The 173,542-nt window shown below is 69.0% G+C and carries 176 protein-coding genes, 2 tRNA genes, 1 other RNA gene, 1 pseudogene and 2 riboswitches (1 of these 182 only partly in view); of the genes and pseudogenes, 66 read left to right on the top strand and 114 right to left on the bottom strand.

Features of this window, described 5'->3' with window-relative positions; genetic code table 11:
- A partial coding sequence (locus tag F573_RS0106715; protein WP_019021938.1) for an integrase core domain-containing protein occupies positions 1-300 on the top strand: 300 nt, incomplete at its 5' end.
- 170 nt (positions 301-470) lie between these two features.
- The gene (locus F573_RS0106710) at positions 471-983 is read left to right on the top strand and encodes a hypothetical protein (RefSeq protein ID WP_019021937.1); all 513 of its coding nucleotides are present in this window, start codon (positions 471-473) and stop codon (positions 981-983) included.
- 96 nt (positions 984-1,079) lie between these two features.
- Here the strand turns inward: F573_RS0106710 and F573_RS0106705 are convergent, their stop codons facing one another.
- Positions 1,080-2,318 (bottom strand): ribonucleotide-diphosphate reductase subunit beta, encoded by a 1,239-nt coding sequence (locus F573_RS0106705; RefSeq protein WP_019021936.1) that lies wholly within the window; start codon positions 2,316-2,318, stop codon positions 1,080-1,082.
- Positions 2,319-2,381: 63 nt separating this feature from the next.
- Positions 2,382-5,282, bottom strand: a complete 2,901-nt coding sequence (locus F573_RS0106700) for a ribonucleoside-diphosphate reductase subunit alpha (RefSeq protein WP_019021935.1) — start codon at positions 5,280-5,282, stop codon at positions 2,382-2,384.
- Positions 5,283-5,631: 349 nt separating this feature from the next.
- Between F573_RS0106700 and trxB the strand changes: the two genes are divergently transcribed.
- The 3 genes from trxB to aat all read left to right on the top strand — a co-directional run bounded on the left by trxB (position 5,632) and on the right by aat (position 9,088).
- Positions 5,632-6,675, top strand: a complete 1,044-nt coding sequence (gene trxB / locus F573_RS0106695) for a thioredoxin-disulfide reductase (protein ID WP_019021934.1) — start codon at positions 5,632-5,634, stop codon at positions 6,673-6,675.
- Between the two features lie 13 nt (positions 6,676-6,688).
- Positions 6,689-7,978, top strand: a complete 1,290-nt coding sequence (locus F573_RS0106690) for a GNAT family N-acetyltransferase (protein ID WP_019021933.1) — start codon at positions 6,689-6,691, stop codon at positions 7,976-7,978.
- 360 nt (positions 7,979-8,338) lie between these two features.
- Positions 8,339-9,088, top strand: a complete 750-nt coding sequence (gene aat / locus F573_RS0106685) for a leucyl/phenylalanyl-tRNA--protein transferase (protein WP_019021932.1) — start codon at positions 8,339-8,341, stop codon at positions 9,086-9,088.
- Between the two features lie 15 nt (positions 9,089-9,103).
- Here the strand turns inward: aat and F573_RS0106680 are convergent, their stop codons facing one another.
- Complete coding sequence (locus F573_RS0106680; protein ID WP_019021931.1) at positions 9,104-9,730, bottom strand: hypothetical protein; 627 nt, start codon at positions 9,728-9,730, stop codon at positions 9,104-9,106.
- A gap of 152 nt (positions 9,731-9,882) precedes the next feature.
- Between F573_RS0106680 and gloA the strand changes: the two genes are divergently transcribed.
- A complete protein-coding gene (gloA, locus tag F573_RS0106675; protein WP_019021930.1) occupies positions 9,883-10,383 on the top strand; it encodes a lactoylglutathione lyase in 501 nt (166 codons plus the stop codon).
- 100 nt (positions 10,384-10,483) lie between these two features.
- Positions 10,484-13,711, top strand: a complete 3,228-nt coding sequence (locus F573_RS0106670; protein ID WP_019021929.1) for an error-prone DNA polymerase — start codon at positions 10,484-10,486, stop codon at positions 13,709-13,711.
- An 8-nt stretch (positions 13,712-13,719) separates the two neighbouring features.
- Here the strand turns inward: F573_RS0106670 and F573_RS0106665 are convergent, their stop codons facing one another.
- From F573_RS0106665 to rpoE, 22 genes are all read right to left on the bottom strand, one after another.
- A complete protein-coding gene (locus tag F573_RS0106665) occupies positions 13,720-14,115 on the bottom strand; it encodes an iron-sulfur cluster assembly accessory protein (protein ID WP_018870136.1) in 396 nt (131 codons plus the stop codon).
- A 27-nt stretch (positions 14,116-14,142) separates the two neighbouring features.
- Positions 14,143-14,463, bottom strand: coding sequence for a non-heme iron oxygenase ferredoxin subunit (locus tag F573_RS0106660; protein WP_019021928.1), 321 nt, complete (start codon positions 14,461-14,463; stop codon positions 14,143-14,145).
- Positions 14,463-15,008, bottom strand: coding sequence for a putative Fe-S cluster assembly protein SufT (sufT, locus tag F573_RS0106655; protein ID WP_026300832.1), 546 nt, complete (start codon positions 15,006-15,008; stop codon positions 14,463-14,465). The genes F573_RS0106660 and sufT overlap by 1 nt, the downstream gene beginning before the upstream one ends.
- Positions 15,009-15,036: 28 nt before the next feature.
- Complete coding sequence (sufD, locus tag F573_RS0106650; RefSeq protein ID WP_019021926.1) at positions 15,037-16,377, bottom strand: Fe-S cluster assembly protein SufD; 1,341 nt, start codon at positions 16,375-16,377, stop codon at positions 15,037-15,039.
- Positions 16,374-17,123: a Fe-S cluster assembly ATPase SufC gene (gene sufC / locus F573_RS0106645; protein ID WP_018870140.1), complete on the bottom strand. Its 750-nt coding sequence runs from the start codon at positions 17,121-17,123 to the stop codon at positions 16,374-16,376. Before sufC ends, sufD begins: the two co-directional genes overlap by 4 nt.
- Before the next feature lie 49 nt (positions 17,124-17,172).
- Complete coding sequence (locus tag F573_RS0106640) at positions 17,173-17,595, bottom strand: SufE family protein (RefSeq protein ID WP_019021925.1); 423 nt, start codon at positions 17,593-17,595, stop codon at positions 17,173-17,175.
- A gap of 64 nt (positions 17,596-17,659) precedes the next feature.
- Positions 17,660-19,108, bottom strand: coding sequence for a Fe-S cluster assembly protein SufB (sufB, locus tag F573_RS0106635; protein ID WP_018870142.1), 1,449 nt, complete (start codon positions 19,106-19,108; stop codon positions 17,660-17,662).
- Positions 19,109-19,478: 370 nt separating this feature from the next.
- Positions 19,479-19,889, bottom strand: a complete 411-nt coding sequence (locus F573_RS0106630) for a nucleotidyltransferase domain-containing protein (protein ID WP_019021924.1) — start codon at positions 19,887-19,889, stop codon at positions 19,479-19,481.
- Between the two features lie 47 nt (positions 19,890-19,936).
- Positions 19,937-20,314 carry a holo-ACP synthase gene (gene acpS, locus F573_RS0106625; RefSeq protein WP_019021923.1) on the bottom strand — a complete coding sequence of 126 codons (378 nt, stop codon included), beginning with the start codon at positions 20,312-20,314 and terminating at the stop codon, positions 19,937-19,939.
- Between the two features lie 19 nt (positions 20,315-20,333).
- Complete coding sequence (locus tag F573_RS0106620; RefSeq protein ID WP_019021922.1) at positions 20,334-21,110, bottom strand: pyridoxine 5'-phosphate synthase; 777 nt, start codon at positions 21,108-21,110, stop codon at positions 20,334-20,336.
- A gap of 16 nt (positions 21,111-21,126) precedes the next feature.
- Positions 21,127-21,786 (bottom strand): DNA repair protein RecO, encoded by a 660-nt coding sequence (locus tag F573_RS0106615; protein WP_019021921.1) that lies wholly within the window; start codon positions 21,784-21,786, stop codon positions 21,127-21,129.
- Between the two features lie 16 nt (positions 21,787-21,802).
- Positions 21,803-22,723, bottom strand: coding sequence for a GTPase Era (gene era, locus F573_RS0106610; RefSeq protein ID WP_019021920.1), 921 nt, complete (start codon positions 22,721-22,723; stop codon positions 21,803-21,805).
- Positions 22,720-23,400 carry a ribonuclease III gene (gene rnc / locus F573_RS0106605; protein WP_018870149.1) on the bottom strand — a complete coding sequence of 227 codons (681 nt, stop codon included), beginning with the start codon at positions 23,398-23,400 and terminating at the stop codon, positions 22,720-22,722. Before rnc ends, era begins: the two co-directional genes overlap by 4 nt.
- A 41-nt stretch (positions 23,401-23,441) precedes the next feature.
- Positions 23,442-23,798 (bottom strand): DUF4845 domain-containing protein, encoded by a 357-nt coding sequence (locus F573_RS0106600; protein WP_018870150.1) that lies wholly within the window; start codon positions 23,796-23,798, stop codon positions 23,442-23,444.
- A gap of 42 nt (positions 23,799-23,840) precedes the next feature.
- Positions 23,841-24,611 (bottom strand): signal peptidase I, encoded by a 771-nt coding sequence (gene lepB, locus F573_RS0106595; RefSeq protein WP_018870151.1) that lies wholly within the window; start codon positions 24,609-24,611, stop codon positions 23,841-23,843.
- Between the two features lie 47 nt (positions 24,612-24,658).
- The gene (lepA, locus tag F573_RS0106590) at positions 24,659-26,461 is read right to left on the bottom strand and encodes a translation elongation factor 4 (protein WP_018870152.1); all 1,803 of its coding nucleotides are present in this window, start codon (positions 26,459-26,461) and stop codon (positions 24,659-24,661) included.
- The gene (locus F573_RS0106585) at positions 26,458-26,697 is read right to left on the bottom strand and encodes a glutaredoxin family protein (protein WP_018870153.1); all 240 of its coding nucleotides are present in this window, start codon (positions 26,695-26,697) and stop codon (positions 26,458-26,460) included. Before F573_RS0106585 ends, lepA begins: the two co-directional genes overlap by 4 nt.
- 71 nt (positions 26,698-26,768) lie before the next feature.
- Positions 26,769-28,190 carry a DegQ family serine endoprotease gene (locus tag F573_RS0106580; protein ID WP_018870154.1) on the bottom strand — a complete coding sequence of 474 codons (1,422 nt, stop codon included), beginning with the start codon at positions 28,188-28,190 and terminating at the stop codon, positions 26,769-26,771.
- Between the two features lie 82 nt (positions 28,191-28,272).
- Positions 28,273-28,752 carry a SoxR reducing system RseC family protein gene (locus F573_RS0106575; protein ID WP_018870155.1) on the bottom strand — a complete coding sequence of 160 codons (480 nt, stop codon included), beginning with the start codon at positions 28,750-28,752 and terminating at the stop codon, positions 28,273-28,275.
- A gap of 5 nt (positions 28,753-28,757) precedes the next feature.
- Positions 28,758-29,753: a MucB/RseB C-terminal domain-containing protein gene (locus F573_RS0106570; protein WP_019021919.1), complete on the bottom strand. Its 996-nt coding sequence runs from the start codon at positions 29,751-29,753 to the stop codon at positions 28,758-28,760.
- Positions 29,754-29,756: 3 nt separating this feature from the next.
- Positions 29,757-30,362, bottom strand: coding sequence for a sigma-E factor negative regulatory protein (locus tag F573_RS0106565; RefSeq protein WP_019021918.1), 606 nt, complete (start codon positions 30,360-30,362; stop codon positions 29,757-29,759).
- 14 nt (positions 30,363-30,376) lie between these two features.
- Positions 30,377-30,955, bottom strand: a complete 579-nt coding sequence (gene rpoE, locus F573_RS0106560; protein ID WP_018870158.1) for an RNA polymerase sigma factor RpoE — start codon at positions 30,953-30,955, stop codon at positions 30,377-30,379.
- 144 nt (positions 30,956-31,099) lie between these two features.
- On the opposite strand from rpoE, the gene nadB reads away from it, so the two are divergent.
- Complete coding sequence (nadB, locus tag F573_RS0106555) at positions 31,100-32,749, top strand: L-aspartate oxidase (protein WP_026300831.1); 1,650 nt, start codon at positions 31,100-31,102, stop codon at positions 32,747-32,749.
- Here nadB and orn read toward each other — a convergent pair.
- The gene (gene orn / locus F573_RS0106550) at positions 32,716-33,285 is read right to left on the bottom strand and encodes an oligoribonuclease (RefSeq protein ID WP_018870160.1); all 570 of its coding nucleotides are present in this window, start codon (positions 33,283-33,285) and stop codon (positions 32,716-32,718) included. The genes nadB and orn overlap by 34 nt on opposite strands.
- A 116-nt stretch (positions 33,286-33,401) precedes the next feature.
- Here orn and F573_RS0106545 point away from each other — a divergent pair, with 116 nt between their 5' ends.
- Genes F573_RS0106545 through rsgA form a run of 3 tightly spaced genes read left to right on the top strand, consistent with a single transcriptional unit; the run spans position 33,402 to position 35,006 of the window.
- On the top strand, positions 33,402-33,710 hold the full coding sequence (locus tag F573_RS0106545) for a cytochrome c (protein ID WP_019021916.1): 309 nt from the start codon (positions 33,402-33,404) through the stop codon (positions 33,708-33,710).
- Between the two features lie 9 nt (positions 33,711-33,719).
- Complete coding sequence (locus F573_RS0106540) at positions 33,720-34,055, top strand: 4a-hydroxytetrahydrobiopterin dehydratase (protein ID WP_018870162.1); 336 nt, start codon at positions 33,720-33,722, stop codon at positions 34,053-34,055.
- Between the two features lie 18 nt (positions 34,056-34,073).
- Positions 34,074-35,006 carry a ribosome small subunit-dependent GTPase A gene (rsgA, locus tag F573_RS0106535; RefSeq protein ID WP_019021915.1) on the top strand — a complete coding sequence of 311 codons (933 nt, stop codon included), beginning with the start codon at positions 34,074-34,076 and terminating at the stop codon, positions 35,004-35,006.
- Between the two features lie 36 nt (positions 35,007-35,042).
- Here the strand turns inward: rsgA and F573_RS0106530 are convergent, their stop codons facing one another.
- The 6 genes from F573_RS0106530 to ffs all read right to left on the bottom strand — a co-directional run bounded on the left by F573_RS0106530 (position 35,043) and on the right by ffs (position 39,221).
- Positions 35,043-35,834, bottom strand: a complete 792-nt coding sequence (locus F573_RS0106530; protein ID WP_019021914.1) for a hypothetical protein — start codon at positions 35,832-35,834, stop codon at positions 35,043-35,045.
- A gap of 87 nt (positions 35,835-35,921) precedes the next feature.
- Entirely contained in the window at positions 35,922-36,266 is a 345-nt protein-coding gene (locus F573_RS0106525) for a histidine triad nucleotide-binding protein (protein WP_019021913.1), read from the bottom strand.
- Between the two features lie 35 nt (positions 36,267-36,301).
- On the bottom strand, positions 36,302-36,892 hold the full coding sequence (gene recR, locus F573_RS0106520) for a recombination mediator RecR (protein WP_018870166.1): 591 nt from the start codon (positions 36,890-36,892) through the stop codon (positions 36,302-36,304).
- An 11-nt stretch (positions 36,893-36,903) separates the two neighbouring features.
- Positions 36,904-37,230, bottom strand: coding sequence for a YbaB/EbfC family nucleoid-associated protein (locus F573_RS0106515; RefSeq protein WP_018870167.1), 327 nt, complete (start codon positions 37,228-37,230; stop codon positions 36,904-36,906).
- Positions 37,227-39,044, bottom strand: coding sequence for a DNA polymerase III subunit gamma/tau (gene dnaX, locus F573_RS0106510; protein ID WP_019021912.1), 1,818 nt, complete (start codon positions 39,042-39,044; stop codon positions 37,227-37,229). The genes F573_RS0106515 and dnaX overlap by 4 nt, the downstream gene beginning before the upstream one ends.
- Positions 39,045-39,124: 80 nt before the next feature.
- Positions 39,125-39,221: signal recognition particle sRNA small type (gene ffs, locus F573_RS14835), an RNA gene on the bottom strand.
- A gap of 165 nt (positions 39,222-39,386) precedes the next feature.
- Here ffs and F573_RS0106505 point away from each other — a divergent pair.
- The 4 genes from F573_RS0106505 (at position 39,387) to F573_RS0106490 (ending at position 44,142) form a co-directional block, all read left to right on the top strand.
- The gene (locus F573_RS0106505; RefSeq protein ID WP_019021911.1) at positions 39,387-40,646 is read left to right on the top strand and encodes a diguanylate cyclase; all 1,260 of its coding nucleotides are present in this window, start codon (positions 39,387-39,389) and stop codon (positions 40,644-40,646) included.
- A gap of 185 nt (positions 40,647-40,831) precedes the next feature.
- Positions 40,832-41,581, top strand: coding sequence for a glutathione peroxidase (locus F573_RS0106500; protein WP_019021910.1), 750 nt, complete (start codon positions 40,832-40,834; stop codon positions 41,579-41,581).
- A gap of 171 nt (positions 41,582-41,752) precedes the next feature.
- The gene (gene gorA / locus F573_RS0106495) at positions 41,753-43,147 is read left to right on the top strand and encodes a glutathione-disulfide reductase (protein ID WP_019021909.1); all 1,395 of its coding nucleotides are present in this window, start codon (positions 41,753-41,755) and stop codon (positions 43,145-43,147) included.
- Positions 43,148-43,290: 143 nt separating this feature from the next.
- A complete protein-coding gene (locus F573_RS0106490) occupies positions 43,291-44,142 on the top strand; it encodes an HDOD domain-containing protein (protein ID WP_019021908.1) in 852 nt (283 codons plus the stop codon).
- Positions 44,143-44,169: 27 nt separating this feature from the next.
- On the opposite strand, the gene guaA is transcribed toward F573_RS0106490, so the two are convergent.
- Positions 44,170-45,747, bottom strand: a complete 1,578-nt coding sequence (guaA, locus tag F573_RS0106485; protein WP_018870173.1) for a glutamine-hydrolyzing GMP synthase — start codon at positions 45,745-45,747, stop codon at positions 44,170-44,172.
- Between the two features lie 65 nt (positions 45,748-45,812).
- Positions 45,813-47,273, bottom strand: a complete 1,461-nt coding sequence (gene guaB / locus F573_RS0106480; protein WP_018870174.1) for an IMP dehydrogenase — start codon at positions 47,271-47,273, stop codon at positions 45,813-45,815.
- A 152-nt stretch (positions 47,274-47,425) separates the two neighbouring features.
- On the opposite strand from guaB, the gene F573_RS0106475 reads away from it, so the two are divergent.
- Genes F573_RS0106475 through nadC form a run of 3 tightly spaced genes read left to right on the top strand, consistent with a single transcriptional unit; the run spans position 47,426 to position 50,507 of the window.
- Positions 47,426-48,190: a DUF4197 domain-containing protein gene (locus F573_RS0106475; protein ID WP_019021906.1), complete on the top strand. Its 765-nt coding sequence runs from the start codon at positions 47,426-47,428 to the stop codon at positions 48,188-48,190.
- Positions 48,187-49,611 (top strand): exodeoxyribonuclease VII large subunit, encoded by a 1,425-nt coding sequence (gene xseA, locus F573_RS0106470; protein ID WP_019021905.1) that lies wholly within the window; start codon positions 48,187-48,189, stop codon positions 49,609-49,611. The genes F573_RS0106475 and xseA overlap by 4 nt, the downstream gene beginning before the upstream one ends.
- A complete protein-coding gene (gene nadC, locus F573_RS0106465; protein WP_019021904.1) occupies positions 49,608-50,507 on the top strand; it encodes a carboxylating nicotinate-nucleotide diphosphorylase in 900 nt (299 codons plus the stop codon). Before xseA ends, nadC begins: the two co-directional genes overlap by 4 nt.
- Positions 50,508-50,511: 4 nt before the next feature.
- Here the strand turns inward: nadC and F573_RS0106460 are convergent, their stop codons facing one another.
- The 4 genes from F573_RS0106460 to F573_RS0106445 form a co-directional block, all read right to left on the bottom strand.
- The gene (locus F573_RS0106460) at positions 50,512-51,243 is read right to left on the bottom strand and encodes a ferredoxin--NADP reductase (RefSeq protein WP_019021903.1); all 732 of its coding nucleotides are present in this window, start codon (positions 51,241-51,243) and stop codon (positions 50,512-50,514) included.
- Positions 51,244-51,299: 56 nt separating this feature from the next.
- On the bottom strand, positions 51,300-52,130 hold the full coding sequence (gene mazG / locus F573_RS0106455) for a nucleoside triphosphate pyrophosphohydrolase (protein ID WP_019021902.1): 831 nt from the start codon (positions 52,128-52,130) through the stop codon (positions 51,300-51,302).
- 135 nt (positions 52,131-52,265) lie between these two features.
- On the bottom strand, positions 52,266-53,585 hold the full coding sequence (locus F573_RS0106450) for an MFS transporter (protein ID WP_019021901.1): 1,320 nt from the start codon (positions 53,583-53,585) through the stop codon (positions 52,266-52,268).
- A 52-nt stretch (positions 53,586-53,637) separates the two neighbouring features.
- Positions 53,638-54,306: a metalloregulator ArsR/SmtB family transcription factor gene (locus F573_RS0106445; RefSeq protein WP_019021900.1), complete on the bottom strand. Its 669-nt coding sequence runs from the start codon at positions 54,304-54,306 to the stop codon at positions 53,638-53,640.
- Between the two features lie 218 nt (positions 54,307-54,524).
- On the opposite strand from F573_RS0106445, the gene F573_RS0106440 reads away from it, so the two are divergent.
- Positions 54,525-54,974 (top strand): hypothetical protein, encoded by a 450-nt coding sequence (locus F573_RS0106440; protein WP_019021899.1) that lies wholly within the window; start codon positions 54,525-54,527, stop codon positions 54,972-54,974.
- Positions 54,975-55,107: 133 nt separating this feature from the next.
- Here F573_RS0106440 and mnhG read toward each other — a convergent pair whose 3' ends face one another.
- From mnhG to F573_RS0106395, 9 genes are all read right to left on the bottom strand, one after another.
- Entirely contained in the window at positions 55,108-55,515 is a 408-nt protein-coding gene (gene mnhG / locus F573_RS0106435) for a monovalent cation/H(+) antiporter subunit G (protein ID WP_019021898.1), read from the bottom strand.
- Entirely contained in the window at positions 55,508-55,789 is a 282-nt protein-coding gene (locus F573_RS0106430) for a monovalent cation/H+ antiporter complex subunit F (protein WP_018870184.1), read from the bottom strand. The genes mnhG and F573_RS0106430 overlap by 8 nt, the downstream gene beginning before the upstream one ends.
- Positions 55,789-56,262: a Na+/H+ antiporter subunit E gene (locus tag F573_RS0106425; RefSeq protein ID WP_018870185.1), complete on the bottom strand. Its 474-nt coding sequence runs from the start codon at positions 56,260-56,262 to the stop codon at positions 55,789-55,791. Before F573_RS0106425 ends, F573_RS0106430 begins: the two co-directional genes overlap by 1 nt.
- On the bottom strand, positions 56,259-57,773 hold the full coding sequence (locus tag F573_RS0106420; RefSeq protein ID WP_019021897.1) for a Na+/H+ antiporter subunit D: 1,515 nt from the start codon (positions 57,771-57,773) through the stop codon (positions 56,259-56,261). The genes F573_RS0106425 and F573_RS0106420 overlap by 4 nt, the downstream gene beginning before the upstream one ends.
- Complete coding sequence (locus tag F573_RS0106415; protein WP_018936755.1) at positions 57,770-58,123, bottom strand: Na+/H+ antiporter subunit C; 354 nt, start codon at positions 58,121-58,123, stop codon at positions 57,770-57,772. The genes F573_RS0106420 and F573_RS0106415 overlap by 4 nt, the downstream gene beginning before the upstream one ends.
- Positions 58,120-58,545: a Na+/H+ antiporter subunit B gene (locus F573_RS0106410; RefSeq protein WP_018870188.1), complete on the bottom strand. Its 426-nt coding sequence runs from the start codon at positions 58,543-58,545 to the stop codon at positions 58,120-58,122. Before F573_RS0106410 ends, F573_RS0106415 begins: the two co-directional genes overlap by 4 nt.
- A complete protein-coding gene (locus F573_RS0106405; protein WP_019021896.1) occupies positions 58,542-60,845 on the bottom strand; it encodes a putative monovalent cation/H+ antiporter subunit A in 2,304 nt (767 codons plus the stop codon). The genes F573_RS0106410 and F573_RS0106405 overlap by 4 nt, the downstream gene beginning before the upstream one ends.
- 116 nt (positions 60,846-60,961) lie before the next feature.
- Positions 60,962-61,651: a TIGR04211 family SH3 domain-containing protein gene (locus F573_RS0106400; protein WP_018946992.1), complete on the bottom strand. Its 690-nt coding sequence runs from the start codon at positions 61,649-61,651 to the stop codon at positions 60,962-60,964.
- A 117-nt stretch (positions 61,652-61,768) separates the two neighbouring features.
- Entirely contained in the window at positions 61,769-63,145 is a 1,377-nt protein-coding gene (locus F573_RS0106395) for a hypothetical protein (RefSeq protein WP_019021895.1), read from the bottom strand.
- A 200-nt stretch (positions 63,146-63,345) separates the two neighbouring features.
- On the opposite strand from F573_RS0106395, the gene F573_RS0106390 reads away from it, so the two are divergent.
- Entirely contained in the window at positions 63,346-63,660 is a 315-nt protein-coding gene (locus F573_RS0106390; protein ID WP_018870192.1) for a hypothetical protein, read from the top strand.
- A gap of 94 nt (positions 63,661-63,754) precedes the next feature.
- The gene (gene fabA, locus F573_RS0106385; protein WP_018870193.1) at positions 63,755-64,267 is read left to right on the top strand and encodes a 3-hydroxyacyl-[acyl-carrier-protein] dehydratase FabA; all 513 of its coding nucleotides are present in this window, start codon (positions 63,755-63,757) and stop codon (positions 64,265-64,267) included.
- 6 nt (positions 64,268-64,273) lie between these two features.
- Here the strand turns inward: fabA and F573_RS0106380 are convergent, their stop codons facing one another.
- Genes F573_RS0106380 through F573_RS0106365 form a run of 4 tightly spaced genes read right to left on the bottom strand, consistent with a single transcriptional unit; the run spans position 64,274 to position 67,622 of the window.
- Complete coding sequence (locus tag F573_RS0106380) at positions 64,274-65,128, bottom strand: trans-aconitate 2-methyltransferase (RefSeq protein ID WP_019021894.1); 855 nt, start codon at positions 65,126-65,128, stop codon at positions 64,274-64,276.
- Positions 65,125-66,186 carry a glycosyltransferase family 4 protein gene (locus tag F573_RS0106375; RefSeq protein WP_019021893.1) on the bottom strand — a complete coding sequence of 354 codons (1,062 nt, stop codon included), beginning with the start codon at positions 66,184-66,186 and terminating at the stop codon, positions 65,125-65,127. The genes F573_RS0106380 and F573_RS0106375 overlap by 4 nt, the downstream gene beginning before the upstream one ends.
- Complete coding sequence (locus tag F573_RS0106370; RefSeq protein ID WP_018870196.1) at positions 66,183-66,581, bottom strand: 6-carboxytetrahydropterin synthase; 399 nt, start codon at positions 66,579-66,581, stop codon at positions 66,183-66,185. Before F573_RS0106370 ends, F573_RS0106375 begins: the two co-directional genes overlap by 4 nt.
- 36 nt (positions 66,582-66,617) lie before the next feature.
- Positions 66,618-67,622: a zinc-binding alcohol dehydrogenase gene (locus F573_RS0106365; protein WP_019021892.1), complete on the bottom strand. Its 1,005-nt coding sequence runs from the start codon at positions 67,620-67,622 to the stop codon at positions 66,618-66,620.
- 80 nt (positions 67,623-67,702) lie between these two features.
- On the opposite strand from F573_RS0106365, the gene F573_RS0106360 reads away from it, so the two are divergent.
- Entirely contained in the window at positions 67,703-68,476 is a 774-nt protein-coding gene (locus F573_RS0106360; RefSeq protein WP_018870198.1) for a CDP-alcohol phosphatidyltransferase family protein, read from the top strand.
- Positions 68,473-69,084, top strand: a complete 612-nt coding sequence (locus tag F573_RS0106355) for a YceI family protein (RefSeq protein WP_019021891.1) — start codon at positions 68,473-68,475, stop codon at positions 69,082-69,084. Before F573_RS0106360 ends, F573_RS0106355 begins: the two co-directional genes overlap by 4 nt.
- Positions 69,085-69,136: 52 nt before the next feature.
- Here F573_RS0106355 and F573_RS0106350 read toward each other — a convergent pair whose 3' ends face one another.
- The 6 genes from F573_RS0106350 to gltX form a co-directional block, all read right to left on the bottom strand.
- Positions 69,137-69,367, bottom strand: a complete 231-nt coding sequence (locus F573_RS0106350; protein ID WP_018870200.1) for a putative motility protein — start codon at positions 69,365-69,367, stop codon at positions 69,137-69,139.
- Positions 69,368-69,434: 67 nt separating this feature from the next.
- Positions 69,435-70,061 (bottom strand): class I SAM-dependent methyltransferase, encoded by a 627-nt coding sequence (locus tag F573_RS0106345; protein WP_019021890.1) that lies wholly within the window; start codon positions 70,059-70,061, stop codon positions 69,435-69,437.
- A 396-nt stretch (positions 70,062-70,457) separates the two neighbouring features.
- Positions 70,458-70,533 (bottom strand) — tRNA-Glu (locus F573_RS0106340).
- Positions 70,534-70,557: 24 nt separating this feature from the next.
- A complete protein-coding gene (locus F573_RS0106335; RefSeq protein WP_026300828.1) occupies positions 70,558-70,785 on the bottom strand; it encodes a hypothetical protein in 228 nt (75 codons plus the stop codon).
- A gap of 24 nt (positions 70,786-70,809) precedes the next feature.
- Positions 70,810-70,885: transfer RNA gene (locus F573_RS0106330), tRNA-Ala, on the bottom strand.
- A gap of 43 nt (positions 70,886-70,928) precedes the next feature.
- Positions 70,929-72,335, bottom strand: a complete 1,407-nt coding sequence (gltX, locus tag F573_RS0106325; protein WP_019021888.1) for a glutamate--tRNA ligase — start codon at positions 72,333-72,335, stop codon at positions 70,929-70,931.
- Between the two features lie 168 nt (positions 72,336-72,503).
- On the opposite strand from gltX, the gene F573_RS0106320 reads away from it, so the two are divergent.
- Positions 72,504-72,923 carry a DUF4399 domain-containing protein gene (locus F573_RS0106320; protein WP_051075373.1) on the top strand — a complete coding sequence of 140 codons (420 nt, stop codon included), beginning with the start codon at positions 72,504-72,506 and terminating at the stop codon, positions 72,921-72,923.
- A 97-nt stretch (positions 72,924-73,020) separates the two neighbouring features.
- Here F573_RS0106320 and F573_RS0106315 read toward each other — a convergent pair whose 3' ends face one another.
- Positions 73,021-74,022: a cytochrome-c peroxidase gene (locus F573_RS0106315; protein ID WP_019021886.1), complete on the bottom strand. Its 1,002-nt coding sequence runs from the start codon at positions 74,020-74,022 to the stop codon at positions 73,021-73,023.
- 169 nt (positions 74,023-74,191) lie between these two features.
- Positions 74,192-74,423, top strand: a riboswitch (cobalamin riboswitch).
- Positions 74,424-74,548: 125 nt separating this feature from the next.
- On the opposite strand from F573_RS0106315, the gene F573_RS0106310 reads away from it, so the two are divergent.
- Positions 74,549-75,664: a porin gene (locus tag F573_RS0106310; protein WP_026300827.1), complete on the top strand. Its 1,116-nt coding sequence runs from the start codon at positions 74,549-74,551 to the stop codon at positions 75,662-75,664.
- Positions 75,665-75,683: 19 nt separating this feature from the next.
- Positions 75,684-76,250, top strand: coding sequence for a cytochrome c (locus tag F573_RS0106305; protein ID WP_019021884.1), 567 nt, complete (start codon positions 75,684-75,686; stop codon positions 76,248-76,250).
- A gap of 203 nt (positions 76,251-76,453) precedes the next feature.
- Here F573_RS0106305 and cobM read toward each other — a convergent pair whose 3' ends face one another.
- The 3 genes from cobM to F573_RS0106290 are packed head-to-tail and all read right to left on the bottom strand — an operon-like array spanning position 76,454 to position 78,911.
- Positions 76,454-77,218, bottom strand: coding sequence for a precorrin-4 C(11)-methyltransferase (cobM, locus tag F573_RS0106300; RefSeq protein ID WP_019021883.1), 765 nt, complete (start codon positions 77,216-77,218; stop codon positions 76,454-76,456).
- The gene (locus tag F573_RS0106295) at positions 77,218-77,646 is read right to left on the bottom strand and encodes a cobalamin biosynthesis protein (RefSeq protein ID WP_019021882.1); all 429 of its coding nucleotides are present in this window, start codon (positions 77,644-77,646) and stop codon (positions 77,218-77,220) included. Before F573_RS0106295 ends, cobM begins: the two co-directional genes overlap by 1 nt.
- Positions 77,647-77,675: 29 nt before the next feature.
- Complete coding sequence (locus F573_RS0106290; RefSeq protein WP_019021881.1) at positions 77,676-78,911, bottom strand: bifunctional cobalt-precorrin-7 (C(5))-methyltransferase/cobalt-precorrin-6B (C(15))-methyltransferase; 1,236 nt, start codon at positions 78,909-78,911, stop codon at positions 77,676-77,678.
- A 4-nt stretch (positions 78,912-78,915) separates the two neighbouring features.
- Here F573_RS0106290 and F573_RS0106285 point away from each other — a divergent pair, with 4 nt between their 5' ends.
- Positions 78,916-79,734: a cobalt-precorrin-6A reductase gene (locus tag F573_RS0106285; RefSeq protein ID WP_019021880.1), complete on the top strand. Its 819-nt coding sequence runs from the start codon at positions 78,916-78,918 to the stop codon at positions 79,732-79,734.
- Here F573_RS0106285 and cobJ read toward each other — a convergent pair.
- The 18 genes from cobJ to F573_RS0106195 form a co-directional block, all read right to left on the bottom strand.
- Positions 79,707-80,477, bottom strand: coding sequence for a precorrin-3B C(17)-methyltransferase (cobJ, locus tag F573_RS0106280; RefSeq protein WP_019021879.1), 771 nt, complete (start codon positions 80,475-80,477; stop codon positions 79,707-79,709). The two genes, F573_RS0106285 and cobJ, sit on opposite strands and share 28 nt — an antisense overlap.
- Positions 80,474-81,247 carry a precorrin-2 C(20)-methyltransferase gene (locus F573_RS0106275; RefSeq protein WP_038033198.1) on the bottom strand — a complete coding sequence of 258 codons (774 nt, stop codon included), beginning with the start codon at positions 81,245-81,247 and terminating at the stop codon, positions 80,474-80,476. Before F573_RS0106275 ends, cobJ begins: the two co-directional genes overlap by 4 nt.
- Positions 81,244-81,885 (bottom strand): precorrin-8X methylmutase, encoded by a 642-nt coding sequence (locus F573_RS0106270; RefSeq protein ID WP_019021877.1) that lies wholly within the window; start codon positions 81,883-81,885, stop codon positions 81,244-81,246. Before F573_RS0106270 ends, F573_RS0106275 begins: the two co-directional genes overlap by 4 nt.
- Entirely contained in the window at positions 81,872-83,290 is a 1,419-nt protein-coding gene (gene cobG / locus F573_RS0106265) for a precorrin-3B synthase (protein ID WP_019021876.1), read from the bottom strand. Before cobG ends, F573_RS0106270 begins: the two co-directional genes overlap by 14 nt.
- A complete protein-coding gene (locus F573_RS0106260; protein ID WP_018870217.1) occupies positions 83,287-84,072 on the bottom strand; it encodes an ABC transporter permease in 786 nt (261 codons plus the stop codon). Before F573_RS0106260 ends, cobG begins: the two co-directional genes overlap by 4 nt.
- Positions 84,069-85,010 (bottom strand): ABC transporter ATP-binding protein, encoded by a 942-nt coding sequence (locus tag F573_RS0106255; RefSeq protein WP_019021875.1) that lies wholly within the window; start codon positions 85,008-85,010, stop codon positions 84,069-84,071. The genes F573_RS0106260 and F573_RS0106255 overlap by 4 nt, the downstream gene beginning before the upstream one ends.
- Entirely contained in the window at positions 85,007-86,125 is a 1,119-nt protein-coding gene (locus F573_RS0106250) for a cobalt-precorrin-5B (C(1))-methyltransferase (RefSeq protein ID WP_019021874.1), read from the bottom strand. Before F573_RS0106250 ends, F573_RS0106255 begins: the two co-directional genes overlap by 4 nt.
- Positions 86,126-86,159: 34 nt before the next feature.
- Positions 86,160-86,975 carry a uroporphyrinogen-III C-methyltransferase gene (gene cobA / locus F573_RS0106245; RefSeq protein ID WP_019021873.1) on the bottom strand — a complete coding sequence of 272 codons (816 nt, stop codon included), beginning with the start codon at positions 86,973-86,975 and terminating at the stop codon, positions 86,160-86,162.
- The gene (locus tag F573_RS0106240; protein WP_019021872.1) at positions 86,972-88,300 is read right to left on the bottom strand and encodes a cobyrinate a,c-diamide synthase; all 1,329 of its coding nucleotides are present in this window, start codon (positions 88,298-88,300) and stop codon (positions 86,972-86,974) included. The genes cobA and F573_RS0106240 overlap by 4 nt, the downstream gene beginning before the upstream one ends.
- Positions 88,301-88,370: 70 nt before the next feature.
- Positions 88,371-88,964 carry a Uma2 family endonuclease gene (locus tag F573_RS0106235; RefSeq protein ID WP_019021871.1) on the bottom strand — a complete coding sequence of 198 codons (594 nt, stop codon included), beginning with the start codon at positions 88,962-88,964 and terminating at the stop codon, positions 88,371-88,373.
- Positions 88,965-89,039: 75 nt separating this feature from the next.
- Positions 89,040-89,648 carry a cob(I)yrinic acid a,c-diamide adenosyltransferase gene (gene cobO / locus F573_RS0106230; RefSeq protein WP_019021870.1) on the bottom strand — a complete coding sequence of 203 codons (609 nt, stop codon included), beginning with the start codon at positions 89,646-89,648 and terminating at the stop codon, positions 89,040-89,042.
- Positions 89,649-89,701: 53 nt separating this feature from the next.
- The gene (locus F573_RS0106225) at positions 89,702-90,001 is read right to left on the bottom strand and encodes a DUF2149 domain-containing protein (protein WP_018946961.1); all 300 of its coding nucleotides are present in this window, start codon (positions 89,999-90,001) and stop codon (positions 89,702-89,704) included.
- Positions 89,998-90,438: a MotA/TolQ/ExbB proton channel family protein gene (locus tag F573_RS0106220; protein ID WP_019021869.1), complete on the bottom strand. Its 441-nt coding sequence runs from the start codon at positions 90,436-90,438 to the stop codon at positions 89,998-90,000. The genes F573_RS0106225 and F573_RS0106220 overlap by 4 nt, the downstream gene beginning before the upstream one ends.
- 35 nt (positions 90,439-90,473) lie before the next feature.
- Entirely contained in the window at positions 90,474-95,006 is a 4,533-nt protein-coding gene (locus tag F573_RS0106215) for a cobaltochelatase subunit CobN (protein ID WP_038033223.1), read from the bottom strand.
- A 160-nt stretch (positions 95,007-95,166) separates the two neighbouring features.
- On the bottom strand, positions 95,167-95,733 hold the full coding sequence (locus tag F573_RS0106210) for a cob(I)yrinic acid a,c-diamide adenosyltransferase (protein ID WP_018870226.1): 567 nt from the start codon (positions 95,731-95,733) through the stop codon (positions 95,167-95,169).
- Between the two features lie 4 nt (positions 95,734-95,737).
- A complete protein-coding gene (locus F573_RS0106205) occupies positions 95,738-97,576 on the bottom strand; it encodes a TonB-dependent receptor domain-containing protein (RefSeq protein WP_019021867.1) in 1,839 nt (612 codons plus the stop codon).
- Between the two features lie 152 nt (positions 97,577-97,728).
- A riboswitch (cobalamin riboswitch) is annotated at positions 97,729-97,984 on the bottom strand.
- A 54-nt stretch (positions 97,985-98,038) separates the two neighbouring features.
- Entirely contained in the window at positions 98,039-99,934 is a 1,896-nt protein-coding gene (locus tag F573_RS0106200; protein ID WP_019021866.1) for a hypothetical protein, read from the bottom strand.
- 109 nt (positions 99,935-100,043) lie between these two features.
- A complete protein-coding gene (locus F573_RS0106195; RefSeq protein WP_019021865.1) occupies positions 100,044-101,276 on the bottom strand; it encodes a class I SAM-dependent methyltransferase in 1,233 nt (410 codons plus the stop codon).
- Positions 101,277-101,780: 504 nt separating this feature from the next.
- On the opposite strand from F573_RS0106195, the gene fnr reads away from it, so the two are divergent.
- The 3 genes from fnr (at position 101,781) to F573_RS0106180 (ending at position 103,664) form a co-directional block, all read left to right on the top strand.
- Positions 101,781-102,509, top strand: a complete 729-nt coding sequence (gene fnr / locus F573_RS0106190; RefSeq protein ID WP_019592870.1) for a fumarate/nitrate reduction transcriptional regulator Fnr — start codon at positions 101,781-101,783, stop codon at positions 102,507-102,509.
- Complete coding sequence (locus tag F573_RS0106185) at positions 102,502-102,990, top strand: DUF2390 domain-containing protein (RefSeq protein ID WP_019021863.1); 489 nt, start codon at positions 102,502-102,504, stop codon at positions 102,988-102,990. The genes fnr and F573_RS0106185 overlap by 8 nt, the downstream gene beginning before the upstream one ends.
- Before the next feature lie 104 nt (positions 102,991-103,094).
- Positions 103,095-103,664, top strand: coding sequence for a DUF2058 domain-containing protein (locus F573_RS0106180; protein ID WP_026300826.1), 570 nt, complete (start codon positions 103,095-103,097; stop codon positions 103,662-103,664).
- A gap of 12 nt (positions 103,665-103,676) precedes the next feature.
- Here the strand turns inward: F573_RS0106180 and F573_RS0106175 are convergent, their stop codons facing one another.
- The 8 genes from F573_RS0106175 to parE form a co-directional block, all read right to left on the bottom strand.
- Positions 103,677-103,886, bottom strand: a complete 210-nt coding sequence (locus F573_RS0106175) for a hypothetical protein (protein ID WP_018870233.1) — start codon at positions 103,884-103,886, stop codon at positions 103,677-103,679.
- 92 nt (positions 103,887-103,978) lie between these two features.
- Complete coding sequence (locus tag F573_RS0106170) at positions 103,979-104,872, bottom strand: carbamate kinase (protein WP_019021861.1); 894 nt, start codon at positions 104,870-104,872, stop codon at positions 103,979-103,981.
- 14 nt (positions 104,873-104,886) lie between these two features.
- On the bottom strand, positions 104,887-106,326 hold the full coding sequence (locus F573_RS0106165; protein WP_019021860.1) for a Fic family protein: 1,440 nt from the start codon (positions 106,324-106,326) through the stop codon (positions 104,887-104,889).
- 178 nt (positions 106,327-106,504) lie between these two features.
- Positions 106,505-108,133 carry a hypothetical protein gene (locus F573_RS0106160; RefSeq protein ID WP_019021859.1) on the bottom strand — a complete coding sequence of 543 codons (1,629 nt, stop codon included), beginning with the start codon at positions 108,131-108,133 and terminating at the stop codon, positions 106,505-106,507.
- A gap of 10 nt (positions 108,134-108,143) precedes the next feature.
- The gene (locus tag F573_RS0106155; RefSeq protein ID WP_018870237.1) at positions 108,144-108,500 is read right to left on the bottom strand and encodes a DsrE family protein; all 357 of its coding nucleotides are present in this window, start codon (positions 108,498-108,500) and stop codon (positions 108,144-108,146) included.
- A 94-nt stretch (positions 108,501-108,594) separates the two neighbouring features.
- Entirely contained in the window at positions 108,595-108,828 is a 234-nt protein-coding gene (locus F573_RS0106150) for a hypothetical protein (RefSeq protein WP_019021858.1), read from the bottom strand.
- 60 nt (positions 108,829-108,888) lie between these two features.
- Positions 108,889-109,143 (bottom strand): Smr/MutS family protein, encoded by a 255-nt coding sequence (locus F573_RS0106145; protein WP_018870239.1) that lies wholly within the window; start codon positions 109,141-109,143, stop codon positions 108,889-108,891.
- Between the two features lie 12 nt (positions 109,144-109,155).
- Positions 109,156-111,042, bottom strand: coding sequence for a DNA topoisomerase IV subunit B (gene parE, locus F573_RS0106140; protein ID WP_019021857.1), 1,887 nt, complete (start codon positions 111,040-111,042; stop codon positions 109,156-109,158).
- A 318-nt stretch (positions 111,043-111,360) separates the two neighbouring features.
- Between parE and trxA the strand changes: the two genes are divergently transcribed.
- Positions 111,361-112,350, top strand: a complete 990-nt coding sequence (trxA, locus tag F573_RS0106135; protein ID WP_019021856.1) for a thioredoxin — start codon at positions 111,361-111,363, stop codon at positions 112,348-112,350.
- Positions 112,351-112,407: 57 nt separating this feature from the next.
- On the opposite strand, the gene F573_RS0106130 is transcribed toward trxA, so the two are convergent.
- A complete protein-coding gene (locus F573_RS0106130; RefSeq protein ID WP_019021855.1) occupies positions 112,408-113,766 on the bottom strand; it encodes a diguanylate cyclase in 1,359 nt (452 codons plus the stop codon).
- A gap of 178 nt (positions 113,767-113,944) precedes the next feature.
- On the opposite strand from F573_RS0106130, the gene F573_RS0106125 reads away from it, so the two are divergent.
- From F573_RS0106125 to F573_RS0106100, 6 genes are all read left to right on the top strand, one after another.
- Positions 113,945-114,928: a TAXI family TRAP transporter solute-binding subunit gene (locus F573_RS0106125; protein WP_019021854.1), complete on the top strand. Its 984-nt coding sequence runs from the start codon at positions 113,945-113,947 to the stop codon at positions 114,926-114,928.
- Positions 114,921-117,686 carry a TRAP transporter permease gene (locus F573_RS0106120; protein ID WP_019021853.1) on the top strand — a complete coding sequence of 922 codons (2,766 nt, stop codon included), beginning with the start codon at positions 114,921-114,923 and terminating at the stop codon, positions 117,684-117,686. Before F573_RS0106125 ends, F573_RS0106120 begins: the two co-directional genes overlap by 8 nt.
- Positions 117,687-117,761: 75 nt before the next feature.
- The gene (glcE, locus tag F573_RS0106115; protein WP_019021852.1) at positions 117,762-118,871 is read left to right on the top strand and encodes a glycolate oxidase subunit GlcE; all 1,110 of its coding nucleotides are present in this window, start codon (positions 117,762-117,764) and stop codon (positions 118,869-118,871) included.
- A gap of 13 nt (positions 118,872-118,884) precedes the next feature.
- Entirely contained in the window at positions 118,885-120,153 is a 1,269-nt protein-coding gene (gene glcF, locus F573_RS0106110; protein WP_019021851.1) for a glycolate oxidase subunit GlcF, read from the top strand.
- 112 nt (positions 120,154-120,265) lie between these two features.
- On the top strand, positions 120,266-121,468 hold the full coding sequence (locus F573_RS0106105; protein WP_019021850.1) for an alanine--glyoxylate aminotransferase family protein: 1,203 nt from the start codon (positions 120,266-120,268) through the stop codon (positions 121,466-121,468).
- 23 nt (positions 121,469-121,491) lie between these two features.
- Positions 121,492-121,821: a hypothetical protein gene (locus F573_RS0106100; protein WP_018946938.1), complete on the top strand. Its 330-nt coding sequence runs from the start codon at positions 121,492-121,494 to the stop codon at positions 121,819-121,821.
- A gap of 19 nt (positions 121,822-121,840) precedes the next feature.
- On the opposite strand, the gene F573_RS0106095 is transcribed toward F573_RS0106100, so the two are convergent.
- Entirely contained in the window at positions 121,841-122,560 is a 720-nt protein-coding gene (locus F573_RS0106095; RefSeq protein WP_051075372.1) for a YdcF family protein, read from the bottom strand.
- Positions 122,561-122,679: 119 nt separating this feature from the next.
- Between F573_RS0106095 and F573_RS0106090 the strand changes: the two genes are divergently transcribed.
- The 13 genes from F573_RS0106090 (at position 122,680) to F573_RS0106030 (ending at position 133,548) form a co-directional block, all read left to right on the top strand.
- On the top strand, positions 122,680-122,952 hold the full coding sequence (locus F573_RS0106090) for a phosphopantetheine-binding protein (RefSeq protein WP_018870250.1): 273 nt from the start codon (positions 122,680-122,682) through the stop codon (positions 122,950-122,952).
- Positions 122,949-123,563 carry a hypothetical protein gene (locus F573_RS0106085; RefSeq protein ID WP_019021848.1) on the top strand — a complete coding sequence of 205 codons (615 nt, stop codon included), beginning with the start codon at positions 122,949-122,951 and terminating at the stop codon, positions 123,561-123,563. Before F573_RS0106090 ends, F573_RS0106085 begins: the two co-directional genes overlap by 4 nt.
- Entirely contained in the window at positions 123,560-124,930 is a 1,371-nt protein-coding gene (locus F573_RS0106080; protein ID WP_019021847.1) for an AMP-binding protein, read from the top strand. Before F573_RS0106085 ends, F573_RS0106080 begins: the two co-directional genes overlap by 4 nt.
- A gap of 1 nt (position 124,931) precedes the next feature.
- A complete protein-coding gene (locus F573_RS0106075; protein WP_019021846.1) occupies positions 124,932-125,258 on the top strand; it encodes a hypothetical protein in 327 nt (108 codons plus the stop codon).
- The gene (locus tag F573_RS0106070; protein ID WP_019021845.1) at positions 125,255-126,148 is read left to right on the top strand and encodes a hypothetical protein; all 894 of its coding nucleotides are present in this window, start codon (positions 125,255-125,257) and stop codon (positions 126,146-126,148) included. The genes F573_RS0106075 and F573_RS0106070 overlap by 4 nt, the downstream gene beginning before the upstream one ends.
- Positions 126,138-126,758, top strand: a complete 621-nt coding sequence (locus F573_RS0106065) for a LolA-related protein (protein WP_019021844.1) — start codon at positions 126,138-126,140, stop codon at positions 126,756-126,758. Before F573_RS0106070 ends, F573_RS0106065 begins: the two co-directional genes overlap by 11 nt.
- A 6-nt stretch (positions 126,759-126,764) precedes the next feature.
- The gene (locus tag F573_RS0106060; protein WP_019021843.1) at positions 126,765-129,188 is read left to right on the top strand and encodes an MMPL family transporter; all 2,424 of its coding nucleotides are present in this window, start codon (positions 126,765-126,767) and stop codon (positions 129,186-129,188) included.
- Entirely contained in the window at positions 129,185-130,375 is a 1,191-nt protein-coding gene (locus tag F573_RS0106055; protein ID WP_019021842.1) for a beta-ketoacyl-ACP synthase, read from the top strand. The genes F573_RS0106060 and F573_RS0106055 overlap by 4 nt, the downstream gene beginning before the upstream one ends.
- Positions 130,372-131,160: a beta-ketoacyl synthase chain length factor gene (locus F573_RS0106050; protein WP_038033215.1), complete on the top strand. Its 789-nt coding sequence runs from the start codon at positions 130,372-130,374 to the stop codon at positions 131,158-131,160. Before F573_RS0106055 ends, F573_RS0106050 begins: the two co-directional genes overlap by 4 nt.
- Positions 131,157-131,597, top strand: a complete 441-nt coding sequence (locus F573_RS0106045; RefSeq protein WP_019021840.1) for a hypothetical protein — start codon at positions 131,157-131,159, stop codon at positions 131,595-131,597. The genes F573_RS0106050 and F573_RS0106045 overlap by 4 nt, the downstream gene beginning before the upstream one ends.
- Positions 131,594-132,316, top strand: coding sequence for a 3-oxoacyl-ACP reductase FabG (fabG, locus tag F573_RS0106040; RefSeq protein WP_019021839.1), 723 nt, complete (start codon positions 131,594-131,596; stop codon positions 132,314-132,316). Before F573_RS0106045 ends, fabG begins: the two co-directional genes overlap by 4 nt.
- Before the next feature lie 19 nt (positions 132,317-132,335).
- Positions 132,336-133,091 (top strand): glycosyltransferase family 2 protein, encoded by a 756-nt coding sequence (locus tag F573_RS0106035; RefSeq protein WP_019021838.1) that lies wholly within the window; start codon positions 132,336-132,338, stop codon positions 133,089-133,091.
- 61 nt (positions 133,092-133,152) lie between these two features.
- Positions 133,153-133,548 carry a hypothetical protein gene (locus F573_RS0106030; RefSeq protein WP_019021837.1) on the top strand — a complete coding sequence of 132 codons (396 nt, stop codon included), beginning with the start codon at positions 133,153-133,155 and terminating at the stop codon, positions 133,546-133,548.
- Positions 133,549-133,593: 45 nt separating this feature from the next.
- On the opposite strand, the gene F573_RS0106025 is transcribed toward F573_RS0106030, so the two are convergent.
- A complete protein-coding gene (locus F573_RS0106025; RefSeq protein WP_018870263.1) occupies positions 133,594-134,088 on the bottom strand; it encodes a YhcB family protein in 495 nt (164 codons plus the stop codon).
- A gap of 153 nt (positions 134,089-134,241) precedes the next feature.
- On the opposite strand from F573_RS0106025, the gene F573_RS0106020 reads away from it, so the two are divergent.
- Positions 134,242-134,793 carry a hypothetical protein gene (locus tag F573_RS0106020; RefSeq protein WP_018870264.1) on the top strand — a complete coding sequence of 184 codons (552 nt, stop codon included), beginning with the start codon at positions 134,242-134,244 and terminating at the stop codon, positions 134,791-134,793.
- Between the two features lie 19 nt (positions 134,794-134,812).
- Positions 134,813-135,466: a DUF2459 domain-containing protein gene (locus F573_RS0106015; protein WP_018870265.1), complete on the top strand. Its 654-nt coding sequence runs from the start codon at positions 134,813-134,815 to the stop codon at positions 135,464-135,466.
- A 22-nt stretch (positions 135,467-135,488) separates the two neighbouring features.
- On the opposite strand, the gene dacB is transcribed toward F573_RS0106015, so the two are convergent.
- The 3 genes from dacB to F573_RS0106000 all read right to left on the bottom strand — a co-directional run bounded on the left by dacB (position 135,489) and on the right by F573_RS0106000 (position 140,230).
- On the bottom strand, positions 135,489-136,934 hold the full coding sequence (gene dacB, locus F573_RS0106010; RefSeq protein ID WP_018870266.1) for a D-alanyl-D-alanine carboxypeptidase/D-alanyl-D-alanine-endopeptidase: 1,446 nt from the start codon (positions 136,932-136,934) through the stop codon (positions 135,489-135,491).
- Positions 136,935-137,038: 104 nt separating this feature from the next.
- Positions 137,039-139,474, bottom strand: coding sequence for an EAL domain-containing protein (locus F573_RS0106005; RefSeq protein WP_019021836.1), 2,436 nt, complete (start codon positions 139,472-139,474; stop codon positions 137,039-137,041).
- Between the two features lie 180 nt (positions 139,475-139,654).
- The gene (locus F573_RS0106000) at positions 139,655-140,230 is read right to left on the bottom strand and encodes an RNA ligase partner protein (RefSeq protein WP_019021835.1); all 576 of its coding nucleotides are present in this window, start codon (positions 140,228-140,230) and stop codon (positions 139,655-139,657) included.
- Positions 140,231-140,463: 233 nt separating this feature from the next.
- Between F573_RS0106000 and F573_RS0105995 the strand changes: the two genes are divergently transcribed.
- The 6 genes from F573_RS0105995 (at position 140,464) to acs (ending at position 149,300) form a co-directional block, all read left to right on the top strand.
- The gene (locus F573_RS0105995; RefSeq protein WP_019021834.1) at positions 140,464-142,338 is read left to right on the top strand and encodes a DUF294 nucleotidyltransferase-like domain-containing protein; all 1,875 of its coding nucleotides are present in this window, start codon (positions 140,464-140,466) and stop codon (positions 142,336-142,338) included.
- 40 nt (positions 142,339-142,378) lie between these two features.
- Complete coding sequence (locus F573_RS0105990; RefSeq protein ID WP_018870270.1) at positions 142,379-142,639, top strand: DUF4212 domain-containing protein; 261 nt, start codon at positions 142,379-142,381, stop codon at positions 142,637-142,639.
- A gap of 7 nt (positions 142,640-142,646) precedes the next feature.
- Positions 142,647-144,416, top strand: a complete 1,770-nt coding sequence (locus F573_RS0105985) for a sodium:solute symporter family protein (RefSeq protein ID WP_019021833.1) — start codon at positions 142,647-142,649, stop codon at positions 144,414-144,416.
- A 183-nt stretch (positions 144,417-144,599) separates the two neighbouring features.
- Positions 144,600-146,489: a putative nucleotidyltransferase substrate binding domain-containing protein gene (locus F573_RS0105980; protein ID WP_019021832.1), complete on the top strand. Its 1,890-nt coding sequence runs from the start codon at positions 144,600-144,602 to the stop codon at positions 146,487-146,489.
- A gap of 8 nt (positions 146,490-146,497) precedes the next feature.
- Entirely contained in the window at positions 146,498-147,250 is a 753-nt protein-coding gene (locus tag F573_RS0105975) for a 3'-5' exonuclease (RefSeq protein WP_019021831.1), read from the top strand.
- 91 nt (positions 147,251-147,341) lie between these two features.
- Positions 147,342-149,300: an acetate--CoA ligase gene (acs, locus tag F573_RS0105970; RefSeq protein WP_026300824.1), complete on the top strand. Its 1,959-nt coding sequence runs from the start codon at positions 147,342-147,344 to the stop codon at positions 149,298-149,300.
- A 76-nt stretch (positions 149,301-149,376) separates the two neighbouring features.
- Here the strand turns inward: acs and F573_RS0105965 are convergent, their stop codons facing one another.
- The 5 genes and pseudogenes from F573_RS0105965 to F573_RS15225 all read right to left on the bottom strand — a co-directional run bounded on the left by F573_RS0105965 (position 149,377) and on the right by F573_RS15225 (position 150,806).
- Positions 149,377-149,712: a helix-turn-helix transcriptional regulator gene (locus F573_RS0105965; protein WP_018870275.1), complete on the bottom strand. Its 336-nt coding sequence runs from the start codon at positions 149,710-149,712 to the stop codon at positions 149,377-149,379.
- Entirely contained in the window at positions 149,705-149,833 is a 129-nt protein-coding gene (locus F573_RS15390; RefSeq protein WP_231372039.1) for a type II toxin-antitoxin system RelE/ParE family toxin, read from the bottom strand. Before F573_RS15390 ends, F573_RS0105965 begins: the two co-directional genes overlap by 8 nt.
- The gene (locus F573_RS15385; RefSeq protein WP_019021829.1) at positions 149,830-149,970 is read right to left on the bottom strand and encodes a hypothetical protein; all 141 of its coding nucleotides are present in this window, start codon (positions 149,968-149,970) and stop codon (positions 149,830-149,832) included. Before F573_RS15385 ends, F573_RS15390 begins: the two co-directional genes overlap by 4 nt.
- 99 nt (positions 149,971-150,069) lie before the next feature.
- Positions 150,070-150,598 (bottom strand): annotated as a pseudogene (locus tag F573_RS14820) (TolC family protein); the annotation flags it as partial.
- A 31-nt stretch (positions 150,599-150,629) separates the two neighbouring features.
- On the bottom strand, positions 150,630-150,806 hold the full coding sequence (locus F573_RS15225; RefSeq protein WP_019021828.1) for a hypothetical protein: 177 nt from the start codon (positions 150,804-150,806) through the stop codon (positions 150,630-150,632).
- Positions 150,807-150,901: 95 nt separating this feature from the next.
- Between F573_RS15225 and F573_RS15030 the strand changes: the two genes are divergently transcribed.
- From F573_RS15030 to F573_RS0105925, 5 genes are all read left to right on the top strand, one after another.
- Positions 150,902-151,081 carry a hypothetical protein gene (locus F573_RS15030; protein WP_155986645.1) on the top strand — a complete coding sequence of 60 codons (180 nt, stop codon included), beginning with the start codon at positions 150,902-150,904 and terminating at the stop codon, positions 151,079-151,081.
- Between the two features lie 13 nt (positions 151,082-151,094).
- A complete protein-coding gene (locus tag F573_RS0105940; RefSeq protein ID WP_018936842.1) occupies positions 151,095-151,394 on the top strand; it encodes a nucleotidyltransferase domain-containing protein in 300 nt (99 codons plus the stop codon).
- Positions 151,391-151,894 (top strand): hypothetical protein, encoded by a 504-nt coding sequence (locus tag F573_RS0105935; RefSeq protein ID WP_019021827.1) that lies wholly within the window; start codon positions 151,391-151,393, stop codon positions 151,892-151,894. The genes F573_RS0105940 and F573_RS0105935 overlap by 4 nt, the downstream gene beginning before the upstream one ends.
- Positions 151,895-152,081: 187 nt before the next feature.
- Complete coding sequence (locus F573_RS0105930) at positions 152,082-153,014, top strand: carbohydrate kinase family protein (protein ID WP_019021826.1); 933 nt, start codon at positions 152,082-152,084, stop codon at positions 153,012-153,014.
- A 146-nt stretch (positions 153,015-153,160) separates the two neighbouring features.
- Positions 153,161-153,649 (top strand): CZB domain-containing protein, encoded by a 489-nt coding sequence (locus F573_RS0105925; RefSeq protein ID WP_019021825.1) that lies wholly within the window; start codon positions 153,161-153,163, stop codon positions 153,647-153,649.
- A gap of 11 nt (positions 153,650-153,660) precedes the next feature.
- On the opposite strand, the gene F573_RS0105920 is transcribed toward F573_RS0105925, so the two are convergent.
- Both F573_RS0105920 and recQ read right to left on the bottom strand, forming a co-directional pair.
- Entirely contained in the window at positions 153,661-154,407 is a 747-nt protein-coding gene (locus tag F573_RS0105920) for a DUF3581 family protein (protein ID WP_019021824.1), read from the bottom strand.
- Positions 154,408-154,433: 26 nt separating this feature from the next.
- Complete coding sequence (gene recQ / locus F573_RS0105915; RefSeq protein ID WP_369773214.1) at positions 154,434-156,332, bottom strand: DNA helicase RecQ; 1,899 nt, start codon at positions 156,330-156,332, stop codon at positions 154,434-154,436.
- A 102-nt stretch (positions 156,333-156,434) separates the two neighbouring features.
- On the opposite strand from recQ, the gene F573_RS0105910 reads away from it, so the two are divergent.
- The 3 genes from F573_RS0105910 to F573_RS0105900 are packed head-to-tail and all read left to right on the top strand — an operon-like array spanning position 156,435 to position 161,089.
- The gene (locus F573_RS0105910) at positions 156,435-158,252 is read left to right on the top strand and encodes an ABC transporter ATP-binding protein/permease (protein WP_019021822.1); all 1,818 of its coding nucleotides are present in this window, start codon (positions 156,435-156,437) and stop codon (positions 158,250-158,252) included.
- 34 nt (positions 158,253-158,286) lie between these two features.
- Complete coding sequence (locus F573_RS0105905; protein ID WP_019021821.1) at positions 158,287-158,730, top strand: rhodanese-like domain-containing protein; 444 nt, start codon at positions 158,287-158,289, stop codon at positions 158,728-158,730.
- A 28-nt stretch (positions 158,731-158,758) separates the two neighbouring features.
- A complete protein-coding gene (locus F573_RS0105900; protein WP_019021820.1) occupies positions 158,759-161,089 on the top strand; it encodes a bifunctional diguanylate cyclase/phosphodiesterase in 2,331 nt (776 codons plus the stop codon).
- A 5-nt stretch (positions 161,090-161,094) separates the two neighbouring features.
- Here the strand turns inward: F573_RS0105900 and F573_RS0105895 are convergent, their stop codons facing one another.
- The 14 genes from F573_RS0105895 to F573_RS0105830 form a co-directional block, all read right to left on the bottom strand.
- Positions 161,095-161,403: a hypothetical protein gene (locus F573_RS0105895; protein ID WP_019021819.1), complete on the bottom strand. Its 309-nt coding sequence runs from the start codon at positions 161,401-161,403 to the stop codon at positions 161,095-161,097.
- A gap of 105 nt (positions 161,404-161,508) precedes the next feature.
- Complete coding sequence (gene arfB / locus F573_RS0105890; protein ID WP_019021818.1) at positions 161,509-161,928, bottom strand: alternative ribosome rescue aminoacyl-tRNA hydrolase ArfB; 420 nt, start codon at positions 161,926-161,928, stop codon at positions 161,509-161,511.
- Positions 161,929-161,936: 8 nt separating this feature from the next.
- Entirely contained in the window at positions 161,937-162,251 is a 315-nt protein-coding gene (locus F573_RS0105885; protein ID WP_026300821.1) for a hypothetical protein, read from the bottom strand.
- 231 nt (positions 162,252-162,482) lie between these two features.
- The gene (locus F573_RS0105880) at positions 162,483-164,075 is read right to left on the bottom strand and encodes a peptide chain release factor 3 (RefSeq protein WP_019021816.1); all 1,593 of its coding nucleotides are present in this window, start codon (positions 164,073-164,075) and stop codon (positions 162,483-162,485) included.
- Positions 164,076-164,153: 78 nt separating this feature from the next.
- Positions 164,154-164,951, bottom strand: coding sequence for a tetratricopeptide repeat protein (locus F573_RS0105875; RefSeq protein ID WP_019021815.1), 798 nt, complete (start codon positions 164,949-164,951; stop codon positions 164,154-164,156).
- A gap of 131 nt (positions 164,952-165,082) precedes the next feature.
- Positions 165,083-165,562, bottom strand: coding sequence for a ribosomal protein S18-alanine N-acetyltransferase (gene rimI / locus F573_RS0105870; RefSeq protein WP_019021814.1), 480 nt, complete (start codon positions 165,560-165,562; stop codon positions 165,083-165,085).
- Between the two features lie 49 nt (positions 165,563-165,611).
- The gene (locus tag F573_RS0105865) at positions 165,612-166,355 is read right to left on the bottom strand and encodes a uracil-DNA glycosylase (protein ID WP_019021813.1); all 744 of its coding nucleotides are present in this window, start codon (positions 166,353-166,355) and stop codon (positions 165,612-165,614) included.
- A 14-nt stretch (positions 166,356-166,369) separates the two neighbouring features.
- A complete protein-coding gene (pssA, locus tag F573_RS0105860; RefSeq protein ID WP_019021812.1) occupies positions 166,370-167,176 on the bottom strand; it encodes a CDP-diacylglycerol--serine O-phosphatidyltransferase in 807 nt (268 codons plus the stop codon).
- A complete protein-coding gene (locus F573_RS0105855; RefSeq protein ID WP_019021811.1) occupies positions 167,173-167,844 on the bottom strand; it encodes a hypothetical protein in 672 nt (223 codons plus the stop codon). The genes pssA and F573_RS0105855 overlap by 4 nt, the downstream gene beginning before the upstream one ends.
- Before the next feature lie 42 nt (positions 167,845-167,886).
- Positions 167,887-168,903 carry a ketol-acid reductoisomerase gene (gene ilvC, locus F573_RS0105850; protein ID WP_019021810.1) on the bottom strand — a complete coding sequence of 339 codons (1,017 nt, stop codon included), beginning with the start codon at positions 168,901-168,903 and terminating at the stop codon, positions 167,887-167,889.
- A gap of 31 nt (positions 168,904-168,934) precedes the next feature.
- Positions 168,935-169,429: an acetolactate synthase small subunit gene (gene ilvN / locus F573_RS0105845; RefSeq protein WP_019021809.1), complete on the bottom strand. Its 495-nt coding sequence runs from the start codon at positions 169,427-169,429 to the stop codon at positions 168,935-168,937.
- A gap of 16 nt (positions 169,430-169,445) precedes the next feature.
- The gene (gene ilvB, locus F573_RS0105840) at positions 169,446-171,164 is read right to left on the bottom strand and encodes a biosynthetic-type acetolactate synthase large subunit (protein WP_019021808.1); all 1,719 of its coding nucleotides are present in this window, start codon (positions 171,162-171,164) and stop codon (positions 169,446-169,448) included.
- Positions 171,165-171,578: 414 nt separating this feature from the next.
- Positions 171,579-173,162 carry a DNA mismatch repair protein MutS gene (locus tag F573_RS0105835; RefSeq protein WP_019021807.1) on the bottom strand — a complete coding sequence of 528 codons (1,584 nt, stop codon included), beginning with the start codon at positions 173,160-173,162 and terminating at the stop codon, positions 171,579-171,581.
- Between the two features lie 303 nt (positions 173,163-173,465).
- Positions 173,466-173,542 carry the 3' end of an aldo/keto reductase gene (locus tag F573_RS0105830; protein ID WP_019021806.1) on the bottom strand. 1,093 nt of this gene lie beyond the right edge of the window, so 77 of the gene's 1,170 nt are visible here — the last part of the coding sequence; the start codon falls outside the window, past its right edge — the gene reads right to left on this strand; its stop codon occupies positions 173,466-173,468.

Below are 173,542 nucleotides of genomic sequence, written 5' to 3'. Positions count from 1 at the left end.
GACCGGCTGTGCGCCGACCACGGGATCGAGCATCGTCTGATCCGGCCGAAACGGCCGCAGACCAACGGAATGGTGGAGCGCTTCAACGGCCGCATCGCCGACTTGCTGCGGACCCGGCGCTTCGGCTCGGGAGAGCACATGAAGGACACCCTCCAGGACTACCAGCGCCTTTACAACCATCAGATCGGGCAGAAGGCGCTGGGGCACCGAACGCCGGTTGAGACACTCAAGGCCTGGCAACAGGAACGCCCCGATTTATTTCGTAAACGTGTATACAATCAGCCGGGGCCCGACAATTAGCTGTATCGTTGACTCGACTGGCTAACAGTAGATTAGACAGAATCTGTCATATTGGTGATATGCAGAATCTGTATAGCACCTGATTCTCGCAGCGCCGGCCCTTGCTCTGGCAGCCGCTGTTCCTGCAGCATACCCCTGAGCGAATCATGGATAAACAAGGAGGTCGGCTGATGGCGACAGGAAGTCGTGCCGAAAGGGAACGCCGTTTCTGGGAGCGATACCGGAATGTGGCGATTTCTCAAGGGGTTAAGCCAAAGTCGGTACGCTGGTACGTGGTCCGGGCGGAACGGTTTATCGCGGCGTATCCCGGTCGTCGCCTCGCGGAACTCGGGGCTGAGGATATCGCTCAGTATCTGACCAGCGAAGGGCAGAAGTCGTCGATTCAGGACTGGCAGTTCCGGCAGACCGTCGATGCTATACGGATTCTGTATAGCATCGTGAAGCCAGAATGGGCGACACCGCCGGACTGGGAGTTCTGGCGGGATTCGGCGCGTACGCTGGAGGCGCAACACACCACGACGGCACGGGAGTTTGCGCCGGTTTCGCCGGAAGATTACGCCCAACGAGTTGGCGAGACGCGCTTTACTCCGCTCATCCGCAAGCATCTTGATCTCTTTGCACGGCTGGCCTCGGCCATTCGCACACGGGGTATGGCGGTACGGTTGCCTTCGAACCTGGCGTAAGTCTCCACAAAAAAGGGCGCCGTCCTGCGGCGCCCTCTTCTGTTGCTGCGTGGCCATCTCCCTGGCTCCGCTTCGTTGGGTCTCGGCCTCGCCGGGTCAGTCCCAGCTCAGCGCGCCCCCGGTCTGGTATTCCGTTACCCGGGTCTCGAAGAAGTTCTTCTCCTTCTTCAGGTCGAGCACTTCGCTCATCCAGGGGAACGGGTTGTCGGCGCCGGGGTACAGTTCGGCCAGGCCGATCTGGGCGCAGCGGCGGTTGGCGATGAAGTGCAGGTACTCCTCGAACATGGGCGCGTTCATGCCGAGCACGCCGCGGGGCATGGTGTCGCGGGCGTACTGGGCTTCCAGTTCCACCGCGTCGGCGATCATGTTGCGCATCTCGTTCTTGAAGTCTTCGGTCCACAGGTGCGGGTTTTCGACCTTGATCTGGTTGATCACGTCGATGCCGAAGTTCATGTGCATGGATTCGTCGCGCAGGATGTACTGGAACTGCTCGGCGACGCCGGTCATCTTGTTGCGCCGGCCCATGGAGAGGATCTGCACGAAGCCGACGTAGAAGAAGATGCCCTCGAAGATCACGTAGAAGGCGATCAGTTCGCGCAGCAGCTTCTGGTCCGCGTCGGGGGTGCCGGTGCGGAAGTTGGGGTCGGCCAGGTGCTTGGTGAACGGCAGGGCCCACTCCGCCTTGGTGGCCACCGAGGGGACCTCGCGGTACATGTTGAAGATCTCGCCTTCATCCAGGCCCAGGCTTTCCACGCAGTACTGGTAGGCGTGGGTGTGCAGCGCCTCCTCGAAGGCCTGGCGCAGCAGGTACTGGCGGCACTCGGGGTTGGTGATGTGGCGGTACACGGCCAGCACGAGGTTGTTGGCCACCAGCGAGTCGGCGGTGGAGAAGAAGCCGAGGTTGCGCTTGACGATGGTGCGCTCGTCCTCAGTTAATCCATTCGGGTCCTTCCACAGGGCGATGTCCGCGTTCATGTTGATTTCCTGCGGCATCCAGTGGTTGGCGCAGCCGTCCAGGTACTTCTGCCACGCCCACTGGTACTTGAAGGGCACCAGCTGGTTGAGGTCGGCGTTGCAGTTGATGATCTTCTTGTCGTCCACGCGGATGCGCTCGGCGCCGCGCTCGATGTCCTCGAGGCCGGTGCCGGTCAGGGCTTCTTCATCGTAGTCGGGCGCGGGGCCGCCGGCGTTCTCGGGCTCGGGCGAGACGCTGGGGGCGGCGCCGGCGGTGGTCATCAGGTCTTCGTTTTCCTGGAAGCCCATGCCCGGACGGACCTTGGGTTCCTGCTGGTTTTCGCCTTTGATCGCGGCGATCGGATCGTCCCAGGACAGCATGTGCGTTCTCCTTGTCGATTCGGTGTTACGTGTTCGGTGTTCGGTTGAGGTCGGGGGCCTGCCTTACTGGCAGGCCTCGCAGTCGGGGTCGAGTACGGAGCAGGCGGCCGCGGAGTCGGAGCCCGCGGTGCTGTCGCCGGGGCCGCCGGTCACGGCGTTGAGCTTGTTGGCCCGGCTGCTGTCCGCCACGGTGCTCTTTTCCACGTGGGTCGCCCCCATAGAGCGCAGGTAGTAGGTGGTCTTGAGACCGCGCACCCAGGCCAGCTTGTACAGGGCGTCCAGCTTGGGCCCGGAGGGCTCGGCCATGTACAGGTTCAGGCTCTGCGCCTGGTCGATCCACTTCTGCCGGCGCGAGGCGGCCTCGACCAGCCAGCGGGTATCCAGCTCGAAGGCGGTGGCGTACAGCGCCTTGAGGTCCTCGGGCACGCGGTCCAGGGGCTGCAGCGAGCCGTCGTAGTACTTGAGGTCGTTGACCATCACCTCGTCCCACAGGCCGCGGTCCTTCAGGTCGTGGACCAGGTAGGGGTTGATGACGGTGAACTCGCCCGACAGGTTCGATTTGACGAACAGGTTCTGGTAGGTCGGCTCGATCGACTGGCTGACCCCGCAGATGTTGGAGATGGTCGCGGTGGGCGCGATGGCCATGGTGTTGGAGTTGCGCATGCCCGTGGTCTTCACGCGCTCGCGCAGGCTGTCCCAGTCCATGCGCTGGGTGCGATCCATCTGCAGGTAGTCACCGCGCGACTCGGCCAGCTTGTCGATCGAGTCGATCGGCAGGATGCCCTGGCTCCACAGGCTGCCGGGGAAGCTCTCATAACGGCCGCGTTCCTCGGCCAGGTCGGTGGAGGCCTTGATGGAGTACCAGGAGATGGCCTCCATGGACGTGTCGGCGAACTCCACGGCCTCTTCCGAGGCGTACGGGATGCGCTGCTTGTACAGGGCGTCCTGGAAGCCCATCACGCCCAGACCCACCGGGCGATGGCGCAGGTTGGAGCGCCGCGCCTGGGGCACGGAGTAGTAGTTGTAGTCGATCACGTTGTCGAGCATGCGCATGGCCGTGTTCACGGTCTTCTCGAGCTTGGCGTGATCGAACTCGCCGTTCTCGTTCACGTGCGCAGCGAGGTTGACCGAGCCCAGGTTGCACACCGCGATCTCGTCGTCCGAGGTGTTCAGGGTGATCTCGGTGCACAGGTTGGAGCTGTGGACCACGCCGGCGTGCTGCTGCGGGCTGCGCAGGTTGCACGGGTCCTTGAAGGTCATCCACGGATGGCCGGTCTCGAACAGCATGCCGAGCATCTTGCGCCACAGGTCGACCGCGTTGAGGGTCTTGTACACCTTGATCTCGCCGCGCGCGGCCTTCTCTTCGTACTCGCAGTAGCGCTTCTCGAACTCCTCGCCCACCAGGTCGTGCAGGTCGGGGGTCTCGTTGGGCGAGAACAGGGTCCACTGGCCCTCTTCGGCCACGCGCTTCATGAACAGGTCCGGGATCCAGTTGGCGCTGTTCATGTCGTGGGTGCGGCGGCGGTCGTCGCCGGTGTTCTTGCGCAGCTCGATGAACTCCTCGACATCGATGTGCCAGGTCTCGAGGTAGGCGCACACCGCACCCTTGCGCTTGCCGCCCTGGTTCACGGCCACGGCGGTGTCGTTGGCCACCTTGAGGAACGGCACCACTCCCTGCGACTTGCCGTTGGTGCCCTTGATGTGGGCACCCATGCCGCGCACGCGGGTCCAGTCGTTGCCCAGACCGCCGGCAAACTTGGACAGCAGCGCGTTGTCACGGATGGCGCTGTAGATGCCGTCGAGGTCATCCGGGACGCTGGTCAGGTAGCAGCTGGAGAGCTGCGGGCGCAGGGTGCCGGAGTTGAACAGCGTCGGCGTGGAGCTCATGAAGTCGAAGCTGGACAGCAGCTCGTAGAACTCGATGGCGCGCGCCTCGCGATCGATCTCGTTGATCGCCAGACCCATGGCCACGCGCATGAAGAACGCCTGCGGCAGTTCGAAGCGCACCTCGTCGCTGTGGATGAAGTAGCGGTCATACAGGGTCTGCAGGCCGAGATAGGTGAACTGCAGGTCGCGCTCGGGCTTGAGCGCGGCGCCCAGCTTGTCGAGGTCGTAGCGGGTCAGCTCGTCGTCCACCAGCTCGAGCTCGGCGGCGCGGCGGATGTAGGCGCCGAAGTACTCCGGATAGCGCTCGGCGAGCTGGGCCTGGGTGGCCTCCTCGCGGCGGCCGGAGACAAAACTCAGGGCCTCGCGCCGCAGGTTGTCCAGCAGCAGGCGGGCGGTGACCTCGGAGTAGTTGGGCTCCTGCTCGATCATTACGCGCGCGGCCATCACCAGCGCGGTGCCCACGTCCTTCTCGTGCACGCCGTCGAACAGGTTGCGGCGTGCTTCCTTGAGGATGCGCTCGCCTTCCACCTGGTCGATGCCGTCGCAGGCCTCGTCGACCACCGCCTTGAGGCGCTGCTCGTCCAGCGGCGAGCGGGTGCCGTCGGCGCGGGTCACGTGGACCACCGGCGCCTCGGCCTCCTCCGCCGGGCCCTGCTCGGCGGCCTCGGCGGCGCGCTTCTGCGCCTGCTGCTCGCGGTACAGCACGTAGGCGCGGGCCACCTTGTGATGGCCGCCGCGCATCAGCGCCAGTTCCACCTGGTCCTGGATATCCTCGATGTGGACGGTGGTGCCCTGGGTGCCGGCGCGGCGGAACAGGTTGTCGCTCACCTGCGCGGACAGCTCCTTGACGATGTCGTGGATGCGCCGGCTGGCCGCGGCGTTGCCGCCTTCCACCGCGAGGAAGGCCTTGGTGATGGCGACCTCGATCTTGGCCGGGTCAAAGCTGGTGACCTTGCCGTTGCGGCGGATCACCTGATGCTGGCCGGGGCTGGTGGCCATCACTTCCGCCGAGGGCTCGGACTGCGGCGGATAGGTCGTGTCCTGTGCGGATTCGGCAGTCTGGGTGTCGCTGTACATGGGGGCAGGCCTCGCGCGAAACGGTCATCTGGAAAAATCTGGGGTCATCGCCCGGCGATGACGTGGGATACTATAGATCGGGGATCGAGCTCTTGCCAGCCACTACATATAGTACTCGGCAAAATAACAAGCGGGGAACAACCTGTGGACAACTTAGGGGATTCGGCGTCCTGCCGCGGCTGGCGCGAGGGCCGCGGTTGTCCACCGGCGGCCCCATGTAGTGATGCCCCGGGGCCAGCATCGAGGCGGAACGGGTTCATGAAATTCGCTTATCGCAACGGGTGTTGGACAAGCCTGCCCCGCGCCCCAATAATCCCGCCCATACAACCGATTTCATGGAGCGAGCAAGATGAGTGACGAGAAGCAGCCCGCGGGCATCATGGCCGCCACCGGCGCGGTGCAGGTTTCCTCCGAGAGCGACGAAGCCGCCAGCAAGTCCGGGGGTAACGAGCGCCATTGCCCGCTGCTGATCCTGGGCTCCGGCCCGGCCGGCTGGACCGCCGCGGTGTACGCCGCCCGCGCCAACCTCAACCCGGTCGTGGTCACCGGCCTGGAACAGGGCGGCCAGCTGATGACCACCACCGACGTGGACAACTGGCCGGGCGACGACGCCGGCGTGCAGGGCCCCGAGCTGATGGAGCGCATGAAGAAGCACGCCGAACGCTTCGACACCACGGTGATCAACGATCACGTGCATACCGTGGACCTGAACCAGCGCCCGTTCCGCCTGACCGGCGACCAGGCCACCTACACCGCCGATGCCCTGATCATCTCCACCGGCGCCTCGGCGCAGTACCTGGGTCTGGAGTCGGAAACGACCTTCGCCGGCAAGGGCGTGTCCGCCTGCGCGACCTGCGACGGCTTCTTCTACCGCAACCAGAAGGTGGCGGTCATCGGCGGCGGCAACACCGCCGTGGAAGAGGCGCTGTACCTGTCCAACATCGCCTCCGAGGTGACCCTGGTCCACCGGCGCGATTCGCTGCGCGCGGAGAAGATCCTGCAGGACAAGCTGTTCGAGAAGGAAAAGAACGGCAACGTGAATATCGAGTGGAACCACAACCTCGACGAGATCCTGGGCGACGAGACCGGCGTGACCGGCATGCGCATCAAGCATGCGCAGACCGGCGAGACGAAGGACGTCGAGCTGATGGGCGTGTTCATCGCCATCGGCCACAAGCCCAACACCGACATCTTCCAGGGCCAGCTGGACATGGAGAACGGCTACATCAAGGTGAAGGGCGGCCAGGACGGCGGCGCCACGGCCACCAGCGTGCCGGGCGTGTTCGCCGCGGGCGACGTGATGGACCACATCTACCGCCAGGCGGTGACCTCCGCCGGCACCGGCTGCATGGCCGCACTGGACGCCGAGAAGTATCTCGACGAGCAGCTGTGACGCGGACACGGCGGTGAGCGAGGAGCACTCGTCCGGCGGCGATTCCGGGACCCCGGGCACGGAAGCCCGCGCGGCGACCGGTGAAGACCTCCCGCCCGCCGGGGTGGACGAGCGCATCGAGCTGCGCGACGGGCTGGGCGAGCTCGATCCCGCCGCGTGGGATGCCCTCACCGGCGGGCGCGAGCCGTTTCTGCGCCATGCCTTCCTCGAGGGGCTGGAACGCCACGAGTGCCTGGGGCGGGCCTATGGCTGGTTCCCCCAGCACGTGCTGATCTTCCACGACGACGCGCTGGTCGCCGCCGCCCCCGCCTACGCCAAGACCAACAACTACGGCGAGTTCGTCTTCGACTTCGCCTGGGAAGGGGCCTGGCAGCGCCAGGGCCTGCAGTATTACCCCAAGCTGGTGGTCGCGGTGCCCTACACCCCGGCCACCGGTCCCCGTCTGCTGGTACACCCCGAGGCCCCCGACCCGGACCGCCTGCGCCGTCAGCTGCTGCGCGCGCTGGTCTCGCGCGGGCGCGAACTGGAGGCCTCCGGGGTCCACGTGCTGTTCCCCGAGTCCGCCGACCGCGAAGCGCTGGCCCCGCTGGGGCTGCCCGAGCGCATGGGCTGCCAGTACCACTGGACCAACGCCGCAGACGGCGGCTACGCGGATTTCGAGGCGTTTCTCGCCGCGCTGTCGTCGAAAAAACGCAAGAACATCAAACGCGAACGCCGGCGTGTCGCGGAAGCCGGCATCACCTTCCGCACCCTGACCGGGGCCACCGGCTCGCCGGAGGACTGGGCGCGCTTCCATCGCTTCTACGTCGACACCTTCGAGAAGCACATGGGCATCCCCACCCTCACCGAGGCGTTCTTCGTGGAGACGGCCGCCGCACTGGGTGACCAGGTGGTGCTGTTCGAGGCCCGCCGCCCGGAGAATGGCGATGGTGAGGATGGCGACGGCGAGACCATCGCCGCCGCGCTGTGCTACCGCAGCCACGACACCCTGTACGGGCGCTTCTGGGGCGCCACCGAGGAACTGGACGCCCTGCACTTCGAGACCTGCTACTACCAGGGCATCGAGTTCTGCATCCGCGAAGGGCTCACGCACTTCGAGCCCGGCGCCCAGGGCGAGCACAAGATCCCGCGCGGCTTCCTGCCCACGCCCACCTGGTCGGTCCACGCGATCCTGACCCCGGGCTTCGACGGGCCGGTGCGCGATTTCTGCGAACGCGAGGCGGACCTGATGCGCAGCCACTGCGAGCGCCTGCACGAGCATTCACCCTATCGCCAGGGAGAATCCGGCCATGCCCCCGATTAACCCCGCGATTAATCCCGTAGGAGGCCAGCCTCTGGCCGATCCGGCGCAGGAGATTGTCCGGACGCACAATCGGCCGGAGGGCCGGCCTCCCACCGGGGGCAGGGTTCGCCCCGTCGTAGGAGGCCAGCCCCTGGCCGATCCGGCGCAAGAGATTGCCCGAACGCACAATCGGCCGGAGGGCCGGCCTCCTACCGGGGGCAGGGTTCGCCCCGTCGTAGGAGGCCAGCCCCTGGCCGATCCGGCGCAAGAGATTGCCCGAACGCACAATCGGCCGGAGGGCCGGCCTCCCACCGTCGTAGGAGGCCAGCCCTCTGGCCGATCCGGCGCTGGCCGATCCGGCACCGACCGATCAGGCGCCGCATGAGCCCCCGCAGCCCCATCACCCTCCCCTGGCTGGATCCGGATCACCCGGAGGCGCCGTTCCCGCCGGCGGAGACCGCGCTGGACGAGCCCAACGGCCTGCTCGCCGCCGGCGGCGATCTCTCCGTGCCGCGCCTGGTCAACGCCTACCGCAGCGGGATCTTCCCCTGGTTCGAGGCCGGCCAGCCGATCCTGTGGTGGAGCCCCGACCCGCGCGCGGTGCTGGAACCCGGCGCCTTCCGCATCCGGCGCTCGCTGCGCAAGACCCTGCGCAACGCCGGCTACACCGTCACCTTCGACCGCGCCTTCGAGCGCGTGATCGCTGGCTGTGCCGGCCCGCGCGCCCGCTCCGCCGGCACCTGGATCACCCAGAGCATGCAGGAGGCCTATACCGCGCTGCATCGCGTGGGCCATGCGCATTCGGTGGAGGTGTGGGACGGCCCGCGGCTGATCGGCGGGCTCTACGGGGTGGCCGCGGGCCGGCTGTTCTGCGGCGAGTCCATGTTCAGCCTCGAGCGCGACGCCTCGAAGATTGCCCTCGCCTGGCTGTGCCGCCACATGGTGGCCCGGGACTGGCCGCTGATCGACACCCAGATGGCCACCGAACACCTGGTGAACCTGGGCGCGATCGAACTCCCGCGCGACACGTTCCTCCGCCGGATCCGTCCCCTGGTCGCCGACCGGACCGTGCCGCCGCCGGGCCCCTGGACGCTCGACCCGGACCTGCATCCGCTGGACCCGGAGTGGTAGACCCCGGGCAGACCGTCACTGGCGACAAAACGGCCCCACCTGCCAGAACCGCCGGCAGCGGAACTCGGACTCGCAGCTCTCCAGCTGGCTCGCATAGCGACTGGCGCGGTCACGCACCTGACGCGCGGCGCGCTGCACCCCGGGCTTGCCGCGATAGCTGCCGCGGTTATAGCCGCCCTGCCCCTCGTGGTAGGCGAGATACAGGTGCTCCGGGTTATGCAGGGAAACCCCGGTCATGCGCCGGGTGCGCTCGTTGTACCAGCCGATGAAGTCGGTCGCGTGCTTCATGTGCGTGCGCCGGGCGAAGCGGCTGCCGGCGTCCTCGCGGTATTCGCCCCAGACGGGGTCCTGGGCCTGGGCATAGCCATAGGCCGAGGACGGCCGGCGCCACGGGATGATCCCCAGCAGGCGCTCGCGTGGCGGGCGCACGTGGCTGCGGAACGAGGACTCCTGCTGGATGATCGCCATCTGCGTGGCAATGGGCGTGCCCCATTGCTCCTGGGAGTCCAGGGCGTAGTCGTACCAGCGCGGTTCCTCGCGGAAGATCTCGCAGATGTTGCTCTGATCCTGCGGCGGCGAGGGCGAGAGCATCGCGCAGCCGCTGGCCGTCAGCACCAGGGCCAGCAGGGCCAGGGCCCGCATTGCCAGTCGTGAGTTCACCCCGATCTCCGTATTCTTCCCTTGCGATCCGCGCAGTATAGGACAGCACGCACCGGCCGGGCAGTTGCGGGAGACGCCGGGGGCGTGTTCCATTCTCCCGACCCATCCCATTCGGCCGAACAAAGGATCCGCACATGAGCGACAACCCCACCGCAGGCTTCCGCTTCAACCACACCATGCTGCGCGTGAAGGACCCCGACGCGTCGCTGGATTTCTACCGCCGCGTGTTCGGCATGGAGCTGGTGAAGACCCTGGACTTCCCGGAATTCGAGTTCACGCTGTATTTCCTCGCGCGTCAGGACGACGACGAACCCGCCCCGCCGCAGGACGAGGGCGAACGCACCCGCTGGATGTTCAGCCAGCGCGGCATCCTCGAGCTGACCTACAACTACGGCACCGAGAAGGATCCGGACTTCCACTACCACGACGGCAACGCCGAACCGCAGGGCTTCGGCCACATCTGCTTCTCGGTGCCCGACCTGGACGCCGCGGTGCGCTGGTTCGACCAGAATAACGTGGAGTTCGTGAAGCGCCCGGACGAGGGCGGACTGAAGGACATCGCCTTCGTGAAGGACCTCGACGGCTACTGGATCGAGATCCTGGAGCCCGCGCGCCTCACCGGCCTGGGGCGCTGATCCCCCGCCCCATTTCCGAAGCCCCCTGACAGCCCTCGCCGTCCCCCGGAATCCGGGGGGCGGCTTGCTTCGCCCGTGATACTGTACAAATATACAGTACATGGACGAACGCGAACCCGCAGCCGACACCGCCCCGGCCTTTGCCGAGCTGACGGCGCTGAGCAACTTCTCGTTCCTGCGCGGGGCCTCGCACCCGGAGGAGCTGGTGGAGCGCGCGGCGGCGCTGGGCTATCGCGCGCTGGCGCTGACCGACATCGCCTCGCTGGCGGGCCTGGTGCGCGCGCACGAGGCGGCGCAGCGCACCGGCGTGCACCTGATCGCGGGCGCCCGCCTGCAGCTGGCCGACGGCCCCGAACTGACCGTGCTGGTGCGCGACCGCACGGGCTATGCCGCCCTGTGCCGCCTGATCACCACCGCGCGCGGGGCCGCGGACAAGGGCGAGCACCACCTGACCCGGGCGGATCTGGAGGCAGTCCCGGAAGCGGAGCGCGCCGGCTGGCACGTGCTGCTGCATCTGTGGCCGGAATCCGACACGGCCGATCCCGACGACGCAGCGGCCTGGCTGCGGGCATGGGCCGCGCCCGGGCAGGGACATCTGGCGGTGGCGCTGCTGCGGACGCCCGGGGATCCGGCGCAGATCGCCCGGGCACGGCAGCTCGCGCAGGCACACGACCTGCCGGTGACGGCCTGCGGCGACGTGCACATGCATGCCCGCGGCCGCCGCGCACTGCAGGATGTCCTGACCGCCCTGCATCACCGCTGCACGGTCGCGCAGGCCGCCGGCGAGCTGTTCCCCAACGGCGAACGCTGCCTGCGCCCGCGCGCCGATCTGGCCACGCTGTATCCCGCCGCCTGGCTGTGCCACGCGGTCGCCATCGCCGACGACTGCCGCTTCTCCCTGGACGAACTCGAATACCACTACCCCACCGACCCGCTGCCGCCCGGGCGCACCGCCACCGAGTACCTGCGCGATGAGAGCCTGCGCGGGGCCCGCAAGCGCTGGCCCGACGGTATCCCGGAGGCGGTACAGGCGCAGATCGAGCGCGAGCTGGGCATCATCGCCGAGCTGGGTTACGAGCCGTATTTCCTCACCGTGTACGACATCGTGCGCTTCGCGCGCAGCCGCGGGATCCTGTGCCAGGGGCGGGGTTCGGCGGCCAACTCGGCGGTGTGCTACGCGCTGGGCATCACCGCGGTGGATCCGTCGCGCTCGAGCATGCTGTTCGAGCGCTTCATCTCCGCCGAGCGCGGCGAGCCACCGGATATCGACGTCGACTTCGAGCACGAGCGCCGCGAGGAGGTGATCCAGTACATCTACCGGCGCTACGGCCGCAACCGCGCGGCACTGGCCTGTACCGTGATCCGCTATCGCCGCCGCAGCGCCCTGCGCGACGTGGGCCGGGCGCTGGGGCTCTCGCGCGCGCGACTGGACGCGCTGACCGCCAACCTCGCCTGGTGGGACGAGGGCATCCCGCCCGAGCGCCTGCGCGAGGTCGGCCTGGAACCCGACGGTGCCCTGGCCCGCCAGTGGCAGGCCCTGACCGCCGAGCTGGTCGGTTTCCCGCGCCATCTGTCGCAGCACACCGGGGGCTTCGTGATCGCCGCCGGGCGGCTCGACGAGCTGGTGCCGATCGAGAACGCGGCGATGCCCGAACGCAGCGTGATCCAGTGGGACAAGGACGACCTCGACGCCGCCGGCCTGCTGAAGATCGACGTGCTGTCGCTGGGGATGCTCTCCTGCGTGCGCCGCGCGCTGGAGCTGATGCACCGGCACCGCGGCCGCGACTGGGGCCTGGCCGACATCCCGGCCGAGGACCCGGCGGTCTACGCGATGCTGCAGAAGGCCGACAGCCTGGGGGTGTTCCAGATCGAGTCACGCGCGCAGATGAGCATGCTGCCGCGGCTGAAGCCGAAGAACTTCTACGACCTGGTGATCGAGATCGCCATCGTGCGGCCCGGCCCCATCCAGGGCGAGATGGTGCATCCCTATCTCAAGCGCCGGGCACACCCCGAGCGGGTGCGCTTCCCCAACGCGGAGATCGAGCGGGTGCTGGGGCGCACCCTGGGCGTGCCCATCTTCCAGGAACAGGTGATCGAGCTGGCGATGGTGGCGGCCGGGTTCTCCGCCGGCGAGGCCGACGGGCTGCGCCGCTCCATCGGCGCCTGGCGCCGCCGCGGGGATCTCGGGCGCTGGCGCGAGCGGCTGCTGGAGGGGATGCGCGAGCGCGGCTATTCCGCCGAGTTCGCCGAGCGGCTGTATCGCCAGATCCTCGGCTTCGGCGAGTACGGCTTCCCCGAATCGCACTCCGCCAGCTTCGCGCTGATCACCTGGGTCTCGGCCTGGCTGAAGTGCTTCGAGCCGGCGATCTTCGCCTGCGCGCTGCTCAACAGCCAGCCGATGGGCTTCTACGGCCCGGCGCAGATCGTGGCCGATGCCCGCCGTCACGGCGTGGAGGTGCGCCCGGTGGACGTGAACCACAGCCAGCCGGAATGCAGCCTCGAGGCCGCCGGCGACTCACCGGATACGCCGGACGCGCCGGACGTGCCGGATGCCCCGCTGGCCCTGCGCCTGGGCTTCAACCGCGTCCAGGGCCTGCGTCGGGAGGTCGCCGAACGCATCCACGCGGCCCGCGCCGAGGGCCCGTTCAGCGACGTGCCCGAGCTGGTCGCACGCGCCCGGCTGAGCCGGGCCGAGGCCGGCCGGCTGGCGCGCGCCGGGGCCCTGGCCGGGCTGGCCGGCAACCGCCATCAGGCGCGCTGGGCCGCCGATGCGGTGGAGGCGCCGCTGCCGCTGTTCGAGGGCCTGCCGCAACACGCCGAGCCCGCCGACGCCCCGCACGAGCCACGCGAGCCGAACGAGCCGGGGCAGGCCGGGGACAACGCCCGCACGCCCCTGCTGCCGGTGCCCGACGCGGTGGACGACCTGATCCAGGACTACGCCACCACCGGCCTCACGCTGGGACCGCACCCGCTGGCCCTGCTGCGCCCGCAGCTCGAACGCCGACGCCTGCCGGATTCCGCGACGCTTTCCGCGCGCCGGCGCCCCGGCCCGGCGCGCTACGCGGGTCTGGTGATCACCCGCCAGCGCCCGGGCTCGGCCAACGGCACGGTATTCCTGACCCTGGAGGACGAACACGGCACGCTGAACGTGATCGTCTGGCCCGACCGCGTGGAACGCTTCCGCGCCGAGGTCCTGCACGGCCAGCTGCTGGAGATCGACGGCGAATGGCAGTGGGCCGACGACGTCGGCCACCTGGTCGCCCGCCGCCTGACCGACCGCAGCACCTGGCTCGGCGACCTGGTCACCCGCTCCCGCGACTTCGGCTAACGGCCAGATCAGGAAGCGGCGGTATCCACGGAGAAGCTCTCGCCGCAGCCGCATTCGGCGGTGACGTTCGGGTTGTGGAAGACGATTTGCCGGGTCAGCCCCTCCGCCTGGAAATCGATCTCCGTTCCGCGGATGAATTCGAAGCTCTTCGGATCGACATGGACGTCGAGGCGTTCATCCACGCGGAACACCAGATCATCGGGTCGCGGCTCGCGGACCAGGTCCACCGAATACATCCACCCGGAGCACCCGGTGCGTTTCACTTCAACGCGAAATCCGACGGCCTCGGGGTCACTCTCCATCTGTGCGAGGATGTGCCGGACCGCATCGTCGGTCGCGCGAATCCGGTCGCTCTCCGGAATGCGGGCGGTCTCGGCGGTCGCGTCGGCGATGTTCGAATTCATGGCTACACCTCTCTGGCGTGAAACGGGTCAATCCCAGCGGTCGTCACGGACCTCGACGCGCCCGTCGCGGACGCGCACCGGGAAACAGGTAAGTGGCTCCACCGCCGGGGCGGTGAGTGCACTGCCGTCGCGCAGACAGAACTCGGCACCGTGGTGCGGACACACCAGTCGGTCATCACGCAACTCACCCTCGGCGATCGGATATTCCTCGTGCGAGCACAGGTCCTCGATGGCGTAGAAGGACCCCTCCAGGTTGAAGACCGCGATCGGGACATCATCGACCTCCACCACCCGGCGCTCGCCCGGGGGAATGTCGTCCACCGCGGCTACATCGACCCAGTCTTCCATCAGAACATCCCCGTTTCGAGGCGCGCGGCCTCGCTCATCCGCGAGGCATCCCACGGTGGATCAAACACCATCTCGACCCCCGCCTGCTCGACGGTGGGAACCTCCATGATCCGCTGCCATACATCGTTGGCCAGCGTGTCCCCCATCCCGCAGCCGGGTGCGGTCAGCGTCATCTCGACCCACACGGATCGCGAGCCGTCCAACTCTTTCTCCACCGTGCAGGAGTAGATCAGCCCCAGTTCCACGATGTTGATGGGGATCTCCGGGTCGTAGCAGGTCCTCATCTGCTCCCACACCAGCTGCTCGACATCTTCGTCCGAGGCGTTTTCGGGCAGTTGCGGCGGCGGTGGCGGCGTTTTGCCCAGTGCATCCGCGTCTTCACCACTGATGCGGAACATCCGCCCCTGCGCGGTCACGGTGAAGGAGCCGCCGAGCGCCTGCATCAGGGCCACCTGGCTGCCTTCTCCGATCATCACCTTCTGGCCCGATGGCACTGCAACCGCCAGCGTGTCCCGCTCCAGTTTCACGATTTCCTGAGACGCCATCGTCATTCCTCCGAATGTTCGGGTGTCATCACGCTTGTGCAAGAGTGGCGGGCACGGCCTCCGGGAGACGCTGCGCGAGCCGGTTCTCCACCACCGCCCGGACCGGATCCAGTTTCATCGGCTCCAGCACCTCTTCGGCAAAGGCGTAGACCAGCATGCCCCGGGCGATCTCCGGCCCGATGCCACGACTGGCGAGGTAATACAGCGCATCGGCATCCAGCTGGCCGACGGTGGCGCCGTGCGCGGCCTTCACGTCGTCCGCGTAGATCTCCAGCTCCGGCTTGGCGTCGATCTCCGCGTTGGGCGACAGCAGGAGATTGGCGCTGTGCTGCTCCGCGGCGGTCTTCTGGGCCCCTTCACGGATCAGGACACGACCCTTGAATACCCCGCGGCCCCGGCCCTGCGCGATACCCCGATACTGCTCGCGGCTGGTGGTATGCGGGACCGCGTGGTGGACCCGCGTGTGGGTATCCACATGCTGCCGGTCACCGACCAGGAACAGGCCGTTGAGATGGGTCTCGGCGCCGGGCTCCACCAGGTCCACGTTCAGGTCGTGCCGCACCAGGCGCCCGCCCAGATTCACGTTGTGCGAGGTCACCACACTGTCGCGCCGCTGGCGGACGAAGACATTGCCGACGTGATAGGCGGTATCCGCATGCTCCTGCACCAGATAGTGGTGCAGGTGAGCCCCGGCATGGGCCTCGATCTCGGTAACCGTATTGGTGAAACTGCGCGCCCCTTCTCCGTCCACGTAGTGCTCGATGATGGTGGCCTCACAACCGGACTCGCCCACGACGAGAACCCGGGGGTGGCACCAGACATTCTCACTGTACGAAGTTCCGTAGAACACCAGATGGATCGGGCGCTCCAGCACCACACCGGGCTCCAGGTGGATCACGGCCCCGTCGGTCAGGAACGCGGTATTCAGCGTCGCAAACGACGAGTACTGGTCATGGGCAAGCCCGTCCAGGCACTGCTCCGGGATGGTCACCCCCTCCCGGATCGCCGTATTCAGGCCGTCGATGCGGACCCCCGGAGCCAGTCCGTCGAGTCGCGACAGGTCGTCGCGCAGGAACCCGTTCTCGAACACCAGGCGCCAGGGCTCGAGCTCGCCGAAGACATGCTCCTCGAGCGTCGCGGCCTCAAGCAGCCCGCATTCGCTGGCAACCGAGAACGGCTTGTTGGCGATCGGGCGAACGTTGGTGTATTTCCATTCCTCGGCACGCGGGTCGGGGAAGCCGGACTCCGCAAACCGCTCGGCCGCCGCCCGCCGTCGTTGCGCGAGCCACGGCGGCAGGTCCGCACTCAACGTTCCCTGCAGCTGCTCGAGCTGCCCGATGTAATGGGTATCCAGTGCGTTCGCGCTCATGCGGCCTCCTTGATGATCCCCTGGTAGCCTTCGCGCTCGAGCTCCTGGGCCAGCGTCTTGTCACCGGACTTGATGATCCGGCCGCCGGACAGCACATGGACGTAGTCCGGCTCGATGTGGCTCAGCAGGCGCTGGTAATGGGTCACCAGCACGATCGCCCGGTCCGCCGAACGCAGGTGGTTCACCCCTTCCGCCACGATCTTCAGGGCGTCGATGTCCAGCCCGGAGTCGGTCTCGTCCAGCAGGGCCAGGTGCGGCTCCAGCACCAGCATCTGGAGGATCTCGTTGCGTTTCTTCTCGCCCCCGGAGAATCCGGAATTGATCGCGCGATGCAGGAAGCTTTCGTCCATCTGCATCATCTGCATCTTTTCCCGCACCAGGGTCAGGAACTGGAAGGTGTCCGCCTCGGGTTCGCCGCGGTGCTTGCGCTGGGCGTTGTAGGCTTCCTTGAGCAGATAGATGTTCTTGACGCCGGGGATCTCCACCGGGTACTGAAAGCCCAGCAGCATCCCTTCGCGGGCGCGGATCTCGGGTTCCATCGCCAGCAGGTCCTGATCCTGATAGGTGACCGACCCCGACGTGGCTTCATAACCGTCGCGGCCGCCCAGCACCTGGCACAGGGTGCTCTTGCCGGAGCCGTTGGGTCCCATGATGGCGTGGACCTCGCCCGGTTTTACCTCGAGGTCGATCCCCCTGAGGATCTCCTTGTCGTCAATCGATGCATGCAGGTCGTTGATCTTCAGCATGTGCGTTGTCCTCCGGGTACCTGGAAATTCAGTGTCGGTTTGGCGCGCCCTAGGCATTCGTCCGGGCATGTTCGAGGGCCAGCTCCTTGACCCGGAGCATGAGCGCCTCCATGCCGGCGCGCCGGGTCGGGCTGAGGGCTTCGTCCATGCCGACCTCGCCCAGCAGTTCATACGGGTCGGTGTTCAGGACTTCCTCCGGCGTCTTGTCCCGGAACGGCAGCAGCATCAGGGCCATCAGGCCCCGCACCATGGACGTCTCCGCGTCCGCCTCCAGCACCAGCCGCGGGGGCTCCTGGTCGTCCAGATGGGCGATCAGCCACGCCTGCGTGTTGCAGTCCTTGACGCGGTTCTCCTCCGTGAGCGCCTCCTCCGGCAGGGTCGGCATCTGGCGTCCCAGATCCTCGATCATGCGGAAGCGGTCATCCCAGTCCGGCATCATCTCGAATGCGCTTAACAGTTCTTGCTTGTCCATATCGGACCCCTCTTGTCGGACGCTTGTGTCGGACCCTTGTGCAAACCAGCTGCCGGGAGAGCGGCTAGCCGACCGCCCCTTCCAGAGAAACGCTCAGCAGGGCCTCGGCCTCGGTGGCGAATTCCATGGGCAGCTCGCCGAAGACCTCCTTGCAGAAACCGTTCACGATCATGTTGACGGCATCCTCCTCGGACAGACCGCGCTGCTTGAGGTAGAAGATCTGATCGTCGCTGACCGTGGAGGTCGTCGCCTCGTGTTCGATGTTCGAGCTCGGGTTTTTGGCCTCGATGTACGGATAGGTGTGAGCGCCGCAGGTCTCCCCGAGCAGCAAGGAGTCGCACTGGGTGTAGTTGCGGGCGTTCTCGGCCCCGGGGGTCATGCGGACCAGGCCGCGGTAGGCGTTGTTGGCGCGGCCGGCGGAAATGCCCTTGGAAATGATCGTGCTGCGGGTATTGCGCCCCACGTGGATCATCTTCGTGCCGCTGTCGATCTGCTGGAAATTGTTGCCCACGGCCACCGAGTAGAACTCGCCGACCGAGTTGTCGCCCTTGAGCACGCAGCTCGGATACTTCCAGGTGATGGCGGACCCCGCCTCGACCTGCGTCCAGGCGATCTTGCTGTTGTCACCGCGGCACTCGCCGCGCTTGGTGACGAAGTTGTAGATGCCGCCCTTGCCTTCTTCGTCGCCCGGGAACCAGTTCTGCACGGTGGAGTACTTGATCTCCGCATCCGCCTCGGCGACCAGCTCGACCACTGCGGCGTGCAGCTGGTTCTCGTCACGCTGGGGCGCCGTGCAGCCCTCGAGGTAGCTCACGTGCGAACCCTCCTCGGCGATGATGAGGGTGCGCTCGAACTGGCCCGTGTCCATCGCATTGATGCGGAAATAGGTCGACAGCTCCATCGGGCAGCGCACGCCCTTCGGCACGTATACGAACGAGCCGTCGGAGAACACCGCCGAGTTCAGGGCGGCGAAATAGTTGTCATTGCGCGGCACCACGGAGCCGAGGTAACGCTCGACCAGTTCCGGGTATTCCTGCAGCGCCTCGGAGAAGGAACAGAAGATCACGCCGGCATCCGCCAGTTTTTCCTTGAACGTGGTGGTCACCGACACGCTGTCGAACACCGCATCCACCGCAACGCCGGCCAGGCGCGCCCGTTCGTCCAGCGGGATGCCAAGCTTCTCGTAGGTTTCCAGCAGCTTGGGGTCGACCTCGTCCAGACTCTGCGGTGCATCGTCCTTCGACTTCGGCGCCGCGAAATAGGAAATCGCCTGGAAATCGATCTTCGGATAATGCACATGCGCCCAGGTCGGTTCGCGCATCTGGAGCCAGTCGCGGTAGGCCGCAAGCCGCCATTCGAGCATGAACTCGGGTTCCTGCTTCTTGCGCGAGATCGCCCGAATGACGTCTTCGTTCAATCCCGGGGGCAGGATGTCCTGCTCGATATCGGTGGAGAAGCCCCACTTGTACTCGCCCTTGACGAGTTGCTCGATGTCCTTCGGCTGGGTCGACATAAGCCTTGCCTCGGTTGTGCGGTTGAACTAACGCGAGGGCAGAGCAGGATCCGGTTGCAGCCCGCGGCTCCCGAGACGCCGACCGGGATTTGCGTTACATCCCGTCGTCGCCTGAATCAGGCGGTCGCCTCCGCCCTCTGTCTTCGGTTCCGACGATAAGAGAATTCCTGAGTAATTCAATAAGGATTACACCGAGCATTGATACAAGCCCCGCCGGAAGTCATGTGCTTGTAGGGCGGAAGGGGGAAGTACCTGGGGGGAGAGAGGCTGGGTCGCCGACCTGACGGCACACCGCGGCATGCGGGTCGGACGCATGCCGGGCGAGCGCCGATGACCCGACCGGGCAGGTCACCCGCTCCCGCGACTTCGGCTAATGGCTCCGTGCTCCGCGGCGGTATTCCTGCAGATAGGGGAGGAAGTCGAAATAGGCGTTGCGCGCCGCCACCTCGAACGCGGCGCGGCGGTCCGGGTCGCGGTCCAGCAGCAGATGGCCGTCGCGCAGGATCCGGTGCACGAGATCCGGCGGAGCGGAATGCAGGTCGACCAGATCGACCCGGCGGCCCAGCGTGTCCGACAGATCCATTTCCAGGCGCGCCAGTGGATCGAGCAGCGAGCGGGACATCGGCTCCGGCGTGAGGACCGCGAGGTCGATGTCGCTGTCGGGACAGGCCTCTCCTCGCGCATGGCTGCCAAACAGATAGGCCGCCATCACCGCGTCCTGCTCCGCAAGTCGGGTGCGCAGGAGTGTCGCCAGCGGACTGTCGCTCATCTCGAGAATCATGCCTCGAGTATCCGGCTCCACGCAGGAGCGTGCAACGCCGGGCAGCCTCAGGCGCGTTCGATGATGACGAAGGCCTGGGCGTAGTCGCGTTCGTCGGAGATGCTGAGGTGGACGGGGCCGGCGCCGAGGCGTTCGGCGGTGCCGCGGGCGCGGCCTTCCAGCACGAATTCCGGGCGGCCGCGGGCATCGTGGGTGACGCCGGCGTCGACCAGGGCCATGCCGGCGCCGACGCCGCAGCCCAGCGCCTTGGACAGGGCCTCCTTGGCGGCGAAGCGCCGGGCGAGGAAGCCGGCCGGGTCCTGCGCGGGGAGATCGGCGCGTTCCACCGGATGCAGGATGCGGTCGGCGAAACGTTCGCCGTGGCGCGTCCACAGCGCCTGCATGCGCGCCACCTGCACCAGGTCGGTGCCGACCCCGAGGATCACGCCGAAGCCCTCGCCCGGGTCACACCGGGTACTGGCCGACCGGGGCGCCCTCGCGCGCGGCGTCCATCAGGCCGCGCATGTGGCTGACCGCCTCCGGCAGCCCGGTGAACAGCGCGCGGGCCACGATCGAGTGGCCGATGTTGAGTTCGTTGAACACCGGGTTGGCGGCGATCGCGCGCACGTTGTCGTAGTCCAGGCCGTGGCCGGCGTTGATCACCAGCCCCATCTGCCGCCCGGCCTCGGCCGCCTCGTTGATCTGCGTCAGCAGCCGCTCGCGTTCACCGGCATCGGTGGCGTTGGCATAGGCCCCGGTGTGCAGTTCCACCACCGGGGCGCCAATGGCCGCCGCGGCCTCCAGCTGCCGCACGTCGGGCTCGACGAACAGCGACACCGCGATGCCCGCCTCGCGCAGGGGAGCAACAAAGGCGGTCAGGCGCTCGCGATGGCCGATGGCATCCAGTCCGCCCTCGGTGGTCAGCTCCTCGCGGCGCTCGGGGACGATGCAGCAGTATTCCGGCCGCAGGTCCAGCGCGATCGTCTGCATCCCGTCGGTGGCGGCCATCTCCAGGTTCATGGGCACGGTCAGGCGCGGCTTGATGCCGAACACGTCGTCGTCCTGGATGTGCCGGCGATCCTCGCGCAGGTGCAGGGTGATGGAGTCGGCCCCGCTGGCCTCGGCCAGGCGCACCGCCTGCATCAGGTCCGGGTACGGCGTGTGCCGCGCCTGGCGGATGGTCGCGATGTGGTCGAGGTTGACCCCCAGCTTGAGCGCGGGAACGGATGCGGCGTCGGTCATGGTATCGGTTTCCTGTTCAGAGCAGACCGCGGGTTTGCAGCGGCCGGCCGTCGAGATGGGCGTCGATCAGCGCGCGCATGAAGTCGCGGCTGGCCCGGGCGAGATTATCCGGGACGTCCCGGCCGCTGGCCAGTGCCTGCAGCGCGGCGCCGGGCACGGCGCCGGCGGTGCGGGCAGGCACGTCGTGCAGGCCGTGTTCCGGTTCGTAGCGATACCAGGCTTCCGGCTCGAGATCATCCGGGTCGATGAACGCGAGACCGGAATCCAGCCCCCCCAGCAGCTGCCACTCGGCCCGGCGCAGCACGCGGTCCGCCGGACGGTCCTGCGCGAGATCGGTGTAGGCCCCGGTCAGGGTCTGCAGGGTGTCCTCCAGCGGGGCATCGCGCGGGAACAGGCGCAGCACCAGCTCGTTCAGATACAGGCCGCAGACCAGCCGGCGCCCGGTCAGCGGGTACACCCGGCGTTCCTCGGCCACATTCAGGCTGGGCAGTTCGCCGCGCCCGCGCCACGCGAGATCCAGCAGCACGAACGGGCGCACGCTGCCCGCACGCCCGCGGGCCACCGCGGCAACGCGCCCCGCCCGCTCGGTGACCAGCTCCACCACGCGGCTGTTCTCGCGCAGCGGGCGCGCATGCAGGACCACGCCCGGGGTGACCTCGCTGGCGGCGCTGCTCATGTACGGATTCCGGCGGCTACCGCGGTTCCTCGATCCCGAGTTCGCGCAGCGCCCGCGGGCTGCGCGACCAGTCCGCCTCGACGCGCACGGTGAGGTTGAGCATGACCTTGCGCTCCAGCAGCGATTCGAGCTGATGGCGCGAGGCCTGGCCGATCTGCTTGAGCCGGCGCCCGCCCTTGCCGATGACGATGCCCTTCTGGCTGTCGCGCTCGACCAGGATCACCGCGTCGACATGCGCGATGCGCGGGGTGTCTTCCCAGTTCTCGACGCGCACGGCGACCGAGTAGGGCACCTCCTCGCCCAGCTGTTCCAGCATCGCCTCGCGGATCATCTCCTCGGCGCGAAAACGCTCCGGGCGGTCGGAGAGCTGGTCCGGGTCGTACAGGAACGGGCCCTCGGGCAGGTGGTTGCGGATCTCCTCGATCAGCCCCGGCAGGTTGGTGCCCCGCCGTGCGCCGATGGGTACCACCCCGGCATACGGAAACGCGGCCATGCGCTGTTCGATGAACGGCAGCAGCTCTTCCTTGTTCTTCTGCCGGTCGACCTTGTTGATCACCAGCAGGGCCGGCCGCCCGGACTGACGTACCGCCTCCTCGATGCGTTCGTCCGCCTCGCCGAAGCGGCCCGCCTCGGTCAGGAAGCAGATCAGGTCGGCATCCGACAGGGCCTGGCTGGCGGTGCGGTTGAGCACCTGGTTCACCAGTTTGGTGCGCTGCTGATCGATCCCGGGGGTATCCATCAGCACGATCTGGTCGTCACCTTCGGTGACGATGCCGAGGATGCGGTTGCGCGTGGTGTGCGGCCGGCGGGTGGTGGCCGCCAGCTTCTCGCCCACCAGGCGATTCATCAGGGTGGTCTTGCCGACGTTCGGACGGCCGATCAGGGCGACCAGCCCGCAGCGCGTGCCGTCGCCTGCCTCGTTCTCGGGTGTGTTCATTGTTCCTGGGTCTGCTGGAGCCGGTGGAGGGCCGCTTCGGCCGCGGCCTGTTCGGCCCGGCGGCGGCTGGAACCGCGTCCGTGCTGTCCCCAGCCCTGAGTGGGCAGATGCACGGCCACGGTGAAATGGCGCTGATGGTCGGGTCCGGAGACCTCCAGCACCTCGTAGACCGGAAGCTCCGCGTTGCGACCCTGCAGTTTCTCCTGCAGCCGGGTCTTCGGGTCCTTCAGGGTCTCCGCTGCGGGGAGGTTTTCCAGACGCTCGGCATAGAGCGCGAGCGTGAAGTCGCGCGCGGCGTCGAAGCCCGCCTCGCGATAGGTGAGCCCGATCAGGGCCTCGACCGCATCGGCAAGAATGGAGTCGCGCCGCTGGCCGCCGCTCTTGCGCTCGCCCTGGCCCAGATTGAGCATGCCTTCCAGACCGGTCTCGCGCGCCAGGGCCGCCAGCGATTCGCGATTCACCAGCGCGGCCCGCAGCCGGGTCAGGTCTCCCTCGGGCGAGTCCGGCAGCCGCTCGTACAGGGCATCGGCAACCACCAGGCCGAGTACCGCGTCACCGAGGAATTCCAGGCGCTCGTTGTTGCGCCCGCCGGCACTGCGATGGGTCAGCGCCTGGCGCATGCCTTCGCCGTCCCGCACCGCCTCGGGCAGCAAGGTTCGAAAATCCCGTTCAGCCATGCACGTCTGGATCCTTCCGTTCGCGTCCCGATCTCATCTCGTCAGTCCGCCAGGGTCGCGGAATAGGAGAACTGTGCAACGATGTCGATGTTGCCCAGAAAGCCGCGCCGGATCTCGTAGTCGATGTTCATCGCCGGACCCTCGTCGCCCTCGCCGACCGAGAAGTGCTCTTCCTCGATCTCGTCCGGCACCGTGTTCAGCTGAAAGCGCCGGCGGACCTCGCTCCACAGTTCGTCTTCGCTCTTGTCCGCCGCGCCCGGCTGCTCCGCCACGTCCTGCATGATCGAGCGCACCGTCAGATACTGGGTGTACTGTGTACCCATCTGGATCACGAAGGTGAGCACGATCAGGGCCAGGAAGATCATGGCCATGATGGTGGTGGCCCCGGCGCCCTTCATTCTGGTCTTCGATTGCATGGTTACCCCCGTCCCTGTCATGTATCAGCGTATGGCCTGCCCGATGCGGGAAAAGTCCATATGACTACCATTGTAATCCCAGTGCAGCCAGATGAAGAGCGCACGCCCCACCAGCAGCTCCTCGGACACGAAGCCCCACGACCGGCTGTCGTTGGAGTTGTCGCGATTGTCCCCGACCATGAAGTAATGCCCGTCCGGCACGACCACCCGCCCTTCCGCGGCCGGGCGGTCCTCGCGCATCAGGGTGTTGTACGTCCGGTCGCCCATGGTCTCCTCGAACAGCGTGGCACCGGACATCACCGCACCGGAGCCCTCGCCGTCGAAGGTACCGACCTCTTCGGCCGGCTGCGGCTCGCCGTTGACGTACAGCACGCGGTCGCGGAACTCGATCTCGTCACCGGGAAGCCCCACGACGCGCTTGATGTAGTCCTCGGCCGGATTGCGCGGATACTTGAACACCGCGACCTCGCCGCGTTCCGGGGCCCCGGTGTCGAGGATCCTGGTGCGCGTGACCGGCAGGCGTACGGCATAGGAAAACTTGTTCACCATGATGAAATCGCCCACCAGCAGGGTCGGCATCATGGAGCCCGAGGGGATGCGGAACGGTTCGGCAACGAACGAGCGCAGGACCAGCACGATCAGCAGGATCGGGAAGAACGAGCGCGAGTAGTCCACATACCAGGGCATCTTCGCCCGGCGCTCGGGGCTCAGCCGTCGGCGCAGCACCGCCCATACCAGCCAGATCAGGCCGGTTACCGCGGTCGCCACGACCAGGATCAGTTCCAGATTCGCCATGCTGTTTCCCTGCCCCCGCTACCGGCCCGACGGCCCGGTGGTTCCCGTCATTTCTCGTCCACCGAGAGTACCGCGAGAAAGGCCTCCTGCGGAACGTCCACCTTGCCGATGGACTTCATCCGCTTCTTGCCTTCCTTCTGTTTCTCCAGCAGCTTGCGTTTGCGGCTCACGTCCCCGCCGTAGCACTTGGCGAGCACGTTCTTGCGCATCGCCTTGACCGTCGAACGCGCGATGATCTTGGAGCCGATCGCCGCCTGGATGGCCACCTCGTACATCTGCCGCGGGATGATCTTCGCCATGCGCTCGGTGATCTCGCGTCCACGCGATTCGGCTTGGTCGCGATGCACGATCGCCGAAAGCGCATCCACCCGGTCGCCGTTGATCAGGATGTCGACCCGCACCAGCGGGGCTGCCTGGAAACGCAGCGGGTGGTAGTCGAACGAGGCATAGCCGCGGGTCGCGGACTTGAGCCGGTCGAAGAAGTCCAGCATGACCTCGGCCATCGGCAGTTCGTAGGACAGCTGCACCTGACGCCCGTGATAGGCCATGCGGGTCTGCACCCCGCGCTTTTCGACGCACAGGGTCATGACCGCGCCGACGTACTCCTGCGGCACGAGGATATTCGCCTCGATGACCGGCTCGCGGATCTCGGCGACCTCGTTGTTCGGCGGCAGCTCCGAAGGGTTGTGCACGGGCACCACGCTGCCGTCGTTCTTTTCCACCTCGTAGACCACGGTGGGCGCGGTATTGATCAGGTCCAGGCCGTATTCACGCTCCAGGCGTTCCTGCACGATCTCCATGTGCAGCATGCCGAGGAAGCCGCAGCGAAAGCCGAAGCCCAGGGCCGCCGAGGTCTCCGGCTCGAATGACAGCGCGGCATCGTTCAGGCGCAGCTTGTCGAGCGCGTCGCGCAGGTCGTTGAAGTCGTCCGCGGAGACCGGGAACAGACCGGCGAATACCCGCGGCTGGATTTCCTGGAACCCGGGGATCGGCTCGTCCGCCGGGTTGTTGAAGTCGGTGATCGTGTCACCGACCTTGGCCCCGGAGATGTCCTTGATGGTGGCGATCATGTAGCCCACCTCGCCGACGTCCAGATACTCGCGATCCACCGGCTTGGGCGTGAACACCCCCACACGATTGACCTCGTGCGGGCGTTCCACCGCCATCGCCTTGATCTTCTGGCCGGCATGCAGGCGCCCGGCCTTGACCCGCACCAGGGCCACCACGCCCAGGTAGTTGTCGTACCACGAGTCGATGATCAGGGCCTTCAGCGGAGCTTCCGAATCGCCCTGCGGCGGGGGGATGCGCCGCACCAGCTCCTCCAGCAGCTCGCTGATGCCCTCGCCGGTCTTGGCCGACACCCGCAGGGCATCGGTGGCCTCGATCCCGATCACGTCCTCGATCTCGTCGGCCACGCGGTCGGGTTCGGCCGCGGGCAGGTCGATCTTGTTGAGCACCGGCACGACTTCCAGCCCCTGGTCGATGGCGGTGTAGCAGTTGGCCACGCTCTGCGCCTCCACGCCCTGGGAGGCATCCACCACCAGCAGCGCACCCTCGCAGGCGTACAGCGAGCGCGAGACCTCGTAGGAGAAATCCACGTGGCCCGGGGTATCGATGAAGTTCAGCTGGTAGCGCTGGCCGTCGTTGGCGTCGTAGTACAGCGACACGCTCTGCGCCTTGATGGTGATCCCGCGTTCGCGTTCAAGATCCATGGAGTCCAGCACCTGCTCCGACATCTCGCGCTCGGTCAGCCCGCGACAGCCCTGGATCAGGCGGTCCGCAAGGGTCGACTTGCCGTGGTCGATGTGGGCGATGATGGAAAAGTTACGGGTCAGACGGGTATCACTCATGCGGGCCCCAGCAGGTCCAGCAGTGCCTCTCGGTCAAGAAAGTGGCAGCAGAGAATGTCGCCGTCGACGGCAAGAACCGGCACCTTGGTGTTGTAGCGTTCCCGCAGGTCCGGGTCCTCGTCGATGTCGACGACGTCGAGCGTAAAAGTATAACGGCTTTGCAAAGCAAAAAGCTCTGCGAGCATATGCTCGCAGAGCCCGCAGCCTTCGCGATGGTACACCGTCAGTTGCGTCATGTGCGATGCACCGGCCCCGAAACCCGGCCCCGAAACCCGGCCCCGACACCCGGGGCCGGCCGGCGGCCCCGTCAGTCCTGCGGAATGCGCAGGGCGATGAAGGTGGGGTTGCCACCGCGCTGGATCAGCACCGGGACGGTCGTGCCGGGGCCGGCCTGCTCGATGCGTTCTTCCAGCTCTTCCAGCGAACCCACCGGCTGCCGCGCGAACTGCACGATCACGTCGCCCGGCCGCACGCCGGCGCTGCGCGCGGGGTTGTCCTCGACCTCCAGCACCACCAGGCCGTTGTCGACGCCGAGCTCCTCGCGCGTTTCGGCGTCCAGCGGCTCGAGGCGCATGCCCAGCAGGCTCTGCGGCTCGGGCCGGGCCTCCTCCGGCTGGGCCGGGGCCGACCGGCGTTCGGCGACGTCCTCGGGCAGCGCCTCGATGGTGACCTCGAGGGTCTTGTCCTCGGAGCCGCGCCGGATGTCCACCTCGACCTCGCTGCCCACCGGCGTGCGACCGACGATCGGCGGCAGCGCGCTGGAATTCGGCACGTCCAGGCCATTGAAGCGCAGGATCACGTCACCGGCCTCGAACCCCGCCTTCTCCGCGGGACTGTCCGCCTGCACTCGGGCGACCAGGGCACCGGAGGGCTTGTCCATGTCGAACGACTCGGCCAGATCCCGGGTAACCTCCTGGATCAGCACACCCAGCCATCCGCGGGTCACTTCGCCGTGTTCACGCAGCTGGGTCACCACGTCGCCCACCACTTCGATGGGGACCGCAAACGACAGACCCATGAACCCGCCGGTACGGCTGTAGATCTGGGCATTGATCCCGATCACCTTGCCGTCGAGATTCATCAGCGGACCACCGGAGTTGCCCGGGTTGATGGCCACGTCGGTCTGGATGAAGGGTACGTAGTTCTCGCTCGGCAGGCTGCGCCCCTTGGCGCTGACGATCCCGGCGGTGACCGAGTGATCAAAGCCGAACGGCGAGCCGATCGCCAGGACCCATTCCCCGACCCGGAGCTCCTCGGAGGAACCCAGCTCCAGCGTGGGCAGGTCCTCGGCGTCGATCTTCAGCAGGGCCACGTCGCTCTGCGGGTCGGTACCGACGACCTCGGCATTGAACACGCGCCGGTCGGACAGGTGGACCACGATCTCCGAGGCACCCTCGACCACGTGGTTGGCGGTCACGATGTAGCCGTCTTCGCTGTAGATGAAGCCGGAGCCGAGCGAATCGCGCTCGCGCTGGCGCGGGTCGCCGCCGGAACCCGGGGGCTCGCCGAAGAAACGCTCGAACAGGTCCTCGAACGGAGTCCCTTCGAACTGACGCATGCCGCCGTGTTCGGGTACCTCGCTGGTGCGGGTGGCCGAGATGTTCACCACCGCCGGGCTGTGTTCTTCCGCCAGCGGCACGAAATCGGGCAGATGCCGCGCCGAAGCGGGCAGGGACAGGGCCAGAAAGACCAGGGCGACCAGCGCCCATTGCATCGGTTTCAGCATCATTGAATCCCTCTCCGGGAAGCTTGAACGGACATGCCTCTGGACGTCGCGAAGGCGCGCAAGTTCCCCGCGGGCCGCGACAGGTTCAGCCGGCGCGGGTGGCGACCGGCCGCACGATGCCGCTGCCCGGCTGGCGCGCGAGCACCACCGGACGGAACGCGGCATCGCGCTGGCGCATCCAGCGACGTACCCCCAGCAACCCCGCCCCGAGGCCACCGAGGCCCGCCAGCAGCAGCACGCCCTCGCCGGCACCGGGGAACAGGGCCATGCCCAGCGCGGGCACGCCAATCAGGCCGGCCAGCGGCAGCAGGTACATCATCAGCGCACCCGCGACCAGCGCGGTGTCGCGTACGCCGAGGGTGACGGTATCGCCAGCCTGCAGGTCGCCGGAATGGCCAACCCGGACTTCGATGGGCTTGCGCCCGAGGACGTCCGACAGGACCCCGCTGCCGCAACCGCTGCGCGCGGAGCAGCTGCCACAGGTGGACCGGCGCTGGATGCGCACGCGGGCGGTGTGCCCGTCCACGTCGAGAACTTCACCCTGTTCCTCGATCCAGTCACTCATGCCAGTCACTCACGCCGGTCCCCGTCGGGCTGCGGCGGATGCATGGCCGCGGCGAGGCGCTCCACGGTCTCGCGGGGCACGTCGCCGACGGCGGTGATCTGATAATCGCCCTCGACCCGGGCCACCGCGTGCGTGGCACCGGCGCGGGTCGCGCCCTCGAACCGGCGCTCGCCTTCCACCGGCTCGACGTACACCGAGACCGAAGCCAGGCCATCGCTGACCACGAAATAGCGGCCGGGCTGTTCCGGATCATCGCTGCTGCGTTCGCGCGCCACCACCAGGCGGAAACCCGACGGCAGTTCACTGAAGCCCCAGTCCCGGCCGTCGGGGTCCGGGCGCAGGTGTCCGCGCTCGGCACGCACCTCGATGCGGTCGGCGTCTTCACTGACCGGCTCGAGGGCGGCGTCCGGCACGCGGTCCAGCAGTTCGAGATCGGTAAACGCCAGCCGTTCGAGCAGCTGGCCGCTCCCGGAATAGAGCTCGCTGAGCAGCGGCAGGCCGGTGTCTTCGTGCAGGCAGTAGCGGTGGCTGTAGCGCAGCAGGTCACTGGCGCGGGCCAGCAGCATGCGGCAGGCATGTCCGGCCACGCGGCTGCGACCCTGATCCTTGAGGGAATAGCCGTCGTGTTCCGCCAGCAGGTGAACCGGGGAACTCACCGGCCAGCGCGGGGCCGATCCGGCTTCGGCGGCCTGCCCGCCGGAGGCGGCCCCGGTCCCGGACCGGGCACTGAGGCGATCCACCGAGCGCACGACCTCGCGCTCCTGGCCACTGAGGGTATGCAGCCGTTCGCGATAACCTCCGTCCTCGATGGCGTGGATCACACGCACCGTATCGAGGCGATCCTTGCGCTGCAGGACGAATGTCCCCCGGTAACTTTCCGAATGCACGCTCGCGGACATGCGTTCCAGCCACTCGGCGGGGCCGGGATCACTGGCGATCACCGGCAGCGGGAGCAGGGCGACGGAAGCCGCCAGCACCCAGGGCAGACCTCCGCGCATCATGGTTTACTCTTCGCCAACCGAATAACGTACCCGCCCGAAAGCAGCGGAGCCGGGACCGGTCAGGTCGGCGTGGTTCTCGAAATAACGCACGAAGCGCGGGTCCAGCTCCTCGCCCGGCTCGTCCGCGTCGGGCATGCCGGCGCCGCTGGCCGCCTCCTCGGTGCCCGCGGGCGTGCGCGCCGTCTGCACTTCGGCCGGTGCGGGCTCGCCCGCGGCCATGCCGGGCGTCGCGTCGCCACCGGGCTGACCGGTGCCCATCATCTGCATGCCCACCAGGGTCACCACCGCCACGGCCGCCGCTACTCCGGTACCGGCCACCGGCCGGAACCAGCGCGAACGGGTGGCCCGATCGACCCCGGAGTGCTCCGGTTCGACATGCAGCGGCTCTTCTTCGGCCAGTTGTTCGCGCACGCCCTCAAGCAGATCCGGGGGCGCGGTCATGCGCATCCCGCCGCGCAGCGAGTCTCCGATCAGGTGATAGCGTTCCCATTGCTTGCGATCTTCTTCCGACTGCAGCAGCTCGTCCACCAGGCGACGCGTCTCGAACGCCTCGGTCTCGTCGTCCACCAGGGCCGAGAGACGCTCCGTCTTGCTGACTTGTTCACTCATACGATCATGCTCATTCAGTCGTTCAACAATGGTCGCAAGGTCTCGTCGATGGCCTCGCGCGCCCGGAAGATGCGCGACCGGACCGTGCCGATCGGACATCCCATGGTCTGCGCGATTTCCTCGTAGCTCAGACCTTCGATCTCGCGCAGAGTGATCGCGGTCCGCAAATCATCCGGCAGCTCGTCGATCGTGCGCTGGACGGCCGCCTCTATCTCCTGCGACAGCGCTTCCCCCTCGGGGGTTGCATTGTCCTTGAGAGCGGAATCGCCCCCCATTTGTTCGGCATCCTGCGCATCGACCTCGGATTCGGGCCGGCGCCGCCCCTGGGAGACGAGATGATTCTTGGCGGTGTTGATGGCGATCCGGTACAGCCAGGTGTAGAACGCACTTTCGCCGCGAAAGTTCGCGAGTCCGCGATAGGCCTTGATAAAGGCTTCCTGGGCGATGTCCAGGGCCGTGGCGTGGTCGTGCACATAGCGGCCGACAAGATTCACGATCTTGTGCTGATACTTCAGGACCAGGATGTCGAAGGCCTCTTTCTCGCCATTCTGGACACGCCGAACCAGGGCCTCGTCGGAAGCCTTCTCGCTCATCCGGGGACTCCCGTTCGGCGACTCGTCTCCAGTATTCTAGGGTTCATGGACCGCCTGACCTGCATGAAGTTCGAAACCCGCTCGCCGGGGATTGCTCCCGGCTTCCCAGCCATTGCGCAACAAGCGCAAAACGTTACCTGACGCATGGATACAGCACAACAAGCCCGCAAAGCCGACGTGCTGGTAATCGGCAGCGGTGCGGCCGGACTGAGCGCGGCCCTGCATCTCGCCCCGCATCGCCGAGTCGTGGTCCTCAGCAAGGGCCCGGTGGACGAGGGCTCGACCCGCTATGCCCAGGGCGGCATCTCGGCAGTGCTCGACCGCCAGGATTCCTTCGACGCCCACATCGACGACACCATCGACGCCGGTGCCGGGCTGTGCGATGCGGACGCGGTGCGCCGCACCGTCGCGGCCGGGCCCGAGGCGATCCAGTGGCTGCTCAACCTCGGGGTGCCGTTCACGCGCGAATCCTTCGAGGGCCGCAGCCGGCTGCATCTGACGCGCGAGGGCGGGCACAGCGCCCGCCGCGTGGCACATGCCGCCGATGCCACCGGCCGCGCGATCGAGGACGCGCTGGTGCGCAGCACCGGCGACACCGCCAGCATCGACGTACTCGAACGCCATGTGGCGGTGGATCTGATCACCTCGCGGGTGGACGGCGTGCGCCGCGTGGTCGGGGCCTATGTCCAGGACACCGCGACCCGCGAGGTACAGACGATCATGGCCCCCACGGTGATCATGGCCACCGGAGGCGCCAGCCGGGTCTATCTGTACAGCTCCAATCCCGACGGCGCCACCGGCGACGGGATTGCGATGGCCTGGCGGGCGGGGTGCCGGGTCGCGAACATGGAATTCATGCAGTTCCATCCGACCTGCCTGTACCACCCGCAGGCCAAGTCGTTCCTGATCTCCGAGGCGGTCCGCGGCGAAGGCGGACTGCTCAAGCTGCCCGACGGCGAACGCTTCATGCCGCGCTTCGACGAGCGTGGCGAGCTGGCCCCGCGCGACATCGTGGCGCGCGCGGTGGACCACGAGATGAAGCGTCTCGGGATCGACCATGTCTATCTCGACATCAGCCACAAGCCGGCGGATTTCATCCGCGAACACTTCCCCACCATTCACGAACGCTGCCTGGAATACGGCTTCGACATGACGCGCGAGCCGTTGCCGGTGGTGCCGGCCGCGCACTACACCTGCGGCGGGGTGGTGGTGAACCCCTTCGGGCAGACCGATCTGCCGGGGCTTTACGCCGCCGGCGAGGTCTCCTGCACCGGGCTGCACGGGGCCAACCGCATGGCCAGCAACTCGCTGCTGGAATGCCTGGTCTACGCCCGCGCCGCAGCCGAGCACATCCTGTCGCAGACCGATCTGCCCGCCCCCGAGGCCCTGCCGGTCCCGGCGGCCTGGGACGAATCCCGGGTGACCGAGTCGGAAGAGGAAGTGGTGGTGGCGCACGACTGGGACGAACTGCGCCGGCTGATGTGGGACTACGTCGGGATCGTGCGCACCCGCAGCCGGTTGCAGCGCGCGCAGCGGCGCATCCGCATCCTGCAGGAAGAGATCCACGAATATTACAGCCACTACCGGATCTCGCCCGACCTGATCGAGCTGCGCAACCTGGGCATGGTGGCGGAGATCATCGTGCAGAGCGCGCTGGCCCGACGCGAGAGCCGCGGCCTGCATTACCTGCTGGATTACCCCGAACGCGATCCGGAACTGGACGGCACCCCCACCGTGCTGGTGCCGCCCTCGCCCGCCGGTCAGCTGGCGGGGCGCGCCGCCGGCGGGAGCTGAATGAACTTTTCGCGATAGTGCCGCAGTTCGTCGATCGAGTCGCGGATGTCCTGCAGGGCCTGATGCGAGGCGTTCTTCGACAGCCCCTGGAGCACGTCCGGCGCCCAGCGCCGCGCCAGTTCCTTGAGCGTGGACACGTCGAGATTGCGATAGTGGAACCAGGCCTCCAGCTCCGGCATGTTGCGCGCCAGGAAACGGCGATCCTGACAGATGGAATTGCCGCACATCGGCGACTGCCCCTTCGGCACCCACTTCTCCAGAAACGCCAGCGTCTCGCGCTCCGCGGCGGCCTCGTCGTGGTCGCTGTGGCGCACGCGATCCAGCAGGCCGGATTCGCCGTGCGTGCGCTGGTTCCAGGCGTCCAGCCCGTCCAGCACCGCCGGCGACTGGAACACCGCGACCACCGGGCCCTCGGCCAGGATCTCGAGGTGCTTGTCGGTTACGATGGTCGCCACTTCGATGATCCGGTCGGTTTCCGGCTCCAGGCCGGTCATTTCCAGGTCGATCCAGATCAGATTTTCCGCACTCGCCGTCATTGTCTCTCCTCTGCGGCACCCGGTCGTGCCCTATGATGGCGCGATGCAGTCTATCATCATGGGGACGGGCCCCGGGGGCCCGTCGCATCGAGCAACGAACAAGAAAGGAGGGCCCCATGCGACACCTCACCACCTCTCTGGCCGCCCTGGCGCTGGCCGGCGGCATGACCGCCACCGCGCAGGCGAACGACGAAATCCGGATGGGCCAGGATCTGCACGAGAACAACTGCGTCAGCTGCCACGCCGACATGCACGGCGGCGACGGCTCCGGGATGTACACCCGTGACGACCGCATGGTCGGCGATCATGATGAACTCGTATCGATGGTCCGGCGCTGCGACGCCAACATCGGCACCGCCTTCTTCGATGACGAGATCGAAGCCATCGTGGCCTACCTCAACGATGAATACTACAACTTCGACTGACGAGCACCCATGAGCGATCTGAAGACCCGCCACTGCCAGGCCTGCGAAGGCTTCACCGACCCGATGCCGGCCGAGGACGCAACCCGGGCCCTGGGCCAGCTGCACGAATCCTGGGAACTGGGCGGCGACACGAAGGACATCCGGCGCGAGTTCCGCTTCCGCAACTTCCACGAGACCATGGCCTTCGTGAACGCGGTGGCCTGGATCGCCCATGTCGAGGATCACCATCCCGACATGGAAGTCGGCTTCAACCGTTGCCGGGTCCAGTTCTCCACCCACGCGGTGGGCGGACTGACCGAAAACGATTTCATCTGCGCCGCGCGCGTGGATGCGCTGTTCGACTGACCCGTCGATGCAGCCTGCATGAGCCGGTCCGCCCGGAACCCGGGATCCGCGGTCCACACGACCGCGGATCCCCTGCCCGTCCGCGCGCGGGTTGCCGCCCGCCTCAACCAGAGGGCCGACCTCCTCGACGAGGACGGCCATCTGCATCGCGTGCAGCTGCAGCGCCGCACGGGGGATCTGGTCTGCGGGGACCGCGTGGAAACCGACGGCCACCGCATCCTGCGCCGCGAGCCGCGCCGCAATGCACTGGTGCGGCGCGACGGTTACGGCCGCCGCAAGACCATCGCCGCCGGGGTGGACCGGGTCTGGATCGTGGTGGCGGCCGAGCCGGCACCGGCGCGTTTCCTGATCGACCGTTTCCTGGTGGCGATCCACAGCCTGCCGGCCGAACCCCGGCTGCTGTTCAACAAATGCGAGCTGGATCCCGGCGGCGCGCAGCGCCTGGACCGGCAGTACGGCCATCTGGGCCTGCACGCCCTGCCGGTCAGCGTGCACGAAGGTACCGGGCTGGACGCCCTGGCGGCGGCCGCCGAGGGGGGCAGCAACATCCTGGTCGGCCAGTCCGGCACCGGCAAGTCATCGCTGATCGATGCACTGCTGCGCCGCACCGGCAACGCGCCGGAACAGGCCCTGCAAACCGCGACCCTGGGACAGACCGGCGAAGGGCGCCACACCACCACCACGGCGCGCTGGTATCCGCTGGCGGGCGATGGCGCATGGATCGATTCCCCCGGGGTGCGCGACTTCACGCCGGAGCTGGACGACGCTGACACGCTCGAGCGCGGCTTCCCTGACATCGCCGAACGGGCCCGGGAATGCCGCTTTCGCGACTGCCGGCACGCGGCCGAACCGGGGTGTGCGGTGAGAGCGGCGGTCGCCGTCGGCGAGCTGCCGCAGGAACGGCTGGAGGCCTGGCAGGAACTGCGAGCGGAGACCCGGCGCCGGGACTGAGCCCGGCAGCGCCCCCGCGGCACGAAACAAAACGAATCAGAAGGTCAGGCCCATCTCCACGCCGAACACCGACGAGGAACCGCCGGATTCGGGACGCATGCCGTCGAATTCCAGCCGGTCTTCCATCCAGCCTTCGGAGGATTCCAGCGAATAGTCATCGTAGAACAGGCTCATCGACAGCTCGCTGTCGTTGCGCAGGCGGAGGCTGCCGTCGAGGCTCAGATAGCTGGCGCCACGCGTGTGATCGCGCGGTTGCAGGCCACCTCCCGCAGCGACCGTTTCGCGCGAATCGCCCGCCAGCGGCTGGCGCACGCCGACCCGCAGCTGGCTGTCGAAACCGCCCGACTCGAAGGTAGGGCCGAAGCTGAAGTCGGTAAAATAGGAAGTGGTACCCGCATCCTCGCGCAGGTGTCCCGGCGCAGAGCGCGACTCCATACCGAAGCCCAGATCGATCCCGTACCCCAGGCCACTGGACCCCAGGCGCTGGCGGAAAGCGCCGGTCGCCTCGAAACGATCGCCCACACCGGTGATGTCGTCCGCCGGACGCGACACCGCGTCGGCATCCAGCATCAGGCGATAACGCGGATCGGGACGGGTCTCTCCGCCCGCACCCGCCGCACCGGAAAAGGAGGACAGGTCGCCCACCCCCGCAACCGGATCGCCGCCGTCGAGATTCAGGGTCCGGGTCACGGAGAAGCGAGTGGTGTCGTCTTCGACCACTTCGGCCGCCGCAACCATCGGCGTCGCGCACGTCGCGACCAGCATCAGCGGCACCGCCAGCCGGGCAACAACGCGCGCACGGCCCGGCGAATTCCCCGCCCCGGCCATGGCCGTTGTGCCGTCATGATTTCCGCGTCGCTTCACGCCCGTTCTCCCGTTTGTCACGGCGCCAGCCTCCCCGGCCCGTCGTGTTCGCTAGCCCGGGGGCCAGCCGAGAGGCCGACCACCGAGCAGGTGCATATGTATATGGTAGACCGTCTGACCGCCCTGCTGGTTGCAGTTCATCACGGTACGATAGCCGTCCTCGGCATAGCCCCGCTCGGCGGCAATGCCGGCCGCCACCCGGGCCATGTTGCCGACGGTTTCCGCGTCCCCGGCAGTAAGGTCGTTGAGGGTCGCGATGTGCCGCCGCGGAATCACCAGGACATGCAGCGGCGCCTGGGGATGCAGGTCCTCGAAGGCGATCACGTCATCGGTCTCGCGGACGATGGTCGCGGGGATCTCCCCGGCCACGATCTTGCAGAAGATGCAGTCTTCCATGGTGCCTCCACCGCGCCCGGCCGGCGCGATTTATATCAGTAATCGCGGCGCCCCGACAAGGCGTGCGCCAGGGTCCCCGCATCGGTATATTCCAGCTCCCCGCCGCTGGGGATCCCCTGCGCGATGCGCGTGGCGCGGATTCCCAGGCGCCCGGCCATCTCGGCCAGGTAGTGGGCGGTGACCTCGCCCTCCACCGAGGTGTTCGTGGCGAGAATCAGCTCCTCGGTGCCCTGCTGGCGCAGGCGTTCCTCGAGCCGGTCCAGCCCCAGTTCTTCGGGGCCAATGCCGTCCAGCGGCGACAGCCGCCCCAGAAGCACGTGAAAGCGACCGTTGAAGTCGGTTGCCGCCTCGATGGCCATCACGTCGCCGGGGCTCTCGACCACGCACAGGACGTGGTCGTCGCGATCGGGATCCAGACAGCGCTCGCAGGTCTCCGCCGAAGTCAGCGTCCGGCACACCGAACAGTGGCCGATGTTCTCCACCGCGGCGTCCACCGCCCGTGCCAGGCGCCGTGCGCCCTCGCGGTCGCGTTCCAGCAGGTGCAGCGCCATGCGCCGGGCCGACTTGCCACCCACCCCCGGCAGGCAGCGCAGTGCCTGGACCAGGTCGTCGAGTTCGGTATCCACCGCGGTCCGGCTCAGAACGGCAGTTTCATGCCCGCCGGCAGGCCCATGCCGCTGGTCAGTTCACTCATGCGTTCCTGACTGGTGGTATCCACCTTGTGCACGGCATCGTTGATGGCTGCCGCCACCAGATCCTCGATCATGTCGGGATCGTCCTGGAACAGGCTGGGGTCGATCCGCACCTTGCGTGCTTCGTGCTTGCCGGTCAGGGTCACGCTGACCAGCCCGCCACCGGCCTGGCCCTCGACCTCCATCTCGGCCAGCTCGGCCTGCACGCGCTGCATTTCTTCCTGCATTTTCTGGGCCTGCTTCATCATGTTGCCCATGCCGCCTTTCATCATTTTCGGTTCTCCTGTCCCGCTGTTCCGGGGTCCTGATTAAGTGTCGGGTCGTCGTCGCGCAGGCGCACCGGGCCGAGTTCGGCCCCGAAGCGCTCGTGCAGCGCCTGCACCACCGGATCCTGCCGCATGGCGGACTCGGCTTCAGCCTGACGCGCCTCGGCATCCGCCGCAAGACGCGCGGCCGGCGTGTCACCACCGGCTCCTTCCTGATCCACGATCTCCAGACGCACGCCGCGGCCGAGATGCGCCTCCAGGGACCTGGACAAGCGTTCCCGGGCCCGTTCCGTGCACAGCATGCGGTAGTCGGTCGGCAGCGCGAGCGTCAGCCGCTCCGCATCCAGCGAACGAAATTCGGCCTGCAGCGCGATTTCCCGCGCGGTACCCGCGGGAAGACCTGCGGCAAACGCATGCCAGTCGAATTCGCCCTCGGCCACCGGAGCGGCGGGCACCGGGGCCGGCGCCGGGCGGGCAGCGTCCGCCGCATCGGCTCCGGCGGTCTTCTCCGGGGGCGCGGAGGCCGGGGCCGCATGCGGCTCGCGTACCGCGCCGGCCTCCCCGGCATCCGGCCCGCGCGTGGAAGGCGGGCTTGCCCGCGCCGGCTCCGGGGCCTCGGCCGCGGCACGGGACGCGGGCTCGGCCTGCACCGCCGGGCCCCGGTTCGCGGGGTTCCCGGGCCGGCCAGCCGCGCCGCTCCCGCCGGTTGTGGTACCGGACGCGGGCTCCGGCGAGCCCTCCGGACGGAAGGCCAGCAGCCGCAGCAGGGTCATTTCGACCCCCATGCGCGGTTCCGGTGCATACGGCAGGTCGCGTACGCCATGGATCAGGATCTGATAGGCGAGCTGGATCGCCTCGGGGTCTTCGCGGCCGGCGGCCTCGCGCGCCCAGTCCAGGCCCGCTTCGCCGCCATCGGCCACCTCGCCCGCCACCTGCAGCACCGCCACCCGGTGCAGCAATGAGGCCAGTTCATCCAGAAGCCGCGACCAGTCCGGCCCCAGGGCATCCAGCTCGGCGAGACCGTGGACCAGCGCCGCACCGTCCCCGGCGAACACTGCATCCAGCAGCCCGGTCAGCCGGGTGCGTGGCAGCAGCCCCAGCATGTCGCAGGTCGCCCCCTCGCTCAGCTGATCGCCGGCGTAGGCGATGGCCTGGTCGGTGAGACTGAGCGCATCGCGCATCGAGCCCTCGGCCGCCTCGGCCAGACGCAGCAGCGCACCGGGTTCGGCACCCACGCCCTCGGTCTCGAGCACCCCGGTCAGATAATCGGCGATCAGCGGCGCCGGCATCGGCTTGAGGTTGAACTGGAGACAGCGCGACAGCACCGTCACCGGCAGCTTCTGCGGGTCGGTGGTCGCCAGCAGGAACTTCACGTGTTCCGGCGGCTCTTCCAGGGTCTTGAGCAGCGCGTTGAAGCTCTTCTCCGACAGCATGTGCACCTCGTCGATGAGGTACACCTTGAAGCGGCCGGTGGTGGGGGCGTAGGACACGTTGTCCAGCAGCTCGCGGGTGTCGTCCACCCGGGTGCGCGAGGCCGCGTCGACCTCGATCAGGTCAAGGTGCCGCCCCTCGGCGATCTCCACGCAGGACCGGCACTGGCCGCAGGGTTCGGCGGTCACCCCCGTCTCGCAGTTGAGACAGCGCGCGAGGATGCGCGCCACGGTGGTCTTGCCCACGCCGCGGGTGCCGGCGAACAGATAGGCATGATGCAGCCGCTCGCCGGACAGCGCATTGGAGAGCGCGCGCACCACGTGCGGCTGACCGACGAGATCCTCGAAACGTGAGGGCCGCCACTTGCGGGCCAGAACCTGGTGACTCATGCCTCTCCCATGGACGGAGCGGTCGCCGTGGCCTCCGGGCACTCGGCCCCACCGGAAAGCGAAACTGGAAGGGAGGTGGCCCGCACCCGCCACACCCCGGCGCCCGACGCAGTTGCTACCGTTGCTCCCTTCCGGGCCTGGCGGGGTTCACAACCTGTCGTCGCGAGGGGACTGATACGGACCACCATAACGCTGTTGGCCGCACGGATCACCGCCGCCCGACCGAACCCGAAAGCATCAGGGTTTCGGCCACGCACGTCAACCTCGATCCGGTGCCCGCGCTCGCAACCCCGCGCCGGCCGGGGTAAAATGCCGGCCCCAGTCGCTTCAGCCGGGATCCCCATGGCCGCTTCAGCCGCGTCGTTCTTTCACGGCCTCCCGGACGCCGTCTATATCATCGATCCGGAGACCTCGCGGATCATCGACGGCAACGAAAAGGCGCATGCCAGCCTCGGGCTCAGCCGTGACCAGCTCCTGCACGAATCGGTGATGTCGCTCCAGACCGGCGTACAGGGCATGCCGGCCTGGAGCGAGATCGCCGAGGTCATCCGCAACCAGGCGCCCTATCGCTTCCTCGGCGAGCACCGCCACGCGGACGGTTCGGCCATCCCGGTGGAGATCCTGACGTCGGTGCAGCATGTCGACGGGCGCGAGTATTTCGTGTCGGTCGCCCGCGAGATCCCCGAACGCGGGTCGTCGCCGGACGAGGACGCCGGCCGCGAACACTGGCAGGTCCTGTACGACATCGCCGAGGGAGTCTGGGACTGGTATCCGCAGCAGGAACGTCTGGTGTTCAGCCCGAACCTGAAGTCACTGCTGGGGTACGGTCCCGACGAGATGGAAGAGGTCATCGACACCTGGAAGGACAACGTGCACCCCGAGGACCGGCCGCTGGTCCTGACCAAACTGGAGGATCATCTGGCCGGCCGCCGGCCCGCCTTTCACGCCGAATACCGGCTGCGCAACCGCAACGGGCACTATCTATGGGTCTCCGACCGCGGACGCATCGTGCTGCGGGACGACCACGGAAAGCCACTGCGGGTCTGCGGCATGATCCACGACGTGACCGACGCCAAGACCCTCGAACTGTCCCTTCAGCAAAGGGCGGATTACTGCTCGCTCACCAGCCTTTACAACCGCCGGCGGGGACAGGAACTGTTCGAGAAGGCCTTCACCGCCTGCGAGCACGAGGATCGGCCCCTGGCGCTGCTGGCGCTGGATCTCGACGAATTCAAGACCATCAACGATCGTCACGGCCATCAGGCTGGAGACACGGTACTGGAACGTTTCGGCGAGTGCATCCGCGAATCGCTGCCGGAACACGCCATCGCCATGCGCTGGGGTGGCGAGGAATTCATGATCGTCCTGCCGGGTGCGGACCCGGTCCGGGCCGAGGACTTCGCCGAGACCCTGCGTGCCGCCGTGGCCGGGGCCCGATGGCCCGAACCGCTGAACCGCTCACGGGTCACCGTCAGCATCGGGGCGGCGCTGTTCCCCCGCGATGCCGGTGCCCCCGGCCAGCTGATCTCCGTTGCGGACCAGGCCCTCTACCGTGCCAAGCACGACGGCCGCAACCGCGTGATCCTGGCGCGTCCGGCATGAAGGTCCATGGCGAGGTCCTTCCCCCGGCGACCTCGATCATAGCCTTGGGCTAATCGCATTTTAATTATAAAAGATTAGATTTATCGAAGAGCACCCCTTAGTCTTGCACCTGTCGTCGGCCACGGGCCGGCACAGGACTTTTCACCCGTTTCCGAAACCGCAATCTGCAACAGGAGAGAGAGAACATGGAACTGGAAAATCGCGAAGGTCAGCGCGTCCCGGAAGTCACCTTCCGCTGCCGCAAGGACAACGACTGGAACGACGTCCGCAGCGCGGACATCTTCAGCGGCCGCAACGTGGTGGTGTTCGCCCTGCCGGGCGCCTTCACCCCGACCTGCTCCTCGGCCCACGTGCCGCGCTACAACGAGCTGGCGCCGGTGCTGAAGAAGCACGGCATCGACGAGGTCGTCTGCATCTCGGTCAATGACGGCTTCGTGATGGAGGCCTGGCAGGCCGACCAGGAGGCCGACCGCATCACCTTCCTGGCGGACGGCAACGGCGAGTTCACCGAGAAGATGGGCATGCTGGTCGACAAGAGCGACCTCGGCTTCGGCGAGCGTTCCTGGCGCTATTCCATGCTGGTGCGCGACGGCGTGATCGAGAAGCAGTTCATCGAGCCGGACGAGCCGGGCGACCCCTTCGTGGTCTCCGACGCCGACACCATGCTGTCGTACGTGGCGCCGGATGCGGCCTGCCCCGAGGACGTGGTGGTATTCACCAAGCCGGGCTGCCCGTACTGCGCCAGCGCCAAGCAGATGCTGGAGGACGCGGACCTGGACTACGAGGAGATCGTGCTCGGCCGTGACGCCAGCCTGCGCAGCCTGCGCGCCGCCACCGGCGCGATGACCGTGCCCCAGGTGTTCGTCGGCGGCCACCGCATCGGCGGCTCCGAAGAACTGGAGCAGTGGATCCACCGCGAGCGCCAGGCGGCGTGATCCCGGATCCGGGGCGGGCCCGGCCCGCCCCGGCCACCACGGGTGGCCATCCGTGTCCGCAGGCCGCCCCCCTCGGACCTGCGGACACGGATGGCGGACCCCGGCGACCGCTCCTTGAGCGCTCGCCATGGCAGACTTCGAATCAGACCGACAACGAACAGGGAAAAGAGCATGGAACACTACGACATCATCGTGATCGGCGGCGGCAGCGGCGGCCTGGCGGTAGCCGAACGCGCCGCGCCCCATGGCGCCCGCGTCGCCGTGTTCGACCCGAAACCGCTGGGCGGGACCTGCGTGAATGAGGGCTGCGTGCCGAAAAAGCTCACCTGGTACGCCGCGGAACACATGAGCCAGGCCCGCCAGGCCGCCGAATTCGCCGTGGACGTGGACATCCGGGGCATTCGCTATGGCGACCTGGCCGAGCAACGGCAAAAGCTGCTCGGCAACCTGAATGACTTCTGGGCCGGGCACCTGGAGAAGCTGGGCGTGACCCATATCGCCGAGCGTGCCCGGCTGAACGGAAGCGACCGCGTGATCAGCGAAAGCGGCACCGAATACCGAGCCGACCGCATCGTGCTGGCCATGGGCGGCGCGCCGGTGGTGCCGCCGCTGGAGGGCGCCGAACTGGGCGCGACCTCGGACGACTTCTTCCAGTGGACCGAACTGCCGGAGTCCATCGCCGTGATCGGGGCCGGCTACATCGGCCTGGAGATGGCCGGGATGCTGCGCTCCATGGGCGTGCAGACCGACGTGGTCGCGATGGAGGACCGCGTGCTGGAGATGTTCGATCCCGCCATCAGCGAAGCCCTGGACCAGCACATGGAGCACCAGGGCATCGGCCGTCACCTCGGGGTGAAGGTGGCCGGGCTGGGCGGCGAACCGGGCGCGGTCACCGTGCAGCTGGAAGGCGGTGAAGAACTCGGCCCCTACCAGCAGGTACTGTGGGCCGTCGGCCGCAAGCCGGCGACCGCGGACATGGGGCTGGAAGAGGCCGGCGTGGAAATCGGTCCCGGCGGCACCATCCCGGTGGACGAATGGCAGGCAACCAATGTCGAGGGGATCTACGCCCTGGGGGACATCATCGGCAAGGGCCCGCTGACCCCGGTGGCGATCGCTGCCGGCCGGCGTCTGGCCGAGCACTGGTATGCCCCCGAAAACAACCCGGTGCCGGTGGACTACGAACAGATCCCCACGGTGACCTTCACCCATCCCACCGCCGGCATGGTCGGACTGACCGAGCCGCAGGCGGTGGAACGCCACGGCGATTCGGTGCGGGTGTACGAGACCCGCTTCGGTGGCCTCGACCGGGCCTTTGCGGAAGGCGAGGTCCCGCCGGTGGTGATGAAGCTGGTGTGCGCCGGGGATGACGAAAAGGTGGTCGGCATCCACATGATCGGCCCCCACGTCGACGAGATGCTGCAGGGCTTCGCGGTGGCGGTGCGCATGGGTGCGACCAAGCGCGACCTCGACCTGACCATCCCGCTGCATCCCACCAGCGCCGAGGAACTGGTGACCCTCAAGCAGGGCCGCCCCGGCCGCGCGGAGGGCCTCGCCGAAGCCGCCTGACCTGCGCTACGGCACCCCGGGGCAGGCGCGTGCCACGGGGTTGCGGGCCACCATCCGGGCGACGGCCCATGGGACCTGCAACCCCGAACGCCGGTGGCTGTGGCATACTCCACGCCACAGAAACGCCGCACGGAGTGCATCTTTTGGCTACCCGCACGGATGTCGAAAACTTCCTCGAGAAACTGCGAAGCGACCTCGACCGGCAACTGGTGGACATCCCCACCCTGCCGGACATCTCCGTGCAGGCGCTGTTCATCGTGCAGGACGACAACAGCACGATCGCCGACCTGGTCAACCTGATCTCGCGCGACACCGCCCTGGCCTCGCGTCTGGTACGCCAGGCCAACAGCCCCGCCTACCGCGGGCTGCATCGCTGTTCCACCATCCACTCGGCCGTGACCCGTCTGGGCATGGAACGGGTCCGCCAGGTGGTGCTGACCCATTCCATGAAGGAGGTCTTCCAGACCGGCAACGAGGCCATCCGCGAGCGCATGGAGCAGCTCTGGGCCCACAGCCTGGAGGTCGCGGTCCTCAGCTATCTGCTGGCCCGCCGGCAGCGCCATCTGGACGCGGACATCGCGCTGCTGGCCGGACTGGTCCACGACATCGGCGCCGTGCCCATCCTGCGGCGCGCCGAGAAGGTGGAAGTCATCTACCAGGACCCGCGCGCGGTCCAGGCCGCGATCGACGCGGCCCACGTGGCGATGGGCCGGGCGATGCTCAAGAGCTGGAACTTCGACCCGGAGATCGTGCGCGCGGTGGGCGATCACGAAAAGATCCGCCAGGATCCGGGCGCCCACGAGCCGGTCTCCTACACCGACATCCTGCAGGCCGCCAACATCGAGTCCTACGGTGGCACCCGCCACCGCCTCGCCACCGTGGACCGGAGCGAGGTCCCGGCCTTTCGCCGCCTCACCGGCGACCCCGACCGGCTGACCCTGGACTGGGACACCGACGAGACCGGCCTGAACCACGTCAACCAGATCTTCGAGTAGGACCGCCCCTCGAGCAGGGGGCGGGACTCACTCCCACTCGATGGTGGCGGGGGGCTTGCCGGAGATGTCGTAGGTGACGCGCGAGATGCCGGGGATCTCGTTGATGATGCGGCGCGAGACGTGATCGAGGAACTCGTACGGGAGGTGGGCCCAGCGGGCGGTCATGAAGTCGATGGTCTCCACCGCGCGCAGCGCGACCACATAGTCGTACCGCCGGCCGTCGCCCATCACCCCGACCGACTTCACCGGCAGGAACACCGCGAACGCCTGCGAGGTCCGGTCGTACAGATCGGCCTTGCGCAGTTCCTCGATGAAGATCGCATCCGCCCGGCGCAGCAGATCGGCGTATTCCTTCTTCACCTCACCGAGGATGCGCACACCCAGGCCGGGCCCCGGGAACGGGTGACGGTAGACCATCTCGGTGGGCAGGCCCAGTTCGACACCGATCTTGCGCACCTCGTCCTTGAACAGCTCGCGCAGCGGCTCGACCAGACCGAGTTTCATGTTCTCCGGCAGGCCGCCCACGTTGTGGTGCGACTTGATCACATGGGCCTTGCCGGTCTTGGAGTCGGCCGACTCGATCACGTCGGGGTAGATCGTGCCCTGGGCCAGCCACTTCACGTTTTCCAGCTTGCCGGCCTCCTCGTCGAACACGTCGATGAACAGCCCGCCGATCACCTTGCGCTTGGCCTCGGGGTCCTCGATGCCGGCCAGCGCGCTCATGAAGCGGTCTTCGGCATCCACCCGGATCACGTTCACGCCCAGATGGCGGGCGAAGGTCGCCATCACCTGGTCGCCCTCGCCCTCGCGCAGCAGGCCGGTGTCCACGAACACGCAGGTGAGCTGGTCGCCGATCGCCTTGTGCAGCAGCGCGCCCACCACCGAGGAATCCACCCCGCCGGACAGGCCCAGCACCACGCGCTGGTCGCCGACCTGCTCGCGCACCCGCGCGGCCATGTCCTCGATGATGTTGTCGGCGGTCCACAGCGCCTCGCAGCCGCAGATCTCGTAGATGAAGCGTTCGAGAATCCGCTGTCCCTGCGTGGTGTGGGTCACCTCGGGGTGGAACTGCACGCCATAGAAGCCGCGGTCCGGGTCGGCCATGCCGGCGATCGGCGCGGAGTCGGTGGAGGCCATCAGACGAAAGCCCTCCGGCAGCTCGGTCACGTGGTCGCCGTGCGACATCCACACGTCGAGCATCCCGTAGCCCTCGGGCGTGGTGTGGTCCTCGATATTGCGGAGCAGCGGGGTATGGCCGCGCGCGCGGACCTGGGCGTAGCCGAACTCGCGGCGCTCGGAGGGCTCGACGCGCCCGCCCAGCTGTGCAGCCATGGTCTGCATGCCGTAGCAGATGCCCAGCACCGGCGCGCCCAGCTCGAACACCACGTCCTCGGCGCGCGGCGGTGCCTCGACGTTCACCGATTCGGGCCCGCCCGAAAGGATGATGCCGGTGGGCGCGAACGCGCGGATGTCCTCCGCCGGCATGTCCCAGGCATGCACCTCGGAATAGACTCCGGCCTCGCGGACGCGGCGGGCGATCAGCTGGGTATACTGGGAACCGAAGTCCAGTACCAGAATGCGGTGGGCGTGCAGATCCTGGGTCATGAGGTCATCCACTGCCCCGGCCGGGTGGCCGGGGTCTGTGTCGGGGATCCGGCCGGCGGGCCGAATCAGTCCATGCGATAGTTGGGTGCTTCCTTGGTGATCGCCACGTCATGCACGTGGCTCTCGCGCATGCCGGCCGCGGTCACGCGCACGAACTGTGGCTTGCTGCGCATTTCGGCGATGTTCTGCGCGCCCACGTAGCCCATCGAGGAGCGCAGGCCACCCATCAGCTGATAGATGATGGCGACGATCGAGCCCTTGTACGGCACGCGGCCCTCGATACCCTCGGGCACGAACTTGTCGGCCGGGGCGTTCGGGTCCTGGAAGTAGCGGTCGGAGGAGCCCTGCTGCATCGCACCCAGCGAGCCCATGCCGCGGTAGATCTTGTAGGAGCGCCCCTGGTAGAGCTCGACCTCGCCCGGCGCCTCCTCGGTGCCGGCGAACATCGAGCCCAGCATCACGCAATGGGCACCGGCGGCCACCGCCTTGGCAAGATCGCCGGAGAAGCGCACGCCGCCATCGGCGATCAGCGGCACGTCGGTCCCTTCCAGGGCCCCGGCCACCTCGGAGATCGCGGTGATCTGCGGCACGCCGACCCCGGCCACCACGCGGGTGGTGCAGATCGAGCCCGGGCCGATACCGACCTTCACCCCGTCGGCGCCGGCGGCCACCAGGTCCTTCGCCGCGTCGGCGGTGGCGATGTTGCCGCCCACCACCTGCACGTCCGGGTAGTGCTTCTTCACCCAGGCGACGCGGTCGAGCACACCCTGCGAGTGCCCGTGCGCGGTGTCCACCACGACCAGGTCCACACCGGCCTCGACCAGCGCGGCCACGCGCTCGTCGGTGCCCTCGCCCACGCCCACCGCAGCGCCCACGCGCAGGCGGCCGCGCTCGTCCTTGCTGGCATACGGGTGTTCGGTGGACTTCTGGATATCCTTCACGGTGATCATGCCACGCAGCTCGAAGGCGTCGTTGACCACCAGCACCTTCTCGATGCGGTGCTTGTGCAGCAGACCGAGGATTTCTTCGCGCCCGGCACCCTCGCGCACGGTGACCAGGCGGTCGCGCGGGGTCATGATCTCGGAAACCGGGGCCTCCATGCGGGTCTCGAAACGCAGGTCGCGCGAGGTCACGATGCCGCGCAGATCGTTGCCGTCCACCACCGGCACGCCGGAGATGTGGCTGTCCCGGGTCAGCCGCACCACGTCGCCGATGGAAGCGTCGGGCCCCACGGTGATCGGTTCGCTGATCACCCCGCTCTCGTATTTCTTGACCTGCCAGACCTCGCGGGCCTGGGCCTCGGCCGGCATGTTCTTGTGGACAATGCCGATGCCGCCCTCCTGCGCCATGGCGATCGCCAGGCTGGCCTCGGTCACCGTATCCATGGCCGCGGAGACCAGCGGCGCGCTGAGCGTGATCCCGCGGCTGATCCGGGTGGAGATGTCGACGTCGCGCGGGATGACGTTCGAGTGCCCGGGAATCAGCAGAACGTCATCGAAGGTCAGGGCTTCACCGAGTATCCGCATGCACCACTCCAGACAGGGCCCGAGGACCGGGAGGAAAGAGCCGGACAGTATAGAATCCGGGGCTTGACGGGTAAAGGCGGATCGGGCACGTGCGTCGCATCCGCGGCGCTGCGAAGTTACCCTTGTATCTCCGCATTCCGAAGGGTCCAGACATGTCATCGACATCCCGCCTTGCCGGCCGCCGCCGTTTCCTGTTCCGCCTCCTGCCGGGAACCGCCCTGCTGGCCGCCGCACCCGCCGGCGCCGACTGGTGGGAACGCGGCCGCGAGGCCCTGGGAAGCCTGACCGGGGGCGACAATGGCAGCGCTCTCAGCCAGGACGAGCGCATCGACGCCCTGCGCGAGGCGCTGTCCATCGCCACCCGCAACGCCACCGGCCAACTGGCGCGCCACAACGGCTTCTGGGGGAACCCGGAGGTGCGCATCCCGCTGCCCGGACTGGTGCAGTCCACGCGCGACACCCTCGACCGCTTCGGTGCGGCGGGCCCGGTCGACGACCTGCACGAACGCATGAACCGGGCCGCCGAGGATGCCGCCCCGCAGGCCCGCGAGCTGTTCCTGGACGCCATCGAGGACCTGACCCTGGACGAGGCCCGCGAGATCATCCAGGGCCCCGACGATGCCGCCACCCGCCACTTCGAGACCCGCATGAGCGACCCGCTGGCCGCGCGCATGGAGCCGGTCATCGACGAGGCCCTGCGCGAATCCGGTGCCATCAGTGCTTACAACGACCTGCTGGCCGAGGTCGAGGACATCCCGTTCGTCGCCGACATCGCCTTCGATCCGGTGGACCACGTACTGGGCTACGCGATGTCCGGTCTGTTCGACACTTTGGCGAAGGAAGAGGCGGCGCTGCGCGCCGACCCGGTCGGCCGCGGCACCGAACTGCTGGAACGGGTATTCGGGGGCGGCGAATGAGCGATACCGCCGCGGTCCTGACCGTGGCCCAGCTGAACCAGTGCGCGGACGGACTGCTGCGCGACGGACTGGGATCGGTGCGGGTCGAGGGCGAGGTCTCCAACCTGCGCCGCTACCCGTCGGGCCACCAGTATTTCTCGTTGAAGGACGAGAACGCCAGCGTCAACTGCGTGCTGTTCCGCGGCAACGCCCGGCGCGCAGCGCCCTTCGCGGACGGCGATGCGGTGCAGGTGGGCGGACGCGCGGGCATCTACCCCGCCCGCGGGCAGTTCCAGATCGTGGTCGAGCGGCTCGAACCCGCCGGCGAGGGCCGGCTCCTGGCCGCCTTCCAGCAGCTGAAGAAACAGCTGGAGGCCGAGGGCCTGTTCGACCCCGCGCGCAAGCGGCCGCTGCCGGCGCGGACCCATCGCCTGGGCGTTATCACCTCGGCCCAGGGCGATGTCCGCCACGACATCGAACGCACGCTGGCGCGCCGGTTTCCGCTGCTGCTGCCGGTCACGCTGTATCCCGTTGCGGTCCAGGGCGCCGCGGCGGCCGAACAGATCGTCGCCGCCCTGCAGCGTGCCGGCGAGGAACGCGCGGTGGACGTGCTCCTGCTGGCACGCGGCGGCGGTTCGCTGGAGGACCTGCAGGCCTTCAACGAGGAGAGCGTGGCGCGCGCGATCGCGGACTGTCCGATCCCCGTGGTGACCGGCGTGGGCCACGAAAGCGACGTCACCATCGCCGATTTCGTCGCCGACCTGCGCGCATCCACCCCCACCGCGGCGGCCGAGGCGGTCAGCCCCGACGGCCCCGCCCTGCGCCAGCAGCTCAACCAACTGCGCGCACGCCTGGAACAGCGCCTGGCGCGTCGCATCCACGAGGATCGCGCACGCCTGGAAGGGCTCGCCGGCCGCCTGGAACGGCGCCATCCGCGGCAGATCCTGGAACGCAACCTCCAGCGCCTCGACGAGCAGCGCGAACGCCTGCAACGCGCCGGGCGGCTGCGTCTGGAACGCGCGGAACAGCGCCTGCAGCGCGCCCGACTGCGCCTCGCCGGGGCCTCTCCCGGAGCGCGGCTGAACCACGCCCGCCTGCGCCTGGAGCACCTGCGCCAGCGGCTGCAGCAGGTACGCCCGGACCGCGATCTGGCGGCCCGGCGCGAACGCCTGCACCGCCTGGATCAGCGCCTGCGCAGCGCGACGCAGCGCCAGCTGGATGCACGCCGGCGCCAGTTCGAGGCGAGCCGGCGCCAGCTGCACTCGCTGGATCCCACCGCGGTACTGCGCCGCGGCTACGCCATCCTGTCCACCGAGGACGGCGGACTGCTGCGGGATGCCGCCGACGTGACCCGCGGAGACGCGGTATCCGCCCGCCTGGCAAGCGGCCACGTCGACCTGACAGTTGCCCGCAGCCACCCGGCAACGGAAGACCCGCAATGAGCCCGCACCTTGAAAAGCCCCGCGACCCGTTCGTCCGCGGCCCCGCCGAACCCGACCCCGCCGCGCTGGAGCGCGAGGTGGCCGCCGCGCTGGAGGAGGACCTCGGGCCCGGCGGCATGGCCGCCGACGTGACCGCGGCGCTGGTGCCGGCCGGGCGCCATGCGCGCGCCTCGCTGTGGCTGCGCGAGGATGCCGTCCTCTGCGGCCAGCCCTGGGCGGAACGCGTGCTCGCCCGCCTGGACCCGAACCTGCGCATCGAATGGGCGGTCGCCGAGGGCGAGGCCTGCGCGGCCGAGACCCGGATCGCCCGCATCGAGGGCCCGGCCCGCGCGCTGCTGGCCGGCGAGCGCGCGGCCCTCAACCTGCTGCAGACCCTGTCCGGCACCGCGACCGAGACCGCCCGCTGGGTGGCGCGCCTGCAGGACCACCACGCGCGTATCCTCGACACCCGCAAGACCCTGCCCGGCCTGCGCCACGCGCAGAAGTACGCGGTGCGCATCGGCGGCGGCCACAACCACCGCCTGGGCCTGTGGGACGCGGTGCTGATCAAGGAAAACCACATCGCCGCCTGCGGCTCCATCGCCGCCGCGGTGCAGCAGGCGCGCACGCTGGGCGCCGGGCGCTGGGTGGAGGTGGAGACCGAAAACCTCGACGAGGTCGACCAGGCGCTGGCCGCCGGGGCCGACGTGATCATGCTGGACGAGCTGGCACCCGCGGATCGCGCCGAAGCGGTGCGGCGCATCCGCGGACACGCGATCTCCGAGGCCTCCGGCGGGGTCTCCGCCGCGGCCCTGCTGGAAGTCGCCGACTCGGGGGTGGACTACATCTCGGTGGGGGCGCTGACCAAGCACCTGCGGGCGGTGGACCTGTCGCTGCGTCTCGACAGCGACGCCTGACGCCCTACCACCACTTCTCGTATTTGAGCTGCGCCTCGGGGATGCCCCACTCGCCGAGCAGCGTGGCCATGTCCTCGATGAACTCGCGCGAGCCGCAGAAATAGAACAGCGCATCGCGCGGCAGCTCCAGCGACTCCAGCAGCGAATGCGAGATCCGCCCGGTGTGCCCCAGCCAGTCCTCCGCCTCGCGGGTCACGGTCAGGGTCACGTCGATGTTGTCGGCCTGCGCCAGGCGCTCCAGCTCCTCGGGAAACAGCACCTCGTCCTGCCGCGCCACGCTGTAGACCAGGTGCGCATTCACCTCGGGGGCCGACTGGTGCACATAGCGCAGGATGCTGAACAGCGGGGTCACGCCGATGCCGGCCCCCAGCAGCACCACGTTATCGGCCATGCCGCGCTCGAAGCAGAAATCCCCCTGCCCCGGCGTGATGTAGACGGTGTCGCCCTCGCGCGCCGCGGTATGCAGATGATGGGTGGCCGCATGGTGATCGGCGTACTTGATGGCCAGCTCCAGGCGGCCGTCATCGCGCGGCGCGGAGACCACCGAATAGCCGCCGACGAAGGGTTTGGCATCGCCCTGCGGGATCACCAGGTCCAGCCACTGGCCGGCGCGCGACACGAAGCGTTGCGGGTCCGCCGCCAGGGTGAAGCTGCGGATCAGCGGGGTCACCTGCTCGATGCGCTCGATGCGCGCGGGCATGAAGTGATCGGGCAGCGAATCCAGGCCGTGTTCCATACGGGTTCCTTTTCTCGGGACGGGACGGGTGCCCGGCCGTTCGGGGTTGTTCGGAGTTATTCGGGGGTCGATTCGGGGTCGCCGCGCAGCTGGCGACGGGCCTGCTGGTACAGCGCCTCCTGCTCGGCAAAATCGAGCGCGGACAGCGACTGGCCCCGGCCTTCGGCCAGTGCCTCCATGCGCCGGTAGCGGGCCTCGAACTTGCGGGTACTGCCGCGCAGCGCGCCCTCCGGGTCCACGCCCAGGTGGCGCGCCCAGTTGGAGACCGCGAACAGCACGTCGCCGACCTCTTCGGCCACCGCGTCCGGATCGGCGCCCGCGGCCACGGCCTCGTTCACCTCGGCCATCTCCTCATGGATCTTGTCGACCACCGGCCCGGCGTCGTCCCAGTCGAAGCCGTCACGCGCGGCCCGCCGCTGGGTCTTGACCGCGCGCGCCAGCGCCGGCAGCGCCAGCGGGATGTCGTCCATCGCGCTGGCATGGCCCCGCTGCTCGCGGGAGGCGGCCTTGTCGGCCTCCCAGGCCGCCTCGCGTTCGGCATCGTCACCGAAGGCGTGGCCGGCAAACACGTGCGGATGGCGCCGCACCAGCTTGTCGGCGATCCCGCGGGCGACGTCATCCAGATCGAAGCGTCCGGCTTCCTCGGCGATGCGCGCCTGGAAGACCACCTGAAACAGCAGGTCCCCGAGTTCTTCCCGCAGCTCGGCGGTGGAGGCCGCGTCGCCGGCGTCACGCGCGACGGCGTCGGCCAGCTCATAGGCTTCTTCAAGGGTATGCGGGACGATGCTGGCGGCGGTCTGCGCACGGTCCCAGGCACAGCCGTGCTCGGGGTCGCGCAGTCGCGCCATGATCTCGCGCAGCCGGGTCAGGGGGTTGGATTCCGTCATGTGCGGGCAGTGTACGGACCGCGGTCGCCCCGCGCCAACGCCCCGATCCCGTGACGGAAAAGCCGGCCCGGCGTGCCGGCACGCGCCGGGCTCCGGCCGGGGGTCGGTGCGGCCCGCCGCGGACCCGGCGGTGGCCTACTGCGGGTCCGCCGGGTTCAGGCGCGGATGGGTCTCCTCGCCCCACCACCAGACCAGGGCCCCGGACAGGAACATCGCGATCACCACGAACCAGAAGCCCCATTCCACCGAGCCGCCCAGGTGCGCGACGATGCCCAGCCCCAGCGCGCCGATGCCGTAGCCCAGGTCGCGCCAGAAGCGGTAGGTCCCGATCGCCGATCCGCGCCAGTTGGGATGTGCGATGTCCGCGACCGCCGCACTCAGGTTGGGATACAGCAGGGCCATGCCGAAGCCGGTGACCACCGCGGCGAACGACCACCAGATGACCCCGGAACCGAGCAGGGTCAGCCCGACCCCGGCGCCACAGATCCACATGCCCCAGACGATGGGTTTCATGCGACCGATATGATCGGACAGACGGCCGGTAAAGAACTGCGAGCCGCCCCAGACGAAGCCGTAGATGCCGACGATCCAGCCGATCGCCGCCAGACCGAGGCCCTGCTGGTACAGGAACACCGGATAGAAGACCCACACCAGCGCGTCCACGAACTTCTCCACCAGCCCGGCCTGACTGAACGCCGCCATGCGCCGGTCGCGCCAGGACATCAGGGTGAACACCTGCCAGGTCGTGGGGGCGTCGGGGATGTTCTGCGGATAGCGCGCCACCGGCCCGTCGTTGCGACCGGCCGCATGGCGGGCCCCCTCGGCCTTCGCCCAGTCAATGGTCTCGCGCACCAGCAGGAAGGTCATCACGATCGCCAGCGCGATCACCACCAGGCCGAAGACCAGCAGGCCGACGCGCGGACCGAGGGCGGACGCCATGTACCCGGTGACGATGCCGGCCACGGCCACGCCGACATAGCCGGAGAACTCGTTCATGCCCATGGTGAAGCCGCGCTCGTTCGCCCGGGTGATGTCCATCTTGGCGGTCTGCGTCATCGACCATGCCAGACCCTGGTTCACGCCCAGCAGCACCGTGGCGGCGACGATCCAGCCCCAGGTCGGGGCGTACAGGATCATGAACGGGATCGGGATGGCGGACAGCCAGCCCAGCAACAGGACATTCTTGCGGCCCATGCGCTCGGACAGCCGGCCGGCGACGAAATTGAGCGCGCCCTTCACGATCCCGAAGGCCACCACGAAAGCCGTCAGCAGCATGAACGAGCCCTCGGCAACGCCGAACTCGTCCTCCGCCAGCGCCGGGATGACCGTGCGCATCATCCCGATGGTCAGGCCGACGAAGAACACCTGGATCAGCTGCTGGCTGAACTGCCCGAGGTTCTCGCGGATCCCGTGCGTGATGTGATCGTAGGCCTCGGCGGCCTTGTGCTTGTCCATGTTCCGGTTTCCTCTGGAAATGCGTTATCTCGCAGCCGGGGCCTCGGCCGCGTCAGTCCCGCTCGTCGGCCAGCGGCAGGCCTGCGTGGCGCCATTCGGCCACGCCCTCCTCCACGCGTTGCGCGGCGATCCCGTGCTCGCGCAGCAGGGCGACGGCCTCTTTCGCCATCAGGCAGTAGGGGCCGCGGCAGTAGGCGACCACCGGGCGGTCGGCCGGCAGTTCCTGCAGGCGCTGATTCAGCTCCTGCAGCGGGATGGAACGCGCGCAGGGGAGATGCCCGGCGGCGTACTCGACCCCGGGGCGCACGTCCAGCACCACCACGTCGCCGCGCCGGGCCTGTTCCAGCAGCTCCGGACCGGCGACCAGGGCCAGCTCGTCGGCACACTCGGTCAGCTCGCGGGTGGCCGCCTGCAGCTCCAGCAGGCGCTCCTCCGCGAGGGTGCGCAGCATGACCCAGAAGTCCGCGACGTGGCGGTTGGCGAGACGATAGTGGACATGACGCCCGACGCGACGGGCCTCCACCAGGCGGGCCTCGCGCAGGGCCTTGAGGTGGGCACTGGCCAGCTTGACGCTGATATCGGTGTCCGCCGCCAGCTGCTCGACGGTCTTCTCGCCCTGCACCAGCACCTCGATCAGCTCCAGGCGCCTGGGGCTGGCCGCGGCGCGCGTGATCCGCGCCACCTGCTCGTACAGCACGTCCTTCAGGTCGCGTTCGTCCATCGCGGGACACTCGATATTCCAATATTCGTTGGAATGGACGATATATCAGGCCGGACACCCGAAACAACCCCGACCGTCCCAGGCCCTTCGACACGTGTGCCTTTGTTGCGCACGGCTAGATCTTGAGTAAATTGGTCAACAATTCATTCAGCACATGCTGATTCGCTGAATGAAGCGACAATGCCCGAGGGCATCTTCTGTTAACCAAGGAGGTCGTTATGAGCAACCTGATCCAGAACTTTCCGCCGGACGGCGTGGTGACCATCAACCGGGTCATCCTGAAGCCGGAATACAGCATCGACGACCTGCAGGAACGCGTGGCCGTGCTGTGCGAGAACGTGAAGACCTATCACTCGGACACCGGCTTCGTCGGCGGCTTCGTGGCCCTGAACTCCGGTGCGGTCTCCAACGAGGGTTCCACCATCGGTCAGGCCGTGGAAAGCCCGATGAAGGACAAGGAAGCGCTGATCATCACCTTCTGGCGCACGATGGAGGAACATGAGGCCTCCCATCGCAGCGAGACCTTCCAGCCGCTGTTCCAGGACGTGCTGGAGCTGTGCGAGAACGGCAACGAGGAGATCGCCTACGAGATGCTGTGGTCCGGGGCGGCCTACGATCCCGAAGAAGCGAAAGCCGCGCGCGAGGCGAAGGAGACCCACGCGGCCTGATCCCGGGCGTCTCTCCGGACACCCCTTCGTACGTGAAGCGTGAACTTGCCGGGGCCTGCGGGCCCCGGCTTTTTTGTGCGCGCGGCGCGGGGGTGCGGGATGGGCCGATCGTGACCGGAGCCCAAGGGATCGGTCAGTCGCGCTCGCGCTCTTCGGCGGGGGCGGAGGATTTCCTGTCCTCCGGCTTGTCCTCCGAAGCGAGGGTGTGGGTCTCGGGATCGTAGCGATCCTTCAGTTCGTCCTTGAGGGTCCCCTCCCACAGCGGGATGCCGACGAAATAGCCGGCGCGGCCGATCAGGTGCGCGGCCACCGGGGCAGTCAGGATGATGAACACCACGATCGCCAGCGCGCGGGCGGTGACGGCGCCATCATCGAAGAACACCGCGGCCGCCACCACCATGGTGCCGCCACCGAGCGCGCCGGCCTTGGTGGTCGCATGCATACGGGTCAGCAGGTCGGGCATGCGCAGCGCGCCCAGCGCCGCCAGCAGCATCAGCAGCGAGCCCAGCAACAAAAGGAAGGCGGTGATCCACTCAATCATCACTGCGGTAACCTCCCTTCTCCAGATACCGCGCGAAGCCCACCGCGGCGAGGAACGCGGTCAGCGCCAGCACCACGGCCACGTCGAGGAAGTTGGCCATGCCGGTCGCCACCGCATGCGTGGCGATGAACCCCACCGTCAGCGAGGCGATCAGTTCCAGCGCCACGACCCGGTCCGGCAGGCTGGGGCCCTTGATCAGGCGTATGAAGATGATCACCAGCGCCAGGCTGAGGATCACGAAGGTCGCGTTCACGGCCCAGTCGAGAATCGGCATCAGTCGATCAGCTCCATCACGCGGCTTTCCATGTCCCGAAGTTCCTGCCGCAGCTTGTCCTCGTCCTGCAGGTACATGGCATGAATGTACAGCACCTTGCGATCGGTGGAGACGTCCAGGCTCAGCGTGCCCGGGGTCACCGAGATCAGGTTGGCGAGCACGGTGATCTGCGCATCCGTATGGGCGCGCAGCGGGAAGGCGATCACGCCGGGCTTCATCAAATGGGTGGGCGTCAGGACGTCCCAGGCCACCACCAGGTTGGCCTTGATCAGATCATAGATGAAGAACGCGATGAAGGAGATCACCTTCGGCACCTTCCAGAAGAAGCTGCTGTGATCCGCCTTGCGGTTGAACGCGACCCACAAGGCCATGTAGCTGAACACCAGACCGGACAGCAGGCTGGTCGCGGTGAAGCTGCCCGTGAGCATCATCCAGGCCAGGGCCAGCAGGAGGTTGAGTGCGAGCAGGTTCATTGCGCGTCGCCCCCCAGAATCGCCTCGACATAGGCATCCACGTCCAGCATCTGCTCACCGGCGGCCATGGCCAGCTGCAGGAACGGCTCGGCCGCCACGCCCATCAGCACCGCCAGCCCGGCCAGGGCGGCCACCGGCGCATACAGCAGCCACAGCCCCCCGCGCTCGGGCCAGGCCGGCCCGTTCGCCGGGGCCTGCTCGCCGCGCGGGTCGGCCTTCCAGAACGCCTCGGCCCAGATCTTGACCATGGAGTAGAACGTCAGCAGGCCGGTGATCAGCGCGATCGCCACGATCCAGTAGGCCTCGATCTCCAGACCCGCGCGCACCAGCATCAGCTTGACCAGAAACCCGGACAGCGGCGGCAGCCCGGCCAGCGACAGCGCCGAGATCAGGAACAGCACCGACAGTCCGGGGTGCGTGCGGTACAGCCCGCCAAGATCCTTCAGCTCGTGGGTGCCACGGGCGAAATAGGAGATCCCGCTGATCAGGAACAGGTTGGTCTTGACGATGCTGTGATGGAGGATGAACAGCAGCGAACCGGCCAGCGCCAGCGGGGTATGCAGGGCCAGGCCCATGATGATGTAGCCGATCTGGCTGACGCTGTGGAAGGCCAGGATGCGGCGGAACTCGAACTGCGCCGCCGCGCCCAGCACGCCCACCAGCATGGTGAAGCCGGAGCCCCACAGCAGGATGTTCTGGGTGACCTCCGGGGCCTCGGTGAACATCAGGGTGAAGAAGCGGATCAGCGCGTACACCCCGACCTTGGTCAGCAGCGCGGCGAAGATCGCCGAGATCGCCACCGGCGGGGTGTGGTAGGAGGCCGGCAGCCAGAAGAACAGCGGGAAGGCCGCGGCCTTGATCGCGAAGGCGACCATGAACAGCACGCCCACCACGGTCACCAGACCGGTGTTCTCGGCCTCGCCCATGTAGGCCGCCAGCTCCGCCATGTTCAGGGTGCCGAAAAGGCCGTAGGTCAGACCCACCGCGGCCAGCAGGATCAGCGACGACACCAGGTTGAGGGTGACGTACTTGATCGCCCCCTCCATCTGCGCGCGCTCGCCGCCGAGGATCAGCAGCGCGAACGACGCGACCAGCAGGACCTCGATCCACACGTACAGGTTGAAGATGTCCCCGGTAAGGAAGGCCCCGGCCACCCCGGCGAGCAGCAGCTGCAGCAGCGGGTGGTAGCCGAAGCGCTCGTGATCCGGGGTCATCGAGACCAGCGAATACAGCGCGACGATCAGCCCCATCACGCCGGTCAGCAGGACCATGGTCGCACTCAGCAGGTCGGCCGCCAGCACGATGCCGAACGGCGCCTGCCAGCTCCCCATGTGCATGGCCAGCACGCCTTCGTTCCACACCGCCACCAGCAACCAGATCCCGGCGGCGGTCAGCGAGAGGCCACCGACCACGCCGACCACGCGCTGCACCCCGCGCCACTGCCAGAAGGCCAGCGCGAGCGCCCCGAAGAACAGGGGGATGATGACCGGAAGGGCGACCTCGATCCTCACGTGTCCGTATCCTTCATTTCGTCCAGGTCATCCGCGCCCACCACCTCGTAGGCGCGATGGATCAGCACCACCGCAAAGGCGAGCACGCCAAAGCTGATGACAATCGCGGTGAGGATCAGGGCCTGCGGCAGCGGGTCGGCCACCGCACCCTCGGGCGTGAGCATGCCCTCGGGAATCAGCGGCGGCGCGCCCCGGGTCAGGCCCGAGGTGGCGAAGATCAGCAGGTTGGCGGCGTTGGACAGCAGGATCAGGCCGATCACCAGCTTGACCAGGCTGCGCCGCAGCATCAGGTAGGTGGCCGTGGCGAACAGCACGCCCACCAGGATCGCGAGCAGGGGTTCCGCAGTCATTCTTCCGCCTCCGCCAGGGCCAGGACGATGGTCAGCACGGTGCCGATCACCACGAGGTACACGCCGATGTCGAACACCAGCGGGGTGGAGAGCTTGAGCTCGCCGAACAGCGGGACCTCCACGTCCCACCACAGCGAGGTCAGGTAGGCGCGCCCCTGCAGCAGCGCGGGTACGCCCGACAGGGTCGCCAGCAGCAGACCGATGCCCAGCATGTTGCGCGGGTCGATGCGCAGGATGGCGCGCGCCTTGTAGACATCGAAGGCAAACATGTACAGCGCGAAGGCCATCGCCGCCACCAGACCGGCGATGAACCCGCCGCCCGGCTCGTCATGGCCGCGCAGCAGCAGGAACACCGAGAACAGCAGCAGCAGTGGCAGCAGCAGCCGCGTCCCCGTCTGCAGGATGAGCGAGCCGGCCATCATGACTTGCGGTCCTCCGCACGGAACTTGATCATCGCGTACACGCCCACCGCGGCCAGCGCGAGCACGAACAGCTCGCCCAGGGTGTCCAGGGCACGGAAGTCAACCAGGATCACGTTGACGATGTTGCGCCCGTAGGCCGACGGCTCGGACTCGGCGATGTGGTATTCGGAGATCGCCGGGAAGTACTGCACGCCCAGGGTGGCCATCAGCACCGCGGTCATGGTCACGCCTACCGCCAGCGAGGCGATCACGTCACGCACCCGCGTGAGCGGATTGGAGAACTTCAGGAAGCCCGGCAGGCGGAACAGCACCAGCACCAGCAGGATCACGGTCAGGGTCTCGACCAGGACCTGGGTGATCCCCAGATCCGGCGCGCTGAAGAACACGTAGATCAGCGCGACGCCGAAGCCCACGATGCCCAGCGAAGCCACCGCGGCCAGCCGCGAACTGGTGGTGGCCACGAAAATGGCGGCCAGTGCGACCAGGGCGACGATCACCCACTCGTGGATCAGGATGTCGTCGAAGCGCACCGAGATCTCGAAGCCGCCCAGGGCCGCAAACGTGCCCACCACCAGCGCGACCGTGGTCAGCATGGTGACCATCACGTAGGTGCGCAGGTAGCCGTTCTGCAGGACCCGGGTCTGGAACGCCGAGAACCACACCAGTCCGTCCATGAAGCGTTCGTAACCGCGCTCCGGCGCGATGCGCCCGACCGGCACCATGATGCGTCCGATGCCGGCACGCACCGAAGTCCAGAAGCGATAGATCACCAGACCCGCGGCCAGGCTCAGCAGCGACAGACCCAGCGGCAGGTTGATGCCGTGCCACAGCTTGAGCTCCATGTCGGGATCGGCGCCGTGGATGGACATCGCGGTGGCCGCCACCAGCGGCTGCGCCAGCGCCGGGAACAGACCGAGGATCAGCCCCAGCACGGAGAGTACCGCCGGCCCGGCCAGCATCGCACCCGGCGATTCATGCGGGGTGCGCGAATAGTCCGGCCGTTTGCCAAAGAACGGCCGCAGGCCGACGATCGCCGCCACCGCCACCACCAGGATGGCCGAGGCCAGCGCCAGCAGCGGCAGGACCACGGCCAGGGCGTCGGGGGCGCCCAGGGCTGCCTCCAGCATCAGTTCCTTGCCGACGAAGCCGAACAGCGGCGGCAGCCCGGCCAGCGACAGCGCGGCGATCACCGAGAACGCCGCGGTCAGGGGCATCGCGTGGCGCAGCCCGCCCATGTTCGGGACTTCCTTCTCGCCGGTGCCGTGATCGATGGAACCGGCGAGCATGAACAGCGCGCCCTTGTACAGCGAATGCGCCAGCAGGAAGGTCGCGCCGGCCATCGCGGCATACGGCGTGCCGATGCCGATCAGCATGGTCAGCGTGCCCAGCGCCATCACCGTGGAATACGCCAGCAGCTTCTTGATCTCGGTGCTCTGGATGGCCATCCAGGCGCCGGTGAACATGGTCACCGCGCCGAACAGGCCCAGCGTCCAGGTCCACAGTTCGGTGCCGCCCAGCTCCGGGTTCAGGCGCGCCATCAGATAGACCCCCGCCTTCACCATGGTGGCCGAGTGCAGGTAGGCCGAGACCGGCGTGGGCGCGGCCATCGCGTTGGGCAGCCAGAAATGGAACGGGAACTGGGCCGACTTGGTGAAGGTGCCCAGCAGGATCAGGATCACCAGCGGCAGGTACAGCGCATGCTCGTGCAGCGAATCCTCGCCGGCCAGGATCTCCGAGAGCTCCCAGGACCCGGAGGCCACGCCCAGCAGCACCAGACCGGCGAGCAGCGCCAGACCGCCGCCCACCGTCACGATCAGGCCCTGCAGCGCGGCCTTGCGCGCCTTCAGCTGCTCATGGTTGAAGCCGATCAGCAGGTAGGAAGTGATGCTGGTCAGCTCCCAGAAGATGAACATCAGGATGATGTTGTCGGCCAGCACCAGCCCCAGCATGGAGCCCATGAACGACAGGATCAGCACGTAGAAGCGCCCGAGGTCGCGGTGCGCCTCGAGGTAGCGCCCGGCGTAGCTGACCACGAACACGCCGATGCCCGCGATCAGCAGCGCGAACATCAGCGACAGGCCGTCGATCAGGAAGGAGAACTGGACATCCAGCCCGGGCATCCACTGCCAGGCCAGGCGCACGCTCTCGCCCGCCGCAACCGCGGGCAGGAAACTCGCGAAGTAGACGAACAGGGCCGCCGGCAGCAGCGCCAGCACCCAGCCGCTGTGGCGCCCGGTGGCCCGATGCACCACGGGCGCCAGCGCCGCCACCACGAAGATTGAGAGTATCGCGAACAGCATCCAGATGGACGTCCTGACAGGGATCGGGGCAGACGCCCGGCGGGCGCCCGTCACAGAAGGGCGAAGGCTACCGGGTCAACCCGGGGCGCGCAACAGCACGCCCCGGCCGAGGGTCATCAGTTCAGCCAGTCACTGCGCCGACGGCGGGTCGGCAGGCGCGTGAGGATGATCCCCAGGATCGCGCTGCCCACCGCCACCGCAGCCCCGGTCATGAACCAGCGGCGGTCGCTGTCGGCGCGCATGACCTCGACCTGACGCCGGTAGTCCTCGGCGGCTTCGCGGGTCTCCAGGAGTTCCTCTTCCAGGCGCTCGTTGCGCCGCTGGATTTCCTGCGGCCGTTCGGCAATGTCGCGCAGCTCCTCGAGCTCTTCCTGCATGCCGGCCATGCGTTCGGACTGTTCTTCGACCTCGCGCTGCAGTGCATTGCGCTCGTCCAGCAGTTCGGCGATGCGGCCTTCCTGGTCGTCGGCGCCGGAACGGATCTCGGCCAGCTCCTCTTCCACCTCGGCGAGGCGTTCGCGCGCATGCGGCTCGTCCTGCAGGTAGCGGGTCAGGATCCATGCCTCGTTGCCACTGGGCAGACGGATACGGCTGTAGCCGCCGTCGTCCTCCAGCACCTGTACCTGGTCACCGGCATCCACCGAACTGACGATCCGTCCGCCCTGGGGACTGCTGTAAACGGCCGTCTCCAGACTGTCCGAGACGTATCGCGTCTGCGCCGCAGCCGGCGCAGTGCCTGCGACCATCAGGGCCCCCGCCAGCGACAGCACCACCAGCCCGTTTCGGATCTGCAACCTGCGCACCATGCCTTGCCTCGTCATTGGCCGCGCCCGAGCGGAGCGCGGCGATGTTTCGGAAGAGGGATCATTCTAGGGAAACACTGACCAATGTACACGCATCCCTCCGGCTTCCGGTGACACGGTTCACGCCCCGTTGCGGCGCGCGGCCAGCCAGCGCCGGATGGCGGCCGGCACGAAGATGATCAGTTCGAAGGTCGCCGGCAGCAGACGCCGCAGTTGACAGGCCCCTACCGCCGCCAGGTACAGGATGCCCGCGAGCACGCCGAGCCCGGCGCTCAGCACCCCCCCGGCGAGGATGCGGGTCGCCTGCAGAAAGCCCACCACCCACACCGGCACCAGCGCCAGCAGCAGCGGGATCAGCAGCCCCAGCGCCGCCCCCACCAGCTGTTCGGCATGACGGATGCCGGCTGGCAGGGCGCGTTCCTCGCCTTCCAGCAGCAGAGTGACCAGTTCATGCTGGTAGATGAGCCAGTCAAGATGGAACCCGGTGAACGCCGATACCGCCGCCACCAGGACCAGCACCGCGATGGACAGTCCGGCCAGCACCCGCGGCGCCCAGCCGCCGCCCTCCATCAGCGCATGCGGCAGGACCCGGGTCACGCCGCGGGTCTCGGCCAGGATCCATCCGGCCAGGGCGGCGGTCCCCAGCAGCAGGTACAGCATCCATTCCGACCCGGGTGCCATCGCGCCCGGTGCGTTGGCGGTCTCCGGGAACATGCCGGCCAGAGCCGGGCCGAAGACATGCTGATGGACCACTACGGCCAGCGCGGCCAGGGCCAGGCCGGCCGCGCCCATCAGCCACTGGGTCGCCGCCTGGGCATGCGCCGGGAGGGCGCGCCGGACCGGACGGTCGACCTCCTCGCAACGGCCCAGCGCCCGGTCCAGGCGCTCGCCCTGGCGCTCCAGCCGGGCCAGGCGTTCCTGTACCCGCTCCAGATTGCCGACCATCTCGCGCAAAGGGCTGTCCGCGCGTCGCCGGGCCGACAGCAGCGCGCTGGCCGAACGCCGCTGCTCCTCCAGCCCGGAGCGGGCGATGCGCAGTACGGTGTCCTCCATGTCCTGCGCCAGGCGCCGGCTTTCCGGCGTATCACTGGCAGGACCGCGCGCCAGGGCCTCCAGCCGTTCGACCCATTCGGGCTCCTGGATCAGCCGCTGCTCGTCGCGCTGATAGGCCTCGTCCAGCACGCGCAGCGTGTCGCGCGCCTGCTGCCGCAATGCCGGCAACTGGGCGAGGTCATGCCCGACCATCTCGGCATAACGACGCTCCAGCGCCTCTACCGCGGAATGGATGCGTTCGGCCTCCAGGCGTTCCAGATGGCCGCCATGCCAGTCGCGCACCGCATCCCGCAGATGCAGGACCTGACGTCGCAGGGCGCATACCCCCCGTGCGATCGCACCCGCCAGCGCCACGAGAAAACGCCGTAGCGGTTGTCGCGCAAGATCCAGCACACCAATGGCGATCACGATCGCCAGGATCCACAGCAGGACGGTAACCGCCACTCTTCCCCCTTTCGGTCCGCACCCGAAGCGACCGGAAGGCCGGCGTCCCCGGGAACGGTTTCGCGGTCTGTATGATGATCACGATTATGCACGACCCGTACCCGGCTCGCCGCCCGCACCACCGACGCAGGGCGATCGTCCCGGCCTCAAGTTCCGCGGGGCCGCGCCGATACCCCGATTAAATCTTCGGAGGATCCGCGATGCTTGATCTCGATCTCCTGTCCGGCCCGTCGGTGACCACCCGCGAGGAGCCGGAATGGCTGGATACCGGCTTCACCGCGGGCTGGATTCCGGCCTTCCGTCACCGGGGGAACGGCCAGGTCCATGCCAGTCAGCTGGAGGACGGGCGCCTGGCCAGCGCCCACATCCTGGACACCCTGCCCGCCGAGTGGGTGGCCGAACGCGACGCCCGGGGGCGCCCCGGCGCCCTGGTCCCGGAAGTCCAGGCCGGCTATCTGCGCGGGGACCGTTTCTTTACCCTTGCGGAGTTGCTGCGCTACCCGGCCGACGCCTGAACCGGCCTTTTCCCGCCGCCGTGCAGCGCGGCGGGAATTGCTTTTGCCCGCCGGTTTCGGTCCAATACCGGGCTTTTCCCCCGAGCATCTTTCAATGCAGAAGAATCAGTACGATCGCGATGAACTCCTGGCCTGCGGCTACGGCAACATGTTCGGCCCGGGCAATGCTCAGCTGCCGGTGCCCAACATGCTGATGATGGACCGGGTCACGGAGATCAACAGCGACGGCGGGCAGTTCGGCAAGGGCGAGATGGTGGCCGAGCTGGATATCCACCCCGATCAGTGGTTCTTCGCCTGCCACTTTCCGGGCGATCCGGTGATGCCCGGCTGCCTCGGGCTGGACGCGATGTGGCAGCTGGTGGGGTTCTATCTGGCATGGCTGGGCAACCCGGGGCGCGGGCGCGCGCTGGGCGTGGGCGAGGTGAAGTTCACCGGCCAGGTGCTCCCCACCGCGGAGCGGGTCACCTACCATGTGGAGATGAAGCGGGTGATCTCGCGCAAGCTGGTGCTGGGGATCGGCGACGGCACTGTGCAGGTGGACGGCCGCACGATCTACGAGGCCAGTGACCTGCGCGTCGGCCTGTTCACCTCCACCGAGAATTTCTGAGCGGCGTCACCCGGCAGCCACCCCCGAGCCCCGTCCCGGGGCCGGGGGCAGCCCCAGTACGTCCCGATGCCCGACGCGCAGGCGGCAGCCGTCGCCGATCACTGCAGCCCGGCGCCGCGCGGCCCAGGCCCGAAAGTCCCCGGCCCGTGTCGGCTCCATGGCAGCCGCCGCTTCGGCCCAGCCGTCGATCAGGGCCCGCACCAGCGCCGGCGTGGCCGCATCCAGCTCCCACGGTGAGGCGGCCGCCTCCACGCGATAACCATGACGCTCCAGCGCCCGCTCCAGGTGCATCGCCGCCCCCGGACCCAGCGCCGGCCCGAAACCCTTGTCGGTGCCCTGGTGACGATTGACCGCCGCCAGCAGGTCCGCGTCCTCCGGGTCCGGCTGCGACCATTCGATCCGGCCGTCGTAGCTCAGCGCGAACAGTACCGCGGCCCCGCGCGCGGCACAGGCAGCGACCAGTGCATCCAGCCACCGGGCCGAGACCAGATCCAGCAGCGCCGCGCCGGTCACCAGCAACGGGTCGGGCGCCGCGCCCGGCAAGGCCGGAGGCGCGGCAGCGAAGTCCTCGACCCGCAGGTGTTCCACGCGTTCGCCGCCGGCGTCGCGGCGGGCCGCGTCCAGCAGGGAGGCATCATGATCCACCAGGGTCCAGAGCTGCAGGTCCGGCAGCCGCGGAGCGAGCCAGCGCAGGTTCGAACCGGTGCCGGCGCCCAGATCCAGCACCCGCAGCGGTGCCTCGTTCGCTCCCCGAACCCGCACCACCCACTCCGCGAGCGCGTCGGCCAGGGACGCCGGGCGCGCCGCATGGTCCACGGGCTCGCGCAGGCCCAGCCAGTCGCGATCGAAGTGCTCGCTCATGGTGTCAGCTCGCGCAGCGCCCGATCCATCGCGACGACCGCCTGTGGCCAGTCGGGCATCTGCCGCGCGGCCCGTCGGCCGGCGGCCCCGGCGGCAAGCCAGGCCTCCGGGCGCTCCAGATAATCCGTCAGCGCGGCGCGCAACGCCGGGACGTCGCCCGGCGGCAGGCGGGCACCCGCGGCGGCCGGAACGGTGTACGGGATCGCGCCACCGGTGGTCGCGATCACCGGCAGGCCGCGCGCCATGGCCTCGGTATACACCATGCCGAACCCCTCGTATTCGCTGGGCAGGACGAACAGCGACGCGCCATCGAACCAGGCATCGAGATCGGACTCGTCGCAGGTTCCGGTGACGGTGACCCGGTCCCGCAGACCGCTGTCCTCGATCTGCTGGCGCAGGCGACGCACGAATCCCGGGTCGCGATCCGCCGGCCCGGCCAGGACCAGGTGCCAGGCGCGATCCGTCAGTCCGGCCAGCGCGGCGATCAGGTGGTGCTGCCCCTTGCGCGGGATCAGGGACCCCACCGCCAGCAGGCACGGCGGCTCCCCGGGACCGGGTCCCGATGCCGCCGCCTGACGTTCCACACCGGGCGGGACCACCCGCAGACGCGGACGCTCGATTCCCCATCCGGCCAGCACGTCGGCGGTATACGCGCTGGTGGTGACGATCCCGCGACTGCTTCGCAACCCGGCCCGCTCCAGCGCGAGGAGCTCGCGGCTGCGCGCGGGTTGCAGGCCGGTCTCCAGCCCGAGCGGGTGATGCACCAGCGCGAGCAGACGCAGCCGCTGCGCGTGGCGCTCGAGCACCTCGGGGAAGGCGCCGCCCGCGAGGCCGTCGACCAGCACCCGCTGGCCATCGGGGGCCGCCGCCAGGGCCGAATCCAGCGCCGCCGCAGCGTCCGCGGAGGGTCCGGGGAAGTCGCCCTGAAGCTCGTCGACTGCCGTCTGCCAGCCGCGCTCGCGCAGGCCCGCCAGCATGCGCGCATCGAACCGGTAGCCACCGGTGGGCTGATCCAGCGCCCCGGGAACCAGCAGGCGCAGATCGGCGGCCTCGCTCAAGGAGCCGCCTCGTAGGCGGCCCAGGCCACGTGGGATTCGTGCAGGGTCACGCAGACCGCGTCCAGGCCCCGTGCGGAAGCGCCCAGACGCTCCTCGTGGATGGCGGTGGCGATGCGTCCGTGAATCGCCCGGGCGAGGAATTCGGTTGTGGTGTTCTGCCCCTCGAACTCGGGTCGGTCGTCCAGGTTCTGGTAGTTCAGTTCCGCGAGGATGCTGCGCAGCACCTCGCCGGCCCGGCCGATGTCGACCACCAGACCGTCGTCATCCAGCTCGGCCCGGCGGAAGGTCACGTCCACCACGTAGGTGGCGCCGTGCAGGTTCTGCGCGGGACCGAAAACCTCGCCGGCGAAGCTGTGGGCAATCATGAAGTGATCGCGGACGTTCAGGCTGTACATGCGGGAGTCTCTCCTTGGCAATTCGGTCGGACTCGTTCAGACCCACACGGGGTCGGGATCGGGATAACGGATGCGATGGCACAGTGTCGTGGCGGCCTCGGGCCCGGCTACCCGCGGCATCACCCGCGGCAGGTCCTCGAAACGATCCTCGCCGCTGATCAGGACCTCCAGCACCGGATCGGCGAGCAGCTCCAGCGCCAGCGCCAGACGCCGGTGGTAGTCCCAGCGCGCGGCGCGTGCCGGCGGGATACGGCCCACCTGGCTGCTGCGCAGCTCCAGACGCCGCGAATGAAACCCGGCTCCCAGCGGCAGGCTGACCGGCGCATCGCCATACCAGCTGGCCTCCACCACCCGGGCCTCGGTGCCCGCCAGCTCCAGCGACTGCACCAGCCCGTCGCCCTGACCGCTGCAATGGATCACCGCATCGCGCGACGCGGGAGGCAGCGCCTCGCGGGCATCCGCCGGCGTATGCAGCGTCAGCCCCAGCGCCCGCGCCGGTTCCGCCCGCGCGGGCTCGGGGTCGATCAGATCCACCTGCGTGCCCGGGATTGCACGGATCAGCCAGGCGCACAGGAACCCGACCACCCCCGCACCGATCACCGCCACCCGGTCGCCGGGACCCGCTCCGGCGTCCCACACGATGTTCACGGCCGTTTCCATGTTCGCCGCCAGTACCGCGCGCGCGTCCGGGACCGCCTCCGGGATCGGCACCAGCATGGAATCCGGCGCGTTGTAACGGTCCTGGTGCGGGTGCAGACAGAACACCCGTTCGCCGGCACGCTTGCCGGACTCGACCACGCCTGCGCTGATGTAGCCGTATTTCACCGGCGCAGGGAAGTCCCCTTCCTGCAGCGGTGCCCGCATCGCGGTGTACTGATCCGGCGGCACCCGCCCGCGGAACACCAGCGACTCGGTGCCGCGCGATATCGCGCCATAGCGGGCCCGCACCCGGCACTCCCCGGAGGCCGGCGGCGGCAATTGCGCATCGCGGATCTCGCCCTCGCCGGGCGCGGTGATCCAGAAGGCTCGTGCGCGGTTCATGCGGGCTTTCGCGACCAGAGGGACACTGCGCCATCCTCCCGGTGAATGAAGCCTGCAGTGTAGCCGAGGAAAGCCCGTCCATGCCCGCCCCCACCGCCCTGCACAGGCCGCTCCGCTCCACCGATCTGGTTCTCGGCGGACTGCTGGCGCTGGGTGTTGCGACCCTCATTACGAGCCTGACCCCGGTCGGCCCCGCTCTGCTGCCCGCAACCGCCCTGCTCTGGGCGCTGCTGTGGGGGCTGCTGGTGACCGGTGCCGGGCACGCCGGCGGCCTGCCCGCGGTCCCCGGGCCCGGCAACCGCGTAACCCTGATGCGCGCGGCCCTCGCGGCCCCGGTCGGGGGCCTGGCGCTCCTCGCACCGATGCCCGCGTTCCCCCTGCCCGATGCTGGACTGGCCTGGGTCGTCGTCCTCGCCCTGCTGGTGCTGTTGCTGGATGGGCTCGACGGCGCCGTGGCACGGCGCAGCGGCACCGCGTCGGCGTTCGGCGCGCGTTTCGACATGGAACTGGACGCGGCACTCATCCTCGCGCTGTCCGTGCTTGCGTGGCAGCCCGGACCCGCTGGCCCCTGGGTGCTGGCAATCGGGGCCATGCGCTATCTGTTCGTGCTGGCCGGGCGCGGACTGCCCTGGCTGCGCGCGGATCTGCCGCCCAGCCGGCGCCGCCAGGCGGTGTGCGTGCTGCAGACCCCGGCCCTGCTGATCGCGCTCACCCCTGCCGTTCCAGCGGCGGCGGCCGTCGCCGCAGCGGTCCTGGCGCTGGCCATGCTCACGGTTTCATTCGCCGCGGATATCGTCTATCTGTATCGGAACAGACCCGGTTCACATCCCCAGACCCCGGAGGAAACCCCATGAGCCATCGATTCCGCACCCTGGCCGCGACGGCCCTGCTGAGCCTGGCATCGGTGCTGCCCGGAACCAGCCTGGCGATGGACGAGTGGGAGATCGATACCGAACATTTCGCGGTGGGCTTCCTCGTCGATCATGCCGAGTTCGCCCGGGTCCTGGGCATGTTCCTCGAGGCCGAGGGGTCCTTCATGTTCGATCCCGACACGGGCGAGCTGGGCGAGGGGCACTTCGTGGTGCAGACCGACAGCGTGTTCACCAACCACGAGGAACGCGACGACCATCTGCGCAACGAAGACTTCCTCGACGTGGAGAACTACCCCGAGATGCGGTTTACCGCCACCGACTACGAACCCACCGGGGAGGACAGCGGGCAGCTGACGGGGGATCTGGAACTGCTGGGCGAAACCCGGCCGATCACCCTGGACGTCACGATCAACAAGGTCGGACGCTACCCGTTTCCGCTGGGCGGCATCTTCTCCCGCCCCTACGTGCTGGGCGCCTCGATGCGGGGCGAATTCCAGCGCAGCGACTTCGGCATGGATTACGGACTGATCCGCAACATCGTGGGCGACACGGTGGAACTGATCATCGAATTCGAGGCACAACGGCAGTAACCGCCCGGCCCCCCGCAAAAAAGGCCGGAGACCAGCGATCTCCGGCCCTGCCTCAGGCCGTGGTATTGACCAGCGTCCCGACATTGTCGGGCAGCGCTGCGGCCGCACCGGCCGCTGCTTCCACCCCGGCACTGCCTGAAACGTCGGGCATGCCGTCGATCAGCTGAGCCACCGCGGCTTCCTCGGCCTCCATGGCACGATTCATTACCGCGACATCCTTCTGCTGCATCAGGCTCGCCTGCTGCATCTGCACGGCCTGGGATACCGCTGCGTTGACATCCATGGGTACCTCCCTGGCGTTGACAGGCGTTTGCGAATGGACAGGACGCCTGCACCGATGTTAGCGGCGGCTACCGCTCAGACTTGAGGGTTCTCCGCAGCCTTTTTCCGGATCCGGCGGGACGCGCGGTGAAGCGCCGCATCACGCCCCGGGCCACCCGGTCCTGCGGATCGATCGCAAAACCGGCGGCGGACACAGCGGCTTCGGTATCCCGGTTGGGATGACAGCCACCGGCCACACAGGTCCAGGCCGGCTGCACATGGTCCTGCATCCGCGCCAGCAACGGACGCGTGTGTCGCACATGCTCCAGCATCCGCAGCTCGCCCTCCGCGCCAAGGACCCGCCGCACCTCGTTCAGGGCGGCGGGCGGATCCTGCACCGAACAGAACACCAGCCCGGATACCACCGCATCGAACTGCCCCTCGACGAACGGCAGGGCCTCGGCGCGGGCCACCACCAGCGGCACCCCGGGAGCGCGACGCCGCGCACTCCGTAGCGCGAGGAAGTCCGGCTCCACGCCAATGACTTCCGCCGTCTGCGGATACAGCGGCAAATTGCGCCCGGTTCCGCAACCGACCTCCAGGATCCGTCCCCGGGCCCCGGATACCAGGCGCATCCGCCAGCGACGCAGGCCCAGCGCATCGGCCAGCACCATGAAGCCATCGTAGAGCCAGGGGATCTGTTCCAGTCCGCGCATGTCCTCGTTCCGTATTGATTCACTGTCGGAGAAACCGTGAACTGTATCGCATGTCGCACCCGCAACCGGAACCTCTCTCCGGTTATCCCGTCACAGCTGACGAGTGGTGACGAAAAACCCTCCACGGGTGTTTCCGTAACCCCGGTCACGATGTGGCCACTGCATGGTGTTGACCCGGTCCCCGACCGGTACACCGAGACAACCGACTCCCTCCGTCACACGGTTGTTTCAGTACCTTGAGCCCGGCTCCCGGCCGGGCTTCTTTTTTATGCCCTTCCCCTCCGCCGCTCCTCCGATTGACACGGAGCAACAAAGAAAGGGATCTTCGGCGGCTGATTCCGGACCAGAACGAAAAAGGCCCGGATCCAGTGCGTCTGGATCCGGGCCCTTGGAATATGGCGTCCCCACGGGGATTCGAACCCCGGTCGCTGCCGTGAAAGGGCAGTGTCCTAGGCCTCTAGACGATGGGGACGCAGAGGCAACGTCATGCTGCAAACTAGTCAGGAGGTCCGTGCGGCCTTTCACTTCCGCGGCTGCCTTTCGGACGATGCAGGATGGTTGTCACCACACCGTTGAAAACCAGCAGGAACCCCAGCGGGACCATTGCGACCAGTGGCTTGGACCATGTCTGCTCACCGGCAAACATCAACCCGAAACCGCCGAACAATCCCACAATCGACAAAACCAGCCCAACGTAGATGGAGATCATTCCAAAACGATGCATCGCTGATCCTGCCATTCGCCGTAATGGTGGAGCCAGGCGGGATCGAACCGCCGACCTCCTGCATGCCATGCAGGCGCTCTCCCAGCTGAGCTATGGCCCCGTAACCGGCGAGGTGCGTAATGTAGCCACACCCCTTATTCGTGTCAACCCGCTTGTGCGGAAATCTTTGCGATGGCCCGCTCGATCCGTTCCAGCGAGCGCTCGCGTCCGATCAGCACCAGCGTGTCGTCGATCGGTGGCGATACAGTACCGCCCGTCAGCGCCACACGCAATGGCTGGGCGACCTTGCCGAGCTTGAGTTCCAGCCGCTCGGCGGTGTGCTGCACCACCTCGTGCAGCGCCTCCTTGTCCCAGGCGCCCAGGGCACTGAAGCCGTCGTGCAGGGTTTGCAGTACCTCGCGGGCCTCCGGCGTCAGCTGCTTGCGCTCGGCCTTCGGATCGTATTCGTCGAAGTCGCGATAGAAATACACGCTGTTCTCGGCCATCTCGCGCAGCGTACGCGCCCGTTCCCGCTGCGCCAGCACCACCTGCCGCAGTTCCGGCCCCTCGGCGGGATCCACGCCCAGCTGGCCCAGGTGCCAGCCCAGCTCCAGCGCCACGTGGTCCGGGTCCAGGGTCTTGATGTAGTGCTGATTCAGCCACAGCAGCTTGTCGGGGTTGATGGCCGAGGCGGACTGATTGACGTCCTCGATATCGAACAGGCGCACCAGCTCGTCCAGCGAGAAGATCTCCTGGTCCCCGTGGGCCCAGCCCAGCCGCACCAGATAGTTCAGCAGCGCCTCGGGCAGGTAGCCCTCCTCGCGGAACTGCATCACCGACACCGCCCCGTGGCGCTTGGACAGCTTCGCGCCGTCCGGGCCCATGATCATCGGCAGATGGCCGTAACGCGGCGGTTCCACACCCAGGGCCTTGAGGATGTTGATCTGGCGCGGGGTGTTGTTGAGATGGTCGTCGCCACGCACCACATGGCTGATGCCCATGTCCATGTCGTCCACCACCACCGTGAGGTTGTAGGTCGGCGAACCGTCGGAGCGGGCGATGATCAGGTCATCCAGTTCGCTGTTCTGGAACGCCACCTTGCCGCGCACCATGTCATCAACGATGGTGGCGCCCTCGTCCGGGGTGCGGAAACGGATCACCGGATCCACGCCCTCGCGCGGCTCGGTTCGGGCGCGACAGCGGCCGTCGTAGCGCGGCTTCTCCTTGCGCGCCTTCTGCTCATCGCGCATCACATCCAGCTCTTCCTTCGTGCAATAGCAGCGATAGGCGTGGCCGGAGGCCAGCAGCTGATCGATGACTTCGCGATACCGGTCGAAATGGTCGGTCTGGTAGAACGGACCCTTGTCGTAGGTCAGGCCCAGCCAGTTCATGCCCTCCAGGATGGCATTCACCGACTCGGCGGTACTGCGCTCGAGATCGGTGTCCTCGATACGCAGTACGAACTCGCCACCATGGTGGCGGGCATACAGCCAGGAAAACAACGCGGTGCGGGCACCGCCGATGTGCAGGTAGCCGGTCGGACTGGGGGCAAAACGGGTACGAAAGGCCATGCGCGAACACTCGCTTCCGGTAGTCAACAGGGCCACACAGGGTAGCAGACGACCGCGCCCTTGACCCCGCCCCGGACCGTCTACACTTCCTTCAGGGACCCCGAGACCCGGTCCCTGCGCCCTTCACCCGGAAAAGGAGATTCTCCGATGATCAGAAACCGGATCTTCATGGCCTCGTCCGTGGCCCTTGCCGCCGCGCTTGTCCTGCCCGTATCGGCGCTCGCCGATCGCCCGGCACCCGCCGAGGGGACCGAGGTCTACTTCATCAGCCCGCAGGATGGTGACACCGTCGAGGGCCCGGTACATATACGCATGGGACTGCGCGGCATGGGGATAGCCCCGGCCGGCGTCGACGCCGACAACACCGGGCACCACCACCTGCTCGTAAACAAGCCTCTGGACGAAGTGGACCTGGATGCCTCCCTGCCCTTCACGGACCACAAACACCACTTCGGAGGTGGTCAGACCGAAGGTGAGGTAGAACTGGAGCCCGGCACCCATACCCTGCAGCTGCTTTTCATGGACTATCGCCACATCAGCTTCGATCCGCCGGTGGTTTCCGAAAAAATCACCATCACGGTGGAATAGCGGCACCCATCAAAAAGGCCCCCTCCAGGACATGGAGGGGGCCTCGAAAGCCTCGACGAAGGGGGCATGAGCGTTCAGCCGCTGAGCCCCCGATGGATCACGGCAGGGCCGGGATGGTGACGTCCGGCATCTCGCCGGTCAGGGCGTGCATGAACGCCTCGATGTCTTCCAGCTCGTCTTCCGTGAAGTCGGTGTCCAGCATCTCCTGACCCATGATTTCAATGGCTTCCTTCAGGGTCTCGGTCTCGCCATTGTTCATGTAGGGGTAGGTCAGGGCCACGTTGCGCAGCGTCGGGGTCTTGAAGGCGTACTTGTCGCGTTCCTCCCCGGTCACCAGATAGCGCCCCTTGTCCTCGGAACCGGGCACCTGGATCTGGTGGAAATTCGAGTCGGTCAGCGCCGGGCCGCGATGGCAGGCCACGCAGCCGTTATCCGCGAACAGGGCCATGCCGCGCTTCTGCTGCTCGCTCATCGCGTCGTCGTCACCCACCAGCCAGCGGTCCAGATCGGAGTTCGGCGTATTCAGGGTACGCTGGAACGAGGCCAGGGCCTTGGCCACGTGATCGGTGTTCACGACGTTGTCGCCGTCATAATCCGGGTACGCCGCATCGAACATCTCGATGTACTCGGGGAAGTCCTCCAGGCGCGCGATCGCCTCTTCCAGCGGCATGGCCATCTCCACCGCATCCTGGATCGGACCCAGGGCCTGACCTTCCAGGTCATCCTCGCGGCCATCCCAGAACTGGGCCTCGAAGAACCCGGAGTTCAGCACCGTCGGGCTGTTGCGCTCGCCCACCTGGCCGGCATGCCCAACGGCACGCGGGATGCGATCGGCCCAGCCCAGCGCGGGGTTGTGGCAGGTGGCGCAGGAGATCACTCCCGAGCTGGAGATGCGCGGCTCGAAGAACAGGAACTTGCCCAGCTCCACCTTCTCGTCGGTCAGGGAATTGTCGGCCGGGATCGGCGGCAGGGCCGGCAGCGGCTCGAACATGTCGCGGTACTGGTCGTAATCGCCGGCGAACGTCGGGGCGGAGAGGCCCAGTGCCACGGCCGTACAGGCCGAGACGAGCAGCCCCCGGAAAATGCGCTTCTTCTGCATGGTTCGCTCCTTTTTATTGGTCTGGATGCGGCCCGGCTGCAAACCGTCACCACATGGACTCAGTCTAAAAGAAATACCCCCATCACGGGCCGGCCGGGTGGTGCAATCCTGCGTAACCTTGATACAGATCAACCCGGCTCCGCCCTTGCCCGCGTGACGGGACGCGGTTACAGTCCGCCCGCCTTCAGGTGCCCCGGCCCACGACGCCGGGGATAATCGGGAAGCCGGTGCGTGAATGAACGTTCGCAATGCCGGCACTGCCCCCGCAACGGTAGGCGAAGACAGGCGGCTCCACTGCCACTGCGGCGCATCCACGGGATGCCCGCGGGAAGGCGATCCGCCCGGGATGCCCTGCATCCCCTTCGCGAGTCCGGAGACCGGCCTGGAGGAAACCCGACGCCGCGGCGGGCGGCCGAGCGGGCCGGGGCCGGCGTGTCCGCCCCCTTCCTCCCTGCTCCCCTGCCCGACGGCCGGCGTCGTTTCATCCACGGCGTGCGGGGTCGCGCGCCCGGGCGGGCAATCAACAATGAAGCGTATCCATCTCCGACCGGGGCGGCCTGCCGTGCCGGCCCTGGCTACCCTGTGCCTGGTGACGGCCACAGGCATCGCGCCGGCGCAGGCCGGTTTCGAATTCGGCGACGCGGAAGACGGCCTGCAGGTCACCCTGGATCCGCTGATCCAGGGCCGTTACAGCTACGAGCATGACCCGGACGGCTCCAGCAGCGAATTCGATTTCCGGCGCGCCTGGCTGGACACCTCGGGCACCCTGTTCCACCCCGAACTGAGCTTTCGCCTGCAGCCGGATTTCAGCAGCGGCGAGCTGTCCATGCGCGACATCTGGCTGCAGTACGGCCCGGGCGAACACCTGGGCCTGCGGGCCGGCCAGTTCACCGTCCCCTTCGGTCTGGCGCGGGACATCGGCGGCCCCAACCGCCTGTTCACCGAACTGAGCATCGCCGGCAACCAGTTCGAGATCCCGGCCGGACGCGATACCGGCCTCGCCCTGCTGGGTGGCGCGGGCGACGACCGCGCCTGGGCGGTCGGGATATTCGATGGCCGCGGGCGCCTGGATCAGCGCGACGACCGGCCCTCCACCTCCGGGCACCTGTTCAGCGCCCGTGGCGCCTGGGCCCCGGTGGGCTCGGTCCCGCGCGACAACACCACGGTGGGCCGGGCCGTGGAGCGCACCGTTGCCCTGGGCGCCGGCCTGCAGGCCGCCAGCCGCAACCACCTGCGTGACTGGAGCCGCGGGCAGGAAGACACGGTCGACCGGCAGCGCGCCGACTGGGTCACCGCCACCGCCGATGCGGTGGTCAAGTTCGGCCATACCTCGCTGTCGCTGGCGGCCTACCGCCGCAATGTCTCCCCCGACCGCACCGCGAGCTACCACGACCTGGGGGCCGAGCTGGAACTGGCGCAGTCGCTGCCGCTGGAGGGCCTCGAGCTCGCCGCTCGCCACGCGGTACTGCGCCACGACGCCGGCGACGACCTGGACGGCGACGAGCGCTGGCAGCGCGAATGGGGCGCCGGCCTTAACTGGTACCACCGGGGGCAGCGGCAGAAGACCCAGCTCATGTGGCTGGACCGCGACACCGACACCTCGAACTGGCAGCTACACCTGCAGCACCAGTTCCGCTTCTGAACAAACAGGGAGAATCGCCATGAAACGGATGCCATCCACGCGCCGGCCGCTGACGGCCGGCCTGTCGCTGGTCCTGCTGCTCGCAGCGACCGGTACCGCCGGCGCGGAAGACGAGATCAGCGTGCCGATGCCGGGCCCCTGGGGCGAAGACTACGCGGAGACCCTGGACGACCCGGCCCGAGTCGACGCCACCGAGGCCTTCCAGCGCTTCCGTCAGCAGAGCATGCAGGGGACCTCGGCCACCTACCGCAGCATCGAGCAGATCCTGCGCTACGACGCACCGTTCGCCGAACGTCTGCCCGAGCTGGCCGACGAACTCGCGAGCGGGGCCGACGACATCGACACCTGGTTCGCCCGCGAGACACCGGCGCCCGACGGCGAACCCGGGGCCCTGCCCGCGGCCTGGGAGGACCCGGTGTTCGCCGAGTACAAGGCGGCCTACCGCGAGGCGACCACCGAGCTGCAGCGCAAGGTGGTGTCGGCCAACGACCTGGAGGACGAGGGCTTTCAGCTACGCGCCACCGAGGCCCTGAACGGCGTACGCCACCAGTGCCTCGCCTGCCACGACAACTTCCGCCGCCGCTGACCCACGCGGGAAAACGCGGAATCCGGGGCCGCCGCCCGGCGGCCCCTTTCCGTTATCCTGACCAGGAGCGCCCCGCCTTCGCCTGCAAGCAGGCTCCTACAAGTTCGCGACGATGTAGGAGCCTGCTTGCAGGCGAAAAGGCCCGTGCCCCACAACTTCCACCGGAGTCATTCCTGCCTGCGGAAGATCGGGGGCACCGCCGCTTAGTCCCCGTCCATGCCGCGGTAACGGCGCACATGCGCCGGGTCGTACAGCGCACTGTCGCGGAAATCCCCCGGGTCCAGCGCCGGGCCCACCAGGATCAGCGCCGAGCGCCGTGTGGTCAGGGCCTGCGCCCGTTCCGCGATATTCCCCAGCGAACCGCGCACCACGGTCTCGTCCGGCCAGCTGGCGCGAAACACGATCGCCACCGGGCAGTCGCAGCCATAGTGCGGCCGCAGGTCCTCGACCACGGTCCCAATATTGTGCAGCGACAGGTGGATCGCGAGCGTCGCCCCGGTGGCGGCAAAGCTCGCCAGCCGTTCGCGCTCGGGCATGGAGGACGCCCGTCCCGGCGTGCGCGTCAGCACCACCGACTGCGCCACCTCCGGCACCGTCAGTTCCCGCCCCAGGGTCGCGGCGGCGGCGGAGAACGCCGGCACGCCGGGCGTGATGCTGTAATCGATCCCGGCCGCCTCCAGCCGGCGGATCTGCTCGCCCAGCGCGCTGTAGACCGACAGGTCGCCGGAGTGCAGGCGCGCCACGTCCTGGCCCGCCGCGTGGGCCCGTTCGATCTCCTCAATGATCGCGTCCAGCGTCAGCGGCGCGGTGTTCACCACGCGCGCCCCCTCCGGGGCATGCTCCAGCACCGCCTCCGGCACCAGCGAACCGGCATACAGGCACACCGGGCAGGCCGCGATGCGATCGCGCCCGCGCAAAGTCAGAAGATCGGCCGCACCGGGCCCCGCTCCGACAAAATGAACCGTCATCATCCCTCCTCGAAAAGCTCGTCCGTCCCGTTCACCGTGCGCACCGCGACCGCGCAGCTCGCCCGTGCCGAGAGCCGCCGCGGCAGCAGCAGGCGCGCCCCGTCGCCGGCCACCGCCAGCGCCGCCGCCTCCGCCACCGAACCGACCCCGGCGACGGCACGCGCGCGCGCCGACTCCGTGGACAGGGCAGCGTCGCGCGCGGCCAGCGCGGCCGCCGACGCGAACACCAGCTCCAGCTCCAGGTCGCGCGCGGCCCTCCACAGCACCGGGCTGTCACCCTTGTGCGCCGGGGCCGCCAGCTGCCGGATCTCGATCGCCCCGCCGCCCCCCACCCGCAACCCGGCATGCGCCTCGGCCAGCATCTCGCGGACCAGTGCCTCCAGCTCGCCGGCCGTGCAGGCCGAGGCGAAGCCGACGCCGGGGGTCACCCGGACACGCGCCCCGCTCGGCGTTTCCCTCAGCTCCGGCGCAGCGACCACAGGGTCACCGGCCGCAGCGGCTGCCAGCCGGCCATGCCGCCCAGCGGCTCCGCGCGGCTGACGTTGATCCGCGTGAGCTCGCCGCCGTGGCGCTCGTGCGCCGCCGCCAGCACCGCGTCCCCTTCCACGGTCACGCTGCTGGCGACCAGCCGCCCGCCCGGGCGCAGCTGGCCGATGCAGTGCTCCAGCAGCCCCGGCGTGGTCAGCCCGCCGCCGATGAAGATCGCGTCGGGTGGCGGCAGGTCTTCCAGTGCCTCCGGCGCCCGCCCGTGGACGGGACGCAGCGCCGGCACCCCCAGCGTGCTCGCGTTGCGCGCGATGCGTTCCAGGCGCTCCGAGCGCGGCTCGATGGCCACGGCGGTGTTGGCCGGATCCGCCAGCATCCACTCGATGCCGATGGCTCCGGAGCCGGCGCCCACGTCCCACAGCCGTTCGCCGCGTCCGGGCGCCAGCAGGGCCAGCGCCACCGCCCGCACCTCGCGCTTGGTGATCTGACCGTCCTGCTCGAACTGCGCCTCCGGCCGCCCGGCACTCGCCGCCAGCACCTGCGCCGCCGGATCGGCCCGGCATTCCAGCGCCATGGTGTTCAGCGCCTCGATCGCGACCTCCGGCCAGGCCCCGGCGCGCGCGCGGACGACCGCCTCGCGGTCCGCGCCCAGGGACTGCAATACGGTCAGGGTGGAATCGCCGAAGCCGAGCCCGGTCAGCCAGTGCGCCAGTTCCGCCGGGGTATCCCCGTCGCGGCTCAAGATCAGCAGTCGCGCGCCGTCATGCAGCCAGGGCCGCAGCGCCTCCATCGGCCGGCCGTGCACCGACAGGCAGCGGGTCTGCTGCAGCGGCCAGCCCATGCGCGCGGCGGCCAGGCTGAACGCCGAGGGCGCCGGCCAGACGCAGGTCTGCGCGACCGGAAAACGCCGCATCAGGGTCGCGCCCACCCCGAACCAGAAGGGGTCGCCGCTGGCGAGCACGCACAGCGGCTGCCCGGCGCGCGCCTCGATCCAGTCCAGCGCGGTCTCCAGCGGCGACGGCCACACCAGGCGCTCCTGCCCCGGCCGCTCCGGCAGCATCTCCAGATGCCTGGCGCCGCCGATCACCGTCGCCGCCGTGTCCAGCACCATGCGGGCATCCGGGGCCAGCCCGGCGAGCCCCTCCGCGCCCACGCCGACGATGTTCAGCCATGGCGCTCGCTCCTCGTTGGTGGCTAGACTGGTCATCCTCATGAGCTCCCGTTCATCCACCGATACCGGCCCCCGGGCAGCACGCCCGCGGCAGATCCTGCTGCTGGGCGGCACCACCGAGGCCGCGGCACTGGAACCGCTGCTGGACGGCCACCCGTGGCTGCACGCCACCGTATCGCTGGCCGGACGCACGCGCAGGCCGGCACCCTCGCGACTGCCGCGGCGCACGGGCGGATTCGGCGGCGCCGACGGCCTCGCCGCCTGGCTGCGCGACCACGCGGTCGACGCCGTGGTGGACGCGACCCACCCGTTCGCACGGCAGATCTCGGCCAATGCCGTCGCCGCCACGCGCCGGGCCGGCATACCCCTGGCCCGGCTGACCCGGCCGCCGTGGCAGGCGGCCCCCGGGGATCACTGGCTGCGCGTGCCCGACCTGGAGGCCGCCGCCCGCGCGCTCCCCGGCCTCGGCCGGCGCGTGCTCATCACCACCGGGCGCCAGCACCTGGAGGCCTTCGCGGCGGCGCCCGAGCTGGACTACGTGATCCGCACCATCGACCCGCCGGAACCGCCGCCGGCGCTGCCCCGGGTCACCTGGCTGCGGGCCCGCGGCCCGTTCAGCCTGGCCGACGAGCACCGGCTGCTGGAGACCCACGCCATCGACGTGCTGGTCACCAAGGACAGCGGCGGCGCGGCCACCGCTCCCAAGCTGCAGGCCGCGCGCGAACGCGGCATCCCGGTGGTGATGGTGGACCGGCCGCCGGACGCCCCCGGGGTGCCCCGCTTCCACGCCCCGCAGGCGGCCCTGGAGTGGCTGGAAGGCCTCGCGCGCGTTCACCGCGACTCCGCCGACTCGACATAGCGCGGGGTGTACACATGGCGCCGGCCGGAGGGGCGTTCCAGCACCCGGGTGGAGGCGGCACCGACGATCACCAGCGTGCTCATGTTGGCCGCCGCCGGATCCACCTCGCCGAGGGTGGCGACCCGCAGCTCCTCCCGCTCGCCGCGGCCCACCGCGGTGGCCAGCACCACCAGGGTGTCCGGGCCCTGGACCTCGCGCACGATGTCCAGCGCCGCACCCAGCTGCCACGGTCGCGCGCGCGAGATCGGGTTGTAGAAGGCCATGGCGAAGTCGGCCTCGGCCGCCAGCCGCACCCGGCGCCGGATCAGCGACCACGGCTTGAGATTGTCCGACAGCGAGATCGCGCAGAAATCGTTGCCCAGCGGCGCCCCCAGCCGCGCCGCGGCCGCCTGCATCGCCGACACCCCGGGCAGCACCTCTACCGTCACCGCATCCCAGCGGCCCGGCGGCGCGCCCTCCAGGGCCTCGAACACCGCCGCGGCCATCGCGAACACCCCGGGATCCCCCCCGGAGACCACCGCCACGTCGCGCCCCTCGGCGGCCATGTCCAGCGCATGCGCCGCGCGCGCCAGTTCCTCGCGGTTGTCGGAGGCATGCACGCGGTGATGGGCCCCGGCCACGCGCTCCAGGTACGGCCCGTAGCCGACCAGATCGGTGGCATCCGCGAGCAGCGCGGTCACCTCCGGCGTGATCCATTCGGGGCCGGCCGGGCCGACCCCGACCACGCTCAGACGCCCGCTCATCGCCGCACCCCCTCGCCGTGGATCACGATCAGGGAGAAATACGGCGCCTCCCCGGGCGCCTCGGCCAGCGGCCGCACGCGTTCCTCATCGAAGCTCGCGCGTTCGATGTACCAGGCGCGCGCGGTCAGCCCCAGGCGCTCCAGCACGCGGCGGATCTTCGGCAGCTGCTTGCCGAGCTTCATGATCACCGCGGCCTGCGCGGGCGCGAGCGCCGCCTCCAGTTCCGCCTCCGGCAGCGTCCCCGGCACCACGCTCAGGGTGTCGTCGCGCATCACCAGCGGCGCCGGCAGTTGCGCCGCCGCGGCGATCGGCGAGATCACCCCGGGCACCACCTCGCTGCGAAAGCGCTCGCGCAGGCGCAGGTGCACGTGCATGAACGAACCGTAGAAATACGGGTCACCCTCGTTGAGCACGCAGACCGAGCGGCCGGCCTCCAGATGCACCGCCAGGCGTTCGGCGCACTGGTCGAAGAACGCCTCGATGCGGCTGCGGTAGCTCTCCTCTTCGTGGGCGATCTCGTTGGTCACCGGATACTCCAGCGCCTCCTCGATCTGCCCGGGACCGATGTGCGCATCCGCGATGCGCCGCGCCTGCCCGGTGGTCCCGCGCTTGCAGAAATACGCCACCACCGGCGCCTCGGCGATGCGCCGCGCGGCGCGGAAGGTCATCAGTTCGGGGTCCCCGGGGCCGGTGCCGACCCCGCAGAGCACCCCGGGTTCGATCGTTCCGGGTTCGATCATTCCGGGCCCGCTCGTGTGCGCCGCACTCATGCCGGCTCCCTCCCCAGGCCGTTGACCGCCCCGGCGGTGATCGCGCTGCCGCCGCGGCGCCCGGCCACGGTCAGGTATTCCAGCCCGAACGGGTTGTCCGCCAGCGCCTGCTTGCTCTCCACCGCGCCGACAAAGCCCACCGGGATGCCGATCACCGCCGCCGGGCGCGGCGCGCCGTCGCGCAGCATCTCCAGCAGGCGGAACAGCGCGGTGGGCGCATTGCCGATGGCCACCACGGCGCCGGCCAGCTCGGGACGCCACAGCTCCATCGCCGCCGCGCTGCGGGTGTTGTCCAGTTCGCGCGCCAGTTGCGGAACGCGCGCATCGCGCAGGGTGCAGCGCACCGGGTTGTCCGCCGGCAGGCGCGCGCGGGTGATGCCGTGGGCCACCATCTCGCTGTCGCACAGCACCGGGGCCCCGGCCTCCAGCGCCTGACGGAGCGCGCTGCCGGCACCCGGCGAGAAGCGGATGTCCTGCGCCAGGTCGGGCATGCCACAGCTGTGGATCATGCGTTCCACCGCCGCCACCAGATCCGCCGGGAAGCGCTCCAGGTCCGCCTCGGCGCGGATGATCGCGAACGACTCCGCATAAATCGCCTTCCCGTCGCGCTCGTAGCGCCAGGCCTCAGTCTCCGTCACGTTCGTCCTCCTCGCACAGCGCCGCGTCCACCGCGGCATTCCAGGCCTCGGGCCCGATCCGTTCCAGCATGGTCTGCAACTCCTCTCCAGCATTGCGTTGAAACGCCCGCTCCAGCGCCGCGATCCGGGCGCGCGCCTGCGCCGGGGTCAGCCCGCTCCATTCAAGGGTCGCACCGGGCAGCGAGCGCAGCACCACGGCATGGCCGTCCGGCCGCGCGATCCACTCGACCACCCCGCCATCCGTCCACGGCGGCGCCGCGCAGCGCTTGTCGCAGGCGGAGACCTGCAGCCGCACCCCGCTCGCGGCCAGGGTCGGCATGCGCTGCACCAGCGCAGCGGCCTCGCTGCGCGCGGCGATGTGCGCCGAGGCGCAGCCCGGCTGCCCGACACAGGCATCCGCCGCCAGGCGCCGGTCGGCCGGCTCGGTCACCGCACCCAGTTCCCGCAGCAGTTGCTGCAGCTCCGGGGCGGCCTCCATGGCCACGCCGGTCACCAGCAGCGCCCGCCACGGCGTCAGGCGCAGGCCGCCGCCGTACGGCTCCAGCCACGCGGCCAGACGCTCCAGCCGGTCGGCGTCGATCACGCCGAACGGGAAGACCGCCCCCACCCAGGCCCCGCCGGCCGCCACCCCGAGCCAGTCCCCGGCGCGCACCGGCGTGTCGGCGTTGGCAACCACCCCCGGCGTCTCCCCCTCCGCGCCCGGCAGGCGCAGCGCCTCGCTCCCGGGCATGCCCAGTGCGTCGCGCAACCGCCCCGGCGGCGGATCCAGCGCGGCGCGCTGCTCGAGGAACGCGCGCAGGGCGCGCACCACCGCCGCCGGGGCGTGCTGCGCCGAGACCTCGCCGAGCGGGGTCGCCGTGGCCGCGGTGCCGCCGGCCGCCAGGCGGAAACGAGGCCCCGCGCCGGCGAGCGGGTCCAGACGCAGATCCGCCGGCACCCCGCGCAGCGAGGCACGCCCGCCACCGTCGACCACCACGCCCACCTTGGCCGGCAGACCCCGCAGCGCGGGCTCGTCGACGATCGCGGCGCTCACCGCGCGCGCCAGGGCCAGCACGTCCACCGCCTCCGGGTCGAGGTCCGGCACCGGCGCCGCCAACACGTTGCGCCGCGCCTCGCGCTCCGCCTGCGCATCCACCAGTCCGGTGGGGGCCAGGGCCGCGCGCGCCGCGTCCAGGTCGCCGGCCGCCACGCCGCGCAGCTGCAGGTTGCCGCGCAGGGTCAGTTCCAGTTCGCCGTTGCCCAAACGCCGCGCGGTGTCCGCCAGCACCCGCGCCGCAGCCGCCCCCAGCCCCCCGATCGGGTGGCGCAGGCGCAGCAGATAGCCGTCCCCGGTGGCCATCGGCGCCGCCACCCCGGGGCAGGCCCCGCGCACTCGCGGCGGCTGCGGCGCCGCCGGACGGTTCATGAGCGCAGCCTCCGGCTGTGGGCCAGCAGATACCAGGCCCCGCCGGCCACGATCACGCAGGCGGCGGCCAGCACCGCGAAGGTCGTGGTCCAGGCGACCGCGCTGACCCCCAGCAGGCCGTGGCGGAAGCCCTCGATCACGTAATAGAGCGGGTTCAGCTGCGCGATCCCCTGCCAGGGATCGGCCAGGCGCTCCACCGGATAGAACAGCCCGCCGAGATAGATCAGCGGGGTCAGCACGAAGGTGCTGATCACCGAGGTATGGTCGAAGCTGCGCGCGTACAGGCCGTTGATCAGGCCCGCCAGCGAGAACAGCACCGCGGTGAGAAGCGCGATCCCCAGCACCGCCCCGGCGTGGTGCAGCTGCAGATCGCTGAACGGCAGCGCCACCGCCAGCACCAGCGCCCCGGCCAGCAGCCCGCGCAGTACCCCGGCGGTGGCAAACCCGGCCACCACCAGCCACGCCGGCATCGGCGCCACCAGGATCTCCTCGATGTGGCGCTGCAGGCGCGCGCCGAACAGCGCGAGGCTGCTGTTGCCGTAGGCGTTGGTGACCACCGCCAGCATCACCAGGCCCGGCAGGATGAAGTCGGCGTAGGACACGCCGCCCAGGGTGCCGATCTCGCGCCCCACCAGATGCCCCAGCACCGCGAGAAACAGCACCGCGGTCACCAGCGACGGCAGCAGGTTCTGCACCCAGCCGCGCAGGAAGCGGCGCACCTGCTTCACCACCAGCCCGCGCCAGGCGTACCAGTACAGCGCGGCGTTGTGCAGCGGGCTCATGCCGCGCCCTCCCCGCCGCGCTCGCGCAGCAGTTCGAGAAAGCGGGTCTCCAGCCGATTGCCCTTCTCGCGCAGCCCGGCGATGCGTACCCCGGCGGCGGTCAGTTCGGCGAACACCGGGTTCAGCTCGGTGCCCCGCGGCACGTCCACCTCCAGGGTGTGCGCATCCACCGGACGCAGGGTGCCGGCGGACAGCGCGAGCTCCCCGGGCCGCACCAGCGGCTCGGCCAGCTCCACCACCAGGGTCTGGAAGCGCAGCCCGCGCAGCAGCTCGCCGGTGCCGCCGCGGGCGATGATGCGTCCGCCATCGATGATCGCCAGCTCGCGGCACAGGCGCTCGGCCTCCTCCAGATAATGCGTGGTCAGCAAGATGGTCACGCCGTCCGCGTTCAGTTCCTGCAGCAGGGTCCAGAGGTCGTGGCGGGCCTCCAGGTCGACGCCGGCGGTGGGTTCGTCCAGCACCAGCAGGCGCGGCTGGTGCACCAGCGCGCGCGCCAGCAGCAGGCGCCGCTTGAAGCCCCCGGACAGCCCCCAGGCGGTCTGCCGGCGGCGGTCGGTCAGCCCCAGGCGCTCGCACAGTTCGTCGGTGCGGCGGCGCGCCCGGCGCGGCGACAGCCCGTAGTAGGCGCCCTGGGTCTCGATGATCTCGCCCACCGGCTCGAAGCTGTTGAAATTGACCTCCTGCGGCACCAGACCGACCAGACGCCGCGCCGCCACCGGCTCGCGCGCGACATCGTGGCCGAAGATCCGCACCGTGCCGCGCTCCAGGCGCAGCAGCGAGGTCAGCAGCCCGATCAGGGTGGTCTTGCCGGCGCCATTCGGCCCCAGCAGGCCGAAGAACGCCCCCGGCTCGACGTGCAGGCTGACCCCGTCCAGGCCGACCCGGCCACCGCGATAGCGCTTGGCGAGGTCGTCGATGGCGATGGCCGGGGCGCTCATGGCGTCACCCCCGGGGCATGGTCGTGGTCGCCGGCCGTCCCCACCACCCGGCCCTGGCGATCCACCGCGACCACCTCCAGCGTGGTGTCGGGCAGCTGATAGCTCCGTGCCTGCTCCAGGGCCAGCGCCGCGATGCGGTCCCCCAGTGCCACGCCGGCCTCCTGACAGGCGGCGAGGGCCTCGATGCTGGTGTTGCAGCCGCGGATCCGCCGCGCCAGCGCGGCATCCGCCCCGGCGGCCGCGGCGGTGGTGGCGATGAAATCCAGGTCGATGGTACTGCTGCGGCTGTGGGTATCCGGATGCCCGGCGGCGAACTTGCCCAGCTTGGCGAAGCCCGCCACCAGCGCGACGCGCGGCAGCGGTCGGCGCCGCAGGTACTTGAGCGCCGCGCCGAAGAAATCGCCCATCTCCACCAGCCCCATCTCGTCCAGCCCGTAGCGCTCGCTCGCGGTGCGTTCGCTGGTGCCGCCGGTGCAGCAGGCGACCTGCGGCAGGCCGTTGGCCCGCGCCACGTCGATGGCCTGGTGGATGGAGGCGATGTAGGCGGAACAGGAGAAGGGCCGCACGATGCCGGTGGTGCCGAGGATGGAGATGCCACCGAGGATGCCGAGGCGCGGATTCATGGTGCGCCGGGCGATGCGTTCGCCGCCATCCACGCCGAGCGTGACCCGGAAGCCGCCCGCATGGTCCAGCTCGCGGGCCAGGCGTTCGAGGTGGTCGGTGATCATCCGCCGCGGCACCGGGTTGATCGCCGGTTCCCCCGGCGGCAGCACCAGACCGCTGCGGGTCACCGTGCCCACCCCGGGTCCGGCGACGAAGGTCACCCCCGCATCCGGCCGCGGCTCCACCCGCGCGCGGATCCAGGCGCCGTGGGTGGCATCGGGATCGTCGCCGGCGTCCTTGATGACCGCCGCCTCGGCACCGCCCGGAACACGCTCCAGCGACGCCAGCGCCAGACTGACCACCCGGCCGCGCGGCAGCACCACCTCCTGGCTCGTGGTCGCGCCGCCGCCCAGCGCCAGCCGCGCCGCCCCCAGGGCCGCCGCGGTCGCGCTGGTGCCGGTGGTCAGGCCGGTGCGCAGCGGCGCCGTGCCGTCGCGGCTCTCCGCGCGCATCGCTCCGGGTTGCGCGCCCGGCTCGGGTACGGGCTCAACCATGGATCCCGTCAACCGCGCCGAGGTCCATCGCGGGCGCCCCGGCAGCATCACCCGTCAGCCGGGCGCGTTCGCCCACCACGTCGCCCACGATCAGCAGGCTGGGCGACTCCAGCGCGAGCGCCGCGGTGCGCCCGGGCAGGTCCCCCAGGGTGCCGGCGACCACGCGCTGCCCCGGCCGGGTCCCGTGCTCGACGATGGCGGCGGGCCGCGTGGCCGGGGCGCCGGCGGCGACCAGCCCGGCACAGATCTCCGCCAGCGGGTTCAGCCCCATGTAGATCACCACCGTCTGCCGCGGGGCGGCCAGCGCCCCCCAGTCCAGCTCGGTACTGCCGTTGCGCCGGTGCGCGGTCACGAACTGGCAGCGATGGGCATGATCGCGGTGGGTCAGCGGGATGCCGGCGAACGCCGCGCAGCCGCCGGCCGCGCTGATGCCGGGGATGACCCGCACCGGGATGCCGGCCGCCGCCAGCGCCGCCGCCTCCTCGCCACCACGGCCGAAGACATACGGGTCCCCACCCTTCAGCCGCACCACGTAACGCCCCTCGCGGGCGCGCTCGATCATCAGCGCGTTCAGCTCCTCCTGGCGCAGGCTGTGGTTGGAGCGCGCCTTGCCCACGTAGCAGCGTTCGGCCTGCGGACTGGCCATCGCGAGGATCGCCTCGGGGATCAGGCGGTCGTGCAGCAACACCTCGGCGTCGCGCAACGCCGCGGCCGCGTCCAGCGTCAGCAGCCCGGGATCACCCGGCCCGGCGCCGACCAGATCCACGCGGCCGGCGGCCGGCGTGCTGTCCGTGAACACCCGGCTCATGACGCGAACAGGGCCGCGGCCGCCTCCGGATTGGAGGGGAACCAGGCGTGCAGATAGGTTGCGGTCAGCCGGCCATCGCGGTAGACCGCCTCGCCGGTGGAACCGGCGCCGCGGGCACGGGTGCAGTGCGCGACAGGTTCCAGCCCGACCTCGGCCCGGGTGTGGTGGAAGGTATGGCCGCGCAGCTCGCCCTCGGGCAGCGGCGCGGCCTGCAGCCCGAGGCCCTGCAGCTTGTCCTCCAGACGCGCATGCCCCGGCAGCAGACCGGCCATCGGCGCGCCGTGGCCGTCGCGGTCCGCCAGCTCTTCCAGCAGGTAGAGGAAGCCGCCGCACTCGGCCAGGATCGGCCGGCCGGCCCCGTGGTGCGCGGCCAGGTCCGCCTTCAGGCCGGTGTTGGCCGCCAGTGCATCGAGGTGCAGCTCGGGATAGCCGCCCGGCAGCCACACCGCATCCACCTCGGGCAGGCGATCGCCGGCCACCGGGGAGAAGAACTCCAGCCGCGCGCCCTGTGTGCGCAGGAACTCGAGGTTGCCCGGATAGGTGAAGGCGAACGCCGCGTCGCGGGCGATGCCGATGCGCAGCCCGTCCAGCCGCGGGGCCCGCTCGCTCCCGGGGTGCGAGTCGGGCTCCGCACCGGCGTCCGCTTCGGGGGCGAACGCCACCGGGGCCGGCAGCTCGGTCACCCCGGCCTCGGCGATCGCCTGCGCGGCGGCCTCCAGACGGGCGTCCAGGTCGGCGACCTCGCCGGCCTGCACCAGCCCGAGGTGGCGATCGGGCACACTCAGGGCCTCGTTACGCTGGATCGCGCCGAAGAAATGCACGCCGTCCGGCGTGGCATCGCGCAGCATGCGCCCGTGCCCCGGGCTGCCGGTGCGGTTGGCGATCACCCCGGCCAGCGGCATCTCCGGGCGGTAGGTCGCCAGCCCGTGCACGATGGCGCCGAAGGTCTGGGCCATGCCGCCGGCATCCACCAGCGCCAGCACCGGCAAGCCGAAGGCCACCGCCAGATCGGCACCCGAAGGGTCGCCGTCGAACAGGCCCATGGAGCCCTCGACCAGGATCAGGTCCGCATCCTGTGCGGCGGCATGCAGCTTCGCCCGGCAGGCCGCCTCGCCCACCATCCACAGATGCAGCGGATCCACCGGATGCCCGGAGGCCTGCTCCAGGATCATCGGATCGAGGAAATCCGGGCCGGTCTTGAACACCCGCACCCGGCGTCCCTGGTTGCGATGGTAACGCGCGATCGCGGCGGTAACCGTAGTCTTGCCCTGCCCCGAGGCCGGCGCCGCCACGAACGCGGCCGGGCAGCTCACCGGGGCACTCATGCCGACACCTCCGCCTGCAGGCCGGCCGCCTGCCGGGCCCGGTGCCCGTCCGGCCAAAGACCGCGCGCGGTCAGGCCTCGCCCGCGGGGGACTCCGGCGGCGCGTCCTCGAAGATGCGGCCGCCTTCCAGTGTCAGGCCGACGCTGCGCAACTCCACAGTATCCTCCATGGAATCGCGTGGATCGTGCGTGTACAGCACCCAGTGATCCTCCGGGTCGCGCCGGTAGAGCTCCACCGCGCCACTGGCCGGGTCGATCATCAGGTATTCCTGCAGCGAGGCCAGGGAGCGGTAGGCGGCGAACTTCGCCCCGCGGTCGAAGGCCTCGGTCGACGGCGACAGGACCTCCACCACCAGCAGCGGGGCCTGCTTGTACTGCTCGCGCCCCCGGTCCTGCGGATCGCAGGTGACCATCACGTCCGGATAGAAGAAGGCATCGGCCGCTTCCACCCGCAGCTTCATGTCCGCGATGAAGGTCCGGCAGAGTCCGCCGCGCAGGTGTTGGCGCAGGGCTGAAGCCACATTGAGCGAGATCGTCACGTGCCGATCCGAGGCCCCGCCCATCGCAAAGACCTCGCCGGCCACGAACTCGTGCTTCTCCGGCTGTTCGGCCTCCCACGCCAGAAAGGCGTCGGCATCCATCTGTGCGGGTTGCGGGTTGCCCATGCTGGAGTCTCCGGTTCGGGCCGTCATCCCCCTGATAGTAGCGCAGCGCCATGGCTGCCCGCAGCGTCCGCCGTGTCACAGCTCGATGCCCTTCTGCGCCTTGATGCCGGCCTGGAAGGCGTGCTTGACCACGCCGATCTCGCTGACCGTGTCGGCGGCGCCGATCAGGCCCTGCGGGGCCGCGCGGCCGGTGGTGATCACGTGCTGCATCTCGGGGCGCGCGGTAAGGTCCCGCAGCACCTCGTCGACATCCAGATAGCCGTACTTCAGCGCGATGTGCAGCTCGTCCAGCAGCACCAGGTCGATGGCCGGATCGGTCAGCATGTCGCGGGCGTGGGCCCAGGCCTCGCGCGCGGCCTCGCCGTCCTTCTCGCGATCCTGGGTCTCCCAGGTGTAGCCCTCGCCCATCACGTGGTACTGCACGTTGTCCTGGCGCTTGAAGAAGGCCTCCTCGCCGGTGGCGAAACGGCCCTTGATGAACTGCACGATGCCCACCTGCATGTCGTGGCCCAGCGCGCGCGCCGCCATGCCGAAGCCGGAGGAGCTCTTGCCCTTGCCGTTGCCGGTCAGCACCAGGAACACGCCGCGTTCCTCCTGCGCCTCGGCGATCTTGCGGTCCACCACTTCCTTCTTGCGCGCCATGCGCTCGGCGTGGCGGCGCGCGCGTTCGTCCTGTTCACTCATGGTCCTGTTCCTCGATTCGGTTTGCGGCCATCGGGCGGCCGGCTCGGGTGTGCTCAGTCGCCACCCTCGATCAGCAGCATGCGGCCGGTCTCCGGGTCACGGTAGACCTGGCCCATGGATTCGAAGCCGGAGCCGGCCTCGCCGGCACCGTCGGGCAGTTCGGGAACCTCCTCGCCGGCCTCGACCTCCACGCCACCGGCTTCCTGCTGTTCCAGCCCGTCGTCGGCGGCCACCAGGGCCACGATCAGGCCGACCGCGAACACCAGCATGATGTCCGCGAGATTGGCCAGCGGTCCCATGGGTTCCTCGTCCGGCGCGTCGAATCGGCTGGCGCGGTAGTGCGGGACCCTCATGCCACCTCCATGCGTTCCATCGCGCCGTCATACCAGCGCCGGCGCAGGCGGCCAAGCAGGAAGCCGAGGATACCGATCAGCAGCCCCAGAACCGTAGTGTTGAAGGCCACGGTCACCGCCTGCGCCAGTACGTCGAGTTCACCCCGGCCCATGGCCGCCAGCCCCGGTCCCAGCGGGATCAGCGTCCCCATCAGCCCCAGCATCGGGCCGATGCGTGCCAGCAGGTCGGCACGGTCGATGCGTCGCCGCGCCAGGAACGCCAGGCGCTCGGCATTGCCGCTGGTCTCCAGGCGCCGCACCCCGCCGGTGCGCTCGCCCACGGCCTGTCCCAGCTCCCAGACGGCCACCGCGACCAGCACCAGCAGGCCGATGATCACCGGCTCCAGCAGCCAGCTCACCACCGTGTCCATCAGTTCCATCGTGATCGAGAATGACATTCGCGTTACCTCATCAATCTTTGTTCAGCGCTTTCTTAACGGCGCCGGCCGGCGACAATGCCTCCGAGCAGCAGCACGAACAGCGCCCCGGAGACCAGCCAGGGGATCCACGGCATCGCGCGCGCCTCGCCCGATTCGCGGCCGTCCTCGGCCTCCGCCGCCTCGACCTCGGCCGGCTCCGGGGCCTCCTGCATCTCGCGGGCATCCGGCTGTTCCAGCGGCTGGATCTCGGCCATGCGCGCCGGGTCGGTCTCGGCGGGCTCGCGTTCGATCTGCGCGGCCTCGCGCACGGCGTCGAAGGCCTCGGCCAGTTCCGCGTCGTCCAGGCGTTCGGCGACTTCGTCGAGCACGGGGTGATCCGGCCGCGTATGACCGCTGCCGGGCAGGCCGTGCTCGGCCACCAGTTCGGCGAAGTCCTCGGACAGCGCCTGCAGGACCTCGGGATCGGCGTCCCAGAACTCGCGGCTCGCGGCCACCAGCAGCGTGGCCTGCATGTGCGTCTTCACGTGCACCTTGTGGCCGTCTTCCAGGAACTCGTCGAGCCCCAGGTCGTGCCGGTCCTGCAGGTAGACGTCGTGCACGTGGTCCCAGGCTTCGGAGCCGATCACGTGGGGACTGGTCACCTGCCAGCCCCACAGGTTGTTGACGAAATCGGCGGTGAAGGTCCGCGCCCCGGCATAGCCGTGGTCCATCAGCGGCTCGATCCACTGCGGGTTCAGGTTCTGCCCGTGCAGCTCGGTCATCAGCGCACGCTGCAGGCTCTCCACGCGCGGGTTGTCGGGATCGGCATGCTGCAGGATGCGATTGTCCGGCGGGGTTCCGCGGGCGTGTTCCACCGCGGCCGACAGACCGCCCTGGAAATCGAAGCCGTCGTCGTTGTCCAGCAGGCCGTAGAGATGGCTGGCCCGGCCCAGATAGGTGCGGCCCACACCTTCCAGACGCGCATCGAAGGCATCGTGAGCGGGCTCGCCGCGGGTCCCCGCGCCATAGGCATGCCCCATGCGCCGGGCATAGGCGTCGGCCAGCTCGGCGCGATCCTCCCAGGCCCCGGAGCGGTCGGCCAGACGGTTCACCCCGGCGCCATAGGCCCCCGGTGCGGTGCCGAACACCCGCAGTGCCGCCTGGCGGCCGGCCTCGGCCGCCTCCACGCCATCGGATTTCAGCGTCCGGGTATCGGCTACCCACTGGCTCGCCACGTCGTTGCGCTCCAGCGGCTCCCGGCCCGGACCCCTCAGGTCCTCGCCCAGGGGTTTCAGGGCCACGTCCAGCGCTTCGTCCAGGTGGGGATATTCGGCGCGGATGGTCTTCGACGAGCCGTCCAGGGCCAGGCGCGCGGCCTGGTCCAGCCAGACCAGCTGATCCTCGTACAGGTCGCGGAACAGGCCCGAGGTGGTGAACAGGGCGTCCCGTCGACGTTCACGATCGGCCCCGTCGAGATCCATCAGCTTCAGGCCCTCGACAATCCCGCGGCTGTTCCACTCGGGCTCGACCCCCAGCATGTCGAGTCCGAAGGCCACCATCACGCCTTCGTCGCGCACGGTGTCGGAGGCCCACAGCACCACGGCCTCGCTGCCTTCGGCTTCGGGGTCGCCCTGCTCGCGGGCATCCGCGGCCAGGTCCTGGCCCAGGCTCCAGGCGATGCGAGTGGGCACCAGATCGGAGGAGAGGGCGTGGAAATTGCGCCCGGTGGGCAGCACATCCGGGGTGCGCACCGGATCGTTGCCGCGGCTCGGCGGCACGAAGCGGCCCTCGAGCCCCGCCAGCAGGTTCGCTCCCTCATTGGCGGGCGAACCCTCCAGGGCCTCGCGCATCGCCGCGTCCGGCTCCGCGTCACCGGCCATCGAGTCGAGCATGGTGTCCACGGCCTCGCCATCCCAGTCGCGGGCCAGCACATGCAGTCCGAGGGGCATGTGCTCCTCCTGCATGTCGGTCACCCAGTGACCGATGTCGTGGACCATCAGCTCCTCGTCGAGGTCCGCCAGACCACCCTCGTGAGCCGGATCATGGTCATGTCCGTGGTCATGATCGTGCCCGTGGTCATGATCGTGCCCGTGGTCATGATCGTGCCCGTGGTCGTGGTCATGCCCGTGATCGTGATCATGGTCATGCCCGTGGTCATGGTCATGGCCGTGGTCGTCACCACCATCATGCGCATGATCGTGATCATGGCTGTGGTCGTGGGCATCCATCGCCTCCTCGATGGTCTCGCTCAGACCAAGCTCCTCGATACGGGCCAGCAGCGTCTCCGCGGCACGGGCCTGAGTCGGCGAATTCGGATCGGTGCTCGCCTCGTAGCTTTCGACCAGCTGGCGCAGTTCCAGCAGGTCGTCGTAGAGCTCGGTGGTCGCCAGCGCCGGCGTCAGATGGCTGATGATCACGCCCTGGGCGCGACGCTTGGCCTGGATGCCCTCGCCCACGCCATCGACGATGTAGGGATACAGCACCGGCAACGGGCCGCCGAGGAGTTCCGGATAGTCGTCCGGGGCCAGCCCGGCGCGGCGCCGCGGCAGGAATTCGCGGGTGGAGTGGCGCCCCATGTAGACCAGCGCATCCGCCTCGAAATGGTCGCGCAGCCAGTGGTAGAAGCCCACGTACTGATGGGTGGGCGGGAACGTGGTGTTGGCGTGCAGCAGGCGCTCGCTGACTTCCCAGCCCCGCGGCGGCTGCGGGCCGATGAACACGTTGCCGTATTCGATCCCGGGGAAATGCATCGCCCCGTCGTGGGTCATGGCCTCGCCCGGGGGTTCGCCCCAGCCGCTCAGGCCCGGGATGCCGGTGCGCGTGAGAGCGTCGCGCAGGGATTCCGCCTGCGCCAGGTCGCCGCCGCCGTCCAGCAGCGCCTCCCACTCGCGCTCCAGCTGGTCGATCAGTGACTGCGCACGCTGCTGCGCGTCATGCGAGTAGTTCTGCACCATGTGGCGCAGATCGCCGATGCCGTTCTCCAGCGCGCGCTCGGCGGCGTCGGTCGCGCCCAGTTCGCGGGCCTTGAGCAGCCGCTCGTGCAGATAGCCCACCGGACCGTGCACCAGTTCGGCCTGTACGGTCTCCGGCAGGGTCTCGAACCAGGAACGATAAGTCTCCGCATCCAGGCTGGCCACGCGGCCGGCGATGTCGGCGGCCGCGTCGGCATGTTCGGGCAGGTTGACGCCGCGATCCTGGATATCGTCCAGCAGGGCCTCGGCATCTTCCGGGTGATCCCCGGTGTCGTAGCCCGCGTCGCGCAGCAGATCCAGGGTCTCCAGCAGCGACTCGGGGACATCCAGCTTGTCGGCGCCGATGTTGTGGCGCCCCGGCGGATGGTTGTAGTAGACGATGGCCACGCGCTTGTCGGCATTGGAGCGCTCGCGCAGGCGCTGCCAGCGGGCCATGCGTTCGGCCACCGCGTCGACCCGTTCCCGGATCGGCTCGGAGAGCATCAGGCGCACGCCGGTGCGGTCGTCGATCTCGGGCTCGCCGGCGGCGGCCAGCACCGTGGGCTGGCTCACGCCCTGCAGTTCGGGCATGGCGACCTGGTAGTGGATGCTGTCCCAGGGGATGCCGTCATGCGCGACCCGCCATTCATCCTCGCTCCGCGAGGCCAGGCGCAGGCCCTTGACCACCGGCACGTCCAGCTCGCCCAGCGCCCCGGCAACCGCCTCGCGATTACCGCCGCCCCCGATCACGAAGTCCTGCAGGGAGACGATGCCGGCGAGATCGGCGGGTGCCGCCGACTGCGCCAGGTCCTCCACCGCCTGCCGGCTGGCGCCGCCCCAGCGCGCCAGCACGCCGAAGCACTGCAGATCGCGCGATTCCAGCGCGTCGCAGGCGGCATCCAGCAGTGCACGGTCCCCCGGCCGGTCGCCGGTGTCCAGGTCCAGCAGGGCGACCGCCGGGCGTTCATCCAGATCCATTGCGGCGGCGTCATCCACCGCGCGGCCGTCGTGGTAGAAACGGATGGTCTCGCGCGGATCCGGCTGCGGCACGTCGATGTCGTGGCCGGCCTCGGCGGCCAGCCAGCGCATCAGGCCCTCCATGCTCTCCGGCGTACGCCCCTGGTAATACGCCCGGCCGGTGAGCCAGCCGGCCTGTTCGGGAAACGCCTGCCGCTGCTCCCGCAGGTGTTCGCGCGGATCCTCGTCGGCATCCGGATTGGTCGCCAGCTCGGTCCGCTCGTCGGCTTCCAGGCCGGCCAGCACGCGCTCGCCCCGCAACCGGGTCAGCGCCGTCAGCTGCCGGTCGCTGTTGATCGCCAGCAGCGGCACTTCGGCATCCGGACCGCGCTCGCGCAGCAGCCGCGTCAGCCGGCCGACCTCGTCGCCCAGCACCGCCGCCACCAGCACGGCGTCCGCGTCCTCCCACAACGCGGTGACCTCGGAGTCATCCTTGTCGGCCAGCTGCTCCGGCGTACGCAGGCGCACGTCGGATTCGGGGAAGGCCTCGAGGAAACGATGCGCCCCGGCCGTGACCTCGGCGGCGGAGCGATCCGAGACGATGCCGAGGATATGCGGGGACGCGTCCGTGTCCGCCGCCGGAACCCCCGGCAGCAGTAGCGCCAGCAACAGGGGGTAGCGTTTTTTCCATGTACTCATCATTCAACACCCGGATACGTGCACACACTGCCGCCGGGACACTCGAGGCGTCCCGACGGAGCGTGAAGAAAAGGAGATCGACCGCGGGTCGCGTCAGCGTCGCGGCACTGTTGTCGATCGGGGCCTTCGCGGATCCGCCGTCACGGCGTCGCGGGCAGAATCAGCCGCCGGAGGCCTCGCGCCGAGCGGCGGGCTGCCACAGGACCTCGGAACCGTTCTCGTGGCGCGCCAGCACCCGGCACAGTACGAACAGCAGATCCGACAGGCGGTTGAGGTAGGCCAGCGAGCTGGGCCGCAGGGCCTCGTGGTGATTGACCGCGACCAGCCGCCGCTCGGCGCGGCGGCAGACGGTGCGGGCAATATGGCAATCCGCGGTGGCCGGGCCGCCCCCCGGGAGGATGAACTCCTCCAGCGGCGGCAGCTCGTCATTGAAGCCCTCGAGCTCGACATCGAGGCGCTCCACCGACGCCTCCGGCAGGGCCTGATGCCCCGGCACCGCCAGCTCCGCGCCCAGGTCGAACAGCTCATGCTGGATCAGCGACAGCGAACGCCGTACGTCCTCGGGCAGCTCGTGCACCAGCACCCGCCCGATGACGCTGTTCAGCTCGTCCACGTCACCAAAGGCTTCGACGCGATGCGAGTCCTTGTCCACGCGCGAGCCGTCACCCAGGCCGGTACGCCCCTCGTCACCCGTGCGGGTCGCGATCTTCGACAGTCGATTGCCCATGACCTTACCTCTGCTGCTGATAACGCAGTTTCACGAACGCGGCGCGGCCGGGGTTGTTGTAATCGGCATCGTTAACCGAGTCACGCGCGACCACGTAGTCGCGATCGAAAAGATTCGACAGCGAAGCCTCGATACTCCATTCCGGATCAAATCGATAGGCCGCACGCAGATTCATGGTGCCGTAGCCCGAGAGCCGCTCGTCATTGTCAGCATCGTTGTAGCTGCGGCTGCGGGCGAGGATCGTACCGCCCACGGAGAAATCACCGATCCGGCGGTCCAGGTCGAAACGGGCTGACGCCGGCGGACGGCGACGCAGTTCATTGCCGGTGTCACGATTTTCCGTATCCAGCAGGGTCAGCGAGACCCGCGAATTCCACGGACCGAGGTCGTGGCCTCCCTCGACTTCCAGTCCGCGAATCCGTGCCTCGTCGACATTTTCGCGCACCGGGAACCCGGTAATGAGGTCGTCCACGCGCGTCTCGAACACCGCGACGTCGACATACGCGAGACTCGCCGAGTACCTCGCCCCGAGCTCAAACGTCTCCGACTCCTCCGGTTCGAGGTCCGGGTTTCCGCGGAATCTCGCCGGGTCGGAAAAGGGCCAGTAAAGGTCATTGAAGGTGGGTGCCTTGAACGCGGTGCCGTAGCTGGCGCGCAGCCGCAGGGCGTCGGTTGCCTGCATGCCCCAGGCGACCTGCCCGGTGGTCTTCTCGCCGAACGCTTCATTGTCGTCGTAGCGCAGCGAGCCTTCCAGATCGTGGTTGCCGAGCTGGGTACGTACGACCGAATAGACCCCTACGTTGTAGCGCGAGTCCTCGTCGTAATCCGTGGTACTCGAGATCCGGTCCTCGTAGGCGTCTACCCCGGCGATCAGGTCGGTGAGTTCACCCAGGCGGACATCGTTGCGCCAGGTCAGCTGATCCCGCTTCGTATCGAATCTCGAAGAGAACCCCCCCCCCGCGAAATTGTCGTTTTCGTCCCGACTATGGGCCACTGCAAGCTCGGTATCCCAGCGACCAAGAACGGGCAATCGGAGACCGGCCTGCATCGCCGCGTGGACGAAATCGGTTTCATCCTCGAAACCATCGAACTCGGTATTGCCTTCGGAATAGAGGACATTGCCGAAAAGTTCGATCCCGTTGTCGAGGCGGTGGGCAACCTTGCCGGCCAGCGAGGTGTTGTCATAGCCATCCGGATCGTCGTCACCCACGTCGTCCTGCACGTCGATGCCCTCGGTATCGAACATACTGACGGACAGGCTGTAATCGGTGCGCCCGGTGCCGCCGGCCACACCGATTCCGGCCTCCCAGGTGCTGAAGCTGCCGGCGCCAAGGAAGGCATTGACCCGCGGCGGACCTTCGCGGCCCGCGCGGCTGAAGACCTGGGTCACCCCGCCGATGGCATCGGAGCCGTAGATGGAGGTGCGCGGCCCGCGCACGATCTCCACGCGGTCGATCTCCTCGGGCGGCAGGAACTGCCAGCTGGCACCGCCGGTGGTGGCCGACCCCATGCGCACGCCGTCGATCAGCATCAGGTGGTGATCGGAGTTCGTTCCCCGAAGGAAGACACTGGACGTCTTGCCGAACGGGCCATTACCCGCCACCGAGACCCCGGCGCGCCCCTCCACCAGATCGGTGAACTGGCGCGGCTGCAGGCGTTCGATCTCTTCGCGGTCGATGACCGTCACCGAGGCCAGGGCCTCGTCCACGGTCTGGCTGAGACGGGTCGCAGTGACCTGAACGGGTTCCAGGGTCGCGGAGTCGGAGTCGGTGCCCGGCGCCTCGTCGGCCACGGCCGGGGACACGGCTGCAACGATGGCTGCGGAAAGGATACTGCGTTTCATGTCTTCGGATCTCCCGGCGAGCCGCCCGCACGCCGCTGGTTCACGGGGATCGCGCCGGCGCGAGGGAGGAAGACGAGGAACGCATTCCCGGCGGGAAACGGGTACGGGGACCCGTGGCGGGAACGGTCATCCGTCTCGCACGCCCTCCGCGTGCCGCACGACCATTCCCCGGCCGGTCTCCGGGCTGACGAGCGGGAGATTCCCGGCGGGCGGCGCCTTCCCGTGTCCATGACACAGTGGCATTCGGCCGCCAGCCTCGAGGATCCACTGCCGAAGGACTCCGGAATGGATCCGCGCTCGATCACCGTTGCGGGGGCAGCGCCGGACTCGCGCCGAAGCGGCGCTCACCGGACTTCCCGTTTAACCCGGCGGCGAAACCGCCAGGGCACCGAGGAACGGGGAGCAGGGTACATGAGCCCCCCCTGATTTTCCACCCGTGCTCTCCGGCCGACCGCGCGGCGTTCAGGTCTGCCGCGTCTCCTCGGCCTGGCGATAGCGGGCGCCACGACGCAGCAGGCGGCCCCATTCCTTGTCCTGGACCATCGCGTCGAATTCCGGCGAGCGCTCGGCACGCAGGGCCACCGGGTGGGACTCGTCCCCGGTGTTCTGGGCCAGCATCGCCAGGCGCTCGGGGTTGGCCCCGTAGTGGGTCTCGAGAAAGCTGCGCATGCCGTCGGTCAGCGGCAGGTGGTAGACCCGGGTCAGGCGCAGCGCGAGCCACTCCGCCGCACGCCCGAGATCCTGGCGCACCATGCGCACCATGGCGGAGCCCAGCCCGGCCTTGGCGTCGGCGCTCATGCCCACGTACAGCCCGCCGAGATAGGCCGCGGGGCTGGAATAGATCGCCCGCTGGATACTGGGGTTGCTCAGCTCCACCAGCGGGTCGAGCAGCAGCGCCAGCTGGATGCCGATGCGCTTGGCGGTATCGCCGTCCAGCGGCTTCTTGCCGAAGAAGATGAAATCGCCCTCGCGCCGGATCTGCAGCTCCTCGAGATATTCGCACAGACCGTCGGCCAGCCGGATCTTCTGATCATCGTCCAGTTCGATCAGCTCCTCCGACACCCGGATCCGCCGGGCCGAACGCTTCTGCCAGCGCTGATCACCCTTGCGGTCCCGTTCGCGCCGGCGCAGGTTTTCCCAGCGTTCCACCGCATTGGCGTAACGGCTCTGCGCCTGCATCAGGCGGTCCCGGGCTTCACGCAGTTCTTCCACCTGCGACATCGCGGCACCCAGGATACGGCCGTCGGGGCTCTTTACGTCCGGCTCCGCCTCCAGCATGGTCCGCAGGCCGGCCAGCACCTGCTGTCCCATGACCGGCAGGGGTTCGCGCAGATGCTGCTGGGTGATGCCACTGGTCTCGCTTTGCGCCAGCAGCATCCCCAGCGAGCGGAGACGGCTGATCACCCCGGCCTGGGCCACGCGGAAGCGATTGCTCTGGTATTCCAGCCGGTCCAGCGCCCGGCCCAGCTGCCAGGGCCCCGACCATTCGAAACTCAGGCGCTTGATCTGGCGGCCGTTGACCAGCTCGAAGGCGAGCACGAAGATCGCCTGGACATCATCCAGGGTGCAGCGCGTAAGGTCATCCGCATCCGCCGCGGAGAACAGGCGTTCGAGAAACTGGTCGATGCGGCGCACGCCGTCTTCGCGCGTCGGCGCGACCCCGCGCAGGCGGTCACGCAGCAGCTCGGCGAGATCCGAATCCTCGGCGTGCAGCCGCTCGAGCGCGGCCATGCGCGCGTCGGCGGTGGCCTCCACCAGGTCCGCGACCCGCGCATGCAGCCCCAGACGCCGATAGATCTCGATCTGCTCGGCGGTGGAGGCCAGCGTCGGGTCGCCGGTCATTTCGCGCACCGCGACCGCCACCGCCTCCGGGGAGACCTCCACCTCGTGCAACAGCACCGCCGCCGACTGGCGCCGCCGCATGTCCGGCGTCATCTCGCCCATGGCCAGGTCACGGGTCGCGAACAGCAGATCCGGCAGCAGATCGATGGTATTGCGCAGCTGGACCTGCGAGCGCTCCTGACGCCGCCCGCGGGTCGCATCGGCGACAAAGCGCGCGATCAGGCCGATCACCCCGAACAGCAGGGTGTAAACCGCGAAGAAGACGAAGTTCTGGGTGGGAGCCGCATGGCCGAACCCGAGGAAATAGCCGCCCTGCATCGCGAGGAAGGTCACGGGGCCGGCCGCCCACAAAAGCTGCAGCAGGTTCAGCGACCACGGGACTTTGCGGGCACTGGTCGCCACCTCGGTGATGCGGCTGCGTCCCGCAGCCTCGATCAGGACCTGGTCCTGATTCGACTCCTGCGTTTCGGGGGCCCCCGATGCCTCGGACTTGCGTTGACGAAAAAGGCGGAACACCCCTACTCCCCGAACACCGGAATCCCCGGTCAGTGTAAAGCTCGAATGCCCCGCACGTCGCCGTCAGAACGGCGGGGACCCACACTGGACCCGTGCCGGAGGCCGGGGTTCACCGCGCGGAAGAAATCAGCTCGTCCGCCGGCGGCACCGAACGCACCCCGGGGTCTTCGCGCCCGCAGAGATAGTCGCGGGTGAGCGGAACGGCATCCTGCCGACGCGCCATCTGGATATGGAACACCACCTGCTTCCACCAGCGGAAAGTGCCCTCGCAGCTGGCCAGATAGAACTCCCACATGCGGCAGAAGCGCTCGTCGAAACTGGCCGCCGCCTCTTCACGGACTGCCTGAAAGCGCCGGTACCATTCGGCCAGGGTTTCGGCATAGTGCAGCCGCCAGAATTCGATGTCGGTGGTGTACAGCGGCGTGGGCTCCAGCGCTTCCATCACCTCGGACAGGGCGGGGGTGTAACCGCCGGGGAAGATGTATTTCTTTAGCCAGGGGTTGGCCGTGCCCGGTGGCTCCTGGCGACCGATGGTGTGCAGCACCGCGATCCCGTCGGGCTTGAGCAGGTCGTTGACCCGCTGGAAAAAGGTGCCGTAGTTCGGCTGCCCCACGTGTTCGAACATGCCGACACTGACGATCCGGTCGTACTGATCGTCGTGCTCGCGATAGTCCTGGTACAGGAAGCGCACCTTGTCCTCCAGGCCCCGGCGCTTCGCTTCGTCCTGCGCTACCCGCAGCTGCTCGCGCGACAGGGTGATGCCATCGACCCGGACATCCGCGTGCTCGGCCAGATACATCGCCAGCCCGCCCCAGCCGCAGCCGATGTCCAGCACGCGCATGCCCGGCTCCAGGCACAATTTCTGGCGCAGGACCTCGCACTTGGCCTGCTGCGCCTCCTCCAGGCTCATCCCCGGCTCGGCGAAATAGGCGCAGCTGTAGAACATCCCCTCGTCCAGGAACCGCCGGAACAGCCATTCGTCCACGTCGTAGTGGTGAGAGATGTTCTTGTAGCTGCGCGCCACCCGGTTGCCCTGCTCCACGAGGGCGCGCAGCGAACGCGTCAGGAAACCGACCCGCTTCTGGAACATCGGCGCAAAATTGCGCATGGTCATATCAAGAAAGGCCCGCAGCCCTTCCGGACCGGGCGACCACAGCCCGTCCATGTAGGTCTCGCCCAGCTCGAAACCGGGATCCCGCGCAATGCGCTTCAGGGCGCCGGCATCATGCAGCTGCATGACCACTTCCGGCTCGCCGCTGCCAAAACGCTGCTCGGTGCCATCCGGGTGACGCAGGGTCAGCGTCCCGTAGCGAACATACTGTTCCAGCATCCGTTCAATCATTACTGAGTGTCCCCGATTCCCTGAAATCCGGCACGATTCCGTGTCCGGCTATTTTTATACTGAGTCTAACTCTCACCTCCGGGCCCGTCCAGTGGAGCCGGTCCGCACACCATCCGTTGTACCAACGCATCAAGCCCAGGGAAACACTGATCAATGTACACGCTCGCGCTCGAGTCGCTTTTGCGTGCGAACAAGGCGCGGCGACCGCCGTGCAGCATTCTGCACAAGGGAGCCGCAACGCCGTACGCGCGCCCGTTTTTGATCAACAACGGGCGGCCGAGCCCCTTCGGGGTTGGCACCCCGGGTTCCCCGATCCTGCGTTGCGGCCCTTGCCGGTAGAACCACTACCGGCTGCGCACCGCGCCTTGTCTCGGAAAACCCGGGGTGCCAACGCGAACGTGTACGTTGATCAGTGTTTCCCTGGGGGAACACCGCCACCGCGAGCGCCGGCGTAAAAATCCGCGGCGTCTTTCCACATTGCCGCAAACGGGCTACCCTCCGGACATGACCTTGCGCCCGACTCAAGCCTGCGATCAGTGCACCCTGCGTCAGCTCTGCCTGCCCATGGGTCTGCCGGATACCGAGCTGTGGCAGCTCGACGAGATCGTGCAGCAGCGCCGTCCGATCGAGAAGGGCAGCACGCTGTTCGCCATGGGGTCGCCGTTCGAATACCTGTATGCGGTGCGCACCGGCGCGATGAAAACGGTGCTGATGGGTGACGACGGGACCGAGCAGATCACCGGCTTCGCGCTGGCCGGCGAACTGCTGGGACTGGATGCCATTCACCAGGGGTCCCACCCGGTCACCGCCATCGCGCTGGAGTCCACCAGCGTCTGTGCGGTCCCGTGGTCGCTGGTGGATGACCTGTCCGGCCGCCTGCCCACGTTCCGGCAGCACCTGATGGGGGTGATGAGCCGCGGCCTGGCGAGCGAGGAGAACCTGCACGCCCTGCTCGGCCAGCGCAGCGCGGAGCAGCGTCTGGCCACCTTCCTGCTCTCGCTGTCGCAGCGTCATCAGGCACGCGGGCTGGCAGCCAACCGTTTCATCCTGCCGATGTCGCGCGCGGAGATCGCCAACCACCTGGGCCTGACGCAGGAAACCATCAGCCGGCTGTTCACGCAGATGCGGCGCCAGGGCCTGATCGAGCTGCACACCCGCGATCTGCACATCCCCGACCTGGATGCCCTGCGGACCACGGCCGGCGTCAGTACATCCGCCGCCAGCAGTGCCTGACACCCGGGCCACCGGGGATTTCTGGTCGTTCGCCGAGACCGCCTGGAACGATCCGGCGCTGCACGAGCGGCTGATGGCCTGGCAGGATCACCATGGGGCTGACGTGATTCGGGTGCTGTTCGCCGCCTGGCACCCCGGTCCACTGGCCGCCGACGATCTCGATCGGCTGCACGCCCGGGCACGCGACTGGAGTACCCGCGCCACCCTCCGGATCCGGGCCCTGCGCCGACGCCTGCACACCCCCGAACGACATGCCCTGTACCGCGCCCTGCTGGAACTGGAATTGCGCGCGGAGCACCTGGGGGCGCTGCACCTGCTGCAGGAATGCCCGCCTCCGGCCGCCGCCGCAGCCCCGAACCGGCGCCCGCGCGCGGCCACCATCGAGGAGCGCCTCGCCCGCCTCGAGCCCGGGCTCCCGCCGGCCGAACGCTCCGCAGGCGCCGCTGAACTCGCCTCGTCCTCGGTCCCGGGCCTCCCCTGAGCGGCCGCGTCGGCAAAACATCGACCACGCCCCGACCTCCCCTGCACGCAGCCCCCGGTTCCGGCTATCCTGACGGGTTCCACTCAGCCAGACGGCAACCGAACATGTCCGACGCAATGCGCGACCAGCTCCTCAAGACCGGCCTGGTCGACGAAAAGCAGGTCAAGAAGGCCCGCAGCGAACAGCACAAGGGCAAGAAAAAGGCCAAAAAGCCGAAGAAGGCGGCGCCACCCGCGGCCGAGCCCACGGTCGCCGAGCAGCGTCAGGCGGAACAGGCCGAACGTTCGCGGCGCAAGAACGAGGAACGCCAGGCGCGCGCCGCGCGCAAGGCCCTGACGGCCCAGCTGCGCGAGCTGGTCAGTTCCAACCTGTATCCGGTGCCCGCCGGCGAGGACGCCGAGGACTACCACTTCCAGCAGGGCGGGCGGATCCGCAGCCTGCCGGTCACGCCGGCCCTGCGGCGCCAGCTGGCCGACGGACGCGCCGCGATCGCCGGCCTGGACCACCGACCGGAGGCCGGTTTTCGCCTGGTGCCCCGCGAGACCGCGGATCGCATCCGCGAGCGCGACCCGCAGTGGCCGCTGGTCATCCCCGCCGAGGAGGCCGCGGACAGCGAACCGGCCGCCGACGACCCGTATGCGGATTACGTGGTGCCCGACGACCTGATGTGGTGAGACTCCGTCGCGTCAGTCGTCGTCGGTGCGCTTGACGTCGGCGGCCGGCATGCCCCGCTGCTGCGGGCGCCGCACGCCCTCGTTATCCGTCGGCTGCGGCTCCATCTGGCGCTCGCCGAGGGCCTGAGGCGGACCGTCCTCCGCCTGCGGTTCGCCGTCGCAACCGGCCAGCCACAGGCCGGCGGCCAGCAGCAGGGCCGGACTGATCTTCCGCATGTTCATGTCTTTCTCATCTCCTCCGAAGGCTTCGCCATCAGCGTGCCGGCGCAAGGGCGCGACGCCAAGAACTCGGGTCGCAACCGGGGGCACGTCCGTTACGGGGTCACCCGGGTCCCGGCGGTCCCGGCGAGGAGGGCCGCGGCCGACTCCAGCGCCCCGATACCCGCGATGCGGCCACCCGCGGCCACCCGCCGCGCCGCATCCAGCTTGGGCCCCATGGACCCCGGCGGCCATTCGGCCGGATCAATGTCGCTGCCCTTCAGGCGGTCCAGCCGCCGGGCCCGGTCCGTGCCCCAGTCGGCATAGACCGCATCGACATCGGTGAGCATCAGCAGGGCATCGGCCTCCACCTCGGCGGTCAGCAGGGCCGCAGCAAGATCCTTGTCCACCACCGCCTCCACGCCCGAGAGCCGGCCGTCGGCATCGCGCGCCACCGGCACCCCGCCGCCGCCGGCACACACCACCAGGGTCCCGGCAGCCGCCAGGGTCCGGATCGCCGGCACCCCCAGCAATGCGCGCGGCTCGGGCGAGCCCACCACCCGCCGCCAGGCCCTGCCGTCGCGGGCGATGCGCCAGCCACGCTCCTGTGCCAGGCGCCGCGCGGCCTCCTCGGCGTAGGTCGGTCCGATGAACTTGCTCGGCTCGTCGAAGGCCGGGTCCCGCGGGTCGACCTCGGTCTGCGTCAGCAGGCTGGCCACGCGATCATGCCCCAGCGCGTTGTGCAGCTCCTGCGCGAGGATATAGCCGATCATCCCGTGGCTCTCCGCACCCACCACGTCCAGCGGCCAGGCGATGCGGTCGCATTCCGCCTGGTTCGCCAGCAACCCCACCTGCGGGCCGTTGCCGTGGGTCACGATCACCTCGTGCTCCGCCGCCAGGCCGGCGATGGTCGCGGCCGCGCGCCGCGCGTTGTGCCTCTGATTCGCGGCCGAGGGCGTCTCCCCCCGCTGCAGCAGTGCGTTGCCCCCCAGGGCGACCACGATGCGCATGCCCGTACCTCCCGTCAGCCGTCAATGAGCCTGAATGCCTGCTGCCAGGCCTGCTCGATCCGTTCGAGTTCATGATCCTCGATCTCGCCGAACTGTCCGCGCTTGTTCCGTGACAGCCGCCCTTCGTTCTGGTGGAGAAGACGCAGCAGCAGATCCAGACGCCGATCCGGCAGATCCACGATCTCGCGCACCGCGCGGCGTGCAGCGTCATGACCGCGAAGGAAACGCAGTTCTTCCACCAGATCTTCCCGGACGGTGCGGGCCACCGTTTCCGCGAGGTATTCGGTCTGCGCCGTCAGATCGGGGTAGCGATAGTAACTGGCCACCTCTTCCGGATTCAGCAGCTCCAGCCGCCCTTCGGGGTCCAGATGGTAGTCGACCCGCTCCTCCATCAGCGGCCGCGAGTAACGCTCCAGCACCGCGTCGTATTCGGTAATCCGACGCAGCATGGTGGCCGATACCGGAAGCATGAGATTGCCTTCCACGAATCCGTCGCGATGCAGCAGATCGTGGATCAGGAAACGATGGAGCCGCCCGTTACCGTCTTCGAACGGGTGAATGAAGACAAAGCCGAACCCCACGGCCGCGGCACGAACCAGCGGCGAAAGTCCGCGACTCCGCGTAGCCACCGTCGCCAGGCCTTCCATCATCGAGACCAGCCATCCGGGCGGAGGGCATACGTAGTGCACACGCTGCGTGAAATCCGGCCGCTGCTCGCCCACGTAATTCTGGACAGAGCGAAAACCGCTTTCCGCATAGCGCGGGTCCACCACCAGATTCTGGCGCCGTGTCAGGCCGGCCTCGTCCAGCAGCTCCGCGAGCGGCACCCGCCCTGCTTCACGCAGCAATGCCACGAAGCGCTCGAGACGCCCGGAGACCGGTTCCGGCTCCTGTTCGATCCCGTAGGTCGAGCGCGTTTCCTTGAGGTAGAGATAGTCGTTGGCCCGGGCAAACAGTTCCGGTGGAAATGCCCCGAGCAATCCGGACAGCTCCTCGGTCAGCGGCTGGGCAAGGGCGTCTTCCAGTCGCTGCGTCCGACGAATGACCGGGCAGAAATCACCATTGCCAAGAAGGTTGTCCCGGACCCGCCAGCGCCGATCGAATTCCGGCTCCGCTGCGGTCAGGTAATGGTCAGGGTTCAGTGCATCCACATAGTTACCGCCCGCTGTCCGCGAGACCGCGAGGCGCTCCCCGGTCAGGCGTTCGTAGAAGAACCCCATCAGCCGCCGATAACGCCCGGTGGGCTTTTCGCTCACCGCCTCCTCGATCGGTGCGGGACCACAGGCGCGAAACAGGTCCGCGAGAACCGCCAGATTCACGCCCTCGTGCTTCAGGGCGAATTCGAGCTGGTTCGCGAGCGCATCCCCGGGGTCGTACTGCGGCGGATATTCGCGCCGGACCGCGCCGTCCTCCTGCCATGTTTCACGCAGGCGCGTGCCCGGACTCGACGACACGGGCAAAGGGGCGGACGGCAATCCGAATGTCCGAATCAGCCACCGATAACCCAATGAGCTCATACGCCGTATCCATGGTGTTCAATGGCCCAAGACTGCAACAAAATCGATTCAGGCGAAACATTTGTGTTACAAAAATCCAAAATCGCAACAAAACGATTACGCAGCCGTCGATTGATCAGAAAGCGTCGCCGTAATCTTCGTGCAGCCAGTCGCGCAGGTCCTCGAACCCGGGGATGTCCTCGTCCCCGGTGGCCGGCGGCAGCTCGAAACCGTCGTGGAAGCCGCGAGCCCGGAACGGCTCCAGCAGCTCCGGGTCCCCGGAGATCACGTGCACCGGCACCGCCCACGAGGGGTCCGGGCCGGTGACCAGGGCCGCCGGCTGGTGGTCGCCCGGCATCAGGAACAGGGTATCCTCGTCCACATGGTCGCGCGCCCAGTGGCCGCTGACCTCCAGCGAGTAGCGCACCGCCTCGGCGTAATAATCGCGGACGCGGTCGAAGTCCCGCCACAGGACCTCGGGGGCGGGCCCGGCCCCGGCCTGTTCGTGGAACACCCGCCCGTCGTCCATCGCATCCGGGTCGTCCAGCACGTCCAGCACCGGGGTCCACGGGGCGTGACTGCTGACCAGCGCGAGCATCGCGAACACCGGCGCCTCCCCGCCCTGCGGGTCCGGCCGCACATCCTGTTCGAAGCGCCACCAGGTGAATTCGTCGGGCATGGTGACCCAGAAGAACGGGGGCCCGCGGTAGTCCATGCCGTCGCGGTCCAGGATCCGGTCCCAGCCGAACCAGCGCCCCTGCGGCCAGTCGAGGGTGATGGCCGGGGCCAGCATGGCCGTGTGGTGGCCGGTGGCCGCGAAGTCCTGCACCAGGGTCGCCCGCTCGCGCTCCTGCAGCCGGCGATACTGCCCGGCATGCCGCACGGCCACGCCCGACAGCAGGGAGGCATGCGCCAGCCACGACTGCCCGCCGGCGATGGGGGCCTCCATGACCCCGGTCACCGCGTGCAGATCCCGCGCGGCGAGATCCTCCTGCAGCGCCTCCAGGGTCGGCTCGATCACCTCGGCATAGCGCGGGATCTCCAGCGCCGAGACCCCGTAGGACTCGATCAGACCCACCACCACGTCGACGCCGGCCAGGCCCTCCAGCGGCCGGGGTTCGGCCAGCCGCGGATCCGCCTCCAGCCGGTGCGCCAGCACCCGGTCTTCGCGCCGCGCCTCGCGCATGCCGTCGACCTGCTCCGTCACCAGCGCCACCGCCGGGGCCGCCGTGCGCGGCGGCTCCACACCCGTCGCGTGGCCCGCGAGCCCGGCGAGGCCCGCGCCCAGCAGCACGAAACCCGCGCTACGGGACATGACCGGGCGCGCCAGCAGACGCGCCAGCGACCACACCGCCAGCCCGATCACGGCCAGCAACGCCGCGACGGCCAGGATCACGCCGACAGTGGGCAGGTTGCCGGTCAGCAACCGGAAGACGGCATCCAGCAGGCCGATGTCCACGTAGACATTCAGCGGACGGGCGAGGCTGACCCGGGCCAGCGCATCGAACAGCGCCAGTACGATCAGTGCAAGGAGGGCAGAGGCCACGACCCGCGCCAGTACGCGCGCGGTGGCCAGAGGAAGAACGGCGAACAGTCCGGCCAGGACCACGGCCTCCCAGGCCAGCCACCCCGGCCCCGGGCCCGCGTGGCGCGGGATGTCCAGGGCCAGGACCAGCCCGTTCAGGAGCAGCAGGGTCAGCAGGACGCGGACCCCGCCGGGGACGGCGCGCAGGCGCCGGCCGGACTGTTCGGGCGGGAAGCTCAACCCGCCCGAATCAGAAGCTCATCGAGCGATCAAACTCGGCCACCGCCTGCACGTAATGGCCCATGCCGGCGTATTCGGCGGTGGCCAGGAAGTTGTCCGGGGTCACGTCACGACCACGGCCGCAGGCCTCGCAGACCCACAGCGGCACGCCGGCGTCGACCAGATCCTCGACGATGTCCTTCATCGCCGGCATGTTGTGGCCGACGATCTTGTCGTAGACGTTGCGGTTGGCGATATTCGCCGCCTCGCCCTGCAGCCATACGGTCACGTCGTGGCCCTGATCCTTCGCCACCTTGGCGGCGATCATGCCCAGCGTGGCGCGGGTGGGGTCATCGGTTCCGGCGGTAACGGCAACGATAAAGCGCATGGTCGATTCTCCTGTGTCGTCGCGTGTCGGCCTTGCGGCCGGTTGGCGGACCCGGCGGGTCCGTTGTTGTTACAGCAATCCGCAGCGTACCCGATCAGGCGCCGGTCCGGCTCTGGCGGGCCAGACGCAGCGCCATCAGCAGCCACGGCAGTCCGTGCAGCAGCAGACCGCCCCAGCCCGCCGCACCGGCGAGTTCACCGGCCAGCAGGTCGCGCACCAGTCCGGCGATCGCCGGCTCCGGCTGCCAGGGCCACAGGCCCACGGTCGCCACGATCAGGGCGAACAGCCACAGCGGCAGGCGGTCGAACAGGCGCAGAACGGTCGGCATGGCGCGCATCCTATCGCATACGAACGGCGGCGCCGCATGCCCCGACACGGCGGCGCGAATTCAGTGGCGAAAATGCACGAACAGCCGACCGTGATTCTTCGAATCCTTCTCCACCCGGTGGTAACGCGCCTTGACCTCCGGCTGCTGCAAAAAACGCAGCACCCGCTTTTTCAGCTGCCCGCTGCCCTTGCCGTGGATGATCTCCACGGTCTTGATGCGTTTCTCGCAGGCCTCGTCGATCGCGCCGTTGAGCGCCTGATCGATGCGCCGGCCATCACGAAAGCATTCGTGCAGGTCGATGGAAAGCCGCGACATACGGGCCTCCGTTCACACGTCCACGTCGGCCAGGTGCCCCTTGCCCTCCAGCCAGGCGCGGCGTTCCCCGGCGCGCTTCTTGCCCAGCAGCATGTCCATCAGGCTGCCGGTCTCCTCGGCCGAATCCAGGGTCAGTTGCACCAGACGGCGGGTGTCGGGATTCATGGTGGTCTCGCGCAGCTGCATCGGGTTCATCTCGCCCAGCCCCTTGAAACGGGTCACCGCGACCTTGCCCTTCAGCTTTTCCGCCTCGATACGCTCCAGCACTCCGGCCTTTTCGTCCTCGTCCAGGGCATAGAAGGTCTGCTTGCCGACATCGATTCGGTACAGCGGCGGCATGGCCATGAACACGTGGCCCTGCTCCACCAGCGGGCGGAAATGCTTCAGGAACAGCGCGCACAACAGCGTGGCGATGTGGGCGCCGTCCGAATCGGCGTCCGCGAGGATGCAGATCTTGCCGTAGCGCAGCCCCTCCAGGCTCTGCGTCCCCGGATCCACGCCCAGCGCCACGGCGATGTCGTGGATCTCCTGCGAGGCCAGCACCTGGTCGGGCTCCACTTCCCAGGCGTTCAGGATCTTGCCGCGCAGCGGCATGATCGCCTGAAAATCGCGGTCGCGCGCCTGCTTGGCGGAGCCACCGGCGGAGTCGCCCTCGACCAGGAACAGTTCGGTGCGCGCCAGCTCCTGGCTGGCGCAGTCGGCCAGCTTGCCCGGCAGGGTCGGGCCCTGGGTCACCTTCTTGCGCACCACCTTGCGCCCCGCGCGGCTGCGCTTCTGCGCATTCTGGATCGCCAGCTCGGCGATGCGCTCGCCCTGCTGCGGGTGCTGGTTGAGCCACAGACTGAAGGCGTCCTTGATGACCCCGGAGATGAACGGCGCGGCCTGGCGCGAGGACAGCCGTTCCTTGGTCTGCCCGGCGAACTGCGGATCCTGCATCTTGAACGACAGCACGCTGGAGACCCGTTCCCACACGTCCTCCGGCGCCAGCTTGATCCCGCGCGGGATCAGATTGCGGAATTCGCAGAACTCGCGCACCGCATCGGTCAGCCCGGTGCGCAGGCCGTTCACGTGGGTGCCGCCCTGGGTCGTGGGGATCAGGTTCACGTAGCTCTCGGATACCACCTCGCCACCTTCCGGCAGCCAGGTCACCGCCCAGTCCACCGCCTCGCTGTGGCCGGAGACCGACCCCATGAACGGCTCTTCCGGCAGGCGTTCCAGCCCCTCCAGGGCCTCCACCAGGTAATCGCGCAGGCCGGCCTGATAGCACCACTCGCAGGCCTCGCCGGTGGTCTCGTCGCGAAACGTCACGGTCAGGCCCGGGCACAGCACCGCCTTGGCGCGCAGGATGTGCTTGAGCCGCGGCACCGAGAATTTCGCCGAGTCGAAGTACTGCGCATCGGGCCAGAAGTGCAGCGTGGTACCGGTATTGCGCTTGCCGACCTCGCCGACGGCCTCCAGGTCCTGCAGCTTGTGTCCGCCGGCGAAGGCCATCTGCCAGCGCCGGCCGTCGCGCCGGATGTCCACGTCCAGGCGCTCGGACAGCGCGTTGACCACCGATACCCCGACCCCGTGCAGCCCCCCGGAGAACTGATAGCTCTTGTCGGAAAACTTCCCGCCAGCATGCAGCGTGGACAGGATCACCTCGACCCCCGGGCGGTTCTCGCGCGGGTGCAGGTCCACCGGCATGCCGCGCCCGTCATCGGTGACGGACACCGAGTCGTCCTTGTGCAGGACCACGTCGATACGGCTGGCGTAGCCGCTGACCGCCTCGTCCACCGAGTTGTCGATGACCTCCTGGGCGAGATGATTGGGACGCGCGGTGTCGGTGTACATCCCCGGGCGCTTGCGCACCGGGTCCAGCCCCTCGAGGACTTCGATGTCGGATGCGGAATAGCTCACTCAGGAACCCCTTTGTTGATCATGCCCTTTGCCGGGGCCGCCCGCACAGATCGCCACGGCGCTGCGCGCCTCGCGATGACGGTACCTGAGCGCCGGTCATTGCGAGGCCCGAAGCGGCCTCCGGGCCCGGCCTGCCGAACAGCGCCGTCATTGCGAGGAGCGAAGCGACGAAGCAACCTCCGGACGCAACCCGCGGCCCCGCGCGCCGCACAGTGCGCAGCGTACCAGAGCTCGCGGGGGCGGGGCTGCTTGCAATCGCCGGGACGATCCCAACAATGCACCGCATATCCCGTATTCCGATCTTTCAGGAGGTTTCCGATGACCGAAGCCGAAAACGCCACCGGCGATGCCATTCTCGACGTCAACCGCGACAGCTTCCAGCAGGCGGTGCTGGACGAATCGCACCGGCGTCCGGTGCTGGTCGACTTCTGGGCCGCCTGGTGCGGACCCTGCAAACAGCTGATGCCCCTGCTGCAGAAGATCGCCGAGGATTACGGCGGCGCGTTCCGGCTGGCCAAGGTCAACAGCGACGAGAATCAGGAACTGGCGGGGCAGTACGGCGTGCGCAGCCTGCCCACCATCATGTGCTTCCGTCACGGCGAGGTGGTGGATCAGCAGATGGGGGTGCAGCCGGAATCCACCATCCGCGAGATGATCGATCGCCACGTCGAGCGTCCCTCCGACGCCCACCGCCAGCAGGCCCTGGCCGCCCTGCAGGCCGGGGACGCGGCAGGCGCCGTGCGTGCGCTGGAAGAAGCCGTGGCGGTCGATCCGGGCAACAAGGACCTGCGCGCCGAGCTGGCCCGCGCGCAGATCCGCGCCGGCGACACCACGGCCGCCCGCGCCACCCTGGAGTCCGCGCTGGAGGCCTTCCCCGAAGACCCGGATCTGCGCATCGAACTGGCGCGCGCGCTGTCTCAGGCGGGTGACCCCGACGCCGCCGAGGCGCAGCTCAATCAGCTGCCGCTGAACCGCGCCGAGGATGATGCGGTGAAGACCCTGCGTGCCCACCTGCGGTTCTCCCGCCGGGCCGCCGGCGCCGACCCGCAGGCGCTGACACAGGAGATGCAGCAGGGCGATCCGGCGCCGGAGACCCTGGAAACCCTGGCCGCGTATTCCATGCTGCACGGTCGCTACGAGGAGGCCCTGGGCCTGTACCTGGAGCTGATGAAGCAGCACCCGGATTACAAGGACAACGAGGGCGACAACGCCGGCAAGAAAGGGCTGCTGGCGGCCTTCGACGCCCTGGGCAACGACAACCCGCTGGTCAGCCAGTACCGCCGCAAGATGATGGCCGCGATGTACTGAACGCCCCCTCGCGGGCAGGCACCCTGCCCCGCGGGAGCAGGGGGGGAGCGGCCCGGGTCAGTCGGCGGTGGCGACCCGATCGCGGCCGGCGTTCTTGGCGGCGTAGAGGGCATCATCGGCCCGGCGCACCAGGCGCTGGTAGTCCGGGTGGCCGTCGTGACTGGCCAGTCCGATGCTCACGGTCAGCCCGAGCTGCTGGCCATGGGCACCCTGGAACGGCTCGGCACGGACCGCGGTGCGCAGTTTCTCGGCGATGCGTTCGGCATCGCGCGGAACCACGTCCACCAGCATCATCAGGAATTCCTCGCCGCCCAGGCGAAAGAGGTAATCGCCGGCCCGCGAGTTGCTGACCAGCAGCGTGGCGAACTGCTGCAGGATGCGGTCGCCGGTCTCGTGGCCATGTTCGTCATTGACCCGCTTGAAATAGTCGATATCCAGGGCCAGTACCGCGAAAGGGGCATGGGTCTGCTGTACGCTGGCAATGTGCCGTCCCAGCACCACGGGCAGGAACTTGCGGTTCAGGGTCCGGGTCAGGACGTCGCGCCCGGACTCCAGTTCGTTGCTGCGCTCGAACAGCTGACCCAGATGGTAGTCGATGCTGCGGACCTGCTCGCGCACGTCACGCAGGTAATCCTGCCGCTGCCGGGCCTCGACGCAGACCAGCGAAGGCAGCAGGAACTCGTCGATGCGGGCGATGGCCTCCAGCACCCGCTCGGTTTCCGCGGCCCCGCCAAAGGCGTCCACTCCCTTGTGCCGGAACCACAGGCCGAACTCGGAGGCCGCCAGCCGCGGCAGCTGCTCGCCCGAGGCCCCCATGGCCAGATCGAACATCAGCCCGTTCTCCCAGTCCAGCAGGCAGGCCCGCTGGCGGTCTTTCTCGCTGGCGAGGTTCTCCGACACCGCGAACAGACGGTAGGCCTCCTCGGCGCGGGCGTTGCGCTCATGCGAGCGTGAATAGGCGTGGCTCATCAGCTCCATCGCCATGTCGATGCTGTCGGAGACGTGACGCGCCGCCTGCAGCCGCATTTCGTACCCCATCGCGGAATCCAGCTCCAGCAGGGTCAGGAACTGCTCCTTCACGCAGCGCGCGCCGCGCATGACCAGATGGATGGGGATGGAGATGCGCGCGTGGATGCCGCCCACATGGGCCTGGCGCGCGGCCTGTTCTTCCACGCCGCTGCCGCTCTCCACCGAGAAGATGCCTCGGATCCATTCCTGCAGCGACGCGTTCAGCCGCGAATTGACGTCCTCGTGGTCGAGGAACACGCAGGCATCCGGGTCCGCCAGCATCTCGACGTAGAACCGTTCCGCAAGCGAGGCACGGTGCTGCTCCGCCAGCTCGCGCACGCGGCCGCGCACCGGCCCGGGGCAGCGTTCGAGGCGCCGCTGCCACTCGTCGACCAGCTGCTGCGCCACCGCCCCTGCCGGCTCTCCTTCAGACATCCTTCACTCCTGGTCGCATGGCGCGCACCGGCCTCACGCCGGTCGCGGGGTGCTCATTGAACGCCCCGCCGTGACAGGCGTCAACGCGAGCGTGCACATTGATCAGCGTTTCCCTAGACTCCCGTCGATCAGGCGTCACGAGGAAACGCGAATGAACCGGTACGGCGGATGCAACGGTCCGGCCCTGCTGCTCGGCCTGCTGGGGGTGCTGCTGGCCCTGCCGGCCGCGGCCGGACAGGCCTTCGTGAACATCGGCACCGGCGGGGTCACCGGAGTGTACTACCCCGCCGGCCAGCACCTGTGCCGACTGTTCAATGCGGCGCGCGACGAACACGGCATGCGCTGCACCGCCGAAAGCACCGGCGGCTCGGTGTTCAACCTGAACATGATCCGTTCGGGCGACATGGACTTCGGCGTGGCCCAGTCGGATCTGCAGCACCACGCCTACCACGGCAGCGGACGCTTCGAGGCCTTCGGCCCGGCGCATCACCTGCGGGCGATGTTCAGCCTGCACCCGGAACCGCTGACCCTGGTGGTGCACCCGGACTCCGGCATCGAGGGGCTGGATGACCTGCGCGGCCAGCGGGTGAACATCGGCAACCCCGGTTCGGGTCAGCGCGCGATGATGGAAGAACTGCTGGACGAACTCGGCTGGGACCATGACACCTTCGCCCGGGTCGCCGAACTGCCTTCGCGCGAACAGGCCCAGGCCCTGTGCGACAACCGGGTGGATGCCTTCGTGTTTTCCGTCGGGCACCCGTCGGCTGCGATCCAGGAACCCATCGCCACCTGCGACGCGCGCCTGTTCTCGCTTCAGGGCGAGGCCATCGACCGCCTGGTGGACGAGACCCCGTACTACATGGCCGCCGAGATCCCCGCCGGGACCTATCCCGGGCAGGACGAAACCATCCGCACCTACGGGGTCGGCGCGACCCTGGTCACCTCGGAGCGCACCAGCAACGAGGCCGCCTACGCCCTGACCCGCGCGGTGTTCGAGAACTTCGATACCTTCCGCGGCCTGCACCCGGCGTTCGCGGGACTGGAGCGCGAGGCAATGGTCGACGAAGGCCTGTCCGCGCCGCTGCATCCGGGGGCGCGGCGCTATTTCCGCGAGGCAGGATGGATCCATGACTGAGCCCGAACGCACACCCCCGCAATCCGCCGCCCCGCAGGAGATCGAGACCGGCGCCCGCCATCCCGGCACCGCGACGCGCAGCCTGATCTTCGTGGTCGCGGTCGCGTGGTCGCTGTTCCAGCTGTGGATCGCCTCGCCGCTGCCGGATGCGCTGGACTGGTTCACGGTGTCGGACACCGACGCCCGGGCGGTGCACCTCGCGTTCGCGGTGTTCCTCGCCTTCCTGCTGTTCCCGGCGCTGCGCCCGGGCGGCGGGCGCGCGGTGCTGCCCCGCAGCTTCGGTGTGGCCTACGCCCTCGGCGGGCTCGCCCTGCTGGGTCTGGGGGCCTGGCAGTTCATCGGCCTGGAACGTCTGGGCGAGGTCTACGCCGCGCTGGGCGCGGCCCTGCTGCTGGTGGCCTGGCCGCTGCTGCGCGGGCGCGATCCGCTGGACCGGGTCCCGGCGTTCGACTGGCTCTATGCCGCGGTCGCCGCATTCAGCGCGCTGTATCTGTACCTGTTCCACGAGACTCTCGCGGACCGCGCCGGCGCACCCACCGAAGTCGATCTGATCGTCGCGGGGATCGGCCTGATCCTGCTGCTGGAGGCCGCCCGGCGGGTGCTGGGGCCGGCGCTGACCATCATCGCGGCGATCTTCCTGTTCTACACCTTCGCCGGGCCGCTGATGCCCGACCTGATCGCCCACCGCGGCGCCAGCTACCCGCGCGCGATGGCTCAGCAGTGGCTGTCCAACGAGGGCGTGTTCGGGATCGCCCTGGGGGTCTCCACCAGCTTCGTGTTCCTGTTCGTGCTGTTCGGCGCGCTGCTGGAACGCGCCGGGGCCGGCGACTACTTCATCCGCGTGGCCTTCGCCCTGCTGGGGCATATGCGCGGTGGCCCGGCCAAGGCCGCGGTGATCGCCTCGGGCATGACCGGACTGGTCTCCGGTTCCTCGATCGCCAATACCGTGACCACCGGCACCTTCACCATACCGCTGATGAAACGCGTCGGCTTCCCCGCGCACAAGGCGGGGGCCATCGAAGTCGCCAGCTCGGTCAACGGCCAGCTGATGCCGCCGGTGATGGGCGCAGCCGCGTTCCTGATGGTGGAGTACGTGGGCATCACCTACGTGGAGGTCCTCAAGCACGCCATCCTGCCGGCCCTGATCGCCTACATCGCGCTGCTCTACATCGTGCACCTGGAGGCCTGCAAGGGTGGCATGGAAGGCCTGCAGCGCGCGGTCGGCGGGACCCTGCGCGGGCGTCTGATCGCCTTCGGCCTGACCCTGAGCAGCCTGATCATCCTCGCCGCCGCGGTGTACTGGGGTCTGGGCTGGATCAAGGACGTGGCGGACGAGCGCGCCGCCTGGATCATCGCCGGACTGCTGTTCGCGGCCTATCTGGTGCTGCTGTGGATCGCCGCGCGCGAGCCGGACCCCGAGCCGCTGGACACCGACCGCCCGCTGCCACGCATCGGCCCCACGGTGCTGGCGGGCATGCATTTCATCCTGCCGCTGGTGGTGCTGGTCTGGGCTCTGGTGGTGGAGCGCCTGTCCCCCGGCCTGGCCGCGTTCTGGGCGGTGGCCTTCATGATCTTCATCGTACTGACCCAGCGGCCGCTGGTGGCCCTGTTCCGCCGCAGCGGCGGCCTGCTGCAGGCCACCTGGGCCGGAATCTGGGAACTGTTCAACGGGTTCGCCACCGGCGCGCGCAACATGATCGGGATCGGGGTGGCCACGGCGGCGGCCGGAATCATCGTCGGCACGGTGGCGATGACCGGGCTCGGGCTGGTGCTGACCGACGTGGTCGACACCCTGTCCGGCGGCAACCTGCTGCTGGTCCTGCTGCTGACCGCGCTGATCAGCCTGATCCTCGGCCTGGGCCTGCCGACCACGGCCAACTACATCGTGGTGGCCACGCTGATGGCCCCGATCGTGGTCGAACTGGGCGCCCAGAACGACGTCCTGATCCCGCTGATCGCGGCCCATCTGTTCGTCTTTTACTTCGGCATCATGGCCGATGTCACCCCGCCGGTCGGCCTCGCCTCGTTCGCCGGCGCGGCCGTCGCGAAGGCGGACCCGGTTCGCACCGGCCTCCAGGCCTTCGCCTACAGCCTGCGTACCGTGGCCCTGCCGTTCTTCTTCATCTTCAACAGCCAGCTGCTGCTGATCGGGGTGGACAACGTGTTCCAGCTGGCGCTGGTGTTCTTCGGCTCGCTGGCGGGGATCCTGGCGTTCACCGCGGCCACCCAAGGCTGGTTCCTGACCCGCAGCCGCTACTGGGAGTCCGCGCTGCTGCTGGTGGTGGCCTTCACCCTGCTCGCACCCACCGTGCTGATGGACCGCATCGCGCCGGCCCATGTCAGCGAGGACCCGGCGACCCTGACCGAGGTGGTGGACGCGGCTCCGGACGGGGCCAGCCTGCGCCTGCGGGCCACCGGCCTGGATCTGGAGGGACGCGAGGTCACCCGCACGGTGATGTTCCCGCTGGGCGAGCGGCGTGACGACCCGCTGGAGCGCCTGTCCGAGGCCGGACTGGACGTGGATCCGGAGGAAAGAACGCGCATCCGCACGGTTGCTTTCGGCAGTCCCGCCGCCCGCGTAGGCTTGGAAGGTGGCTGGGAGATCACCGCGGTGCTGGTGCCCGCGGAGCGTCCCAGTCCCTACTGGTTCTACCTGCCGGCGCTGGCCCTCGGGCTGATGGTCGCGTGGAACCAGCGCCGGCGCGATCCGCCTGCGGGGCCCGGCCCGGCAACGGCGGCGCCAACGCTCCCGGCCTGAACCGCGCGGGTCCGGTCCTGACCGGCCGGACGCCGACCGCACCCGCGCGCCGCCACCCGAACCCGCGGGAGACCGATGTCCGAGACCGCCGACCACAGCCAGGAACTCGCCCGCGCGGTACGCGAGGCCGCTGATGGCGGCCGCCGGCTGTGGATCGCCGGGGGCGGGACCCGGGCGGCGATCGCCCGCCCCGACCCCCTGCCCGCGGACGTCGAGACCCTCGACGTGACCGCACACCGCGGCATCACCCATCTCGCCCCCAGCGAACTGGTGGTCAGTGTGCGGGCCGGCACCCCGCTGGCCGAACTGCAGGCCGAGCTGGCGGCGGTGGGCATGATGCTGCCGTTCGAGCCGGGGGATCCCGGGCCGGGCGCCACCGTGGGGGGCATGGTGGCCACCGGACTCTCGGGTCCGCGCCGGCCGTGGACCGCCAGCCTGCGCGACGCCGTACTGGGCACCCGCGTGATCAACGGCTCCGGCGAGATCCTGCGCTTCGGCGGCGAAGTCATGAAGAACGTCGCCGGCTTCGACGTCTCGCGCCTGATGGCCGGCAGCCTGGGCGGCCTCGGGGTCCTGCTGGAGGTCAGCTTCAAGCTCCTGCCGCGCCCCGCTCACGAGCTCACCCTGCAGCGGAACCTGGACGCCGCCGGCTTCATCGACGCCTGTCGCGAGCTCGGTCGTACGGCCCTGCCCCTTTCCGGGCTGGCGTGGAACGACGGCCGCATGTACCTGCGTCTGAGCGGCGGGGAACAGGCGGTCACGGAAGCCGCCGAGCGCCTGGGGGATGCCCCGGCCGCGGATGGCGAAGGCTTCTGGAGCGGTCTGCGCGACCATCGCGCGGAACCCTTCACGCGCGAACCCGCGCCCGGCGAACGCCTGTGGCGCATCGTCGTGCCCCCGGCCACGCCCCCGCCGGAACTGCCCGGCGAGTGGCTGCTGAACTGGGGCGGCGGGGAGCGCTGGCTGCGCAGCGAGGCCGACCCGGCGCGGGTGCGCACGGCGGTGGAGGCCGCCGGCGGACATGCCCGCATCTGGCACGGGGACCCGGCCGGTGCACCGCGCCTGCATCCGCGCGGCACCGCCCTGGAGGGGCTGGAGGCCCGGGTGCGACAGTCCATGGACCCCGAAGGCATGTTCCACAGTCCGCTGCTGCCCGGCTCCCCGGCCCGCGCCACCGGTACCTGAAGCGAGCACCCCCATGGACACCCGTATCCACGAACGCTACGCCGACGACCCGGCCGCCCGCATCGCCGCACAGGCCCTGCGCAACTGCGTCCACTGCGGTTTCTGCAACGCGACCTGCCCCACCTACCAGGAACTGGGCGACGAGCTGGACGGGCCGCGCGGGCGCATCTACCTGATCAAGCAGGTACTGGAACAGGGCGAGGCCGATGCGGCCACCGGGCGCCACCTGGACCGTTGCCTGACCTGCCTCAACTGCATGACCACCTGTCCCTCCGGGGTCAACTACGCGCATCTGGTGGAATTCGGCCGCGAGGCGGTGGAACGCGACGTCCCGCGCGGCTGGCGCGAACGTCTGCTCCGCGCCATGCTCAAGCGCACGCTCCCCGCCGGGTGGCCGTTCCGCCTCGCCCTGGGTGCCGGGCGCCTGGCCCGACCGCTGCTGCGCGGCGAGCTGCGGGCCAAGGTGCCAGCCGCCCATCCGGCCCCGCCGAGCCCCGCCGCACCTGCCGGCGACCCGGTGCTGCAGGGCGGGGCCGTACCCTTCGAACACGGCCGCGTGCTGCTGCTGGCCGGCTGCGTGCACGATGCCATCGACGCGCGCATCAACGCGGCGTTCGAGCGCCTGATGGCCGCACGCGGCATCGCGGTGGAACGGGTCTCCGCCGCGCGCTGCTGCGGCGCGGTGGAACACCACCTGAGTGATGCGGACCGCACCCGCGCCCGCCTGCACGCCAATCTCGACGCCTGGGCACCGGCACTGGATCGCGGGGTGGACGCGGTGGTCTCCACCGCCAGCGGCTGCGGCGCGATGCTGCGCGACTACGCCCACCTGCTGGACGGTGACAACGAATACCGCGAGCGGGCGCGCGAATTCATCGCCCTGGTGCGCGACCCGGCCGAACTGTTCGACGCCGACACCGTCCGTGCGCTGGGGATCGAGGTCACCGGCGAGGACCGCCGGATCGCGTGGCACGCCCCCTGCACCCTGCAGCACGGCCAGGGCCTGGCCGGACGCGTGGAGCCGCTGCTGCAGGCCGCGGGCTGCGAGGTCCTGCCGGTCGCCGAGGGCCACCTGTGCTGCGGCTCGGCCGGCACCTATTCCATCACGCAGCCGGCCATGGCGCGGCAGCTGCGCGACCGCAAGCTGGGAAACCTGGAGGCCGCGGCCCCGGCGCGCATCGTGTCGGCCAACATCGGCTGCCTGAGTCACCTGCAGTCGGGCACCGAACGCGGGGTGGAACACTGGCTGAGCCTGCTGGACCGCCACCGCCGGGAAGGGTGACCATGAATCGGCGCGGGGAACTCCCGCCGCGCGGTGGGGGCGCTTGCCCGTACCCCGGGCGGGGCCTACATTCGCGCCATCCGATTTCCCGAGTACAGCAGAAGGTTAAACGATGACCGCTTCTTCCTTTCTTCCGCCGCAACGCACCCTGATGGGGCCCGGCCCCTCCGACGTGAACCCGCGCGTGCTGAGCGCGATGAGTCGCCCGATCATCGGCCACCTGGACCCGGTGTTCGTCGGCATGATGGAAGAGATGAAGGGCCTGCTGCAGTACGCCTTCCAGACCAAAAACGCGCTGACCCTGCCGGTCTCCGCCCCCGGCTCGGCCGGCATGGAGACCTGCTTCGTGAACCTCGTCGAACCGGGGGACAAGGTCATCGTCTGCATCAACGGCGTGTTCGGGACCCGCATGAAGGAGAACGTCGAACGCTGCGGCGGCACCGCCGTGGTGGTGGAAGACGACTGGGGCAACCCGGTCTCCCCGGACAAGGTCGCGGACGCCCTGAAGGGCAATCCGGATGCAAAGGTCCTGGCGTTCGTCCACGCCGAAACCTCCACCGGCGCGCGCTCGGACGTCGAGACCCTGTGCCGGCTGGCCCGTGAGCACGACTGCCTGACCATCGTCGACTCGGTGACCGGCCTCGCCGGGAGCCCGCTGTACGTCGATGACTGGGGCGTGGACGCGATCTATTCCGGCACCCAGAAATGCCTGTCCTGCACCCCCGGCCTGTCGCCGGTCAGCTTCAGCCAGCGCGCGGTGGACCGCATCCAGGCGCGCAGCCACAAGGTGCAGAGCTGGTTCCTCGACCTGAACCTGGTCATGGGCTACTGGGGCGGCGGCAGCAAGCGCGCGTATCACCACACCGCCCCGATCAACGCCCTGTACGCCCTGCACGAGTCACTGGTGATCCTGCAGGAAGAAGGGCTGGAGAACAGCTGGGCGCGGCACTGCCGTCACCACGACGCCCTGCGCGCCGGCCTCGAGGCCATGGGTCTCGAATTCCTGGTGGCCGAGGAACACCGTCTGCCGCAGCTCAATTCCGTATATGTCCCCGAGGGCGTGGACGAGGCGGCGGTGCGCGGCGAGCTGCTGGAACGCTACGGCCTGGAGATCGGTGCCGGCCTGGGGCCGTACGCCGGCAAGGTGTGGCGCATCGGCCTGATGGGCTATGGCGCGAACGAACGCAACGTGCTGACCTGCCTGTCCGCTCTGGAGGCGGTACTGGCGGATCGTGGTGTGGTGGAACCCGGCCGGGCGATGGCGGCGGCGCGTGCGGCCTATGCCCGCATGGATGCCACCGGCAGCACCGGCTGAACAAACGACCCGAGGAGGCTTTGATGACCCTGAGCGAACTGCTGAACTACCTGGATCGGCACATGGACACGGAATTCCTGGACGGCGATGCCGCCGGCACCCTGGCAAAGGCCCGCAACGGCGAACACAAGGACCCGATCGTGGCCGAAATCCTCACCGCGCTGATGGACGGGGCCGGTGCCGACGGCCCCGACACCACGCTGGAGCGTGCCGAGGCGGTCAAGTCGATCGGCCCGGTGCGCCTGAAGTACATGGCCGACGATGCCCCGGTGGAGGGTTTCCGCCTGGTGGAGAAGACCATCACCACCATCGACGCCGCCTACAACGAGGAGGCCCTCGCCGCCCGCGGCTGACCCGGACCCGCGTCCGTGGTCAGGTGATCCGCCGGAGCATGCCGCGCCGGCGGGACACCCGGGCGAATACCCGCCCGGTGTGGTACCAGTGCAGCAGCCAGGCCTCGCGCCACAGTACCGCCCCCCGGGCAGCATGACGGTCGGGCTCGGCGGGGCACGGCTGCAGGTGCAGCCCCAGCCCGCGCGCAATCGCCAGCGCCCGGGCCAGGTGATAGCGGCTGGTCACCAGCACCGCCGGCGGATCGTCCGAGCCGGCGCTCTCCTCGCGCATCAAATCGCGCGCATGGCGCAGGTTCTCCAGGGTATGCGTGGAGCGGTCCTCGATGCGGATGCGCGCGTTCGCGACGCCCCGTTCACGCAGGAACGCCGCCCCGGCCGCGGCCTCGCTGGGCCCCTGCGCCGAAGTCTGCCCGCCCAGCACCAGCACCCGCGCCTGCGGATGCCGGCGCAGCAGCCGCAGCGCCCGCAGCAGCCGCATGCGGTACCCGGGGGCCGGATGCCCCTCTTCCAGCTGCATCCCCGCCACCAGCACGGTCTCCACCGCCCGCGGCCGGCAGGGTGCATGCGCGGTGCGGCGCACGCCGTGCCACGCCAGCAGCAGGCTGACCCCCAGGGTCGCCAGGATCACGACCTGCGACAGCGCGAACATCGCCAGCCCGTCCGCACCCACGCGCTCCAGGGTTACCCGGCGATGCTGCGCCAATGTGACCTCCATGATCAGGATGAGAATGATCGGCATCCAGGCCTTGCCGAAGGCTGACACAACCCGACGCCGGAGTAACACCTTCGTTTGAAGGGTACCAAGCCCGGGGTCTTACCGGTATCATCGCCCCCGACCAGGGACATCAGGGGGAAGTTATGGGGGCGCAGACGGCATTCGAGCAGGAAGTCGCCCGATTGATCGTGGACAGCCTGAACCTCGAGGAAACGGCGCCGGAAGACATCGAGCCGGAGGCCCCGCTGTTCCGCGAGGGTCTGGGGCTGGATTCCATCGATGCCCTCGAGCTGGCTCTGGCGATCGGTCGCGCGTATGGCGTGCAGATCCGTTCCGATGACGAGGACAACCTGCGGATCTTCGCGTCCCTGCGTGCGCTGAGTGAACATATCGAGGCGAACCGGACGTCCTCGTGACGGCAAGGCTGGCTGCGGCGGTTGCGCTGGCCTACCCGGTTTCGGTGATCGCCGGGCAATGGATCGAGCTGCAGCCGTTGCCGCTGGCCCTGCTGACGCTGCTGGTGTTTCTCGCCGTCGCCTCGTCCCTGCGCCCGCGGGCACGAGTACTGCTGGGCACGGGGCTGCTGGCGGCGCTGGCGCTGTTCGGCCTGACCCCGGCCGGCGAGTGGCTGATCCACGCGGTGCCGGTGCTGGTCCCGGGCCTGATCGCGGCGCTGTTCGCGCGCTCGCTGCGGTCCGGTTCCACGCCACTGATCACGCGGTATGCCCTGGAAATGGGGGCCTCGGACAGTCCCGCGGTCCATCGCTATACCCGGGTGATGACCGCCATCTGGGCCAGCACCTGCGCCCTGCTGGCGGTGGTCTCGGCCGGTCTGTCGGTGTTCGCGCCGGCGACCGTATGGGCGGTCGTGGCCAACGGCCTGAACTATCTTCTGCTGGGAGTCCTGTTCATGCTGGAATATCCGCTGCGTGCCCGTTTCCTGCCGGATGAACCCCGCGAAGGCTTTGTTGCCTATCTGATGCAGCTGGCGCGGGCCGACCATCGACGGATCCTGAGGCAGCCATGAGCGAAGCCGCTCCCCTCGCCTGCCCGCTGCTCGCGGACGCCGACACGCCACTGGCCCGGATCGGCGGACACCCGGTGTCGCGCGCCGCCTGGCTGGCCGACGTCCGCGAGCTGGCCGCCCGCCTGCCCGAGGCGCCGGCGGCCTTCAACCTGTGCGAGGACCGTTACCGGTTCTCGGTCGCCTTCGGCGCCATCCTGCTGCGCGGACAGATGAACCTGCTGCCGCCGGCGCGCGGGCGCACGGTGCTGGGCGAGATCGCCCGTGGCTATCCCGAAGCGGTCGCCCTGGTGGACTCCTGCGAGGAGGACTTCCCCCTGCACACCCTGGCGGTCAGCGCGCGTGGCGACGCCGGGGGCGGGAACGAAGACCGTCCCGCGGACATCCCGATGATCCCCCGGGATCGCACCGCGATCCTCGGTTTTTCATCCGGCTCCACCGGGACACCCACCGCCCATCCGCGACGCTGGGGGGATCTGGTCGCGGTCACCGAGCAGGCGCTGCAGCGCCTGGAGCTGGACCGCGGCCCCGGACATGCCCTGGTCGCCACCGTGCCGCCGCAGCACATGTACGGCCTGGAGTCCACGGTACTCCCGGCCCTGCTGGGCCCCAACACCCTGCTCGCCGAACGTCCGTTCTACCCTGCCGACGTGCACGCGGCGCTGGAGCGCGAGACCCGTCCGGTGCTGATCTCCACGCCTTTCCACCTGGGGACCTGCCTGCGTTCCGGCCAGTCGGCCCCGGCCGCGCCGCGACGCATCCTGTCCGCCACCGCACCGCTGGAAGCCAGCACCGCGAAGGAGCTCGAGGCGCACTTCGGCGCCCCGGTCAACGAGATCTACGGCTGCACCGAGGCCGGTGCCATCGCTTCCCGCCGCACGGTTCACGAAGAGCACTGGACGCCGTACCCGGGGGTACGGGTGCGCGCCGACGGGGATGCCTCCGGTCTGGCCCTCGCGCATGGTCCGCAGCATCGCGAGCCGGTTCCGCTGCCGGACTGCATCGAGGTCGCGGATGACGGCCGCTTCCGCATGACCGGACGCCTGGCCGACATGCTCAATATCGCCGGCAAGCGGGCCTCGCTGGTGGAGCTGAACCGTCATCTGCAAACCCTCCCCGGGGTGCGGGACGGGGTCTTCATCCCGCCCGCGGACAGTTCGGATGCCGACGGGATCACCCGGCTGGCGGCGCTGGTGGTGGCCCCGGAGCTGAGCGAATCCGCGATCCAGGAGCAGCTCGCCGAACGGCTCGACCCGGCGTTTCTTCCGCGCCCGCTGGTACGGGTGGACCGCCTGCCGCGCTCGGCGACCGGCAAGCTGCCGCGCCAGGCCCTGCTGGACCTGCTCGCCTGCCACGGGGAGCCCGTCTGAAATGACCGGCCTGACCAGCCGGCCGCGCCGCATCCCGGAGGACCATCCGGCCCTTCCGGGGCATTTCCCCGGCAACCCGGTGGTACCGGGCGTGATGATCCTGGAACAGGTCGCGGCGGCCGCGGAGGAGCTGGGCCTGACCGCTCCCGCGCGTTTTCCGCAGATCAAATTCGTCGCGCCGCTGCCTCCCGAGACCGCGTTCCGGGTGGAGATCGACGAACCCGGGCGCCGCGGGACCCGTGCCTTCCGCTGCATCCGTGACGACGGCTCCGATACGCTGCTGTGCGCGGGGCAGCTGGACCCCGAACCGCCGGCCGACCCGTCATGAGCGGGGACTGGCGCGCTCAGGAAGAACGCGGCAGTCCCCTCGCCCTGCGCATCATCCTGTGGGTCGCGCTGCGCCTGGGCCGGCCGGCCGGGCGCCTGCTGCTGTACCCCATCACCGCCTATTTCCTGTTGCTGGCACCGCGCGCACGGCGGCACAGCCGGCAGTATCTGCGGCGGGTGCTGGGGCATCCGCCGCGCGTGCGCGATGTCGCCCGCCACCTGCACAGCTTCGCCGCAGTGATCCTCGACCGGGTGTTCCTGCTCGCCGGGCGCGAGCAGGCCCTGGACATCCGCGTGCATGGCGCCGACATCTTCCACCAGGCACTGGACTCCGGGGACGGCGCGATCCTGCTGGGGGCCCATCTGGGCAGTTTCGAGGCCCTGCGGGCCCTGGCCGTGGGCCATCACGACTTCCCCGTCCGGGTCCTGATGGACGCCGACCACAACCAGGTCATCACCCGGCTGCTGGATTCGCTCAACCCCGAGGTCGCGCGCAGCGTGATCCCGCTGGGGCGTACCGACACCCTGATCCGCGCCCGCGAGGCGGTGGAACGCGGCGAAATGGTGGGCATGCTGGGCGATCGGGTGGTGGAAAACGATCGCACGGTGGAGTGCGAATTTCTCGGCGACCGCGCGGTCTTCCCCATGGGGCCGATGCTGCTGGCCACGGTGCTGAAGGTGCCGGTGATCCTGTGTTTCGGCCTGTATCGCGGCGGCAACCGCTACGATATCGTCTTCGAACACTTTGCCGACGCGATCGAGGCGCCGCGGGCACACCGCGACGCGGTGCTGCAGGACTGGACCTGCCACTATGCCCGGCGCCTGGAGGCCCATGTGCGGGACGCCCCGTGGAACTGGTTCAACTTCTATGATTTCTGGCATGACGACTGACCACCACCGCACCCGCGGGCCCGCCCGGCTCGCATGGCTGGCCCTGCTGCCCCTGCTGTGGCTGCCGCTGCCGGCCGCCGCTGACACCCTGGATGCGATCCTCGCGGCCCTCAGCCTCGACGCCCCCGCGGAGATGGCCTTTCGCGAGGTCCGCCAGGACCCCATGCTGCAGTCGGAGGACCGCCAGAGCGGCCGCATCGCCTTCGAGCCTCCGGACACCCTGATCCGCGAGACCGACGGCCGCCGCGGCGAGCACGTGCGCATCGAGGGCCGCGAGCTGACCCTGACCCGCGGCGATGCGGTGCGCGAGATCCGTCTGGACGAACAACCCGGACTGGAGGCCTTCGCAGGGCTGTTCCGCAGCCTGCTGCAGGGCGACCGCGAGGCCCTGGAAGCGGGCTTCGAGGTCGAACTGGACGGCGATCTCGACGCCTGGGAACTGGAGCTGCGCCCGCGCGACCGCGCGCTGCGCCGGGCGATCATCGAGATCACCATCCGCGGCCGCGAAGGCGAGATCCGGCGCATGGACACCTGGGAATCCGGCAACCGCACCAGCCGCATGCATTTCGAAGCACCGGCATCCGGCGACCCCTCCAGCGAACGCGACTGACCGCGCATGTCGTCCCTCCCCTCGCGCGTCGCGGTCACGCTGTGGCTGGCCGGCCTGCTGATCGCGGCCCTGGTCCTGGCCCTGCGCGGCGAGATGGCCACCGATCTCGGACGTTTCATGCCCGACCCCGGCGCCGAGGCCGGACTGCCGCTGGACGTCGACGCCGGGCCGGGCGCCCGCCAGCTGCTGCTGGCCATCGAGGGCGGCGATGCCGCACGGCGCGCCGCGGCCTCCGACGGACTCGCCGAGGCCCTGCGCGGGGATCCGGCGGTCGCCGGCGTGCATAACGGACGCGGCGATTTCGACCCCGAGGCGCTGGAGGCGATCCTCGACCTGCGCTATCTGCTGAGCCCGGCGGTCACGCCCGAGCGCTTCTCCCGGGAACACCTCGACAGCGCGTTCGCCGAACGCCGCGACGACCTCTCCAGCGCGGTGCCGGCGATGCCGCGCGAGCTGATCCCGCGCGACCCCACCGGCGAACTGCTGGAACTGGGCGATCGCCTGCGCGACCCGTTCGGCGACGCGACCCGCGGGCAGCACGGCGTATGGACCGACCCGGCCGGTGAACGGGCCCTGCTGGTCGTGCGCATCGCGCCGACGGCCGAGGGCCTGGAGGAGCAGACCGGCCTGCTGCAGCGCGTCGAACAGGAATTCGCGGCCCTGGAGGACGCCGACCTGCGCCTGCTGCATGCCGGGCCGCCCGCGATCGCGGTGGAATCGCGCGAGCGCATCCGCGCCGAGGTCACCGCCTTCAGCCTGGCCGCCTCGCTGGCGCTGGCGGTGCTGCTGCTGGTGGTTTTCCGCCACCCCCATCCGGTGTGGCTGGCGGCGATCCCGCTGGGCAGCGGGATCCTCGCCGGGGCGGCCATGGTCACGCTGGTCTTCGGCCATCTGCACGGGATCGCGCTGGCCTTCGGCATCACCGTGCTGGGGGTCGCGCTGGACTACCCCCTGCATCTGTTCGCGCACACCGGCCGCCGGGGGGCCGCAAGGGTCGCCGGCGAACTGTGGCCCGCACTGGTGCTGGGTGCCGGCTCCACCGCACTGGTCTACGCGCTGATGGCCGCGACCTCGTTCCCCGGCATGGCCCAGCTGGGCCTGTTCGTACTGACCGGTATCCTGGTCGCCGCCGCGGTCACCCGCTGGGTCCTGCCGGCGCTGCTGCCACGCGGCGCACGCGAACGGGGCCTGCCGGAACCGCGACTGCCCCTGCCCTCGCTGCGGCCACGCGGACAGCGAGCGGGTCTCGGTCTGCTGCTGGTGGCGGTGCTCGCGGCGCTGGCCGTGCTTTTGAGCCGCGACCCCTTCCCGTGGAACGACCAGCTGACCGCGCTGAACCCGGTCCCCGAGGAGGCCATCGCCCTGGATCGCGAACTGCGCGACGCCCTCGGCCTGCCGGACGTGCGCCATCTGGTGCTGATCCGGGGAAAATCCGCCGACGCCGTGCTGCAGGCCGCGCACGCGCTGGACGAACCGCTGGAGGCGCTGCGCGACGCGGGGGCGATCACCGGTTTCGACCATCCCGCGCAGATACTCCCGGATACCGCGACCCAGCGCGAACGCCAGGCGGCCCTGCCCGAGCGCGACACCCTGGCCGAACACGTGGAACGGGCGGTGCGGGACCACGGCTTTCAGGCCGAGGCCTTCACGCCGTTTCTCGATGACGTGGAACGCAGTCGCGAGATGGACCCGGTGACCCCCGCCAGCCTGCCCGACGGGCCGCTGCGCCAGGCGCTGGAACCGCTGCTGCTGGCCCCGGGCGAACATTCGGCGGCGGGCCATGAACGGGCCTGGATCGGACAGGTGCTGCTGCGCGGTCTGAGCGACGCCGACGCCGTCAGCGGGCATATCGACCGCCACAATGCGGCCACCGGTATCCAGGTCGAACTGGTCGACCTGCGCGCCACCACCGAGGCCATGGTCGCGGATTTTCGCACGGCGGCCCTGACCCGCCTGGCCCTGGCCGCGCTGGCGGTCACCGCCCTGCTGTGGCTGCTGACGCGCGACCCCGGGCGCAGCCTGCGGATCGTGACCGCGGTCGCCGCCGGGCTGCTGCTGACCACCGCCAGCCTGCTGCTGCTCGGGATCGAGCTGACCCTGTTCCACCTGATTGCATTGATGCTGGTGATCGGGCTGGGGCTGGACTACGCAGTATTCCTCGGCCGCCCGGGCGCCATGGAACCGGACGAGGCCCGGCGCACCCGCCGCTCGGTGACCCTGTGCGCCCTGTCCACCGGTCTGGTGTTCGCCCTGCTGGCCCTGTCCAGCCTGCCGGTGCTGCGTGCCCTGGGTCTCACCGTGGCCCTGGGCGTGGTATTTTCCTACGTGGCGGCCCTGTTGCTGGCCCGTCCCGTGAACCCGCCCCCGACGTCCGCGGCCTCCGGCTCCGGACCGGGGTTATTGCGCTCGAGGATCAAACCGTCTCCATGAATGCCCTGGCCATTACCGCCCACACCCAGACCAGCGCCGCCGGCACCGGCAACGCCGCGGGCGCGGCCGCGCTGCGCGCGGGCCGCAGTGGCCTGCGGCGCTGCGACCTGCCCGACGTGGATCTGGAGACCTTCATCGGCCGCGTCCAGGGCCTGGAAGATCACCCGCTGGAGGGCGAGCTGGCGCCGTTCGACTGCCGCAACAACCGCCTGGCCGAACTCGCCCTGCAGCAGGACGGCTTCCTCGACGCGGTCGCCGGCGCGGTGCGGCGCCACGGCGCCGACCGGGTCGCAGTGCTGCTGGGCACCAGCACCTCGGGGATCGCGGCCACCGAGGAGGCCTATCGCCGGCGCGATCCGGAGACCGGCGCCCTGCCCCCCGACTACGACTACCGCCACACCCAGAACATGTATTCGCTGGCGGACTACGTGGCCACGCGCCTGTGCCTCAGCGGGCCGGCGATGGTGGTCTCGACCGCCTGCTCCTCCAGCGCCAAGGTGTTCGCCGATGCCTGGCGTCATCTGCAGGCGGGGGTCTGCGACGCGGCCATCGTCGGCGGGGTCGACTCGCTGTGCGGGATGACCCTGTACGGCTTCAACGCCCTGCAGCTGGTGGCGCCCGAGCCCTGCACCCCGCTGGACCGGCAAAGGCGCGGGATCTCCATCGGCGAGGCGGCGGGCTTCTTCCTGCTGGAACGCGCGGAGGATGCCCCGGCGGACGCCCCGCGCCTGACCGGCCACGGCGAATCCAGCGACGCCCACCACATGTCCGCACCCCACCCGGAGGGCGCGGGCGCGGCGCGGGCCATGCGCGAGGCCCTGCAGCGCGCCGGATGTGCGGGCACCGACGTGGACTACGTACTGATGCACGCCACCGCGACCCCCGCCAACGACCGCTCGGAGGCCCGCGCGCTGGCCGATGTCCTCGGCCCGCGGGCGCGCTGTGCCGGTACCAAGGGCCTGACCGGACACACCCTGGGCGCGGCCGGCGCGGTGGGCGCGGCCCAGGCCCTGGCCAGTCTGGGCGGCGGCTTCGTGCCCGGCACCGCCGGACTGACCGACCCGGACCCCGAGCTGGACCTGGATGCGCGCGCGGCCAGCGAGGCACGCCCGGTGCGCCGGGTGATGCTCAACGCCTTCGGTTTCGGGGGCAACAACTGCTCACTGCTGCTGGAGGCCCCGTGCTGAATCCCGTCGGCATCCACGCGATCGGGCTGATCGGACCGGGGCTGACGGATTTCCCCTCGGCACGCGAGATCCTCGCCGGGCGCGAGGAGCACCTGTACGCCCCCGTGCAGATCCCGCCCACCAGCCTGCTGCCCGCCAACGAGCGTCGGCGTACCACGCAGACCATCCGCCTTGCCCTGCATGCGGCCGAGGAGGCCAGCGAGGGCGGCGACCGCACGTCCATGCGCAGCGTGTTCGCCTCCTCCAGTGGCGACATGGACATCATCGACCGCATCTGCGAGGCCCTGACCCAGCCGGACCCGGCGGTCTCGCCCATGCAGTTCCACAACTCGGTGCACAACGCCCCGGCCGGCAACTGGTCCATCGCCACCCGAAACCCGGCCCCGGCCACCGCCCTGTCCGGCTTTACCGGCACGGTGGCCGCCGGACTGCTGGAGGCGGTGACCCTGCAACTGGCCGAGGGGGGCGAGGTCCTGCTGGTCTGTTATGACGTGCCGTCGATGGAGCTGTTCCGCGAGGTCCGCCCGGTGTACGAGAACTTCGCCTTTGGCCTGCGCCTGGGACCGGTCGCGGGGGCGCAGTGGCAGCTGCGCCTGGACCCCGCGGCGATCGGCCCCGAGACCCCCTGCCGGGCGCCGGCGCTGGAAGCGCTGCGCGCCACCAATCCCGCGGCCCGGGCCCTGTCCCTGCTGGAACGGCTGGCCGGCGCCCACCACGACGCAGTGGTCCTGGAAGCCCCCGCCGGGCGGGTACTCGGGCTGCACGTGGAGGAAACCACGCCATGATCCTGGACGCCCCCGCCATCCGCGAGCGCCTGCCGCATGCCGGCGCGATGAGCCTGCTGGACGAGGTGGTCGCCCATGATGCCGACGCCATCCACTGCCGCGCCCGTTCGCACCGCGATCCGGACAATCCGCTGCGTGGTACGGGCGGGCTGCACGCCCTGGCGGCACTGGAATACGGCGCCCAGGCGATGGCCGTGCACGGCAGCCTGGGTGCGTCGGACGGCGCACCACCCCGAGCGGGCTATCTCGCCGCGGTGCGCGACCTGCAGATCCACGCACGGCGCCTGGACACCCTGGACGCACCGCTGGAGATTCATGCCCGCCAGGTGATGGCCGACGCCCGCAGTTCGATCTACGATCTCGCCGTGGAGGCCGCCGGCGAACCGCTGCTGGCCGCACGCGCGACGGTCATCCTGGAACCCGGAGAAACCCCATGACGCGACGCGCACTCGTCACCGGCGGCAGCGGCGCCATCGGCGCGGCCATCGCCCGGGATCTCGCCGCCGCCGGCTGCGAGGTCTTCGTCCATGCCAACCGCAACACCGAGGCCGCCTCGAACGTCGTCGAAGAAATCCGCGCCGACGGCGGCCGCGCCGAGGTGCTGGGCTTCGACATCACCGACGCCGACGCCACCCGCGCGGCGCTGGAAGCCGAGATCGCCCGCGGCCCGTTCCAGATCCTGGTGCACAACGCCGGGGTCCACGACGATGCCCCGCTGGCGGGCATGACGCCGGAACAGTGGCGCCGGCCGCTGGAAGTCTCGCTGCACGGCTTCTACAACGTGATCCAGCCGGCGCTGCTGCCGATGATCACCACCCGCTGGGGGCGGGTCATCGCGGTCACCTCGGTGGCCGGAGTCACCGGGAACCGCGGCCAGGCCAACTACGCCGCGGCCAAGGCCGGCCTGCATGGGGCGATCAAGTCGCTCGCCCAGGAGGTCGCCAGCCGCGGCATCACCGCCAATGCGGTCGCGCCCGGGATCATCGAGAGCCCAATGAGCGAATCCGCGTTCGATGCCGACACCATCCGCCGCATGGTACCCATGCGCCGCGCCGGCGAGCCCGCCGAGGTCGCCGGGCTGGTGGGCTACCTCGCCTCCGAGGCTGCCGACTACGTGTCCGGGCAGGTCATCGGCATCAACGGCGCCCTGGCCTGATGCCCCGGCCCCCGCAGCCATGACCGCCCCCGTCGTGTTCGCCGTGATCCCGGCCCACAACGAGGCCGCAACCATCGAGGCAGTGACCGCCGCCACGCGGGAGCAGGTCGACCGGGTACTGGTGGTGGACGACGGCTCCGCCGACGACACCGCCACCCTGGCGGCCACCCATGCCGAGGTCCTGCGTCTGGAACCCAACCGCGGCAAGGCCGGTGCCCTGTGGGCCGGGATGCAGCAGGCGGTGGCCGAGGGCGCCGACGCGGTCGTCACCCTGGACGGCGACGGCCAGCACGATGCCACGGAGATCCCGGCGCTGATCGCCGCGTGGCGGGAACGACCCCGACACCTGATCCTCGGTGCCCGGCTGAAGGACCGCGAACGCACACCGCCGCTGCGCCTGTTCGGCAACCGGGTCGCGGATTTCTGGATCGGCTGGGCCTCGGCGCAGCCGCTGCGCGATTCGCAGTCGGGCTTTCGCCTGTACCCCGCCGACCTGCTGCGGCAGATGCGCATCCCCCACGGGCGCGGCCGCTCGTTCGTGTTCGAGAGCGAGGCACTGATCGCGGCCGAACGGCACGGCTTTCCGGCACGTCTGGTGCCGGTGCGCTGCATCTATCCCGAGGATCGCCGTCCCAGCCATTTCCGCCCGGCGGCCGATACCCTGCGCATCATCTTCATGGTCGCCGGTCACCTGCTGCGCCGCGGAATGCGCCCGCTCGGACTGTGGCGCTCGCTGCGCCGGCCGGAGACGGCGCCGACCGTGGAAAACAGCTGACCGGAACTCTACACTCGGGTGCCGTTGCAGCGCACACCGAAGACCTGGAGGGAACCGAACCATGCACTACAAGACCCTGCTCATCGTCGTTGTCACCAGCCTGTTCCTGGTGGCCGGCTGCCGCGGCACCGCCCCGGTGCATAACGTCAGCGACACCACCATCACCAATGCACAGGGCGAGCGTCCCGATGCCGAAGTGATGTCGCAGGCCATTCGCGATGCGGGCGCCCGGCTCGGCTGGCGCATGGAGGAGGTCGAACCGGGCGTGATGGAAGGGGCGATCCGCGTGCGCGATCACACCGCCGTGGTGGAGATCCCGTATTCCGCCGGGCAATACCGCATCGACTACAAGGACAGCACGAACCTCAACCACACCAACGGCGAGATCCACCCGAACTACAACCGCTGGATCGAGAACCTGGACAACCAGATCCGGGCCGAGCTCTCGCGCCGGTAGCCCGGGATCCGCACGGGTCGGTTCCGGGGCTGGACCGCGAGCGGCTCAATCGGGGCGCGGGCGTTCCGGATCGGACCGGCGCTCGCGCTGCCCGGCCTCTTCGGGATCGGAGGCATCGGACAGGCGTCCGGACTCCTGCGGGCCCCGGTCGCCCGACTCCGAAGATTCGCCGCCGCCCTGACCGGGATCGAAATCGCGCTGGTGGGTGTTCGCCAGCATCTTGCCCGCCCGATCCTCCAGGCGTTCGCGGGTGGGCTTGTCGGCCAGCTCCTCGGCGCTCTGCGCCAGATGGTGATAGAGGTCACGGTAGGTGCCCGCCATGCTGGCGAACAGCGTGGCCGTACGGTCGAAATGATCGTTTACCTGCGAGCGGTAGCGCGTGAGCTCCTGCATGCGCTGATCCAGCTCTTCTTCCAGCTGACGGATCAGCTTGCGTTCGTCGCTGGTCACCCGGCCGACCCAGAAGCCGACCAGCGCCGCCACCACGATCGCCAGGATGCCGAGGGCCACCCACAGCCCGACTGCCGTCTGTTCTTCCACCGCTGTCACCTTTTTTCGCTCCGGCGTGCCGCCGGCGTTGCTTCCGGAGCCCCGGGCCTTTCCCCGGAGCGTCCCGGGGCCATTGTGCCCCACGCTCCGTGCGAACGCACATGCTACCCTCGCACAAACCCCCGGAAAGCAAGGATTCCCACGATGCAGGATTCGCCGCGCGCGCAGCAGATCCGGCAGGCCCATGCCACGCTGATCCATCTGGTGGTGCAGGCCTGCCAGAACCCGCAGAGCCGGCAGGAGCTGGAGCCCGTCCTGGAACAGGCGATCCAGGGCGGCTGGACGGACCTGGTCGCCCGCATCCGTCAGGTGCTGGACGGCCAGCGCGACCCGTCTCTTTTGAACGGTCTGGACGAGGAAGACAGCGCCATTCTTTCATCCATTCTCACCGGCCTGCAGGACCCGGCCACACTGCCGGATCCGAACCAGACCGCCGATGCCGCGCAGGCCGCGCCGGGGCTGGCGCAGATGATCCACGGAGCATCCCGCGGCGATCCGCAGTCGCTGCACTGGCTGTCGCAGATGGCCGAACAGATGACCCGCGCGGGCGGCGACATGGCGCGTCTGGGCGGCATCACCAAGCGCCTGGTGGATGGCGAACGCGATCCTGAGGTGCTGTGTCAGGGCATGGGTCCGCAGGGCGAGAACCTGGTGCAGTCCATCCTGAGCGAACTGGGCAAGCTGGAACGTCACTGACGGAAACCGCGAGCCATCGATGCCCCGGCCCGCTGTCCCGTACCTCCGCGTCCCCCGGACCGTTTTCCTGGTCCTGCTGGTCGTGGCGTTCGCCGGCTGCGCACCGGTACAGGTGCAGCCGCCTCCCGATCCGGAACCCGCGACGCAGGTGCTGATCATCGACCATGGACGACACAGCAGTCTGCTGCTGCCGGACGCCGACGGCCGGCACTGGCTGCGTTATTCCTACGGGGACTGGCGGTTCTATGCGGAACGCCGTACCGGGCCCTTCAGCGCGCTGGCCGCACTGGCCTGGCCGACCCGGGCCGCGCTGGGACGCCAGGTCCTGACCGGCGAGGCCCCGCAGGCCGCCCTCCGACGCGACCTGCGAGTCCCGGTACGCGAGGTGCACACCCTCACGGTGGATGCCGACGAGACCGCCGCCCTGCGGGAGGATCTGGAAGCGCTGTGGCGACGCGGCCAGGACGACCGCCGCGAAATGGCGGTTTGGGACATGGCCTTCGTCGAGCACCCGACCCGGTACAGCCTGCGCCACAACTCCAACCGCATGATCGCGTTGTGGCTGGCCGAACTGGAGGTTCGGGTATCACGGCCACCGATCCTGTCGCGCTGGCAGGTGTGTCCGGTGCCCCCGGGGAACGCCACGGAAGACGACGGCGCACCGGACTGCTGACCGGGCGCCCCGGGCGTACCGGTTACAGCGCGCGTACCCAGCCGAGTACGGCCTCCTGCAGGCTGCGTCCCGGCCCGATATGGGCGCGCGGATCGTTCACCAGCAGAACCACGCGAACGTCATCCCCGCTCTTTGTACGCACGTAGCCGGCCACCGCGGAGACCTCGCGCAGGTGTCCGGTCTTCAGATGCATGTGGCCGCGTTCGGCGCCGTTGTTGAAGCGGTTGCGCAGGGTGCCGTCGATCCCGGCCAGAGCCAGCGAGGACTGGAACTCGGGCCGCAGCGGATGCTCCCATCCGGCCCGGAGAATCTGCCCCAGCTGGTACGGCGACATGCGCGCGTCGCGCGACAGGCCGGAGCCATTGTCCACCCGCATGCCGCCGGGGTTCACGCCCAGCTCGCGCAGGGCTTCCATCAGCGCCTGGCGCGAATGATCCATGGTCGCCGGAGCCCCGTGACGCTCGGCACCCAGGGTCAGCATCAGATGCCGGGTCATCACGTTGGAGCTCCACTTGTTGGAGACCCGGATCAGGTCCGCCAGCGGCCGCGAGCGATGCGTCACCAGGGGCTCCTGCTGCAGGGGCGTCATGCGCCCCGGACGGATCTCGCCGTCCAGCTCCCCGCCCCATTGCGACCAGTGCAGACGGAACAGCCCGGCGTGATTGCGTTCGGGCTCGGTCACCGAACGCAGCAACTCGTATTCCCCGCAATGCACGGGATACTCGCCGGTCAGCGTCAGGCGACCGTTGGCGCGGTCGGCATCGATCTCGATCCCGCGCTGAAAATCGCCGCACCGCCCGCGCCCGGGGCGCAGCCGGTTGTCGATCTCCACGTCCGGCAGCGGGGGATCCAGGCTGACCCGGACGGTCTCGCCGTTGCGCCCGGGCCGCACGCGGATGCGCTGGGCGTTGGAGTTCACGTGCAGGGCGTACACGCCCTGGTTATAGGCCCGCAGCGGCTGCCCGTTGAACGCGGCCGGGTCCTGCGGCCCCGCGTCGAAATGCGAGGCGTCCAGGATCACGTCGCCGGCGATGCGTTCCACGCCGGCCTGACGCAGCTGCCCGAGCATGCGCCAGTGCTCCTCGTTGACCATGCCGGGGTCGCCAGTGCCGCGTACCACCAGGTCGCCGTCCAGCACCCCGTCGCGCAGCTCGCCGACGGCCCACAGCTCGGTCTTCCAGGTGTAGTCCGGCCCCAGCTGATCCAGCGCCGCCAGTGAGGTCGCCAGCTTGAGCGTGGAGGCCGGGTTGAAGAGACGATCGGCATTCAACTGGGCGAGCACCTGGTCGTCTCCGGCGCGCTCCACCCACAGGCCCACCGAGCGGGGCGACAGCCCCTGCTCCTCGATCGCGGCCTTGAGCGCCCCGGGCAGGCGTTCGAATTCGGCTGCGGCCGGGACGGAGGACATCAGCAGCAGGCACAACGCGCCCCACAGCACACGGACTGGATGGTTCATCGACGCGGCCATCACTCTCAGGGAAATCGGGATCCCCAGTATTCGCCGCCACGCGCGCGCTGGCAAGGCTCCCGACGGCGGGCATGCCCGATGCCCGGCCCGCCGGGACGCGGGATTCAGACGAGCGCCGGCGCGCGAGCGCCGGCGATCCGCGTACGGCTGCGCAGGGCCAGCAACCCGGCCAGATTGATGTCGCCCACCAGCGCCCCGGCGGCATCGGGCAGCGGGATCGCCAGGGTCACACAGAAATCCTCGGAGGCCGAGGACAGATAGATGTCGGAGACAAACGGCTGGCCGCGGCCCACGGTTTCGTGGAAGTACGTCCGGGTGGAGCGGTCGACCCCCATGCCGCCGGTCTGGATGCGCCCGCGCATCTCCGGATTGACCCAGTTGGCGTAGCGCTGGTGCCCCTGACCATCCAGCTCGTAGACCAGTTCGAAATAGGGATGCTCGCGAAACCACGCGTCGAGATCATGCCCGCCCTGCCCGCGCGGACCGCGGGCAACCCGTTCCAGGGCCGCCACCGCCTGTTCCTGCCAGGAATCATCGTCGCCGTCGCGCACCGGCTCCACCGGCAGGCAGCGCGGCGGGTCACCGTCCAGCACGATCACGGAGCCCGAGTGGCACTTGGCCTCCTTTTTCAGCGCAGCGGCCCGTTCCGACAGCGCCACGCTGTCCATGCCCGCATCGGGGGCGGGCAGGACGACCACCGCGGACAGATTCGCCACCGGGAAGCACGAACCGTCGTCGCCGGTGAAGAACCCGCGTTCGAGGTCCTGGCGGTCGTAGAGATGGCCGCACAGCTGATCGAAGCTGAGCGCCAGTTCGTGCAGCCGGTTGAGCCATACCTCCGCGGCGGCCGGTCCCGCCACCATGAAGTCGTCGCCCCCGATATGGCCGAGGTCGCATTCGCCGTGATCGCCGAACGCCGCGCGCAAGCACTCTGCCAGAAGTTTGATCATCGCGTCGCCGCGCACGAAGCCGTAGCGATCGTTAAAGGCCTTGAAGTTGTCGAGGTCGATGTACAGCAGCGCCTGAGGCTGCCCGGCCAGGCGCCGCTTTTCCAGCAGGCCCCGCAGTGCCGGCCCGGTGGACAGCCCGGTCAGCGGATGGCTGCCCTCGTCGGTCCCCTGCTTCAGGGCTTGCTCCAGCAGCTGCCACGGCTGGATCACCCCGGTCAGCTGGCCGTGATCGTCCACCACTACCCACGGGTCGTGCACCTCGCGGCAATGGAACAGCCGCCACAGGATCTGGCGCACCGGCACGTGCCCGCGCAGCACGTTGCACAGCGGACGCACCAGGCGACCGATGCCGGCATGGTCGCGCGACGGCGGTTCGCGCAGGAAGCGGTCGCGGGCGATGAAGCCCAGCGGCCGCCCCTCGCCCACCACCAGCAGATGGCCCATGTCGCCGTGGCAGCGGAACATCTCGCGCACCCGCGCGCGATCCGCCTCGATCGGCAGGGTCGGCACCCGGGTCACGTAGTCCATCAGCCGCATCTCGCCCGCCTCTCCGGCGGGGTTGCCGGCCTCCGGACGCGGTGGCAGCGGGGCCGGCTCCACCGGCACCGACGCCGGGTGCCCGATCAGGAAGCCCTGCGCGAAATGCACCCCCAGATCACGGCACAGCTCGAGATCGCGTTCGCTCTCCAGACCCTCGGCCACGGTGGCGCAACCGAGCCGACGGGCCATCGCGATCAGGGTCTCCAGCATCACCGAGCGCACCCGGGACCCGTGCGCCTCGTGCACCAGCCCGCGGTCCAGCTTGATGAAATCCGGGCGCAGGCTGGCCAGCAGGGCGAGGCCGTTATAGCCGGTACCGAGATCGTCCAGGGCGATGCGGAACCCCAGCCCGCGCAGGGTATCGCAGGCCGCCGACATCGCGTCGATGTCCTCGACGTGATCGCTCTCCATGATCTCGATCACCACGTCTTCCGGCGCCACGCCCAGCCGCCGCAGGCAGGACAGCGACGGATGCCGGTGCAGATCGGTCCCCAGCAGGGACTGCGGCAGGGCATTGATGAATATCGGCGTGCCCGCCGGCAGCATCTCGGCCTTGCGCGCCAGGGCACGGATCTGACAGGCCTGTTCCAGGTCATCCAGGCAACGGGCCCGGCGCGCCAGGGCGAAGGTTTCGGCCCCGCCCAGCAGACCGCGTTCCGGATGGCGCGCCCGGCACAGCATCTCGTAACCGTACACCTCGCCCTGGCGGGCGAGATCCACGATGGGCTGGAAATGGGACTCGACCACGCCGGCCAGCGGGCCGAGGATCCACGGCTCGTGCAGACGCGCATGCATCACCGCCAGCGGTTCGAGCTGGTCCAGCGAGGCCAGCGACAGACCGGCGGCCGGATCCCCGGTGGACCACAGCCCCAGACAGTCCTCCAGCCGCTCCTCCGGGGTCTCCAGCACGATCGCCTCGACCAGGTCGGCCAGGTCCATCCGATCCGGCAGCGGGAAACACCAGATCTGCGGGCTCTCGGGGGACAGGGGATGCCCCCAGCGGGTCCAGTCACGCGGCGCACGACCGCCCTGAATGCGTACCACCAGCATGTATTGTTCCGGGTCTTGAGGGTTGCGGCCCGGGGTCCCAGCAATTCCCGGACCAGTGCCCTGCCCGGACCCGATTCCCGATACGCCGCGGCCACGGCGGGGCGGTCGACAACCATTGCCCCTTCACGGGGCAGGCCCCGCCCCGCCACGGGGCATGCAGGGGGCCGGCGGGGCGGGATGTCAGTGACCGGCCAGGTTCTCCATCACCCCGGCGAGGTATTCGGCGGTGACCAGCTTGATGCCCATGCGGTTGCCCAGCTTGCGCATGCCCTGGTCGGCGGTCGCCAGTTCGGCATCCAGTTCCATCGCCAGCAGCACCGCGTCCACGTCCTCGCGCGAGTCCACCAGGCCCTTGCGCATCGCCTCGCGAAAACGCTCGCGCAGCTGGGTGATCAACTCCGGGCGCAGAGACTCGGCCGCGCCGGCCTCGCGGGTATGCTCCTCGGCGATGCGCAGGCCGCGGTCGATCCGGGTGCGCACCTCGTCGATGAACTCGTAGAGGATGTCGCTGGGCAGGGTCAGCGCGAAGCGGCGCGGCGAGCGCACCCAGACCACGGTCTCGAAATCCGCGGCCAGCGGCTCGAGGTCGCGCATGGTGCGGAATTCCTCGTAGACCGACAGCGGCATGTAGAACTCCGCGCTGCAGTCGCGCGCGAGCCGGAGAAACTGCCGCAGGACCGCCTCGGGGGTCTCGCCGAACTGCGCCGAGACGTGCGGGTTGGTGAAGACGCTGGTGTCCAGCACGAAGCGGCGCATGGGGACCTTCCGGTGGCTGTGGGACGGGCTCCCATCATCGATACCCCCCGCGAGGGGGTCAACCGGGGTGTTACGCCGGGGCGTTACGGGCCGTTACGCGGCGTAACGACGGGTGTTACGCCGCGTAACACCCGTCACCCCTGCTGTTTCACAAGCCACTGTTTTTGCGGCACCAGAACCACTGGCCCGCGACTTGCAGCAGGCGCGGGACGCCGATTCCCGCAGCCGACACGATGTCCGACGCCCTCGACAGCACCCGCGAGTTCCTGCACGCCCACGCGCCCTTCGACCAGCTCGAGTCCGAGGCGCTGGAATTCGTGTTGCCGCGTCTGCAGACGCGCTTCTACGAACAGGGGGCGCGCATCACCGACCCGGAGGCCGGACCGGCGCAGCGCTTCCATATCATCCGCCAGGGGCGTATCCGCGGGGAGAGCCCCAGCGAGGACGAACAGCTCTCCGGCAACGCCTGGGAGCTGATCCCCGGCGAGTGTTTCCCGATCGGGGCCCTGCTCGGCCGCCGCGCGGTGCATACCGTGCATCGCGCGGCGGAGGACACCTTGTGCCTGGAACTGAGCCTGGAGGATTTCGACCGCCTGCGGGCCCGCTCGCGGGTATTCAACGACTTCTGCACGCGGCGTCTGGCCAACCTGCTGGACCGCCTGCATCAGGGCCTCGACAGCCTCGCCAGTCATGACGCGGCCGGCGGCGGCCAGCTGAACACCCCGCTGGCACTGCGCCTGGCGCGCGAACCGGTCACCTGCACCCCGGAGACCCCGCTGCGCGAGGCCCTGACCACCATGCGCGACCAGCGGGTGGGGTCGATCGTCGCGGTGGACGACCAGGCCGCACCGGTGGGCATCTTCACCCTGCATGACCTGCTCAACCGAGTGGCCCTGGAAGGGGTCGGGCTGGATACGCCGGTGCGCGCGGTGATGACCGCGGACCCGGTCGCGCTGGAGGAGAACGCCCCGGGCTTCGAGGGCATCGAGGCGATGACCGAACACGGGATGACCCACCTGTGCGTAGTGCGCGACGGGCGCCTGGCCGGGGTGCTGGGCGAACGCGACCTGCTCACCCGCCAGCCGCTGACCCTGGACGGGCTGGTGCGCGAGATCCGCCAGGCGACCGCGGTCGACGAGATCGCCGGGCGTCTGCGCCAGGTCCCGCGGCTGGTGGAGGCGGTGATCACCCAGGGCGCCGAGGCCGACCAGGTCCTGCGCCTGATCACCCGCCTGAACGAACACGCGACCCGCCGGGTGCTGGCCCTGCTGCGCCCGCAGTACGACATCGAGGGCATCGATTTCACCTGGCTGGCGTTCGGCTCGCAGGCCCGCGAGGAGCAGGCGCTGATCACCGACCAGGACAACGGCATCCTGTTCGATGCCGAGCCGGGCGACGAGGACGCCGTCCGCGCACGCCTGCTGCCCTGGGCGCAGGCCGTCAACCGGGCGCTGGCGGAATGCGGTTTCACCCTGTGCCCCGGCAACATCATGGCCGGCAATCCGGAGTGCTGCCTCAGCGGCCCGGAATGGGAGGCCCGCTTCACCCGCTGGATCGAACAGGGCACCCCGGAACACCTGCTCAAGAGCACCATCTTCTTCGACCTGCGCGCGGTGGACGGCGACGCCTCGCCGGTGGAGGCACTGCGCACCTTCCTGCTGCAGAAAACCGCTTACAACTCGCGCTTTCGCCGGCAGATGGCGGCCAACCAGCAGGCCTTCCGACCGCCGCTGGGCCTGTTCGGCGAGATCCGCGCCGGGGCCGAAGGGATCGACGTGAAGAAACAGGGCCTGACCCCGTTCGTGGACGGCGCGCGGGTGATCGCTCTGGCCGCCGAGCTGCCGGCCACCGGCAGCCACGAGCGCATGGATCAGGCGGTCAGCGCCGAGGCCATGCGCCCCGGCGATGCCGCCGATTATCACGCGGCCCTGCGCTATCTGCAGATGCTGCGCCTGCGGGCGCAGCAGAAGGCCCTGCGCGAGGGCCGCGGGGACGACAGCCGCATCCGGCCGGAAGAACTGGGCGCCCTGGAGGGACGGGTGCTCAAGGAATCCTTCCGCCAGGCCCGCAAGCTGCAGGGGCAGCTTGCGGTGCAGTACCAGCTGTGAGGCCACCACAGCCAATACCTACGAAAAGAGGAGCAACACCATGTCGCAAGACCTCAGTCGCGAGGCGTACTGGAAGGCGAATCTTCGCCTTCTGGCGATCTGCCTCGGCATCTGGTTCTTCGTGTCGTTCGTGCTCGGCATCCTGCTCGCCGCGCCACTGAACAACATCCACCTGGGCGGGTATCCGCTGGGCTTCTGGTTCGCCCAGCAGGGCTCGATCTACACCTTCATCGTCCTGATCTTCGTTTATGCCTGGCGCATGAACGTGCTGGACCGCAAGTTCAACGTCGACGAGGAGTAATCCGGCCATGGATCAACAGACTCTCAGCCTGATCGTGGTCGGCATCACCTTCGCGATCTACATCGGGATCGCGATCTGGGCCCGCGCCGGCTCGACCAGCGAATTCTACGTGGCGGGCAAGGGTGTCCACCCGGTCGCCAACGGCATGGCCACGGCGGCCGACTGGATGTCCGCGGCCAGCTTCATCTCCATGGCCGGCCTGATCGCCTTCCTCGGCTTCACCGGGGGCGCCTACCTGATGGGCTGGACCGGCGGCTACGTGCTGATGGCCCTGCTGCTGGCCCCCTATCTGCGCAAGTTCGGCAAGTTCACGGTGCCCGAATTCATCGGCGACCGGTTCTACTCCAAGCCGGCCCGCGTGGTGGCCGTGATCTCGCTGCTGGCCATGTCCATCACCTACGTGATCGGGCAGATGCGCGGCGTGGGGATCGCCTTCTCCAACATCCTCGAGGTGCAACTGGAAGTGGGCCTGGTCGCCGGGATGGCGGTGGTGTTCATCTACGCCGTGCTCGGCGGGATGAAGGGCATCACCTACACCCAGATCGCGCAGTACGTGATCATGATCTTCGCCTACACGGTGCCGGCGATCTTCATCGCCATCACCCTGACCGGCAACCCGCTGCCGCAGCTGGGCCTGGGGTCGACCCTGCAGGGCTCCGACACCTACCTGCTGGAAGCGCTGGACAACACCATGGTGGAGCTGGGCTTCACCGAATACACGGCCACCGAGGGCGGCATGAGCATGCTCAACATGTTCCTGCTGACCCTGGCGCTGATGATCGGTACCGCGGGCCTGCCGCACGTCATCATCCGCTTCTTCACCGTCCCGCGCGTGCGGGATGCGCGCAAGTCGGCCGGCTGGGCGCTGGTCTTCATCGGCATCCTGTACACCACCGCGCCGGCGGTGGGTGCGATGGCCATCTGGAACCTGGTCAACACCGTGCATCCGGGCGAGATCGGCACCGAGGAAGGCCACCTGGCCTACGAGGACAAGCCGGCCTGGATGGAGCGCTGGGAACAGACCGGCCTGCTCGAATTCGAGGACAAGAACGACGACGGCGTAATCCAGTACTACAACGACGAGAACGAAGAATTCGCCGCCATGGCCGAGGAGGAATACGGCTGGGAAGGCAGCGAGATCGTCGAGCTGGACCGCGACATCATGGTGCTGGCCAACCCCGAGATCGCCGGTCTGCCGGGCTGGGTGATCGCCCTGGTGGCGGCCGGGGGCATCGCGGCGGCGCTGTCCACCGCGGCCGGGTTGCTGCTGGCGATCTCCTCGGCCATCTCGCATGACCTTCTGAAAGGGGTCTTCACGCCCAAGATCAGCGAGAAGCGCGAGCTGCTGGCCGGACGCATCGCGATGGCCGTCGCCATCCTGTTCGCCGGCTATCTCGGGCTCAATCCACCGGGCTTCGCCGCCGAGGTGGTGGCACTGGCCTTCGGACTCGCGGCCGCCTCGCTGTTCCCGACCCTGATGATGGGCATCTTCATGAAGAAGATGAACCGCGAAGGCGCGATCACCGGCATGCTGGTGGGTCTGGTGACCACCCTGCTGTACATCTTCATGTACAAGGGCTGGTTCTTCTTCCCCGAGACCGCCATGCTGCCGGACACGCCGGAGGGCTGGATCCTGGGGATCAACCCGTCCAGCTTCGGCCCCATCGGCGCGGCCCTGAACTTCATCACCGCCTTCATCGTGATGAAGATGACCGCTCCGCCGCCGAAGGACATCCAGGACCTGGTGGAAAGCGTGCGCGTGCCGCGCGCCGACTGATCCACTCCCGGGTGCGCCCGGAACTGCCCCCGGGATCATCGCTGGATGATCCCGGGGCAGTCGCGGGTCCGGCCACCCCGGCCGGGCCCGCGGCGATCCCCGCAAGGGGATCGTCCGCAAGTCCATCCACGTGGGCTTGCGGACGATCCTCGCAACCTCCCCCGTCCACCACGGAGCAGCGCGATGACCGCCGAACTCGACGAGATCCGCGAATTCCTCGATCAGGCACCGGATCTCGCGGAACTGCCCGCCCCGGCCCGCGCCGCCATGGTGCGGCGCCTGACCCTGCGCTACCTGCGCCACGGCGCGGCGTTTCCGCCCGCCGAAAACGGCGACGGCCTGTGGATCGTGCACACCGGGGCGATCGAACTGTTCGACGCCGGCGACACCCTGTGCGACCGTCTCGGCGAGGGCGACGTGGCACGCGTGACTGGCGGCGAGTGTGCGGCCACCGGACCCGGCGGTCACGCCCGGGTGACCGAGGACGCACTGGTGTATCACCTGCCGCAGGCCCGGGCCGAGGACCTCGCCCTCCACCACCCCGCCCTGGGCGACTTCCTGCGCGCCCCCGGCGGACTGTCCACGCCGGACAACGACGACCCTGGCGACATGGGCGACCGGGATAACCTCGGCACCGCCGACGGCCGCACCACCCTGCTGACCACCCCGGTGGCCTCGCTGATGAGCCCCCAGGTCCTGCAGGCGGATGCCGGCATCTCGCTGCGCGAGGCCGCCCGCCGCATGACCGGGGCGGATGTCTCCGCGCTGCTCCTGCAGGAGGGGGAGGCCCCCGGCCGTCCGGCCGGCATGCTCACGGACACCGACCTGCGCCACGTCCTCGCGGAGGACATCCCGCCCGACACCCCGGTACGCGAACGCATGACGCGCGAACTGGTGACCGTCACCGGCGACACCCCCGCATTCGAGGCCCTGCTGGAGATGGCGCGCCGGGACATCCATCACCTGCCAGTGATGGAACCCGACGGTGAACGCCTGGCCGGGATCCTCTCCGGCACCGACCTGATCCGCCACCAGGGGACCAGCGCGATCCACCTGATCCGCGACCTGCGCCGCGCGGGCTCGCCCGCCGAGCTGAGCCTGCGGATGCAGGCCCTGCCCCGGCTGCAGCAACAGTTGAGCGAGGCCGGGGTGGATGCCCTGCGCTGCGCTCAGGTGCTGACCCTGGTGATCGACACCCTGACCCGTCGCCTGCTGGAACTGGCCGAGGACCGCCTGGGCCCCGCGCCGGCCACCTGGGCGTGGCTGGCCAGCGGCAGCCAGGGCCGCCACGAACAGCTGGCGCATACCGACCAGGACACCGCGCTGGTGTGGGCGGACGATGCCCCGGAGGAGGCGGATGATTGGTTCGCTGCCCTTGCCCGCGAGGTGACCGACGGACTGGACGCCTGCGGCATCCGCCGCTGCCCCGGCGGGGTCGACCCCTCCCACGCCGCCTGGCGCGGCCCGGCGCGCGACTGGCATGCGGCCTTCGAGCGCGTGTTCACCCGGCCGGACGCGCAGGACGCCCGACTGGCCACGCATTATCTCGACCTGCGGGTCATCCACGGCAGCCACAGCCTGTTCATGCCCCTGCGCCAGCAGGCGCTGGAGCTCGGCTACCGGCACGAGAGCGTCCACACCGCGATGGCCCTGCAGGCGCGCGAGCTGCGGCCGCCGCTGGGGTTCTTCCGCCGCTTCGTGCTCGAACACGACGGCGAACACAGCCCGGCCCTCGACCTCAAGCGCCGCGGCCTGCTGCCGATCGTGGCACTGGCCCGGGTATGTGCCCTGCGCGCCCGGGCCGACGCCCGCAGCACTCCCGAGCGGCTGCGCGCCAGTGCCCACGCCGGGATCCTGACGGACGACACGGCGCGCGAAGTGGAGGAGGCCTTCCGCTTCATCGCCGGCGTTCGCGCGCGCCACCAGGCGCGCCAGATCGCCGCCGGCCAGTCCGCGGACAACCATGTGGACCCGACCACGCTCACGGGCCTGGAGCGCAGCCGACTGAAGGCCGCCTTCGTGCGCGTGGCGCAGGCCGCCCGGGCGGCGCTGGGGGGCGAGGGGCAGGCATGAGCAATGCCATGGCCTCGCCCGGCCAGGCCTGCCCGTTCGCCCGGGCCGCCGCCTGGTTTTCCCCCGGGTACTGGCGCTTCTGTCGCGCCCGCAACCGCGCGCGGCTGCAGACCCCGGCCGGCCCGCTGCGCGACTGCCTGGAGACCCCGCCGCCGGCGCCCGCGCAGGCGGTGGCCCGCACTCGCTTCCTCGCGGTGGACATCGAGACCACCGGCCTCGACCCGGAGCAGGACGCGATCCTCAGCATCGGCTGGGTGGCGCTGGAGGGCACGGCCATCGATCTGGCCACTGCCGGCTACGTGCTGGTCCGCCCGGACCGCGAGGTCCCGGAACAAAGCGCGGTGATCCACCACATCACCGATGAACACGCGGCCCGCGGGTTCGACGTCGGGGAGGCCCTGGACGCGCTGTTCCGCGCGCTCGACGGCCGTGTACTGATCGCCCACCACGCGGCCCTCGAACTGGGCTTTCTGGCGCGCGCCTGCGAGCGGCGCTACGGCACCCGCCCGCCCCTGCCGGTGGTCGACACCCTGCGCCTGGCCGAGACCGCCCGGCGCCGCGCCGGCCGTCCGGTAAGTGCCGGTGGCCTGCGCCTGCACGCCCTGCGCGGCGACTACAACCTGCCGCCCCGGCGCAGCCACGACGCCCTGCTGGACGCCCTTGGCGCGGCCGAACTGTTTGCCGCGCTGATGGCCGAACGCGACCCGACGGGCACCCTGCCGCTGCGGCGAATCCTGTTCCGCCCCGGCCGTTTCTGGTAAGCCGGACACGCCCGACAGGCATGCTATCCTCGCGCCCGTGAGACCCAACCCTGACGAATCCGCTGGAACCACGCAGAACATGGAGGCCCGCATGAGCGACACCATCGAGTCCACCCTCACCGAGACCCGCCATTTCGATCCGCCGGCGGCATTCACCGCGAACGCCCGGCTCAAGCCGGAGGACGTGGAGGCCCTGCACAACAAGGCCCGGGCCGACTACGAAGGCTTCTGGTGCGACCTGGCGCGCGAGAAGATCGACTGGCAGACCGAGTTCACCGAAGGGCTGGACAGCTCGAATGCGCCGCATTTCCGCTGGTTCGCCGACGGGCGCATGAACGTCTCCTACAACTGCATCGACCGCCACCTCGAGGCCCGCGGCAACAAGACCGCGATCCGCTTCGAGGCCGAGAACGGCGACACCCGCAACCTCACCTACCGCGAGCTCTACAACGAGGTCGGCAAGCTGGCCAACGCACTCAAGGGCATGGGTGTCGAGAAGGGCGATCGCGTGGTCATCTACATGCCGATGAACGCCGAGGCGGTGATCGCGATGCAGGCCTGCGCCCGCATCGGCGCGATCCACTCGGTGGTGTTCGGCGGTTTCTCCGCCGATGCCCTGCGCGACCGCGTGGTGGACTCCGGCGCCACCGTCATCATCACCGCCGACGGCGGCGAGCGCGGCGGCAAGGTGGTGGGCCTGAAGGCCGGCGTCGACAAGGCGCTGGCCAGCAACCCCGCCGAGGTCGAGAAGGTGATCGTCTGCCGGCGCGCCGGCAACGACGTGGACATGCAGGAGGGCCGCGACGTCTGGTGGGAAGACGCGGTGGACGGCGAATCGGTCGACTGCGAACCCGAGTGGGTGGAATCCGAACACCCGCTGTTCCTGCTCTACACCTCCGGCTCCACCGGCAAGCCCAAGGGCATCCAGCACTCCAGCGCCGGCTACCTGCTGGGCGCGATCATCACCAACGAGTGGGTGTTCGACCTGCAGGATGACGACGTCTTCTGGTGCACCGCCGACGTCGGCTGGATCACGGGCCACACCTACGTCGCCTACGGCCCGCTGGCGGTGGGCGCCACCCAGGTGGTCTACGAAGGCGTGCCCACCGTGCCGGATGCCGGACGCTGGTGGAAGATGTGCCAGGACCACGGCGTCACCGTGTTCTATACCGCCCCCACCGCCATCCGTGCGCTGATGAAGGCCGGCCCCGACCTGCCCGAGCAGTACGACCTGTCGCAGCTGCGCCTGCTGGGCACCGTGGGCGAGCCCATCAACCCCGAGGCGTGGATGTGGTACTACCGCGAGGTCGGCGGCGAGCGCTGCCCCATCGTGGACACCTGGTGGCAGACCGAGACCGGCGCCAACATGATCGCCCCGATCCCCGGCGCCACCACCCTGGTCCCGGGCTCCTGCACCCGCGCCCTTCCGGGCATCGACGCCGACGTGGTGGACGAGGACGGCAACAGCCTGGGCGCCGACGAGGGCGGCTACCTGGTCATCAGGAAGCCCTGGCCGTCGATGCTGCGCACCGTCTGGGGCGACGACCAGCGCTACAAGGACACCTACTGGCCCAAGTTCGGCGGCAAGTACTACCTCGCCGGCGACTCCGCCCGCCGCGACGCGGAAGGCAACTTCTGGATCATGGGCCGCATCGACGACGTGCTCAACGTCTCCGGGCACCGCATGGGGACCATGGAAGTCGAATCCGCGCTGGTGGCCCACAAGGACGTTGCCGAAGCCGCGGTGGTCGGGCGCCCGCACGACGTGAAGGGCGAAGCCATCGTCGCCTTCGTGATCCTGCACGGCGACCGCCCCACCGGCGACGAGGCGGACCGGCTGCTCAAGGAGCTGCGCGAATGGGTGGGCGAGCAGATCGGCCCGATCGCCAAGCCCGACGACATCCGTTTCGCCGACGGCCTGCCCAAGACCCGTTCCGGCAAGATCATGCGGCGCCTGCTGCGCTCCATCGCCAAGGGCGAGGAGATCACCTCGGACACCTCCACCCTGGAGAACGAGGCGGTCATCCCGCAGCTGCAGGGCAAGGCCTGACGCCGGACACGGGGGCCGTGATCCGAACCTGGTACGCCTGCCGAGGCACCAGGTTCACGGCCCCGCGCCCGGGCGCTCAAGCAAACAGATCGTCCAGGCCCACGCCGAGCGCATCGGCCAGGGCACGGGCGGTCACGATGGAGGGCACCTTTTTCTTCCGCTCGATTTCGTTCAGCATCGCGGGCGAGATACCGGCTGCGGAGGCCAGGGCGCGCTGGGATAGCCCCCGTTCTTCCCGCCAGAGGGTCACAAGGCTTTCTCCGGCCAGGTGACGTTCGACCGCGGCAAGGGGCAGGGTGGGAGCATTCCGCCGCTCGGCGATGACGGCCCGGTCTTCGGCATCCTCCAGACGCGCCAGCAGGGCCTCATACTCGCCCCGATCAAGAGTGATTTGCTCGGCCGTTTCAGTCATAGGCTTTGCTCCGATGGCGAATGGCGGTGACTTCCATGATGGTCATGGTGCCGTCTTGAAGGATCACGAACAGCACCCGGTAATCCCCGACGCGAAGTCGATATTCCTCTCGGCCTTTCAGCCCTTCACATTGTTCGCCAGGCTGTCCGGCTCGGCCGCATATTGCCGGATTTTTGCCAGGACAAGGTCGCTGGCCACTCCGGCCTTCTTCAGTTCCTTGATCGCTTTAGTCGTAAACCTGACGTCCATGTCATCCATCCCTTACTCACGGCAGTATTCGCTCCAAGCGAACACCATGTCAAGACTGGAGTACCTCGAGAGATCCTGCCCCACCGTCGGGGAAATAAACCTCGCACCTCAGTCGGCGATGACACGGGTCCCGGCCTGCACTTGGTCGCCCGGTCGAGTCACCACCCGTTCCCCGGCCTCCAGACCCTCGCGGATCTGCGTGGTGAAGTCGCTGCGGCGGCCGACCTCGACCCGGCGCGGCCGCGACCGAGCCCTCGCAGCAGCGGTGCCGGTGCAGCACCACGCCGCCAGCCGGCGCACGCACGGCCAGCGATTCGGCTTCCTCCTCGCTGCGTTCGCCGGTGGCGATGTCGAGGATCACCCGCGCCGCCTCGACCTCGCTGCGTGCGACCTCCACCGCCGACTCGCCTGCCTCCACTGCCGAGCGGGCGCGATCACGCCGGGTCTCCACCCGCTCCAGGTCGCTGGCGGACACCGCCCCGTCCTCGAACAATTCGCGGTGACGCCGGTACTCCGACTCCGCCAGCCGCGCCTCGGCCCGCAGGTCCTCGAGGCTGGCCCGCGCCCCCTGCAGACGCGAACGTGCCGCGGCCAGGTGCTCGCGGGCCTGCTCGCATGGAAGATGACTTCGCGCCGGCCGGAACCGGCGGCCGGGGCCGGGATGGCGTTCACCCCGGAATCGACGTTACCCGCACCACCGGGGCCGGAGGTTCAGCCGCCGGGGCCGCCCCGCTGTCCGGCGCACCGGGCAGCAGACCGCCGCCGTTGCCGTCGAGGCCCGCCGACCACAGGCTCAGCAGCAACAGCAGGAGGATCAGGATCGGGATCAGGATGCGTGGTTTCATCGGACAGGCCCTCGCTCGCGGCAATAGCTCCATGCTGCCACAAAGCCCCCGGCACGGCGCTGCCCCGCTCCCGTCATCGCGAGTCGCAAAGCGACGTGGCGATCTCCATCCGAAGCCGCCTGTTCCTGCGTGCAGACAACTTTGGCCGATTGCCACGTCGCCTTCAGCTCCTCGCAATGACGGATCGCAATGACCGGGGCACGAACGGCGTCGCGCGGGCCGCCGGCACCGCCCGTGGCGGTCGCAATCGGCGCTTCATCCCGATGCTGCACTGATATACTTGGCCATATGCGCCTGTCCCCGGAACAGCAAACCGTCATCCGTCAGGAAGTGGCCCGTGCATTCGGCCCGGACGCCCGGGTCTGCCTTTTCGGTTCCCGCACGGACGACTCGGCGCGGGGAGGTGACATCGACCTGTACGTCGAGGCCGAGGGCACGCCGGACGAACTCCTCGAAAGCGAACTGAAGCTGCATGCCGCCCTGCAGCGGCGGCTTGGCGAGCGCCGCGTGGACCTCGTCGTCCATCGGCGCGGTACTCCCGCGCGGCCCATCGACACTCACGCCCGACGCACCGGACTCCCGCTGTGACCACCGATTCGCCTGCACGCCTGGCCCGGCTGCTGAACCTGGTCGATCGCGAAGACGAACACCTGCTGGGGGTACGGGAGCGGCTCCTCGCGGGTGATTGTTCGGTTTCCCCCGACCGTGTGCGAGGCATCCTTGCTGCCGACAGCGGCATCGACCGGCTCGAATCCTTCGGTGCCAAGTTCGGGCGGATGCAGGACACGATCATGGACAAGCTGGTCCCGGCCTTTCTCACCAGTGCGGGCGAGAAACCGGGACCAGCCATCGACAATCTGGCACGCCTGGAAAAGCTGGGGCTCATCGAACAGGCCGATGACTGGTTACAGATGCGCCATCTGCGCAACCGGCTGGTCCACGAGTACATCGAGAACCCCGATGACCTGGCCCCGGCCCTGCAACGCGCCTGTCATTTCACCGACCGAATGCACACCGATTACCAGCGCCTTCGGGGCTATGCCCGGGACCGCCTGGCGGTCGAGGTCCCCGGCAACACGGGAAACTGAAGCCCCCGCGGGTACGGGAGCGAGGGTCACGCGGCGTCGATTTGTTGTTTTGCGCCCAAATATTTACCCTGTGCGCACCGTCCGGCCCGCCGCAGACGCGCCGCGCACCCCGCAATCGCGCGCCGCAGGGCCGTTTTGACGCCACATCGGCGTCATCCGAACCGCTTCAACAACGCAAGGAGTCAACATGTCCGCTCTGATCTGTGGGTCCATGGCCTACGACACCATCATGGTGTTCCCCGACCGCTTCAAGAACCACATCCTCCCGGACAAGGTGCACATGCTGAATGTGTCCTTCCTGGTCCCGGACATGCGTCGCGAGTTCGGCGGCTGCGCCGGCAACATCGCCTACAACATGAAGCTGCTGGGCGCCGACCCGACCGTGATGGCCACCGTGGGCGGCGATTTCACCCCGTATGCCGACTGGATGGACCGCCACGGCATCTCGCGCAAGTTCGTCAAGGAGCTGAAGGACACCTACACCGGTCAGGCCTTCATCACCACCGACCAGGACGACAACCAGATCACCGCCTTCCATCCGGGCGCGATGGGCTTCTCGCACCAGCAGAAGGTCACCGACGCCGACGGCATCAAGGTCGGCATCGTCTCCCCGGACGGCCGCGACGGCATGATCGAGCACGCCCAGCAGTTCGCCGACGCCGGGATCCCGTTCATGTTCGACCCGGGCCAGGGTCTGCCGATGTTCGACGGCGACGACCTCAAGCGCTTCATGGAGAACGCCACCTATGCCGCGTTCAATGACTACGAGGCGCAGCTGACCGCCGATCGCACCGGCATGAGCATGGAGCAGCTGGCGGAGATGGTGGACGCGATGATCGTTACCCGTGGCGGCGACGGCTCCGACATCTACACCGGCGGCAAGAAGATCACCATCCCGTCGGTGGAACCGGCCGCGATCAAGGATCCGACCGGCTGCGGCGACGCCTACCGTGCCGGCCTGCTGTTCGGTCTGGAGAAGGGCTACGACTGGGAGACCACCGGCCGCATCGCCTCGCTGATCGGCTCGATCAAGATCGCCCATTCCGGCACTCAGAACCACCACTTCTCGGCCGAAGAGTTCGCCGACAAGTTCGAGAAGGCCTTCGGCTACCGCTACTGAGGCAGCCCCTCACCGGATCCGGCCGCGAGAGCCGGGTCCCGGCGAGCTTCCGGCCCGGGCTCCCCTTGGGGGGCCCGGGCTTTTTTTGTGATTCCTTCAAGGATTAAATGGATTTTTTTATTGTGGGAAATCGTTCCGGTTCCCGTATGGAACACCGACTCATTGACGAGGACAACGACATGGAAAAGCAGGAAGTCCTGGACCGTCTGCACCAGGCCAAACGAGCCCACCTCGCCTGGGTCGGCCGCGCCGAACTCCTCACTCAGGGCGTGCCGGTGGAAAAGGACCAGATCCCCGTGCTGCACACCGACTGCCCGTTCGGGCAGTGGTATTTCAGTGACGGTCAGGCGCTCAACGATTTTCCCGAGTTCGAGTCGATCGACGAGGCCCACCGCCACCTGCATCAGGCGTACGCCGAGATCTTCAAGCTGGTCACCGAGGAAGAGAACGCCTCGATGTTTTCGAAAATGCTGGGTTTCGCCCGGCGCCAGCACGAGCGCAACGAACCGCTGATCCGGATGCACATGGAGGCACTGGAGGAGGCCTCGCGCAGCGTGGTGCACCACCTCGACGCGCTGGAGAGGAAGATCCGGGAGATGGACGAGGAACGGTTCGAGGAGGCGGTGCGCACCTGACCCCCGCCGGGTCAGGCGGTTGCCGACCCCGCCTGCGCCCAGGCCGCCTTCCAGCTCTCGTAGTCCGCGACCAGCTGCTCGACATCGGCCTCGTCGAACGGCCGCAGGCCGCTCAGGACCAGGTGCTTGCTGCCCCGAGCGACCACCGCCCCTTCGGTCACCAGCTCGTAATCCAGGCGGATCTCGCCGCGCTTGCCGTTGACCGTCATGACCGCGTCCTTCAGGCGCGGCTCCGGCACGGCGGCCGCGGCCGCCAGCGGCTCGGGCAGTTCGAACCCCATGCGCTCGTACATCACCAGCGGACGTTTGGGGTTCACCATCACCTGATGCTCGCGCATCAGCGGCACCAGCACGTGCGGGAAATTCTGTCCGGAGAACGACACGTAGCTGCGAATCAGCGACTCGATCGCGGCCGGGTCATCAACCACCGCCCCCGAACGTTCGATCTCGATCACGCTCTTGCCATTCTCGTCGGTGATCGCCACCCGTTCGCCGGGGTTCTCCGGGAAATGCACCGGGGCGTTACCGCCCACCATGCCGGTAAAGCGAAAGTTCATCGAAGCGCTGGCCCCCCAGGCATCCAGGGCCAGGGCGAACAGCAGATCGCCGGGCACGCAGAACCGCCGCGAATCGGCGTCATGGATGGGGTTGAAGTCCCCCGCCACGGTCTTGGCAAAGCGGCTCCCCTGCTCCGGGGTGACCACGAGCTGCCCGTCCCGATAGCGATAGAAATCTTCCAGAAATGATATGCGGGTCACTCGACTCTCCCCGAACTTCGTTCTCGTTATTCCCGGACTTCCAGTCCCAGGTGTTCGCGGATCGCTGCCAGGAAGGCCTCGCCGTAGCGATCCAGCTTGTGCTGCCCGACCCCGGAGATGCCCAGCAGCTCGTCCGGAGTGCGCGGTGTGCCGGCCACCATCTCCAGCAGGGTGGCGTCGTTGAAGATCACGTAGGGCGGCACGCCCTGATCCGTCGACAGTTTCTGCCGCAGCCTGCGCAGAGTGTCCCACAAGGCCCGGTCTTCCGCATCCAGACCGGCAACCGAACGCGCGGTTTCACCCCGCGAGGGTTGTGCGGGCCGCGCCCCGGCGGCCTCGTGACGCAGGTGCAGGGATTCCTCGCCACGCAGCACGGCGCGACACCCGGGGTCCAGGCGCAGCCCGCCATAGCCCTCGGGATCCAGCCGCAGCAGGCCGCGCGCCAGCAGCTGACGCACCAGGCCGCGCCACTGGCGTTCGTCCAGTTCGCTGCCAATGCCGAAGGTGCTCAGCCGGTCATGGCCCAGCCGGGTGAGGCGTTCGCTGCGGCTGCCGCGCAGCACCGCGATCACGTGGCCCGCACCAAAACGTTCGCCGGTGCGATAGACGCAGGAAAGCAGTTTCTGCGCGGCCACGGTGGCATCCCAGGTGGCCGGTGGATCCTGGCAGTTGTCGCAGTAGCCGCAGGGCTCGGGCAGGGTCTCGCCGAACCACGCAAGCAGGGCCTGACGGCGGCAGGTGGTGAGTTCGCTGAAGCCCAGCATGGCCTCGAGCTTCTGCTGCTCGATGCGCTGGCGCTCCTCGCCGGCCTCCGAGTCCTGCAGCATCTGCCGCAGCGTGACCACGTCCTGCAGCCCGTAGAGCATCCAGGCGTCGGCCGGCAGGCCGTCGCGTCCGGCGCGGCCGGTCTCCTGATAGTAGCCCTCGAGGCTCTTCGGCAGGCTCAGGTGGGCGACGAAGCGCACGTCGGGCTTGTCGATGCCCATGCCGAAGGCGATGGTCGCGACCATCACCACACCATCCTCGCGCAGGAAACGGCGCTGGTGCTCGGCGCGGGTCGCCGCCGACAGCCCCGCGTGATACGGCAGCGCGGTCACCCCGCGCGCCGCCAGCCATTCGGCGGTCTCGTCCACCTTGCGCCGCGACAGGCAGTAGACGATGCCCGCCTCGCCGGGGTGCTCCTCGCGGAGGAAACGCAGCAGGCGTTCGCGCGGCGGTCCGGACGCGCCGTCGGCCGCCGCGACGCGATAGCGGATGTTGGGCCGGTCGAAGGAACTGACGAACATCCGCGCCGACTCCAGGCGCAGGCGCTCGCGGATCTCCTCGCGGGTGGGTTCGTCGGCGGTGGCGGTCAGGGCGATGCGCGGCACCGACGGGAAACGCTCCGCCAGCACCGCCAGGCGCCCGTATTCCGGTCGGAAGTCGTGCCCCCACTGCGACACGCAATGCGCCTCGTCGATCGCGAACAGCGCCAGCTCCAGCCCTTCCAGACGATCCAGCATGCCGGGCGCGAACAGCCGCTCCGGCGACAGATACAGGAGATCCAGCTCCCCGGCGTGCAGCGCGGCCAGCACCCCGCGCGCGGTGGCCTCGTCCTGGCCCGAATCCAGCCCGGCCGCGGCCACGCCGTTCTGCCGCAGGGCCTGCACCTGGTCCTGCATCAGCGCGATCAGGGGCGAGATGACGATGGCGCAGCCGTGCCGCGCCAGCGCCGGGATCTGGTAGCACAGCGACTTGCCGCCGCCGGTGGGCATCAGCACCAGGGCGTCGCCGCCCCCGGCGACATGCTCCACCACTGCCTGCTGCTGTCCGCGAAAGGCCTGGTACCCAAACGTCTCGCGCAGGATGGTTTCCGGGGCGCTTCCCTGCGCCGGTGTTGCTGCGGTCTGATTCCCTTCCACCGGAGTGTCCACCTGCCTTGCCATGAAGCTGTTCAGACTGCCCCAGGCCCCGCGCCGGGCGCAAGAACGGGCAGCTTCCCGGTGTGCATAGTAGGCTACGCGCTCCCTTCATCCGGGTGACTTTCCATGCGCGGTTTCGGCTCTTCGGTCCACGACGCTCCCGACAACGCGATCAACTGGCGCATCGTACGCAGCCTGCTGCCGTACCTGTCCGAGTTCCGCGGGCGGATGTTTCTGGCGCTGGGGCTGATGGCGCTGGCCAAGCTGGCCACCGTGACGGTGCCGATCGCGCTGAAATACATCGTCGAGCATTTCGAGGAGGCCGGCGCGGAGGCCCTGGTGACCGTGCCGGTGGCGCTGGTGCTGGGCTACGGCCTGCTGCGCTTCGGCGGGACCTTCTTCGGCGAGCTGCGCGACGCGGTCTTTGTGCGCGTGGCCGAACGCGCGATGCGGCGCGCCTCGCTGCGAGTCTTCCAGCACCTGCACCGGCTGGAGCTGGGGTTCCATCTGGCACGCGAGACCGGCGGCCTGGCCCGCGACATCGAGCGCGGCACCAGCGGCATGAGCTTCCTGCTGCGCTTCATGGTGTTCAACATCCTGCCGACCCTGATCGAGATCCTGCTGGTGGCCGGCATCCTGCTGTTCGCCGTCGGCCCGGTGTTCATGTTCACCGTGCTGGTCGCGGTGGCGGTCTACGCGGCCTTCTCCATCTGGATCACCGAATGGCGCACGCGCTTCGTGCGCGAGGCCAACCAGCGCGACAACGAATCCAATACCCGGGCGATCGACAGCCTGCTCAACTACGAGACGGTCAAGTACTTCGGCAACGAGGATTTCGAGGCCGACCGCTACGACCGCGGTCTCGCGGCCTGGGAACAGGCGCGTACCAAGAACGTGCTGTCGCTGGTGCTGCTCAACTCCGGGCAGGCCCTGATCATCGCCGCGGCGATCACCGTGATGATGCTGCTGGCCGCCGCGCGGGTGGCCGACGGCTCGATGTCGCTGGGCGATCTGGTGATGGTCAACGCCTACATGATCCAGCTGTTCATCCCGCTGAACTTCCTCGGCTTCGTCTATCGCGAGATCCGCCAGTCGCTGGCCAACATCGAGCGCCTGTTCGGCCTGCTGGAGAAGCCCGTGCAGGTCGAGGACCGCCCCGATGCCCCGGACCTGGAGGTCGGCGCCGGGCACGTGCGCTTCGAGCACGTGGATTTCCACTACCAGCCGGACCGACCGATCCTCGAGGACGTGACCATCGACCTGCCGGCCGGGAAACGGGTCGCGGTGGTGGGCCCCAGCGGCGCCGGCAAGTCCACCCTGTCACGGCTGCTGTTCCGCTTCTACGACGTGACCGGCGGGCGCATCACCATCGACGGTCAGGACCTGCGCGACGTGACCCAGGCGAGCGTGCGCCGGGCGATCGGCATGGTTCCGCAGGACACCGTGCTGTTCAACGACACCATCCGCTACAACATCGCCTACGGCGACCCCTCCGCCAGTGACGCGGCGATCGAGCGGGTGGTGCGCCTGGCCCATCTGGAGGGCTTCGTCGCGCGCCTCCCCGATGGTCTCGACACGGTGGTGGGCGAGCGCGGCCTGAAGGTGTCCGGCGGCGAGAAGCAGCGCATCGCGATCGCCCGCATGCTGCTGAAGGACCCGCCCATCCTGGTGTTCGACGAGGCCACCTCGTCACTGGATTCCGACACCGAGAAGGGCATCCTGCAGGCGCTGGACGAGGTCTCCGCGCGCCGCACGACACTGGTGATCGCCCACCGCCTGTCCACGGTGAAACACGCCGACCGCATCGTGGTCCTGGATCAGGGGCGGGTCGTCGAAACCGGCACCCATCGGGAACTCCTCGCCCGCAACGGCACCTATGCACGCCTGTGGCAGCACCAGCAGTCCGAGGCGGGTGACGCCTCGGAGTTCACGGACAACTCGTGATACATTGACCCAAAACTCGTGAACCGCGGTGGCGATGAACCCACTGATCCTCCTGCTCTGGTGTCTGCTGGCCGTCACGGCCATTGCACCCGCAGCGGCCGATGAGCCGTATCGGGCGCCGGAGGCCATCGCGGACACCACGCGCGTCGACGCCGACGGCGCCTGGAGGCTGTTTCGCGAGGGGGTTCCGTTCGTCGACGTGCGCCTGTCAGCCGACTATCGCGCCGGCCGCATCCCGGGCGCAACCAACCTGACCATCATGCGCGACGCGGACGACCCGCGGAACCGCTTCACCCGCGAGCAACTGCTCGAAGTCGCCGGAGGCCGGGACCGGCCGGTGGTCGTCTACTGCAACGAGTTCGACTGCTGGCGTACCGAAGCCGCCATCCGCCGCGCACTGGAATGGGGCTTCGACGACCTCCACTACTTTCCCGGCGGCTACCCCGAGTGGAGCCGCCGCAACTACCCCTTCGAATGAGATGGGAACCGGAGCGGAGGCGCGGGTGATGCCACTGCGAACGGCCATTGCACTGGCTGCTTTCGCCGGTCTGGCCCTGCTGGCCGCCGCCCTGGCTACCGGTGCCCATCTGGCCCTGCAGCAGGCGGACCAGCGGCTCGACCGCTTTGCCATGGAAACCCAGGAAGCCGCCTGGCAACAGGTGCTGGAGGCCGAACTGCAGGCGCTGCGCAGCGAGGCCACCGCGATCACCCGCAACCGCGCGCTGCGCGAGGCGCTTGCCGGCGACGAGCCGGTGGCGGGCTATGCCGACCCGCTGCACAACCGACTGACCGCCGCGGGCGTCGCCAGCGGCCTGGTCATTTATGACGCCGACGGCGAACGCCGGTTTGACTCCGTTCTCGAGGACGCCACCGAGTTTCCGCTGGCGCGGGCCACGCTGGACGACGGCCGCATCCACCAGGGCCTGCACCGCACTCCGGAGGGGCACTATTTCGCCGGTCTGACCATCCCCCTGTACGACCAGGGACAGCTGGTCGGCGTGGTCGTACCGCTGCAATCGCTGGCCGGGTCCGCCCTCGACACCCTCGCGGTCAAGGCGGATACCCGCGCCGTGCTGCTGGACGCCGGGGGGCGGGAGGAACACACCGCACCCGCAGCGGCCCTGCCCAACCCCGGCCCCATGCTGAACCGGGCCGCGGCACGACGGACGACCACGGGCGGGCGCCATGAACTCGCGGTACATCTCCCCCTGACCCCGTTCGGCCGCGAGGACGTCACGGGCAACATCGTGGTCATCCGCGACATTACCGACTCGGTCACGACCCAGCGCTTCATCAATAACGCCACGCGCGCCGGGGCGATCATCGCCCTCCTCCTGATCGGCTGGGCGCTGTACTTCTGGCTGGGGCGCGCCCTGCGACCGCTGCGCGAGGCGGTGGCCACGCTGGAGGACGTGGGCCAGGGACGGTTCACCACCCGCATCCGCCGCGATTCGCGGCTGCAGGAAGTCGCCACCCTGCAGGGAGCCACCCTGGATATGGTGGAGCGGCTGCGGCGCATGCTGGAGGTCGAAGAAGATGCCCGCCTCGCCTTTCTCGATCCGCTGACCGGCCTGGCCAACCGCCGCCTGCTGCACGAGCGCCTGGACCACGCCATCCGCACCGCCGAACAGTCCGGGCGGCGCTCGGCCCTGCTGCTGATCGACCTCGACAACTTCAAGACCCTCAACGACACCCGCGGCCATTCGGTCGGCGACCGGCTGCTGACGCTGGTCGCACAGCGCCTGCAGGGGCAGGTTCGCCCGCAGGACACGGTGGCGCGCATCGGTGGCGACGAATTCGTGGTCCTGCTGGAAGAGCTCAAGCCCGATTCCGACCAGGCGGTCGCGGATGCCGGCGAGCTCGCCGCCAAATTGCTGGACCATATTCGGGAGCCGCTGATACTGGACCGGATCCAGCATGTCATCCAGGCCAGCGTCGGCGTCAGCGTGTTCCCGCAGGGCGAGGACACCAGCGAGGAACTGCTCAAGCAGGTGGATTTCGCGATGTATCAGGCCAAGCATCACGGTCGCGACACGATGCGCTTCTACGACCCGGAGATGCAGCGCCAGCTGCAGCGGCGGGCGGAACTGGAACGGGCCCTGCGGGATGCGCTGGATGCCGATGATCTGCTCCTTCACCTGCAGCCGCAGGTGGACACGGACGGCAACGTGATCAGTGCCGAAGGCCTGATGCGCTGGAACCCGGGCGACCCCCGGGAGGTTTCACCCTCCGAATTCATCCCCGTGGCGGAGCAGAGCGGCCAGATCCTCGCGATCGGCCGGGTGGCCCTGCGCCAGGCCTGCGAGCACCTGGCCCGCTGGCGCAACATCCCCGGCGCCGAGGCCCTGCAGCTCGCGGTCAATCTCTCCGCTCCGCACCTGCGCGATGCCCGGCTGCTCGACGAGGTGCGCCAGCTGCTGCACGAGACCGGCGCCCCGCCGCAGCGACTGACACTCGAGATCACCGAGAGCGTGATGGCCGAGGAATCCGAACAGTTGATGACCAACCTGCAGGAGCTGCGGGCGCTGGGCATCGGCCTCGCGCTGGACGATTTCGGCACCGGATACTCGTCGCTCGGGTATCTCAAGCGGTTGCCGGTGACCGAACTGAAGATCGACCGCTCCTTCGTGCGCGACCTCGAACACGATCCGGGCGACGCCGAGATCGTAACCACCATCCTGGCCATTGCCCGCACCATGGGGCTGGAGGTCGTGGCCGAAGGGGTCGAGACACCCGCCCAGCAGGAGTTCCTCGGACAGCGCGGCTGCAGACGTTTCCAGGGCTTCCTGTTCCACCGCGCCATGCCGGCACAGAGCCTGGAAGCGCTGCTGCCCTGACGAGCTCAGTCGCCGCGCCGCTGCCAGCCGGGGCTGCGCCGCCGACGCACCAGGTAGAGGGCCACCAGTGCCATCAGCACGTAGGCCGCCACGGCCAGCAGCATCACGCCCGCGCCGCCGAGCATGGCCGTGCGGTGACGCGGTCGCTGCAGCATGCCCCAGGCCAGGATCAGCGCCCCCACCACCATGCCGCCGACCACGGCAAAGTCGGGGAAGGGCGTCAGCATCGTCCAGTCGAATTCCACCCGGGTGAAGGTGTCCAGGAGCTCCGCCTCCGGATCGAACGCCTGCTCGTTGTCCGCATCGCCATTCATGCCCCGTCTCCCGCATAAATCCTGGATACACACGGAAAAGCATGCCCGAAAGCACGGAGCCATGCCCCCTCCGGATGCAGGGCATGCCGCGGAGGTAAGGGGGCATCAGTCGGGGTCGACGCGGCCGCGCAGGGCCTTCCTGCGCCCGCGCCGGGTCTTGGCGTCCAGCCGGCGCAGTTTGGCGGCACGGGGCGGTCGCGTCGGGCGCCGCTTCTTCACCGGCTGTCCGGCCTCGCGCAGCAGCTCGGCCAGGCGCTCGAGGGCATCCTCGCGATTGGCCTCCTGCGTGCGGTACTGCTGTGCCTTGATCACGATCACGCCGTCGCGGGTGATGCGCCGATCGCGCCGGCGCAGCAGGCGTTCGCGATAGACCTCGGGCAGACTCGCGGAGGCATGGATGTCGAAGCGGAGATGGATGGCGGTGGCCACCTTGTTGACGTTCTGCCCGCCGGCGCCCTGCGCGCGGATCGGCGTCAGCTCGATCTCCGCGTCTGGGATGGTCACGTTACCGGAGATCTTCAGCATCGGGAGGCTCAGCGGAACTCGCCGTCGACGATACGGCCGTCGTCGTCGAGTTCGGCGAAGAAGCGGCTGTTGTCGGTACGGTATTCGTGCGTCGCGATGTCGCCCGGGAGCACCAGCGTCACATCGGGATAGACCCGCCGGAATTCCTCCGGGGTGGGCCGGGTGTCCAGGAAGGCATGAAACGGCTCCATTGCCTCGACGGTGCCCGGACGCGGCTCGAACCCGTCGTCCCGGCCCTCGCTCTTCTGCAGCGTGCAGCCGCCCATCGCCAGCCCCAGCATCACAACCACCAGCACCGGGATCCGTTGCAATTTCACCGCCATGCCCACCCCCTCGGGATGATGAACCGTCATTGCGAGCCCCCGGGACCCGTCATTGCGAGCCCCCGGGACCCGTCATTGCGAGCGCAGCGAAGCAATCTCGGGACACGCCCGACGAAGCCGACCCGACCGGGAACCCAGTGGTTCCGGATCCCCATGACTTCGTCGCTTCGCTCCTCGCAATGCCCCGCACGTAGACCGCGCAGCGGGACGAATCCGTGCGCAGCCCGGGCGCTACTCCCCCGGCTGTCCGTGCTCGCGGGTGGCCAGGAAGCGGATCTCCGGCCATTTCTCCTCGGCCATCTGCAGGTTCACCCGCGTGGGGGCGATATAGACCAGATCCCCGGCATGGTCGAGGGCGAGGTTGTTCGCCGCCTTTTCCTTGAACTCCGCCAGTTTCTTCGGATCGTCGCTTTCCACCCAGCGCGCGGTCTGCACGTTCACGTTCTCGAACTGCGCCTCCACCTTGTACTCGGTGCGCAGGCGTTCGGCGACCACGTCGAACTGCAGCACCCCCACCGCCCCCAGGATCAGGTCGTTGTTCGTCAGCGGGCGGTAGAGCTGGGTCGCGCCCTCCTCGCACAGCTCCTGCAGCCCCTTGGTCAGCTGCTTCATCTTCAGCGGATCCTTCAGCTGCGCGCGGCGGAACAGCTCGGGCGCGAAGTTGGGGATGCCCTTGAACGTCAGATCCTCGCCCTGGGTAAAGGTGTCCCCGATGCGGATGGTCCCGTGGTTGTGGATGCCGATGATGTCGCCGGGATAGGCGGTCTCCACGTGTTCCCGATCGGAGGCGAGGAAGGTCAGTGCGTCCGGGATCTTCACGTCGCGGCCGATGCGCACGTGGCGCAGCTTCGCGCCCTTGTCGAAGGTGCCGGAGCAGATGCGCATGAAGGCGATGCGATCCCTGTGATTGGGATCCATGTTCGCCTGGATCTTGAACACGAACCCGGTGAACTTCTCCTCGGTAGGCTCGACCCCCCGTGAATACGCCGGACGCGGCAGCGGACCGGGGGCAAACTCGACGAAGTCGTCCAGCAGTTCCTCGATACCGAAGTTGTTGATCGCCGAACCAAAGAACACCGGGGTCTGCTCACCGCGCAGATAGGCGTCCGGATCGAACTCGTGGGAGGCGCCCTGCACCAGCTCCAGCTCCTCGCGCAGCTCTTCGGTCTGGGTCCCCAGGACCTCGTCGAGGCGCGGATTGTCGAGGCCCTCGATGATCTCGCCGGTGGACTTCTTGCCGCCCTGCTCCGGGTCGTACAGGTGCACCGCATCGCGGCGGATATGGTAGACGCCGCGAAAACGCTTGCCGGAACCGATCGGCCAGGTGACCGGGGCGCACTGGATCTTCAGCACGTCCTCGACCTCGTCCAGCAGTTCGATCGGCTCGCGCCCCTCGCGGTCCATCTTGTTGACGAAGGTCATGATCGGGGTATCGCGCAGACGGCAGACCTCCATCAGCTTGATGGTGCGGTCCTCCACGCCCTTGGCCGCGTCGATGACCATCAGCGCGGAGTCGACGGCGGTCAGCGTGCGGTAGGTATCCTCGGAAAAGTCCGCATGCCCCGGGGTATCCAGCAGGTTCACCATGCGCCCCTTGTAGGGGTACTGCATCACCGAGGAGGTGACCGAGATCCCGCGCGACTGCTCCATCGCCATCCAGTCGGAGGTGGCGTGGCGCGCGGACTTGCGCCCCTTGACCGTACCGGCGAGCTGGATCGCGCCGCCGTACAGCAGGAGCTTTTCGGTCATGGTGGTCTTGCCCGCGTCCGGATGCGAGATGATCGCAAAGGTCCGGCGGCGGGCGGTCTCGTCGACAAAGGACATCGGTCGGGTCCCGTACGGGGAGAAAGCCCGACATTCTAACGTATTCCGCCCGCCGCATTGGCGGCGGGCGGAAACGGTTCAGCGTACGGCGGCTTCGGTGCGCATGGCCGTGCGCTGCTCGGCAAGGCTCTCGCGCGCGGCCGCCAGCTCGGCCTCGCTCATGCGGGACTCCAGGCGTTCCACGTGCTCGGCATCGTCGCCAAGGCTGTACCAGACCCAGGCCTGGACGCGGTCGCGATTCACGCCGCGGCCGGCCATGTGCAGGCGCCCGAGCCCGCGCTGGGCCTGGGCGTTCCCCTGCTCCGCCGCGAGGACGTACCACTCGACGGCGTCGTCCACCGAGCGCTCGACCCCGCGCCCGGTCTCCAGCAGGTAACCCCAGTGATACTGGGCGGAGGCCAGCCCCTGACCGGCCGCGCGTTCGATCCATTCCGCGGCTTCGGCCGGATCGGCCGATTCGTCCGCCAGCAGGTCGCGTCCGAGGTGATACTGGGCATCCATGTCGCCCAGTTCCGCCGCGCGACGGTAGTGTTCGTCGCTTTTCTCCGCGTCCACGGGGACCCCGCGTCCGGTGGCATGGAGGTAGCCGAGGAAGTAGTGCGCGCGCGCATGCCCCTGCTCGGCGGCCCGCGCGAACCATTCGGCCGCCGCCGCGTCGTCCTGTTCGGTGCCACGCGCGGTGTAATGGGCCATGCCAACGTCGAACTGCGCGTCACGGTCACCGCGCTGCGCATTGCGTTCACGGATTCCGAACCAGACGCCCAGCAGTTCCTGCTGGCGTTCGGCTTCGTCGTAACCGAATTCGGTGGCCGCTGTTTGGCCGGCAGTCAACAGGAGCGGCAGGGCCGCGGTCAGGGCAAGAAGGGACTTTTTCATCACAGCCTCGATACGGAACCGGTCGTAAGACCCTGAGAATAGACACATGCCCGTGGAACCGCAAAACCGGCAGTGTATTTTTGCGCATTCGGACCGCAGAATGCGCCAGGGAAACGCTGATCAGCGTTTCCCTAGGCCCCCGCAGGTTCCTCGCAGCTGCGGCGCAGCACCCAGGCATCCTCGCGGCCGCTGGGAAGCGGGTAGTAACGCGGCCGGGTGCCAATGTGCTCGAAGCCCTCCGAGCGGTAGAGCTGCACGGCCGCGGCGTTGGAAGGACGCACCTCGAGGAACAGGGCCTCGGCGCGTTCAGCGCAGGCACAGGCCAGCAGCCGGCGCAGCATGAAGCGCCCCAGCCCGTAGCCCTGCCAGCGCGGATCCACCGTCAGATTCAGCAGATGCGCCTCGCCGGCGGCCACGGTCAGGATCGCATGCCCCACCTGACGGCCATCGACGGACAGGATCCAGCCGTCGTAACCGACCTTCAGGCAGTCCTGGAAGATCCGCGCGGTCCAGGGATAGTCATACGCCTGACGCTCGATCACCATCACGCGATCGATGTCGGCCAGCTGCATGCGCCGCAGTTCGGGTCGGGTTCGGGCTTCGGCACTCATCGGTCATCTTCCCTCGTGCAGGAGTCGACCCCCGGATGGAGCCGGTGGTTCAGTCGGTGGCCGCGGACGGCAGGCACGCACGCGCCCGCTGCAGGTCCTCCCAGGCACGCGCCTTTTCCCGCGGCGAACGCAACAGATAGGCCGGATGCCAGGTCACGACCAGCGGAATGCCGCGATACTCGTGGACGCGCCCGCGCAGGCGCCCCACCGCGGTCTCGGTCTCCAGCAGCTGGTGCGCCGGGACCCGCCCCAGCGCCACGATGACCTCCGGGGCGATCGCCTCGATCTGGCGATCCAGGAAACCGCGGCAGGCCCGTGCCTCCTCCGGCTTCGGATCCCGATTGTTGGGCGGCCGGCACTTCAGGATATTGGCGATGAACGCGTCGTGCTCGCGATCCAGTCCCAGCGCCGCCAGCATGTTGTCCAGCAGCTGCCCGGCCCGCCCGACGAAGGGCTCGCCGCGACGATCCTCCTCGGCACCCGGGGCCTCGCCGACGAACAGCCAGCGGGCGCCGGTATCGCCCACCCCGAAGACCGTCTGCCGCCGGCTGGCCGCGAGCTCGCTGCAGGCAGTGCAACCCGCGACTTCGTCTCGCAGGGCCTGCCAGTCGATGCCCGTGGCCGCCACGGACGACTCCCGCGGCTCCTGCTCCACGGTCAGGCCGGCCCGGGGTTCAGGTGGTGGCTCCGGGGGCGCTTGCGGCGCGGCGCCGGTATCCGCCGACGGGCGCGCCCGCCACAACGGGATGCCCATGTCGGCGAGGATGCGCCGCTTGTGCCGCGAGAGTTCCACGCCCGCCTCCCCGCTCAGGCTTGCGGGGCACGGCCGCGACGCCGGTGGCGCTGCCAGCGCACCAGCGTCAGCAGCGGCCCGGACAGCGCGTACACCACGAACCCGGCCAGCAGCATCTTGGGCGGATCCAGGGCCGCCAGCATCAGCGCCCCGACCACGCCCAGCATGGCCAGGAACGGGACCCGGTGGCGGAAATCCATGTCCTTGAAACTGAAATAGGTCAGGTTACTGACCATTGCCGCGCCCGCGAGCACGGTGATGATCAGCACCGCCACCGCCCCGGTGTCCCCCAGCTCCGCGGCCATGCCGAGGTCCTCGACCACCCAGACGGTCCCCACCAGCAGTGCCGCACTGGCGGGACTGGGCAACCCCTGGAAGAAGCGCTTGTCGGTCACCGCCAGGCGACTGTTGAAACGCGCGAGTCGCAGCGCCGCCGCGGTGGCAAAGAAGAACGCGGCCACCCAGCCGAAGTTGCCCAGGTCCTGCAGCTGCCACAGGTACACCACCAGTGCCGGAGCCAGGCCGAAGGAGACCAGATCCGAGAGCGAATCGAACTGCGCGCCGAACTCGCTCTGGGTATCGGTCATGCGGGCGACGCGGCCGTCCAGCGTGTCCAGCACCATGGCCACGAAGACCGCGATGGCCGCGGTAATGAACTCCCCGTCGATGGCGGACACGATCGCCAGGAATCCGGAGAACAGGACCCCGGTGGTGAACAGGTTGGGCAACAGGAACACCCCGCGCCGCCGCCGCGAACGCGGAGGCTCGTCGTCCAGCTCGTCCTCGCCACGGATGATGTCGGGGTTTTCGTCGGGATTCATTCGGCCAGCTCCACGGCGCCACCCTGATCACCCGGCTCGCGCGGCGGGAGCCCGCCCAGCAGGGTCGTCCCCGCCAGCACGACCTGCCCCGGCCGCACCATCACGTGCGATCCCTGCGGCAGCCACAGCTCCGCACGTCCGCCGAAACCAGCAAAGCCGATGCGCTTGCCGCGCCCCAGCCGGTTGCCGGGCAGCACCTCCGCCATGCGGATAAAACGCGGCCAGTGCGTCACGCCGAGAGCCAGGGTCATGCGGTCATCCTCGTCGGTGGCCAGCGCGAACGCAAGCCGGCCGGCGAGCTGCGGGTCGGGCTCGCGATCCGTCTCCTGCCCCGGCCAGACGCGCTCGCGCACCTCGACCTCCTGCGGGGCATGGATATTGTATTCGCCGAGATAGCGCTGGCGCATGCGGATGCGCTCGGCCTCGCGCCCGGTGAACGGGTCGGTGGTGGTCTCCACCGATTCCACCACGCCGTCGACCGGGGCCACCAGGCCCAGCGCCTGGGCCGGCGCCCGGCGCCGCAGGTCGCGGAACAGGGCCATCAGGGCCAGCATCAGGATGACCAGGAACAGGCCCAGATCCGCCAGCCCGGACAGCAGCGTAATCACCGCCATCCAGGCGGTGACGATGACGAACAGGCGGCCTTCCTTCGCTACCGGAAACAGCATGTCCCCTCCGCGGCCCGCACCCGGGGCCGGTGGTGCCGCGGATCAGTTGCGCGACTTGTCGACCAGCTGGTTGGCCTGGATCCAGGGCATCATCGCACGCAGCCGCTCGCCCACCTGCTCGATCTCGTGGGCGGCGTTGCGGCGGCGATGCGCGGTCATGGACGGGTAGTTGGTGTCCCCTTCCTGGATGAAGCGCTTGGCGTATTCGCCGGTCTGGATGTTGTGCAGGGCCTCGCGCATGGCCTCGCGGGACTGTTCGTTGATGACCTTCGGGCCGGTCACGTACTCGCCGTACTCCGCATTGTTGGAGATGGAGTAGTTCATGTTGGCGATGCCGCCCTCGTACATCAGGTCGACGATCAGCTTGAGCTCGTGCAGGCACTCGAAATAGGCCATCTCCGGGGCATAGCCGGCCTCGGTCAGGGTCTCGAAGCCGGCCTTGACCAGCTCCACCGCGCCGCCGCACAGCACGGCCTGCTCGCCGAACAGGTCGGTCTCGGTCTCGTCCTGGAAGGTGGTCTCGATGATGCCGGTGCGCCCGCCACCGATGGCCGAGGCATAGGACAGCGCGATGTCGCGCGCCTTGCCGGAGGCATCCTGCTCGATGGCGATCAGGTCGGGAATGCCACCGCCGCGGGCGAATTCCGAGCGCACGGTGTGACCCGGCGCCTTGGGCGCGATCATGATCACGTCGAGGTCGCCGCGCGGCTCGATCTGGTTGTAATGGATGGTGAAGCCATGGGCGAACGCCAGGGTGCCGCCCTGCTTGAGGTTGGGCTTGATCTCCTCGCTGTAGAGCTTCGCCTGGTATTCGTCGGGGGCCAGCACCATGACCAGATCGGCGGCGGCCACCGCGTCGGACACGTCGGCCACCTTCAGGCCGGCTTCCTCGGCCTTGGCGCGCGAACCGGAACCGGCACGCAGGCCGACGGTGACGTCCACGCCGGAATCCTTCAGGTTGTTCGCATGGGCGTGTCCCTGCGAGCCGTAGCCAATGATGGCCACCTTCATGCCCTGAATGATGGAGAGGTCGGCGTCTTTGTCGTAATAGAGCTTCATTGCGGTTTCCTTGGCAAGCGGTGAAAGGTGTTCAGATCTGCAGCGCGACGTCGCCGCGCGCGATGCCCATGACCCCGGAGCGCACCACCTCCTGCACGGGGAAGGGCTCCAGGGCCTGAAGGAAAGCATCCAGCTTGGAGCCCTCCCCGGTGATTTCGATGACGTAGGTCTTTTGCGTGACGTCGATGATGCGGCCGCGGAAGATGTCGGCGAGGCGCTTCACTTCTTCGCGGTCGCCGGGTTCGTCCACGCGGACCTTGACCATCGCCATCTCGCGCTCGATATGCGGATAGGAGGTCAGGTCGAGCAGCTTGATCACGTCGATCAGCTTGTTCAGCTGCTTGGTGATCTGCTCGACGATCTCGTCCGAGCCGCTGGTGACGATGGTCATGCGCGAGAGCGTGGGATCGTCGGTGGGCGCGACGGTCAGCGATTCGATGTTGTAGCCGCGAGCCGAGAACAGGCCGGCCACCCGCGACAGGGCACCGGATTCGTTCTCCAGCAGGACACTGATGATGTGACGCATACGGAATCCTTCCCTGTCAGACCAGGATCATTTCGTTCTGACCGGCACCGGCCGGGATCATCGGGTAGACGTTCTCGGACTGATCGGTGATGAAGTCCAGGAACACCAGGCGGTCCTTCTGCGCCAGGGCCTCCTTCAGCGCGCCCTCCACGTCGCCCGGCTTGTCGACCTGGATGCCCACGTGGCCGTAGGCCTCCGCCAGCTTGACGAAATCGGGCAGCGCATCCATGTACGACATCGCATAGCGGCCCTGGTAGAAGAACTCCTGCCACTGCCGCACCATCCCCATGTAGCGGTTGTTCAGGTTCAGGATCTTCAGCGGCAGCTGGTACTGATAGCAGGTCGACAGCTCCTGCATGCACATCTGGATGCTGGCCTCGCCGGTGATGCAGCCCACCGTCGCATCCGGATGTGCCAACTGCACGCCCATCGCGAACGGCAGTCCCACGCCCATGGTTCCCAGACCGCCGGAGTTGATCCAGCGGTTGGGCTTGTCGAAGCCGTAGAACTGCGCCGCCCACATCTGATGCTGGCCCACGTCGGAGGTCACGAAGGCGTCGCCGCCGGTCAGTTCCCAGAACTTCTGCACCACAAACTGCGGCTTGATCAGCTCGGAATCGCGATCGTACTTCAGGCAGTCCTGGCCGCGCCATTCGCGGATCTGGTCCCACCAGGCCTTCAGCGCGTCGGCGTCGGGCTGGCCGCCGTTCTCGTCCAGCGCGCGGATCAGCTCGCGCAGCACCGGCTCCACCTCGCCGACGATGGGCACGTCCACCTTCACGTTCTTGGAGATGGAGGCCGGGTCGACGTCCACATGCACGATCTTCGCGTGGGGGCAGAACTTCTCGATGTTGCCCGTCACGCGGTCATCAAAGCGCGCGCCGATGGCAATCAGCACGTCCGCGTGGTGCATCCCCATGTTGGCCTCGTAGGTCCCGTGCATCCCCAGCATGCCGACGAACTGCTCGTCCGAGGCCGGATAGGCGCCCAGCCCCATCAGGGTGTTGGTGATGGGGTAGCCCAGCTTGCGAGTGAATTCGGTCAGCGCCTCGGAGCCGCGACCCAGCACCACCCCGCCGCCGGTATAGATCATCGGCTGTTTCGCCGACAGGATCAGCTCGATCGCGCGCCGGATCTGTCCGGTGTGGCCGCGGGTCTTCGGGTTGTAGGAGCGCATGTGGATGCTCTCGGGGTACTCGAACTCGCAGCTGTCGGCGGTGACATCCTTGGGGATGTCCACCACTACCGGGCCGGGCCGGCCGGTGGTGGCAATGTAAAAGGCCTTCTTGATGGTGGTCGCGAGATCCTTCACGTCCTTGACCAGGAAGTTGTGCTTCACGCAGGGCCGCGTGATCCCCACGGTGTCCACTTCCTGGAAGGCATCGTTGCCGATCATGCTGGTCGGCACCTGGCCGGTGAACACCACCAGCGGCACCGAATCCATGTACGCATCGGCAATGCCGGTCACTGCGTTGGTCGCCCCCGGACCGGAGGTGACCAGGGCCACGCCGGGCTTGTCCGAGGATTTGGCGTAGCCCTCGGCGGCATGGATCCCGCCCTGTTCGTGGCGGACCAGCACATGCGAGACCTGGCTCTGCTTGTACAGCGCATCGTAGATGTGCAGGACCGCGCCGCCGGGGTAGCCGAAAACCAGGTCAACGCCTTCGGCCTGCAGGCTGCGGACGAAGATTTCGGCACCGGTGATGGCGGTGGACGATGCAGAGGTCTCGGACATGACGGTTGTTCCTTACCAGGGGCTGTCGGGCGATCGTGATCCGAGCGGACACGCCGAATCAAAATAGCCCACCATACTAATATGAAATCGCCCGCGCTTCACGCCATACGGCGCGCCAGCGAGCACGGTCCACGTGAGGGGCGCAATGCCCTGGCATCCCCGCGGGCCTTCCCCGGCCGGGCGGAACCCAACGCCGGGGGCCCCGTCCGGAGATTGCCACGGCCCCTGGCGGGGCCTCGCAATGACAGGAAACAACCCGCAGGGCCCCGCGATGACAGGAAGCAACCCGCGGGGCCCCGCAAGCGCGAAAGACAACTGGCGTGGCCTCGCGATGACGGGACGCAACCAGCACCGTCATCGCGAGGCGCGCAGCGCCGTGGCGATCTCCGGGGGCGGCCCCGGCGGAGCCGATCGTCAGTCGGATTCGGCGCCGGCCTGAGCGGTGGGCAGCTCGGCGAAGTGCTGGCGCGCGCGCGCCACCAGGTCCCCCGGCAACCCTTCCTTCTCCGCGATGGTCAGACCGAAGGACACCCCCGGCTCGCCGATCAGCAGGCGGTAGGTGGGCGACAGGGTATCCGGGTCGAACTGCATGGAGGCGTTGAGGATGCCCGCCTGCTGAGCGGCATAGTCCTTCAGCGGTGCCAGGTGGGTGTTGACGATCCCGCGGGTGCCGCGCGCGCGCAGCTCGTCCAGCATCGCCATCGCCAGCGCCGCGCCCTCGTCCGGGTCGGTCCCGGTCCCCAGTTCGTCCAGCAGGATCAGGCTCTCCGGACCCGCGTTGTCCAGGATGCGCTTGAGCACCGCCACGTGCCCGGCGAACGTCGACAGGTGGTGCAGCAGGCTCTGGTTGTCGCCCACGTCCACCATCACCTGGTCGAAACGGCCGATGCGGCAGTCCTGCTCGGCGGGGATGTGCAGCCCGCACCAGGCCATGGTCACCAGCAGGCCGAGAGTCTTCAGCGCGACCGTCTTGCCACCGGTGTTGGGGCCTGTGATCAGCAGCAGCGGCTGCTCGTCGTCCAGACGGATGGACAGCGGCACCGGCTGCGGCCCGTTGCCCTCGGCGAACTGCAGCAGCAACAGCGGATGATAGGCCTCGTCCAGTTCCACCCCGGGACGGTCTTCCAGGGCCGGGGCGTGGGCGTTCATCTGCGCGGAGAGCTGCGCGGCGGCCGAGGCCAGGTCGATCCAGGTCAGCGCCGTCAGCATCAGATCCAGCGGCTCGCCGTATTCGCGCACAGTGTCGGTCAGTTCGCGCAGCAGCCGCTGCTGCTCATTGTTGATCTGGCCGTTCACGGTATCCAGCTGGTTGTTCAGCGGCACCGCCTCGATCGGCTCGATGATGTGATCGCGCCCGCCCATCGCGGTACCCCGGCGCACGCCCTTGACCGCGCCGGCGGCATCGCCGCGCAGCACCATCACCGCACGCTCCTGGTGCCACTGGACCTTCAGCGCGTCTTCGCCGGTCTGCGCCACGTCCGACTGGTTCAGGCGCTTTTGCACCACCGTCTCGACCTCGCCGCGCAGCCGGTTGCGCTCGCCGAAGGCCTGCACCAGCGATTCGCTGGCATCCTCGCGCAAGGACCCGCCGGGGTTCAGGCAGGCGGACAGGCGCTGCTCCAGCGCCTCCGGCGGGTACAGCTTGTTCAGGTCCGCGGGGTAGATCTCCGGGGTATCCTCCAGCTGATCCGCCAGCTCGCGCGCATGGCGCATGATGGTCTGCAGGTTGTGCAGCGCCTGCACCGGCAGCGCGGAACCCGGATTGCCGGCCTGGCGCAGCGCCGCGCGCACGTCCGGCAGCTGCCCCAGACGCGGCAGCGTGCCCGCATCCAGACGCTGGCGGGCCACGGTCACCGCCTTCTGCAGCGCGCGCGCCGCCTCCAGGTTGGGGGCGGGCTCCAGTCCGCGCGCGGCATCGGCACCGTAGGGCGTGGCGGTCAGGCGTTCCAGCAGGCGCTGGATCGCGGGAAATTCGAGGGCCTTCAGATCAACCTGCATGGGCTTGGACCTTGTGGATGTCGTTTCTTCACGGCGTTTGTTCGAACCCCCGTCATTGCGTGGTTCTTCAACCCCCCGTCATTGCGAGGTTCTTCACCCCCCCGTCATTGCGAGGAGCGCAGCGACGAAGCAATCTCCTCGAGCTTGCAGAGCGCGTGCAATCGAGACTCCGGTGGTTCCGGATGGAGATTGCTTCGTCGCCTGCGGCTCCTCGCAATGACGGGGGGCGCCATGACGGGGGCCGGATGGTTCGCAATGACGCCGGGTGGATGGTTCGCCATCACGGGAGATGGCGGTCCGGTGCTAATCCTCCTCGGCCTTCTTGAACATGCCGAGGTAGGCCTTCTTGTCCAGCATCCGCTCGCGCATCACCGCCAGCA

Origin of the sequence: Thioalkalivibrio sp. ALE23 (assembly GCF_000378545.1) — a bacterium.
In the GTDB taxonomy this organism is placed as follows: domain Bacteria; phylum Pseudomonadota; class Gammaproteobacteria; order Ectothiorhodospirales; family Ectothiorhodospiraceae; genus Thioalkalivibrio.
This window is presented reverse-complemented; position numbering and strand designations above follow the sequence as displayed.

What these genes read in the sequence shown, in the direction of transcription:
- F573_RS0106710 (WP_019021937.1), top strand. Translation starts at nt 471, where the DNA reads ATGGCGACAGGAAGTCGTGCCGAAAGGGAACGCCGTTTCTGGGAGCGA.
- F573_RS0106705 (WP_019021936.1), bottom strand. Translation starts at nt 2,318, where the DNA reads ATGCTGTCCTGGGACGATCCGATCGCCGCGATCAAAGGCGAAAACCAG.
- F573_RS0106700 (WP_019021935.1), bottom strand. Translation starts at nt 5,282, where the DNA reads ATGTACAGCGACACCCAGACTGCCGAATCCGCACAGGACACGACCTAT.
- trxB (WP_019021934.1), top strand. Translation starts at nt 5,632, where the DNA reads ATGAGTGACGAGAAGCAGCCCGCGGGCATCATGGCCGCCACCGGCGCG.
- aat (WP_019021932.1), top strand. Translation starts at nt 8,339, where the DNA reads ATGAGCCCCCGCAGCCCCATCACCCTCCCCTGGCTGGATCCGGATCAC.
- F573_RS0106680 (WP_019021931.1), bottom strand. Translation starts at nt 9,730, where the DNA reads ATGCGGGCCCTGGCCCTGCTGGCCCTGGTGCTGACGGCCAGCGGCTGC.
- gloA (WP_019021930.1), top strand. Translation starts at nt 9,883, where the DNA reads ATGAGCGACAACCCCACCGCAGGCTTCCGCTTCAACCACACCATGCTG.
- F573_RS0106670 (WP_019021929.1), top strand. Translation starts at nt 10,484, where the DNA reads ATGGACGAACGCGAACCCGCAGCCGACACCGCCCCGGCCTTTGCCGAG.
- F573_RS0106665 (WP_018870136.1), bottom strand. Translation starts at nt 14,115, where the DNA reads ATGAATTCGAACATCGCCGACGCGACCGCCGAGACCGCCCGCATTCCG.
- F573_RS0106660 (WP_019021928.1), bottom strand. Translation starts at nt 14,463, where the DNA reads ATGGAAGACTGGGTCGATGTAGCCGCGGTGGACGACATTCCCCCGGGC.
- sufT (WP_026300832.1), bottom strand. Translation starts at nt 15,008, where the DNA reads ATGGCGTCTCAGGAAATCGTGAAACTGGAGCGGGACACGCTGGCGGTT.
- sufD (WP_019021926.1), bottom strand. Translation starts at nt 16,377, where the DNA reads ATGAGCGCGAACGCACTGGATACCCATTACATCGGGCAGCTCGAGCAG.
- sufC (WP_018870140.1), bottom strand. Translation starts at nt 17,123, where the DNA reads ATGCTGAAGATCAACGACCTGCATGCATCGATTGACGACAAGGAGATC.
- F573_RS0106640 (WP_019021925.1), bottom strand. Translation starts at nt 17,595, where the DNA reads ATGGACAAGCAAGAACTGTTAAGCGCATTCGAGATGATGCCGGACTGG.
- sufB (WP_018870142.1), bottom strand. Translation starts at nt 19,108, where the DNA reads ATGTCGACCCAGCCGAAGGACATCGAGCAACTCGTCAAGGGCGAGTAC.
- F573_RS0106630 (WP_019021924.1), bottom strand. Translation starts at nt 19,889, where the DNA reads ATGATTCTCGAGATGAGCGACAGTCCGCTGGCGACACTCCTGCGCACC.
- F573_RS0106620 (WP_019021922.1), bottom strand. Translation starts at nt 21,110, where the DNA reads ATGACCGACGCCGCATCCGTTCCCGCGCTCAAGCTGGGGGTCAACCTC.
- F573_RS0106615 (WP_019021921.1), bottom strand. Translation starts at nt 21,786, where the DNA reads ATGAGCAGCGCCGCCAGCGAGGTCACCCCGGGCGTGGTCCTGCATGCG.
- era (WP_019021920.1), bottom strand. Translation starts at nt 22,723, where the DNA reads ATGAACACACCCGAGAACGAGGCAGGCGACGGCACGCGCTGCGGGCTG.
- rnc (WP_018870149.1), bottom strand. Translation starts at nt 23,400, where the DNA reads ATGGCTGAACGGGATTTTCGAACCTTGCTGCCCGAGGCGGTGCGGGAC.
- F573_RS0106600 (WP_018870150.1), bottom strand. Translation starts at nt 23,798, where the DNA reads ATGAAGGGCGCCGGGGCCACCACCATCATGGCCATGATCTTCCTGGCC.
- lepB (WP_018870151.1), bottom strand. Translation starts at nt 24,611, where the DNA reads ATGGCGAATCTGGAACTGATCCTGGTCGTGGCGACCGCGGTAACCGGC.
- lepA (WP_018870152.1), bottom strand. Translation starts at nt 26,461, where the DNA reads ATGAGTGATACCCGTCTGACCCGTAACTTTTCCATCATCGCCCACATC.
- F573_RS0106585 (WP_018870153.1), bottom strand. Translation starts at nt 26,697, where the DNA reads ATGACGCAACTGACGGTGTACCATCGCGAAGGCTGCGGGCTCTGCGAG.
- F573_RS0106580 (WP_018870154.1), bottom strand. Translation starts at nt 28,190, where the DNA reads ATGATGCTGAAACCGATGCAATGGGCGCTGGTCGCCCTGGTCTTTCTG.
- F573_RS0106575 (WP_018870155.1), bottom strand. Translation starts at nt 28,752, where the DNA reads ATGAGTGACTGGATCGAGGAACAGGGTGAAGTTCTCGACGTGGACGGG.
- F573_RS0106570 (WP_019021919.1), bottom strand. Translation starts at nt 29,753, where the DNA reads ATGATGCGCGGAGGTCTGCCCTGGGTGCTGGCGGCTTCCGTCGCCCTG.
- F573_RS0106565 (WP_019021918.1), bottom strand. Translation starts at nt 30,362, where the DNA reads ATGAGTGAACAAGTCAGCAAGACGGAGCGTCTCTCGGCCCTGGTGGAC.
- rpoE (WP_018870158.1), bottom strand. Translation starts at nt 30,955, where the DNA reads ATGAGCGAGAAGGCTTCCGACGAGGCCCTGGTTCGGCGTGTCCAGAAT.
- nadB (WP_026300831.1), top strand. Translation starts at nt 31,100, where the DNA reads ATGGATACAGCACAACAAGCCCGCAAAGCCGACGTGCTGGTAATCGGC.
- orn (WP_018870160.1), bottom strand. Translation starts at nt 33,285, where the DNA reads ATGACGGCGAGTGCGGAAAATCTGATCTGGATCGACCTGGAAATGACC.
- F573_RS0106545 (WP_019021916.1), top strand. Translation starts at nt 33,402, where the DNA reads ATGCGACACCTCACCACCTCTCTGGCCGCCCTGGCGCTGGCCGGCGGC.
- F573_RS0106540 (WP_018870162.1), top strand. Translation starts at nt 33,720, where the DNA reads ATGAGCGATCTGAAGACCCGCCACTGCCAGGCCTGCGAAGGCTTCACC.
- rsgA (WP_019021915.1), top strand. Translation starts at nt 34,074, where the DNA reads ATGAGCCGGTCCGCCCGGAACCCGGGATCCGCGGTCCACACGACCGCG.
- F573_RS0106530 (WP_019021914.1), bottom strand. Translation starts at nt 35,834, where the DNA reads ATGGCCGGGGCGGGGAATTCGCCGGGCCGTGCGCGCGTTGTTGCCCGG.
- F573_RS0106525 (WP_019021913.1), bottom strand. Translation starts at nt 36,266, where the DNA reads ATGGAAGACTGCATCTTCTGCAAGATCGTGGCCGGGGAGATCCCCGCG.
- F573_RS0106515 (WP_018870167.1), bottom strand. Translation starts at nt 37,230, where the DNA reads ATGATGAAAGGCGGCATGGGCAACATGATGAAGCAGGCCCAGAAAATG.
- dnaX (WP_019021912.1), bottom strand. Translation starts at nt 39,044, where the DNA reads ATGAGTCACCAGGTTCTGGCCCGCAAGTGGCGGCCCTCACGTTTCGAG.
- F573_RS0106505 (WP_019021911.1), top strand. Translation starts at nt 39,387, where the DNA reads ATGGCCGCTTCAGCCGCGTCGTTCTTTCACGGCCTCCCGGACGCCGTC.
- F573_RS0106500 (WP_019021910.1), top strand. Translation starts at nt 40,832, where the DNA reads ATGGAACTGGAAAATCGCGAAGGTCAGCGCGTCCCGGAAGTCACCTTC.
- gorA (WP_019021909.1), top strand. Translation starts at nt 41,753, where the DNA reads ATGGAACACTACGACATCATCGTGATCGGCGGCGGCAGCGGCGGCCTG.
- guaA (WP_018870173.1), bottom strand. Translation starts at nt 45,747, where the DNA reads ATGACCCAGGATCTGCACGCCCACCGCATTCTGGTACTGGACTTCGGT.
- guaB (WP_018870174.1), bottom strand. Translation starts at nt 47,273, where the DNA reads ATGCGGATACTCGGTGAAGCCCTGACCTTCGATGACGTTCTGCTGATT.
- F573_RS0106475 (WP_019021906.1), top strand. Translation starts at nt 47,426, where the DNA reads ATGTCATCGACATCCCGCCTTGCCGGCCGCCGCCGTTTCCTGTTCCGC.
- xseA (WP_019021905.1), top strand. Translation starts at nt 48,187, where the DNA reads ATGAGCGATACCGCCGCGGTCCTGACCGTGGCCCAGCTGAACCAGTGC.
- nadC (WP_019021904.1), top strand. Translation starts at nt 49,608, where the DNA reads ATGAGCCCGCACCTTGAAAAGCCCCGCGACCCGTTCGTCCGCGGCCCC.
- F573_RS0106460 (WP_019021903.1), bottom strand. Translation starts at nt 51,243, where the DNA reads ATGGAACACGGCCTGGATTCGCTGCCCGATCACTTCATGCCCGCGCGC.
- mazG (WP_019021902.1), bottom strand. Translation starts at nt 52,130, where the DNA reads ATGACGGAATCCAACCCCCTGACCCGGCTGCGCGAGATCATGGCGCGA.
- F573_RS0106450 (WP_019021901.1), bottom strand. Translation starts at nt 53,585, where the DNA reads ATGGACAAGCACAAGGCCGCCGAGGCCTACGATCACATCACGCACGGG.
- F573_RS0106445 (WP_019021900.1), bottom strand. Translation starts at nt 54,306, where the DNA reads ATGGACGAACGCGACCTGAAGGACGTGCTGTACGAGCAGGTGGCGCGG.
- F573_RS0106440 (WP_019021899.1), top strand. Translation starts at nt 54,525, where the DNA reads ATGAGCAACCTGATCCAGAACTTTCCGCCGGACGGCGTGGTGACCATC.
- mnhG (WP_019021898.1), bottom strand. Translation starts at nt 55,515, where the DNA reads ATGATTGAGTGGATCACCGCCTTCCTTTTGTTGCTGGGCTCGCTGCTG.
- F573_RS0106430 (WP_018870184.1), bottom strand. Translation starts at nt 55,789, where the DNA reads ATGCCGATTCTCGACTGGGCCGTGAACGCGACCTTCGTGATCCTCAGC.
- F573_RS0106425 (WP_018870185.1), bottom strand. Translation starts at nt 56,262, where the DNA reads ATGAACCTGCTCGCACTCAACCTCCTGCTGGCCCTGGCCTGGATGATG.
- F573_RS0106415 (WP_018936755.1), bottom strand. Translation starts at nt 58,123, where the DNA reads ATGACTGCGGAACCCCTGCTCGCGATCCTGGTGGGCGTGCTGTTCGCC.
- F573_RS0106410 (WP_018870188.1), bottom strand. Translation starts at nt 58,545, where the DNA reads ATGATGGCCGGCTCGCTCATCCTGCAGACGGGGACGCGGCTGCTGCTG.
- F573_RS0106405 (WP_019021896.1), bottom strand. Translation starts at nt 60,845, where the DNA reads ATGCTGTTCGCGATACTCTCAATCTTCGTGGTGGCGGCGCTGGCGCCC.
- F573_RS0106400 (WP_018946992.1), bottom strand. Translation starts at nt 61,651, where the DNA reads ATGGTGCGCAGGTTGCAGATCCGAAACGGGCTGGTGGTGCTGTCGCTG.
- F573_RS0106390 (WP_018870192.1), top strand. Translation starts at nt 63,346, where the DNA reads ATGCTTGATCTCGATCTCCTGTCCGGCCCGTCGGTGACCACCCGCGAG.
- fabA (WP_018870193.1), top strand. Translation starts at nt 63,755, where the DNA reads ATGCAGAAGAATCAGTACGATCGCGATGAACTCCTGGCCTGCGGCTAC.
- F573_RS0106380 (WP_019021894.1), bottom strand. Translation starts at nt 65,128, where the DNA reads ATGAGCGAGCACTTCGATCGCGACTGGCTGGGCCTGCGCGAGCCCGTG.
- F573_RS0106370 (WP_018870196.1), bottom strand. Translation starts at nt 66,581, where the DNA reads ATGTACAGCCTGAACGTCCGCGATCACTTCATGATTGCCCACAGCTTC.
- F573_RS0106365 (WP_019021892.1), bottom strand. Translation starts at nt 67,622, where the DNA reads ATGAACCGCGCACGAGCCTTCTGGATCACCGCGCCCGGCGAGGGCGAG.
- F573_RS0106360 (WP_018870198.1), top strand. Translation starts at nt 67,703, where the DNA reads ATGCCCGCCCCCACCGCCCTGCACAGGCCGCTCCGCTCCACCGATCTG.
- F573_RS0106355 (WP_019021891.1), top strand. Translation starts at nt 68,473, where the DNA reads ATGAGCCATCGATTCCGCACCCTGGCCGCGACGGCCCTGCTGAGCCTG.
- F573_RS0106350 (WP_018870200.1), bottom strand. Translation starts at nt 69,367, where the DNA reads ATGGATGTCAACGCAGCGGTATCCCAGGCCGTGCAGATGCAGCAGGCG.
- F573_RS0106345 (WP_019021890.1), bottom strand. Translation starts at nt 70,061, where the DNA reads ATGCGCGGACTGGAACAGATCCCCTGGCTCTACGATGGCTTCATGGTG.
- F573_RS0106335 (WP_026300828.1), bottom strand. Translation starts at nt 70,785, where the DNA reads ATGCATCGTTTTGGAATGATCTCCATCTACGTTGGGCTGGTTTTGTCG.
- gltX (WP_019021888.1), bottom strand. Translation starts at nt 72,335, where the DNA reads ATGGCCTTTCGTACCCGTTTTGCCCCCAGTCCGACCGGCTACCTGCAC.
- F573_RS0106320 (WP_051075373.1), top strand. Translation starts at nt 72,504, where the DNA reads ATGGCCTCGTCCGTGGCCCTTGCCGCCGCGCTTGTCCTGCCCGTATCG.
- F573_RS0106315 (WP_019021886.1), bottom strand. Translation starts at nt 74,022, where the DNA reads ATGCAGAAGAAGCGCATTTTCCGGGGGCTGCTCGTCTCGGCCTGTACG.
- F573_RS0106310 (WP_026300827.1), top strand. Translation starts at nt 74,549, where the DNA reads ATGAAGCGTATCCATCTCCGACCGGGGCGGCCTGCCGTGCCGGCCCTG.
- F573_RS0106305 (WP_019021884.1), top strand. Translation starts at nt 75,684, where the DNA reads ATGAAACGGATGCCATCCACGCGCCGGCCGCTGACGGCCGGCCTGTCG.
- cobM (WP_019021883.1), bottom strand. Translation starts at nt 77,218, where the DNA reads ATGACGGTTCATTTTGTCGGAGCGGGGCCCGGTGCGGCCGATCTTCTG.
- F573_RS0106290 (WP_019021881.1), bottom strand. Translation starts at nt 78,911, where the DNA reads ATGACCAGTCTAGCCACCAACGAGGAGCGAGCGCCATGGCTGAACATC.
- F573_RS0106285 (WP_019021880.1), top strand. Translation starts at nt 78,916, where the DNA reads ATGAGCTCCCGTTCATCCACCGATACCGGCCCCCGGGCAGCACGCCCG.
- cobJ (WP_019021879.1), bottom strand. Translation starts at nt 80,477, where the DNA reads ATGAGCGGGCGTCTGAGCGTGGTCGGGGTCGGCCCGGCCGGCCCCGAA.
- F573_RS0106275 (WP_038033198.1), bottom strand. Translation starts at nt 81,247, where the DNA reads ATGAGTGCGGCGCACACGAGCGGGCCCGGAATGATCGAACCCGGAACG.
- cobG (WP_019021876.1), bottom strand. Translation starts at nt 83,290, where the DNA reads ATGAACCGTCCGGCGGCGCCGCAGCCGCCGCGAGTGCGCGGGGCCTGC.
- F573_RS0106260 (WP_018870217.1), bottom strand. Translation starts at nt 84,072, where the DNA reads ATGAGCCCGCTGCACAACGCCGCGCTGTACTGGTACGCCTGGCGCGGG.
- F573_RS0106255 (WP_019021875.1), bottom strand. Translation starts at nt 85,010, where the DNA reads ATGAGCGCCCCGGCCATCGCCATCGACGACCTCGCCAAGCGCTATCGC.
- F573_RS0106250 (WP_019021874.1), bottom strand. Translation starts at nt 86,125, where the DNA reads ATGCGCGCGGAGAGCCGCGACGGCACGGCGCCGCTGCGCACCGGCCTG.
- cobA (WP_019021873.1), bottom strand. Translation starts at nt 86,975, where the DNA reads ATGAGCCGGGTGTTCACGGACAGCACGCCGGCCGCCGGCCGCGTGGAT.
- F573_RS0106240 (WP_019021872.1), bottom strand. Translation starts at nt 88,300, where the DNA reads ATGAGTGCCCCGGTGAGCTGCCCGGCCGCGTTCGTGGCGGCGCCGGCC.
- F573_RS0106235 (WP_019021871.1), bottom strand. Translation starts at nt 88,964, where the DNA reads ATGGGCAACCCGCAACCCGCACAGATGGATGCCGACGCCTTTCTGGCG.
- cobO (WP_019021870.1), bottom strand. Translation starts at nt 89,648, where the DNA reads ATGAGTGAACAGGACGAACGCGCGCGCCGCCACGCCGAGCGCATGGCG.
- F573_RS0106225 (WP_018946961.1), bottom strand. Translation starts at nt 90,001, where the DNA reads ATGAGGGTCCCGCACTACCGCGCCAGCCGATTCGACGCGCCGGACGAG.
- F573_RS0106220 (WP_019021869.1), bottom strand. Translation starts at nt 90,438, where the DNA reads ATGTCATTCTCGATCACGATGGAACTGATGGACACGGTGGTGAGCTGG.
- F573_RS0106215 (WP_038033223.1), bottom strand. Translation starts at nt 95,006, where the DNA reads ATGAGTACATGGAAAAAACGCTACCCCCTGTTGCTGGCGCTACTGCTG.
- F573_RS0106210 (WP_018870226.1), bottom strand. Translation starts at nt 95,733, where the DNA reads ATGGGCAATCGACTGTCGAAGATCGCGACCCGCACGGGTGACGAGGGG.
- F573_RS0106205 (WP_019021867.1), bottom strand. Translation starts at nt 97,576, where the DNA reads ATGAAACGCAGTATCCTTTCCGCAGCCATCGTTGCAGCCGTGTCCCCG.
- F573_RS0106195 (WP_019021865.1), bottom strand. Translation starts at nt 101,276, where the DNA reads ATGATTGAACGGATGCTGGAACAGTATGTTCGCTACGGGACGCTGACC.
- fnr (WP_019592870.1), top strand. Translation starts at nt 101,781, where the DNA reads ATGACCTTGCGCCCGACTCAAGCCTGCGATCAGTGCACCCTGCGTCAG.
- F573_RS0106180 (WP_026300826.1), top strand. Translation starts at nt 103,095, where the DNA reads ATGTCCGACGCAATGCGCGACCAGCTCCTCAAGACCGGCCTGGTCGAC.
- F573_RS0106175 (WP_018870233.1), bottom strand. Translation starts at nt 103,886, where the DNA reads ATGAACATGCGGAAGATCAGTCCGGCCCTGCTGCTGGCCGCCGGCCTG.
- F573_RS0106170 (WP_019021861.1), bottom strand. Translation starts at nt 104,872, where the DNA reads ATGCGCATCGTGGTCGCCCTGGGGGGCAACGCACTGCTGCAGCGGGGG.
- F573_RS0106155 (WP_018870237.1), bottom strand. Translation starts at nt 108,500, where the DNA reads ATGCGCTTTATCGTTGCCGTTACCGCCGGAACCGATGACCCCACCCGC.
- F573_RS0106150 (WP_019021858.1), bottom strand. Translation starts at nt 108,828, where the DNA reads ATGCCGACCGTTCTGCGCCTGTTCGACCGCCTGCCGCTGTGGCTGTTC.
- F573_RS0106145 (WP_018870239.1), bottom strand. Translation starts at nt 109,143, where the DNA reads ATGTCGCGGCTTTCCATCGACCTGCACGAATGCTTTCGTGATGGCCGG.
- trxA (WP_019021856.1), top strand. Translation starts at nt 111,361, where the DNA reads ATGACCGAAGCCGAAAACGCCACCGGCGATGCCATTCTCGACGTCAAC.
- F573_RS0106125 (WP_019021854.1), top strand. Translation starts at nt 113,945, where the DNA reads ATGAACCGGTACGGCGGATGCAACGGTCCGGCCCTGCTGCTCGGCCTG.
- F573_RS0106120 (WP_019021853.1), top strand. Translation starts at nt 114,921, where the DNA reads ATGACTGAGCCCGAACGCACACCCCCGCAATCCGCCGCCCCGCAGGAG.
- glcE (WP_019021852.1), top strand. Translation starts at nt 117,762, where the DNA reads ATGTCCGAGACCGCCGACCACAGCCAGGAACTCGCCCGCGCGGTACGC.
- glcF (WP_019021851.1), top strand. Translation starts at nt 118,885, where the DNA reads ATGGACACCCGTATCCACGAACGCTACGCCGACGACCCGGCCGCCCGC.
- F573_RS0106105 (WP_019021850.1), top strand. Translation starts at nt 120,266, where the DNA reads ATGACCGCTTCTTCCTTTCTTCCGCCGCAACGCACCCTGATGGGGCCC.
- F573_RS0106100 (WP_018946938.1), top strand. Translation starts at nt 121,492, where the DNA reads ATGACCCTGAGCGAACTGCTGAACTACCTGGATCGGCACATGGACACG.
- F573_RS0106095 (WP_051075372.1), bottom strand. Translation starts at nt 122,560, where the DNA reads ATGCCGATCATTCTCATCCTGATCATGGAGGTCACATTGGCGCAGCAT.
- F573_RS0106090 (WP_018870250.1), top strand. Translation starts at nt 122,680, where the DNA reads ATGGGGGCGCAGACGGCATTCGAGCAGGAAGTCGCCCGATTGATCGTG.
- F573_RS0106080 (WP_019021847.1), top strand. Translation starts at nt 123,560, where the DNA reads ATGAGCGAAGCCGCTCCCCTCGCCTGCCCGCTGCTCGCGGACGCCGAC.
- F573_RS0106075 (WP_019021846.1), top strand. Translation starts at nt 124,932, where the DNA reads ATGACCGGCCTGACCAGCCGGCCGCGCCGCATCCCGGAGGACCATCCG.
- F573_RS0106070 (WP_019021845.1), top strand. Translation starts at nt 125,255, where the DNA reads ATGAGCGGGGACTGGCGCGCTCAGGAAGAACGCGGCAGTCCCCTCGCC.
- F573_RS0106065 (WP_019021844.1), top strand. Translation starts at nt 126,138, where the DNA reads ATGACGACTGACCACCACCGCACCCGCGGGCCCGCCCGGCTCGCATGG.
- F573_RS0106060 (WP_019021843.1), top strand. Translation starts at nt 126,765, where the DNA reads ATGTCGTCCCTCCCCTCGCGCGTCGCGGTCACGCTGTGGCTGGCCGGC.
- F573_RS0106055 (WP_019021842.1), top strand. Translation starts at nt 129,185, where the DNA reads ATGAATGCCCTGGCCATTACCGCCCACACCCAGACCAGCGCCGCCGGC.
- F573_RS0106045 (WP_019021840.1), top strand. Translation starts at nt 131,157, where the DNA reads ATGATCCTGGACGCCCCCGCCATCCGCGAGCGCCTGCCGCATGCCGGC.
- fabG (WP_019021839.1), top strand. Translation starts at nt 131,594, where the DNA reads ATGACGCGACGCGCACTCGTCACCGGCGGCAGCGGCGCCATCGGCGCG.
- F573_RS0106035 (WP_019021838.1), top strand. Translation starts at nt 132,336, where the DNA reads ATGACCGCCCCCGTCGTGTTCGCCGTGATCCCGGCCCACAACGAGGCC.
- F573_RS0106030 (WP_019021837.1), top strand. Translation starts at nt 133,153, where the DNA reads ATGCACTACAAGACCCTGCTCATCGTCGTTGTCACCAGCCTGTTCCTG.
- F573_RS0106020 (WP_018870264.1), top strand. Translation starts at nt 134,242, where the DNA reads ATGCAGGATTCGCCGCGCGCGCAGCAGATCCGGCAGGCCCATGCCACG.
- F573_RS0106015 (WP_018870265.1), top strand. Translation starts at nt 134,813, where the DNA reads ATGCCCCGGCCCGCTGTCCCGTACCTCCGCGTCCCCCGGACCGTTTTC.
- dacB (WP_018870266.1), bottom strand. Translation starts at nt 136,934, where the DNA reads ATGGCCGCGTCGATGAACCATCCAGTCCGTGTGCTGTGGGGCGCGTTG.
- F573_RS0106005 (WP_019021836.1), bottom strand. Translation starts at nt 139,474, where the DNA reads ATGCTGGTGGTACGCATTCAGGGCGGTCGTGCGCCGCGTGACTGGACC.
- F573_RS0106000 (WP_019021835.1), bottom strand. Translation starts at nt 140,230, where the DNA reads ATGCGCCGCTTCGTGCTGGACACCAGCGTCTTCACCAACCCGCACGTC.
- F573_RS0105995 (WP_019021834.1), top strand. Translation starts at nt 140,464, where the DNA reads ATGTCCGACGCCCTCGACAGCACCCGCGAGTTCCTGCACGCCCACGCG.
- F573_RS0105990 (WP_018870270.1), top strand. Translation starts at nt 142,379, where the DNA reads ATGTCGCAAGACCTCAGTCGCGAGGCGTACTGGAAGGCGAATCTTCGC.
- F573_RS0105985 (WP_019021833.1), top strand. Translation starts at nt 142,647, where the DNA reads ATGGATCAACAGACTCTCAGCCTGATCGTGGTCGGCATCACCTTCGCG.
- F573_RS0105980 (WP_019021832.1), top strand. Translation starts at nt 144,600, where the DNA reads ATGACCGCCGAACTCGACGAGATCCGCGAATTCCTCGATCAGGCACCG.
- F573_RS0105975 (WP_019021831.1), top strand. Translation starts at nt 146,498, where the DNA reads ATGGCCTCGCCCGGCCAGGCCTGCCCGTTCGCCCGGGCCGCCGCCTGG.
- acs (WP_026300824.1), top strand. Translation starts at nt 147,342, where the DNA reads ATGAGCGACACCATCGAGTCCACCCTCACCGAGACCCGCCATTTCGAT.
- F573_RS0105965 (WP_018870275.1), bottom strand. Translation starts at nt 149,712, where the DNA reads ATGACTGAAACGGCCGAGCAAATCACTCTTGATCGGGGCGAGTATGAG.
- F573_RS15385 (WP_019021829.1), bottom strand. Translation starts at nt 149,970, where the DNA reads ATGGATGACATGGACGTCAGGTTTACGACTAAAGCGATCAAGGAACTG.
- F573_RS15225 (WP_019021828.1), bottom strand. Translation starts at nt 150,806, where the DNA reads ATGAAACCACGCATCCTGATCCCGATCCTGATCCTCCTGCTGTTGCTG.
- F573_RS0105940 (WP_018936842.1), top strand. Translation starts at nt 151,095, where the DNA reads ATGCGCCTGTCCCCGGAACAGCAAACCGTCATCCGTCAGGAAGTGGCC.
- F573_RS0105930 (WP_019021826.1), top strand. Translation starts at nt 152,082, where the DNA reads ATGTCCGCTCTGATCTGTGGGTCCATGGCCTACGACACCATCATGGTG.
- F573_RS0105925 (WP_019021825.1), top strand. Translation starts at nt 153,161, where the DNA reads ATGGAACACCGACTCATTGACGAGGACAACGACATGGAAAAGCAGGAA.
- recQ (WP_369773214.1), bottom strand. Translation starts at nt 156,332, where the DNA reads ATGGCAAGGCAGGTGGACACTCCGGTGGAAGGGAATCAGACCGCAGCA.
- F573_RS0105910 (WP_019021822.1), top strand. Translation starts at nt 156,435, where the DNA reads ATGCGCGGTTTCGGCTCTTCGGTCCACGACGCTCCCGACAACGCGATC.
- F573_RS0105905 (WP_019021821.1), top strand. Translation starts at nt 158,287, where the DNA reads ATGAACCCACTGATCCTCCTGCTCTGGTGTCTGCTGGCCGTCACGGCC.
- F573_RS0105900 (WP_019021820.1), top strand. Translation starts at nt 158,759, where the DNA reads ATGCCACTGCGAACGGCCATTGCACTGGCTGCTTTCGCCGGTCTGGCC.
- F573_RS0105895 (WP_019021819.1), bottom strand. Translation starts at nt 161,403, where the DNA reads ATGAATGGCGATGCGGACAACGAGCAGGCGTTCGATCCGGAGGCGGAG.
- arfB (WP_019021818.1), bottom strand. Translation starts at nt 161,928, where the DNA reads ATGCTGAAGATCTCCGGTAACGTGACCATCCCAGACGCGGAGATCGAG.
- F573_RS0105885 (WP_026300821.1), bottom strand. Translation starts at nt 162,251, where the DNA reads ATGGCGGTGAAATTGCAACGGATCCCGGTGCTGGTGGTTGTGATGCTG.
- F573_RS0105880 (WP_019021816.1), bottom strand. Translation starts at nt 164,075, where the DNA reads ATGTCCTTTGTCGACGAGACCGCCCGCCGCCGGACCTTTGCGATCATC.
- F573_RS0105875 (WP_019021815.1), bottom strand. Translation starts at nt 164,951, where the DNA reads ATGAAAAAGTCCCTTCTTGCCCTGACCGCGGCCCTGCCGCTCCTGTTG.
- rimI (WP_019021814.1), bottom strand. Translation starts at nt 165,562, where the DNA reads ATGAGTGCCGAAGCCCGAACCCGACCCGAACTGCGGCGCATGCAGCTG.
- pssA (WP_019021812.1), bottom strand. Translation starts at nt 167,176, where the DNA reads ATGAATCCCGACGAAAACCCCGACATCATCCGTGGCGAGGACGAGCTG.
- F573_RS0105855 (WP_019021811.1), bottom strand. Translation starts at nt 167,844, where the DNA reads ATGCTGTTTCCGGTAGCGAAGGAAGGCCGCCTGTTCGTCATCGTCACC.
- ilvC (WP_019021810.1), bottom strand. Translation starts at nt 168,903, where the DNA reads ATGAAGCTCTATTACGACAAAGACGCCGACCTCTCCATCATTCAGGGC.
- ilvN (WP_019021809.1), bottom strand. Translation starts at nt 169,429, where the DNA reads ATGCGTCACATCATCAGTGTCCTGCTGGAGAACGAATCCGGTGCCCTG.
- ilvB (WP_019021808.1), bottom strand. Translation starts at nt 171,164, where the DNA reads ATGTCCGAGACCTCTGCATCGTCCACCGCCATCACCGGTGCCGAAATC.
- F573_RS0105835 (WP_019021807.1), bottom strand. Translation starts at nt 173,162, where the DNA reads ATGCAGGTTGATCTGAAGGCCCTCGAATTTCCCGCGATCCAGCGCCTG.